This window comes from Exiguobacterium sp. s40, assembly GCF_018617905.1.
Classification (GTDB): Bacteria; Bacillota; Bacilli; order Exiguobacteriales; family Exiguobacteriaceae; genus Exiguobacterium; species Exiguobacterium mexicanum_A.
The window spans coordinates 57,672-243,591 of record NZ_JACSLC010000004.1; the positions used below are offsets into that span (position 1 = coordinate 57,672).

General features: G+C 53.9%; 191 protein-coding genes, 1 pseudogene and 1 riboswitch (1 of these 193 running past the window's edge). Of the genes and pseudogenes, 185 read left to right on the forward strand and 7 right to left on the reverse strand.

Annotated elements, in window-relative coordinates; all coding sequences use genetic code 11:
• From murD to KNP02_RS05030, 26 genes are all read left to right on the forward strand, one after another.
• A protein-coding gene (gene murD / locus KNP02_RS04905; protein ID WP_251129132.1) for a UDP-N-acetylmuramoyl-L-alanine--D-glutamate ligase crosses the window boundary here: on the forward strand, positions 1–516 show its end. Its footprint begins 822 nt before the window's first position; 516 of the gene's 1,338 nt are visible here — the last part of the coding sequence; the start codon falls outside the window, past its left edge; it ends in the stop codon at positions 514–516.
• Positions 513–1,589, forward strand: a complete 1,077-nt coding sequence (gene murG / locus KNP02_RS04910; protein ID WP_214707400.1) for an undecaprenyldiphospho-muramoylpentapeptide beta-N-acetylglucosaminyltransferase — start codon at positions 513–515, stop codon at positions 1,587–1,589. The genes murD and murG overlap by 4 nt, the downstream gene beginning before the upstream one ends.
• 12 nt (positions 1,590–1,601) lie before the next feature.
• Complete coding sequence (locus tag KNP02_RS04915; protein ID WP_214707402.1) at positions 1,602–2,372, forward strand: cell division protein FtsQ/DivIB; 771 nt, start codon at positions 1,602–1,604, stop codon at positions 2,370–2,372.
• A gap of 227 nt (positions 2,373–2,599) precedes the next feature.
• A complete protein-coding gene (gene ftsA, locus KNP02_RS04920) occupies positions 2,600–3,889 on the forward strand; it encodes a cell division protein FtsA (protein WP_034777079.1) in 1,290 nt (429 codons plus the stop codon).
• Positions 3,890–3,937: 48 nt separating this feature from the next.
• A complete protein-coding gene (ftsZ, locus tag KNP02_RS04925; protein ID WP_034777081.1) occupies positions 3,938–5,083 on the forward strand; it encodes a cell division protein FtsZ in 1,146 nt (381 codons plus the stop codon).
• 55 nt (positions 5,084–5,138) lie between these two features.
• Positions 5,139–5,900: a peptidoglycan editing factor PgeF gene (pgeF, locus tag KNP02_RS04930; protein WP_214707404.1), complete on the forward strand. Its 762-nt coding sequence runs from the start codon at positions 5,139–5,141 to the stop codon at positions 5,898–5,900.
• Positions 5,897–6,550, forward strand: coding sequence for a YggS family pyridoxal phosphate-dependent enzyme (locus tag KNP02_RS04935; RefSeq protein ID WP_034777085.1), 654 nt, complete (start codon positions 5,897–5,899; stop codon positions 6,548–6,550). The genes pgeF and KNP02_RS04935 overlap by 4 nt, the downstream gene beginning before the upstream one ends.
• A 23-nt stretch (positions 6,551–6,573) precedes the next feature.
• Positions 6,574–7,041, forward strand: coding sequence for a cell division protein SepF (locus KNP02_RS04940; RefSeq protein WP_029595732.1), 468 nt, complete (start codon positions 6,574–6,576; stop codon positions 7,039–7,041).
• A 4-nt stretch (positions 7,042–7,045) separates the two neighbouring features.
• Positions 7,046–7,318 carry a YggT family protein gene (locus tag KNP02_RS04945; protein ID WP_021067051.1) on the forward strand — a complete coding sequence of 91 codons (273 nt, stop codon included), beginning with the start codon at positions 7,046–7,048 and terminating at the stop codon, positions 7,316–7,318.
• A complete protein-coding gene (locus KNP02_RS04950; RefSeq protein WP_214707406.1) occupies positions 7,319–8,089 on the forward strand; it encodes a YlmH family RNA-binding protein in 771 nt (256 codons plus the stop codon). It begins immediately after the preceding gene.
• A gap of 18 nt (positions 8,090–8,107) precedes the next feature.
• Complete coding sequence (locus KNP02_RS04955) at positions 8,108–8,653, forward strand: DivIVA domain-containing protein (RefSeq protein ID WP_021067053.1); 546 nt, start codon at positions 8,108–8,110, stop codon at positions 8,651–8,653.
• A gap of 270 nt (positions 8,654–8,923) precedes the next feature.
• Complete coding sequence (ileS, locus tag KNP02_RS04960; RefSeq protein WP_214707408.1) at positions 8,924–11,650, forward strand: isoleucine--tRNA ligase; 2,727 nt, start codon at positions 8,924–8,926, stop codon at positions 11,648–11,650.
• A gap of 58 nt (positions 11,651–11,708) precedes the next feature.
• Positions 11,709–12,182: a signal peptidase II gene (lspA, locus tag KNP02_RS04965; protein WP_034777092.1), complete on the forward strand. Its 474-nt coding sequence runs from the start codon at positions 11,709–11,711 to the stop codon at positions 12,180–12,182.
• A complete protein-coding gene (locus tag KNP02_RS04970) occupies positions 12,182–13,093 on the forward strand; it encodes an RluA family pseudouridine synthase (protein ID WP_034777094.1) in 912 nt (303 codons plus the stop codon). The genes lspA and KNP02_RS04970 overlap by 1 nt, the downstream gene beginning before the upstream one ends.
• A gap of 199 nt (positions 13,094–13,292) precedes the next feature.
• Entirely contained in the window at positions 13,293–13,826 is a 534-nt protein-coding gene (gene pyrR, locus KNP02_RS04975; protein ID WP_034777096.1) for a bifunctional pyr operon transcriptional regulator/uracil phosphoribosyltransferase PyrR, read from the forward strand.
• Between the two features lie 48 nt (positions 13,827–13,874).
• Positions 13,875–15,176: a uracil-xanthine permease family protein gene (locus tag KNP02_RS04980; RefSeq protein ID WP_214707410.1), complete on the forward strand. Its 1,302-nt coding sequence runs from the start codon at positions 13,875–13,877 to the stop codon at positions 15,174–15,176.
• Positions 15,177–15,306: 130 nt separating this feature from the next.
• A complete protein-coding gene (locus KNP02_RS04985) occupies positions 15,307–16,212 on the forward strand; it encodes an aspartate carbamoyltransferase catalytic subunit (protein ID WP_214707412.1) in 906 nt (301 codons plus the stop codon).
• The gene (locus KNP02_RS04990) at positions 16,209–17,489 is read left to right on the forward strand and encodes a dihydroorotase (RefSeq protein WP_214707414.1); all 1,281 of its coding nucleotides are present in this window, start codon (positions 16,209–16,211) and stop codon (positions 17,487–17,489) included. The genes KNP02_RS04985 and KNP02_RS04990 overlap by 4 nt, the downstream gene beginning before the upstream one ends.
• Complete coding sequence (locus KNP02_RS04995; RefSeq protein ID WP_128122749.1) at positions 17,467–18,549, forward strand: carbamoyl phosphate synthase small subunit; 1,083 nt, start codon at positions 17,467–17,469, stop codon at positions 18,547–18,549. The genes KNP02_RS04990 and KNP02_RS04995 overlap by 23 nt, the downstream gene beginning before the upstream one ends.
• A 1-nt stretch (position 18,550) precedes the next feature.
• Positions 18,551–21,754 (forward strand): carbamoyl-phosphate synthase large subunit, encoded by a 3,204-nt coding sequence (gene carB, locus KNP02_RS05000; RefSeq protein WP_214707416.1) that lies wholly within the window; start codon positions 18,551–18,553, stop codon positions 21,752–21,754.
• Positions 21,751–22,470 (forward strand): dihydroorotate dehydrogenase electron transfer subunit, encoded by a 720-nt coding sequence (locus KNP02_RS05005; RefSeq protein WP_034777108.1) that lies wholly within the window; start codon positions 21,751–21,753, stop codon positions 22,468–22,470. The genes carB and KNP02_RS05005 overlap by 4 nt, the downstream gene beginning before the upstream one ends.
• Entirely contained in the window at positions 22,467–23,393 is a 927-nt protein-coding gene (locus KNP02_RS05010; RefSeq protein WP_034777110.1) for a dihydroorotate dehydrogenase, read from the forward strand. The genes KNP02_RS05005 and KNP02_RS05010 overlap by 4 nt, the downstream gene beginning before the upstream one ends.
• Entirely contained in the window at positions 23,368–24,072 is a 705-nt protein-coding gene (gene pyrF / locus KNP02_RS05015; protein WP_138859642.1) for an orotidine-5'-phosphate decarboxylase, read from the forward strand. The genes KNP02_RS05010 and pyrF overlap by 26 nt, the downstream gene beginning before the upstream one ends.
• Complete coding sequence (pyrE, locus tag KNP02_RS05020) at positions 24,056–24,682, forward strand: orotate phosphoribosyltransferase (RefSeq protein ID WP_034777114.1); 627 nt, start codon at positions 24,056–24,058, stop codon at positions 24,680–24,682. The genes pyrF and pyrE overlap by 17 nt, the downstream gene beginning before the upstream one ends.
• Before the next feature lie 134 nt (positions 24,683–24,816).
• The gene (locus KNP02_RS05025; protein WP_240731238.1) at positions 24,817–25,617 is read left to right on the forward strand and encodes a hypothetical protein; all 801 of its coding nucleotides are present in this window, start codon (positions 24,817–24,819) and stop codon (positions 25,615–25,617) included.
• Entirely contained in the window at positions 25,614–26,549 is a 936-nt protein-coding gene (locus tag KNP02_RS05030; protein ID WP_214707419.1) for an FUSC family protein, read from the forward strand. The genes KNP02_RS05025 and KNP02_RS05030 overlap by 4 nt, the downstream gene beginning before the upstream one ends.
• Before the next feature lie 406 nt (positions 26,550–26,955).
• Here the strand turns inward: KNP02_RS05030 and KNP02_RS05035 are convergent, their stop codons facing one another.
• The gene (locus tag KNP02_RS05035; protein WP_214707421.1) at positions 26,956–28,644 is read right to left on the reverse strand and encodes an Rqc2 family fibronectin-binding protein; all 1,689 of its coding nucleotides are present in this window, start codon (positions 28,642–28,644) and stop codon (positions 26,956–26,958) included.
• A 131-nt stretch (positions 28,645–28,775) separates the two neighbouring features.
• Here KNP02_RS05035 and gmk point away from each other — a divergent pair, with 131 nt between their 5' ends.
• From gmk to KNP02_RS05100, 14 genes and pseudogenes are all read left to right on the forward strand, one after another.
• Complete coding sequence (gene gmk / locus KNP02_RS05040) at positions 28,776–29,423, forward strand: guanylate kinase (protein ID WP_052090097.1); 648 nt, start codon at positions 28,776–28,778, stop codon at positions 29,421–29,423.
• Positions 29,423–29,632, forward strand: a complete 210-nt coding sequence (gene rpoZ, locus KNP02_RS05045; protein WP_138859637.1) for a DNA-directed RNA polymerase subunit omega — start codon at positions 29,423–29,425, stop codon at positions 29,630–29,632. Before gmk ends, rpoZ begins: the two co-directional genes overlap by 1 nt.
• A gap of 59 nt (positions 29,633–29,691) precedes the next feature.
• Positions 29,692–30,882 carry a bifunctional phosphopantothenoylcysteine decarboxylase/phosphopantothenate--cysteine ligase CoaBC gene (gene coaBC, locus KNP02_RS05050; protein ID WP_214707423.1) on the forward strand — a complete coding sequence of 397 codons (1,191 nt, stop codon included), beginning with the start codon at positions 29,692–29,694 and terminating at the stop codon, positions 30,880–30,882.
• Complete coding sequence (priA, locus tag KNP02_RS05055) at positions 30,879–33,203, forward strand: primosomal protein N' (protein WP_138859635.1); 2,325 nt, start codon at positions 30,879–30,881, stop codon at positions 33,201–33,203. The genes coaBC and priA overlap by 4 nt, the downstream gene beginning before the upstream one ends.
• A gap of 11 nt (positions 33,204–33,214) precedes the next feature.
• A pseudogene (def, locus tag KNP02_RS15070) lies at positions 33,215–33,646 on the forward strand (peptide deformylase); the annotation flags it as partial.
• A 39-nt stretch (positions 33,647–33,685) separates the two neighbouring features.
• On the forward strand, positions 33,686–34,600 hold the full coding sequence (gene fmt / locus KNP02_RS05060) for a methionyl-tRNA formyltransferase (protein ID WP_308162237.1): 915 nt from the start codon (positions 33,686–33,688) through the stop codon (positions 34,598–34,600).
• A 1-nt stretch (position 34,601) separates the two neighbouring features.
• Entirely contained in the window at positions 34,602–35,930 is a 1,329-nt protein-coding gene (gene rsmB / locus KNP02_RS05065; RefSeq protein ID WP_034777128.1) for a 16S rRNA (cytosine(967)-C(5))-methyltransferase RsmB, read from the forward strand.
• Between the two features lie 2 nt (positions 35,931–35,932).
• Entirely contained in the window at positions 35,933–37,018 is a 1,086-nt protein-coding gene (gene rlmN, locus KNP02_RS05070; protein ID WP_034777130.1) for a dual-specificity RNA methyltransferase RlmN, read from the forward strand.
• An 8-nt stretch (positions 37,019–37,026) separates the two neighbouring features.
• Positions 37,027–37,761: a Stp1/IreP family PP2C-type Ser/Thr phosphatase gene (locus KNP02_RS05075; protein WP_034777132.1), complete on the forward strand. Its 735-nt coding sequence runs from the start codon at positions 37,027–37,029 to the stop codon at positions 37,759–37,761.
• 5 nt (positions 37,762–37,766) lie between these two features.
• Positions 37,767–39,710 (forward strand): Stk1 family PASTA domain-containing Ser/Thr kinase, encoded by a 1,944-nt coding sequence (pknB, locus tag KNP02_RS05080; RefSeq protein WP_138859630.1) that lies wholly within the window; start codon positions 37,767–37,769, stop codon positions 39,708–39,710.
• 44 nt (positions 39,711–39,754) lie between these two features.
• Positions 39,755–40,639, forward strand: coding sequence for a ribosome small subunit-dependent GTPase A (gene rsgA / locus KNP02_RS05085; RefSeq protein WP_214707427.1), 885 nt, complete (start codon positions 39,755–39,757; stop codon positions 40,637–40,639).
• Position 40,640: 1 nt separating this feature from the next.
• A complete protein-coding gene (rpe, locus tag KNP02_RS05090) occupies positions 40,641–41,297 on the forward strand; it encodes a ribulose-phosphate 3-epimerase (protein ID WP_214707429.1) in 657 nt (218 codons plus the stop codon).
• Positions 41,298–41,316: 19 nt separating this feature from the next.
• Positions 41,317–41,417: riboswitch (TPP riboswitch) on the forward strand.
• 76 nt (positions 41,418–41,493) lie between these two features.
• A complete protein-coding gene (thiT, locus tag KNP02_RS05095) occupies positions 41,494–42,066 on the forward strand; it encodes an energy-coupled thiamine transporter ThiT (protein WP_214707431.1) in 573 nt (190 codons plus the stop codon).
• Complete coding sequence (locus KNP02_RS05100; RefSeq protein ID WP_214707433.1) at positions 42,066–42,653, forward strand: thiamine diphosphokinase; 588 nt, start codon at positions 42,066–42,068, stop codon at positions 42,651–42,653. The genes thiT and KNP02_RS05100 overlap by 1 nt, the downstream gene beginning before the upstream one ends.
• Positions 42,654–42,711: 58 nt before the next feature.
• Here the strand turns inward: KNP02_RS05100 and rpmB are convergent, their stop codons facing one another.
• Positions 42,712–42,900 (reverse strand): 50S ribosomal protein L28, encoded by a 189-nt coding sequence (gene rpmB, locus KNP02_RS05105; RefSeq protein WP_015881349.1) that lies wholly within the window; start codon positions 42,898–42,900, stop codon positions 42,712–42,714.
• Positions 42,901–43,153: 253 nt separating this feature from the next.
• Here rpmB and KNP02_RS05110 point away from each other — a divergent pair, with 253 nt between their 5' ends.
• From KNP02_RS05110 to rnc, 11 genes are all read left to right on the forward strand, one after another.
• On the forward strand, positions 43,154–43,516 hold the full coding sequence (locus KNP02_RS05110) for an Asp23/Gls24 family envelope stress response protein (protein ID WP_016509701.1): 363 nt from the start codon (positions 43,154–43,156) through the stop codon (positions 43,514–43,516).
• A 22-nt stretch (positions 43,517–43,538) separates the two neighbouring features.
• The gene (locus tag KNP02_RS05115) at positions 43,539–45,221 is read left to right on the forward strand and encodes a DAK2 domain-containing protein (protein WP_214707435.1); all 1,683 of its coding nucleotides are present in this window, start codon (positions 43,539–43,541) and stop codon (positions 45,219–45,221) included.
• A 63-nt stretch (positions 45,222–45,284) separates the two neighbouring features.
• Positions 45,285–45,947 carry an L-serine ammonia-lyase, iron-sulfur-dependent subunit beta gene (sdaAB, locus tag KNP02_RS05120; protein WP_034777144.1) on the forward strand — a complete coding sequence of 221 codons (663 nt, stop codon included), beginning with the start codon at positions 45,285–45,287 and terminating at the stop codon, positions 45,945–45,947.
• Between the two features lie 12 nt (positions 45,948–45,959).
• Positions 45,960–46,847: an L-serine ammonia-lyase, iron-sulfur-dependent, subunit alpha gene (gene sdaAA, locus KNP02_RS05125; RefSeq protein ID WP_034777145.1), complete on the forward strand. Its 888-nt coding sequence runs from the start codon at positions 45,960–45,962 to the stop codon at positions 46,845–46,847.
• Positions 46,834–48,864: an ATP-dependent DNA helicase RecG gene (gene recG, locus KNP02_RS05130; RefSeq protein WP_214707437.1), complete on the forward strand. Its 2,031-nt coding sequence runs from the start codon at positions 46,834–46,836 to the stop codon at positions 48,862–48,864. Before sdaAA ends, recG begins: the two co-directional genes overlap by 14 nt.
• Before the next feature lie 92 nt (positions 48,865–48,956).
• On the forward strand, positions 48,957–49,526 hold the full coding sequence (gene fapR / locus KNP02_RS05135; RefSeq protein ID WP_021067087.1) for a transcription factor FapR: 570 nt from the start codon (positions 48,957–48,959) through the stop codon (positions 49,524–49,526).
• Entirely contained in the window at positions 49,523–50,512 is a 990-nt protein-coding gene (gene plsX / locus KNP02_RS05140) for a phosphate acyltransferase PlsX (RefSeq protein ID WP_214707439.1), read from the forward strand. Before fapR ends, plsX begins: the two co-directional genes overlap by 4 nt.
• An 18-nt stretch (positions 50,513–50,530) precedes the next feature.
• The gene (gene fabD / locus KNP02_RS05145) at positions 50,531–51,451 is read left to right on the forward strand and encodes an ACP S-malonyltransferase (RefSeq protein WP_138859621.1); all 921 of its coding nucleotides are present in this window, start codon (positions 50,531–50,533) and stop codon (positions 51,449–51,451) included.
• Positions 51,444–52,184, forward strand: coding sequence for a 3-oxoacyl-[acyl-carrier-protein] reductase (gene fabG / locus KNP02_RS05150; RefSeq protein WP_138859620.1), 741 nt, complete (start codon positions 51,444–51,446; stop codon positions 52,182–52,184). The genes fabD and fabG overlap by 8 nt, the downstream gene beginning before the upstream one ends.
• A 59-nt stretch (positions 52,185–52,243) precedes the next feature.
• Positions 52,244–52,483 carry an acyl carrier protein gene (gene acpP, locus KNP02_RS05155; protein ID WP_021067091.1) on the forward strand — a complete coding sequence of 80 codons (240 nt, stop codon included), beginning with the start codon at positions 52,244–52,246 and terminating at the stop codon, positions 52,481–52,483.
• A 58-nt stretch (positions 52,484–52,541) separates the two neighbouring features.
• Complete coding sequence (gene rnc, locus KNP02_RS05160) at positions 52,542–53,321, forward strand: ribonuclease III (RefSeq protein WP_138859619.1); 780 nt, start codon at positions 52,542–52,544, stop codon at positions 53,319–53,321.
• A 46-nt stretch (positions 53,322–53,367) separates the two neighbouring features.
• Here rnc and KNP02_RS05165 read toward each other — a convergent pair whose 3' ends face one another.
• A complete protein-coding gene (locus KNP02_RS05165) occupies positions 53,368–53,562 on the reverse strand; it encodes a DUF1128 family protein (RefSeq protein ID WP_021067093.1) in 195 nt (64 codons plus the stop codon).
• A 115-nt stretch (positions 53,563–53,677) separates the two neighbouring features.
• On the opposite strand from KNP02_RS05165, the gene smc reads away from it, so the two are divergent.
• From smc to KNP02_RS05590, 85 genes are all read left to right on the forward strand, one after another.
• The gene (gene smc, locus KNP02_RS05170) at positions 53,678–57,235 is read left to right on the forward strand and encodes a chromosome segregation protein SMC (protein WP_214707441.1); all 3,558 of its coding nucleotides are present in this window, start codon (positions 53,678–53,680) and stop codon (positions 57,233–57,235) included.
• Positions 57,232–58,233, forward strand: coding sequence for a signal recognition particle-docking protein FtsY (gene ftsY, locus KNP02_RS05175; RefSeq protein WP_034777152.1), 1,002 nt, complete (start codon positions 57,232–57,234; stop codon positions 58,231–58,233). The genes smc and ftsY overlap by 4 nt, the downstream gene beginning before the upstream one ends.
• A 96-nt stretch (positions 58,234–58,329) precedes the next feature.
• Positions 58,330–58,653 (forward strand): putative DNA-binding protein, encoded by a 324-nt coding sequence (locus KNP02_RS05180; protein ID WP_034777154.1) that lies wholly within the window; start codon positions 58,330–58,332, stop codon positions 58,651–58,653.
• 11 nt (positions 58,654–58,664) lie between these two features.
• Positions 58,665–60,005 (forward strand): signal recognition particle protein, encoded by a 1,341-nt coding sequence (ffh, locus tag KNP02_RS05185; protein ID WP_034777156.1) that lies wholly within the window; start codon positions 58,665–58,667, stop codon positions 60,003–60,005.
• Between the two features lie 81 nt (positions 60,006–60,086).
• A complete protein-coding gene (gene rpsP, locus KNP02_RS05190; RefSeq protein ID WP_021067098.1) occupies positions 60,087–60,362 on the forward strand; it encodes a 30S ribosomal protein S16 in 276 nt (91 codons plus the stop codon).
• A 53-nt stretch (positions 60,363–60,415) separates the two neighbouring features.
• Positions 60,416–60,931, forward strand: a complete 516-nt coding sequence (gene rimM, locus KNP02_RS05195; RefSeq protein ID WP_034777158.1) for a ribosome maturation factor RimM — start codon at positions 60,416–60,418, stop codon at positions 60,929–60,931.
• Complete coding sequence (gene trmD, locus KNP02_RS05200) at positions 60,921–61,637, forward strand: tRNA (guanosine(37)-N1)-methyltransferase TrmD (protein ID WP_214707443.1); 717 nt, start codon at positions 60,921–60,923, stop codon at positions 61,635–61,637. The genes rimM and trmD overlap by 11 nt, the downstream gene beginning before the upstream one ends.
• A 114-nt stretch (positions 61,638–61,751) precedes the next feature.
• Positions 61,752–62,105 (forward strand): 50S ribosomal protein L19, encoded by a 354-nt coding sequence (rplS, locus tag KNP02_RS05205; RefSeq protein ID WP_015881369.1) that lies wholly within the window; start codon positions 61,752–61,754, stop codon positions 62,103–62,105.
• An 82-nt stretch (positions 62,106–62,187) separates the two neighbouring features.
• Complete coding sequence (lepB, locus tag KNP02_RS05210) at positions 62,188–62,730, forward strand: signal peptidase I (RefSeq protein ID WP_034777162.1); 543 nt, start codon at positions 62,188–62,190, stop codon at positions 62,728–62,730.
• A gap of 12 nt (positions 62,731–62,742) precedes the next feature.
• Positions 62,743–63,603 carry a ribosome biogenesis GTPase YlqF gene (gene ylqF, locus KNP02_RS05215; RefSeq protein WP_214707445.1) on the forward strand — a complete coding sequence of 287 codons (861 nt, stop codon included), beginning with the start codon at positions 62,743–62,745 and terminating at the stop codon, positions 63,601–63,603.
• Positions 63,604–63,644: 41 nt separating this feature from the next.
• Positions 63,645–64,397 carry a ribonuclease HII gene (locus KNP02_RS05220; RefSeq protein ID WP_214707447.1) on the forward strand — a complete coding sequence of 251 codons (753 nt, stop codon included), beginning with the start codon at positions 63,645–63,647 and terminating at the stop codon, positions 64,395–64,397.
• An 11-nt stretch (positions 64,398–64,408) separates the two neighbouring features.
• Positions 64,409–65,257, forward strand: coding sequence for a hypothetical protein (locus KNP02_RS05225; RefSeq protein ID WP_214707449.1), 849 nt, complete (start codon positions 64,409–64,411; stop codon positions 65,255–65,257).
• On the forward strand, positions 65,254–65,523 hold the full coding sequence (locus tag KNP02_RS05230; protein WP_034777170.1) for an EscU/YscU/HrcU family type III secretion system export apparatus switch protein: 270 nt from the start codon (positions 65,254–65,256) through the stop codon (positions 65,521–65,523). Before KNP02_RS05225 ends, KNP02_RS05230 begins: the two co-directional genes overlap by 4 nt.
• A 111-nt stretch (positions 65,524–65,634) precedes the next feature.
• Complete coding sequence (gene sucC / locus KNP02_RS05235) at positions 65,635–66,795, forward strand: ADP-forming succinate--CoA ligase subunit beta (protein ID WP_034777171.1); 1,161 nt, start codon at positions 65,635–65,637, stop codon at positions 66,793–66,795.
• A 12-nt stretch (positions 66,796–66,807) separates the two neighbouring features.
• Entirely contained in the window at positions 66,808–67,725 is a 918-nt protein-coding gene (sucD, locus tag KNP02_RS05240) for a succinate--CoA ligase subunit alpha (protein ID WP_034777173.1), read from the forward strand.
• Between the two features lie 55 nt (positions 67,726–67,780).
• Positions 67,781–68,572, forward strand: a complete 792-nt coding sequence (gene dprA, locus KNP02_RS05245; protein ID WP_214707451.1) for a DNA-processing protein DprA — start codon at positions 67,781–67,783, stop codon at positions 68,570–68,572.
• A 66-nt stretch (positions 68,573–68,638) separates the two neighbouring features.
• Complete coding sequence (gene topA / locus KNP02_RS05250) at positions 68,639–70,735, forward strand: type I DNA topoisomerase (protein WP_034777177.1); 2,097 nt, start codon at positions 68,639–68,641, stop codon at positions 70,733–70,735.
• Entirely contained in the window at positions 70,687–72,045 is a 1,359-nt protein-coding gene (gene trmFO / locus KNP02_RS05255) for an FADH(2)-oxidizing methylenetetrahydrofolate--tRNA-(uracil(54)-C(5))-methyltransferase TrmFO (protein WP_052090098.1), read from the forward strand. Before topA ends, trmFO begins: the two co-directional genes overlap by 49 nt.
• 186 nt (positions 72,046–72,231) lie before the next feature.
• Positions 72,232–73,113 carry a tyrosine-type recombinase/integrase gene (locus tag KNP02_RS05260; RefSeq protein ID WP_052090099.1) on the forward strand — a complete coding sequence of 294 codons (882 nt, stop codon included), beginning with the start codon at positions 72,232–72,234 and terminating at the stop codon, positions 73,111–73,113.
• 11 nt (positions 73,114–73,124) lie between these two features.
• Positions 73,125–73,673 (forward strand): ATP-dependent protease subunit HslV, encoded by a 549-nt coding sequence (gene hslV, locus KNP02_RS05265; RefSeq protein WP_034777181.1) that lies wholly within the window; start codon positions 73,125–73,127, stop codon positions 73,671–73,673.
• Positions 73,670–75,040 (forward strand): ATP-dependent protease ATPase subunit HslU, encoded by a 1,371-nt coding sequence (gene hslU, locus KNP02_RS05270; protein ID WP_214707453.1) that lies wholly within the window; start codon positions 73,670–73,672, stop codon positions 75,038–75,040. Before hslV ends, hslU begins: the two co-directional genes overlap by 4 nt.
• A 37-nt stretch (positions 75,041–75,077) precedes the next feature.
• Positions 75,078–75,857 carry a GTP-sensing pleiotropic transcriptional regulator CodY gene (gene codY, locus KNP02_RS05275; RefSeq protein ID WP_016508279.1) on the forward strand — a complete coding sequence of 260 codons (780 nt, stop codon included), beginning with the start codon at positions 75,078–75,080 and terminating at the stop codon, positions 75,855–75,857.
• A 274-nt stretch (positions 75,858–76,131) separates the two neighbouring features.
• Positions 76,132–76,500 (forward strand): flagellar basal body rod protein FlgB, encoded by a 369-nt coding sequence (flgB, locus tag KNP02_RS05280; RefSeq protein ID WP_034777185.1) that lies wholly within the window; start codon positions 76,132–76,134, stop codon positions 76,498–76,500.
• 2 nt (positions 76,501–76,502) lie between these two features.
• Positions 76,503–76,931, forward strand: coding sequence for a flagellar basal body rod protein FlgC (flgC, locus tag KNP02_RS05285; protein WP_138859607.1), 429 nt, complete (start codon positions 76,503–76,505; stop codon positions 76,929–76,931).
• Between the two features lie 13 nt (positions 76,932–76,944).
• Complete coding sequence (gene fliE, locus KNP02_RS05290; RefSeq protein ID WP_034777189.1) at positions 76,945–77,229, forward strand: flagellar hook-basal body complex protein FliE; 285 nt, start codon at positions 76,945–76,947, stop codon at positions 77,227–77,229.
• A gap of 21 nt (positions 77,230–77,250) precedes the next feature.
• Positions 77,251–78,819, forward strand: a complete 1,569-nt coding sequence (fliF, locus tag KNP02_RS05295; RefSeq protein WP_138859606.1) for a flagellar basal-body MS-ring/collar protein FliF — start codon at positions 77,251–77,253, stop codon at positions 78,817–78,819.
• A 5-nt stretch (positions 78,820–78,824) separates the two neighbouring features.
• On the forward strand, positions 78,825–79,832 hold the full coding sequence (gene fliG, locus KNP02_RS05300; protein ID WP_034777193.1) for a flagellar motor switch protein FliG: 1,008 nt from the start codon (positions 78,825–78,827) through the stop codon (positions 79,830–79,832).
• Entirely contained in the window at positions 79,816–80,538 is a 723-nt protein-coding gene (locus KNP02_RS05305; protein ID WP_214707455.1) for a FliH/SctL family protein, read from the forward strand. Before fliG ends, KNP02_RS05305 begins: the two co-directional genes overlap by 17 nt.
• Positions 80,525–81,844, forward strand: a complete 1,320-nt coding sequence (gene fliI / locus KNP02_RS05310) for a flagellar protein export ATPase FliI (RefSeq protein ID WP_138859604.1) — start codon at positions 80,525–80,527, stop codon at positions 81,842–81,844. Before KNP02_RS05305 ends, fliI begins: the two co-directional genes overlap by 14 nt.
• On the forward strand, positions 81,841–82,275 hold the full coding sequence (locus tag KNP02_RS05315; RefSeq protein ID WP_034777199.1) for a flagellar FliJ family protein: 435 nt from the start codon (positions 81,841–81,843) through the stop codon (positions 82,273–82,275). The genes fliI and KNP02_RS05315 overlap by 4 nt, the downstream gene beginning before the upstream one ends.
• Positions 82,276–82,279: 4 nt before the next feature.
• Entirely contained in the window at positions 82,280–82,840 is a 561-nt protein-coding gene (locus KNP02_RS05320) for a MotE family protein (protein WP_138859603.1), read from the forward strand.
• Between the two features lie 20 nt (positions 82,841–82,860).
• Positions 82,861–83,913 carry a flagellar hook-length control protein FliK gene (locus KNP02_RS05325; protein WP_240731237.1) on the forward strand — a complete coding sequence of 351 codons (1,053 nt, stop codon included), beginning with the start codon at positions 82,861–82,863 and terminating at the stop codon, positions 83,911–83,913.
• On the forward strand, positions 83,885–84,316 hold the full coding sequence (locus KNP02_RS05330) for a flagellar hook capping FlgD N-terminal domain-containing protein (protein WP_138859601.1): 432 nt from the start codon (positions 83,885–83,887) through the stop codon (positions 84,314–84,316). The genes KNP02_RS05325 and KNP02_RS05330 overlap by 29 nt, the downstream gene beginning before the upstream one ends.
• An 11-nt stretch (positions 84,317–84,327) precedes the next feature.
• On the forward strand, positions 84,328–85,119 hold the full coding sequence (flgG, locus tag KNP02_RS05335) for a flagellar basal body rod protein FlgG (RefSeq protein ID WP_138859600.1): 792 nt from the start codon (positions 84,328–84,330) through the stop codon (positions 85,117–85,119).
• Positions 85,119–85,337 (forward strand): flagellar FlbD family protein, encoded by a 219-nt coding sequence (locus KNP02_RS05340; protein ID WP_214707457.1) that lies wholly within the window; start codon positions 85,119–85,121, stop codon positions 85,335–85,337. The genes flgG and KNP02_RS05340 overlap by 1 nt, the downstream gene beginning before the upstream one ends.
• Positions 85,330–85,779: a flagellar basal body-associated FliL family protein gene (locus tag KNP02_RS05345; RefSeq protein WP_034777211.1), complete on the forward strand. Its 450-nt coding sequence runs from the start codon at positions 85,330–85,332 to the stop codon at positions 85,777–85,779. The genes KNP02_RS05340 and KNP02_RS05345 overlap by 8 nt, the downstream gene beginning before the upstream one ends.
• Positions 85,780–85,788: 9 nt before the next feature.
• Complete coding sequence (gene fliM / locus KNP02_RS05350; RefSeq protein WP_034777213.1) at positions 85,789–86,778, forward strand: flagellar motor switch protein FliM; 990 nt, start codon at positions 85,789–85,791, stop codon at positions 86,776–86,778.
• Positions 86,775–87,881 (forward strand): flagellar motor switch phosphatase FliY, encoded by a 1,107-nt coding sequence (gene fliY, locus KNP02_RS05355; RefSeq protein WP_034777215.1) that lies wholly within the window; start codon positions 86,775–86,777, stop codon positions 87,879–87,881. Before fliM ends, fliY begins: the two co-directional genes overlap by 4 nt.
• Positions 87,882–87,893: 12 nt before the next feature.
• The gene (locus KNP02_RS05360; RefSeq protein ID WP_021067131.1) at positions 87,894–88,259 is read left to right on the forward strand and encodes a response regulator; all 366 of its coding nucleotides are present in this window, start codon (positions 87,894–87,896) and stop codon (positions 88,257–88,259) included.
• Entirely contained in the window at positions 88,256–88,750 is a 495-nt protein-coding gene (locus tag KNP02_RS05365) for a flagellar biosynthetic protein FliO (protein ID WP_214707459.1), read from the forward strand. The genes KNP02_RS05360 and KNP02_RS05365 overlap by 4 nt, the downstream gene beginning before the upstream one ends.
• On the forward strand, positions 88,747–89,412 hold the full coding sequence (gene fliP, locus KNP02_RS05370; RefSeq protein ID WP_034777218.1) for a flagellar type III secretion system pore protein FliP: 666 nt from the start codon (positions 88,747–88,749) through the stop codon (positions 89,410–89,412). Before KNP02_RS05365 ends, fliP begins: the two co-directional genes overlap by 4 nt.
• An 11-nt stretch (positions 89,413–89,423) precedes the next feature.
• Entirely contained in the window at positions 89,424–89,696 is a 273-nt protein-coding gene (gene fliQ / locus KNP02_RS05375; RefSeq protein ID WP_034777219.1) for a flagellar biosynthesis protein FliQ, read from the forward strand.
• Positions 89,693–90,463 (forward strand): flagellar biosynthetic protein FliR, encoded by a 771-nt coding sequence (gene fliR / locus KNP02_RS05380; protein ID WP_034777220.1) that lies wholly within the window; start codon positions 89,693–89,695, stop codon positions 90,461–90,463. Before fliQ ends, fliR begins: the two co-directional genes overlap by 4 nt.
• On the forward strand, positions 90,460–91,551 hold the full coding sequence (gene flhB, locus KNP02_RS05385; protein ID WP_214707462.1) for a flagellar biosynthesis protein FlhB: 1,092 nt from the start codon (positions 90,460–90,462) through the stop codon (positions 91,549–91,551). Before fliR ends, flhB begins: the two co-directional genes overlap by 4 nt.
• 58 nt (positions 91,552–91,609) lie before the next feature.
• The gene (gene flhA / locus KNP02_RS05390) at positions 91,610–93,583 is read left to right on the forward strand and encodes a flagellar biosynthesis protein FlhA (RefSeq protein ID WP_251126271.1); all 1,974 of its coding nucleotides are present in this window, start codon (positions 91,610–91,612) and stop codon (positions 93,581–93,583) included.
• Positions 93,584–94,663 (forward strand): flagellar biosynthesis protein FlhF, encoded by a 1,080-nt coding sequence (locus tag KNP02_RS05395; RefSeq protein WP_214707466.1) that lies wholly within the window; start codon positions 93,584–93,586, stop codon positions 94,661–94,663.
• On the forward strand, positions 94,642–95,481 hold the full coding sequence (locus tag KNP02_RS05400; RefSeq protein WP_214707467.1) for a MinD/ParA family protein: 840 nt from the start codon (positions 94,642–94,644) through the stop codon (positions 95,479–95,481). The genes KNP02_RS05395 and KNP02_RS05400 overlap by 22 nt, the downstream gene beginning before the upstream one ends.
• Before the next feature lie 19 nt (positions 95,482–95,500).
• A complete protein-coding gene (locus tag KNP02_RS05405) occupies positions 95,501–97,474 on the forward strand; it encodes a chemotaxis protein CheA (protein ID WP_214707469.1) in 1,974 nt (657 codons plus the stop codon).
• A gap of 12 nt (positions 97,475–97,486) precedes the next feature.
• Positions 97,487–97,918, forward strand: coding sequence for a chemotaxis protein CheW (locus KNP02_RS05410; protein ID WP_034777232.1), 432 nt, complete (start codon positions 97,487–97,489; stop codon positions 97,916–97,918).
• Complete coding sequence (locus KNP02_RS05415; protein WP_138859595.1) at positions 97,908–98,507, forward strand: chemotaxis protein CheC; 600 nt, start codon at positions 97,908–97,910, stop codon at positions 98,505–98,507. The genes KNP02_RS05410 and KNP02_RS05415 overlap by 11 nt, the downstream gene beginning before the upstream one ends.
• The gene (locus tag KNP02_RS05420; RefSeq protein ID WP_034777237.1) at positions 98,500–98,985 is read left to right on the forward strand and encodes a chemotaxis protein CheD; all 486 of its coding nucleotides are present in this window, start codon (positions 98,500–98,502) and stop codon (positions 98,983–98,985) included. Before KNP02_RS05415 ends, KNP02_RS05420 begins: the two co-directional genes overlap by 8 nt.
• A gap of 11 nt (positions 98,986–98,996) precedes the next feature.
• Positions 98,997–99,767, forward strand: coding sequence for a FliA/WhiG family RNA polymerase sigma factor (locus KNP02_RS05425; RefSeq protein WP_034777239.1), 771 nt, complete (start codon positions 98,997–98,999; stop codon positions 99,765–99,767).
• Positions 99,768–99,780: 13 nt separating this feature from the next.
• Positions 99,781–100,149 carry a hypothetical protein gene (locus KNP02_RS05430; RefSeq protein ID WP_138859593.1) on the forward strand — a complete coding sequence of 123 codons (369 nt, stop codon included), beginning with the start codon at positions 99,781–99,783 and terminating at the stop codon, positions 100,147–100,149.
• 152 nt (positions 100,150–100,301) lie between these two features.
• Positions 100,302–101,042, forward strand: coding sequence for a 30S ribosomal protein S2 (gene rpsB / locus KNP02_RS05435; RefSeq protein WP_021067146.1), 741 nt, complete (start codon positions 100,302–100,304; stop codon positions 101,040–101,042).
• Between the two features lie 117 nt (positions 101,043–101,159).
• On the forward strand, positions 101,160–102,041 hold the full coding sequence (gene tsf / locus KNP02_RS05440) for a translation elongation factor Ts (RefSeq protein ID WP_138859592.1): 882 nt from the start codon (positions 101,160–101,162) through the stop codon (positions 102,039–102,041).
• Between the two features lie 108 nt (positions 102,042–102,149).
• Positions 102,150–102,875: a UMP kinase gene (gene pyrH / locus KNP02_RS05445; protein ID WP_034777246.1), complete on the forward strand. Its 726-nt coding sequence runs from the start codon at positions 102,150–102,152 to the stop codon at positions 102,873–102,875.
• Positions 102,872–103,432, forward strand: a complete 561-nt coding sequence (gene frr / locus KNP02_RS05450) for a ribosome recycling factor (RefSeq protein WP_034777248.1) — start codon at positions 102,872–102,874, stop codon at positions 103,430–103,432. The genes pyrH and frr overlap by 4 nt, the downstream gene beginning before the upstream one ends.
• Before the next feature lie 83 nt (positions 103,433–103,515).
• Positions 103,516–104,253, forward strand: a complete 738-nt coding sequence (locus KNP02_RS05455; protein ID WP_034777251.1) for an undecaprenyl pyrophosphate synthase — start codon at positions 103,516–103,518, stop codon at positions 104,251–104,253.
• Position 104,254: 1 nt separating this feature from the next.
• Positions 104,255–105,052 (forward strand): phosphatidate cytidylyltransferase, encoded by a 798-nt coding sequence (locus KNP02_RS05460; RefSeq protein WP_034777254.1) that lies wholly within the window; start codon positions 104,255–104,257, stop codon positions 105,050–105,052.
• Positions 105,053–105,064: 12 nt separating this feature from the next.
• On the forward strand, positions 105,065–106,210 hold the full coding sequence (dxr, locus tag KNP02_RS05465) for a 1-deoxy-D-xylulose-5-phosphate reductoisomerase (protein WP_034777257.1): 1,146 nt from the start codon (positions 105,065–105,067) through the stop codon (positions 106,208–106,210).
• Positions 106,211–106,226: 16 nt separating this feature from the next.
• Positions 106,227–107,477 carry an RIP metalloprotease RseP gene (rseP, locus tag KNP02_RS05470; protein WP_138859588.1) on the forward strand — a complete coding sequence of 417 codons (1,251 nt, stop codon included), beginning with the start codon at positions 106,227–106,229 and terminating at the stop codon, positions 107,475–107,477.
• A 46-nt stretch (positions 107,478–107,523) separates the two neighbouring features.
• Positions 107,524–109,224, forward strand: a complete 1,701-nt coding sequence (locus tag KNP02_RS05475; RefSeq protein ID WP_214707471.1) for a proline--tRNA ligase — start codon at positions 107,524–107,526, stop codon at positions 109,222–109,224.
• A gap of 75 nt (positions 109,225–109,299) precedes the next feature.
• A complete protein-coding gene (locus KNP02_RS05480; RefSeq protein ID WP_214707473.1) occupies positions 109,300–113,592 on the forward strand; it encodes a PolC-type DNA polymerase III in 4,293 nt (1,430 codons plus the stop codon).
• A gap of 119 nt (positions 113,593–113,711) precedes the next feature.
• Positions 113,712–114,182, forward strand: coding sequence for a ribosome maturation factor RimP (rimP, locus tag KNP02_RS05485; protein ID WP_034777274.1), 471 nt, complete (start codon positions 113,712–113,714; stop codon positions 114,180–114,182).
• Positions 114,183–114,194: 12 nt separating this feature from the next.
• Entirely contained in the window at positions 114,195–115,361 is a 1,167-nt protein-coding gene (nusA, locus tag KNP02_RS05490; RefSeq protein WP_114165576.1) for a transcription termination factor NusA, read from the forward strand.
• Positions 115,358–115,636 (forward strand): RNase P modulator RnpM, encoded by a 279-nt coding sequence (gene rnpM, locus KNP02_RS05495; RefSeq protein ID WP_165569410.1) that lies wholly within the window; start codon positions 115,358–115,360, stop codon positions 115,634–115,636. Before nusA ends, rnpM begins: the two co-directional genes overlap by 4 nt.
• Positions 115,633–115,929, forward strand: coding sequence for a YlxQ family RNA-binding protein (locus tag KNP02_RS05500; protein WP_021067159.1), 297 nt, complete (start codon positions 115,633–115,635; stop codon positions 115,927–115,929). Before rnpM ends, KNP02_RS05500 begins: the two co-directional genes overlap by 4 nt.
• Before the next feature lie 21 nt (positions 115,930–115,950).
• Positions 115,951–118,185, forward strand: coding sequence for a translation initiation factor IF-2 (gene infB / locus KNP02_RS05505; protein WP_214707475.1), 2,235 nt, complete (start codon positions 115,951–115,953; stop codon positions 118,183–118,185).
• 18 nt (positions 118,186–118,203) lie between these two features.
• Entirely contained in the window at positions 118,204–118,554 is a 351-nt protein-coding gene (gene rbfA, locus KNP02_RS05510; protein WP_034777282.1) for a 30S ribosome-binding factor RbfA, read from the forward strand.
• A 48-nt stretch (positions 118,555–118,602) separates the two neighbouring features.
• Positions 118,603–119,511, forward strand: a complete 909-nt coding sequence (gene truB, locus KNP02_RS05515) for a tRNA pseudouridine(55) synthase TruB (RefSeq protein WP_214707477.1) — start codon at positions 118,603–118,605, stop codon at positions 119,509–119,511.
• Between the two features lie 15 nt (positions 119,512–119,526).
• Positions 119,527–120,453 carry a bifunctional riboflavin kinase/FAD synthetase gene (locus tag KNP02_RS05520; RefSeq protein ID WP_214707479.1) on the forward strand — a complete coding sequence of 309 codons (927 nt, stop codon included), beginning with the start codon at positions 119,527–119,529 and terminating at the stop codon, positions 120,451–120,453.
• 124 nt (positions 120,454–120,577) lie between these two features.
• A complete protein-coding gene (rpsO, locus tag KNP02_RS05525; RefSeq protein WP_015881433.1) occupies positions 120,578–120,847 on the forward strand; it encodes a 30S ribosomal protein S15 in 270 nt (89 codons plus the stop codon).
• A 132-nt stretch (positions 120,848–120,979) separates the two neighbouring features.
• On the forward strand, positions 120,980–123,196 hold the full coding sequence (gene pnp, locus KNP02_RS05530) for a polyribonucleotide nucleotidyltransferase (RefSeq protein ID WP_138859580.1): 2,217 nt from the start codon (positions 120,980–120,982) through the stop codon (positions 123,194–123,196).
• Between the two features lie 50 nt (positions 123,197–123,246).
• A complete protein-coding gene (locus tag KNP02_RS05535; protein ID WP_034777288.1) occupies positions 123,247–124,464 on the forward strand; it encodes a M16 family metallopeptidase in 1,218 nt (405 codons plus the stop codon).
• Positions 124,465–124,547: 83 nt separating this feature from the next.
• Positions 124,548–126,008: a UDP-N-acetylmuramoyl-L-alanyl-D-glutamate--2,6-diaminopimelate ligase gene (locus KNP02_RS05540; RefSeq protein WP_251129135.1), complete on the forward strand. Its 1,461-nt coding sequence runs from the start codon at positions 124,548–124,550 to the stop codon at positions 126,006–126,008.
• A 3-nt stretch (positions 126,009–126,011) separates the two neighbouring features.
• On the forward strand, positions 126,012–127,265 hold the full coding sequence (locus KNP02_RS05545) for a lipid II:glycine glycyltransferase FemX (RefSeq protein ID WP_214707483.1): 1,254 nt from the start codon (positions 126,012–126,014) through the stop codon (positions 127,263–127,265).
• A complete protein-coding gene (locus tag KNP02_RS05550) occupies positions 127,262–127,915 on the forward strand; it encodes a M15 family metallopeptidase (RefSeq protein WP_214707485.1) in 654 nt (217 codons plus the stop codon). Before KNP02_RS05545 ends, KNP02_RS05550 begins: the two co-directional genes overlap by 4 nt.
• Before the next feature lie 95 nt (positions 127,916–128,010).
• Positions 128,011–129,678, forward strand: coding sequence for a ribonuclease J (locus KNP02_RS05555; RefSeq protein ID WP_034777292.1), 1,668 nt, complete (start codon positions 128,011–128,013; stop codon positions 129,676–129,678).
• Between the two features lie 62 nt (positions 129,679–129,740).
• Entirely contained in the window at positions 129,741–131,918 is a 2,178-nt protein-coding gene (locus KNP02_RS05560; protein WP_214707487.1) for a DNA translocase FtsK, read from the forward strand.
• A gap of 402 nt (positions 131,919–132,320) precedes the next feature.
• Complete coding sequence (locus KNP02_RS05565; RefSeq protein WP_034777294.1) at positions 132,321–133,040, forward strand: GntR family transcriptional regulator; 720 nt, start codon at positions 132,321–132,323, stop codon at positions 133,038–133,040.
• A gap of 128 nt (positions 133,041–133,168) precedes the next feature.
• Entirely contained in the window at positions 133,169–134,254 is a 1,086-nt protein-coding gene (locus tag KNP02_RS05570; protein ID WP_034777296.1) for a BMP family lipoprotein, read from the forward strand.
• Positions 134,255–134,315: 61 nt separating this feature from the next.
• Positions 134,316–135,842 (forward strand): ABC transporter ATP-binding protein, encoded by a 1,527-nt coding sequence (locus tag KNP02_RS05575; protein ID WP_034777297.1) that lies wholly within the window; start codon positions 134,316–134,318, stop codon positions 135,840–135,842.
• Positions 135,839–136,903, forward strand: coding sequence for an ABC transporter permease (locus KNP02_RS05580; protein WP_034777298.1), 1,065 nt, complete (start codon positions 135,839–135,841; stop codon positions 136,901–136,903). The genes KNP02_RS05575 and KNP02_RS05580 overlap by 4 nt, the downstream gene beginning before the upstream one ends.
• A complete protein-coding gene (locus KNP02_RS05585) occupies positions 136,900–137,859 on the forward strand; it encodes an ABC transporter permease (RefSeq protein ID WP_034777299.1) in 960 nt (319 codons plus the stop codon). The genes KNP02_RS05580 and KNP02_RS05585 overlap by 4 nt, the downstream gene beginning before the upstream one ends.
• Before the next feature lie 91 nt (positions 137,860–137,950).
• Positions 137,951–138,748, forward strand: a complete 798-nt coding sequence (locus tag KNP02_RS05590; RefSeq protein ID WP_214707489.1) for a thermonuclease family protein — start codon at positions 137,951–137,953, stop codon at positions 138,746–138,748.
• Positions 138,749–138,786: 38 nt separating this feature from the next.
• Here KNP02_RS05590 and KNP02_RS05595 read toward each other — a convergent pair whose 3' ends face one another.
• Positions 138,787–139,035 (reverse strand): ferredoxin, encoded by a 249-nt coding sequence (locus KNP02_RS05595; protein WP_021067177.1) that lies wholly within the window; start codon positions 139,033–139,035, stop codon positions 138,787–138,789.
• A 143-nt stretch (positions 139,036–139,178) separates the two neighbouring features.
• Here KNP02_RS05595 and KNP02_RS05600 point away from each other — a divergent pair, with 143 nt between their 5' ends.
• From KNP02_RS05600 to KNP02_RS05630, 7 genes are all read left to right on the forward strand, one after another.
• On the forward strand, positions 139,179–140,201 hold the full coding sequence (locus tag KNP02_RS05600) for a YpbB family protein (protein ID WP_251129137.1): 1,023 nt from the start codon (positions 139,179–139,181) through the stop codon (positions 140,199–140,201).
• Positions 140,185–141,612 (forward strand): RecQ family ATP-dependent DNA helicase, encoded by a 1,428-nt coding sequence (locus tag KNP02_RS05605; protein WP_084592791.1) that lies wholly within the window; start codon positions 140,185–140,187, stop codon positions 141,610–141,612. Before KNP02_RS05600 ends, KNP02_RS05605 begins: the two co-directional genes overlap by 17 nt.
• 41 nt (positions 141,613–141,653) lie before the next feature.
• Positions 141,654–141,857, forward strand: a complete 204-nt coding sequence (locus KNP02_RS05610) for a hypothetical protein (protein ID WP_034777302.1) — start codon at positions 141,654–141,656, stop codon at positions 141,855–141,857.
• Between the two features lie 164 nt (positions 141,858–142,021).
• Positions 142,022–142,879: a MerR family transcriptional regulator gene (locus KNP02_RS15075; RefSeq protein ID WP_214707491.1), complete on the forward strand. Its 858-nt coding sequence runs from the start codon at positions 142,022–142,024 to the stop codon at positions 142,877–142,879.
• Between the two features lie 61 nt (positions 142,880–142,940).
• Positions 142,941–143,522 (forward strand): adaptor protein MecA, encoded by a 582-nt coding sequence (locus tag KNP02_RS05620; RefSeq protein WP_214707493.1) that lies wholly within the window; start codon positions 142,941–142,943, stop codon positions 143,520–143,522.
• Between the two features lie 96 nt (positions 143,523–143,618).
• The gene (locus KNP02_RS05625) at positions 143,619–144,536 is read left to right on the forward strand and encodes a D-alanine--D-alanine ligase (protein WP_214707495.1); all 918 of its coding nucleotides are present in this window, start codon (positions 143,619–143,621) and stop codon (positions 144,534–144,536) included.
• A gap of 151 nt (positions 144,537–144,687) precedes the next feature.
• Entirely contained in the window at positions 144,688–145,956 is a 1,269-nt protein-coding gene (locus KNP02_RS05630) for a Glu/Leu/Phe/Val family dehydrogenase (RefSeq protein ID WP_021067184.1), read from the forward strand.
• A gap of 53 nt (positions 145,957–146,009) precedes the next feature.
• On the opposite strand, the gene KNP02_RS05635 is transcribed toward KNP02_RS05630, so the two are convergent.
• A complete protein-coding gene (locus KNP02_RS05635; RefSeq protein ID WP_214707497.1) occupies positions 146,010–147,017 on the reverse strand; it encodes a YpdA family putative bacillithiol disulfide reductase in 1,008 nt (335 codons plus the stop codon).
• A gap of 36 nt (positions 147,018–147,053) precedes the next feature.
• A complete protein-coding gene (locus tag KNP02_RS05640; protein WP_034777308.1) occupies positions 147,054–148,025 on the reverse strand; it encodes an asparaginase in 972 nt (323 codons plus the stop codon).
• Between the two features lie 108 nt (positions 148,026–148,133).
• On the opposite strand from KNP02_RS05640, the gene prsW reads away from it, so the two are divergent.
• From prsW to KNP02_RS05775, 27 genes are all read left to right on the forward strand, one after another.
• Positions 148,134–148,790, forward strand: coding sequence for a glutamic-type intramembrane protease PrsW (prsW, locus tag KNP02_RS05645; RefSeq protein WP_034777310.1), 657 nt, complete (start codon positions 148,134–148,136; stop codon positions 148,788–148,790).
• A gap of 20 nt (positions 148,791–148,810) precedes the next feature.
• Entirely contained in the window at positions 148,811–149,476 is a 666-nt protein-coding gene (locus KNP02_RS05650; protein ID WP_214707498.1) for a flagellar brake protein, read from the forward strand.
• Positions 149,477–149,550: 74 nt separating this feature from the next.
• A complete protein-coding gene (gene cmk / locus KNP02_RS05655) occupies positions 149,551–150,228 on the forward strand; it encodes a (d)CMP kinase (RefSeq protein ID WP_214707500.1) in 678 nt (225 codons plus the stop codon).
• Positions 150,225–150,848, forward strand: a complete 624-nt coding sequence (locus tag KNP02_RS05660) for a lysophospholipid acyltransferase family protein (RefSeq protein ID WP_034777314.1) — start codon at positions 150,225–150,227, stop codon at positions 150,846–150,848. The genes cmk and KNP02_RS05660 overlap by 4 nt, the downstream gene beginning before the upstream one ends.
• 140 nt (positions 150,849–150,988) lie before the next feature.
• Positions 150,989–152,137 (forward strand): 30S ribosomal protein S1, encoded by a 1,149-nt coding sequence (rpsA, locus tag KNP02_RS05665; protein ID WP_034777315.1) that lies wholly within the window; start codon positions 150,989–150,991, stop codon positions 152,135–152,137.
• A gap of 129 nt (positions 152,138–152,266) precedes the next feature.
• Positions 152,267–153,577: a ribosome biogenesis GTPase Der gene (gene der, locus KNP02_RS05670; RefSeq protein ID WP_034777316.1), complete on the forward strand. Its 1,311-nt coding sequence runs from the start codon at positions 152,267–152,269 to the stop codon at positions 153,575–153,577.
• A 17-nt stretch (positions 153,578–153,594) separates the two neighbouring features.
• Positions 153,595–154,638, forward strand: a complete 1,044-nt coding sequence (locus tag KNP02_RS05675) for an NAD(P)H-dependent glycerol-3-phosphate dehydrogenase (RefSeq protein ID WP_034777318.1) — start codon at positions 153,595–153,597, stop codon at positions 154,636–154,638.
• Between the two features lie 80 nt (positions 154,639–154,718).
• On the forward strand, positions 154,719–154,919 hold the full coding sequence (locus KNP02_RS05680) for a DUF2768 family protein (protein WP_034777319.1): 201 nt from the start codon (positions 154,719–154,721) through the stop codon (positions 154,917–154,919).
• A gap of 3 nt (positions 154,920–154,922) precedes the next feature.
• Positions 154,923–155,633, forward strand: a complete 711-nt coding sequence (locus tag KNP02_RS05685) for a hypothetical protein (RefSeq protein ID WP_138859566.1) — start codon at positions 154,923–154,925, stop codon at positions 155,631–155,633.
• Between the two features lie 109 nt (positions 155,634–155,742).
• Positions 155,743–156,015 carry an HU family DNA-binding protein gene (locus KNP02_RS05690; protein ID WP_021067196.1) on the forward strand — a complete coding sequence of 91 codons (273 nt, stop codon included), beginning with the start codon at positions 155,743–155,745 and terminating at the stop codon, positions 156,013–156,015.
• Between the two features lie 127 nt (positions 156,016–156,142).
• Positions 156,143–156,715: a heptaprenyl diphosphate synthase component 1 gene (locus tag KNP02_RS05695; protein ID WP_138859565.1), complete on the forward strand. Its 573-nt coding sequence runs from the start codon at positions 156,143–156,145 to the stop codon at positions 156,713–156,715.
• Between the two features lie 20 nt (positions 156,716–156,735).
• A complete protein-coding gene (locus tag KNP02_RS05700; RefSeq protein WP_034777322.1) occupies positions 156,736–157,437 on the forward strand; it encodes a demethylmenaquinone methyltransferase in 702 nt (233 codons plus the stop codon).
• A 3-nt stretch (positions 157,438–157,440) separates the two neighbouring features.
• On the forward strand, positions 157,441–158,403 hold the full coding sequence (locus KNP02_RS05705) for a polyprenyl synthetase family protein (RefSeq protein WP_214707502.1): 963 nt from the start codon (positions 157,441–157,443) through the stop codon (positions 158,401–158,403).
• A gap of 91 nt (positions 158,404–158,494) precedes the next feature.
• On the forward strand, positions 158,495–158,911 hold the full coding sequence (ndk, locus tag KNP02_RS05710) for a nucleoside-diphosphate kinase (RefSeq protein ID WP_034777324.1): 417 nt from the start codon (positions 158,495–158,497) through the stop codon (positions 158,909–158,911).
• Positions 158,912–159,028: 117 nt separating this feature from the next.
• Positions 159,029–159,808 carry a CheR family methyltransferase gene (locus KNP02_RS05715; RefSeq protein ID WP_214707540.1) on the forward strand — a complete coding sequence of 260 codons (780 nt, stop codon included), beginning with the start codon at positions 159,029–159,031 and terminating at the stop codon, positions 159,806–159,808.
• 10 nt (positions 159,809–159,818) lie between these two features.
• A complete protein-coding gene (gene aroC / locus KNP02_RS05720) occupies positions 159,819–160,979 on the forward strand; it encodes a chorismate synthase (protein WP_214707504.1) in 1,161 nt (386 codons plus the stop codon).
• The gene (locus KNP02_RS05725) at positions 160,973–162,019 is read left to right on the forward strand and encodes a 3-dehydroquinate synthase (RefSeq protein WP_214707506.1); all 1,047 of its coding nucleotides are present in this window, start codon (positions 160,973–160,975) and stop codon (positions 162,017–162,019) included. The genes aroC and KNP02_RS05725 overlap by 7 nt, the downstream gene beginning before the upstream one ends.
• 1 nt (position 162,020) lies before the next feature.
• Positions 162,021–163,271 (forward strand): 3-phosphoshikimate 1-carboxyvinyltransferase, encoded by a 1,251-nt coding sequence (gene aroA / locus KNP02_RS05730; protein WP_214707508.1) that lies wholly within the window; start codon positions 162,021–162,023, stop codon positions 163,269–163,271.
• Between the two features lie 36 nt (positions 163,272–163,307).
• A complete protein-coding gene (locus KNP02_RS05735; RefSeq protein WP_214707510.1) occupies positions 163,308–164,579 on the forward strand; it encodes a tetratricopeptide repeat protein in 1,272 nt (423 codons plus the stop codon).
• 24 nt (positions 164,580–164,603) lie between these two features.
• Positions 164,604–165,137 (forward strand): ReoY family proteolytic degradation factor, encoded by a 534-nt coding sequence (locus KNP02_RS05740; RefSeq protein WP_034777333.1) that lies wholly within the window; start codon positions 164,604–164,606, stop codon positions 165,135–165,137.
• A gap of 165 nt (positions 165,138–165,302) precedes the next feature.
• The gene (locus KNP02_RS05745; protein WP_214707512.1) at positions 165,303–165,743 is read left to right on the forward strand and encodes a DUF2487 family protein; all 441 of its coding nucleotides are present in this window, start codon (positions 165,303–165,305) and stop codon (positions 165,741–165,743) included.
• A 110-nt stretch (positions 165,744–165,853) separates the two neighbouring features.
• Complete coding sequence (locus KNP02_RS05750) at positions 165,854–166,357, forward strand: QcrA and Rieske domain-containing protein (protein WP_021067208.1); 504 nt, start codon at positions 165,854–165,856, stop codon at positions 166,355–166,357.
• Between the two features lie 15 nt (positions 166,358–166,372).
• Positions 166,373–167,044: a menaquinol-cytochrome c reductase cytochrome b subunit gene (gene qcrB / locus KNP02_RS05755; protein ID WP_021067209.1), complete on the forward strand. Its 672-nt coding sequence runs from the start codon at positions 166,373–166,375 to the stop codon at positions 167,042–167,044.
• A gap of 33 nt (positions 167,045–167,077) precedes the next feature.
• On the forward strand, positions 167,078–167,872 hold the full coding sequence (locus tag KNP02_RS05760) for a menaquinol-cytochrome c reductase cytochrome b/c subunit (RefSeq protein WP_214707514.1): 795 nt from the start codon (positions 167,078–167,080) through the stop codon (positions 167,870–167,872).
• Between the two features lie 98 nt (positions 167,873–167,970).
• A complete protein-coding gene (locus KNP02_RS05765) occupies positions 167,971–168,585 on the forward strand; it encodes a DUF1405 domain-containing protein (RefSeq protein WP_214707516.1) in 615 nt (204 codons plus the stop codon).
• Between the two features lie 38 nt (positions 168,586–168,623).
• Positions 168,624–169,307, forward strand: coding sequence for a zinc metallopeptidase (locus KNP02_RS05770; RefSeq protein ID WP_138859558.1), 684 nt, complete (start codon positions 168,624–168,626; stop codon positions 169,305–169,307).
• A gap of 60 nt (positions 169,308–169,367) precedes the next feature.
• On the forward strand, positions 169,368–169,835 hold the full coding sequence (locus KNP02_RS05775) for a GreA/GreB family elongation factor (protein WP_214707518.1): 468 nt from the start codon (positions 169,368–169,370) through the stop codon (positions 169,833–169,835).
• A gap of 46 nt (positions 169,836–169,881) precedes the next feature.
• On the opposite strand, the gene KNP02_RS05780 is transcribed toward KNP02_RS05775, so the two are convergent.
• Complete coding sequence (locus KNP02_RS05780) at positions 169,882–170,757, reverse strand: YitT family protein (protein WP_138859556.1); 876 nt, start codon at positions 170,755–170,757, stop codon at positions 169,882–169,884.
• A 111-nt stretch (positions 170,758–170,868) separates the two neighbouring features.
• On the opposite strand from KNP02_RS05780, the gene bshB1 reads away from it, so the two are divergent.
• The 15 genes from bshB1 to KNP02_RS05855 all read left to right on the forward strand — a co-directional run bounded on the left by bshB1 (position 170,869) and on the right by KNP02_RS05855 (position 185,822).
• The gene (bshB1, locus tag KNP02_RS05785) at positions 170,869–171,552 is read left to right on the forward strand and encodes a bacillithiol biosynthesis deacetylase BshB1 (protein ID WP_138859555.1); all 684 of its coding nucleotides are present in this window, start codon (positions 170,869–170,871) and stop codon (positions 171,550–171,552) included.
• On the forward strand, positions 171,549–172,670 hold the full coding sequence (gene bshA / locus KNP02_RS05790; protein ID WP_034777340.1) for an N-acetyl-alpha-D-glucosaminyl L-malate synthase BshA: 1,122 nt from the start codon (positions 171,549–171,551) through the stop codon (positions 172,668–172,670). Before bshB1 ends, bshA begins: the two co-directional genes overlap by 4 nt.
• A complete protein-coding gene (locus KNP02_RS05795) occupies positions 172,667–173,806 on the forward strand; it encodes a CCA tRNA nucleotidyltransferase (RefSeq protein WP_214707519.1) in 1,140 nt (379 codons plus the stop codon). The genes bshA and KNP02_RS05795 overlap by 4 nt, the downstream gene beginning before the upstream one ends.
• Positions 173,779–174,741, forward strand: a complete 963-nt coding sequence (locus tag KNP02_RS05800) for a biotin--[acetyl-CoA-carboxylase] ligase (RefSeq protein WP_214707521.1) — start codon at positions 173,779–173,781, stop codon at positions 174,739–174,741. Before KNP02_RS05795 ends, KNP02_RS05800 begins: the two co-directional genes overlap by 28 nt.
• A gap of 218 nt (positions 174,742–174,959) precedes the next feature.
• Positions 174,960–175,796: a 3-methyl-2-oxobutanoate hydroxymethyltransferase gene (gene panB / locus KNP02_RS05805; protein WP_214707523.1), complete on the forward strand. Its 837-nt coding sequence runs from the start codon at positions 174,960–174,962 to the stop codon at positions 175,794–175,796.
• Entirely contained in the window at positions 175,793–176,623 is an 831-nt protein-coding gene (panC, locus tag KNP02_RS05810) for a pantoate--beta-alanine ligase (protein WP_214707525.1), read from the forward strand. Before panB ends, panC begins: the two co-directional genes overlap by 4 nt.
• 5 nt (positions 176,624–176,628) lie before the next feature.
• On the forward strand, positions 176,629–177,012 hold the full coding sequence (gene panD / locus KNP02_RS05815) for an aspartate 1-decarboxylase (RefSeq protein ID WP_021067221.1): 384 nt from the start codon (positions 176,629–176,631) through the stop codon (positions 177,010–177,012).
• Between the two features lie 107 nt (positions 177,013–177,119).
• Positions 177,120–179,930 (forward strand): ATP-dependent DNA helicase DinG, encoded by a 2,811-nt coding sequence (gene dinG / locus KNP02_RS05820; protein ID WP_214707527.1) that lies wholly within the window; start codon positions 177,120–177,122, stop codon positions 179,928–179,930.
• A 66-nt stretch (positions 179,931–179,996) separates the two neighbouring features.
• Positions 179,997–180,182 carry a YpmA family protein gene (locus tag KNP02_RS05825; RefSeq protein ID WP_016509977.1) on the forward strand — a complete coding sequence of 62 codons (186 nt, stop codon included), beginning with the start codon at positions 179,997–179,999 and terminating at the stop codon, positions 180,180–180,182.
• The gene (locus KNP02_RS05830) at positions 180,179–180,658 is read left to right on the forward strand and encodes a hypothetical protein (protein WP_034777346.1); all 480 of its coding nucleotides are present in this window, start codon (positions 180,179–180,181) and stop codon (positions 180,656–180,658) included. Before KNP02_RS05825 ends, KNP02_RS05830 begins: the two co-directional genes overlap by 4 nt.
• Positions 180,659–180,679: 21 nt before the next feature.
• Positions 180,680–181,867: a pyridoxal phosphate-dependent aminotransferase gene (locus tag KNP02_RS05835; protein WP_034777347.1), complete on the forward strand. Its 1,188-nt coding sequence runs from the start codon at positions 180,680–180,682 to the stop codon at positions 181,865–181,867.
• Between the two features lie 20 nt (positions 181,868–181,887).
• A complete protein-coding gene (asnS, locus tag KNP02_RS05840; protein ID WP_214707529.1) occupies positions 181,888–183,189 on the forward strand; it encodes an asparagine--tRNA ligase in 1,302 nt (433 codons plus the stop codon).
• A 59-nt stretch (positions 183,190–183,248) separates the two neighbouring features.
• Positions 183,249–183,836, forward strand: a complete 588-nt coding sequence (locus KNP02_RS05845; protein WP_034777350.1) for a DnaD domain-containing protein — start codon at positions 183,249–183,251, stop codon at positions 183,834–183,836.
• Positions 183,836–184,498 carry an endonuclease III gene (gene nth / locus KNP02_RS05850; protein ID WP_034777352.1) on the forward strand — a complete coding sequence of 221 codons (663 nt, stop codon included), beginning with the start codon at positions 183,836–183,838 and terminating at the stop codon, positions 184,496–184,498. Before KNP02_RS05845 ends, nth begins: the two co-directional genes overlap by 1 nt.
• Positions 184,499–184,601: 103 nt before the next feature.
• Positions 184,602–185,822 (forward strand): MFS transporter, encoded by a 1,221-nt coding sequence (locus KNP02_RS05855; RefSeq protein ID WP_214707531.1) that lies wholly within the window; start codon positions 184,602–184,604, stop codon positions 185,820–185,822.
• The last annotated feature ends 98 nt before the right edge of the window (positions 185,823–185,920 follow it).

Below are 185,920 nucleotides of genomic sequence, written 5' to 3' on the forward strand. Positions count from 1 at the left end.
AACGTGTTGGCAGCCTTGTTGCTCGTCGAACCGTTCGACATTCCGCGAGCACACATCGAACGCGTCCTTCAGACGTTCGGCGGAGTGGCCCACCGTACAGAGAGCCTCGGGCGAGTGCTCGGCCGCCGGGTGTATAACGACTCGAAAGCGACGAACAACGTGGCCGCCGAAGCCGCATTGAACGGTTTCGAGGCCCCGATCGTCTGGGTGTGCGGAGGACTCGAACGTGGCGCCGACCTCACTTCTCTCGTTCCGGCGCTCGGCCGGGTCAAAGCGATTGTCGCTTATGGCGAGACAGCAGAGCGGTTCAAGTCGTTAGGTGAGGCCGAGCAGATTCCGTCGTTCGCGGTCGCTACGCTCGAGGCGGCGGTCCCGCTCGCGTTCGAACAGTCGGCGACTGATGACGTGATCTTATTATCGCCGGCTTGTGCAAGTTGGGATCAATATAAGACGTTCGAAGAGCGCGGCGAACATTTCGCCCGACTCGTGAATGCATATGAGGAGGCCAATCGATGAAAGTTATGATTTCTGGTGGAGGGACGGGTGGACACATCTACCCGGCACTCGCTCTTCTCGACACACTCAAAGCGAGGCACCCGAACCTCGAGGTGCTTTATATCGGGACTGAGAACGGTCTCGAGGCTGACCTCGTTCCACGGGCGGGCGTCCCGTTCAAATCGATCCGGATTGCCGGACTAAAACGTTCTCTATCGCTCGACAACATCAAGACGGCGTATTGGTTCATTCAATCCGTCCTCACGTTACGTAAAGAGATGAAGACGTTTCGTCCGGATGTCGTCATCGGAACGGGCGGCTTCGTCTCAGGACCGGTCGTCTTTACGGCACAGCAGCTCGGAATTCCGACCATCTTGCATGAACAGAACAGCATCCCGGGCTTGACGAACAAGTTCCTCTCGAAGAAAGCCGACCGCGTCGCCTTGTCGTTCGCCGGTTCTGAGTCGCAGTTTCCCGGAGCCAACGTTCGCGTCATCGGGAACCCGCGTGGGAGCGAAGTGTTGAAGACGACCGTAGATGAGGCGGCCGTCCGTGCCAAGTACGGGATCGATGAGCGGCCGATCATCTTGATTTACGGCGGAAGCCGCGGGGCAGAAGCAATCAATCGCGCTGTCATCGAAGCTATTCCCGAGCTCGCGGCTGAACCGGTGAACGTGCTCTACGTGACCGGGAACGTGCACTACGACAACGTCGTGGCCACCGCGCCAACAGCTGAAAACGTCCATGTCTTGCCATACGTCTACGATATGCCTGAGCTTCTCGCTTGCGCGAGCCTCGTCGTGTCACGGGCCGGCGCGTCGACGATCTCGGAGTTGACCGCGCTCGGTCTACCGAGCATCTTGATTCCGAGCCCGTATGTGACGGCCGATCATCAGACGAAAAATGCGTCAGCCCTCGTTGAGAGCGGCGCGGCCGAATTGATCAAAGAAGGAGACTTGACGGGCGAGACACTCGTCAAGTCGATCCGTCACGTATTGGCACATCATACTGAGATGGCAGAAGCATCGAAACGGCTAGGATTCCCGCAAGCTGCGGAATCACTCGCCGACCTCGTCGAAGAAGTCCGCCGATAAAGGAGAATAGACATGGAGACACGTCAGAACACCGTTCGTAGTTTAGAAGACCGTATCCCGTATATGAAAGATCAGCGTCGTAAAAAAGCGAACCGACGCTTGTCGACCATTTTGATCTTATTCGCGGTGCTGATCGCACTCGTCGTATATATGCAGACATCGGTCTCTGACGTGAAGGCGGTGAACGTGAACGGTCTGTCCTGGCTGACAGAAGAGTACGTGCTCGCCGGGACGGACATCGATACGTCCACAAAAATCGTTCAAGTGTCACCGAAGGAGATTGAACGAGAACTCCGCGCCGTGCCTGGAGTGAAAGATGTCGACGTCGACCGCTCATGGTATAACATCGTGACAATCGATGTCGAAGAAGAAAAGATGATCGCGTATTCGCGGACGGATCAAGAAGAAGTCGCGGTACTTGCTGATGGCTCGCTTCATCCGACTGGCGGCATCACCGACCCTGAGAAGTTAAAGGACGGTCCACTCTTGCGTGAATTCACGGACAAAGCTGAACTCGAGAAAATCGCGACTGAGCTTGAACAAGTCGATGACGCGATGCGGGCCCGGATGTCGGAAATCGTGTTCTCGAAACAAGACGGGGAATCGACTCGATATGAGATTTATATGAACGACGGCAACACGATTCAAACGCCAACGTTCAAGCTCAGTCAAACCGTGTCCAAATACGGTGAAATCTATGAAAACATTCCAAAAGGACAACGAGGAACTGTCGTCATGGATGGCGGATATTATTTCGTCCCGTATAAAAAACCGAAAGAATAATCTGATATTTTACAGTCCTTAGACACATAAGGGCTGTTTTTTTATCGATTGTAATCGAATTGACACCCCAAAACCGCTTAATTTGTAGGATTCTACCTTTTCTCACTATCTTATTTGTTGTAAACTTAGACGTGAGATATCTTGCCGGACCTAACAATATTTTTGGATATCTGTAACACTGTAACGGAATTCAAGTATAGAAATTAAAGCGCGGAGGTGTTTCCCTTTTGGAAGCGAATGGTTATGTGGCCGCATTGGATATAGGAACGTCAGAAATTAAGCTCGTCGTGGGTGAATTACTCGGGGGAACGCTTAACATTTTGGCGGAGGGGTGTGCCCCGTCTGCAGGAGTAAAACGTGGCGCCGTCGTCGACATCGATAAGACGGTTCAAGCCATCAAACAAGCCGTCGAACATGCCGAAGCGGCACTCGGTGATCAAATTCGGTCGGTATATGTTGCCATCGAAGGGGAACATATCCAAATCGCCCCATGTCACGGAATCGCGTCGGTCAAACGAGAAGACCAAGAAATCACGGATACAGATGTCATCGAAGTCATCAACTCGGCGCAAGTCATGCGCTTGCCGGACGAGATGAGCGTCATCGATGTGATCCCGTCGTCATTCACGGTCGATCAACAGACAGGTGTCGTCGATCCTCGGGGAATGCTCGGCTATCGTTTAGAGATGCACGGGAAGATGGTTACTGGTTCGAAGACGATTTTACATAGCATTCGTCGCTCCATCGAACGAGCGGGTCTGAAACTCGAAGGATTCGTCCTCGGCAACTTGGCACTCGGTATGAGCGCGGCATCTGTCGACGAAATCGATCTTGGTATCGGATTGATCGATATCGGACATGAAAAGACAACCGTCTCTGTCTTCTATCGGGGCGACCTTGTCTACTCATATATCCTTCCTGTCGGAGGCGATCATATGACACGCGACTTGGTTTACAAGCTCAACTGTAAATACCAGGACGCCAAAGTGGCGAAAGAAGAATACGGACTCGCCCTTGAAGAAATGGCCGACGCATCCGAGGGCTTCTCGTTCACGAACATTAACGGAGAAGTAACGTTCGAACCGCAAGCAGAAATTAGTTATGTTTTAGAGGCAAGAATAGAGGAAATGTTTACGCTTGTGTTGAATAGAGTGCAAAAGGTAGGCGTCCCGACGCTCAGTGGAGGATATCTCCTCTGCGGTGGGGCCGCTGCTTTACCTGGCATCCAAGAATTGGCGACTCGTGTTATGGGTCAAACGACGAGACTGTATCAGCCTTCGTCGATTGGCGTCAGACACCCGAAATACGCGACCGCGGTCGGCGTCCTCAAGTACGTGCTTATGAGCGATCATCACGTCTCGAAGTCACGACTTGAAAAGCCGGAAGAGCGCGTGACCGTCACGAAACCGGACGGCACGATGCCAAACGACCACGACCACGACGTGGATGTGGAGCGGGACGATCGCGAAACGAAAAATGGATTTGGCCGCTTAATGGAAAAACTATTTGGCGTGTAAACTTGACGTTGTGTTAACAATTGGAAATTACGTAGGGGGATACCTGAAATGATGTACTTTGATGAGGCGATTGACGCCGTAGCAAAAATTAAAGTAATTGGAGTCGGTGGTGGCGGTTCAAACGCCGTCAACCGCATGATCGAGCACGGAGTGCAAGGTGTCGAGTTCATCGCCGTCAACACAGACGCGCAAGCACTCAACATGTCAAAAGCAGACGTTAAGCTTCAACTTGGCGCGAAATTGACGCGTGGCCTCGGTGCCGGCGCAAATCCTGATATCGGGAAAAAAGCGGCAGAAGAGAGCCGTGAACAGTTGATTGAAGCGCTTGATGGCGCCGACATGGTCTTCGTCACAGCAGGTATGGGCGGAGGAACCGGGACTGGGGCTGCACCTGTCATCGCTGAGATTTCGAAAGAAATCGGAGCGCTCACGGTCGGTGTCGTCACAAAACCGTTCATGTTCGAAGGACGCAAACGGATGCAACATGCCCAACACGGGATTCAAGCGTTCAAAGAAAAAGTGGATACACTCATCGTTATTCCGAACGATAAGTTGCTTGAAATCGTCGAGCGCAATACGCCGATGATCGAAGCGTTCCGTGAAGCGGATAATGTCCTTCGTCAAGGTGTCCAAGGGATCACAGACTTGATCGCCATCCCTGGACTCATCAACCTCGACTTCGCTGACGTGAAGACGATCATGACAGAAAAAGGCTCGGCCCTCATGGGTGTCGGTGTCGCGACAGGCGAGAACCGTGCCGTCGAGGCAGCGAAGAAAGCCATCTCATCTCCACTTCTCGAGTCTTCAATCGAAGGCGCGAAAGGTGTCTTGATGAACATCACAGGCGGACTTAGCCTCAGCTTGTTCGAAGTCACGGAAGCTGCTCAAATCGTACAAAGTGCCGCTGATGAAGAAGTGAACTTGATTTTCGGTTCGGTCATCAACGAAAACTTGAACGACGAGATCATCGTAACCGTGATCGCAACTGAATTCGCAGAAGAAGCGCAAGGGACGAACCCGTTCCTCCAGCAACCGAAGAAAAAACCGGAAGCTGAAGTGAACCGTGAGGCTCAACCGAAAACGCAAGAAGCTGCGCCACAAGATGAAGGGAACTTCCATAGACCGGTCTATGGCGGGGACGTCCCAGACGAGACGATCAACATCCCAGCGTTCGTAAGACAACGCCGTAACTAAACAACAGGGGGGTGCCGGTTCTCGGCATCCCTTTTTTCTAAAAAAGGAGAATCATATGCGACTGTTACATACATGGGAAACCGAGACGGATCGCTACCGCGCCTACGTCACGACCCGGACCGATGGGCATAACGAAGGCAACGTCGGACTCCACGTCGGAGATGACCCGGATCGAGTCGTCGCCAATCGGAAGCAATTTTTCGAAGCGGCCGGTCTCGACCTCACTGATTCGGTATGGGCCGACCAAGTGCATCAAACAAACGTCGAAGTCGTCGGAGACGCTGACCGCGGCAGAGGAGCGTACCGTTACGATGAGACGATTCCGGCGACGGACGGTCTCGTCACGACGGTTGACTCGTTACCGCTCGCCCTCGTGTTCGCTGATTGTGTCCCGCTGTTCTTTTGCGCCAAAGACCATGGCGTCATTGGTGTCGCACACGCAGGCTGGAAAGGGACAGTCGGTAACATCGTGGCCTCGATGACCGATGCATTTGCAACATTGGGCGTACCGGAACAAGATATTGATATGTTTGTCGGACCAGCCATCACAGCCGACCATTACGAGGTCGACCGCCGTGTCCTTGATGCGGTCGAAGCTGTCTCGCCGGCAGCTTATGAAGCATCAGTCTCGAACGAACAGGCAGGCCATGCCCATCTATCCCTGCAACGAGTGAACGAGACGCTCGCCGCTGAACGAAATATCGAGGTGACCCAATCGAACTTGTCGACCGTAGCCGATCGAAGCTTTTTCTCATATCGGAACGGAGATGCCAAACGTCGATTTGCGGCTGTCCTCGTCAAGGAGAAGAAATCGTGAGTATAGCGAATAATGTGAATCAAGTCAGACAGACGATCGACGCGCATCGGACCGATCAAGCGGTGACGCTCATCGCGGTCACGAAATCGGTCGGTCCCGACGTGGCGAACGCCCTCTATGCGGAAGGCATCCGTGACTTCGGCGAAAATCGTCCCGAAGGATTGCTTGAAAAAGTCGAGCAGTTGCCGCCTGATGCCAAGTTTCATTTCATCGGCAGCCTGCAGACACGTAAAGTGAGACAAATTATCGACCATGTGGCAGCGATTCATTCGCTTGACCGCCTCTCGCTCGCCGAAGAAATCAATAAGCGCGCCCAAGGCGTGATCGATTGTTTCGTGCAAGTGAACATATCGGGCGAAGCATCAAAACATGGTCTCGAAAAAGAGGAAGTCATCCCGTTCATCGAGAACTGTAAACAGTATCCTCACGTGCGGATCATCGGATTGATGACGATGGCACCGTTCACAGAGGACGAGACGGTGATTCGGGAGACGTTCCGAAACTTGAGACAATTGCGCGATGACGTCGCAGGTCTTGCCTATCCGCATGCACCGTGTACCGAACTGTCAATGGGGATGTCGAACGACTACACGTTGGCAATCGAAGAAGGCGCATCGTTTGTTCGTATTGGAACCGTACTTGTGCAATAATATATTTTAAGGAGGAATCCGTTATGTCAATCAAAAACAAAATGAAGGACTTCTTTGGACTCGAGGAAGATCCGAACAACCAGTTCGAAGGAGACGAGTATGCTGTCGCCGAAACGAAGACACAACCGATGACGGAGGCAATCGTCAAAACTGAGGACCGTCCGAAAACATCGAACAATATCGTCGCGTTGAACACGAAGAAGAAAGAACGTTCAAAAGTCGTCTTGGCCGAACCGCGTGTATTCGCCGAAGCCCAAGACATCAGCGACCAATTGAAAGAGAACCGGGCCGTCATCGTCAACCTCCAACGGATGTCGAAAGAGCAGTCTCGTCAAGTCGTCAACTTCTTGTCAGGTGTCGTCTATGCGTTAGAAGGGACGATGACGTCTATTGGACATAACACGATTCTATGTACTCCAAACAACATCGAGTTGACGGGATCGATCTCGAATTTGATTTCGGAGGACGAACTCAACAGTAAAGGGTGGTAACTGAATGGAAAATGCTATACCTGCGTTAGGCAACACGATCGTTACATTACTTGGGTATTATAGTTGGGTCTTGATTGCCTATATTTTATTATCGTGGTTCCCAAATGCGCGCGAATCTAAATTTGGTCAAATTTTATCGTATCTATGCGAGCCGTTTTTAAACCCGTTTCGTCGAATCATCCCACCAATCGGCGGGATGCTCGATATCTCCCCAATCGTCGCTTTATTTGTGCTACGGATGGCACAATTTGGAGTGCGAGCGATTTTCGGTATTTAAATGAGCGTCTTCGATCATTATCGTCCGAATGAGCGCCCGTTTGTCGAGCAAGTGCTCGATTGGGTTCAACAAGTCGAGGACAACTATGTGTTTAAAGTGACGGACTTTTTAGATCCACGCGAGCAACAAATCGTCCGGCAACTCGTCGGGAAGCAGCTCGCGATTTATGAGGACGGCGGATTTGAAGGCGCGGAACGGCGTCGACTCATCCTCGCTCCGGACTATTACGAGCTCGACCCGAACGATTTTGATATCGCGATTCGTCAAATCGACTATCCAACCAAATTTGTCGAATTGACGCATCGTCAGGTGACGGGTACGCTCTTGAACGCTGGGTTGAAGCGTCAAAAATTCGGAGATGTCGTCCTCGACGATGGCGTCGCCCAATTCGCGACGACGCGTGAGGCGATTGGGTTCATCGAGATGAACGTCGACCGGGTCGGCAAGGCCCGGATTCGCATCTCAGAGGTGCCGCCCGAGTCCGTGCTCGTCGTGCCCGAAGTCAAATGGAGCGACGAGTTCGGAATCGTCTCATCGCTCCGGTTTGACACGGTCGTCAGCGAAGTGCTCGGATTATCAAGGCAAAAAGCGCAGGCGCTCGTCAAACATGGAGACTGCAAAGTGAATCATAAACCGATTGACGATGCGAGCTTCATCCTTGAACCAGACGATTTGGTCTCGATTCGAGGGTATGGCCGTGTCAAATTGACGGCGATTCTCGGCTCGACGAAACGTGAGAAAATAAAAATCCAGTATGGCATCATACGTTGAACTTAGGAGGAAAGTCGAATGGCGTTGACACCGATTGATATTCATAATAAAGAGTTCTCGACTCGTTTTCGCGGGTACGATATCGATGAGGTCAATGAATTTCTAGATCAAATCATCAAAGAGTTTGAGCTATTGATTCGTGAGAATAGAAGGTACGAAGAACTCGTCAACGATATGCAAGCCCGTATCGACTACTTCTCCTCGATGGAAGACACGTTGAACAAATCGATTATCGTCGCCCAAGAGGCTGCCGAAGAAGTGAAGACGAACGCGGCGAAAGAAGCGAGTCTCATTTTGAAGCAGGCCGAACGCGAGGCGCTCGCCCGTGAGGAAGAAGCGTCACGTAAAGAACAGCTCGCTGAGCGCGAAGTCATTCAAATGCTCAAAAAAGTCGAGTTGTACCGGACCCGCTTCCGCGTCCTCGTCGATGCTCAGATGGAGCTGTTGAACAGCACGGAATGGGACACGATTGTCGGGGAGCCGCCGGTCCAGACGGTTCTTGACGATACGACCGAACTTGCGTATAATGACGACGAAGTCATACCAACCAAACATCACGGATAATACACAATACGTCGATTAGGACACGTCGATAAAGTCATACCTACGAAGCGACTTAGGGAAGGTGCAAGCCTAAGAGAAAGACTTTATCGGTATCCCCTATGAGTGTCGGGCTGAAGTTAGTAAGCGCGACCGCCTGACCTCGTTATCGGTTACCAAGAGCGGTCTCGGGGTTTTCCCTGAGATTAGTAGGGTGGTACCGCGAGTCGACTAACTCGTCCCTATTAGGGGCGGGTTTTTTTGTTGTCAAAAAAAGATGCAGGAGGAGTTTCAATGAACTACAAAGACACACTATTGATGCCTGAAACAGAATTCGCGATGCGCGGAAACTTGCCGAAACGCGAGCCAGCCATGCACGAGGCTTGGGAACAGATGGACCTATATAACCGCGTCCAAGAAAAAAATGCCGGAAAGCCACAATACATTCTGCATGACGGACCTCCGTATGCGAACGGCGACATCCATATGGGCCATGCGCTCAACAAAGTATTGAAAGACATCATCGTCCGCTTCAAATCATTGAACGGCTACCAGTCACCGATGATCCCGGGCTGGGACACACACGGTCTCCCAATCGAGAACGCGCTTCAAAAAGCAGGCGTCAATCGTAAAGAGATGACCGTCGCCGAATTCCGCGAGAAGTGTGCGGCGTACGCGATGGAACAAGTGAACTCGCAACGCGAGCAGTTCAAGCGTCTCGGACTGATGGCTGATTTTGACAACCCATACATCACGCTATTGCCGGAATATGAGGCGGCTCAAATCCGCTTGTTCGGGACGATGGCCGAGAAGGGTTACATCTATAAAGGGAAGAAACCGGTCTACTGGTCACCGTCTTCTGAATCGGCCCTCGCCGAGGCAGAAATCGAATACTATGACAAGAAGTCACCGGCGATCTACGTGGCGTTCCAAGTCGTCGACGGCAAAGACGTCTTAGCGACAACGGACCACTTCGTCATCTGGACAACGACACCATGGACAATCCCAGCCAACCTTGGGATTGCGGTCAGCGACGAGTTGACGTACACGCGCATCGAGCACGACGGCAAAGGGTACATCGTTGCCGAAACGCTCGTCGAAGACGTGGCGACGGCGCTCGGCTGGACGGATTACACGGTGAGCGGTTCTTGGAACGGGCGCGAGTTCGAACACATGACGGCTCAGCACCCGCTTTATGACCGGACATCGCTCGTCATGATCGGCGATCACGTCACGGCTGACGCGACAGGTCTCGTCCATACGGCACCAGGTCACGGGGAAGACGATTACCGTGTCGGACAAGCTTACGGACTCGACGTCCTCTGCCCGGTCGACGACCGTGGTTATATGACAGAGGAGGCGCCAGGTTTCGAAGGTTTGTTCTATGAAGACGCGAACAAACAAATCGGCATGAAGCTTGAAGAGAACGGCTACCTCCTCAACTTGAAATTCATCAAGCACTCGTACCCGCACGACTGGCGTACGAAAAAACCGGTCATCTTCCGCGCCACACCGCAATGGTTCGCGTCAATCAAAGATTTCCGTGCCGACATGCTTCGTGAAATCGAAGAAGTGAACTGGGTACCGGAGTGGGGCATGACGCGCCTTTACAACATGGTCCGTGACCGTGGGGACTGGGTCATCAGCCGTCAACGGGCATGGGGTGTCCCGATTCCGATCTTCTACGCCGAAGACGGCACGGAGATCATCACGAACGAGACAATCGACCACATCGCCAACTTGTTCCATGAGCACGGCTCGAACGTCTGGTATGAGCGTGAAGCGAAAGACTTGTTGCCAGAAGGCTTCACACACCCGAACAGCCCGAACGGCGAGTTCCGGAAAGAACTCGACATCATGGACGTCTGGTTTGACTCAGGTTCGTCTCATGCGGGCGTACTCGAACAGCGCGATAACTTGCGCCGTCCGGCCGACTTGTACCTTGAAGGCTCGGACCAATACCGCGGCTGGTTCAACTCGTCACTCTCGACGGCAGTCGCGACGACGGGCAAAGCGCCGTATCGCAACGTGCTCAGCCACGGCTTCGTCCTCGACGGCGACGGACGTAAAATGTCGAAGTCACTCGGCAACACGATCGCACCGAACGATCTCGTCAAACAATACGGAGCGGAAATCGTCCGTCTTTGGGTATCGTCGGTCGACTATCAGTCGGATGTCCGCGCATCGCACGATAACTTCAAACAAGTGTCGGAAGTCTACCGGAAGATCCGCAACACGTTGCGCTTCTTGCTCGGTAACTTGAACGGGTTCGACCCATCGATGCGTGTCGCCTTCGAAGACATGCCGGAAGCGGACCGCTTCATGGCGACAAAACTCAAGCAACTTCAGACGAAAGTCGTCAAAGCGTACGACACGTTCGATTTCATGGCTGTCTATCACTTGAGCCATAACTTCTGTGTCAACGAGTTGTCGTCGTTCTATCTCGACTTCACGAAAGATATTCTGTATATCGAACGTGAAGACGACGCACGTCGTCGTGCCGTTCAAACGGTCATGTATGACACGGTCGTCACGCTCACAAAATTGCTCGCACCAATCCTCCCGCACACAGCGGACGAAGTGTGGCAAGAAGTGCCGGCGAAGACAGCTGATAGCGTCTTCTTGACAGACCTTGACGAAGTAGCGGCATTGTCGGAAGACGAGAAGGCATTGCTTGCTAAATGGTCGAAGTTCCTCACGTTCCGTGACGACGTCTTGAAAGCGATCGAGATCGCCCGTGGCGAGAAGTTGATCGGTAAACCGCTCGAAGCGAAACTACAAGTCGCGCCAAAAGGTGAGACGAAACAGTTGCTCGAGACGATCGATAACGTTCGTCAGTTGCTTCAAGTGTCGCAACTCGATTACGTCGAATCGGCCGATGTCGATTATGCGACGGCCGAAATCAGCGTCATGAAGGCTGACGGTGCCGCTTGTGCCCGTTGCTGGACATACTCGACCGAGCTCGGTCAAAATGCTGAACATCCAGAGCTTTGCCCGCGTTGTACTGAAGTCATCGCATAAGCCGGACCGGAGTGGCGATCGTCCACTCCGGTTTCTTATGACTTGAAAGGAGAATCTGATGAAACGTTATTACGGATTAGCACTTTTCCTCATCTTGCTCGACCAAGTAACGAAATGGATTGTCGTCCAGACGATGACGATCGGGCAGTCAATCGAGCTCATCCCAGAATTGCTCTACTTGACGTCTTACCGCAATAAAGGCGCGGCCTGGGGCATGCTCGAAGGGCAGATGGTGTTCTTCTTCATCGTCACTGCGGTCGTCGTCGTCGGCTTGATTTATTTCTTGCATAAAGAAGTGAACGGGTTTGATTTGCTCGGTTATAGCGTCGGGTTACTGCTCGCCGGTGCGATCGGGAACTTCATCGACCGTCTGTTCCGTGGTGAAGTCGTCGATTTCGTCGACACGTATCCGTTCGGCTACAACTTCCCAATCTTTAACGTCGCCGATATGGCGCTCACGTTCGGGGTCATCTTCATGATCATCGGTGTCTTGTTCGAAGAAAAATTAAACAAAGAAAGGGGACAATCGTAATGGAAACTTACACATTTGTCGCCGAAGAAAAGGCACGTATCGACAAATGGATGAGCGAACAAAGTGACTGGTCACGTTCGCAAATCCAAGACTGGATCAAGGCGGGGGACCTCCTCGTCAACGGCCAGGTCGTCAAGCCGAACTATAAACTGCAAGAAGGCGACGAAATCGTCGTGACGGTCCCGGAGGCCGTCGAACTCGAGGTGTTGCCAGAGAATATCAAGCTCGACGTCGTTTATGAGGACGAGGATGTCATCGTCGTCAACAAGGCACGCGGCATGGTCGTCCATCCGGCGGCTGGTCATACGTCAGGCACGCTCGTCAACGCACTCCTCTATCACTGTGACGATTTGTCAGGTATTAACGGTGTCAAACGACCAGGCATCGTCCACCGCATCGATAAAGACACGACCGGTCTCCTCATGGTCGCGAAAAACGATGTGGCCCACGAATCGCTTGCGAGCCAGTTGAAGGATCGTAAAATCAAGCGTGAATATATCGCTCTCGTCCACGGCGAAGTTGCCCATGAGCTCGGGACGATCGAGGCGCCAATCGGGCGTGACACGAACGACCGTCAGCGGATGACAGTGACGGACAAGAACGCGAAAGAAGCAATCACGCACTTCCGTCTGCTCGAGCGGTATAAAGACTTCACACTCGTCGAGTGTAAGCTCGAGACGGGACGGACGCACCAAATCCGTGTTCATATGCGTTATATCGGCCATCCGCTCGCTGGTGACCCGAAATATGGTCCGCGCCGCACGATTCAATTGAACGGACAAGCTCTCCATGCGGCGACGCTCGGTTTCTTCCATCCACGCACGGACGAATGGCTCGAATTCGAGGCGCCGCTCCCGGCCGACTTCGAAGCGGAACTTGCAAAATTGGACAAAATCGAGAAAACGCGTTGACTTTCAACCGATTCCGATTTATAGTCTAGGAAGCATAACACCTTTAAACCCAGTCCAGAGAGGCTGTGAAAGGATTGTGGCTGCTGCCACGACACGTCGATTATTTGAGGCAGAGGTCTGCCCTCACATATGAAGACTTCCTTTTCCAGCCGGATGAGGAAGTCTTCTTTTTGTATAATTTGAGAGAGGGGGGAAACGTTTGAAACGTTCTACCATATTGGATGAAGCGGCCATCCGCCGTGCACTTACCCGAATCGCTCACGAGATCATCGAGCGCAACAAAGGAACGGACAACGTCGTGCTCGTCGGGATTAAAACCCGAGGCGAGACGCTCGCCGACCGACTCGCCCGCCGCATCGAAGAAATCGAAGGCAAACCGATCGCGCTCGGTAACTTAGATATCACGCTGTACCGGGATGACCTGTCTAAGAAGTCACTCGACCCGGAAGTGAAAGCGACTGAACTGCCACACGACATCAACGGCAAGACGGTCGTCTTGATTGACGATGTCCTCTACACGGGCCGGACGGTGCGAGCCGCCATGGACGCACTCGTCGACCACGGTCGCCCGGATTACATCCAGCTCGCTGTCTTGATCGACCGGGGACACCGCGAGCTACCGATTCGCCCAGACTTCGTCGGCAAGAACGTCCCGACCTCGAAGTCAGAACAAGTCGTCGTCCGACTCAGTGAAGTCGACACGACCGACGAAGTGTTTATCAAACAGCAATAATCCAAAACCTTTAAGGTGGTCCAGAGAGGCCAGGAAGGAGAACCACATATGAAACCCATCCTCAACATCCACGAGCGTCCCGCTCACTTACCGCAATGGCTGCTCTTCAGCCTGCAGCACGTCTTCGCCATGTTCGGAGCGACGATTCTAGTCCCGATTTTGACGGGCCTAAGCACGTCCGTCGCCCTCGTCGCTTCCGGTGTGGCCACGCTCTCATTCCTAGCGATTACCCGCTTCAAAGTCCCGACCTATCTCGGGTCAAGTTTCGCCTACATCGCCCCGATCATCGCCGTCAGCCAGCAATGGGGTGTCGAAGCCGCCTTGTTCGGTGGCATCATCGCCGGATCGGTTTACGGTGTCGTCTCGCTCATCATCTATAAGACAGGTGTGAACTGGTTGCTGCGCCTCTTGCCGCCAGTCGTCGTCGGTCCTGTTATCATGGTCATCGGCTTATCGCTCGCGCCGGTCGCCATCGACATGTCGATGAATAAAGACGGTGCCTACAATGGAACGTTCATCACCGTCGCGCTTCTCACGCTCGGCATCACGATGTTCGCTATGACAACGCTCAAAGGAGTATGGGGCGCCGTACCGATCTTGTTCGGTATCATCGGTGGTTACATCATCGCCGCCCTGTTCGGCATCATCGACTACTCGGCGCTCGGTCAAGCGAGCTTGTTCCAACTGCCTGACTTCACGATGGTGTTCGTCGACTACATGCCGATGTGGCAAGTCGGAGCACTGCTCGCCATCGTCCCGGTCGCGCTCGTCACGATGACGGAACATATCGGCGACCAAATGGTCACGTCAAAAATCATCGGACGCGAAACGATGAAAGATCCAGGTCTCCATCGGACACTCCTCGGCGACGGGGTCGGGAAAGCGGTCGCCTCGGCGCTCGGTGGTCCACCATGTACGACTTACGGTGAGAACAACGGGGTCATGGCCATCACGAAAGTGTACAGTGTCTACGTCATCGCCGGAGCAGCGCTCATGGCTATCAGCTTTGGTTTCCTTGGTCACGTCGAAGCGTTCATCTCGACGATCCCGAACCCGGTCAAAGGCGGCATCTCGATCCTCTTGTTCGGAGTCATCGCTTCGAACGGTCTGCGGACGATGGTCGAAAGCAACGTCGACCTCGCTGAGAAACGCAATCTCATCATCGCCTCGGTCATCCTCGTCATCGGACTTGGTGGGGCCATGGTCCAACTTGGAAGCTTCCCGGTTCAAGGGATGGCACTCGCCACAGTCGTCGGGATTCTCTTGAACGCCTTCTTGCCAAAAGAAGAAGCGGTCGACGAAGCTGCTTCCGAAACAACTGAAGATACACGACAAGCAAGTAACTTTTAATTCGATCCCGTGAGGTCGGCAAAGTGAAGGCTCGTTTATTTGGGTGTAGTCTACCCAAATGAAGGCGTCCCTTCACGTAGGTGAAGAGACGCCTTTTCTCTTTGCCTTCACACAAAAGGAGGAGACGAACATGAACTTAATCAAACAACAACCGAAGCATTTTGTCAGTCTGGATACGCTCTCGCTCGACGAGATCATGGGATTGATCGAGGAGTCGCTACGCTACAAACAAGGGGACATGCCACCCTTGTTCGACGGCAAGACGGTCGCGAACTTGTTCTTTGAAAACTCGACGCGAACGAAAAATTCGTTTCAAATGGCCGAACGGCACTTGAAAGTACAAGAGATTCCGTTCGACGTGGCGACGTCATCGGTGACGAAAGGCGAGACGCTGTACGACACGTGCAAGACACTCGAGGCAATCGGGGTCGATGCCCTCGTCATCCGCCATCCGGAGTCGGGCTATTACCATGAACTCGTTGAAAAGTTGAACATCCCGGTGTTGAACGGCGGTGACGGGAGCGGGGAGCACCCCTCGCAGTCACTGTTAGACCTCGTCACGATCTTTGAAGAGTTCAAGACGTTCGAAGGGTTGAACATCGCCATCTGCGGCGACCTCGTCCATAGCCGCGTCGCACGTTCGAACGCAAGCGTATTGAAACGCCTGGGGGCGAACGTCGTCGGCTGCAGCCCCGCCTCTTGGTGGGACGAATCGATGGGGCTCGAACATCGGGACCTCGACGATGTGTTAGCGGACTGTGACGTCGTCATGCTGCTCCGCGTCCAGCACGAACGCCACATCATGGGCGACATCTTCTCGAAGGAAGATTATCATGCGCGCTACGGGTTGACGCCCGAACGCGTCGACCGAATGAAAGGGCAAGCGATCATCATGCATCCGGCACCGGTCAACCGTGACGTCGAAATCGCCGGCAGTTTGATTGAACATCCGAAGTCGAGGATCTTTCCACAGATGACGAACGGCGTTTACGCCCGGATGGCCATTTTAAATCGAGCATTAGGGGGACAATTATGATACTTCAACACGCAACTTGGTATGACGGGAACACGAAACGGACGACGAATCTATTGATCGAGGACGGCGAAATCCGCTCGATCGACTATGACGGCACGACCGAAGGACATGAAGTGATCGATGCGACAGGGAAGCTCCTCATTCCGGGGCTCGTCGATGTCCACGTTCATTTGCGCGAGCCGGGCGGGGAGAAGAAAGAGACGATCAAAACGGGGACCGAGGCGGCTGCGGCCGGCGGGTTCACCACAATCTGCGCCATGCCGAACACACGTCCCGTCCCGGACGACCGGGCGACGATGGACCAGCTCCTGGCTAAAATCGAGCAAGACGCAAGCGTACGCGTCCTTCCATACGCCGCCATCACGAAACGACAGCTCGGCACCGAACAAGTCGACATGGCTTCGCTCGCAGATGCGTTCGCGTTCACCGATGACGGCGTTGGCGTCCAATCGGCGGCGATGATGCGTGAGGCGATGCGGGAAGCGAAACGTCTCGATAAGGCGGTCGTCGCCCACTGCGAGGACAATACGCTCAAGGCCGGTTCGGTCCATGAAGGCCGGTTCAGTGAAGAACACGGCATCAAAGGCATCCCGAGCCTCGCCGAAAGCATCCATATCGCCCGTGACGTCTTGATTGCCGAAGAGACGGGCTGTCACTATCACGTCTGCCACGTCTCGTCACGACAGTCGGTGCGCGTCATACGCGACGCCAAACGAGCCGGCATCCGGGTGACGGCCGAAGTGACACCGCATCACCTCGTCCTCTGTGAAGACGATATCCCGGGCCTCGACCCGAACTTTAAAATGAATCCGCCGCTCCGGAGCCGTGACGACCGTGAGGCGCTCCTTGAAGGCTTGTTCGACGGGACGATCGATATGATTGCGACGGACCACGCCCCGCACACGGCCGAAGAAAAAGCGGCCGGCATGGAACGGGCCCCGTTCGGCATCACCGGATTCGAGACAGCGTTCCCGCTCTTGTACACGACGTTCGTCAAGACGGGTCAGATGGAAGAAGCGGCGCTCATCGACTGGATGACGAAACGTCCGAGCGACGTGTTCGGGTTACCGTACGGTGTGATTGAAGTCGGACGGGCGGCAGACTTTGCCCTCATCGATACGGAGACGGAGCAAGGGGTCGATCCGACGACATTCCGCTCGAAAGGAAAAAACACACCGTTCGCGGGGATGAAACTGGTAGGCTGGCCGGTCATGACGATCGCGGCTGGAAAAATCGTATATAAGGGGAGATTCGATGAAACGAACATTATGGCTTGAGGACGGCACTTCATTTGTAGGAACAGCATTCGGCGCAGACGTCGAGACGATCGGGGAAGTCGTCTTTCAGACCGGGATGACCGGGTATCAGGAGATGTTGTCGGACCCATCGTACTGCGACCAGCTCATCGTGCTGACGAACCCGTTGATCGGCAACTACGGCGTCAACCGGGAAGATTTTGAGACGACCGTACCGATGGCGAAAGGACTCATCGTGAAAGAAGTGTGCGACTTGCCTTCGAACTTCCGCTCGACCGCAACGCTCAGCGATACGCTTCTCCGCTTCAATATCCCAGGTCTAGCAGGGGTCGACACGCGGATGTTGACGCGTCATCTCCGCTCACGTGGCGTCATGCGCGGCGTCATGGTCGATGGGGAATCGACGTGGGCATCGGTCCAGGATCGCTTTGACGTCCTTCTTCCGACTGATCAAGTCGAGCGCGTCTCGACAAAGCGGGCGTATGTCAGCACGGGCCGCGGGCCGCGTATCGCCCTCATCGACTTCGGTGCGAAACTCGGCATCATGCGTGAACTCGTGAAGCGCGACTGTGAAGTCGTCGTCTTGCCGCACGACGTGACGGCCGACGAAGTGATGCGCTATGAACCGGATGGCGTCATGCTGTCGAACGGACCGGGGGACCCGAAAGACGTCCCGACGGCGTTGCCGCTCATCGAGCGCCTCATGCCGGTGTTGCCGATTTTCGGAATTTGTCTCGGCCATCAGTTGATCGCACTCGCGAGCGGGGCCAATACGTTCAAACTCCCGTTCGGCCATCGCGGCGCCAACCATCCGGTGCTCGAACTTGAGACCGGCGCGGTGACGATCACATCCCAAAACCACGGCTACGCGGTCGATGAGGCATCACTCGCGACGACCGGACTCGTCGTCACGCATCGCGCCGTCAACGATGGCACGGTCGAAGGGGTGAAGCACTTGCATCATCCGACGTTCTCGGTCCAATACCATCCGGAAGCGGCACCGGGTCCATATGACGCCAACGACTTATTTGACCGCTTCATGCAGATCGTCCAAGAAAACAAACAGAAAGTAGGAATGTGACATGCCAAAACGACCAGATATTCAGAAAATCCTTGTAATCGGATCCGGCCCGATCGTCATCGGACAGGCGGCAGAATTTGACTATGCTGGTACCCAGGCGTGTCTTGCCTTGAAAGAAGAAGGATACGAGGTCATCCTCGTCAACTCGAACCCGGCCACGATCATGACCGACCCGACGACGGCGGACCGCGTCTACATCGAACCGCTCGAACCGGAGTTCGTCGAGCGGATCATCCGTCAAGAACGTCCGGACGCGCTCCTCGCCACACTCGGCGGCCAGACCGGCCTCAACTTGGCGATGGAACTCGACCGCCGCGGCGTGCTTGAAGATTGCGGCGTCGAATTGCTCGGGACGAAATTATCGGCCATCGAACAGGCTGAGGACCGGGAACAGTTCCGCGACCTCATGTATAAACTCGGGCACGGGGTCCCGGAAAGCGAGATCGTGCAGTCACTCGAGTCGGCTTGGGGCTTTGCGGAACGAATCGGCTACCCGATCATCATCCGTCCGGCGTACACACTCGGAGGAACCGGTGGCGGGATCGCCCATGACCGGAATGAATTTGAGCAGTTCGTCGAATCGGGGCTGAAAGCGAGCCCGGTGACACAAGTGTTGCTCGAAAAATCGATCGCTGGCATGAAAGAAGTCGAGTATGAAGTGATGCGCGATTCGAGCGACCAGGCAATCATCGTCTGTGCGATGGAAAACTTTGATCCGGTCGGGGTCCATACGGGCGACTCGATCGTCTTCGCACCGACACAAACACTGTCTGACCGCGACTATCAGATGCTTCGAAGCGTCTCACTCGACATCATCCGCGCCCTCGGCATCGAAGGCGGATGTAACATCCAATTCGCCCTCGACCCGGACAGCTTCACGTATTACGTCATCGAGGTCAATCCGCGTGTCTCGCGCAGTTCGGCGCTCGCCTCGAAAGCGACGGGGTACCCGATCGCCAAGCTGGCTGCGAAAGTGGCGGTCGGATACAAGTTGTCAGAACTGAAGAACCCAGTGACGGAGACGAGTTACGCCTCGTTCGAACCGGCGCTCGACTATGTCGTCGCCAAAATCCCGCGCTTCGCCTTCGATAAGTTCGAGACGGCTGATCGTCGCCTCGGCACGCAGATGAAAGCGACCGGGGAAGTGATGGCGATCGGCCGTAACTTGGAAGAAGCACTCTTGAAGGCCGTCCGTTCGCTCGAACTCGGGACAGAAGACTTGGCCGTGCCACGCCTCGCGCAACTAAGCACCGCGGAGCTCGACCGCGAACTGACGACACCGACGGATGAGCGGTTGTGGATGCTCTATGAGGCGCTCCGCCGCGGCTACTCGACAGAACAGTTGCATGAGCTGACAAAAATCGATCGTTTCTTCTTATCGAAACTCGCTCGGATTTGGCAACAAGAAGAGACGCTTCAGCATGAGCCGCTTTCGAAAGAACGCCTCATCGAGACGAAACGTCTCGGCTTCAGCGATAAGATGATCGCCCGAATCACGAATGAGACTGTGGAGACGGTGACATCGCTTCGGAACGACTGGGGCATCCGCCCGGTGTATAAGATGGTCGACACGTGTGCGGCCGAGTTCGCTTCGGAGACACCATACTTTTACGGGACGTACGAAGTCGAGAACGAGGCCGTGAAGACGGACAAACCATCGATTCTCGTCCTCGGTTCGGGACCGATCCGGATCGGGCAAGGTGTCGAATTCGACTACGCGACCGTCCACTCGATTCAGACGATCCGTGACGCAGGCTACGAAGCGATCATCATCAACAATAACCCGGAGACGGTGTCGACCGACTTCTCAATCTCGGACCGGCTCTACTTCGAACCGCTCACGACCGAAGACGTGCTCGAGGTCATCCGCAACGAACAGCCGCTCGGCGTCATCGTCCAGTTCGGCGGCCAGACGGCGATCAACTTGGCGGCCTCGCTCGAAGCGGAAGGGGTCCAAATTTTAGGGACGTCGCTTGAAGATATCGACCGCGCCGAAGACCGGAAAGCGTTCGAAGCGACGCTCTCGGCCGAACGACTCGCCCAACCGCCGGGCAAGACGGCGGTCACGGTCGAAGAGGCCGTCGCTTGTGCCGATATGCTCGGTTATCCGGTACTCGTCCGCCCGTCATATGTGCTCGGAGGCCGGGCGATGGAAATCGTCTATGAGCGCTCGGAGCTCGAACGGTATATGCGCCACGCCGTCGTCGCCTCGAAAGACCGTCCCGTCCTCATCGACCGCTACTTGACGGGCATCGAGATTGAAGTCGATGCCATCTGTGACGGGACCGACGTCTATATCCCGGGCATCATGGAACATATCGAACGGGCCGGGGTCCACTCGGGCGACTCGATCGCCGTGTATCCGCCGCAACGATTGAGTGAGGCATTGAAAGAAAAAGTCGTCGATTACACGATCAAACTCGCCAAGGCGTTCCGAATCAAAGGGTTGCTCAATATCCAGTTCGTCTACGCGGACGACTTATATGTCATCGAGGTCAACCCGCGGGCGAGCCGGACCGTCCCATTCATCTCGAAAGTGACGGGCCTGCCGATTGCGCGCATCGCCACGCAGACGATTCTCGGGACGAGTCTGAAAGACTTAGGGTTAGGGACCGGCCTGCATCCAGAAGCGGACGCGATTTCGGTCAAAGTGCCAGTGTTCAGTTTCGCGAAATTAAAAGAAGTCGATCCGTCGCTCGGGCCGGAAATGAAATCGACCGGTGAAGTCATGGCGACAGACCGTACGCTCGAAAAAGCACTGTATAAAGGGCTCGTCGCCGCCGGCATGACGATCGCCTTGAAAGGGAACGTCCTATTGACGGTCGCCGACCAAGACAAGGAAGAGGCGCTCGACATCGCCCGCCGTTTCAATCGACTCGGATTCCGCCTGATGGCCACGTCCGGTACGGCGCAGGCGCTCTCAGCAGACGGCCTACCGGTCCATCCGGTCGGGAAGATCAATGAGTCTGGTGAGACGATGCTGAGCGTCATCGAACGAGGAGAAGTCGACATCGTCTTGAACACGACGACGCGTGACGCCCTCGCGACGAAAGACGGGTTCATCATCCGTCGGGCCGCGGCCGAGCAAGGCGTGCTCTGTCTGACGTCGCTCGATACGGTTAAGGCGCTGCTCCAAGTCATCGAGAGCCTGTCGTTCCAAACAACGAGTTTGCCGGAGTTCAAGACATTCGGGGTGACCGTATGAGACAACTCGCGACCATTTTATCGAACCGATTGATCGCGACAGCGACGATGGAGATGAAAGTCGAAATCGCACCGCAAGAAGTCGCGCCGGGCACGTTCTTCCACGTGAAGACGTCAGAGCTGTTGCGCCGGCCGCTCTCGGTCGCGAACGTCGAAGGCAACGTCGTCACGTTCCTGTATAAAGTCATCGGCAGCGGGACGGCAGATTTGGCCGCTCGTCGGACGGGAGACGTCTTGGACGTCCTCGGACCGCTCGGCAACGGTTTCCCGCTCGAGCAAACAGGCAAGCGTGTCGTCCTCGTCGGTGGGGGCATCGGGGTGCCACCGCTCTACTACACGCGGCGTCTGCTCGCCGCACGCGGGATTGAGACGGTGGCGATTCTCGGGTTTGATACGAAAACGAGCATTTTTTATGAAGACGCGTTCCGTGAACTGGGGGAGACGATCATCACGACGGTCGACGGAACGTATGGGGAAATGGGATTTGTGACCGGCCCGCTCGCGCGGGTCGAGGCCGATGTGTTGTTCAGCTGTGGACCGGAACCGATGTTGAAGGCAGTCGCCGCATCACATATCGAAGAGCGATATATCTCAATCGAGAATCGGATGGGGTGTGGCATTGGAGCTTGTTTCGCTTGCGTGTGCGAAGCGCCAGGCGGTTACGTCAAAGTGTGCAGTGACGGACCGGTATTTCGTGCGGAAGAGGTGACGCTATGAGATTACACGTCGATTTGCCAGGCTTACAGTTGAAAAATCCGATCATGCCGGCGTCAGGCTGTTTCGGATTCGGTGAAGAGTTCGCCAAACTCTATGACTTATCGATATTAGGCGGTATTATGATTAAGGCGGCGACAGGCGAGTCGCGATTCGGCAACGGCACGCCCCGTGTCGCTGAGACGGCACAAGGAATGCTGAACGCCATCGGCCTTCAAAACCCAGGTGTCGACGCCATCATCGAAGACAAGCTTCCGTTCCTGTCGGGATTTGATACCGAGATCATCGCCAACGTGGCCGGCTCGACGCCAGAAGAGTATATTCACGTCGCCCGCCAGATGAGTGCCGACCCGACCATTAAAGCGCTCGAGCTGAACATTTCATGTCCGAACGTGAAGTGCGGCGGGATGCAGTTCGGGACCGATCCTGAGATGGCGGCCGAATTGACCCGGCTTGTCAAAGCGGCGTCAACGAAACCGGTTTACGTCAAACTGTCACCGAACGTCACATCGATCACGGCGATGGCCAAGGCGGTCGAAGCGGCCGGTGCCGACGGGATCACGATGATCAATACGCTCGTCGGGATGCGCATCGACGTCACGACCGGACAACCGATTCTCGCCAATCGAATCGGGGGCTTGTCTGGCCCTGCCGTCAAACCGGTCGCCATTCGGATGGTGTATGAAGTCGCTCAGGCCGTCGATATCCCGATTATCGGGATGGGCGGCGTGCGGACGGTGGACGACGTATTAGAGTTTATCTACGCAGGTGCCTCAGCGGTCGCGGTCGGAACGGCCAATTTTGAGAACCCGTACGTCTGTCAAGAAATCATCGAAGCGTTGCCGGGACGACTTGACGAACTTGGCATTGATCACATTTTAGACATCAGGGGGAAAGCTTATGAACAGACTGTATCTCGCGCTTGATGTCGAGACGGGCGCCGACGCGTTCCGTCTATTGGAACGAATCAATCAGAAACCAGCCGTCAAAGTCGGGATGGAGCTGTTCTATCGGGAAGGGGGGCGTTTTGTCGAGCAACTCGTCGACAATGGATACCCCGTCTTTTTAGACATCAAAGTCCACGACATCCCGGAGACGGCACGGCGGACGCTCCGTCAAATCGGCCGCCTCGGCGTCGAGTTGACGAACGTCCATACACTCGGCGGCGAGACGATGATGCGCTACGCCTTAGACGGCTTACGTGATGTGACCGATACGACGAAATTGATTGGGGTCACCCAGTTGACGTCGACCGATGAACGGATGCTTTCTGAAGAATTAAACATCAAAGGCGGTCTGGAGCAGGCCGTCCTTCGCCAGGCAGCCATGGCCGATCGGGCCGGACTCGACGGGGTCGTCGCGTCCGTGCATGAGGCCCGCGCGATTCACCAAGCGCTCGGCTCATCGTTTTTGACCGTGACGCCGGGTATCCGGATGAACGAGACAGTAGACGATCAAGTCCGGACCGCCACACCAAAAGCGGCGCGTGAGGCCGGCGTGTCGGCCATCGTCGTCGGCCGGCCGATCACCCGGGCCGAAGACCCGAACGCCGCATATGAATACTACTTACAGGAATGGAGTCGAACTTATGAGACAAATCGCTGAAGCTTTATTACAGATCGAGGCCGTGACCCTTTCTCCCGAGAACCCGTATACATGGTCGAGCGGGATGAAGAGTCCGATTTATTGTGACAACCGTTTGACGCTCAGCTATCCTGATGTCCGCAATCTCATCATCGATGCGCTCGTCGAAGCGATCCGTCCGCTCAACGCCGATGTCATCGCCGGGACAGCGACAGCGGGAATTCCTCATGCGACGCTTGTCGCCGACCGGCTCGGCTTGCCGCTCGTCTACGTCCGTTCGAGTGCGAAAGGACATGGGAAAGGGAATCAAATCGAAGGTCGGTTCGAGCCTGGCGCTCGTGTCGTCGTGATTGAAGATTTGTTGTCGACCGGTTCATCGAGCATCGAGGCCGCCAAAGCGATCCAGAAAGCGGGCGGGGAAGTGATCAAGATTCAAGCGATCTTTTCCTACAGTCTGAGCCGTCTTCACATCAATTTGTTGGACTCCGGTTTCACTGCGCACGCGCTGATCACACTGTTGGATGTGCTCGACGTCGCCGTCAAGAAGCGCATCATCAGTAAAGAAGAGGCTGCTACTTTACGTGACTGGCGGAATGATCCGACAGGTTGGAGCGCTCGTGTCACATCGTAATCTACCTTTCTAAGAATCCACCTCCGGGCGGATTCTTTTTCAATTGGTAACATGGCATACTGAACGTGTTAGAATAGGGAAAGCAGTTAATAAAGGAGATGTGTATGGCGTATTCTAGAATGAAGGGAAAGTCCTTGAAAGCTCGCTTTCAAGCGATCCCGAAACATCGTAAAATCGCGTTCGGACTCGTCCTCACCGTCTTGCCCCTCATTTTTTTCTTGAATTTATTCTTATTCAGCCATGTGTTGGCACTCGGGGACACGTACGAGGACCGATACCAGATGAAGAGGCTTCGGCTCGAGACAGCGCATGGCAACGTCGAATTTGTTCGGAGCACGAATGAGAAGGTTCAGATTGACGTGTTGCAGACGAACTCGAAAGAGCGTCGCATCAAAGTCAAGTCGGTCGGCGACACAATCTCGGTCGTCGAGCGGTATGGCCAGCTGAGTCAATTCGGCAGCCGGGCGAGCGATGAGCCGTCCCGCTATAAAATTCGCGTCGCCTTGCCGAGCTCGATGACGTCAATCGATGTCGAGGCCGAGCAAGTGACGGGACAAGGATTGATCGCCAAGACGATCATCTTGGAGGCGAACGCAGTCAATGTAAAGAAACTCGAAAGTGATCGACTTCGTGTCGAGACGCGGAGTGATGCGACACTAGAGACCGTCCGGGTCGTCACGGGAAATATCCGCTCCTATCGGAATGCGGCCGTGGGTGACATCGTCGTCAATCAAAGCTTGACGGTTCAGACCGAGGCTGGGACGCTCGCCTACGAGCCGCGCAATGCGACCGGACAAGTGAACGTCACCACGTCCGGCAACGTGACAGCATCCGAGCGGTTCAAGGAAATCGGGGGCGGCGTGTATCATCTGTCGAACTCGAACCGACCGAATATCGAACTCATTTCCGAGACAGGAAAGGTCGAACTTAAATGATCAACAAACGTTACATCCCTAAAGTCGGACTCCGGACATTAAAGACGGGGATTGCCGTCGCCATCACGATTTCCTTGTCGTGGTACGTGTTTGGCATCTATTCAGGCATGGGGGCCATCGCGGCCGTCGTCGCGATGCAACCGACCGTGAAACGGTCATCAAATATCGTCTTCAGTCGAATCTTCGGGACGATTGTCGGGCTCATGTGCGGTCTCTTGATCGTCTACGCGTTCGGAGTCAACCCGATCTCGATCGGGCTCGCCGTCATCGTGGCGCTCACGCTCAACACGACGTTCGATAAGACACACATGTCGACGTACGCGGCGTTCGCAATCGTGCTCATGCTCGAGAACCCGACGACCGACTTCTTCCATTATGCGTGGACCCGTTCGCTTTTGACGGCCGTCGGTGTTTTCGTCTCACTCGGAGTGAACTATGCGTTCCTGCCGCCTCGTTATGAAGATCGGTTGCTCAATGAGATTCGAAAGACATCGGCCTACATGTTTCACCATTGGCGTGAACTTGTCGGATCCCCATCAGAATTGCTCGAGACGCGGGCCCGCATCCTCGGGCATCAGGAGCTGCACATGATGCTCCAAGAAGACATGAAAGTGACGAACGTGACATTGAAGCATTTGACGATCAAACAGTATCGTCTATTGATTCACCTTGAGGACAAGCTCGTCTTGCTGCTCGAGAGTCTCGCCGAACACCGCGAGGCACTATTGTTGATGGGTGAGGAAGAGCGCCGGGCGTTCGAATCCGAGTTTTTATTTCTCCTTGCGCATCATCACGACATCCTCTACACGTGTGACAAGCCGTATTCGCTGTTCACGTTGCCGCACGAGGATTTATCTGTTTCTGAAATCTTACACGGGCACTTGCTCGACTATCATGAACAGCTCGAAGCGTTCAAACATAATCCGAAATGAAGCAAGGCCCCGTTTTGGCGACGGGGCCTTGCTTCATGATTGATTGAGAGCTCGTCCTTTAGGCGCCTTCGCTTTCCACAGGCAATCCCGGAGCCGCATCGCGACTAGCGTCGCTGCTGGGTCTCCGTCGGATTGCTATCCTGTAGGAGTCTCCGGCGCCACGGACAAGTAATCTTTCATCTTTACGTATTAGAGGAAAACCAAAAAGAAGCAGGACCAACCGATGTCCGGGCCGGCACCCGAACTCCTAGGGGAGAGCGATGCAAGGATGACCCCGTAAAGTGCGGTACGCACTGCGGAGGCATCCGCATCGCCCCAGGAACGGAGGGTGCCGGCGAAGGCGATAGTAAGCATCGATTTCTATGCAAGTCACAAACAAGACCACGTCATGTGACGTGGCCTGTACTTACTGCTGGAGTGATTTGACGAGTCGCTCATCCGGCGTGACGTACACCGTCTGCTGGTCCGTATAGATCACGAATCCAGGTTTGGCGCCGCTCGGCTTTTTCACGTAGCGCGCTTTCGTGTAATCGACCGGCACACCGCTCGAGGCACGGGCCTTCGAGAAGTAGGCGGCGACTGTCGCGGCTTCGAGCAGCGTCGTCTCGTCGGGCTCGCTCGAACGGATGATGACGTGTGAACCGGGAATATCTTTCACGTGGAGCCAAATCTCGTCGCGGCGGGCGAACTTGAACGTCAAATGATCGTTTTGCGTATTGTTCTTCCCGACGAAGAACTCTGTCCCCGTCGACGACGTATACGCTTCGAGCGTGACTTTTTTCGTCTGCTTTTTCTTTTGGCTTCGTTGTTTCATATAGCCGCCTTCGGCCAACTCTTCCCGAATCTCGACGATATCGGCCGGCGAGGCGACATCGAGTTGGGCGACGAGCGTCTCTAAATAGTGAATCTCGGCGTCGTTCAATTCGATTTGCTTTTGCACTTCGATTTTGGCGACTTTCAACTTGTTGTATTTCTTATAGTAGGCTTGTGCGTTTTCGTTTGGCGTCTTGAGCGGATTGAGCGGAATGTCGATCATACCGCCTTCTTCGTCGTAGTAGTCGACGACGTGAGCGACGGTCATGCCTTTCTCAAGTTGGAACAAGTACGTCGTCAACAGTTCACCGTATTTTTGGAGCTCATCGGACCGTTCCGTCGCCTTCAAGTCGTCGAGCAGACGCTTCCGCTTCAAGATGTTCTTCTCGAGCTCGGACTTGAGCAAACGTTCGACATCATGCGCCTGTTGTTTGACGCGGTCCCGGTTCGCTTTTTCATAGAAGAAGCGGTCGAGGACGTCTTTGCTCGTCTCGTAGCGTTCTTCGGCGGTAATCTCTCCTGACGTGAGCACGATCGGACTGAAACGTTCTTTTCCGGAAGCGAGCTGTTGGAAAACGAACGGTCCTTCGAGGTCGGCCATCACACCGATGAACGCCTCTTCGATGCTCGCCCGGTTCGGGAGTTTGGCCCGATGGACGATTTCTTGTGCAATCTGCGGGCTCAGACCTGCGAAACTGGCGACAAGTTGTTTATCAAGTTTTCCGGCATTCCAATCGATTCGCTTCAAGCCGGCCTCACGTTCTGTCAACGAGTCGCACTTGTCTTGGGCCGGCGGCAATAAGTAATCGCTGCCCGGCATGATCGTCCGGTACGTGTTCTGTGACGGTGGCAAGTGCTTGATCGCGTCCAAAATTTTGCCGTCCTCGTTCGTCAACACGACGTTCGAGTGCCGTCCCATCAATTCGATATACACTTTCTTGTTTTCTTCGTCGCCGAGCTCGTTTCGTGAACGAATCGACAAGACGATGACACGGTCACGTCCGATTTGTTCGACCGCCGTGATGAAGCCACCTTCGATATGTTTGCGGAGCATCATGCAAAACATCGGGGGTTCTTGCGGGTTCTTGGTCGGATTATCCGTTAATTGGAGCCGCGCGTACATCGCGTTGGCCGAAACGAGCAATTGGACGCTTTGGCGGTTCGATCGGACTTGAATCATCAAGTCGAGGGAATACGGTTGGTGCACGCGATTGATTCGCCCTCCGACAAGAGCTTGTAATTCTGTTACAACACGATATGTCATTAATCCATCATATGCCACTAGTCTCATCACCTTTGTTCTTTTTCTGTCTCTACGTTATCAGATTCATGGAAAATATGGTACGATGAAGTAGGAAATCCGAACTTCTTCTTGCCGGAACAATTGATTGACTGCTATTATAATTAAATGTGATGTTAGAAGATGGAGGTCTTGCAGTGAATTTTAAAGAACGAGGATTATTAATCGTCTTGTCTGGCCCGAGTGGCGTCGGTAAAGGGACAGTGTGCCGCGTGCTCCGTGAGGAAGAGGACAACAACCTTCAATATTCGGTCTCGGCGACGACCCGGAAACCGCGTGAAGGGGAAGTGGAAGGCGTGCATTACTTCTTTAAGACGAGAGAACAATTTGAAGACATGATCGAGCACGATCAATTGCTCGAACACGCTGAATTTGTCGGCAACTATTATGGGACACCGGTCGAATGGGTTCGTGAGACACTCGAGAGCGGAAGAGACGTTATCCTTGAGATTGAAGTCCAAGGTGCTTTCCAAGTGAAAGAGCGTTTCCCGGAAGCGGTCTTTTTATTCTTGGCTCCGCCAAGCTTGCAAGAACTACGCAACCGCTTAGTCGGTCGAGGTACGGAATCGGAAGATGTGATCAAGCAACGCTTGCTCGTCGCCCGGGAAGAAATTGAATTGATGGATGCATACGATTACGTCGTTACGAATGATGAAGTGGACAAAGCGATTGATCGTATCAAAGCGATCGTGACGGCCGAACATTGTAAACGTGAACGTGTCGCATCTCTCTATAAAAAAGCCATGATGGAGGTCATTTAATGTTATACCCTTCGATTGATGCCTTACAACGTATCATCCCGTCGAAATACACGATCGTGACGGTGGCCGCGAAGCGGGCCCGCCAAATCCAGGACGGAAAAGCAGCGAAAATCGTCGTGCCAAAATCGTATAAGCCGGTCGGTCAAGCGCTAGAAGAAATATTCTCGGGTGACACGACAATCATCACGAACGAAAAAAACAACGGATGAATTGTGACCCAAGTCGGATGCGACTTGGGTCTCATTGTCTATAAGGGGGAGAAATGTGAATGTTGAACGATCGGAATATCTTGCTTTGTGTGAGCGGCGGGATCGCGGCGTATAAGGCGTGCGCGCTCACTTCGAAACTCGTCCAGGCCGGTGCGAACGTGCGCGTGGCGATGACCGCCTCAGCCCAGGAGTTCGTCGGGAAAGCGACGTTTCAGGCGCTCAGCCGCAATCCGGTATACACCGACGTGTTCGAGGAACACGACCCGACCAAAATCGCCCACATCGACGTCGTCGACACGAGTGATTTGATCGTCGTCGCACCTGCCACGGCGAACATGATCGCGAAACTCGCGGCCGGTATTGCCGACGACTTCATCACGACCTCGATTTTAGCGGCGAAATGCCCGGTCATCGTCTCACCGGCGATGAACGTCAATATGCTCGAACATCCGGCCACACGCCGCAATATCGAAACGCTCAAAACGTTCGGTTATCAAATCATCGAGCCCGGTGTCGGCAACCTCGCCTGCGGCTGGGTCGGCGGGGGACGTCTGCCGGAACCGGAAGACCTCGTCCGGATTATCGAGAGCCAGTTCGTCCCGAAACATCTGCTCGGGAAGCAAGTATTGATCACGGCGGGGCCGACGGTCGAACGCATCGACCCGGTCCGTTTCTTATCGAACGACTCGTCAGGCAAGATGGGCGTCGCGCTCGCCGAGGCGGCCCGCGATATGGGTGCCTTTGTCACGCTCGTCCATGGTCCGCTGCAAGTACCCGTACCGGACGGTGTGACCGCCATCGCCGTCGAATCCGGGAAAGATATGCTCGAGACGGTGCTCGCACGCTTCGATGACCAAGATCTCGTCATCAAATCGGCAGCCGTCGCCGACTATCGTCCGAAGACGGTCCACACCGAGAAACACAAAAAAGTACACGGGCCGTTGACGATCGAGCTTGAAGAGACGACCGATATCTTGAAGACACTCGGTGAGAAGAAGACGCATCAGCTCCTCGTCGGTTTTGCGGCCGAGACGGAGAACCTCGAGCAACATGCACGCGATAAAATCGCCCGTAAGCGGGTCGACTACCTCGTCGCGAATGATGTGTCGCAGCCGGATATCGGCTTCCGCTCTGACGACAACGAGGTCATGTTGTTCCGCGCGGACGGGGCGCATGTCCGCTTGCCTCGTCAAAGCAAACGCGAGCTCGCCGTCGAGTTGCTCACCCACTTTAAGGAAGATTTACGATGATCGCCCACGTCCACGTCGACGCCCCGGTCATCACGATCGACCGTCCGTTCGATTATGAGGTCCCGTCCCAGTTCGAGACATTGATCGAGCCGGGCATGCGCGTCTCGGTCCCGTTCGGCTCACGACGCCTGCTCGGGATCGTGACGGGTGTCTCGGAAGGGACGCGTGAAGGCTTGAAGCCACTTGAAGCCCTATTAGATGAAGAATCATCTCTGACGGACGAGTTGCTCGACTTATCGACACACGTGAAAGAGACGACGCTCTGCTTCCGGTCGTCGGCGCTTCTCGCGATGCTGCCGGCGGCGCTGAAAGTGAGCTACGACAAAGAGATTAAAGGCGAGACGCTACCGGACGGCGTCCGGACCGGTACCCATCTTTCCGAGTACCCGAAAGAGACGCAGTCCATCATCTTGGCGCTCGCCAAAAAAGGGGACATCTTGCTCGCGCCGGTGTTAAAAGAGAAACGCACGGTCAAGACGGACCTCGTCATCGAACTCATCGATGCGACTGTCATCCCGGCCCGTGCGAAGAAACAACAAGAAGCGATTGAGTTGCTAAAGGACGTACCGCGCATGTATTGGTCGTTGTTACGTCAAATCGGGCTATCGCGCGCCCAACTGCAAAAAATGGAGTCGCTCGGTGCCGTCAAAGTGACCGAGGTCGAACTGAATCGCGACCCGTATGCCACGATCGAACAGGTCGTTGAGACGGTCCAATTGAACGAGAGTCAAGCGACGGCCGTTCATGCCATCCGTGACGCGGAAGCCGGGGAGACGTTGCTCCTGCATGGGGTCACTGGCAGCGGGAAGACAGAAGTCTATCTCGAAGCGATCGGTCAAGTCGTCGATGAAGGCAAACAGGCGATTTTGCTCGTGCCGGAGATTTCGCTCACGCCGATGATGGTGAAACGGTTCAAGCGCCGTTTCGGCGACCGGGTCGCTGTGCTTCATAGCGCTTTGTCGCAAGGGGAAAAATATGATGAATGGCGGAAGATCAAGCGGCGTGAAGTCGATGTCGTCGTCGGGGCACGCTCGGCCATCTTCGCCCCGCTTGAGAACATCGGCCTGCTCATCTTAGATGAAGAGCATGAGACGACGTACAAGCAAGAAGAGAACCCGCGCTATCATGCGCGTGACGTTGCGATTTGGCGGGCCCGTTACCACGGTTGCCCGGTCGTCCTTGGTAGTGCGACCCCGTCACTCGAGTCTTACGCCCGCGCTCAAAAAGGTGTCTATCGCTATCTGCAATTGAGTGAGCGGTACGGGGGCGAGATGCCGCCGGTCCATATTATCGATATGCGACGTGAACTCGCCAAAGGCAACACGACGATGTTCTCAGAAGATTTATTTGTCGCTATCAACGACCGCATCGCCAAAAAAGAACAGTGTGTCATCTTGCTCAACCGTCGTGGCTTCACGACGTTCGTCATGTGCCGCGACTGCGGGGAAGGACTCACTTGTCCGCACTGCGCCGTCAACTTGACGTATCACCAACATGGTGACCGGCTCAAATGCCACTACTGTGGCTATGAGATTGGGATGCCATCAAAATGTCCGACATGTGACAGCAAGAAAATCAAACAGTTCGGCACCGGCACGCAAAAGATCGAGACCGAGCTGTTGAACCGCATCCCCGAGGCGCGGATCATCCGGATGGACCAAGACACGACGTCCCGAAAAGGGTCGCACGAGCAACTGTTGAAACGCTTCGAGGATGGAGAGGCCGACATTTTGCTCGGCACCCAAATGATCGCCAAAGGACTCGACTTCCCGAACGTCACGCTCGTCGGGGTGCTCGCGGCGGATGCGACACTCGGCATGCCCGATTTCCGGGCGACCGAGCGCACGTTCCAGCTCGTCACCCAAGTCGCGGGCCGGGCCGGTCGAGGAAGTCTACCAGGTGAGGCATACGTGCAGACGTACAATCCCGACCATTACGTCATCGAGACGGCGAGCGAGCACGACTATGAATCCTTTTTCGCTCGTGAGATGCAGTTGCGCCAAGTCGGCAACCATCCACCGTATTGGTACGTCACGCTCGTCACGTTCGCGGCCGAAAGTCCGCTCGTCGCCCAAGCCGAGGCCGAGCTGTTCGCCTCTGATTTCGTCGAGGCGCATGTGGCCCAGTCACGGCTGAATGGACCGATGCCGGCACCGTTGTCTAAACTAAAGAACTTGTTCCGCTATCAGTTGTTCATCAAAACGAAACATCCTGAGGCGCTATATCCGGTCCTCGCCGCGTTGCAACAGGCACGCGCGAAGGCGATCAGTAAAAAAGAGTATCAATTGAGTATCGACGTAAACCCATACGTATTCATGTGAGGTGGAACCAGATGTATAAAGTAGTAGAGATTCCAAATGAGATTTTACGGGTCACGTGTGATCCGGTGACGAAATTTGATAAAAAGTTGCGTCAGACGGTCGATCGACTGTTCGACACGATGTACGAATATGACGGCGTCGGCGTTGCCGCCCCGCAGGTCAACTTGAATCAACGGCTCGCCGTCGTCCATACGGATGATGAGACGGGACCGCTCGTGTTGATCAATCCAGAGATCATCGAGACGTCGGGAAGCGAGGTCGGCCTTGAAGGGTGCTTGAGCATCCCGGGAGAGTTCGGATTCGTCGAACGGCATGAGACGATCGTCGTCAAGACGCAAGATTTGAAGGGCCGCACCCAACAAGTGAAGGCGAGCGGTTTCTTCGCCCGGGCGATTCAACATGAGATCGATCATCTCGACGGGGTGTTGTTCACGGACAAACTCGCCGTGCCGGAAAAAGGGACGGATCAACGCATCGTCTTCATGGGCACTCCGACGTTTGCCGTATCCGTACTTGAGCGCTTGCTCGAAGAAGGATACAATGTCGTAGGTGTCGTCTCGCAACCGGACAAGCCCGTCGGACGAAAACGCGAACTGAAACCGACGCCGGTGAAAGAGTGTGCCCTGCGCCACAACATCCCGGTGTTACAGCCTGAAAAGGTGCGCACCGATTATGCGGACATCTTGGCACTTGAACCGGATTTGATTGTGACGGCGGCGTACGGTCAAATTGTTCCGACCGAACTGTTAGAAGCGCCGAAACATGGAGCCATCAACGTCCATGCCTCGCTCTTGCCGAAACATCGGGGTGGTGCTCCAATCCATCAAGCCATCCTCGACGGGGACAAAGAGACGGGCGTCACGATCATGTACATGGTCGATAAGCTCGATGCCGGCGATATGATTGCCAACACGGTCGTACCAATCGAAGAATTGGACACGGTCGGTACGTTGTTCGACAAGCTCGCGGTCGCAGGGTCTGACTTGTTAATCAAGACGCTTCCTGCTTTCCTTGCTGGTTGGATTGAAGCCGTGCCGCAGGACGAGCGTGACGTCACGTTCGCACCGAACATCAGCCGGGAGCGGGAACAGATTGACTGGACCCGTTCGGGCACAGACATTTATAACCATATCAGAGGGATGAATCCGTTCCCGACGGCGTATACGACGATTGCGGGTGAACGGGTCAAACTGTTCTTCGGGTCGAAGACGTCAGGGACGGGTGAACCGGGAACGATTGTACGGCTTGAAGAGGATGGGTTTGTCGTCGCGACAGGTGACGCGGTCGCTATCAAAGTGATCGATTTGCAACCATCTGGTAAAAAACGAATGGACGGGGCCACATTTATGCGTGGGGCCGGCCAAAAGTTACAAGTCGGCGATCGACTAGGAGGATAATATGAACGTACGAGTTGCAGCGCTTGATACGCTAATCAAAATCGAACAAGGCGGCGCCTATTCGACGATTGCGGTCAACGACCTATTGAAACAAAAAAAATTAGCGACGAAAGACGTCGGCCTCTACACGGAGCTCGTCTACGGGACGCTCGGTCGGAAACGGACGCTCGATTATATTTTAGAGAAGCGGGTCCAAAACCCGAAAAAATTGGACAAATTTGTCTTGCCGCTCTTGCGGATGAGCGTCTATCAACTGTTTTATCTCGACAAGATCCCGGATCGGGCCGTGTTGCATGAAGCGGTTGAAATCGCGAAAAAACGGGGCCATTCGGGAACCGGCAAGTTCGTCAATGGCGTGTTGCGCAACGTCGTCCGGGATGGGTTCCCGGATTTGAGCACGCTGCCAGACGCTGAACGGATTGCCATCGAACATAGCCATCCTGATTGGCTCGTCGCCGAATGGGTGGAGACGTATGGTGTCGAAGCGACCGAGGCGATGTGCAAATTGAATAACGAACCGGCGCCGGTCACAGTCCGGGTCAACCGCCAACGTGTCACCGTTGACGAGATGATTGAACGGCTCGCTGAAGTCGATGTCGTCGCCACACGGTCGGAACTATCAGCGGACGGGCTCGTCATCGAGTCCGGAAACGTTCACGCGACGGCGTTCATCGACATGGGCTTGTTGTCGATTCAAGATGAGAGCTCGATGATCGTCGCCGATGCGCTTCAAGCCGCGAAGACAGAACGCGTGCTCGACGCTTGTGCCGCCCCGGGCGGGAAAGCGATGCATACGGCCGAACGCATGGACGGCGGAACGCTCGTCGCGCTCGACTTGCATCCGCATAAAGCGAAGTTGATTGAACGACAAGCGAAGCGTCTGCATATCGATGGAGTGACCGCACTTGCCCTCGATGCCCGTCAGGCCGGTGACAAGTTTGAACCGGAGAGCTTCGATCGGATTTTGCTCGATGTCCCATGTTCAGGACTCGGCGTCATCCGCCGCAAGCCCGATATCAAATGGACAAAAGACAAATCTGCTCTCGCCGGACTGCCGAAAGTCCAGCGTGAAATCATCGACGCCGTCTTGCCACTCCTCAAACGAGGTGGTACGCTAGTGTACTCGACATGTACGATTGACCCGTCTGAGAATGAGCAGCAGGCCGATTACATTTTGTCGAACGGATTGACGTGGGATGAGACACTCCAAGACCGTCTTCCCCAAGTATTGCGCCCGATGGTGTCATCGGACCGCGCTGAACTCAAATTACTCCCGACGACGTTCGGGACGGACGGTTTCTATATCGCCGCATTCAAGAAAGAGGTATAAACATGAATCCAAAAGCAGTTGAAAAAAATCCATTGGTCGGTGCCAAGCCGTCACTCTATTCCCTCACGTATTCAGAACTCGAACAGTGGCTCATCGAAGCAGGAGAAAAATCGTTCCGCGCGAAACAGTTATATGACTGGATGTACGTCAAGCGTGTGACATCGTTCGACGATATGACGAACGTCTCTAAACCGCTCCGCGAGAAATTAGACGCGGCGTTCCAATTGACGACGTTGAAAGAACTCGTCCGTCAAGAATCACAGGACGGCACGATCAAGTTCTTGTTCGAGCTTCAAGACGGTTATTCGATCGAGACCGTGCTCATGCGTCACGAGTACGGCAACTCGGTCTGTGTCACGACACAAGTCGGCTGCCGGATTGGTTGCACATTCTGTGCCTCGACACTCGGCGGTTTGAAACGTAACTTAGAAGCCGGTGAAATCACGGCGCAAGTCCTCGACGTCCAACGCGCGCTCGACGCGAGCGGAGAGCGAGTCGACTCGATCGTAGTCATGGGTATCGGCGAACCGTTCGATAACTACGACGAATTGATGCGCTTCTTGCGCACGGTCAACCACGATGACGGCTTGAACATCGGTTCACGCCATATCACCGTGTCGACGAGTGGGATTGTACCGAAGATTTACAAGTTCGCCGATGAAGGGATGCGCATCAACTTCGCCATTTCGCTTCACGCGCCGACGACAGAGATTCGGACTCGTCTCATGCCGATCAACCGTGCGTACAACTTGGATAAGTTGATGGAAGCCGTCAACTACTATACAGAGAAGAGTGGTCGCCGCATCACGTTCGAATACGGTTTATTCGGTGGTGTCAACGACACGGAAGAACACGCCCATCAGTTGGCGGACTTGTTGAAAGGCGTCAAATGTCACGTCAACTTGATTCCAGTCAACCACGTGCTCGAGCGCGACTACGTCCGCACACCACGTAAACAAATTTTTGCCTTTGAAAAAGTGCTCAAAGACCGAAAAGTGAACGTGACGATTCGTCGCGAACAAGGTTCGGATATCGATGCGGCTTGTGGGCAGCTTCGAGCGAAGGAGCGCGAACAAGAAACGAGGTAATCAGGAAGATGGAATTAGCATACCGAACCGACCGGGGGCAAGTGAGAGCGCAAAACGAGGATGCCGTCTTGATTTTAGGGGACGAGCACGCCGGGATCGCACTCGTGGCCGACGGTATGGGAGGGCATGAAGCCGGGGAGGTCGCGAGTCAGCTCGTCATCGAGCAGTTTCGTCGTGCCTTCCCGACGCTTCCGGCCTCACCGATGGAGATGGAGAATTGGTTTCGCCACAACGTGGAACTGGCCAATGAGCAAGTGCTCGACTTCTCGAAACAAGCGAACCTGCTCATGATGGGGACGACGATCGCCGGTGTCTGCTGGCACGACGAGACGATCGTCATCGTCCACGTCGGGGATAGTCGTGTGTATGCCTTGCGTGACGATAAACTTCAGCAGTTGACAGAAGACCATTCCTACGTGAACGTGTTGAAGCAGCTCGGGGAGTTGACCGAGGAAGAGATGCGCGTCCACCCGAAACGTAATATCATCACCCGTGCGATCGGCTCGAAAGAGCATGTCGAACCTGATCTGCAAGTGTTTGCCGAACCCGAGTTTGACACGATTTTAATCTGTACGGACGGCTTGACGACGCATTTGACCGATGACGAGATCAAGCAAGTCTTGGAACGCCCCGTCTCGGCGGACGTCAAGGCGGATCAATTGATCGATCGAGCCAACCGTTTGGGTGGGAGTGACAACATCACTGTTGCCCTCGTCCAGTTCACAGATAGAAAGAGAGGATGAATCCGATGCGAAGTGGAGAACGAATCAACGATCGTTATCGGATCGAACAGCAAATCGGCAGCGGCGGCATGGCAAATGTCTACCGGGCTCACGATGAGATTTTAAACCGAACCGTCGCCATCAAGGTGTTGCGATCTGAATTCTCGCATAATGAACAATTTATACGCCGGTTTGAACGAGAAGCCCATGCGGCGACGAGTCTGAACCATCCGAATATCGTCGCCATTTACGACGTCGGAGACGAACGCGACATCTATTACATCGTCATGGAACATGTCGACGGGATGACGCTGAAACAATATTTGCAAGAAGAGTACATATCTGTCGACGAGGCGCTTCGCATCATGGGACAGATTTGTGATGCCATCGACCATGCCCATGCGAATCGAATCATTCATCGGGACATCAAACCGCAAAACATGATGATCGATCAGAGCGGCAACGTCAAAGTGACGGACTTTGGGATTGCGGTGGCCATGTCGAACGCGACGCTGACCCATACGATGTCAGTGCTCGGCTCGGTCCATTACTTTTCTCCAGAACAGGCGCGCGGAAAGTTCGCCGATGAGAAGTCAGATATTTATTCACTCGGTGCCGTGCTCTATGAACTCGTGACCGGACGCGTTCCGTTCATCGGCGAGACGCCAGTCGCCGTCGCACTTCAACATTTGCAAGACGACCCGATTCGACCGATGGATTTGAACCCGAACATCCCGCAAGCGCTTGAGAACTGCATCATGCAGGCGCTGGCGAAATCACCGGGCGCCCGTCACACATCGGTCGCCGCCTTTAAGAAGGATTGCATGACGGCGCTCGACCCGGAACGTGCGAACGAACCGAAACGCCTCAGTACAGAACAGGACGCATTCGATCAGACGCTCGTCATGTCACCGGTCGTCCCGGACGAACCGAACGTCAAAGAGACACCGGAACAACCGGTCGCACCGAGCGAACCTGAGACAGCGAACCCGAAGCCGAAACGGAAGAAGAAGTGGTGGCTTTGGCTCCTACTCCTCTTCTTGTTGATTGGCGGCGGAATCGGGGCATATGTCATCGCCGATGAGATGTCCCGTGCCGTCGTCCCGGACGTCGTCGGCATGACGAGCGACGAGGCGACGACCGAGCTCGAAACGGCCGGTTTTGTCGTCGAGGCAACTGAACGGGCGAGTGACAACATCGCGGCTGGCGACGTCATCTCGCAGACACCGCAAGCCGGACGGAAGCCGAAACGTGGGACGACCGTGACGATTGTCGTCTCGGCCGGAAAAGAGACGGTCGAGATGCCGGATGTTGAAGGACTGTCCCAGTCGTCGGCCGAGCGGACGCTCAAAGATCTTGAGTTCACGGATATCGAGATTCAGTCGGAGGCATCCGAGACGGTCGATAGCGGGGATGTCATCTCCCAATCGATCGCCCCAGGCAACGAGGTCGTCCCATCTGAAGAGACGGTGACGCTCGTCGTCTCGACCGGCAGCAATAAAATCGAACTCGCCAACTTGGCGGGCTATACGTTCGAGGAAGCGACGACGTATGCCGAACAGAATAGCTTGAAAATCGTCAAACGTGATGAGTATTCAACGAGCGTTCCTGCGAATCAAATCATCCGTCAACTCCCGACGGCCGGTACGGCAGTCGACCCGGGGACGGAACTGACCGTCATCGTGTCACAAGGGGTCGAACCGACGGACGTCTCGATTGAACGGGAAGTCAACGTCGAAATCGAGCCGCCCGCTGAAGGCGAAGAAGCCGAGGCACTCGAAGTCGTCATTCGGACGGTCGACGCCCGTGGCGAAGTCGAGGTGTTGCGTGATAAGATAACGGAGACGACGACTTACTCGTATACGCTCGTCATCGCACCGGACGAAGTCGGAACCGCGACGATTGAAGTCGACGGCGAAGTCGTTCGCACGGATACGGTGACTTACGCACAAGCAAAAGATTCACAATGAAGAGGTGGCGTGCGCGTCGCCTCTTTTTCTAAGGAGGGAATGGAATGAAAGGTACGATTATTCGATTACAAGGCGGATTTTATGACGTCATGACGGAAGAAAAACAAGAGATCCGTTGTCGCGCCCGCGGCAATTTCCGCAACCGGAACATCTCGCCGGTCGTCGGTGACGATGTCGACATCCAAGACCAAGGGGATGGTACCGGTTATATATTGGCTGTTGACGAGCGGTCGAACCATCTCGTCCGCCCGCCGATTGCCAACATCGATCAAGCGTTCTTGTTATTCTCGGTAAAAGAGCCGGCGTTCTCGTTCCATCTGCTCGACCGTTTCCTCGTCTTGATCGAGTCGAAGCAAGTCCATCCGATTATCGTTTTGACGAAAATGGATTTGTTGACGGAGTCGGAACGGGAGAAGATTCATGAAGCAGCGGCTTTATATCGTTCCATCGGCTATGAGGTCATCGAGACGTCGACCGAGGACGGGTCGGGGATCGAAAAAATCCGCGGGTCGTTTAAGGAGAAGACGAGTGTGTTCGCCGGACAGACCGGGGTCGGTAAGAGTTCGCTCTTGAACGCAGTCGCACCTGAGCTTGAACTTGCGACCGGGAAGATCTCGAAATCACTTGGGCGCGGTAAGCACACGACGCGTCACGTCACGCTGATCACGCTCGCTGACGGGCTCGTGGCCGATACGCCTGGTTTCTCGAGCCTTGAGTTCCCAGAAGAACTCGAAGTCGAAGAGATGCGCTGGTGTTTCCCTGAGTTCGTCGAGCGGCATGATGACTGTAAATTCCGCGGTTGTGCCCATTTGAACGAACCAGGTTGTGCCGTCAAAGCGGCCGTCGAGGCGGGAGAAATCGCTTCCACCCGCTATGAGAATTATGTTACGTTTATGGCAGAGTTAAACGATAGACAACGGAGGTACTGACATGATTAAAATTGCACCATCGATTTTAGCGGCGGACTTCGCCAATTTAGAGGCAGAAGTGAAGGCGGTCCAAGAGGCCGGAGCGGATTACATCCATTTTGACGTCATGGACGGTCAATTCGTCCCGAACATCTCGATCGGTCTCCCGGTGTTAGCGAGCTTACGGAAGAAGTCGGACATGGTGTTAGACGTCCATTTGATGATCGACCAGCCCGAACGGTTCGTCGAAGATTTCATCAAGGCCGGGGCGGATATCGTCACGGTTCACGTTGAAGCGACGAATCATTTGCATCGCGTGTTGCAACAAATCAAAGCGGCCGGCGCCAAGTGTGGTGTCGTCTTGAATCCGCATACGCCGCTGTCGTCGATTGAACACGTGCTCGGTGACGTCGACATGGTGCTCCTCATGACGGTGAACCCTGGCTTTGGGGGCCAGGCATTCATCGAATCGGTCGTCCCGAAAATCGCGGCGCTGAGCGAGATGCGCCAAGTGCGTCGTCTCGACTTTGAAATCGAGATTGACGGCGGTGTCAACGCTGAGACGGCGAAATTATGCATCGACGCTGGCGCTGATGTGCTCGTGGCTGGTTCAGCCATCTATAACGAGCCGAGCTATAAAGACGCAATCGATAGCATTCGTCACGCTTCTCGTGTATAATTGTCGATAGAACAACAAATATTGTCGCAAGGGGTGTCACATTCTGTGGCTGAGAGGCATTTGCTAACCCTTTGAACCTGTTCCGTTCACACGGACGTAGGGATGTGGCGAAAATGCACGTTGCTACTCGATAGCAGCATGGCGTTTACGTCATGCTGCTTTTTGTCGTTCGCTCATACAATAAGGAGGGAATAAGATGAAACAACGTTTAAAACTACAGGCGCTCATTGAAATCTCATTGTTCGCCGCACTCGGCTTGATCTTTGATTTGCTCATCCCGTTCCGGATGCCGCAGGGCGGATCGATCAGCCTGGCGATGTTGCCGATCTTTGTGATGGCGTACCGCCATGGATTAAAAGGCGGACTGGCGACAGGAGCGCTCGTCGGAACGTTGCAACTGCTGTTCGGGGCTTACATTTTCACACCGGTCCAGTTCCTGCTCGACTACACGTTCGCTTACGGTGTCGTCGGGATGGCCGGACTGTTCGCTGGTCAAGTGAAACGGGCCGCCAAGGACGAGGCGAAAAAGACGCTCGTCGTCTACTTGGTGATCGGGGCGCTCCTCGGTTCTTTGCTTCGCTACGGCGCCCACGTCTTATCAGGGATTGTCTTCTTCGCCGAGTACGCGGAAGGGCCGGTCGTCGCCTATTCGTTCGCTTATAACATGACGTATATGTTGCCGTCCTTCCTCGTGTCGGCCGTCGTCCTCGTTCTCTTGTTCGTCTCGGCACCACGTTTCGCCACGCTCGCGACCCGGGGCCTCCGCTAATGCGGGTGTTGATTGTGGCGGCCAGCCCGGAACCAATCTCGGGACTCCCGCGTGACGTCGATTATATCATCGGCGTCGACGGGGGGTACGAGACACTGTTGAACCACGGGCTGAACCCGGATCTCGTCGTCGGCGATTTCGACTCCTTCACGGGCGAAGTGCCGATTGACGCCGTCCGTTATCCATCTGAAAAAGACGTGACCGACCTCGAGATCGCGCTCGAGGCGGCCCGTGGACACGGGGCGACGGAGATGCTCGTATACGGCGCTCTCGGTGGACGCCTCGATATGACGCTCGGCAATATCGGGCTGCTCGAGGCATATCCAGAGATGCGTTTGTTCACGGCGGGGCAAACCGTTCGTCTTGTTGGAGCTGGGCGTCACGAGCTCCCACGTCAAGCCGATCATTATTTGTCGCTCATCCCGTGGAAGCGGGCGAACGTGTCAATCCGCGGCGTCAAATATCCGCTCGACCGTCACGATGTCGTCAGCCATGAGGCGCTCACGATTTCGAACGAGTGGGCCTGCGAATCAGCGGATTTGATCGTGCACGAAGGTATGGTCCTCGTGCTGTATGTCAAAAAATGAACACAAAAAAATCCCATCGGCGAATGCCGCTGGGATTTATTTCGTTCGTGTATAAAAATTATACGCGTTCAACGAGACCTGATTTAAGAGCGCGAGCTGAAACCCAAACTCGTTTAGGTTTACCGTCAACGAGAATACGAACTTTTTGTACGTTTACACCCCAAGTGCGTTTTGTCTTGTTGAGTGCGTGCGAACGGTTGTTACCTGATTTAGGTGATTTACCTGTTACGTAGCATTTACGTGCCATGCGTTTCCCCTCCTTTTTTATGTGGGTTCGTCCTAATAGACACTCGTTTATATTAGCACGGGTTTTTTCACGATGCAACTAGAAAATCATAGGATGACAAGAAAAAAACTTGACATTACTGGAAAGGATTTTAATAATGAATGAGGGTTACGGCTACAATTGACCGAGTTTATGGAGCAGGTTCTTTTAATAACTAGGTACTTATTGTAGAATGTAGTGAAGGAATCATTCCGAATGAAGGAGGCTACTCCATATGGCAATTGAAATGAAGACAACATATGGCAATATTGACATCACGAACGACGTGGTCGCAACACTCGCAGGCGGTGCGGCGATGGAATGTTTCGGCGTTGTGGGAATGGCGTCTCAAGCTCAATTGAAAGACGGGATTGCAGAACTATTGAAGCGTGAAAACTACGCCCGAGGCGTGGTCGTACGTCAAGATGGAGAAGACGTACATATCGACATGCACATCATTGTGAGTTACGGGACGAAAGTGTCGGAAGTCGCATATAACGTGCAAAGCCGTGTGAAATACACGCTCGGTGAAACTTTAGGATTAAACGTTTCGTCGGTAAACATATTCGTACAAGGCGTTCGTCTGACGAATGACTGACGAGAACGAAGGAGGATTTGGTGTGGGTTTAAAACGTTTAGATGGATTGGTGTTCGCGAACATGGTCGCGAACGGTGCAGCCAACTTGAGCCAGAATGCGGATTATGTAGATTCGCTTAACGTCTTCCCGGTGCCGGACGGCGACACGGGAACGAACATGAATTTGACGATGACATCGGGTGCGAAGGAAGTGGCCGCACTCAACACGACAAATATCGCTGACGTCTCATCGAAGTTTGCACGTGGTCTCTTGATGGGGGCACGCGGGAACTCCGGTGTTATTTTAAGCCAATTGTTCCGTGGCTTCGGTAAAGCGATCGAAGGAAAGACCGAAGTGTCGACAGTCGATTTTGCTGAGGCATTGAAACGTGGTGTCGACACGGCATACAAGGCGGTTATGAAACCGGTTGAAGGAACGATTTTGACGGTTGCTCGTGAAGCGGCCGACGAAGCGCTCCGTGCTTCAGAGTCGACGAGCGACTTCAACGAGTTCATGGAACGTGTGATCGTGGAAGCGAAAGCTTCACTCGAGCGGACGCCGGACTTATTGCCGGTCTTGAAAGAAGTCGGCGTCGTCGATTCGGGCGGCCAAGGCTTGCTCGTTATTTATGAAGGGTTCCTTGCGAGCCTCGAAGGAAAAGAGCTCGAGAAGCCACATGCACCGGTCATGGATGCGCTCATCGAAGCCGAACATCATGCCCACGCCGCGCAAGGATTCATGTCGACCGAAGACATCGAGTTCGGTTATTGCACGGAAATCATGGTTCGTTTCCAAGATGCGAAGTTGAAGGATGCCCCGTTCAACGAGGACGCGTTCCGCAACGAACTGTCTGAACTCGGGGACTCACTCCTCGTCGTCGCAGATGAAGAGTTGCTTAAAGTTCACGTTCACGTCGAGACGCCAGGCGACGTCATCACGAAAGGACAGCGTTACGGTGAACTCGTCGCTGTCAAAATCGAGAATATGCGTCAACAGCACTCGACCATTCTAGAAGAAGAGCACGGCGCGAACCAACATGGCGTCCAACCGACGGCTCCGAAGACGAAAGCACCGTATGCGATCGTCACGGTCGCCATGGGTGAAGGCGTCAGCGAATTGTTCCGTTCACTCGGGGCGGCCCACGTCATCGAGGGCGGTCAGACGATGAACCCATCGACGGAAGATATCGTCAAGGCGATCGAAGCGGCCAACGCGGACCATGTCTTCATCTTCCCGAACAACTCGAACATCATCATGGCTGCCGAACAAGCGGCCTCGGTCGCACCTTGCGGCGTCTCGGTCATTCCGACGAAGACGGTGCCACAAGGACTTGCGGCAGCGATCGCGTTCAACCCGGAAGCCGATGTGGAGACGAACGAAAGCGTCATGAAGACGGCGGCTAGTACGGTCAAGTCTGGTCAAGTGACGTATGCGGTTCGTGATACGAGCATCGACGGTGTCGAGATTCGTAAAGACGACCACATGGCGATCGCCGAGAAGAAAATCGTCGCCTCATCGGCCTCGAGCCTCGAAGCGGCGAAGAAATTAGTCGACGTCCTCGTCGATGCCGACGACGAGATCATCACGATCTTGACGGGCGAAGGTTCGTCAGCAGAAGACGTGGAGGCACTCTCGGCGTACATCGAGTCGAAGAACGACGAGATCGAAATCGAGGTTCATGACGGGAAACAACCGCTCTACTCCTACATTTTTAGTGTGGAATAAGCTGTAACTCAGCCCTACCTTCTGTATAATGAAGGTAGGGTTTTTTTGAAAGGGGGAAATGCGATGAAATATCGCAGTGTGTTTGATATCATCGGACCGGTCATGGTCGGTCCATCGAGTTCGCATACGGCGGGCGCCGCCCGCATCGGTCTCATGGCCGGAAAACTGTTCGGGCGGACGCCACGGCTCGCGCACATCACGTTTTATGGGTCGTTCGCCGATACGTATCGGGGACACGGGACCGATGTGGCCATCGTCGGTGGCATCATGGGCTTCGATACGTTCGACTTACGGATCCCGCAAGCGCTCGATCTCGCGAAAGAACGCGGCATCGAGGTCGTCTTTGAGACGAGCGATGCGCTGACGGATCATCCGAACACGGCCCGCGTCCGGCTAGAAGACGAGGACGGCACGTTTGAGATCGTCGGAATTTCAATCGGCGGCGGGACGATCGAGATCACCGAGTTGAACGGATTCCCGCTCAAATTGTCGGGCGGCGGGCCGGCACTCGTCGTCTTGCACCACGATCGCTTCGGGGCGATCGCGGCCGTGACGGGTATTTTGGCCCGGCATGAGTTGAATATTGGGCACATGGAAGTGAGCCGTCATGAGAAAGGCAAGCAAGCGCTCATGGCGATCGAGATTGATGATCATTTGTCAAAAGACGTGTTAGCGGAAATCGAGCGGTTACCTCAAATCGAGCGGGTAGCCATCTTTGGGGAATAAGGAGACACCAATATGTTTAAATCAGTAGAAGAATTAGTCAGAACGGCAACAGAGCGGGGCATCCCGATCTCAGAAGTGATGATCGAGCAAGAAGTGCACGTCAGACGCTCGACGCGTGAAGACGTCGTCGGCATGATGGAACGCAACCTCGAGGTGATGGAAGAGGCGGTTGCGCGGGCACTCGAGGGCGTGACGTCCGTGACGGGGTTGACGGGGAATGACGCCGTGCTCATGACCGACTATATCCGCTCGGGCAAGTCGCTCGCTGGGGATTTGATTTTAGACGCGGTCGCCAAAGCGATCGGGACGAATGAAGTCAACGCGGCGATGGGACGCATCTGTGCGACCCCGACGGCCGGTAGCGCCGGTGTCGTACCGGGTACGTTGTTTGCGGTCAAAGAACGTCTGGAAATGGACCGCGAGGCAATGGTCCGGTACTTGTTCACGTCTGGTGCGTTCGGGTTCGTCGTCGCCAACAACGCCTCGATTTCAGGGGCGGCCGGTGGTTGTCAGGCGGAAGTCGGTTCGGCGACCGGAATGGCCGCGGCGGCCATCGTCGAAGCAGCCGGTGGGACGCCGGAACAATCGGCGACGGCGTTTGCGATCGCCTTGAAAAACATGCTCGGTCTCGTCTGTGACCCGGTGGCGGGTCTCGTCGAAGTGCCGTGTGTCAAACGGAACGCCATGGGTGGAGCGAACGCGATTGTCGCGGCCGATATGGCCCTCGCTGGTATCACGTCTCGCATCCCTTGTGACGAGGTCATCTCGGCGATGCATGAGATCGGCCAGATGATGCCGACCGCGTTGAAAGAGACAGCCCGCGGCGGACTTGCCAATACGCCGACGGCCCGCCGTCTCGAACGAAACATCTTTGGAGAGAAAGAAAATGTCGAGAAGTGAGGCGCTGACGACGCTCAAAGGGGTCGGGCCAGAGATGGCCAAAAAATTAGAGACGATGGGTCTCGAACGAATCGAGGACGTGCTGGAGCACGTTCCGTTTCGTTATGAAAATTATAATAGCGGCACGGTAACGACGGCCATCCACGGCGACCTCGTCAAATGGAGCGGTACCGTCCAAGCGGAACCGCTCGTCCGTTATTACAGTAAAGGCAAGAACCGGCTCCAATTTCGGCTATTGCTCGAGGAACGCTACGTCGTCCACGTGACGATGTTCAACCGGGCGTTCTATAAAGATAAGCTCACGCTCGGCGCCACCGTGACGGTCAAAGGGAAATGGGACATGAACCGGATGACAATCAGCGCGACCGACCTCGAGTTCGGTGAACTGTCGGACGGGCTGCAACCGATTTATTCGCTTCGGGCCGGGTTGACCCAGAAGAACTTCAGCCGGATCGTCAAGCTTGCGTTTGAACAGACGACCTCGTTCGAGGACCGCCTGCCGGAATTGATTCGGCAACGCTATCGTCTCGAGGATCGGGAGGCGATGTTAAAAGGGATGCATTTCCCTGATTCGGTCGAGACGTACAAACAGGCACGCCGCAGTTACGTCTATGAAGAATGTCTGCTCTATCAATTGAAGCTTCAGGCGTTCCGGAAGATGGAACGGTCGGGTAAAGGCCGTGCCCTCACGCTCGATAAGCCTCAATTGAACGAATTCGTCAAACAACTTGCGTTTCCGTTGACCGGGGCGCAGACGCGTGTCATCCGGGAAATCGTCGGGGATTTAGAAGTGCCAGAACGAATGAATCGGTTGCTACAAGGGGATGTCGGGAGCGGAAAGACAGTCGTTGCCGCGATCGCCTTGTATGCGACGGTGAGCGCCGGCTATCAAGGGGCGCTCATGGTCCCGACCGAAATTTTGGCTGAACAGCATCTCGCCTCGCTTCAAGCGCTGTTTGAACCGTACGGGATTCGAGTCGGTTTATTGACGAGTTCGGTCAAAGGCAAGGCCCGTACTGAGTTGCTTCAGGCCATCAAAGCGGGGGACGTCGATATCATCGTCGGGACGCACGCCTTGATCCAAGGGCCGGTCGAGTTCTCGCGCCTACATTTAGCCATCACCGACGAGCAACACCGGTTCGGAGTCGAACAGCGCAAGATGCTCCGTGACAAGGCGGAGCTCGCCGACGTGCTCTATATGACGGCGACACCGATTCCACGGACGCTCGCCATCAGTGCTTTCGGCGAGATGGACGTTTCGACGATCGATGAGATGCCGGCCGGCCGGAAACCGATCGAGACGTATTGGGCCAAGACCGACCAAATCGACCGGGTCCACGCGATGGTCGACCGTGAACTGACGCTTGGACGCCAAGCGTACGTCATCGCGCCGCTCATCGAGGAATCGGACACGCTCGAGGTCGAGAGTGCGACCGCACTCTACGAAGTGTTGCGAGAACGCTTCCCAAATTACGCGGTCGGTCTCATGCACGGAAAACTGTCGAGCACCGAGAAAGATGACGTGATGAAGGCGTTCGCCAGCAATGCCCTTCAAATCCTCGTCTCGACGACGGTTGTCGAGGTCGGCGTGAACGTCCCGAACGCCTCGCTGATCATCATCCATGATGCGGAGCGGTTCGGCTTGGCGCAACTACACCAGTTGCGCGGACGCGTCGGTCGAGGCGCCGCCCAATCTTATTGTATATTGGTAGGAGACCCGAAGTCCGATGTCGGCAAACTTCGTTTGAAGACGATGACGGAGACGAACGATGGATTCGTCTTGGCCGAGAAAGACTTGGAATTGCGCGGGGCCGGTGATTTCTTTGGGACGGCCCAAAGCGGTCTTCCGAGCTTCCGCGTCGCCGATCCCGTACTTGATTTAAAAGTGATGGAGGTAGCGATGCAAGACGCGGTTCGTCTGCTCGGCAGCGAGGCGTTTTGGAATGAAGCGACGTATGCGCCGCTCCGTCAATACTTGAAGCGACTCGACTTACTCGTCGAGAGCCGCTTGGAATGAGAAACAACACTTGAAAATACAATCTAAAGAATATATACTGCTATTAGTACCAGGTATTAAGTTCTTTAGCATAGAGTTTAGGAGGGAACTGAATGCGGGTACCTAAGAAAGAGCGGCAACGCTTATTGCAAGAAACGATTGATCGTAACCCGTTCATCAAAGACGAAGAGCTGTCGAAGCAGTTCGCCGTCAGTATTCAAACGATTCGTCTCGATCGGATGGAGTTGAAAATTCCGGAAGTGAGAGAACGGATTAAGCATGTTGCTTCAGAACACCTCGATGAAGTGAAGTCGCTCGCCATGAGCGAGGTCATCGGTGATATGATTGACTTGAAGCTCGATGAATCGGCCATCTCGGTTCTCGACATTGAGAGAGAACACGTCTTTAGCCGCAACGAGATCGCCCGGGGACATGTATTGTTCGCCCAGGCCAACTCGTTAGCGGTGGCGCTCATCAATGATGAATTGGCGTTGACCACTAAAGCGGACATCCGCTTCAGTCGCCAAGTCCATCTTGGAGAGCGAGTCGTTGCCAAGGCTCGTGTGATCAAACTGCGTCGGGACGGAAGAACGGACGTCACAGTGGATAGTTATGTCGGCGAAGAGTGTGTCTTTAGCGGAGACTTCACGATTTATCGTCGCGGTGAGGAGGAACAGGCATGAAATTAGCAATTGATGCAATGGGCGGGGATCACGCCCCGAAAGCGATCGTGGAAGGCGTCAAGCAGTTTGCCGACGCATTCCCGAACGAATCGATGGAACTTTTTTTAGTCGGAGATGAGGTCAAACTCGCTTCGTACGGGTTGACCGACCCGCGAATCAAAATCGTTCCAGCGAGCGAGGTCATCACCGGGGACGACGAACCGGTCCGAGCCGTCCGTCGCAAAAAGGACAGCTCACTCGTCGTGGCGGCCAAACTCGTCAAAGACGGAGAGGCCGACGCACTCGTCTCGGCTGGGAATACCGGTGCTCTCATGGCGGCGTCACTGTTCGTCATCGGACGGATCCCAGGAATCGAGCGCCCCGCGTTGTCACCTACGTTCCCTACATATACGGGTAGCGGTGTCGTCATTTTAGACGTCGGGGCCAACCCGGACGCGAAGGCCGAGCACTTGGTCGACTATGCGATCATGGGCACGCTCTATGCCGAGCACGTTCGCGGCGTCAAACGTCCGCGGGTCGCGCTACTGAACATCGGGACCGAGGCTGGGAAAGGAAACGCCCTCACGAAAGAGGCGTACCCCCTCCTTGAACAAGCCCCGGTCCACTTTGTCGGCAACGTGGAAGCGCGCGAGGCGATGTCCGGTGATGTCGATGTCATCGTCACGGAAGGGTTCGCTGGAAACATCTTGCTCAAAGGTGTCGAAGGTTCGTCGTCGATGCTCATGAAGATGATGAAAGAGCAGTTCACGAGCGATCTCGTCTCGAAGCTCGCCGCTCTCGTCTTAAAACCGAAGTTGAAGCGATTGAAACAAACATTAGATTATCGGGAACACGGTGGGGCCGGCTTGTTCGGAATCAACGCCCCGGTCATTAAAGCACACGGTTCGAGCGACGCGCTCGCCATCATGAGCGCGCTCAAACAGGCGAAAATCATGGTCGATCACGACGTCGTCGCGAAAATCAAACAAGCAAAAGCCACAAACTAATTCAAAGAAGGTGAGTACATGGGGAAAACAGCATGGGTATTTCCGGGACAAGGGTCACAAGCCGTCGGCATGGGCCAAACGTTCCTCGACAATCCTGAACAACTGCAAGCGATCAACCGTCGCCTCGGATTTGATTTACTCGACGCCATGGCGGCAGGATCAAAAGAAGAGCTTCAACGGACAGAAGTGGCCCAACCGGCCATCGTGGCGCATGCGGCATCACTCGCACAAGCTCACGCCAAAACGGGGGCCACTCCAGACTTGGTGATCGGTCACAGCGTCGGAGAATATACGGCACTCGTCGTCGCCGGCGTCATCGACTTGGAAGAAGCGAGCGTGCTCGTCCACGAACGCGGCAAGCTCATGTCAGAAGTGAAGGATGGGACGATGGCAGCCGTCATCGGTATGACCGATGTCGACGAAGCGTTCCATGTGACGGAGAAAATCAGTGCTAGCGGGAACCTTGTACAAATCGCCAACTACAACTGTCCGGGTCAGTTCGTCATCTCGGGTCATGTCGATGCGGTCAAACAGGCCGAAACAGACTTGAAAGAAGCAGGCGCGAAACGCGTCTTGCCGCTGAACGTCTCAGGGGCGTTCCACAGCTCCTACATGATGCCGGCCGCGACGCGGTTCAAAGATGTGCTCGCTTCTTCGCCGTTCAAACCGGCGGCGATTGGGATTATTTCCAACGTCGATGCGGATGTCCATACCGACCCGGAAAAATTGAAAGCACTTCTCACTGAGCAATTGTACGCCTCGGTCCGATTCGAAGCGTGTGTTCGCAAAGCGATCGACGCTGGTGTCGACACGTTCATCGAGTTCGGTCCGACGTCACCGCTGTCAGGTCTTATCAAACGGATCGATTCGAAAGTGACAATCAAACAGGCGACGACGCTCGAAGAGGTGGCCGCGTTAGGAGGAGAAGTACGTGCATGACCAAGTAGCAATCGTGACAGGCGCATCTCGAGGAATCGGGGCCGCCATCGCGAAGCGTTTAGGGGAGGACGGCTTTCGGGTCGTCGTGAATTACTCGGGTAGTGTTGAGAAAGCGAACGCCGTCGTCAGCGAGATCGAAGCGAACGGTGGCGAGGCCATCGCCGTCAAAGCCGACGTCTCGAGCAGTGATGATGTGAAAGCACTCATCAAGACGGCGGTCGACACGTACGGCCGCATCGATTGTCTCGTCAACAATGCAGGCATCACGCGGGATGGTCTGCTTATGCGCATGAAGGAAGCTGACTTTGACGATGTCCTGTCGACAAACTTGAAAGGTGCGTTCTTGACGTCGCAAGCCGCGACGCGGACGCTCTTGAAATCGAAGGCGGGCCGCATCATCAATATCGCTTCGGTCGTCGGGATCACGGGGAATGCCGGTCAGGCGAACTACGCGGCGGCAAAAGCGGGGCTCATCGGGCTGACGAAGTCGGTCGCGCGTGAACTCGCCGGACGTCACGTGACGGTGAACGCCGTCTGTCCTGGTTTCATCCAGACGGACATGACTGACGCGTTGACAGATGCGCAACGCGAGGCGACGCTCGGTCAAATCCCGTTCAATCGCTTCGGTCAGGTCGAAGATGTGGCGAACCTCGTCTCATTCCTCGCCTCTCACCAAGCGGCTTACGTGACGGGTCAGACGATCGCCGTTGACGGCGGCATGACGATGGCTTAAAATCAGAACTTTACCAATCGAAACACATTTTATATACTTTAATTTGGAGGGATTTTATCATGACAACAGAACAAATCTTAGTAGACGTACAAGCAGCAGTGGCAGAGAAACTCGGGAAAGATGTATCTGAGATCACAGCCGACAAATCATTCAAGGATGACCTCGGTGCGGATTCGCTCGAAGTAATGGAAATGGTCATGGACCTTGAAGACAAGTTCGATATCACAATCGAAGACGAAGATGCTGAGAAGCTCGCGACTGTTGGCGACGTCGTCGCTTACATCGAAACTAAATTGTAATCAAGCCTCCCACCGCTCGTCATGAGCGGTGGGCTTGTGCTTATACACGGAGGGAATTATGACAAAGGACAAGCGACGGTTTGACCGTCAAGGGTCGGCGCAACGGCGTCGGCGAAATGAGCTCGAGCGGTCACGGATTCTCGAGCAGTTTAAAGTACTTGAAGAACGGCTGTCGGTTCGATTCACGAACCAAGACCTATTGATGCAAGCGTTCACCCACTCCTCATACGTCAACGAACAACGCGGTCTGAAAAAAGACAATGAGCGCTTAGAGTTTCTAGGCGACGCGGTGCTCGAGTTGACGGTGTCTCGGTTTTTGTATGAGACGTATCCGGAGCGCTCCGAGGGGGAATTAACGAAGTTGCGGGCGGCCATCGTCTGTGAGCCATCACTCGTCAACTTTGCGGAAGCCTATGCTTTCTCTGATTTTATCTTGCTTGGGAAAGGCGAAGAGTTGACCGGCGGACGCAAGCGTCCGGCGCTACTCGCGGATGTGTTCGAGTCATACATCGGCGCGCTCTATCTGGACCAAGGGATTGAACCAGTCGAACAGTTCCTCGCCGAAGCGGTTTTTCCGAAAGTCTTGGCCGGTGTGTTTGAAGAACAGACCGATTATAAGAGTCAGCTCCAAGAAAGCGTCCAGCGAGAAGGTCTCGGGCCTGTCTCGTACACGATTATCGAAGAGCGTGGTCCGGCCCATAGCCGGGAGTTCGTCGCCCATGCCCGTCTGTCAGACGATATCGTCGGCGAAGGCATCGGCCGATCGAAGAAAGAAGCCGAGCAACTCGCGGCGAAAGAAGCGTTGATTGAATTCAACCGGCAGTACGCCGGCCTATAAGAAAAGGAGTGGACCTCAATGGGTCCACTCCTTTTCTGTCATCTCATCACGTCAATTGTCCGAGTTCTTCGACAATCCCATCCACTTCAGAGATCGACAGCGATGAGCGGTTCATCACGTAGTCATAAATCTCTTTGACGGCTGAGGCGTCGGCACGGTTATATTCTTCCGCTTTGATGGCGCCGCGGTTGATGATGTTCATTTTGTCGAGAATTTCCTCAATCATTTGTTCGTTAGTCATCGGTCGTACCCCTTTCTACAGTTCTTTTTAGAATAGCATGATTCTAGCATTTTGACGAACTGGCAACTGTGGTAAAATAAACAAATGAATGCTTACTGAGGATAGGATGGTCACGATGCACTTAAAACGAATCGAACTCGCTGGCTTTAAATCGTTTGCCAAGCGGATTGAACTGGATTTTCGTCCCGGCGTCACAGCCGTGGTTGGGCCGAACGGGAGCGGAAAATCAAATATATCGGACGCTGTTCGCTGGGTACTCGGTGAGCAGTCGGCCAAATCGCTCCGCGGAGCGAAAATGGAAGACGTCATCTTTGCCGGCAGTGAAGGTGAGAACCATCGCAACGTCGCCGAAGTGACGCTCGTCCTAGACAACACGGACGCCCATTTGCGGTTGCCGTATGAAGAAGTCAGTGTGACGCGCCGTGTCACACGGAGCGGCGACAGCGACTACTTCATGAACAAGAAGCCGTGCCGGCTTAAAGATGTGATCGACCTGTTCATGGATACGGGCCTATCACGCGATGCGTTCGCCATCATCGGGCAAGGACGGGTCGAGCAAGTCATCTCCGGGAAACCGGAAGATCGTCGGGCTGTCATCGAAGAAGCGGCCGGGGTGTTGAAGTACCGGCAGCGTAAAAAACAAGCCGAACGGAAGCTCCAAGACACCGAGTTGAACTTGTCTCGGGTCGATGACATTTTGTATGAACTCGCCGATCGGGTCGAGCCGCTCCGAGAGCAGGCCGCGCTCGCACGCGAGTATCAAGTCGCCAAAGCGCGCCACGATGAGCTCGAGACGGGTATTCTCGGCGCCGAGATCACAGAACTTGGTACGGGCATCGCTCGTGTGTCCGAGCAACTGCGGACGGCCGAGACGAATCTCGCCGAGCAAGACGGCGCGTTGACCGCGATTTCAGAAGAGCGGACGACGCTTGAGGCGGCACTCGCCAAAGATCGAGAAACGCTCGACACGCTCCATCAAGAAGAACGGTCTCAAGCGACCGAGCTGGAACGGTTGACAGGTGAGATCAAGCTCGCGAAAGCCCGTGAAGAGCACGGGGCGGAGACGAAAGAACGCCTCGAGCGCCAACGGGTCGAATTGGCCGAAGAGACCGAACAGTTGACGCAGAAGTTGAACGTGGCAAACGCGGATATGGCGTCAAAAGCTGAGGCGTTACATACCGTGGAAGCGGCACGGGCCGAACTTGACGCACAATTGACGGCGGCGACGCGTGACTTTAACGCAGAAATCGAACAGCTTCAAGGCGAGGCGTTCGAGTTGGCGACGACACGGGCCACACTGAGCAACCAACAGAAGCGGGAACGGCGCGATATCGAACAAGCGGAAGAAGCGAAAGCTCGTCTGCTTCGTGAAAACAAGGATCGCCTTGACGTGCGGACCGAACAGACGGCATCACTCGAGGCCGAACAAGCTCGTCTCGACGAGGCTCGGGACACGTGGGAGACGCTCATGGCGGAAGAAGTTGATTTGACCGAACGGGAAGCGACGCTTCGAGACAAATTGTCGCGGGCCGAGCAATCGTACCACGACCTTGACCGCCGGCGTCAGAAGACCGAGGACCGGATCGAGTTGCTCGAACGGATGAAACAGTCGTACGAAGGCTATTTCCATGCGGTCAAATTTGTCTTGAAAGAACGGGGACCGGGCGTGCTCGGTGCCGTCGCAGAATTGATTCGCGTTCTCCCGTCCTATGAGGCCGCCATCGAGACGGCGCTCGGTCAGACGCAACAACATATCGTCGTCGAGACGGAAGAGGTCGGACGCCGAGAGATTGAACGATTACGGAAAGCAAGTGCCGGACGAGCCACGTTCGTACCGATGACGAGCGTGAAGGAACGTTACGTCCCGAGTGAAGTCGCACACCGTCTCGAATCAGTCGACGGATTCGTCGGCATCGCCGCCGACCTCGTCGAGACGGACCCGGCCTACGAGAAATTGAAACGGTCGCTCCTCGGCGCCGTGATCGTGGCCAATTCCCTCGAGGTGGCCAACCGGATCGCCAAGACGACGGGGTATCGCTATCGCATCGTCACGCTCGAAGGGGATATCGTCAACGTTGGCGGTTCGATGACCGGGGGTAGCCGGAAGCAAGGTGTCGCCTTGTTCACCCAGTCCCGTGAACTCGATGATTTGAAGCAAGGATTGACGCAAGGGTTGGCCATGCTTCACGAGCAACAGTTGCGGGTGTCGACGTACACCGATGAGATGTCCCGACTGCGTGCGTCGCTCCAGACGCTCAGGCTCAAGAAGCGCGAGGCCGAAGAGACGCTCCGGTCGACGGAACAGGCGTTTAGAAACTTGGAACGGGTGTCGCAAGACGCCAAAGCGCAACTCGAACTGTTCGACCATGAGATGGCGCGTTACGCCCAAACGATCGCATCCGCCACGAATGAGTTGACAAGGCTCGCCGAAGAACTCGAGGCGACTGATGCATTGCAAGCCTCGATTCGGACCGAACTCGAGGCGCTCCGCGGCGAGCAAGCCAAAGGCGCCGAGACGACGGGGCAACTTCAGGCAGCCATTCGTCAAAATGAACTCGATCGTCAACGCAATATGCTCGACCTCGACCGCGTCCGCGCAGAAGTCGAGCGGCTCGAGGCCGAGGTCGCTAAACAGACCTCCCGTCTCGTACAGATCGAGCGTGAGCTCGAACATGTGGCAAGCGGCCGGGTCGTCTCGTCTGCCGAGCTCGAGCACGAGCACGTCGAGGCGGTCAAACAGATGGACGGATTGAAAGAGCGGATGGCGTTGCATACGAAACAGCTCCACGCTGAAGAAGAGTCGTATCGCATCCTCAGACAGCGTGAACAGCAGGCGTCGGACGTGCGTCGTCGGGTCGAGGCGGATGTCCGCAAGCTCGAGACCGAGGCGAACGAGCTCGAGTTGAAGCGGAAGTGGAAACTCGACGCGCTCGAGGAACGAGGGCTCGTCCTCGATTTGCTTCCGACCCTCACGATTCCGCTCGATGAGGCGAAAGAAGAGTTCAAACTGCTCGTTCGTCAAATCGAAGAAATCGGACCGGTCAACTTGAACGCGATCGAGGAGTTCGACCTCGTCAATGAACGCTTCATGTTCTTGTCCGAGCAACGGGACGACCTCGTCAGCGCCAAAGAGGATTTATACGACATCATCACCGAGATGGACCGTGAAGTGACGCGCTTGTTCAAAGAGACGTACACGCTCGTTCGTGGTCACTTTAAACAGACGTTCAACGAGTTGTTCGGCGGGGGGGAGGCCGATTTGAAACTCGTCGACGAGTCCGACCTGCTCAACACGGGCATCGAGATCGTCGCCAAACCGCCCGGGAAGAAGTTGCAGACGCTCAGTCTGTTATCCGGCGGAGAGCGGGCCTTGACGGCGATCGCGCTTCTGTTCGCCATCCTGAAAACGAGACCCGTCCCGTTCTGTGTGCTCGATGAAGTCGAGGCGGCTCTCGACGAGGCGAACGTCCATCGGTTCGGGGAATATATCCGGACGCTCTCAATCGATACACAATTCGTCATCATCACCCACCGTAAAGGGACGATGGAGGCGGCGGACACGCTCTACGGCGTGACGATGCAACAAAACGGTGTCTCCGAGGTGCTTTCGGTCGAACTATCCGAAGCGAAGCGCGTCGTCGAGACGGAACAAGAGATGGAGGAATTAAGTTGAGTTTTTTTAAGAAGTTAAAAGATAAATTGACGACCTCGACACAAGAGGTGTCGCAAAAGTTTACCGACGGATTGACGAAGACACGAGACGGATTTGCCAGTGCCGTCAACGACCTCGTCTATCGGTTCCGCGAAGTCGATGAGGATTTCTTCGATGAACTCGAGGATTTGCTCATCCAGGCGGATGTCGGCGTGACGACGACGATGGACCTCGTCGAAGATTTGAAAGAGGAAGTGAAACGTCGCAATTTGAAAGACCCGGTCGCTGTCCGTGACGCCCTCGTCGAAGTCGTGGCGAACCGTCTCCAAGAAGACGAGGCGGATCGTGAGTTGAACATGCAGGACGGATTGACGGTCATCTTGTTCGTCGGCGTCAATGGTGTCGGCAAAACGACGACGATCGGCAAACTCGCCCATCAATTGAAGTCGGAAGGACGTTCGGTCATGCTCGCGGCAGGCGACACGTTCCGGGCCGGTGCCATCGATCAGCTCCAAGTCTGGGGTGAACGGGTCGGAGTCCCGGTCATCCGTCAAGCCGAAGGGTCGGACCCGGCCGCGGTCGTGTTCGACGCTGTGCAGGCAGCGAAATCACGCGGCGTCGACGTCTTGATCTGTGACACGGCCGGACGTTTGCAAAACAAGGTCAACTTGATGAAAGAGCTCGAGAAAGTGAAGCGCGTCATCGAACGTGAAGTACCGAACGGGCCGCACGAGGTATTGCTCGCGTTAGATGCCACAACGGGACAAAACGCGATGGTTCAAGCGAAAGCGTTCAAAGAAGCGACGAACGTGAGCGGGATCGTCCTCACGAAGCTCGACGGGACGGCTAAAGGGGGGATCGTGCTCGCGATTCGAAACGAGCTCGATATCCCGGTCAAATATGTCGGTCTCGGTGAGAAAGTTGATGATTTACAGGCGTTCGACCCGGAACAGTTCGTGTACGGATTATTCGGGGACATCTTCGAAGAAAAACAACAGACAAACGATGACCTCGCCTAACTTTCACTGTTAAGAAAAAAACTTGACAAGAGGTGGGGACGGCTGTACTATTGGTAGTTGTAAAGGGATTTCACTTAACATGTGGAGGTGGAGGTCATGTCGCTCGAAAAGACGAATCGAATGAACTATCTGTTCGATTTTTATCAAGCGCTTCTCACACCGAAACAGCGCAACTACATGTCTCTTTATTACCTAGATGACTACTCGCTCGGAGAGATTGCGGAAGAGTTTGAAGTCAGCCGTCAAGCGGTCTACGATAACATAAAGCGTACCGAAGCGATGCTTGAGCAGTATGAGGAGAAGTTGGCCTTGTTCGAGAAATTCGAACAGCGGCAACAACTGCTTCAAACGCTCAAACGTCAAGTCGAGCACTCGCCCGATTTGACGGAAACGATTTCGGCGCTTGAGAATTTAGAGTAGGGGGCTGAAGCATGGCATTTGAAGGATTATCCGAACGGTTGCAATCGACACTGGCGAAAATGCGGGGGAAAGGTAAAATTTCCGAAGCAGATGTCAAAGAGATGATGAGAGAAGTTCGTCTCGCTCTCCTTGAAGCCGATGTCAACTTCAAAGTGGTCAAACAGTTCGTCAACGACGTGAAAGAGCGGGCCATCGGCCAAGACGTCATGAAATCGTTGACACCTGGCCAACAAGTTGTCAAAATCGTTCATGAAGAGCTAACGAACTTGATGGGAAGCGACGTCGTCCCAATCACATTTAACCCAAAACCACCGACAGTCGTCATGATGGTCGGGTTACAAGGTGCGGGGAAAACGACGACGACCGGTAAGCTCGCGAATTTGATTCGCAAAAAGCATAACCGGAGTCCACTTCTCGTCGCGGCAGATATTTATCGGCCTGCGGCCATCAAACAGCTCGAGACACTCGGCAAGCAGCTCGATTTACCGGTGTTCTCACTTGGCGACCAAGTGAAGCCGGAAGAAATCGTCACAAAAGCGCTCGAGTACGCCAAAACCAATCATCACGATTTCGTGTTGATCGATACGGCCGGTCGACTTCATATTGACGAGACGCTCATGGGCGAGCTCGAAAACGTGAAGACGATTGCCAAACCAAATGAAATCTTCCTCGTCGTCGATGCGATGACGGGTCAAGATGCGGTCAACGTGGCCGATAGCTTCAATGAGAAACTCGGAATCACCGGCGTCGTGCTCACGAAGCTCGACGGTGACACACGTGGTGGGGCAGCCCTTTCAATCAAGGCAGTCACGGGAGCGCCGATTAAGTTCGTCGGTCTCGGTGAAAAGTTGGATGCCCTCGAACCTTTCCACCCGGAACGCATGGCGTCACGGATTCTTGGAATGGGTGACGTGCTCACGCTCATTGAAAAAGCCGAGTCACAGATGGACCAAGATGCCGCGAAAGAGCTTGAAAGCAAAATTCGCGACGCATCGTTCACGTTCGATGATTTTATCGAGCAATTGGGTCAAGTGAAAAACATGGGCCCGATTGATGAATTGCTCTCGATGTTACCTGGTGCAGGTAAGATGAAAGGGTTGAAGAACGTCCAAATCGACGAGAAGCAACTTGATCATGTCGAGGCGATCATTCGCTCGATGACGAAGCATGAGCGCTCCAATCCTGAAGTGCTCAACGCGAGTCGTCGTAAGCGGATCGCAAAAGGGAGCGGTCGCTCCATCCAGGAAGTGAACCGTCTCATCAAACAGTTCGATGACATGAAGAAGCTCATGAAGCAGATGTCAGGACAAATGAAAGGGAAGAAAAAAGGTCTCGGCCTTCCATTCTTCTAAGAAAACTTTTGTCAGTCGGACAAAAAAGCAGTATACTATTAAAGTTGTCAATTCTTAAACACATGATGGAGGTATATTACCATGGCAGTTAAAATTCGTCTCAAGCGCATGGGCGCAAACAAATCACCTTTCTACCGGATCGTTGTAGCTGATTCACGTTCACCACGTGATGGCCGCTTCATCGAGCAACTCGGTCACTACAACCCGGTTGCAAAACCAGAGGCAGAAGTTCGCATCAACGAAGAACTCGCTCTCAAATGGTTGGCAGACGGCGCGAAGCCATCTGACACAGTACGTAACTTGTTCTCTAAAGCAGGGATCATGGAGAAATTCCACAACGCGAAAAACGCGAAGTAAGGATGTGGCCGACCTTTTATGAGGTCGGCCCATTTTTGTGAGGAGGCATAACAATGGAATGGTTATACGTAGGTAAGATCGCCAACACCCATGGCTTAAAAGGAGAATTGAAGTTGCTCGCCGCGACCGATTTTCCGGCGGAGCGCTTCAAGAAGGGCGAGACGCTCTATTTAGACATCGACGGCAAGAAAGTGCCGTTCGAAGTGACGACGTATCGTCCACACAAGCAGTTCCATCTCGTCACGTTCAAAGGGCTCGAGAACATCAATCTCGTCGAGAAATATAAAGGGATGAAGCTGTATGTCCACGTCGAGCACGTCCACGAGTTGCCGGAACATGAGTTTTATTACCATGAGATTATCGGCTGTGAAGCTGTCGTCGATGGTGAGGTCATCGGAGTCGTCGATGACATCTTCGAGACCGGCGCGAACGACGTCTGGGTCATCAAACGTCCTGGCAAGTCGGATGCGCTCATCCCGTACATCGAATCGGTCGTGAGCGACATCGATGTCGAGGCGAAACGTGTCGTCATCACCCCGATTCCGGGAATGATCGACGATGAAGATTGATGTCTTAACCTTATTCCCTGAGATGTTCGCCCCGCTCGATCATTCGATCGTCGGACGGGCGCGCACGCTCGGTCACGTCGAGATGGCGTTCACGAACTTCCGTGACTTCTCGACGAACAAGCACCACAAAGTCGACGATTATCCGTACGGGGGCGGGGCGGGCATGCTACTCACCCCGCAACCGATTTTTGACGCCTTTGACGCGATCGCGAAGACGCGACCCCGTGTCATCGTCACGACACCGACCGGACGCCGTTTTGACCAACGAATGGCAGAAGAGTGGGCGTCCGAGGAACACCTCATCTTTTTGTGCGGTCATTATGAAGGGTTCGACCAACGGATCCATGACGAGCTTGCGACGGACGAAGTGTCAATCGGCGATTTCGTCATGACCGGCGGTGAGCTCGCGGCGATGGTCATGATCGATGCCACGGTGCGCCTCATCCCGGAAGTGCTCGGCGACCAGGCGAGCCACGAGGACGACTCGTTTTCGACGGGACTCCTCGAATATCCGCACTATACGCGTCCAGCCGACTTCCGGGGTCTCAAGGTACCGGACGTCCTCTTGTCGGGCAATCATGCCAACATCGAGACGTGGCGTCGTGAACGGTCACTTGAACGCACGTATCGACGGCGGCCGGAACTGCTCGAGCAAATCGACCTGTCGAAGGCGGATAAAAAATTCATTGAATCGTTGCGCGATTGACCAAATTATGCTATGTTTGAGCATGTGGGTTAACCCCCACCGATTACCGATGTTCCGCTGTTGGATGCTTGGGCAGATGAAGATATGAACATTGAAGAAAAAGGAGAACAATTCATGAACACACAAAAACTGTTCCGTGAAATCACAGAAGAACAATTCAAATCGGACGTACCTGCTTTCCGTCCTGGTGACACAGTACGTGTCCACGTTAAAGTCGTAGAGGGAACGCGTGAGCGTATCCAGATCTTCGAAGGCGTTGTCATTAAGCGTAAAGGTGGCGGCATCAGCGAAACATTCACAGTCCGTAAGATTTCTTACGGCGTAGGTGTTGAGCGTGCATTCCCGCTTCACTCACCGCGTGTCGCGCAAATCGAAGTCGTTCGTTACGGTAAAGTCCGTCGTGCGAAACTCTACTACCTCCGCAACCTTCGCGGTAAAGCAGCACGTATTAAAGAAATCCGTCGTTAAGATGGGGATTAAGCTTGTCGCTTGCGACAAGCTTCTTTTTTTCTAGTACAATAAGTTCAAACGGACAGAGGAGTGAGGCAAGTTGAAAGAAGTGTTCAGTTGGCTTAAGGCGATCGTCGTGGCGCTCGTCATCGCGTTCGTGATCCGGACGTTCATCTTTGTACCTGTCATCGTCGAGGGAGAGTCAATGATGCCGACGCTCCAAAATGCCGATCGCATGATCGTCAGCAAAATTTCGAACTACGTCGGTGAGCTCGATCGGGGCGATATTATCGTCTTCCACGCGACGGAATCAAAAGACTATATCAAACGCGTCATCGCCATTCCTGGCGACACGCTCGAATATCGGGACGATACGCTTTACTTGAACGGCGAAGCGGTCGAAGAACCGTATTTAGAGGATTTCCAGGCCCAGATGAACGGCTTTCCTCTTACCGAAAACTTCACGCTCGAACAAGTGACGGGCGAAACGGTCGTCCCGGAAGGTTCGTACTTCGTGATGGGTGACAATCGACAAAACTCGAAAGACAGCCGTGAAATCGGCTTTGTCCCGAAAGAGGACGTCGTCGGCAAAACGAACTTCGTGTTCTGGCCGCTCGGCGATTTCGGGACCGTACAAGAATAAGGTGGTGTTTTTTTGGCAATTCAATGGTTCCCTGGCCACATGGCCAAGGCACGAAGACAAGTAACAGAAAAGTTAAAGCTCATCGATGTCGTCATCGAACTCGTCGATGCACGCGTCCCACAATCGAGCCGTAACCCGATGGTCGATGAGATCACAGAAGGCAAACCGCGTCTCATCGTCTTGAATAAATCCGATATGGCCGATCCCGTCGTCACCGACGCCTGGCTCCGCGCCTTGAAGCGTGACGACGTCGAGGTCGTCGCCGTCGACGCGAAACATAGCAAAGGCTTGAAGCAACTCATGTCGGGTGCCGAGAAGCTCATGCAAGAGAAGCATGACCGCATGCGTGAGAAAGGCCGGAATCCCGGTCCGATCCGCGCCCTCATCATCGGCATCCCGAACGTCGGGAAATCGACGCTCATCAACCGCCTCGCTGGACGCAATATCGCTGTCACTGGCGACCGTCCGGGTGTCACGAAGCGTCAGCAATGGATCAAGATGAAAGGCGGCGAGATGGAATTGCTCGATACGCCGGGGATTCTATGGCCGAAGTTCGAGGACCAGATGGTCGGTTATCGCTTGGCGGCGACCGGTGCCATCAAGGACGATATTTTGAACCTTGATGATATCGCGCTCTATGCGGCCCGTGAGCTATCGGCCCGCTATCCGGAACAGGTGAAAGAGCGATTCAAAATCGATCAACTGCCGGAAGACGCCGTCGAACTGCTCGAAGTGATCGGGAAGAAACGTGGACTCGTCAGCGGCGGCTACGTCGATTTCGAGAAGGCGAGCGAATTACTATTGAACGAACTACGTCATGAGAAAATCGGACGGGTCTCTCTTGAGACACCGGCCGACCATGACATGGCGTGAAGTCCTGTGCAAACAGGGCTTTTTTGAATAGGAGGAACAGCATGACGATTCAAGCGATTAAACAACGGCTACAGACGGTCCGATATGAAGAGTGGGAAGCAGTCCGGGCCGAACTGAAGGATGACCCGCGCGCAGGCGTCCAGACGTTGCTCAGGCAGCGTGAGCGCCAGTTCAAGGTCGAACGTGAGCGCCAGGACGATTATGCGGCCCGGAGCGTGTTCGAGGACGAGTTGAAGGCAAACGGTTATGTCCGCATCTGTGGCGTCGATGAGGTCGGTCGAGGACCGCTCGCCGGTCCGGTCGTCGCCGCGGCCGTCATCTTGCCGGAAGGATTTTATCATCCGGGCTTGAACGACTCGAAACTGATGTCGCCATCAGCACGTGAAGTCGCGTATCGGGCCCTCATGGACGAGGCCATGGTCGGCGTCGGCATCGTCGACGCCGACGTGATTGACCGCGTCAACATTTACGAGGCGACGAAACTCGCGATGATGGAGGCGGTCCGGCAACTCGGTGAAGTCGATGCGCTCTTGATTGACGCGATGACGCTCGAGCTCGACGTCCCGCAACAATCGCTCATCAAAGGCGACGCCCGGAGCGTATCGATCGCGGCGGCGAGCGTCGTCGCCAAAGTCGTCCGTGACAACATGATGGAAGACTACGCCGTCCTCTATCCCGGCTACGGTTTCGAACAGAACGCCGGTTACGGGACGAAAGCGCACTTGGCCGGACTAGCGGAACATGGGATCACGCCAATCCACCGAAAATCGTTCGCGCCGATTAAACATATGTAGGAGGGGTCATCATGCGGATCGATCATCAAGGCGTCATGCCGTTCAAGGTCACGGAACAGAATTCGCGGCAATTGCTCATCGGCAATACGGTCGTCGGTCGGGTGCTCCAGCTGCTGCCGGGAGGCGAGGCGGTCATGCAACTGCCGCAAGGCTTGTTCCGGGTCGGGGTGAACGCTGACGTCAAAGAGAATGTCACGTACAAGATGGTCGTCACCGAGCTCGAACCGAAACTCGTCTTGAAAGTCGTGCCGCAACAAGCAGAAGCCCTTGCGCAAGCCGCACGGTCCCCGCTCGCCCTTTTAAGTTCGGAACTCGGTCGGCTCGCCCGTCAGCCGCTCGACACGCCTGAATCACTTCAGGCGCAAGGGCGTCAACTGCTCGAGAGCGGAGCCGGGTCGGATGTGAAGCAACTCATCGTCGAATTGTTCAAAGCGAAAGGGGACCCGAAGTTCGAGCAGTTCGTCCGGGCTCAGGAGACGTTCAATGCCCTTCAGACGCCGCCATACGTCGCCCAAGCATTTCACATACCGCAATTAGGACCGTTTGAACAAGTCCGCTTCCGCCTCGAGGCGCCGAAGGGCGAGATGATTGACGCCGACCACGCACGCATCGTCCTATTTTTGGAGACACCGAAGTTTGGAGAGACGGGTATCGATCTGCTCGTCCAAAAGCGACACGTCTCGATCAAAGTGTTCAATGAACGGCACAATTTGAGCCCGTTCGTCAACGCTTATGAGCCGTCGCTCAGCAAGGCGCTTGAAGCGAGCGGCTATGAACTGTCACGCTTCTCGTTCGAAGAAAAGCGGGAATCCGTGCCAGACACGTTCGCCCCGCTCGGAAAGGTGGACCAACGCATATGACGGACCGTAAGCAAGCGATCGCCTTGTCCTACGAGCAATCGATGGATTCCCCGCGTGTCGTCGCCAAAGGGGGCGGACTCGTCGCCGAGCGCATGCTCGCGCTCGCGCAGGAGAACGGGGTCCCGATCCATGAGGACCCGGCGCTATTGTCACTATTGTCCGCTTTACAGATTGAGGAGCATATCCCGGACGACCTTTATCAGGTCATCGCCGAGCTTTTCGTGTTTCTTTATCAGATGGAACAAGGAAAAATCGAAGATGTCTAGGGGTAGATATGAAAAAAAGATGAAAACTTAAAGCAAGAACGATAGACAGCGCTTTCAGTTTTTCGTTACAATAGACGTGCCGATATTAAAGGGGACTAAGGGGGAAACGAAATGAATATCCATGAGTATCAGGCGAAAGAATTGCTTCGTGCGTTCGGAGTGGCCGTACCTACGGGCTATCCGGCGTTTAGTGTTGAAGAAGCAGTTACAGCCGCTGCCAAGCTAGACGGTGAACTAAAAGTTGTCAAAGCCCAGATCCACGCAGGGGGCCGCGGGAAAGCCGGCGGTGTCAAACTTGCGAAGACGGATGAGGAAGTCAAACAGTATGCGTCAGAGATTCTCGGCAAGACGCTCGTCACGCACCAGACTGGACCTGAAGGAAAAGTCGTGCAACGCCTTTACATCGAAGAAGGATCTGCGATTGATCAAGAATTCTACTTAGGACTTGTGCTTGACCGTTCGATCGGCCGAATTGTCATCATGGGTTCATCAGAAGGCGGTATGGACATCGAAGAAGTCGCTGAACATACGCCAGAAAAAATTCATAAAGAAGTCGTCGACCCGGTCGTCGGACTCCGTCCGTTCCAAGCGCGCCGTCTTGCCTTCAAGATGGAAGTGCCGACCAAGCTCGTCAACAAGTTCAGTGACATGGTCATGAAACTGTACAAAGTGTATGTCGAGACGGATTGCACGATCGCAGAGATCAACCCGCTCGTCACGACGAAAGACGGAAACGTCATCGCCCTCGATGCGAAGCTCAACTTCGACAGCAACGCGCTCTATCGTCATACAGATATCGTCGATCTTCGTGACACGACGGAAGAAGACCCGCGTGAAGTCGAGGCGTCGAAACACGACCTCAGCTATATCGCGCTCGATGGAAATATTGGTTGCCTCGTCAACGGAGCCGGTCTCGCTATGGCGACGATGGATATCATCAAGCACTACGGCGCCGAACCCGCTAACTTCCTCGATGTAGGCGGCGGTGCGACGAAAGAAAAAGTAACGGAAGCGTTCAAATTGATTTTGTCAGACGACCAAGTCAAAGGCATTTTCGTCAACATCTTCGGTGGCATCATGAAGTGTGACATCATCGCTGAAGGTATCGTCGCGGCGACGAAAGAAATCGGTCTCGATTTACCACTCGTCGTCCGTTTAGAAGGCACGAACGTGGATGCGGGACGACGCATTCTCGATGAATCTGGACTTGCGATCACTTCGGCGAGCTCGATGGCTGACGGTGCAGAAAAAATCGCGGCACTCGTTCGATAAGGGGGAAACGACATGAGTATTTGGGCGAATCAAGATACAAAAGTGATCATTCAAGGGATCACGGGGAAACAAGGTCTGTTCCACGGCGAACAGATGCTGGCTTATAACACAAAATTGGTCGGAGGCGTGACACCTGGAAAAGGTGGCACGACCGTACTTGACGGCGTACCAGTCTTCAACACGGTGTCAGAGGCCGTCGAAGCAACGGGCGCGAACGCATCGATCATCTACGTACCACCGGCCTTCGCAGCCGATTCAATCATGGAAGCGGCCGATAGCGGGATTGAACTGATCATCTGTATCACAGAAGGCATCCCGGTCATCGACATGATTCAAGTGAAACGTTACCTCGAGGACAAACCGGCCCGTCTCATCGGACCAAACTGCCCGGGAATCATCACGCCAGGGGAAGCAAAACTTGGCATCATGCCAGGCTATATCCATACGAAAGGCCATGTCGGTATCGTCTCGCGTTCAGGGACGCTCACGTACGAGGCGGTCCATCAGTTGACGACGGCCGGGATTGGACAATCGACAGCGGTCGGAATCGGTGGCGACCCGGTCAACGGGACGAACTTCATCGATACGCTCCAAGCGTTCAACGAAGATGAGGACACGAAAGCGGTCATCATGATCGGTGAAATCGGTGGAACGGCCGAAGAAGAAGCCGCCGAATGGGTGAAGGCGAACATGACGAAGCCAGTCATCGGCTTCATCGGTGGTCAAACCGCTCCTGAAGGGAAACGGATGGGCCATGCGGGCGCCATCATCTCAGGCGGAAAAGGAACGGCCGCCGAGAAAATCAAGACGTTGAACGCCAACGGGATCGAAGTCGCCGAGACGCCTGCCGTCATCGGAGAGACGCTCATCCGGGTGTTGAAGCAAGAAGGATTGTATGAAGCTTGCGTGACGGGTCAACCGACCACGTAAACCATTCGGAAATGAGGGATGCGCGCCATCCCTCATTTTTTTAGAGGTGATTGTGATGAATCAAACAATCGCTCGATTCGCGGCTGAACGGCTGCCGGTCGAGTTCGTCCATCATTACTTATCGCATCCGGGTTCGAGCACTCGTCCCTTCCATCCGAACGTCTGGAACAAAGCAAAACGGGCGCTTCGTTCAACGGTCACGTACGACCGTTTTTTGACGTGGGAAGACGACGCGTTCCCGCGCGCGCTGCTCGACATTCCGAACCCTCCGTATTGTTTGTTTTACCGAGGCGATTTAGAGGTACTACAACAACAAACGACCGCTTTGGTCGGAAGCCGTGAATTGAATCGCATCAGCCATCGTCTCGTCGAGCATTTCTACCCTTTAATAGAAGAAACTGTCTCGGTATCGGGCGGTGCGCTCGGCATCGATGGTCTCGTCCATGAGTTGGCACTCCAGCATAACCGTCCGACGATCGCTGTCCTCGGAGCGGGCTTTTCACACATGTATCCTCAAGCGCATGCGCCACTGTTCGAACGAATTTCGAGACACGGGTTACTCCTCACCGAATACCCACCGGAAACACCTGTCAAAAAATTTCAATTTTTAGAACGTAATCGTCTCGTCAGCGGACTCGGCGATCAGCTCGTCGTCATTCAGGCCCGTCAGAAGAGCGGGACGATGAATACGGTCGGACATGCGCTCGAGCAAGGAAAGACGGTGTTTGCGGTACCTGGAAGCCCGCTTGATCCGCTCGCGGCAGGTCCGAATCGATTGATTGAGGACGGGGCGATTCCATTGACGACTTCCGACCAAATTCTAATGCGTTCAAGGATTGGACGTTGACAAACGAGCGACAACATGAATATTATGATAGGGATTTAAAACGACCTCTAAAAGGGGAGCAGATGTATGGCAAAATATTTGGTGATCGTCGAATCACCGGCGAAAGCAAAGACAATTAAACGTTATTTAGGATCGAATTACACGGTCAAAGCGTCAATGGGTCACGTCATCGATTTACCGAAAAGTCAACTCGGTGTCGACGTGGAACATGACTTTGAACCGAAGTACATTACGATTCGTGGAAAAGGCCCAGTTTTGAAAGAATTGAAGACGGCAGCCAAAAAAGCGACGAAAATCTTTCTCGCGGCTGACCCGGATCGCGAAGGGGAAGCGATCGCCTGGCATCTAGCGCGTGCCCTCGGTGTCGACGAAACGACAGAATGTCGGGTCGTCTTTAACGAGATCACGAAAGATGCGATCAAGGAGTCATTCAAGCACCCACGTAAAATCAATCACGATCTCGTCGACGCCCAACAAGCGCGGCGAATTTTGGATCGTCTCGTCGGATACGGGATGAGCCCATTATTATGGAAGAAAGTCAAAAAAGGCTTATCGGCCGGACGCGTCCAATCAGTGGCCGTCAAAATGATCATCGACCGGGAGCGGGAGATCAACGCCTTCGACCCAGAAGAGTATTGGACGATCAAACTCATGCTCAACCATGAAGGCGAATTGTTCGAGACTTCGTTTTATGGGAAAGACGGGAAGAAACTGGAGCTCAAGAGCGAGGCAGACGCCGACGCGGTGCTCAACGCGATCGACGACTCGTTCAAAGTCATCGATGTCACGAAGAAAGAGCGGAAGCGGAACGCCTCGCTCCCGTTTACGACAAGTTCGCTCCAACAGGATGCGGCCCGTAAGCTCAACTTCCGTGCCAAGAAAACGATGATGCTCGCGCAACAACTTTACGAAGGGATCGACCTCGGTAAGAAAGAAGGTACCGTCGGTTTGATCACGTATATGCGTACCGATTCGACACGGATCTCAGATTTAGCGAAAGAAGAAGCGAAATCGTATATCGAATCCACATTCGGAGAAGAGTACGTCGCATTGCAGAAACAAAAAGAGAAGAAGGCGGCAAACGCCCAGGATGCCCACGAAGCGATTCGTCCGACGTCGGCGTTACGTGACCCGGCCTCGGTCAAAGCATACCTGTCACGCGACCAGCTCCGACTGTACAAGTTGATTTGGGAACGTCTCGTGGCGAGCCAAATGGCGCCGGCCATCCTCGACACGGTAAAAATCGACGTCGAATCGAACGGCATGATTTTCCGTGCCAACGGGTCGACGGTCAAATTCCCAGGTTTCATGAAAGTGTATATCGAATCGAAAGATGATGATATCGAAGATACGAATCCAGAAAAAGAAGGGTTGCTCCCACCGCTCGAAGTCGACGACCTCGTCAAGTTCGACACGATCGAGCCGAAACAGCACTTCACCCAACCGCCGCCGCGTTATAGCGAGGCACGGCTCGTCCGGGCGATGGAAGAGCTCGGGATCGGTCGTCCGTCGACATATGCACCGACGCTCGACACGATTCAAAAACGTGGCTACGTCGTCCTTGAAGAGAAGAAGTTCGTCCCGACGGAGCTCGGTGAACTTGTCATCGAGATGATTGACGAGTATTTCAACGATTTCATCACCGTACAGTTCACGGCCGACATGGAGACCCTCCTCGACTCGATTGAGAACGAGGAAGTCCAATGGACCGACGTCGTTGCCCCGATCTATCGCAGTTTCGAGAAACGCTTGAAACGGGCCGAGGCCGAGATCGAGAAGATCGAAGTGAAAGATGAACCGGCTGGCATCGACTGTGAAGTATGCGGTGCGCCGATGGTCATCAAAATGGGCCGCTACGGTAAATTTATGGCGTGCTCGAACTTCCCGAACTGTACGAACACGAAACCGGTACAAGTCGAGATCGGCGTCCCATGTCCGAGCTGCAAAGACGGACAAGTCGTCGAACGACGCAGTAAAAAAGGTCGTCTATTCTACGGTTGCTCGAACTATCCAGACTGTGAGTTCGTCTCATGGGACAAACCGGTCGCGAAACCGTGTCCGGAATGTGGTAAGATGATGGTCGAGAAAAAAATCAAAGACGGCGTGAAATATCAATGTACGAACTGTACCCATGCCGAGGTACATCAGTTAGAGGAGGATTAACTTTGCAGCAACGTGTAACTGTGATCGGAGCGGGCCTCGCCGGCTCCGAGGCGGCTTGGCAACTCGCGAAGCGCGGGATTCAAGTCGATTTGTATGAAATGAGACCGGTGCGAAAGACGCCGGCACACCATACGGACCAATTCGCGGAATTGGTCTGCTCGAACTCGCTCCGGGCGAACGGGCTCCAAAATGCGGTCGGTGTCTTGAAGGAAGAGATGCGTACGCTCGACTCGCTCATCTTGAAAGCGGCGGATACGGCGAGCGTACCGGCCGGCGGCGCTCTCGCCGTCGACCGTCACGACTTCGCAGGATTCGTGACCGACACGTTGAAAAACCATCCGAACGTGACCGTGCACAACGAAGAGATCACGGCGATTCCGGACGGGATCGTCATCATGGCGACCGGGCCGCTCACATCGCCTGACCTTTCGGCTTCGCTCAAAGCGTTCACTGGTGAAGACTATTTGTACTTCTACGACGCAGCCGCTCCAATCCTGGACGGCGAGACGATCGACCGGGACAAGGTTTACTTGAAGTCACGTTACGATAAGGGCGAAGCGGCCTACCTCAACTGTCCGATGACGGAAGAGGAGTTCGACTTGTTCTATGACGAACTCGTTAAAGCCGAAGTCGTCCCGCTCAAAGAGTTCGAGAAAGAGATTTACTTCGAAGGCTGCATGCCGTTTGAAGTACTCGCCCAACGCGGCAAGAAGACGCTCTTGTTCGGACCGATGAAGCCGGTCGGCCTCGAAGATCCGAAGACGGGCAAACGTCCGCATGCGGTCGTGCAATTGCGGCAAGATAACTCGGCCGGGACGCTCTTCAACTTGGTCGGTTTCCAGACGCACCTGAAATGGGGCGAACAGAAACGAATCATTCAATTGATTCCAGGTCTTGAGAACGCCGAGATCGTGCGTTACGGTGTCATGCACCGGAACACGTTCATCAACTCACCGAGCCTCTTGAAACCGACGTATCAGGCCCGCACACGCGACACGTTGTTCTTTGCCGGCCAGATGACCGGTGTCGAAGGGTATGTCGAGTCGGCGGCCTCTGGTCTCCTCGCCGGGATCAACGCGGCGAAGCTGATCGCTGGGGAAGAGCTCGTCGTCCTCCCGCGTGAGACGATGCTCGGTTCGATGGCGCACTACATCACGACAACGGACGGGAAACACTTCCAACCGATGAACGCGAACTTCGGTCTCGTGCCGTCGCTTGAAGACGCTCCGAAGAAGATGAAGAAACAAGAACGTTACGAGCGCTACGCGAACCGTGCCCTCGAAACGATTCAACAGTATAAAGAGATTTAAGGGAAAGGAGCCATTTTTTGGCTCCTTTTTGATGAATCTAAATTTCAATTGTGTAATTTGTACAACACTTTGAAAATTTTCAGATTATTGAAGAGGTATCTATTGTCACCTCTGACTGTGTATGCTATGCTAATTTCGATTTGACGGGAACATGCGTTTTTAAGCTGAAAACGAGGAGGCGAGAGGATGAGATTCGTTGACGATCAACAATCGTTTTTGCGCTATTGCCAAGTCGAACGCCGACTGTCTCCTCATACAAAACGCTCTTACGAGCAGACGCTCGACCAGTACGCCGTTTATTGCCAATCGACACATCAAGATCCTTATGATGTGCAGTCGGCGCGGCGTTATTTATATGCTCTTTATGAGGCAGACACCGCCACGACGACGGTCGCCCAAAAAGTATCGTGTCTCAAACAATTCGGGAAATTTGTGGCACGTGAAACGGGCGGTGAACCGTTGTTTCATGGTTTGACGTCACCGAAACGGCGAAAGTCGCTACCAACGTTCGCCGTGCCGAGCGAGGTCGAACAGCTTTTGAAGGCAGCCGAAGGGCAAGACGACCCATTCCTACGGGCACGTGATGTCGCGATCGTCGAGATGTTGTACGGGACAGGCATGCGTGTCGCCGAGTTGTGCGGCATGGACGTGTCGTCCTACGATGCGGGCCTCGCGTTCGTCCATGTCGTCGGAAAAGGGAAGAAAGAACGTTACATCCCAATCGGGCAGTTCGCCATCGAGGCGCTCGACCGTTACTTAGACATGCGGCAAACGTGCGCGACGACTCAGGAAACGGCATTATTTCTCAGTCAAAAAGGGAATCGGGTGACAACGGACCAAATTCGCTACGTTATGAAGCGACTCCGGAAGCTGGGAGGCCTTCACAAGCCGTTGACGCCACACTCACTCCGTCACAGTTTTGCGACGGACCTGCTCGAGCGCGGGGCGGACCTTCGCGCCGTCCAGGAACTGCTCGGACACGAGTCGCTCTCCACGACCGGACGTTATACCCACGTCTCGACCGAGCGTCTGCGAGCGGTCTATCAAGCTACACATCCGAGAAAGTAGGAGGTCATCAGATGTTTCATGCAACCACGATTTTCGCGGTCCACCATAACGGACACGGCGCGATGAGCGGAGACGGACAAGTCACGTTCGGGAACGCCGTCATCATGAAAAATAAGGCCAAAAAAGTACGACGTCTTTATGGCGGCAAAGTCGTCGCCGGATTCGCCGGCAGCGTCGCCGACGCGTTCACCCTTTTCGAAAAGTTTGAATCGAAGCTTGAGATGTACAACGGAAACTTGCCGCGTGCGGCCGTCGAGCTGGCCAAAGAGTGGCGTGGGGATAAGATGCTCCGCCAACTTGAGGCGTTGTTGATCGTCATGGACAGCGATCACTTATTGCTCGTGTCTGGGAACGGGGAAGTGATTGAACCGGACGACGGCATCTTGGCCATCGGTTCGGGCGGGAACTACGCCCTCGCCGCCGGACGTGCCCTCGTGCGGCATTCGCCGGAGAAAACAGCAGAAGACATAGCCCGTGCCGCTCTCGAGATTGCCGGGGAGCTGTGCGTCTACACGAACGACCAAGTCATCGTAGAAACGATCGGAGGCGATTCTGAATGAAACGTGAACTGACACCCCGCCAAATCGTAGCGGAGTTAGACCGCTTCGTCATCGGACAGAAAGATGCGAAGCGCGCGGTCGCGATTGCGCTCCGCAATCGCTATCGGCGTCAAAAACTGAGCGCCGACTTGCGCGATGAAGTGACACCGAAGAATATCTTGATGATCGGACCGACCGGTGTCGGGAAAACGGAGATTGCGCGACGGTTAGCCAAACTCGTCGGCGCACCGTTCGTCAAAGTCGAAGCGACGAAGTTCACGGAAGTCGGTTATGTCGGCCGTGACGTCGAGTCGATGGTCCGAGACCTCGTCGAAGATTCGGTCCGTCTCGTGAAGGAAGAGAAGAAAGAGGGCGTGAAAGAACAAGCCGAGGTCGCAGCGATCGAACGCATCCTCGACGCCCTGCAAGGGAAAGCCAAGGTCGAGCCGACCGCATCCAATCCGTTTGAGGCGCTGTTCGGGGGTCAAGGTCAAAAGACCGAGGAACCGACGAGCACACAGTCGTCCGATCGCGCGCAACTGCGCCGCTTGCTTGAACTCGGTGAGCTCGAAGAACGGTTGATTGAGGTCAACCTCGAAGAAAAACAGACCGTCGACTTGTTCCAAGGACAAGGCATGGAAGGGTTATCGAATCTCCAAGACATGCTCGGTCAAATCGTGCCGAAAAAACGGAAAAAGCGCAAACTGCCAGTCCGTGAAGCACGACCGCTCATCATCGCTGAAGAAGCGGAGAACTTGCTCGACATGAACGAGGTTCATGACGAGGCCGTCCGCCGCAGTGAACAGATGGGGATCATCTTCGTCGATGAGATCGACAAGATTGCGACGAAGTCGCAAGATCACGTCGGTGTCTCACGGGAAGGGGTCCAACGTGACATTCTCCCAATCGTCGAAGGGTCGACCGTCGTGACGAAGTATGGCCCGGTCAAGACGGACCACGTGCTGTTTATCGCCGCCGGCGCATTCCATATGGCCAAACCGTCCGATTTGATTCCTGAACTTCAAGGTCGGTTCCCGATTCGCGTCGAATTGGGCAGCTTGACCGAAGAAGACTTCGTCAAGATCTTGACCGAGCCGTCCCAGGCACTCATCAAGCAGTACACCGCTCTTCTCGAGTCTGAGGAGATCAGTGTCGAGTTCACGCATTCGGCCATCGAAGAGATTGCTCGTATCGCCACGCACGTCAACCGAGAGACGGACGACATCGGTGCCCGCCGCTTATACACGATCATGGAGCGCGTGCTTGAGGACTTGTCGTTCGAGGCGGCCGATATGCCGCAGACACACGTTCAAATCACACCGGCTTATGTGAAAGAAAAAGTCGGATCGATCGCGGAAGATCGAGACTTGAGCCAATTTATACTATAAGATTCTGTATGCACATACAGGGAGGAAAATAAGAATTATGAACTTACTAGACAAAACACGCCAATTGAACACGATGCTTCAACAAGAGGCAAGCGCACACGTTGATTTTAAAGAAATGGCGGACAAAATGCGCGAAGTACTCGAAGCGAATACGTTCATCGTGAGCCGTCGCGGCCGCTTGCTCGGTTTCGCGATCAAACAACAGATCGAGAACGAACGGATGAAGGCGTTTTTAGTCGACCGCCAATTCCCGGAGCCTTATGCCTCGAACTTGTTCAACGTGAAGGAGACGACAGAAAACATCGGCATCGACAGTGAATATACAGCCTTCCCGGTCGAGAACCGTGAACTGTTCCTCGACTCGATGACGACGATCGTCCCAATCATCGGAGGCGGCGAACGTCTCGGGACACTCGTACTCGGTCGTCTCAACAATGAGTTCACGGAAGACGACCTCGTCTTGGCAGAATATAGCGCGACGGTCGTCGGAATGGAGATTCTGCGTGAGAAAGCGGCTGAAGCCGAGGCGTCGGCCCGTAAGAAGGCGGTCGTTCAAATGGCGATCAACTCGCTCTCTTATTCAGAGCTCGAAGCGATCGAACATATCTTCGAGGAGCTCGGTGGAAACGAAGGGCTGTTAGTTGCTTCCAAAATTGCCGATAGAGTGGGAATCACACGTTCGGTCATCGTCAATGCGCTCCGCAAATTGGAAAGCGCAGGCGTCATCGAATCACGTTCGCTTGGTATGAAAGGAACGTATATTAAGATACTAAATGACAACTTCTTGTTCGAATTGCAAAAATTGAAATCGAATTGAAATAAAGACAATTCAGTATATGAATTATAGGAAAGTCTATTGAATCAGGACTTTCGGCTTATAAAGTCGCTTCCGATACGTCGGGGGTGACTTTTTTTAGTGCAAAAGTAATTATTTTCAGAATTAGTCATATATTCGACAAAAAAAGAAGATAGCATTTACCTGTTTTTAAAAAAATATCTTTCAACACTGTTACAGATTTGTTTCAATGTAATAGTAGATTTTCCAAATAAGGTATATACATGCATTCTTTTGGTGAAAGTGAGTGAAACGCATGAATTGGATCGGCACCGACTATCAATTAATGAAGCAAGCGATCAATCATTCGGTCGTAAATCAGAAGGTCATCAGCCATAACCTGTCAAATATCGATACCCCGAACTTCCGGGCGAAACAAGCCGTGTTCGAACAGACGTTGAACAACGAGATGCGTCTCAAATTGGCGGGTGGACGTCCGAGCGAGCGAGCGGCAACGACAATCACGGACCGGGCCGGAGGAGCGATGCGAAGTGACGGGAACAACGTCGACCTCGACTATGAAATGAGCGAGTTGGCCCGGAACCAACTTCAATACGAAGCGATGATGGAACAATTGAACCGCCGGCTCGGCGGACTCAAGACCGTCATTAGAGGAGGACGTTAACGATGGGGATGTTTGATAGTTTTCATATCTCGGCGACGGCATTGACGTCACAGCGGCTTCGGATGGACACGGTATCCGCAAACATCGCGAACGCCCAGACGACAAGAGGCAAACTCGTCGACGGAGAGTGGCAACCGTACACGCGGAAAATGACCGTCTTGCAGGAAGCACCGTTTCGACAACAGTTGTCCGCCGTCAGCGGCGGCGTCGAAGTATCACAAATCATGGAAGATGAAAGCCCGTATAAGCTCGTCTATGACCCGAGCCATCCAGATTCGGATGACCGCGGCTACGTTCAAATGCCGAACGTCGACCTGTTGAAAGAAATGGTCGATTTGATGGGGGCGACCCGGTCATACGAGGCAAACATCGCTGCAATGAACGCCACGAAAGCGATGCTCGTCAAAGCGATGGAAATCGGTAAAGGATAAGGAGTGACAAACGATGCAAATTAACCCGATACAGTTGATCGGTACACAACCGACCGTCACGCCGACGGTAAAAGAGACACCGTCTCAGTTCGGTACGTATTTGAACGAGGCGATGCGCTCGTTGAACGATGTCCAACAAGCGACGAGTTCAGCCCGGGCCGACCTTGCTGTCGGCAAAGCAGATTTACATCAAGTCATGATTCAAAGTGAAGAGTCGTCGATTGCGATGCAACTCGCCATTGAGGTGCGAAACAAAGCGGTCGAGGCCTATCAAGAAATGATGCGAATGCAAGTTTAATGTAGAGGATGACGAGTTGCGATGAATGAAAAGTTAAAAGAACGATTCGGTTCACTGACCGGTTCCCTTCAAATGATAAAGACGAACCGTAAAATCTTCTGGGGCCTCGTCATCGCCGGCGTACTTCTCGTCGCGGTGGTCTTGACCGTCTGGCTGTCGCGCCCGAACATGGCTCCGCTTTATACGAACCTGTCCGCCCAAGAAGCGGGCGAGGTGACGGAGAAGCTGACGGCTGACGGTGTGAAAGCCGAAATTAAAGCGACATCGAACGGCGTGAGTGTATACGTACCGAGCGAACAGGTCGATCAATTGAAAGTCAGCCTCGCAGCAGCGGGCATCCCGAAGTCAGGCGCAATCGACTACAGTTTCTTCAGTGAAAATGCCGGTTTCGGAACGACCGACCGCGAGATGGCCGTCATCGAACGGAGTGCGATGCAGACCGAGCTCGAACGGTTGATCACACAGATCGAAGGGATCAACCAAGCGAAAGTCATCATCTCGATTCCTGAGAAATCGGTCTTCTTGGCGGAAGACCAGGGCGAGCCGACGGCGTCGATTGTCTTAAATTTAGGAGCAGGTACGAATCTTGAACCGGCGACGGTCAAAGGGCTCTACCATTTGATTAGTAAGAGCGTGCCGAACTTGAAACCAGAAAACATCTCGGTCATGGACCAATATTTTACGTATTACGATTTGGACCAAACGACGACGGCAGGAGGATCATCCACCGATCCGCTCGTCTTGAAGCGTCAAGTTGAGAAAGATGTCCGTCAACAGATTCAACAGATGCTTTCCGTCCTCTTAGGAGAGCGGAGCGTCCTCGTCTCGGTTACGGCCGATATCGACACGACGCAAGCGGCAGAAGAGCAGAACCTCGTGACACCTGTCAACGAGGACAGCATGGAAGGGATCGTCACATCGGCCGAACGAATCGCCGAAGCGTACACCGGCGGTACCGGCGCGGCGACCGCGGCGGGCACGGCCGAGAATGACACGGTCAATTTCCCGGCCGCCACCGGCACCGGGGAAGAAGAGAGCGAAAAGAATCATGAAATCATCAATTATGAAGTCAACCGCATCACGAAACAGATTCAAAACGCACCGTACTCGATTCGTGATCTCGGTGTTCAATTGATCGTCGAACCGCCGAACGGGGCGACGACGATTGACCCACAACTCGAAGGTGACCTCGAGACGATGATGTACTCGATTATCCGGACGTCACTCGCCAAGACCGGCGAGGCGCTCACAGAGGCGGAACTTGAACAGAAAGTCGTCGTCGTATCGCGTCCATTCGCTGAGACGGAAGAAGCGGCTGCGGTCGAACAACCTACCCAGTGGTGGATGTATGCGGCAGCAGCAGGGGCCGTCGTCTTGCTCGCGCTCTTGTTCTTCGCGCTGCGTAAACGCAAACGTGAACCGATTGCCGAGTCGAACGAATGGGAAGTTCCATATGAAGACGAAGTACCGGACCTCGACCTTGAAGAACGAGGCGAAGGGGCCGTCAAGAAGAAACAGTTGGAGAAATTGGCAGAGAGCAATCCTGAAGAGTTCGCCAAACTTCTCCGTACTTGGATGTCTGAGGAGTGAGTACTGTGAATTACGCAAAACAAGCGAACCGGGAAAAAGCGGCCATGCTCATGATCTCGCTTGGACCTGAGGTGGCTGCGAACGTCTACAAACATCTGTCGGAAGAAGAGATGGAACAGTTGACGTTACAAATCTCGGCCTTGAAGAAAGTATCGTCCGAACAAAAAGAAGCGATCATGGGCGAGTTCCACGAGCTCGCCATGGCACAAAGTTATATCACGCAAGGCGGGATCGGGTTTGCGAAAACGGTGCTCGAGAAAGCGGTCGGAGAAGAGAAAGCGATGGCCCTCATCCATAGGCTCACATCGACGCTCCAAGTTCGACCGTTCGAGTTTGCCCGTAAGGCCGACCCGAAGCAGTTGCTCAACTTCATCCAGAACGAGCATCCGCAGACGATCGCCTTGATCTTGGCGCATCTCGAACCGGTCAAGTCGGGACAAATCCTATCGGAACTCCCGCCTGAAATTCAATCGGAAGTCGCCAAGCGGATCGCGACGATGGATCGACTCAATCCAGACGTCATTCACGAGATTGAACAGATTCTCGAGAAAAACTTGTCCCAGACCGATATGCAAGACTACGCCCAGTCTGGTGGCATCGAAGCGGTCGTCGAAGTGCTCAACGGGGTCGATCGTACGACCGAGCGCACCATCCTCGATGCGCTTGAAATTGAAGACCCGGAACTGGCCGAGGAAATCAAAAAACGGATGTTCGTCTTCGAAGATATCGTTACGCTCGATTCGCGTGCGATTCAACGAATCATCCGCGAAGTGGCAAACGACGACCTATTGCTTGCCCTCAAAGTGTCGTCCGAAGAAGTCAAACAGATCATCTTCAAAAACATGTCACAGCGAATGGTCGAAACGTTCAAAGAAGACATGGAATTCATGGGGCCTGTCCGGTTGCGTGACGTCGAAGAAGCGCAAAGCCGTATCGTCGGCATCATCCGTCGCTTAGAAGACGTCGGAGAGATCGTGATCAGCCGCGGCGGAGGAGATGACATCGTTGTCTAACGTGATTAAACACTATTACGCGACACCGCTCGAACCGCAACGGATCGACTCGAAACCGTTTCTTGAGCCGGTATCGGTGGAGCATGACGACCAAGAAAATGAGCAGTTGGAACAAAAGCGTGAACAACTCCGGTTAGACGAAGAAGCGCTTCAGAGTCGCCGTGCCTCGATGGAACAGGAACTCGCGGTGCTGAGAGAGGAAGTGTTGACGTCAGCCCGACAAGAAGGGTTTGACGCAGGATTTGACCACGGTAGACGGGAAGGCAAGGCGGAGTACGACGAGTTGACGACGCGGCTGAACACCGTCGCCGTCGAACTTGAACAACTGTTCGATACGAAGTGGCGGGACGCGGAGCGACAACTCGTCGCCCTCGCCCTCGAGGTCAGCGCCCGCGTCACAACAGAGCTTGTCCGGAAAGATGAGGCGCTGTTCGCCGACCGGATTCGAGAACAGTTGCTCCGTCAGCTCGATGCCGAGTCGTTGACGGTGTACGTCCATCCGACCCGTCTCGCTTCGATTCAACGTTTCGATTCGGAGTGGGCGACACCAGACGGTCCGCCTTTGAAATATCGGGCGGATGCCGGTTTGAGTGAGACGAGCGTCCGGATCGAGACACCGCACCACGGTGACGAACTCGATTTGACTTACAGCTTTGAACGCATCCAATCCAAAATCGAGGAGGTTTTGGCCGATGGCGCTTATTGACCACGTCCTTCAGTCGATCACGGCATCCGCCGAGGACGAATACGTCCGGAAAGTCGGCCGGGTCTGTCGAGTCGTCGGACTGATGATTGAATCGACGGGGCCGAGCGCTTTTATCGGAGAGCGCTGTCTGATCGAACTCCCGTCCGGCCAACATGTCGAGGCGGAAGTCGTGGGATTCAATGAGGCCCGCGTGCTCCTCATGCCTTACGGGGAGACGACCCAAATCGCTCCGGGCTGTATGGTCAAAGGGACGGGTCGGATGCTCCAAGTCCCGGTCGGTGACGAACTGATCGGACAAGTGCTCGATGGTCTCGGCCGTCCCTTGTCCGGTGAAGCAGTCACACCGGGAAAACGCTACGATGTCCTTCGGAAGCCACCGAACCCGCTCGAGCGACCGCGGATTTTAGATGTCTTGTCGACCGGCGTCCGCGTCATCGACGGTCTATTAACAGTCGGTAAAGGGCAACGGGTCGGGTTGTTCGCGGGTTCAGGAGTCGGGAAGTCGACTCTGCTCGGGATGATCGCCAAACGCTCATCGGCCGACATAAACGTCATCGCTTTAATCGGTGAACGTGGCCGTGAAGTGAAAGAGTTCATCGAGAAAGAGCTCGGACCAGAAGGGATGGCCCGCTCGGTCGTCATCGTGGCGACGAGCGACCAACCGCCTCTCGTTCGATTGAAAGGGGCTTATACGGCGACAGCCATCGCTGAATACTTCCGGGACCAAGGCAAGGAAGTCGTCCTCATGATGGACTCGGTGACCCGCTTTGCCATGGCGCAACGGGAAATCGGTCTTGCGACCGGTGAACCTCCGACGTCAAAAGGGTATACCCCATCCGTGTTCGCGATGTTGCCGCAACTGTTGGAACGAAGCGGTACCGCTGTGACGGGCTCGATCACCGCTTTTTACACCGTCCTTGTCGACGGGGATGATATGAATGAACCGATCGCAGATGCGGTGCGAGGCATACTGGACGGCCACTTCGTCATGGACCGTTCGCTCGCGAACCGTGGCCAGTTCCCCGCGATCCACGTCTTAAAGTCGATTAGCCGTGTCATGAACCAAATTGCGGGGCCGATACACCGTGAGGCCGCCCAAACGTTCCGCGGCTGGTTGGCGACGTACTTGGACGCCGAGGACTTGATCAATATCGGGGCCTATAAAAAAGGGACGAACCCGGCAATCGATACGGCGATTGAGCAATACCCAGCGTTATTGACTTTTTTAAAGCAATCCATCGAAGAAGAGGCCCCGCTCGAGCAATCGCTCGAACGTTTGGCCAAGATCGTGCGAGGTGAACCATGAACAGACTATTGTTAGAACGCATCATGCCAATCGCGGAACATGAGAAAGAAGAATCCGCGACGGAGATGAGACAACAGAAAGCACGGTTCGAGACGGAGATGGAGGCGCTCTATCGGCTCGTGTTGACGTACGAGTCGCTCATGAAGAGTCAAGATGAACAGGATGGCGTCATCGACCTGCTCATGTCGCAATATCGTGAGCAGACACGCGAACGGCTGAAACGTCAAATCGAGACGCAACAGCTCGTCGTCCAGCAGGCGCGCAATCGGTACCATCTGTCACAAGAGCGCTTGCTCGGAAAAGTCGTTGAGGAAAAGAAATATGTAACGCTGCATGAAAAAGTCAGTCAACATGAAGTGGCTGCGACGAAGCTCATCGAGCAACATTTCATCGATGAGCTGGCAGTGATTCATCACGGGAAAGGGAAGTAAACCGATGGAAAAAGACAACTCGAAGCGGGGAAGACAGCTACTGGTCGCGCTCGTTCTCGTCCCGGCCATCTTTCTACTCGTTGGAGGGATCGTCGTCATGAACTATGCGATGGACCGTCCGTTGTTATCGGTCCCGTTTCTAGAGATCGGTGCGAAACAAGAGCCCGAAGAAAAAGTGAAGACAGACGTGAATGTGACCGGAATCGACGCGGATACCGCGAATCGTTTGAAAGTGGCGAACGCCGAGATTGAGAAGCTTCGAGCGGACAATGTCGAGTTGACGAACGAAGTGAAGGCGCGCCAAGAGGAAGTATCGAAGTTGATCAAAGAGCGTGACCGGCTCGTCGCGGAATTGGCGACGGCAAGTGCGGCGGAAGAAGAAACCTCGGACGTCTCTCGCGTCTATGAAGAGATGTCCGCGAAACAAGCTGCTGCCATCATGAATGAACTCGAAAGCCCGCAAGTGGCCAACTTATTGAAAGAATTGTCACCGAAGCAACAAGCCGACATTTTAGGACGGATGGATGCCCAACAGGCCGCCGTCGTGACCCAGTTGCTCCAATGACAGGAAAGGAGGACGTGATGATGAATATCGCCTTACTCGCCCAATCGCTACAAGGGACGACCCAAAAAGGCGGGGAAGCGGCTGCGACCCCGACCGGACAGTTTTTGGAGTTACTCTCGGCGATGCTCGGGACCTCGACGCCATCTCCAGAGGTGGCGGTCGCCACGGAAGACGAGGAATCGCTTCCGCTCGAGAATGTATCGAACCGATTGGAGCAATGGCTCCAACAGCCCGACAGCCTGCAATGGTTGAAATCACTGCCGGCAGATGCTTACCGAAAGTTTATGGATGCTTATATTGGGATTTTAAATCAAGTCGCCCCGGATCAGTCAGCGGCAACTCTTGAGACGACATCGGCCGTGACGCCCGCACTCCTCGCTGGACAAATGGCGGCGCCGACAATCTCGTTCACGCTGACGAAAAAGGAAACGGAAGCACTCGTTACACCCGTGCCGACCGATCAAGTGGAAGAGAACGTGCGCATCATCCAACAAGTCGTTGCGCAGTTTAAAGGGACGCTCGGACAGACCCCTAAATCTATACCCGGACTTACTAAAACCGAAACACAAGTTGCGCAATTGCAACCCTCGGTAAAAGAGACCGAATGGATGCCCAAAGGGATGACCTGGTCGAAACCGCAAATTGATTCGGAAATGGTGATGTATGCCTCGAAAGGTTCACTGCCGGAGAATTTGCAGGCCCGAATCGAAGCCGCTTTGCAACGTGCACCGTTCAAGAGCGGAGCCGACGGATCCAAAGTGTTCACGGTCCGCCTCTATCCTGAACAGTTAGGCGAGCTCGTCGTCAAACTCGAACGTCAAAATGGGGAACTCGTCGTCAAACTGTTTGCGAGCAACCAAGAAGCGAAGCAGTTGCTTCAGTCACAGGTCCAACAGTTGCAACAGACGCTTCAACCGCTGACGCAAAACGTCCGTGTCGAGATCAACTTGACCCAACAGGCGCTCGAGACGAAAGGGTCCGGATTCAACGAGTTCGACCAACCGGAACCGGAACAGCAGGAACAACCGAAAGGAGAACCAGAAGATGACGACCATCCAGCCGAAGACGAGTGACTATACGTTACCGGATCAATCGATGCCGAAAGCAACGAACCAATATGATCAAAGCATGTTTTTGAAGCTGTTGCTCGCGCAACTCGCCAACCAAGACCCGATGTCACCGATGGAAGACCGTGAGTTCATCTCCCAGATGGCCCAGTTCTCTTCTCTCGAACAGATGCAGACGATTTCGAAACAACTCGATTCGGCCCTTGTCGATCGGCAAATGGCTTCGATTTCGGAGTTCAGCAATATGATCGGGCAAACGGTCGCTTATACAAACGAAACGGAAACCGAGACGATTAAAGGCTCGGGACGTGTTCTCTCGATTTCGAAGACCGAAGCCGGCTATGTGGCCGACCTTGAAGACGGAACGTCCGTCAACGTGTACAACATCACTTCCATCAAACAAGCATAGGAGGATTCATCATGTTAAGAGCAATGTACTCAGGAATCAGTGGTTTAAAGAACTTCCAATCCAAGCTTGACGTCGTCGGGAACAACATCGCCAACGTCAACACGTTCGGCTATAAAAAAGGTCGGGTCACGTTCAAGGACCTCGTCAGTCAGCAAGTCGGTAGTGCGACCGCGGCGAACGGAGTCAGCGGCGGGGTCAACCCGAAAGAAGTCGGTCTCGGGGGCACGATGGCGACCGTCGACAACGTCTATAACCAAGGAGCCATGCAAAACTCAGGGCGAGCACTTGACGTCGGGATCTCAGGAGAAGGATTCTTCGCCTTGGATGTGAACGGTCAAACGCAATACACACGGGCCGGTAACTTCTATACAGATAACACGGGCGACCTCGTCAATGGAGATGGAGCCTACGTCCTCAGTACGACGGGTGACCGCCTCAACATCCCAGCCGGTGCGAAGTCACTCTCGATTGGTAAAGACGGACAAGTCAGCTACGTGAACAATGCCGGGGAATCGACGGTCGTCGGTCAAATCCAAGTCGTCACGTTCGCCAACAATGCCGGACTCTCGAAAGTCGGAGCAAACAACTTCATTCAATCGCAAAACTCAGGTGAACCGAACATCGGCATCCCTGGACAAGATGGACGTGGAGAACTCGTCTCGGGCGCGCTCGAGATGTCGAACGTCGACTTGTCGGAAGAGTTCACAGAAATGATTGTCGCTCAACGTGGTTTCCAAGCGAACACTCGTATCATCACAACATCGGACGAGATCCTCCAAGAACTCGTCAACTTGAAACGCTGATGATTCGCGTCACGACACTCCGGGGTGAAGAATTCGTATTGAACGCCTTGTTCATCGAGACGGTCAAGGCCGAACCGGATACGATCATTCACTTGTATAACGGAAAAACGTATATCGTCAGCGAGACGAAACAACAAATCATCGACCGGACGACGGCATTTTATGCCTCGATCGGTCTGATTGGAACGACAGGCATACGAGGTGAAGAAGATGAGTGAAGAAAAACAAAAAGGTGGCGCCATGAAGATGGTGCTCATCTTGCTAGTCGTCCTGCTCGTCATGGGCGGGGCCGGATTCATGACTTATAAATATTTGTTCGGAGACAACGTGACGGCGAAAACGAAACCGGTCACCGCCGAAGAGTTGGCCGAACGTAGCTTCACGACGGATGACATGACAACGAACATTCAAGATGAGCGTTTCATCAACGTCCAGTTCACGATCGTGACCGATGCCGCTGAAACGAAAGAAGATCTCGAACTTCGCAAGTTTCAAGTGCATAACGTCATCCTTGGTGATTTGGCCGGCATGACGAAAGCCCAGTTGACGACGAAGGAAGACATGCAGAAATTTGAGCAGTCGCTCCGTAAACAATTAAACGGACTGTTGGAGTCAGGTGAGGTCCAACGAGTCTATATGACGAAGAAAATCATACAGTGAGGTGGCATCATGGGAGAAGTCTTATCTCAACAAGAAATTGATGCCTTGCTATCGGCGTTAAGCAGTGGCGACGTCGAAGCCGACTCCTTTTTAAATCAAGAAGAAGAGCGGAAGGTTCGGCAATATGACTTTAAACGGGCGGTCCGCTTCTCGAAAGACCAAATCCGAAGTCTGACCCGAATCCATGAACATTTCACGCGCATGTTGACGACGTTCTTTTCGGCTCAGCTCCGGACGTACGTGCAGTTCACGGTCAATTCGGTCGAGCAGCTTCCGTACGATGAATTCATTCATTCCATCCCAAGTATGACGATGATCAACTTGATTGAGGCTCCGCCGCTCAACGGCCGCTTCATCATCGAGGTGAACCCGAACATCTCATATGCGATGCTCGACCGTCTGCTTGGTGGTCCAGGGGTCGAAATCGAAAAAGTCGAGAGCTTCACAGAAATCGAGATGCGCATCTTGACCCAGTTATATAAACGAGCGTTTGCCGGATACGGGGAGGCGTGGGAGTCGATTGCCGAGATCAAGTCAGAGATGACCGCGGTCGAGGTCAATCCGCAGTTTCTTCAACTCGTCTCGCCAAACGAGACGGTCGTCCTTATCTCGATCGGTGTCACCATCGGCGAGGTGAGCGGCACAATCAACGTCTGCTTGCCGTTCGTGACGATCGAGCCGGTGTTATCCAAACTGTCGAGCCATTACTGGATGCAGGAGGCCAACCGCCGCAATGCGAGCGGCAACAGCAAGGAACCGCTCAAAGCCCAATTGATGAACTCGACGGTTGAGGTCGTTTCTCTGCTCGGAGAGACGACGATCACGTTCGGTGACTTGTTACATTTAGAGGTCGGGGATTGTTTGACGCTCGACCAATTGGTGAAAGACCCATTATCCATCATGGTAGGGGAAAATAAAGTGTTCAAAGGGCAAGTCGGTGTGAGCGGGAAGCGGATGGCCGTCCAAGTGCTCCACCGGGTGAAGGAGGAAGAGCAATGAGTGAGATGTTGTCACAAGATGAAATAGACGCGTTATTACGAGGGACGAGCGACTCGTCAAAACCAGAGGCGAAGCCCGAAGAGCATCTTGACTCGATGGAGAGCGACGCCTTAGGAGAGATCGGGAATATCTCGTTCGGTAACTCGGCGACGGCACTATCGACGTTACTGCAACAAAAAGTAGAAATCACGACCCCAATCGTCAGTGAAGTCACAATCGATGCGCTCCGTGAGCGTTATCCAACACCGCACGTGGCGCTTCGCGTCGGTTACACAGAAGGTTTGAAAGGCGAAAACGTCCTCGTGTTGACACGTGAGGATGCGGCCATCATCTCGGATTTGATGCTTGGCGGGAACGGGATCGATGTCGATCCGGAAGGGTTGGACGAAATTCGACTCTCGGCCGTCCAAGAAGCGATGAACCAAATGATGGGGGCAGCGGCGACATCTTTGTCGACGGTGTTCTCAAAAAAAATTGACATTTCACCGCCGCTCGTCGAAGTGTTCGATGCGACGAAGACCCAAACGATCATCGATCGTCTCGAACTTTGGGAGACGATGGTGTTGATCGAGTTCAATTTGAAAGTCGGTACGTTGATCGACTCAAAAATCGTTCAAATCGCACCGATTCAATTCGGGAAACAGCTCGTCAATGAATTGATGACGGCCACATCCCCGCAGCCGGTCGTACCTGCTGCGGCCGCCCCGAAGCAAGAAGCACCAAAAGCACCGGCCGCACCGGCTCCTCAACAACCTGTACGTCAGGAAGTGAAGTCGGCACCGGAAGTCGCTGTCAGTCAAGCGGAATTCATGCCACTGCATGCGCCTGCGACGAACGATTCGATTCCAGCGAACCTCGGTCTGTTGTATGACGTGCCGCTCAGCGTGACGGTCGAGCTCGGGCGGACGAAACGTTCGGTCCGCGAAGTGCTTGAGTTGTCGCAAGGCTCGATCATCGAACTCGATAAACTTGCCGGTGAGCCGGTCGATATTTATGTGAACCAACAACGGATTGCCCGCGGCGAAGTCGTCGTCATCGAAGAGAACTTCGGGGTCCGTGTAACAGAAATTATCCAACCGCACGAGCGGATTGGCATCGTTTAAGGAGGAAGAACAATGAGTGCAAAAATTTTGGTGGTAGATGATGCGGCGTTCATGCGTATGATGATTAAGGATATCTTGACAAAGAATGGATTTGAAGTCGTAGGGGAAGCGGAGAACGGTGTGGATGCGGTCGCAAAATATCGTGAACTCATGCCGGACCTCGTCACGCTCGACATCACGATGCCAGAGATGGACGGTTTGGCCGCTTTGAAAGAAATTCGTGGCTTTGATTCAAACGCGAAAGTAATCATGTGTTCTGCGATGGGACAACAAGCGATGGTTATCGACGCAATTCAAGCTGGGGCGAAAGACTTCATCGTCAAGCCGTTCAATGCGGAACGGGTCGTCGAAGCGGTTTCGAAAACGGTCGCACAATGAACAAGTGGTGGTTGATTATCCTTCTCGTGGTCGGGCTAAGCGTCCCGGCCACGGTCGAGGCCGCCACCGTCGATCAACAGTTCGAGCAACAACAGCCAGACGCTGAAGACCAGCCGGTGAAATCGGCCGTCTCATCGGTCGGGACAGCGATCAAGCTCATCTTGAGCATGGTCGTTGTCATCGGCGGTTTTCTCGTCCTCGTGCGTTGGTTGAACGCACGCACGCAAGGCGTCAAAACGGCACAGCATTTGACACATCTCGGCGGGGTACCGCTCGGCAAAGACCGATCGGTACAACTCGTCAAGCTCGGCGAACAAGTTTACGTGCTCGGAGTCGGTGACTCGATTCAACTGCTTGATCGGGTCGATGCCGAAGCGATGGATGAAGCGATCCACGACGCGCCAGCCTTGAACAACTCGAACACATCGGCTTTTCTCGACACGTTTAAACAGCAATTGGCCCAGATTGAAGAAGTGAGGAAGAAACGATGACGACGATTGAACAACTGATCAACCTAGAGACACCAGACAGCACATCGACTTCGATCAAATTGTTAGTCGTGTTGACACTGCTCACGCTCGCGCCGTCTTTCTTAATCTTGATGACTTGTTTCACGCGCGTCGTCGTCGTACTTTCCTTTATCCGTCCGGCGCTCGGTACGCAGCAAACACCGCCGAACCAACTGATTATCGGGCTCGCCCTGTTCATCACGTTGTTCGTCATGTCACCGGTGCTATCGGAGTTGAATGACAAGGCACTATCGCCATACATGGACGACCGAATCAGTCAAGACGAGGCGTTCGAAGAGGCGGGGAATACGATGAAGCGGTTCATGGCCCAATACACGCGCCAAGAAGATTTGCAATTATTCATTAAATATGGGAACTATGAGCAACCTGAGTCGGTCGAAGACGTCCCACTCCTCGCGATGGTCCCGGCCTATGCGATTAGTGAACTGAAAACGGCGTTTCAAATCGGATTCATGATCTTCTTGCCGTTCTTAATTATCGATATGGTTGTGGCGAGTGTCCTCATGTCGATGGGGATGATGATGCTTCCACCGGTCATGATCGCCTTGCCGTTCAAACTGTTATTGTTTGTGTTGGTGGATGGATGGCACTTGATTGTGGAGTCCTTGCTTAGAAGTATGTAGGAGGAACGAATATGACGCAGGAAATGGTCATCTATTTGGCGACGGAGAGTGTGTGGACGTTATTAAAAATCTCGATGCCGCTCTTGTTGATTTCACTCGTCGTCGGTCTCGTCATTTCGATTTTACAGGCGACGACACAGATTCAAGAGCAGACGTTATCGTTCGTCCCAAAAATCGTCTCGGTGTTTATCGGGCTCGTCATCTTTGGGCCTTGGATGCTGCAACAGATCGAAGGGTTCACCCGATTGATTTTTGAACTGATGGTCGAGGTCGCCTCGAAATGAACGCGGTCGATTTTATCAGTCTATACGGTTTGACGTTCGCACGTCTGTCCGGTTTCTTCGTGAGCGTCCCGTTGTTTTCATCCCGACAGCTACCTGTCATGCATCGCGTCGCTTTCAGTGCTTTTTTAGCCTACTATGCGATGTTCACGGTGACGGAGCCGCTCGAGCTCGGGCAAGCGTACATCTTGCAAGTGTTATACGAAGTGCTGATCGGCTTGGTGCTCGGCATATTGATCAATATTTTGTTCTTTGCGCCCCAGATTGCGGGAGGGGTCATCGATTTGCAGCTCGGACTCGCGATGGCATCGGCGTATGACCCGATGTTCGGAGGCCAGTCGCCATTGATCGGACGTTTTTATTACATCTTCACATTGTTTATCATGCTGTCGAGCAATTTACATTTACTGCTGATCGATGGTATCTATTATAGCTTTCAAATATATCCACCGGGCCAGCCGATCATCAACTTTAGTGAAGCGTCGCTCATGATGGCCGTGAAGGTCGTCACGATGACGATGATGGTCGCTTTACAGCTCGCCTTTCCGCTCATGGCATCGCTCTTGCTTGTCGACATGGCGCTTGGGTTCTTGGCGAAATCGGCCCCGCAGTTCAATATTTTTGCAATCGGATTCTCATTCAAACTGATTGCTGGTTTCTCGGTCATGGTCGTCATGATGGGGTTGACCTTGAACGGCATCAGCCAGTTCATCCCGATTTTACAAGAAGTGTTACGTGATTTTATGACATTGCTAGGAGACGCCTCATGAAGCCTCTATATACCTTATCGGTCGATCTTCAATTTTTTGCAGGAGAAAAAACCGAAAAAGCGACCCCGCGTAAGCGGGATGACTCGCGCAAGAAAGGACAAGTCGCCAAGTCGGCCGATTTGACCGGCGCGTTCGCCTTGTTCGCGATGTTTCTCATGTTATCGTTTTTAGGTCCGTATCTCGGCAAGCAACTGTTCGGGTTGACGAAAGATTTGCTCGGTACGAGTTACTTGTTGTTCGACTTATCGAATGGATTGTCCGGGATGCTTACCGACTTGTTGCTTCGTGTCGGTTTGATTGTCGGACCGTTCTTCGTCGTCGCGGTCGTGTTCGGGATTTTGATCAACTATCTTCAAATCGGGACGTTGTTCTCGGCAGAGGCGATCCAACCGAAACTCGAACGCATCGACCCGATCAAAGGGGTCAAGCGGATTATCAGTATGAAAGCGGTCGTCGAATTTTTAAAGTCCTTATTCAAATTATTGATTATCCTGACGACTGCTGTTGCCGTGCTCTGGCAAAACCAAAAAGAGCTGTCCCGGATGGCTGTCGAACATGTCCGTGAATCGGTTATCGCGCTCGCGAGCATCACGATCGAACTTGGACTATGGGTGAGCGTCGCCTTGCTCGCACTCGCGTTGCTCGACTTTTTCTATCAACGATTCGATTTTGAAAAATCGATTCGCATGTCGAAACAAGATGTGAAGGACGAGTATAAAAACAGTGAAGGTGACCCGCTCATCAAGTCAAAAATCAAACAACAACAACGGGAGATGGCGATGCGCCGCATGATGCAAGAGATTCCGAACGCGGACGTCGTCATCACGAACCCGACCCATTATGCCGTCGTCATTCGCTATGACGACACGAAAGACTTTGCGCCGCTCGTCGTCGCCAAAGGCGTCGACCAAGTCGCCTTCAACATCCGCGACGTGGCCAAAGAACATGACATCCCGATTGTGGAAAATAAACCGTTGGCCCGCGCACTTTACGCCCAAATGGATATCGGGGAAGTCGTTGACGAGTCGTTTTATCAGGCGATTGCTGAAGTGCTTGCGTTCGTCTATCAATTGAAACAACCGTCTTGAGGAGGAGTATGTGTTGGCTGTAAAAGCGAAAGATTTCGCGGTATTGATCGGCGTTCTTATGATCGTCGTCATGCTCGTCATCCCGTTACCGGGGTTCATATTAGATTTTTTAATCATTGTTAATATACTGATCGCCTTGCTGATTTTGCTCGTCGCGATGAACGCCCGCGAAGCGCTCGACTTCTCAGTCTTTCCTTCGCTCTTGTTGATCGTGACGCTGTTCCGGCTCGGATTGAACGTGTCGACGACGCGGTCGATTCTTTCGACCGGGTACGGGGGAGAAGTTATTGCGACGTTCGGGAACTTCGTCGTCGGAGGAAACGTGCTCGTCGGGTTCGTCGTCTTCCTCATCCTCGTCATCATCCAATTCGTCGTCATCACGAAAGGGGCGGAACGCGTGTCGGAAGTATCGGCCCGCTTCACGCTCGACGCCATGCCTGGTAAACAGATGGCGATTGATGCCGACTTGAACTCAGGATTGATTGACGACAAGGACGCTCAAATCCGTCGGAAAAAAATTCAAAGTGAAGCCGACTTTTACGGATCGATGGACGGGGCCTCGAAGTTCGTCAAAGGGGACGCCATCGCCGGGATCATTATCGTCGTCATCAACTTGATTTTTGGAATCATCATCGGGACCGTCCAAATGGGCCTCCCGGTCGGTGAAGCGTTCCAGACGTTCTCACTCATGACGATCGGGGACGGGCTTGTCGGTCAAATCCCGGCGCTCCTCATCTCGACGGCGACCGGCATCATCGTCACGCGTGCCGTGTCGGATGGGAATTTAGGAGAAGACGTCGTCGACCAGCTCGGTCAAAATCCGACGCTCCTCTATATCGCCGGCTCGATTGTGATCATGCTCGGGTTTATCTCACCGAGTCTGCTCCCGGTGACGGTCATCATCGCCGGTGTCGCTTTCTATGGGGCGTATGCGATGCGCCGCAACATGAAACGTGTCATCGATACACCGCTACCGGAAGAAGAACCAATGGCACCGACGGAGACCGTCGTGTCACTGCTACAAATCGATGCCATCGAGTTCGAGTTCGGTTACGGACTCATCCCGCTCGCCGATGAGTCGCAGGGCGGCGACCTGCTTGACCGGGTCGTCATGATTCGTCGTCAGCTCGCGCTCGAACTCGGCTTCATCTTGCCGACGGTCCGAATCCGAGATCATTTGCAACTGTCTCCGAACGCGTACCGCATCAAAGTGAAAGGCAACGTCGTCGCTGAAGGGGAGCTGTTGCTCGATCATTACTTGGCGATGAGCCCTGGCATTGAAGACCCGGAAGTATACGGCATTGAAACGACGGAACCGGCGTTCGGCCTCCCGGCTCTCTGGATTGACGAAGAGACGCGGACCCGTGCTGAAATGAGCGGGTACACCGTCGTCGATCCGCCATCGGTCGTCGCGACGCATTTGACGGAGACGCTCAAGAAGCATTCGGCAGACCTTCTCGGCCGTGAAGAGACGAAACAACTCGTCGAACACTTGAAAGAGACGCACCCGGTGCTCGTCGAAGACGTGACACCATCCGTCCTATCGATTGGCGACATTCAAAAAGTGCTCCGTCATCTGTTGAAAGAACACGTCTCGATTCGCAATTTACCGCTCTTGTTCGAGACGATGGCCGATTATGGCAAAGTGACGAAAGATGCCGATATCCTCGGCGAATATTGCCGCCAAGGCCTGTCCCGTCAATTGACGGACCAAGTCAGCCCGCCGGACGGCCCGCTCTACGTCGTCACACTCGGTGGCCAGACCGAACAGCTCATTCAAGACGCCGTTCAAAAAACCGAGTTCGGCAACTATTTGGCGCTCGACCCGGAACAGGCGCGCGAGATTATCGAACGCTCGGGTGAGCAACTGTCGATGTTCGAACGCTACGGGGCTTCGGCCGTCATTTTATGCTCGCCGACGATCCGTTTGTTCGTGAGACAACTGCTCGAACGATATTATCCGGACGTGCCGGTTCTCGCCTACAACGAGCTGCTCAGCTCGATTGAAGTGAAAAGTATTGGGGTGATTTAAATGCAAATCAAAAAATATACCGGCAAGACGATGTCGGAAGCGATGGCGAAAGTCAAACAGGAGTTTGGTGACGACGCCGTGATTTTGAACTCCCGTCAAGTGAAGAAAGGCTGGCTCGGCCTGTTCGCATCGCAACACGTCGAGGTCATCGCCGCGCTCGAGAAAGCACCGCTCGCTGTCAAACCGCGTGCCGCGACGAAACCCGTCGCACCATCGAAGCCCGTGAAGGCTCCGACGCGTCCACCGCAACAAACGAACGAATCAAGTCAGGCGGCGACCGTGTCGACGTCGAGACGGTTGCCCGCAGCGCTGGCGCATGTCGAATCACTGCTCGCCTCCGAGTCGTTCCGTGGTGAGACGTGGGACGAAGCGATCAACGAGCTGTATTACACGACAAAATCGGTGGAAGTCGTCGAACGCTACGTGCGTGATCAAATCCGGAGTTCCTTCTTGGCTGTCCCTAAACCGAAACGGTATATGATGCTCGTTGGTCCGACCGGGGTTGGCAAGACGACGACACTCGCCAAACTTGCCGCTCACTACAAACTCGAGCATGGGCTCTCGGTCGGTCTCATCACGACGGACACGTACCGGATCGCGGCAATCGAACAATTGAAAACGTACGCCGAGATTTTAGACATCCCGGTCGAGGTCGCCTACGACTTCAATGACTTCAAACGAGCGAAACAACTGTTCGCACGGAAAGACATCATCTTGATTGATACGGCCGGTCGCAACTTCCGCGACGAGGCGTACGTCGAACAGTTCGAGCGACATCACGATTTCTCGGAAACGAGCTTGTCGCTCGTCCTCAGCTTGACGTCGAAGATGCGGGATATGGACATGATCTATCGCCAATTCGAACCGTTGCCGCTCCAGTCGCTCATCTTCACGAAAGCCGATGAGACGAGTGACATTCACGCGATGTATCGGATGGTCCGCGAGAGCGGACTGCCGGTCGCTTGGCTGACGGACGGACAAGAAGTGCCGGACGACCTTGTCGTCGGAGAGCCGGACCGATTGACGAATCGTTTACTTGAGAAAGAAGGGTGGACCCAATGGACCAAGCAAGACGTCTGAGGGCGAAAAAGGAGACCGCACCGACGACAATCGCTTTTGCGAGCGGAAAAGGCGGGGTCGGTAAAACGAACGTCTGCGTCAATACGGCCATCGGTCTCGTCGAGCTCGGGAAACGTGTCTTGATCGTCGACCTCGACATCGGGATGGCGAACGTGCACATCTTATTGAACGCGTCGCGGTCACGAACGATGATGGATTCGGTAAAAGCGCGAATTCCGCTCGCCGCCTCGGTTCAGAAAGACGTGCAAGGTGTCGATATATTACATGGGGGAAGTGGGCTCGACGAACTAGTCCAATTCTCACATGCAGATATGCAATTTTTTATGCGTGAACTCGAAGTGCTGACCGAATACGATTATGTGTTATTCGACATGGGGGCCGGTGCGACAGACACGTCGCTCCAGTTCATCGAGGGATGCGATGAGATGTTCCTTATCTTGACGCCTGAACCGACCTCGCTCATGGATGGATATGCCTATACGAAGCTCGTTCATCGTCAAAGTCCGGACTTACCGCTCGGTGTGATTGTCAATCGGGCCCAATCGGGTGAAGAAGCGCTGCAATGTTTTGAACGAATGGAAGTTGCATGTGAGCAGTTTTTAAAGAAATCGATTCGATTCCTCGGGTATTTACCAGATGACGCCACGGTCAGACGAGCGGTCATCGCCCAAGTCCCGTTTTACCATCTGGACCGGAAGAGTGACATCAGTTGGCGGCTTGAACGGATTTTAACGACATTGACCGGGACACCGCCGAAGCCGCGTCATTTTATGGAACGCTTGATGGGGAACTTGAAACGTCAGTGGAACCGAGTCTAACGACAGGGAGGCATTATAGATGGACGTGAACGAATACTTAGGATTGTTTTTAGACGAATCTCAAGAACATATCCAATCGGTTAACACCCAGCTGTTGAAACTAGAACAGACGGGCAGTCAGGAAGCGATTCAAGAGATTTTCCGCTCGGCACACACGCTCAAAGGGATGTCGGCGACGATGGGATACGAGAGTGTCGCCAACTTGACGCATGAGATGGAGAGCGCGCTCGATTTGGTTCGAGCCGGAAAGAAAGAGAGCAACCAGTTGTTGCTCGATACGATGTTCTCGGCCATGGAACAAATCGAAGAGATGATCGCTGATATCGAGACGGGAGGCAGAGGCGCAAACATCGATGTGACGGCGACAGTGTCCGCGTTCCAGTCATTTATCGGTAGCACTCCGAAAGCAGTCGAGGTGGTCGATGAGACGGTCTTCACGGCCGACCTATATACCGATTCGGTCATCAAGCAAGCGAAAGAGACCGGCTTCGAAGCGTTCCAACTTCATGTGAAGCTATCGGATGCCGTCGTGTTGAAAGCGGCGCGCGCCTACATGGTGTTCGATCGTCTCCAAGAACTCGGCGAAGTCGTCCGGACGGTTCCTGAGACCGAGGCGATCGAGCAAGAACAGTTCGATCTCTCATTTGACGTCTTGTTCGTGTCTCAGGAGTCAGCGGACGTGATTGAGCATGCCGTGTCCCAAGTGTCGGAAGTCGAGCACGTCCAAGTGACACCTTACACGAGTGCGGCGGCCGGTGCGCCGGAAGTCGCCGTCAGTGCCGAGAGCGTCGCCGTGGCCGAAGTGAAACCGAAAGCGGTGGAGGCGGACGAACCGAAAGAACAGGCCGTCGCACAAGCGAAGACGATTCGTGTCAACTTAGAGCGGATCGATCGTCTGATGAACTTGTTCGAAGAATTCATCATCGATCGCGGTCGTCTTGAGCGGCTCGCCGACGAAGTCGGTCAACCTGAACTGAACGAAACGGTCGAGAAAATCAAACGCGGTACGAACGAACTTCAATCGCTCGTCTTGACGCTCCGCATGATGCCGATCGAGCAAGTGTTCAATCGCTTCCCGCGCATGGTGCGTTCGGTCGCGAAAGATATCCATAAAAAAGTCCAACTCGATATCACCGGTGCTGAGACCGAGCTCGATCGGACAGTCATCGATGAGATCGGTGACCCGCTCGTCCATTTGATTCGTAACGCCATCGACCACGGCATCGAGTTGCCGGAAGTCCGCCTCGAAGCCGGGAAGCCGGAGCAAGGTCGACTCGCGCTTCGCGCTTACCATGGCGGTAACCGTGTCTTCATTGAAATCGAGGATGACGGGGCAGGAATCAATGTCGATAAAGTCCGCTCAAAAGCACTCGAACGAGGCGTCATCACGTCGGAAGAAGCGACGGCGATGACGGACAATGAAGTAGCCATGCTCATCTTCGCACCTGGATTCTCGACGGCAGACGTCGTCACCGATCTTTCAGGTCGCGGCGTCGGACTAGACGTCGTCAAAAACAAAATTGAATCGCTCGGCGGGGTCGTCACGCTCGAGACGGTCGTCGGACAAGGGACGAAATTCCAAGTCAGCTTGCCACTCACGCTCTCGATCATCTCGGCGATGCTCGTACAAGTCGGTGATGAGACGTACGCCGTTCCGCTGTCATCGATTCTCGAGACGACGCTCCTCGACGAGGCCGACATATTGACGGCCCATCGCGAACGCGTCTTCGACTTCAGAGGTCAGCTCGTCCCGCTCGTTTACTTGAAAGAAATGTTCGCGATCGAAACGGAAACGAAGACGCAATTCCCGGTCGTCGTCGTCCGCAAAGGAAACAAGCTCGTCGGTGTGGTCGTCAATGACTTGATTGGCCAACAAGAGATCGTCATGAAGCCGCTCGGAACTTATCTCGAGGGCATTCCGGCCATCTCTGGTGCGACGATACTCGGAGACGGGCGTGTCGCCTTGATTGTCGACAGCAACGATCTGTTCTAAGGAGGAAGAAGGATGGAACAAAAATGGGTAGTCTTTTCATTGGGATCGAACACATACGGAATCGATGTCCAGTCAGTTCGCTCGATTGAACGGGTACAACCGGTCACACGCGTCCCGAACGCACCGGCTCACGTCAAAGGTGTCATCAATCTGCGCGGGGTCGTCACACCGGTCATCGACCTTCGGCTCCGTCTCGGTTACGAGGCAGTCGAACCGACCGAAGAAACACGGATTTTGATCGCTTCACTCAATCAAGGCGATGCCGGCTTTATCGTCGACCGGGCCAACGAGGTCGTGGAAAGTGAAGACGTTCGCATCGAGCCGATTCCGGAGTCGAGCCGAGACATGTTGTCGGCTCACTTGACGGCGATCGCCAAGGGCGAGGACAAATTGTTCTCGCTCCTCGATGCCAACGCATTATTCGAGGAACAGCATGCTGAGTGAGTTCGAGCAAGATTTATTGAAAGAACTCGGCAATATCGGTTCTGGTCATGCCGCGACGGCATTGTCGACGCTCTTGGGCAAGCCGGTCACGATCACCGTCTCCTCGGCGGAGATGGAACCGATCACGTATTTGCCGGAACGCGTCGGCGGGCCGGAACGTCACGTGGCGTCCGTCTTGTTGGAGCTCGGTGGTGATATTAGCGGCATGATTCTCATCTTGTTTCCGGTCGATGATGCCGAAACAATGGTCGCTTCCCTCATCGGAAGCACGTTCTCGTTCCAAACGGCGGACGAGCTCGGCCAGTCGGCATGGGAAGAAATCGGAAACATCATGAGCGGGGCTTACGCCCGGGCACTCGGGGATTGGCTCGATACTCCAATCTCCATCCAAGTCCCGGCGACAGCGGTCGACATGGCGGGTTCGATCGTTGAATTCGTCGTCACGTCGGTCCAACCTGAGGAAGATGCGGCACTCTACATCGATACGACGTTCCGCATCGATGAGAAAGTAAGTGCTGGGCATGTGTTGTTCCTACCGACGCATGGCTCGCTCGAACGGATACAACAGCGGTTGATTGGCCATGGCTGAAGTCATCAAAATCGGCATCGCGGAATGGAAGCAGACGACCGCGCCGAACAAATTGCGAACGGCAGGACTCGGTTCGTGCGTCGGCGTCATCTTGTATGACGTCCGGCTCCAAATCGCGGCGATGGCCCATGTCATGTTGCCGGATTCGGCGATTGCCCGGAAACACCAAACGGTTGAAGTAGGAAAATATGCGGATACGGCCATCGATGCGCTCGTCGCTTCGTTGAAACGGGCCGGAGCGGGTCGGCTGCAAGCGAAGATGGCCGGCGGCGCCCAAATGTTTCAATTCAAGTATGAGAACGAGGCGATGCGGATCGGTGAACGAAACGCCGAAGCCGTGCGCAACGCACTGAAAGCGCACCGTATCCCGCTCATCGCAGAAGACTGTGGCGGGCATAACGGACGGACGATCGAATTTGATGTGGCGACTTGCGTCCTATCGATTCGAACGGTCAGCGTAGGAACTAAGGAAATCTAGGGGGGATCGACATGACGACTCAGCTTACCGAGTTGTGGGATCGTTGGAACACTGACCGCGATATGGATACAGCGAATGAACTATTGGCGCACTACGAGTTCCTCATCCATTATCACGTGCAACGAATGATCGTGACGCTCCCGAAGAGCGTCGAACGCGACGAATTGAAAAGTTTGGGTTACATGGGATTGTACGATGCCCTCATGAAATATGATCCAGAACACAACAACAAGTTTGACACGTACGCGGCGTTTCGGATACGTGGCGCCATCATCGATGGGCTGCGGAAAATCGATTGGTTACCGCGTTCGGTGCGCGAACGCGTAAAAAAAATTGATCACATCGCCGAACAACTCGAGCAGAAGTTGCACCGGGCCCCGACGAAAGAAGAACTCGCGAGCGCCTGCGAACTACCGGTGTCGGAAATCGAGAAGGCGATGGCGGAAGGGTACTTCGCGAACATGTTGTCGATCGATGAAGCGGTGACGCTTCAAGAAGAAGGCAAGGTCATGTCCGTCACGTATTTCGACCCTGACTCTGAGAAACCGGAGGATACGCTATTGCAGCGCGAGCTGCTCGACGTGCTGACGACCGAAATCGAGCACTTGTCCGAGAAAGAACGTCTCGTCGTCTCGTTGTTCTACTTCGACGAGTTGACGTTGACCGAGATTGGCGAAGTGTTGGAACTGTCGACGTCACGTATCTCCCAAATCCATTCCAAGGCGTTAAAGACGTTAAAGCTTGCACTTGGACGTTCGTATTTAGAAGAAAAGACATCGTGAAGGAGGGATGGAGATGACCATCGTATATATCGCAATCGCCTGTATCGTCGCTTACGGACTGCTGATCTTATTTCGTCAAGTCCAGGCGTTGACCGCTCGCGTCACGCAACTCGAGCACGAGAAACGTGAGACCGAGGCCCTCCTGTTGTCGTTCATGGAATCGATGAACGATGTCGTGAAACAACCAGCGTCCTCAAACGAAGAGGTTGCAGGTGCTCAGTCGATCCATGCGGAGCCAAAGCGAGAGACATCGGACGACGATACGCAATCAGCCCCGCACGTGGAGGATGTGTTATTGCACCATTCGGTCCGGGAGACGGCCCGACTCCTTGGAAAAGGCGAAGGAGAAGTCGCCTTATATGCCAAACTTCGTAAAAAGTGAGAGTTGCCGGATTGGCGGACATATGCTATAGTATTTTTTGGTGTTAAACACATCACACACGTCTCGGGATGGTATTCCTCGGTGCCGAAAGGTCGGAATACAACGATGAACGAGGCGGAGGACTTTTTTAAACCACAAGGAGGAAATTTATCATGGCAGTAATTTCAATGAAGCAATTGCTCGAAGCTGGTGTACACTTCGGTCACCAGACACGCCGTTGGAACCCAAAAATGGCGAAATACATCTTCACGGAGCGTAACGGCATCTACATCATCGACCTTCAAAAAACGGTCAAAAAAGTAGACGAGGCGTACAACTTCGTTCGTGAACTCGCGGCAGAAGGCGGAAACGTCCTCTTCGTAGGTACGAAAAAACAAGCTCAAGACACAATCAAAGAAGAAGCACTCCGTTCAGGTATGTACTTCATCAATGAGCGTTGGTTGGGTGGAACACTCACAAACTTCTCAACAATCAAAAAACGTATCAACCGTTTGAAGCAGCTTGAGAAAATGGAAGCTGACGGTACGTTCGAAGTACTTCCTAAGAAAGAAGTCATCATCTTGAAAAAAGAAATGACACGTCTTGAGAAGTTCCTCGGCGGAATCAAGGACATGCCAGGTGTTCCTGATGCCCTCTTCATCGTTGACCCACGTAAAGAGCGGATCGCGATTGCAGAAGCTCACAAATTGAACATCCCAATCGTTGCGATTGTCGACACAAACTGTGACCCAGACGAAATCGACTACGTCATCCCAGCGAACGACGATGCGATTCGTGCGGTTAAATTGCTCACTTCGAAGATGGCAGATGCAATCATCGAAGCGAAACAAGGCGAAGAAGAAGTAGCTGAAGAAGCGGTAGCTCCAGAAGCTGAAGCGACAGAAGCTGAGTAATCAGTCAGACAACAGGTGATAAAGGGAAAGCCTTTTATCACCTTTTTTTAGGACACGTATATAAAGCCTTAGTGCTTTTTCTTAAAAATTCGTAAGTTTTACAAGGAGGAATTTCCGATGGCAGTTACAGCAGCAATGGTAAAAGAACTTCGTGAAAAAACAGGCGCAGGTATGCTCGATTGCAAAAAAGCACTCACTGAAACAAACGGTGACATGCAAGCAGCAATCGACTTCCTTCGTGAAAAAGGGATCGCGAAAGCAGCAGCTAAAGGCGACCGTATCGCAGCAGAAGGTTTGACGGCAGTAGCGGTTGAAGGCAACAAAGCTACGCTCGTCGAAGTTAACTCAGAAACAGACTTCGTTGCGAAAAACGAGAAGTTCCAAACACTCGTTTCAGACGTAGCAAAAGCTGTTCTTACTTCAGGCGCAACGACAGTTGAAGCGGCACTCGCTTCTGAATTCGTAGCTGGTAAAACGCTTGAAACACACATTCAAGAAGAAGCTTCGACAATCGGAGAGAAAATCTCACTCCGTCGCATCGCTGTCCTTGAAAAAGCGGACGATGCAGTCTTCGGCACGTACCTCCACATGGGCGGCCGCATCGGTTCAGTCGTTGTCCTCGACGGTACAACAGACGAAACAGTTGCAAAAGACGTAGCTATGCACGTTGCAGCAGCACGCCCACTTTACGCGACACGCGACGAAGTATCGGCTGAAGAAGCAGATCGTGAGAAGAAAGTCTTGACTGAGCAAGCCCTCAACGAAGGCAAGCCTGCCAACATCGTCGAGAAGATGATTGCGGGACGTATGAACAAGTACTTCGAGGAAATCTGCCTCGTCGACCAAACATTCGTTAAAGACGCTGACTTCAAAGTTGGGAAATACGTAGAGTCTAAAGGCGGCCGTATCAACTCATTCGTACGTTACGAAGTTGGAGAAGGTATGGAAAAACGCGAAGAAAACTTTGCTGAAGAAGTAATGAACCAACTTAAAAAATAATCTGCATCATTCACATGGTGCTATCAAAATTGGGAACACGTCTGTATAACCTTGAGTTAGTTCGTTAAGGGAGCGTGTTCCCTTTTTTCAAGCAAGAGGAGGCAAAGTATGGAACCGAAATATAAGCGAATTGTGTTAAAATTGAGTGGGGAAGCGCTCGCTGGAGATCAAGGGTACGGGATCGACCCGGCCATCGTCAATTCGATCTCTGGGCAAATTAAAGAATTGGTCGCCATGGGCGTCGAAGTTGCCGTCGTCGTAGGCGCCGGGAACATCTGGCGCGGCAAGACCGGTAGCGAGCTCGGCATGGACCGAGCGAATGCGGATTACATGGGCATGCTCGCCACGGTATTGAACTCGCTCGCGCTACAAGATAGCCTTGAAACGAACGGTGTCCAAACACGCGTCCAAACCTCAATCGAAATGCGCCAAGTGGCTGAACCGTACATTCGTCGCCGGGCGATGCGTCACCTTGAAAAAGGTCGCGTCGTCATCTTCGCGGCAGGGACGGGGAACCCGTACTTCTCGACAGACACGACAGCGGCACTCCGCGCAGCGGAGATTGAAGCTGACGTCATCTTGATGGGAAAAAACAACGTCGACGGCGTCTATTCGGCCGATCCGAAACTCGTTCCGGATGCAGTCAAATACGACACGCTCACGTACTTGGACGTCTTAAAGGACGGTCTCCAAGTGATGGATTCGACAGCCACGTCACTATGTATGGACAACCATATCCCACTGATTGTATTCTCATTGCTTGAAGAAGGAAACATCAAACGTGTCGTACTCGGGGAACATATCGGGACGGTAGTAGGAGGAATCAATTCATGAGTGTAAATGACGTATTGAAAACTGCTGAAGAGAAAATGGAGAAAGCCGTTTCCGCGCTGAAGCGTGACTTCGGGACACTTCGGACGGGCCGCGCGAGCGCGTCGATCTTGGACCCGGTTCAAGTCGATTACTACGGTGTACCGACACCGCTCAATCAAGTAGCGAACATCAATACACCGGAAGCACGCCTTCTCTTGATTCAACCATGGGACAAGTCGATGGTGTCTGACGTTGAAAAAGCGATCCAAAAAGCCGACCTTGGTCTCTCGCCGTCGTCGGACGGGACCGTCATTCGTCTCGCCATCCCAGCTTTGACGGAAGAGCGTCGCAAAGAGCTCGTGAAAGTGACGAAGAAATATGCGGAAGAAGCGAAAGTTGCTGTCCGTAACGTTCGTCGTGACGCCAACGAAAACTTGAAGAAGCTTGAAAAAGATGGGGACTTGACTGAGGACGACCTTCGCGGTTATGCGGATGACGTTCAATCGTTAACGGATTCGTATATCAAAAAGATTGATGAATCTGCAGCGACGAAAGAAAAAGAAATCATGGAAGTGTAATCACGGAAGTGGTATACCAAAAAGCTGTGTGGGGACCCTTTTACTGAGAGGGTCCCTCTTTCATACAATCAGGAGGATAGAGTATGTTTAAATGGGTGAATCCTAAAACGAAGACCGAGGCGGAACTGAGCATCCCCGAACACGTCGCCATCATTATGGACGGCAACGGCCGTTGGGCGAAAAAGCGTGGACTCCCTCGCATCATGGGTCACCGGGAAGGGATGAAATCGGTCCGGGAAGCGGTTCGCACCGCCCAAGAACTCGGGATCCGTTCGTTGACGCTCTATGCGTTCTCGACGGAGAACTGGACGCGTCCGGAAGAAGAAGTCAACTTCTTGATGAAATTGCCGAAACAATTTTTAGAGACGGACTTAAAAGAACTGGACGAACAAAACGTTCGCGTCCTCGTCGCAGGTGATGTGTCAAAATTACCGCGCGGCACGCGGGATGCAGTCGATGAGGCTCGTACGCGCACGGCGACGAACACAGGTCTGGATCTCGTCTTTGCCTTAAACTATGGTGGCCGCGACGAGCTCGTACAAGCGATGCGCCATATCGCCAGCGATGTAGCGGCAGGGAAGATTCAACCGGACGACATCGATGACGCCATGATCGGACAGCGTCTCATGACAAATATGCAAGACGTCGATTTGATTATCCGGACGAGCGGGGAACAGCGTCTCTCGAACTTCTTGCTCTGGCAAGGGGCGTACGCTGAACTCCATTTCACAGACGTGTTATGGCCTGAGTTCAAACGAGACCACTTCGTCGAGGCGATCGAAGCGTATAACGCGCGGACGCGCCGGTTTGGTGGGGTGTGACATGAAGACTCGAATTATTACCGGTCTTTGGGCCGGTGCCATTTTTGTCAGCTTGATCGCCCTCGGGGGCAGTCCGTTCGTCATCTTGATGGGTGTGCTCGCCTTGATTGGACTGAGCGAGTTCACGATGATGCGCAATCACAAGTTGACGGCGTTTCCGTTCCTTGTGACGTCGCTCCTTGTAGCCTTCCCGTTCGTATTGATGTTGCTTGAGCGACAGCTTGTCATGGGCGAGATGCCGATGTCGACGAATCAATGGATGGTGCTCGGTTTAATGCTCCTCCTGTTTTGGACGGTCGTCACAAAAAACCGTTTCACGTATGAAGACGCGAGTTTTTATTTTGTATCTGCTGTCTATCTCGTCATCGGTTTCTCTAGTTTTGCGCTCGTCCGTCTTTCAGAGGATGGGCTCGTCAAAGTACTTCTCGTCCTGTTCATGATTTGGGCGACGGACTCGGGTGCTTACTTCACGGGCAAAGCAATCGGTAAGACAAAACTGTGGCCCTCAATCAGTCCGAACAAGACGATTGAAGGGGCGGTCGGTGGGATCATCTCGTCTATCGTCGTCGGTCTCGTCTACGTCCTCGTCGAACCGGTGTTGCCGATTCTCGAAGTATTGGTGCTCGCGGTCGTCGTATCCGTCGTCGGGCAACTCGGGGACTTGGTGCAGTCGGCGTATAAACGTCAATTCAACGTAAAAGATTCGGGTCATCTGTTACCGGGACACGGTGGCATTTTGGACCGCTTTGATAGTATGATCGCGGTATTCACCGTCATCTGGGTATTTAATTTGTTATAAAGGAGTGTCAAGATGAAGCGAATCAGCTTAATCGGGGCGACTGGTTCGATTGGCGTACAGACATGTGACGTCATCGAACAGCACCCCGACTTGTTTGAACTTGAGGCCTATGCCTTCGGAACGAATGTAGATGTGGCCGAGGAATGGATCAACCGCCTGCGGCCGAAATACGTGTCCGCCAAAGACATCGAAGTGCTCGAACAACTCAAACCACGACTTACATACGAACCACTCTTTTTTATCGGACTTGAAGGGTTGATCGAATGTGCGACCGCAGAGCGGGCTGACATCGTCGTCACAGCCGTCGTCGGGGCTGTCGGTCTTGAGCCGACGCTCGCTGCCATCGAGGCAGGTAAAGACATCGCTTTGGCGAACAAGGAGACGCTCGTCACGGCGGGCCATCTCGTCACGGCAGCCGTCAAGAAGCATGGGGTCAGCCTGCTTCCAGTCGATAGTGAACATTCAGCCATCTATCAATGTTTGAACGGTGAACGCCGAGAGGACGTCTCGAAAATCATCTTAACGGCATCAGGCGGGAGTTTCCGTGACAAGTCGCGGGATGAATTAGACGGCGTGACCGTCGCAGAGGCGCTCGCACATCCAAACTGGTCGATGGGGGCGAAAATCACAATCGATTCGGCGACGATGTTCAATAAAGGACTCGAAGTCATCGAAGCTCACTGGTTGTTCGATATCGATTATAATGATATTGAAGTGGTGCTTCATCGTGAGTCCATCATCCACTCGATGGTCGAATTCAAAGACGCCGCCGTCATGGCGCAGCTTGGAAATCCGGATATGCGTGGACCGATCCTCTATGCGCTCTCAGGCCCGAAACGTCTTGAAATCGACGGGAACAAGCGGTTAAACTTGAGAGAAATCGGAACGCTTCACTTCGCAGAAGCCGACTTGACGCGTTATCCGGCCTTACGCCTCGCGTATGAGGCCGGACGCGCCGGTGGTTCGATGCCGACGGTGCTTAATGCGGCCAACGAGGCGGCTGTCGAGCTGTTCTTGAACGGGGAGATCGCTTTCCTCGATATCGAACGGATCGTTGAACAAGCGATGGAGACACATACGGTAATTGCAGAACCGACGCTCGAACAGATCCTTCAAGTCGACCGAGCGGTTCGAGAACAAATTCAGCAAGGAAAGTGAAGGTGGGGAATAGACAATGACGACTTTTATCGCCATCGTTTTGATGTTTGGGGTACTCATATCGGTTCATGAATGGGGACACCTCGTCATGGCGAAACGGGCAGGGATTCTCTGTCATGAATTTGCAATCGGGTTTGGACCGAAAATCCTCTCGTTCAGAAAGAATGAGACGCTGTATACGATTCGCTTATTGCCAATCGGTGGGTATGTCAAAATGGCAGGAGAAGATTTTGAGCCGATCGAAGTGAAAGCCGGTCAACACGTCGGGTTACGCCTGACGAACGCCGGCACGGTCGATCGTGTCTACTTCCAGCCGGACCAGGCAAAAGACGTGCACGTCGTCGGGACGGTCGACAAGTTCGATTCGATTCGCGAATTGAAGATCCAGTTGCTCGTCGATGATGAGGTCCGTGTCTATTCACTTGAACGGGACACGCTTCTCGTCGACCAAGGCATGGAAATTCAAATTGCCCCATACGACCGCACGTTCGGAGCTCAATCGGTATGGAAACGTGTGCTCGCGATTGCAGCCGGCCCAGCGATGAACTTCGTCCTTGCCTTCATCTTGCTTGTCATCGTCGGTCTCGTCCAAGGGACACCAACGGACGATGGACGAATCGGTACGGTGCAGCCAGATTCGGCTGCTGATCAAGCAGGTCTTATGGCGGGAGATGAAATTGTCTCCATCGAAGGCGAGACGATTGATGACTGGCTCGACCTTCGGACTGTGCTTGCCGACCGGGCTGACACGCCAACGGAAGTGACGTATATTCGGGATGATGCAGAACAAACGGTGACGCTCACGCCGCAAGCGGTCGAACAAAACGGCGAGACGGTCGGGATATTGGGCGTGACGAACGCGCTCGAGCGTTCACCGACGAAAGCCTTCACGACTGGGGCTGAGACGACGTGGACGATGTCGACGCTCATCTTTTCCGCGGTCGGTGATTTGGTTACCGGTCAAGTCGGCGTCGACCAATTGGCCGGACCGGTCGGGATTGTCCGCATGACCGATGAAGTGGCGGCGAGCGGGCTCATCATGCTCCTCAACTGGACGGCACTTTTATCAGTCAACTTGGCCATCTTTAACTTGTTGCCGCTCCCGGCACTTGATGGAGGACGACTCATCTTCCTCTTGTTCGAAGCGGTGCGCGGACGGCCGATCGATCCGAAAAAGGAAGGCTTCGTCCACTTTATCGGGTTCGCTTTGCTCATGCTCCTCATGTTGATCGTCACGTGGAATGATATTCAATCATTCTTTAAATAATAAAAGTAAGATCTAATCGGGTTATAGAAGGGAAACGTTGATACCTATGAAACAATCGAGACTGTTCATGCCTACGCTTAGAGAAGTGCCGGCCGACGCAGAAGCCGTCAGCCATCAACTCCTCGTCCGCGGGGGCTTCATGCGCCAAAACGCCGCTGGAATTTATTCGTATCTTCCACTCGGCCACCGCGTGTTACAAAAGATTCAAACGATCATCCGCGAAGAGATGAACCGGGCCGGTGCCCAAGAATTGCTCATGCCAGCGATTCAACCGGCGGAACTGTGGGAAGAGACGGGTCGCTGGGGTATTTATGGTCCTGAACTTATGCGATTGACCGATCGTCACGATCGTCGCTTCGCCCTCGGTGCGACGCACGAGGAACTCATCACGTCGATCGTGCGCGATGAACTCAACTCCTACAAAAAGTTACCGGTCAACTTGTATCAGATTCAAACGAAATATCGCGACGAGCGTCGTCCACGTTTCGGACTGCTCCGGGGTCGTGAGTTCTTGATGAAAGATTCGTATTCGTTCCACGCCACACAAGATGACTTGGACGACGAATACAAGAACATGTATAACGCCTATTCCAACATCTTTGACCGCATCGGTTTAAAATATCGCCCGGTCGTAGCTGACTCGGGTGCCATCGGCGGGAAAGACACGCACGAATTCCAAGCGCTTGCCGATATCGGGGAAGACACGATTGTCTATACGGACACGTCGAACTACGCCGCCAATATCGAGATGGCAGAAACGCTCGACCGCTATGACATGCAAGCGGCCGAAGTGCTTGCCCTCGACAAGGTCGACACGAAAGACAATAAGACGATTGAAGATGTGGCGCGCTTCTTGAACGTCGACACGAAGACGACGATCAAGTCGGTCCTCTTCAACGTCGATGGCGAGACGGTCATGGCCATCGTTCGAGGTGATCACGAGGCGAACGACGTCAAAGTGAAGAACGCCCTCGGCGGACTCGACATCCAAATGGAAGAAGAAGCGACGATCATCGACTTGTTCGGCTGTGAGCCGGGCACGCTCGGACCGATTCATGCACCGGTCAAAGTCGTGGCCGATTACGCCGTCAAATATTTGGTCGACGCGGTATGTGGCGCCAACGAGGCGAACACCCATTATACGCACGTCAACGCCGAACGCGACTTGTCGCATTTGACGTATCATGACCTCCGTTTCGTCGTCGAAGGCGACATGGCACCTGACGAGTCGGGTCCGGTCCGCTTCGCTCGCGGGATTGAAGTCGGGCAAGTGTTCAAGCTCGGCACGCGCTATTCAGAAGCGATGGGTGCGACGTTCTTGAACGAAGAAGGTCGGGCCGAACCGCTCATTATGGGTTGCTACGGCATCGGCGTCTCACGCACATTGTCGGCCGTCATCGAGCAACATCATGACGATTGCGGTATCGTCTGGCCGAAGAGCCTCGCTCCGTTCGATGTGCACTTGATTGCCATCAACACGAAAGACGAAGCGCAAGTCGAACTCGCGAACCGTTTATATGATGAGCTGTCATCGACGTACGATGTGTTGTATGATGACCGTAAAGAACGGGCTGGCGTCAAGTTCGCCGATGCTGATTTGATCGGTCTTCCGATTCGTATCAACGTCGGGAAAAAAGCGAGCGAAGGTATCGTCGAAGTGAAAGTACGTGCCACTGGCGAAGTCCTTGAGACGACGGTAGATGAGTTGCCACGTGTGATCACGGCGCAACTGAACGAGGCAAAATGATCGATGAAGGTGACGGTTTCTTGCCGTCACCTTCATTTTTCGACATCGAATGATAAAAGGGGGGACTTCTTACCCGTGGAAGCTAATCAAAAAATGCAATTGCTCTTGACCGATCTCGGCATCACGACCGAGACGGAACAATTCGACGATGCGGAATTGACGCGACTTGTCGTCAACAAGCAGCGCCGGACGTGGACGTTTTATTTCCAGTTGCAGCGCGTGTTGCCGTACGAGGTGTATCAACTGTTCATGAGCCGAATCGAGAGCCGGTACGCGACGTTCGCTGACGAGGTGTACGCGCGTTTCACGACGACCTCAGGCGGTGCCGAACAGGATTATATCGACTATTGGCCGCGTATCGTCAGTGAACTCAGCCAAGTGTCGGGTGCGATGCGCAGTTATTTCGCATCGGTCTCACCACGCTTTGAGCAGAACAAATTGCTCATCCCGGTGCGCTCGGCCCCTGAGGCGAACTATGTCGATAAAGAGTTATGTCAAGAAGTCCAAGCGCTCTATAGCGCCTACGGCTTTATGAAGAAACCTTGCCAAGCGCTGTTCTCGGAGAATGAAGAAGCAAACCAAGCGCTCCGTGAACAAGTCGTGCAAGAAGATTTGGAACAAGCGAAGCTCGCGCTCGCAGCGCAATTCGCGAAGGCGACCGAGACGAACGACGAACCGGTCACCGAGGTACGGATGGGCGCCTTGATCAAAGACGAGATCGTCCCGATCAAGACGATCATCGAAGAAGAACGACGCGTCGCCATCCGTGGCCTCGTCTTCTCGGCCGAACGGAAAGAACTGAAGAGCGGGAAGAAACTGTTCACGTTCAAGATGACGGACTATACCGATTCACTCATCGTCAAAGTGTTCGCACGCGATGACGATGATGACCGGATGCTCAGCGCCGTCAAAAAAGGCATGTGGATCCAAGCGGCTGGCCGGGTCGAGGATGACAGCTTCATGCGCGAACTGTGCATGATGGCATCGCAACTGCAAGAAGTGAAAGTCGAACCGGCCCGTGACGAGTGGGCCGGTGAGAAACGCGTCGAATTACACGCGCATACGCAAATGAGCCAGATGGACGCGGTCACGAACGTATCGGCGCTCGTCGCCCGGGCGGCCAAATGGGGCCATCGCGCCATCGCCATCACCGATCACGCCGGCGTCCAGTCGTTCCCGGAAGCCTATTACGCCGGGAAAAAGAATGACATCAAAGTGCTGTTCGGGGTCGAGGCGAACGTCGTCAATGACGGCGTGCCGGTCGCGTATCACCCGACCGATGTCCCGCTCGATGATGCGACATATGTCGTCTTCGACGTCGAGACGACCGGACTTTCGGCCGTCTACAACAAAATCATCGAACTCGCCGGTGTCAAAATTAAAGACGGTGAAATCATCGACCGGTTCGAGGCGTTCGCCGATCCGAAACATCCGCTCTCGGCTACGACGATCGAGCTGACGGGCATCACGGACGACATGGTCCATGGCCAGCCCGATCCCGAAGTCATCGCCAAACAGTTCGTCGACTGGTGCGGGGACGGCATCCTCGTCGCCCATAACGCATCGTTCGATATGGGCTTCTTAGAAGCGACGCTTCGGAGCGGGGGGCACGAGCCGGATGACTATCCCGTCATCGACACGCTCGAACTCGCCCGGACGATTTTACCGACGCTCAAAAACCACCGCCTCAACACGCTCGCGAAGCGATTCGATATCGAGTTGACCCAGCATCACCGGGCCATCTATGATGCGGAGGCGACGGCGTACTTGCTCATGAAACTGCTCGAACTCGCCAAACAGATGTTTGAGATGCAGACGCATCGCTCACTGAACGCGAAAGTCGGAAGCGACGTCTCGAAAATCCGTCCGTTCCATGCGACGATTTATGCGAAAACGAAAAAACCGGGACTTCGTCACTTATACGAACTAATCTCGTTGTCCCACATCGATTACTTGTTCCGGATGGCACGCATGCCGCGCTCGGAAATCGTGAAGCGTCGTGAAGGACTCCTCATCGGTTCGGCGTGTGACAACGGTGAAATTTTTGACGCCGCCCTGAACAAGTCAGACGAAGAGCTTGAGAAGATGATGGCGTTCTACGACTTCATCGAGATTCATCCCCCGGCGCTCTATATGCATTTGATTGATAAAGAGATCGTCGCCAACGAGCTCGAGTTACGGGAAATCATTAAGCGGATCATTCGCGTCGCCGGACAGGCCGGCCTGCCGGTATGTGCGACCGGAAACGTTCATTACCTTGACCGGACAGACCGCTCGTACCGAGAGATCTTGATTCGGACGCAAGGTGGTGCCAACTTCATCAACACGCGGAAAGAACTCCCGCACGCCCATTTCCGGACGACGAAAGAGATGATGGAAGAGTTCAAGTTCCTCGGGGACGAACTCGCCCGCGAAATCGTTATCACGAACCCGAATGCGATCGCCGATCAAATCGAGTCGATTCAAATCATTCCGGACGATTTGTACACGCCGAAGATTGAAGGCGCAGACGATGAGGTGCGGAACATGAGTTACGACATGGCCCGTTCGATTTACGGAGAACAACTGCCGGAAATCGTCGAGGCCCGGCTCGAGAAAGAGCTGAAATCGATTATCGGACACGGCTTTGCGGTCATCTATTTGATTTCGCATAAGCTCGTTAAGAAATCACTCGACGACGGCTATCTCGTCGGTTCACGTGGTTCGGTCGGCTCGAGTTTCGTTGCGACGATGACTGAAATCACCGAGGTCAACCCGTTGCCGCCGCATTACGTCTGTCCGAAGTGTCAACATTCCCACTTCTTCGACGACGGATCGGTCGGGTCCGGGTATGACCTTCCCGACAAGCAATGTCCGGAGTGTGGGACTTGGTATACGAAGGACGGGCACGATATCCCGTTCGAGACGTTCCTTGGTTTCAAAGGGGACAAAGTACCGGATATCGATTTGAACTTCTCGGGTGAATATCAACCACACGCCCACGCCTACACGAAAGTGTTGTTCGGTGAAGAGTATGTGTATCGTGCCGGTACAATCGGGACGATTGCCGATAAGACGGCGTATGGATATGTGAAAGGTTATGCGACCGAGAACGATAAAATTTATCGGAACGCCGAAGTCGATCGGCTCGTCTCGGGCGTCACCGGCGTCAAACGGACGTCGGGACAACACCCGGGGGGGATTATCGTCGTCCCGGATTATATGGACATCGCCGAAATTTCGCCAATCCAATATCCGGCCGATGATAAGTCATCCGAGTGGAAAACGACCCACTTTGACTTCCACTCGATTCATGACAACTTGCTCAAACTCGATATTCTCGGTCACGATGACCCGACCGCGATCCGCATGCTGCAAGATTTATCGGGCATTGATCCGAAGACGATTCCGACAGACGATCCGACGGTCATGAAAATCTTTTCATCGCCGGAAGTACTCGGTGTCACGCCGGAGCAAATCGAATCGAAGACGGGTACGCTAGGGATTCCAGAGTTCGGGACGAAGTTCGTCCGGCAGATGCTCGAAGAGACGAAACCGTCGACGTTCTCCGAACTCGTTCAAATTTCGGGACTGTCTCACGGGACAGATGTCTGGATTGGGAACGCGAACGAACTCATCTATAACGGGACGTGTGAATTGAAAGACGTCATCGGGTGTCGTGATGACATCATGGTCTACTTGATTTATGCGGGCCTCGAACCGTCATTCGCCTTCAAAATCATGGAGTCGGTCCGAAAAGGGAAAGGTCTATCCGAAGACATGGAGACGGAGATGCGGGCCAACGATGTCCCGGAATGGTACATCTCGTCTTGTAAGAAGATCAAGTATATGTTCCCGAAAGCCCACGCCACGGCGTACGTGCTTATGGCCGTCCGGATTGCCTACTTCAAAGTGCATCATCCGATTTTGTATTACGCGACGTACTTCACGGTCCGGGCCGGCGACTTCGATTTGTCGGCCATGATCAAAGGGTCACAGGCCGTGCGTAAAGCGATGTCGGATATCCGTGAAAAAGGATTTGAAGCCACGGCGAAAGACAAAGGGCTTCACACCGTGCTCGAACTTGCGCTCGAGATGTTAGAGCGCGGCATGAAGTTCCAAAACATTGATTTGTATCGCTCGAGCGCGACCGAGTTCTTGATTGAAGGCAACACGCTCATCCCACCGTTCAATGCGGTCGATGGCCTCGGAACGAACGCGGCGAAAGCGATTGTCGAGGCGCGCGCCGAAGGACAGTTTTTATCGAAAGAAGACTTGCGCAAACGGGCCAAGTTGTCGAAGACGATTGTCGAGACGCTCGATACGATGAAATGTCTCGAAGGCCTCCCGGATGAGAACCAACTCTCGTTCTTTGATTTTGGGGTGTAAGTTGCGAAAAACCGGGAAAATATGATATATTGGTATCGAACAATGTTGGATACTACGACGGAAAGGAGTAGGGAACCCTACTCCTTTCTTGTATGTAAAAGCCAGAAGGAGGGATGAGAGTGTCCAAAATAACAGAAGTCGTCGAAGCGATCGCGTTGCCGATCGTGGAGCGTGAGAACATGGAATTGGTCGATGTCGAATTCGTGAAAGAAGGGCCAGATTGGTTCTTGCGCGTCTATATCGACAAGCCGGGGGGCGTCGATTTAGATGATTGCGTCAACATCAACGAACAACTCTCGGAAAAACTAAACGATAGCGATCCGATCGAACAAGCCTATTATCTTGACGTCTCGAGTCCCGGTGCCGAGCGACCACTGAAAAAGCCGACCGACTTTGAACGTGCGATTGGGAAGAACGTCTATATCAAGACGTTTGCCCCGATTGAAGGTGCCAAAGAGTTCGAAGGCATTTTGACGGAATATGACGGCGAGACTGCCGTCGTCGAGACGCGCATCAAGACAAGAAAAAAAGCGATATCGCTACCGGTAGACAAAATTGCACAAGCCCGCCTAGCGGTCACGTTTAGTTAAGGAGAGGTAAAGATGGGGCCACAATTACTCACAACAATCGAACAGATTGCTAACGAAAAAGGAATCGAGAAGGAGATTATCATCGATGCACTTGAGCAGGCGCTCATTTCGGCATATCGTCGAAACGTCGCCAACCCGAATGAAAACGTAAAAGTTGAATTCGACCAAGTGACCGGTGATATTCGTGTCTTCGCACTTCTCGAAGTCGTTGAACGTCTCTCGCATCCCGAGCAACAATTGTCGCTCGAAGAAGCGCATGAGATTGACCCGAACTATGAGTTAGGGGACTTCCATAAAGAAGAAGTCACACCGAGCGACTTCGGTCGCGTCGCGGCGATGACAGCCAAACAAGTCGTCACGCAAAAGATGCGGGAAGCCGAGCGCGAGCGCATCTATAACCACTTCGTCGATAAAGAAGACGAGATCATGACGGGGATTGTGGAACGGTTCGACCCACGCAACTTGTATATCGGTCTTGAAAACAATATCGAAGCGGTGCTCACACCGAACGAGCAGATGCCAAATGAATCGTACCAGATTCATGACCGCATCAAGGTGTATGTCACAAAAGTCGATTCGACGACGAAAGGGTCTGGCGCAGCCATTCAAGTCTCGCGGACGCATCCAGGTCTGTTGCGTCGTCTGTTCGAGCTCGAAGTGCCAGAAATCGCGAGCGGAACGGTCGACGTCATGTCGGTCTCACGCGAAGCGGGTGATCGCTCGAAGATTGCTGTCCATTCAGACATCGTCGATCCAGTCGGCGCTTGTGTCGGTCCGAAAGGGCAACGTGTCCAAACAATCGTCGATGAGCTCAACGGTGAGAAAATCGATATCGTTCGTTGGTCGAACGACCCGAAAGAGTTCGTGAAAAACGCACTCAGCCCGGCTCAAGTCGTTGACGTGTACGTCAATGAACCAAATAAATCGACGACGGTCGTCGTGCCAGACTATCAATTGTCACTCGCCATCGGGAAACGCGGTCAAAACGCCCGTCTTGCCGCTAAGTTGACGGGATGGAAAATTGATATTAAGAGTGAGACCGATGCAGAAGGCATGGACTTGTATGATACGTACGCCGAAAAAGTTGAACCGGAGCCAGAAATTGTTCACAATGAAGTGGAACAGACTGACTCGGTTGACGTCGCCCTCGAGCCGACAACGGTGAAAGAAGAGGAATGACCATGAAGCAAAAGAAACTTCCTTTGCGCAAATGTGTGGTCACGCAAGAAATGTTACCGAAACAAGCGTTGATTCGTGTCGTTCGGACGCCGGAAGGTGACGTCGTCATCGATACGTCCGGTAAATTGAACGGACGTGGAGCGTATTTGTCGAAAGATGCGGATGTGATTCGTTTAGCAGAGAAAAAACGGACACTCGATCATCATTTAAAAGTCAAGACGAGTGACGCGCTTTATGAGCAGCTGCTTCAAGCTGTCACAGGAGCCGAATCATGAGTCAGTGGGAATCATTGTTAGGCCTTGCCGCACGTGCGAGGAAAGTAACGATGGGAGAAGAGTTTGTGTTGAAGGATGTGCGAGCTGGCCGAGCCAAGCTTGTCATCCTTGCCGGAGATGCAGGAGCGTCTACGAGAAAACGGGTTACCGACAAGTGTACATCGTATGGTGTTCCATTGATTGAAGTGAGCGACCGATATACGATCGGGGCTGCTTTAGGTAAAGACATGCGAGTCGTCGTGTCTGTGACAGAATCCGGATTTGCGAACAAGCTTAAGCAACTTCTCTCTTAACTATTAACGGAGGTGGATGCTTTGGGAAAACGCGTCTATGAATTTGCAAAAGAACAGAATGTAACAAGTAAACAAGTCATTACTCAGCTCGAGAAAATGAACAAGCCAGTGAAAAACCACATGGCTGTCTTAGATGAGGAGTCGGTCAAGCAACTCGACCGTGTCTTCAACCCTGAGAAATACCGTTCGGCTGACAAGCAAGAAAAGCCAGCTGCAACGAAACCAGCTGAAACGAAGTCTGCCGAGTCAAAACCGGCTGACGCGAAACCTGCTGCCAAGCAAGAAGCACCGAAAGCACGCCCACAAGCGTCTAGCGGTCAAAGCAACCAAGCGGGCAACCGTGGTGGCAACCGTTTCGGCAACAACCGCAACGACAACCGCAACAAAAAGCGCGGTGGTAAATTCAAAGGCAAGCCTGCGAAAGCAGCCGTGCCATTAGAAGCGGATCCAAATTCGAAAACGAGTCAGCGTAAAGCAGCTCGTTTAGCGCAAGAGTCTGAAATGGGCAACGTCATCAAGTACGATGATGTCCTCAGCGTATCGGACCTCGCTGCGAAGATGGATAAAAAGCCAAACGAGATCATCATGAAGTTGATGGGTCTTGGTGTCATGGCGACGATCAACCAAACACTTGATGACGAGACGATTGAGTTGCTTGCAACTGAATTCGGTTACGAAGTTGAGAAAGAAGTACTCATCGATGAGACGGACTTTGAAGAAGTGGAAATCGACTTCTCTGAGTACGAGCTTGTTGAGCGTCCTGCTGTCGTCACAATCATGGGTCACGTCGACCATGGTAAGACAACACTTCTTGACTCGATCCGCAACACGAAAGTCGTTGCTGGTGAAGCCGGCGGAATCACGCAGCACATCGGTGCTTATCAAGTTGAAGTCAACGATAAAAAGATCACGTTCCTCGACACACCAGGTCACGCCGCCTTTACGACGATGCGTGCTCGTGGAGCCGAAGTGACAGATATCGCGATTATCGTTGTCGCAGCGGATGACGGCGTGATGCCACAGACAGAAGAAGCCATCTCACATGCGAAAGCGGCAAACGTGCCGATTATCGTCGCCGTGAACAAAATGGATAAAGAAGGCGCAAACCCTGACCGCGTCAAACAAGAATTGACAGAGTTCGGTCTCGTACCGGAAGAGTGGGGCGGCGAAACGATTTTCGTACCGATCTCAGCTTTGAAAGACGAGGGGATCGATGAGTTGCTCGAGATGATCTTACTCGTATCAGAAGTCGAAGAGTACAAGTCGACGCCTGAAATGCCAGCTCGCGGTTCGGTCATCGAAGCGAAGCTCGATAAAGGCCGCGGTCCTGTCGCCACGCTTCTCGTTCAACATGGGACACTCCGGATCGGTGACTCGATCGTCGTCGGCAGCACGTTCGGACGCGTCCGGGCCATGGTCAACGATATCGGTCGTCGTGTGAAAGAAGTCGGTCCATCGACGCCAATCGAGATCACAGGATTGAACGATGTCCCACAAGCCGGGGATCAGTTCATCGTATTCGAAGATGAGAAAAAAGCACGTGCAATCGGAGAAAAACGTTACCAACGTTACCTCGAATCACAGCGTCGCGAATCGGCTAAAGTTAGTCTTGATGACTTGTTCAGCCGCATTCAAGAAGGCGAAGTCAAAGATTTGAACGTCATCATCAAAGCAGACGTTCAAGGTTCGGCTGAAGCACTCGCTGGTTCACTCCGCAAAATCGACGTCGCAGGCGTTAAAATCAACATCGTCCACCAAGGTGTCGGTGCAATCACAGAAGGTGACGTCATTCTCGCTTCGGCGGCAAATGCGATCATCATCGGATTCAACGTTCGCCCAGATGGTAACGCCCGGTCGATGGCCGAGCAAGAGCATGTTGAAATGCGTCTGCACCGCATCATCTATAACGCGATCGATGAAATCGAGAGCGCGATGAAAGGGATGCTCGACCCTGAGTTCGTTGAAGAAATCACAGGACAAGTTGAAGTCCGTGACGTCTTTAAAGTCTCGAAAGTCGGTACGATTGCCGGCTGTTACGTCACAGAAGGTAAAATCTCACGCGACGCCGGCGTCCGCATCATCCGTAACGGGATTGTTGTGTACGAAGGAAAACTCGATACGCTCCGCCGCTTCAAAGACGACGTCAAAGAAGTCGCGACAGGTTACGAGTGTGGGATTAAAGTAGAGAAGTTCGACGACATCAAAGTGGAGGACGTTATTGAAGCGTTCATCATGAAAGAAGTCGAACGTAAATAAAGCGAGGAGGGAACACGTATGAACATTCGTGCCCAACGCGTCGCAGAGCAGATGCGTAAAGAGATTACAGATATCTTGCTCCGTGAAGTCAACGACCCACGTACGAAGAACGCTACAATTACAAGCGTCGATGTGACGGGAGATTTGCAGCAAGCGACAGCCTACTACACGGTGCTCGGAGACGACGCCGAAGTGAAGGCTGAGACGCAAGCTGGTCTCGATAAGGCGAGCGCATTTATTCGCCGCGAGATCGGGAGCCGCATTCGTCTTCGGAAAACGCCAGAATTGTCGTTCGAATACGATTCATCGGTCGCATATGGTAGCCATATCGATTCATTGATTCGTGACTTAAATCGGAACGACCAATAAATTGAAGGGGGGACTCGCGTCTCCCCTTTTTTGATGGGAGGAATCCAGATGGGACCAACAGGTGTATTGATTTTAGATAAAGACAGCGGCATGACGAGCCACGACTGCGTGTTCAAGCTCCGTAAATTGTTCCAAACGAAGAAAGTCGGTCATACCGGCACGCTCGACCCCGAAGTGACCGGTGTCCTGCCGATCTGTCTCGGCCGGGCGACAAAGCTGTCACGTTTTCTGACCGATGAAGGCAAACGGTACGCCGCCGAGATTACAATCGGGACGGCGACGATGACCGAGGATGCCTATGGCGAGGTCGTCGAGACGCGCGAAGTCGGTCCGGAGGCGTTCACTGCTGCAGACATCGATCGCGTCCTCGAGACGTTGATAGGAAAGATTGAGCAAATCCCACCGTACTTCTCTGCCGTCAAAGTGAACGGCAAGAAATTGTACGAATACGCCCGAAAAGGTCAGACGGTGGAACGACCGCGCCGTATCGTCGAGATTCATCGCCTCGTCCGGACGAATGACCCGGTCATCGAAGACGGGGTCTGCCGTTTCCGTGTCGACGTCGAGTGTGGCAAAGGCACATTCATTCGGACGCTCGCCGTCCAAATCGGGGAGCGTCTCGGCTATCCGGCCCATATGAGCGACCTGCGGCGGACGAGGTCTGGTTCGTTCGAGGAGACGGCCGCTGTCACGTTGCAACAACTCGCCGACCTCGAGACGGTCGAGGAACGCATGAACCACCTCATCCCGCTCGAAGAGGTCATCAAGCGTTGGCCTGCCATGACGATTCCGGCCAATCGGGAGCGGTATATTCGAAACGGGGGACGTTTGAACGACGTCTCGCTCGAATTTGAACTGTTTACTGTCTATAATGAAGAAGGAATTCCACTTGCCCTCTATCGACGGCTTGACGGAACATCAGACGCAAATGTCGAGGTCATGTTGACCATCGACTAAAGGGGAGATTGAAGTATGGAAACGATCCATCTGACGTATCCTGAGACACCAGACCTGGTCCCTTCGGTCATGGTGCTCGGATTTTTCGACGGCGTCCACACCGGACATCAGGCCGTGATTCGGCATGCACAGGCGCAAGCGAAACAGCTCGATGTACCCGTGACCGTGATCACGTTCGACCCGCACCCGAAACAAGTGCTCTCAAACAAACCGGATGCGGTCCGTTATATCACACCGCTCCAGCGGAAATTGAACCGAATTGCCGGACTCGGTGTCGAACGGTGTATCGTCATCACGTTCACGAAAGAGTTGGCGAGCCTGTCACCGCAACAATTCGTGGATGACTATTTGATCGGTGCCGGTGCGGTCCACGTGACGGCAGGATTCGACTACTCGTACGGTAAATTTGGCGAAGGGACGATGGAGACGCTGCCGTATCATGCGCGCGGTCGCTTCACGACCTCGGTCGTCGCCGAACAGACGAGCGGCGGCGAAAAAGTGTCGTCGACGCGGATTCGTCAATTGCTCGGTGCCGGTGACGTCGATGTGGCGAGCGAGTTGCTCGGTACGCCGTACGTCATCTGTGGGGAAGTCATCCACGGCGACGCCCGTGGCCGGACGATTGGCTTCCCGACGGCGAACGTCGTCATGGACGCATCGTATGTCATGCCGCGTCTCGGTGTCTACGCGACGCGTGTACGGCTTCAGGACGGCCGGACGTTCGACGCGATGACGAACGTCGGGCGGCGGCCGACGTTTTATGCGACCGGGGACGTCTCGATCGAGAGCCACTTGTTCGATTTCTCAGAGGATCTATACGGGCAACTGATCGAGATCGAATGGATGCATTACTTGCGTGACGAGCGGGCGTTCGACGGACTCGACGCACTCATCGCTCAACTCAAGCAAGATGAGACAGCCGCCCGGGCAATCCTGTCTTGACTTTGAATGGGTGGTACGGTATCCTAATTTGGTACGCAAAGTACACCGCTTCGCTTGGCTGGACGATTCACCAACGACGGCTCGGCAACGCGGCAATTTTCTATTAAATGGAGGTGGAGAGGCAATGGCACTCTCAAAAGAACGTAAAAACGAAATCATCGCGGAATACGCGACAAAACAAGGTGACACTGGTTCACCGGAAGTTCAAGTTGCAGTATTGACTGAACAAATCAACACTTTGAACGATCATCTTCGTACACACAAGAAAGACCACCACTCACGTCGCGGTCTTTTGAAAATGGTTGGACGTCGCCGTAACTTGCTTACGTACCTTCGTAACAAGGACGTTACACGTTACCGTGAATTGATTCAACGCCTTGGTCTCCGTCGTTAATCCGAACGGACCATGTGACGGACTGGGACACTTGTTCCTAGTCCGTTTCTTCTTTTTTGGGAGGAAAATCATTAGACATTCATATGAATGAGTTACATAATAAACTAGATAAGGTTTGAGAGGAGAATGTTCATGTTAGGTACGAAACAAGTCTTTTCTACTGAATGGGGCGGTCGTCCGCTATCTGTAGAAGTCGGGCAACTTGCGAAACAAGCAAACGGCTCGGCACTCGTCCGTTATGGGGACACGGTCGTGCTCGCCACGGTCACAGCATCGAAAGCGCCGAAGGATTTAGATTTCTTCCCGCTCACGGTCAACTATGAAGAAAAATTATACTCGGTCGGTAAAATCCCAGGAGGTTTCCTCCGTCGGGAAGGACGTCCTGGAGAGAACGCGATTTTGACATCACGTCTCATCGACCGTCCGATCCGTCCGCTTTTCCCTGACGGATTCCGTCACGATATTCAAGTCATGATCTACGTCATGTCGAACGATCCAGACTGCTCGGCTGAAATGGCCGGTATGCTTGGAACATCGATCGCACTCTCGATTTCGGACATCCCGTTCGACGGGCCGATCGCCGGAGCGACAGTCGGACGTGTCAACGGTGAGTTCGTCGTCAACCCGACGACAGCTCAACTCGAACAGACGGACCTTGAGCTCCAAGTCGCCGGAACAGCAACTGCGATCAACATGGTTGAAGCAGGCGCGAACGAAGTACCGGAAGACGTCATGCTCGAGTCAATCTTGTTCGGTCACGAAGAGATCAAGAAATTGGTCGCGTTCCAAACAGAGATCGTCGAAGCTGTCGGGAAACCGAAGTTCGAATATACGGTATCGAAGTTTGATGACGCTTTGTCGGCTGAGCTCGAAGCAGCACGTCCAGAAATCAACGCCGCGGTTCAAGTCGAAGAGAAGCATGCACGTGACGCAGCAATCAACGAAGTGATTGCCAAATACGTAGCTGCATACGAAGAATCACTCGCTGACGAACCGGCCAAGTTGAAAGAAGTATCTGGCATCTTGAACAAGTTCGTCAAAGACGAAGTCCGCCGTTTGATCACGGTCGACAAAGTTCGTCCGGACGGTCGTCGCCCGGAAGTCATCCGCCCGCTCGCATCAGAAACGGGCTTGTTGCCACGCGCCCACGGCGTTGGGTTGTTCACACGTGGACAAACACAAGTCATGTCGGTCGCGACACTCGGCGTCATCGGAGATGCTCAAATCATCGACGGCATCGGGTTAGAAGAGAACAAGCGCTTCATGCACCACTATAACTTCCCGCCGTTCTCGGTCGGAGAAGCTCGTCCGGTGCGTGCGCCAGGTCGTCGTGAAATCGGTCACGGTGCCCTCGGAGAACGTGCACTTCTTCCAATCATCCCGAAAGAAGCCGACTTCCCGTACACGATTCGTCTCGTCTCGGAAGTACTCGAGTCGAATGGTTCGAGTTCACAGGCGTCAATCTGTGGTTCGACACTCGCCCTCATGGACGCAGGTGTGCCGATCAAGGCACCAGTTGCCGGGATCGCAATGGGTCTCATCATGGAAGGCGAACACTATACGGTCCTCACTGACATCCAAGGTCTCGAAGATCATCTCGGAGACATGGACTTCAAAGTAGCAGGAACGAAAGACGGGATCACGGCGCTCCAAATGGACATCAAAATTGCCGGGATCACGCGTGAGATCTTGGAAGAGGCACTCGAACAAGCACGTTCAGGCCGTCTCCATATCTTGAACCATATGCTTGAGACGCTCGACGCACCGCGTCCGCAGTTGTCGAAGTATGCACCGAAAATCGTGACGATGACGATCAATCCGGACAAGATCCGCGACGTGATCGGACCGGGCGGGAAGATGATCAACAGCATCATCGACCAAACGGGTGTCAAAATCGATATCGAGCAAGACGGTACAGTCTTCATCGCGTCGACCGATCAAGAAGGCATCGACATGGCGATGGCGCTCATCGGCGACATCGTCCGCGAAGTCGTCGTCGGCGAAGAGTTCGATGCGACGGTTCGTCGTATTGAGAAATTCGGCGCTTTCGTTGAGTTGTTCAAAGGCAAGGACGCGCTCGTCCACGTCTCTGAGTTCAGTCTTGATCGCGTCGCGAACGTCGAAGACGTCGTTAAACTCGGTGATACAATTAAAGTCCGCGTAACGGAAATCGATGACAAAGGCCGAGTTAATGCCTCGCACAAAGTGCTCATCCTTGAAGGATTGTCACCGGAAGAACGCGAAGCATACGAAGCGAAACGTAAAGCGCAGCGCGAGAGCCGTCCACCACGTGACAGCCGTCCGCCGCGTCGTGACGGAGACCGTCGTCCGCCACGCCCGACAAACTAATCATGATGGCCATCGTCTGGTGCGATGGCCTTTTTCATAGGAGTGATAACATGGAATGGATCACATTAGACAACGGCGTCCGCATCGTGATTGAACCGATGGCGGATGTCCGCAGCACGTCGACCGGTGTCTTTATCAAAGCCGGCACTCGGACCGAAGACATGACCGAGATCGGCATCAGCCACTTGATTGAACATATGCTATTCAAAGGAACAAAGACGAGAACGGCAAAAGAGATCGCGTCGTTCTTTGATGAACTTGGCGGAAGCGTGAACGCGTTCACGTCAAAAGATCATACGTGCTATTACGTGAAGACGCTTGACGAGCATGCGGTCATCGCCTTCGATGCGCTCGCCGACATGCTATTCGATTCGTTGTTTGATGAGACGGAGCTCGAGAAAGAAAAGCGGGTCGTCTTAGAAGAGATTAAAATGTATGAGGACACCCCGGAAGATCTCGTCCACGAGCTGCTCGCGAAAGCCGTCTATAAAGATGATATTCTTGCCGAACCGATTCTCGGGACGGAAGCGAGCGTCCTCGGACTATCTCGGGAGCAATTGCTCCGCTACGTCGCTTCGACGTATACAGGCAACCGTGTCGTCGTCTCAATCGCCGGCCACGTGCCGCAGGAGTTGGTCGAGGCGGTCACGAGAAGGTTTGCCGACCTTCCATCAGGGGAATCACCGAAAGAATCGACGACGCCGATCTTGTATAGCGACGTGGTGAAAAAACAGAAAGAGACGGAGCAAGCGCACCTGTGCTGGAACTTCGAGGCGATTGCCGCCAAAGACGATCGATTGCCGCATTTGGCCTTGTTGAACAATGCGATTGGGGCGACGATGTCGTCACGGCTGTTCCAGTCGATTCGAGAAGAGGAAGGCCTCGCCTACTCGATCTACTCGTACTATACGACGTTCGACGACCACGGGACGTTCACCATTTATATCGGAACGTCACCAGAAACGCTCGCGCAAGTCGAGACGATCATGACGCGTGAGCTCGAAACGTTAAAAGCGGATGGGCTGTCCGATGAGGAAGTCGAGAAAGGGAAACGACAACTGAAAGGGTCGCTCGTCCTTGGGAACGAGAGCACGAGCGCACGGATGAACCGCAACGGGCGCAACCTCGTCCTGCTCGATGAAGTCGAGGATTTGAACGAAGTGCTCGACAAAGTTGATCGCATTGAAACGCGTGACGTCAACACCCTCATCAATGAGGTGCTCGGCCACGCCCCTGCCAAATCATATGTCCTTCCGTCCGAAGACTGACTTGAAACCGAATTGTAAGTTCTCTACACTGATTAAGAGGTATTCTTTACTTTGGACAGGAACAGGTGAAAGAAGGGAAAGACTTGAACTTAACGGATTTAGCTAACCACATACAATTGATTAATCAACCAAACCTACAAGGCATCACGGTGACCCATGTGACGACCGACTCGCGTGAAGTCGTCCCAGGGACGCTGTTCGTCGCCATTAAAGGCTATACAGTCGACGGTCACGACTACGCTGATTTAGCAGTCACTAAAGGCGCAGTCGCCGTCGTCAGTGAACGGCCACTCTCTTTGAGTGTGCCGAACTTGATCGTGCGTGACAGCACGCGTACGGTCGGTCTATTGGCGTCCACGTTCTATCAATATCCGTCTGAGCAGATGCGTCTGTTCGGGATCACGGGAACGAACGGCAAGACGACGACGACGACCATTTTACGTGATGTTCTCACCGAGCTCGGACATAGCACCGGCTTGATCGGCACGGTCGAGGTACGCATTAACGATACGGTCGTCCCGAGCAAAAACACGACACCGCAAAGCTCTGAGCTGCAACAGTTGCTCGCCCGGATGCACGAAGAAGGCGTCACCGATGTGATGATGGAAGTGTCATCGCACGGACTCGAACTCGGTCGCGTCATCGGCACGGACTTCGATATCGTCGGCTTCACGAACTTGACGCATGACCATCTCGATTTCCATGGTACGTTCGAAAACTATGCGCGAGCGAAAGGCTTATTGTTCGCTCAACTCGGACAGATGGCGTCGCGTCACAAAGTTGCCGTGTTAAACGCGGATGATCCGTACAGCAAGCTGTACGAGACGATGACGGGCGCCCGAGTGATCACGTATGCAATCGACGAGATGGCCGATGTGACGGCATCAGATATCGTTCAGACGCTGTCAGAGACGAGTTTTATCCTCAACTACCAAGGGGAGAGTCATCCGTTGACCGTTCAATTCATCGGCCGGTTCAACGTGTACAACATCTTGCTCGCGACCGGCTGCCTGCTCGCGGCAGGCTATCGATTGCCCGAAATCGTCCAGGCGCTCGAAGCGATCCATCCGGCCAAAGGGCGGATGCAACGCCTCGATGTGCCGGGCTATAACGTCTATGCGGATTACGCCCACACGCCCGACGGCATCGAGCAATGCTTGAAGTCGCTCGTCGGCGTGCCGAAAGAGAAGATTGTGTTCTTAATCGGGACAGGCGGAAATCGTGACGTTACGAAGCGGCCGACGATGGGAGAGATGGCATCGAAGTATGCCGGAACGGTCGTCATCACGACGGACGATCCACGCTTTGAAGCCTACGACTCAATCACGAGCGGCATCGCTGCCGGGATGACCCACGACAATTTCGTTGAGATCGGGGACCGCGAAGAGGCGGTCCGCTACGCGGCCAAATTGGCCGAGTCCGATAACATCGTCGTCCTGGCCGGCAAAGGACATGAGAAATATCAAATCATTGGCAATGAGAAAATTCCGCTAGATGAAGAAGCGATCGTCCGAGCGACAATTTTGAAGACGGAGGAATCATGATTTATGGCAGTACAACCGATCACCTTGACAGAAAAAGAGCATGACGAGTTCGTCAAAACACATGACCGTGGGGACTTGCTTCAACTCTCAAGTTGGGCCAACGTCAAACGACAAAACGGCTGGTTCGCCGAGCGGATCGCCGTCGCGACCAATGGTGTGACGAGCGGGGTCGCGTTACTCTTGTTCAAACGCGTACCTAAACTTCCGTTCACGCTTTGCTACGCGCCACGCGGTTTCGTCGTCGACTATGACGATGTGGCTTCGTTGACCGCGTTGACCGAAGAAGCGAAACGGGTCGCCAAAGCGAATAAAGCGATCACCGTGAAAATCGATCCAAATATCGACCGAGACGAAGTGCCAGGCCTGTTGACGGAAATGGCTAGCCTCGGCTTCGCCCATAAAGGATACGGCGGCGGGTTCGATTACGCCCAGCCTCGGTTCACGATGGAGACGGACTTGCGTCTGAGCGAGAAAGAGATTTTTGGCAAGTTCCATCATAAATTCCGCTATAACGTGCGTTTGGCAGAACGAAAAGGAATCGTCTGCACGGAAGTCGGTCGCGATGGTCTCCAGACGTTCGCGGAGTTGATGAAAGTGACGGGCGAGCGGGACGGCTTTGCCATCCGCGGCCTTGATTACTTCGAGAACCTATACGATTGCCTGCAGCCAGGGGACGCGCGTCTGTTCTTGACGAAACTCGAACCGAAGCTCGCGCTCGACCAACAGATGGCCACACTCGAAAAAGCCGAACGTGACCTCGGCAAGATTGAACGTTCCCTCGAGACGGAGACGGTCGAGAAGAAACGGACAAGTCTGCTGAACCGTCAAAAGCAGACGGGCGAACAGATTGAAAAGATTAAAGCTGCGTTGCCGGAACTGAACGAGTTGCACGACAAGTACCCGAACGGGCTCGTCTTATCGGGCGGTCTGTTGACGTTAGCCGGACGACGCTCGTATTACTTGTACGGTGCGTCCTCGAACGAGTTCCGTGACTTCATGCCGAACCACCTCATGCAATGGACGATGATGCAAGCAGCCAAGGCGAGCGGGGCCGAACGCTACGATTTCGGTGGCGTATCGGGTAGCACGGAGCCTGATGACGAGTATGCAGGGCTTTATGCGTTCAAGTCGGGCTGGGGAAGCGATTTGATCGAAAAAGTCGGCGAGTTCGACCTCGTCTTGAATCGTCCGCTCTATTTCGCCCTCGAGACGGGATTACCGCTCGTCAAAGGACTCCGTAAACGGTTGCGCCGATGAAATGGACCGGCGTTTTGACGTTCGCGATGACGGCGTTTTTAGTCGGAATCTTTTTAGCGTACACGTTGTCACGTCCGGGCCCGATGCCATGGGTCGATGAACCGACATTTGAAGCGGGAATGTGTGAACGCAACCCGGGCTCGGAAGATGTCGTCGTCGAGCGAAGTGAAAAGGCGTTCGCGAAGCTTCATCCGCACGTCCGCGAGCGGAGCGAGTCGTTCGTGCGCCTGGCCTACTCTTGCCTCGGCCTCGAGGTCCGTCTGACGTCGGGCTATCGGTCGGCCGATGAGCAGAACGCGCTCTATGCCCAAGGCCGCTCGAAACCGGGACAAGTCGTGACGAACGCCAAGGCGGGACAAAGTTACCATAACTACGGGCTCGCCGTCGATTTCGTCATCATCCACAATAACCGTGCCGATTACAATCTCGAGTCGGACCACAACCGATCGGACGAACCCGATTGGCAAGAGTTAGGAGAACTCGGCAAAGCACTCGGCTTCGAATGGGGCGGGGATTGGAGAAGTTTTCCGGATTACCCGCATTTACAAATGGACTTCGGCTTGTCGATTCGCCAACTCGCTTCCGGGAAACGTCCGGACGACAAAGCGACGATGCCACTCGCCGATGTGATGAAACCTCTCGTCAATTGAACGGAAATGTTGGCATATCAGCAGTTTTCCGATACAATATTCAGTAGCGATAAGTGGACGAAACAGAATATGCAACATCTAGGAGGTTTTTGTTAGTGTCAAAGAAGAAGACAGAGAACGTTAGCGTCTTTGCGCTTGGAGGCGTAGGCGAAATCGGGAAGAACATGTACGTCGTGGAACTAGACGACGACATCTTCGTCATCGATGCCGGCCTTATGTTTCCAGGCGATGAGATGCTCGGGATTGATATTGTCATCCCAGACATTACGTATTTAAAAGAAAATAAAGATCGGGTACGCGCGATTTTCATCACCCATGGTCACGAAGACCATATCGGTGGGCTCAGCTACGTACTCCGTGATTTGAAGCACGTTCCCGTGTATGGGACGAAATTGACGCTCGGTTTAATCGAGCTCAAATTGAAAGAGGCGGGCTTGTTAAAAGAAGTCGACCTCCGATTGATTGACGCCAAAACGAAATTGACTATCGCTGATCATTTCATCACTTTCTTCCGCGTCAACCACTCAATCCCGGACTGTGTCGGTGTCTGCATTCAAACGTCACAAGGCGCCATCGTACACACGGGCGACTTTAAGTTTGATTACACGCCAGTCGATGGGAAACAGTCGGACTTTAACAAGTTGGCAGCCATCGGCCAACGCGGCGTCCTCTGCTTATTGTCAGATTCGACGAATGCGGAACGCCCTGGCCAAACTGGTTCGGAGTCGCTCGTCGGCGCCGAGTTGAACGATGTCATCTATCAAGCTGAGGGCCGCGTCATCGTCGCCTCTTTCGCTTCGAACGTGCACCGTCTTCAACAAGTGTTCGCGGCAGCCGAGGCGAACGACCGCAAAGTCGCCGTCGTCGGTCGCAGCATGGTCAATATCGTCGAAGTGGCGCAGAAGCTCAACTACCTTCGCTTCAAGCCGAAGACGCTCGTCGAGCTGTCGCAAGTGAATCGCTTGCCTGACAACAAAGTCGTCATCTTGACGACCGGTTCGCAAGGCGAGCCGATGGCGGCCTTGACGCGCATGGCGCGCAACGCCCATAAGCAAGTGAACATCCGCTTGAACGACACGGTCGTCATCGCGGCGACACCGATTCCTGGGAACGAGAAGTCCGTCTCGAAGACGATCGACCTTTTGTTCCGCTCAGGAGCGAACGTCATCTATAACCAACGGAAAGTACACGTCTCGGGACACGGTTCGGCCGAAGAGCTCAAGCTCATGCTGAACCTCGTCAAACCGAAGTACTTCCTTCCGATTCACGGAGAATACCGGATGCAGATGGCCCACTCGAAACTCGCCGAGCAAGTCGGTGTGAAATCGAACAACATCTTCATCGTCGAAAAAGGGGATGTCGTCGAGTTCACGGGACGTAAAGCTCGGATGAGCCGGAAAGTACCGGCCGGCAACGTCTTGATCGATGGGATTGGCGTTGGGGACGTCGGGAACATCGTCCTCCGTGACCGTCGTCTCTTGTCACAAGACGGTGTCGTCCTCTGTGTCGTCACGTTGAACCGGAAACAGAAGAAATTGATTTCAGGACCTGAACTCATCTCGCGCGGATTCGTCTATATGCGTGAATCCGAAGAGATGATCTCAGAAGCGAACCGCATCGTCACGAAACAGATCGAGAAGAGTCTCCAGGCTGGAAGTGATTGGACCGAGTTGAAATCAAATATCCGCGAGCGGCTCAGCGTCTACTTGTTCGAACAGACGAAACGTCGTCCGATGATCTTGCCGATCATCATGGAGATTTAAGGAATTGAGATTGAGGCAAAAGTCATCAGACTTTTGCCTCGTTTTTTTAGGAGGAATCTAAGGTGGCACAAAAATCGAGAAAAACTCCGGTGAAGCGGAAGCGACCGACGACAAGGCGTGCGAAAAAACAGCCAATCCCACTACGTACATATGGCTGGGTCATGTTCGTCACGTCGATCACGGCGTTCATCTTCTCCTTGTTCGACTTCGGTTGGGTCGGGAATCAGACGTCACTCCTCGCGACGACGTTATTCGGAGGCTGGGGGGCACTCACGTATTTGGCAATCGCATTCACGTTGCTCGTCTTTTTAAACGAATTTCGTCCGATGCAACGGACGGGCATCCTGTTCCTGTTCGTCTCGTTTCTCATGTTCGGAGATTTGGTATGGGGAGCGGAACGAGGGACGATCAACGGGGCGCTGTATCAGCTCAACCAATACTTGCTCTCCGACTTTGGGATCATCTTTTTAGGCGTGTTATGCATGATCATCGGGATCTCGCTCTTATCGCCGACGATTTGGCGGACGATCGGGTCGCGTCTGCTCGAGACCGGTACGGCCATCAAACAAGAGTGGCGCGACCGGGAGCGGGTCGAACCGGCTCCGGTGTCCAATCGGAAGAAGGCGGTTTCGGCACCGGCAAAGGTTGAATCGAAGCCGGTCGAAGCCGAGCCTGAAGCAGACGCGGTGACGATGCATGACATCCCGATTGTCGGGTTCAGCGAGAAAGTCGTCGCCGAGAAACGTCCGAAAACGGAAGAAGTGGCCTCGACGGAAGAAGTGACGGAGCTACCGACCGAGGACATGATGATGACGGCGTCACAAGACGTGTCGGACACGTATGAATTGCCGACGTTCACCATCCTCAGCGAACCGGTCGTGACCGACCTGTCCGGCGAGAACGCCCGTTTGAAAGCAAATGCGACAAAACTCGTCCAGACGCTCAAATCGTTCGGCGTCGGTGTGAAGGTGTTAAAGATTCATCTTGGTCCGACCGTGACGAAATATGAACTGCAACCGGATATCGGGGTCAAAGTGAGCCGCATCACCTCGCTCAGCGATGACCTTGCCCTTGCGCTTGCCGCCAAAGACATCCGGATCGAGGCGCCGATCCCAGGAAAGGCCGCCATCGGAATTGAAGTGCCGAACCAGGAAGTGGCCCCGGTCTGTCTCCGTGAAGTGCTCGAGGCCGATCCGGTCAAGCGGGAGCAGTCGCCACTCCTCGTCGCCCTTGGGCGCAGCATCAGTGGCGAGACGGTGACGATCGCCTTGAACAAGATGCCGCACTTGCTCGTCGCTGGTTCGACCGGTTCCGGGAAATCGGTCTGTATCAACGGCATGATCGTGTCGCTCTTGATGCGGACTCGTCCTGATGAAGTCCGGCTCATGATGATCGATCCGAAAATGGTCGAGTTGAACGTCTATAACGGCGTCCCGCACTTGCTGACGCCGGTCGTGACTGATCCGAAGAAAGCCGCCCAAGCACTCAAACAAGTTGTCGCCGAGATGGAACGACGCTATGAGTTGTTCAGCCGTTATGGTGTGCGGAACATCGAAGGGTATAACGAACTCGTCGATAAATCGGACGATGAAGACGCCAAACGTCTGCCGTTCATCGTCGTCATCGTCGATGAGCTCGCCGATTTGATGATGGTCGCCTCGAACGACGTCGAGGACGCGATCATGCGTCTTGCACAGATGGCACGGGCGGCCGGCATCCACATGGTGCTCGCCACCCAGCGTCCGTCTGTCGACGTCATCACCGGCGTCATCAAAGCGAACATCCCGTCCCGCATCGCGTTCGCCGTCTCGTCGCAAACGGATTCACGGACGATCCTTGACGGGGGAGGTGCTGAGAAGTTGCTCGGCCGGGGTGACATGCTCATGCTCGCCAACGGGATGAACAAACCGATTCGTGTGCAAGGTGCGTTCGTGTCGGACCAAGAAGTCGAAACGGTCGTCAATCATGTCATCGCCCAGCAACGGGCCCAATACGTCGAGGCGATGATGCCGAAAGAAGAAGAGGTCACGACCATTGATTCGGACGATTCATTGTTCGAAGAAGTCGTTCAATTCATCTTGACGCAAGAGACGGCGTCCACTTCGATGATTCAACGAAGATTCCGCATCGGTTATAACCGGGCAGCCCGCTTGATCGATTCACTCGAACAAGCCGGATATGTCGGGCCGTCAGAAGGCTCGAAGCCGCGGAAAGTGCTCATCAACCAACCCGAGGGTTAAAAAATAAAACGAACGATTAGGTATAACAAATCCTAATCGTTCGTTTTTTATCTAATTTTAGATAATCCGGTTCAAACGTGACGATCGGGGTCGACGTCATGTTGGGACGAACTAATATAGCACATCTGACCTATTTGATTCATTAGGACATACTACTAAAAATGTTGAACCGCTTTCATTTTTTAATACCGTTTTCATTTTACGATTTCTTTTCAAAGCCTGCCAGAACAGGTAATATAGACTATGAAGTGTACATAATCCCTTCACTTTAAAATATTTCCCTGATTCCGAACAAAAAGTATTGCGTTCTATTTCTCGAATCCCTATACTTAATATTGGCAAGGACATTCATACGTCAGATGTCTGAGCACTGGTAAGAAATAGGTAAAGGTGGTGAGGCCCATGTCGATCAAGCTCGATCATCGCTTGCTCTATCTTCGCGTGATTGAGAAAATCAAGCAAGATATCGACGATGGTGTCTATCGTGAAGGAGAGAAACTTCCTTCAGAATTCGAGTTATCGAAGCAACTAGGAGTCAGTCGAGCGACACTCCGGGAAGCACTTCGTATTCTCGAAGACGAGAAATTTGTCGTGCGGAAACATGGCGTCGGGACATTCATCAGTTCAAAACCCCCGTTTACTTCAGGGATTGAAGAGCTGTTCAGCGTCACGGACATGATCATGCGCGCCAAAATGACACCAGGAACGAAAGTGTTGGTGGCCGAAAAGGTTCTAGCGACCGAGAGAGAAGCCGAGCGTTTAAAAATCGAACCGAACTCACCGATTTATCGGATTGTCCGGATTCGATATGCGGATGAGACACCAGTCGTCTACTGTGTCGATAAAATCCCAGCCCATCTCGTCTCGAATCCGAAGGCGTTGACGGAAGGAAAGTCATTGTTTGATGCGCTCGAAAAAGAGGTAGGACGTCGGGTCGCATATGCGATCACGCACATCGAACCGAGTGTGAACGCTGAAATTTCGACGCAACTTCAAACGGACCAACCGTTACTGGCATTGAAACAATTGCATTACGATGAGAGCGACTTACCGCTGCTCGATTCGGCAAACTTTTTCCGAGCGGACCGCTTCGACTTCCACGTCGTCCGCAAACGCGTTTAAGCACGTTCGTTTTATCCGGAAACGGTTATTTTTGGGGAACAGCGTGAAATCGCTTTCTTATACCGGTGTAAAGACTACTGATGACATGACAACCTTAATTGTTATGATCCGAAAGGGGAAACACGACGATGAACAAGAAAAAAACAATTCTCTCAGCTTTAGCAGCAGGTCTCACACTCTCGACAGTACTCGCAGCATGTGGCGGGGATGACAATGAAGGTGCTTCAAACGGCGAAGGCGGCGGCGAAGGCAGTGACTTCAAAGTAGCAATGGTAACCGATACTGGCGGTGTCGATGATAAGTCGTTCAACCAATCAGCTTGGGAAGGTCTCACGAAGTTCGGGGAAGACAACAACTTGACTGAGAACGAAGGATTCAAATATCTTCAATCATCGAAGCAAGCCGACTACCAGCCAAACTTGCAACAATTGGCACGCGATAACTTCAACTTGATTTACGGAATCGGCTTCTTGATGGGCGAAGACATCCAAAAAGTTGCTGAGCAGTTCCCAGACAACAACTTCGCGATCGTCGACATGGTCGTTGATGCACCGAACGTCGCATCGATCACGTTCAAAGAGCAAGAAGGTTCATTCCTCGTCGGTGTTGTCGCTGGTCTCACTACGAAAACTGACAAAGTTGGATTCGTCGGCGGCGTTGAGTCTGACTTGATCAAGAAGTTCGAGAACGGTTATAAAGCTGGCGTCATGGCCGTTAACCCGGATGCGACAATCGACGTGAAGTACGCTGAAGACTTCAACTCAGCTGAAAAAGGTACAGCAATCGCTTCAGGTATGTACGGAGCAGGCTCTGATATCGTGTACCACGCAGCAGGCGGTACTGGGGTTGGGGTATTCACAGAAGCGAAAAACCGTAAGAAGAACGGCGAAGATGTATGGGTCATCGGTGTTGACCGTGACCAATACGAAGAAGGTCTTCCAGAAAACGTAACGCTTACTTCAATGGTCAAACGTGTTGACACGGCTACTTACGAAGTATCGAAACTTGCGATGGAAGATAAGTTCCCAGCAGGCGAAATCGTTGAGTTCTCTTTGAAAGACGATGGTGTAGGGATTGCTGAAACATCTGATGAGAACGTTTCAGCTGACGTCCTCGCAAAAGTTGAAGAGTACCGCACACAGTTGATCGACGGAGACATCACGGCTCCAGCAACTGACGCTGAGTTCGAAGAGTTCATGAAAACAGTAAAATAATTCATTGAGTTAGGGGGGACCCATGCGGTCTCCCTTTACTTAAAGTTAGGGGTGGACTTTCTTGGAATATGTAATTGAAATGCTCAATATTCGCAAAGAGTTCGGAACGTTCGTTGCCAACGACAATATCACCCTCCAATTGCGCAAAGGAGAGATTCATGCGTTGCTCGGCGAGAACGGGGCCGGAAAATCGACGCTCATGAACGTCCTGTTCGGTCTTTATCAGCCGGAAGGCGGGGAGATCCGCGTGCGCGGGGAGAAAGTGAACATTGAGAATCCGAACATCGCCAACGACCTTGGGATCGGTATGGTACACCAACACTTCATGCTCGTTGAGAAGTTCACGGTGACCGAGAACATCATCCTCGGCTCAGAGCCGAAGAGTGGACTGACGGTCGACCGGGCGACGGCGCGTAAAAAAGTCATGGACATCTCGGAACAGTATGGTCTTCGGATCGATCCGGATGCGAAAATCGAGGATATCTCGGTCGGGATGCAACAACGGGTCGAAATTTTGAAGACGCTCTATCGTGGGGCCGAAATCTTGATTTTCGATGAGCCAACCGCTGTACTGACGCCGCAAGAGATTCAAGAACTCATTCAAATCATGAAGCGTCTGATTGAAGAAGGTAAATCGATCGTTTTGATCACGCATAAGCTGAAAGAGATCATGCAAGTCGCCGATCGCTGTACGGTCATCCGTCGTGGACGTTATATCGGTACGATTGATATCGATGAGACGGTCAACGAAGATCGTTTGGCAGAAATGATGGTCGGGCGTGAAGTTAACTTTGATGCGGAATATTCCAAGGCAGATCCACAGCAAGTCGTCCTCGACGTCCAAAAACTTGTCGTCAAAGACAGTCGCGGGCTCAAAGCCGTCGACGGCTTGGATTTACAGATTCGTTCAGGGGAAATCCTCGGGATTGCCGGGATTGACGGGAACGGACAAACCGAATTGATTGAAGCCATCTCGGGCTTGAAGAAACCCGAGTCTGGAAAAGTGATGTTGAACGGGAAAGACGTGACCGGGTTCACGCCGCGCAAAGTGACGGAGTCTGGTGTCGGCCACATCCCGCAAGACCGGCATAAACATGGCCTCGTCCTCGATTATACGATTCGCGACAACATGGTGCTCCAAACGTATTATAAAGAGCCGTTCTCGAAGCGCGGTTTGATGAACTATAAAGCCGTGGCTGAGAAAGCGAAAGCGTTGATTGAGAAGTTTGACGTCCGAACTCCATCGGTCGATGTACCTGCCCGTGCCTTGTCGGGTGGTAACCAACAGAAAGCCATCATCGCCCGTGAAGTCGACCGGTCACCTGACTTGTTGATCGCGGCGCAACCGACGCGAGGTCTTGACGTCGGGGCAATCGAATTCATTCATGAACAGCTCATCAAAGAGCGTGAAAAAGGACGCGCCGTCTTGTTGATCTCGTTCGAGCTCGAAGAGATTTTACACGTCGCGGACCGAATCGCCGTTTTGTATGAAGGGAAGATTGTCGGAATCCGTGATCCGAAAGAGACGACGGAGCAAGAACTCGGCTTCTTGATGGCCGGCGGTAAGAGAGGAGAAGAAACAGTATGAATAAACTAGGATTTAATCGACTGCTCATCCCGCTCTTGTCGATCTTGATGGGACTTCTCGTCGGGGCGATCGTCATGCTCATCGGTGGCTATGACCCGATTCGAGGGTTCTCGTCACTGTTTGAAGGCATGGTCGGCAGCCCGTACGCAATCGGTGAGACGCTTCGCGCCGCAGCGCCGCTCATCTTCTCAGGTTTGGCCGTCGCGTTCGCGTTCCGGACCGGCCTCTTCAATATCGGGGTCGAAGGTCAAGTGTTAATCGGTTGGGTGGCGGCTGTTTACGTCGGAATCAACTTTGATTTGCCGATGTTCATCCACCTTCCGCTCGCACTTCTCGCGGCTATGTTCGCGGCTGCACTTTGGGCGTTCGTGCCTGGTTTCTTGAAAGCCAAGTTCCATGTCCATGAAGTTATTACATCAATCATGATGAACTATATCGCCTTGTACACGACGAACGCGATTTTGCGTAGCGTGATCGGGGTAACGAACGAACGTACCGAATCCATTAAAGATTCTGCGTCGCTCGCGTCACCGATGCTTCAAGAATTGACGACGTTCTCGCGCTTGCATTGGGGTGTCCTCATCGCCGTGCTCGCAGCGATCGTCTATTACTACATCTTGCAACGGACGACGCTCGGTTATGAGCTTCGTGCCGTCGGTTTCAACAAACACGCATCACAGTACGCAGGAATGAGCGTCAACCGGAACATCATTCTCTCATTCGTCATCTCGGGTATGTTCGCAGGACTCGCAGGGGCGATGGAAGGTCTCGGTACGTTCAATGGAATGACGCTCAGCGCCTCGTTCACCGGAGTCGGTTTCGACGGAATCGCCGTCGCGCTCCTCGGTGCGAACACGGCCGTCGGTGTCGTCTTGGCAGCTATCTTGTTCGCTGGACTCAATATCGGCGGACTCGCGATGCAGCTCGGTGCGAACATCCCATCTGAGCTCGTCAAAGTCATCATCGCCGCGATTGTCATCTTCGTGGCTTCAGGTTACGCCTTTAACTACGTGATTGACAAATTCAAAGGAAATCGTAAGAAAGGAGTGGAGAAAAAATGAGCTTCTTAGAAGTCCTCTACATCGTCGTGCCGGTTGCCTTAGCCTATGCGACTCCACTCATCATCGCGGCACTCGGCGGCATCTTCAGTGAACGTTCGGGTGTCGTCAACATCGCCTTAGAAGGCATCATGGTCATCGGTGCTGCGACAGGAATTATCACGACGCTCACGTTGACAGATATGGGGCTGGGCGGTCTCAGTCCATGGATCTCACTTTTGGTCGCTATGGTCGTCGGTGCGCTCTTCTCGCTCTTCTTGGCGGTGCCGGCCATCCTTTGGCGGGCTGACCAGACGGTACTCGGGGTCGCGATCAACATGCTCGCGATCGGACTCGCCATCTTCGTCGTCCGTGTGCTTTACAACAAAGGGCAGACCGACTTCATCGAGTTTCGGATTGCCAAAGAGAACGTTCCGATTCTATCGGATATCCCGGTGCTTCGCATGTTCTTCATCAACGTGCAGTACACGTCGTTCATCGCGATCATTCTCGCGTTCGTCGTCTGGTTCGTCATCTTCAAGACACCGTTCGGTCTTCGTCTCCGTTCGGTCGGGGAACACCCGATGGCGGCTGACACGATGGGGATCAACGTCACGAAAATGCGCTTCATGGGCGTCATGCTCTCAGGAGCGTTCGGCGGACTCGCTGGTGCAGTGTACGCTGTCACCGTCACGACAAACTTCAGCGGGACGACGATCGTCGGTCAAGGTTTCTTGGCCATCGCCGCCATGATTTTCGGGAAGTGGAATCCGCTCGGCGCGCTCGGTGCCGGTCTGTTCTTCGGATTCGCCCAAGCGTTGTCGATCATCGGTAGCAACTTGCCGGTCATCAGCAATGTGCCGCAAGTGTTGCTCTTGATTGCGCCGTATGCGCTCACGATCCTTGCCCTCGCAGGTGTCGTCGGACGTGCGGATGCACCGAAATCGGTCGGTATCCCATATATTAAAGGGAAACGCTAATCATCAAAAGGACAAATGTCCATTTCATCCAGGTTGTTTGACGCTTAAGTCAAACAACCTTTTTTGTTATACTGGTGTAGAGGTGAGATAATTGAAAAAATGGTGGCAACTGCTGATCGCCGTCGTGCTGAGCGTTTCGCTCGCGGGCTGCTCCGTCGATGACTGGTTCGCCGAACAAATCGACCCGCCAGAATCGCTCGTCGAACTCGAGTCCGATTTTCCGTCGGCGTCGGTCGCGCAACAAGTCGCACGGCCGCTCGGCAAGACCGAGACGGTCACGCTCGACCGCGTCATCGATGGAGATACGCTCAAAGTCGAGTTTGAGAACGGGGCGACCGAATCGATTCGTCTCTTGCTCGTCGATACGCCAGAGACGAGCCATCCGACGCTGCCGGTCCAACCGTTCGGGGAGGATGCGAAATCATTCGTCGAGCGTTGGCTGCCAGAAGGAGATACGATCACGCTCGAATATGACGTCGGGCGCTACGATCGCTATCAACGGACACTCGCCTACGTCTGGTATGACGAAGCGATGTTGAACGAGGAATTGTTGCGCCGCGGGTTGGCGCGTGTCGCCTATGTGTACGCGCCGAACACGCAACACGTCGATGCGTTTCGGGAGGTCGAGCGGGCCGCGCGTCAGGAATTGCTCGGGATTTGGAGTCTTGAGGACTACGTGACCGGCAACGGCTTCGACCATGAGGCGACCGAGCCGGCCCAGCCGAAACGAGACACGGATGGATGTGACATTAAAGGGAATATCAATCGGGACGGAGAGAAGATTTATCACGTTCCGGGCGGGGCGAGCTATGAGCGAACGATCCCAGAAGAGATGTTCTGTACAGAGGAAGAGGCGCGTGAAGCGGGTTTCCGGAAAGCGACGCGATAAAAAAAGACATGTGCGCCCTTCAGGCACACATGTCTCTCTTATTCGTACTTGAGTGCGTCGCCGTCGAACGATTCGTCCGCGACTTTAATTGAGTCGGTCGGGCATCCTTCGAACGCGTCCATCAAGTCCTCATACAATTCGTCCGGGACTTCGATCGTGCCCGTGTTGTCGTCCATCAAGTTGAACGCGAGGCCTTCGTCGTCATAGTCGAAGATGTCTGGGGCGGCTGCTCCGCAGGCCCCACATGCAATACATGTATCTTTATCAACAATCGTAAATTTTGCCATTTGTAACCCTCCATACGTTTCGTCTCTCTGCATAGAAATGATTTTCTACTGACTATGAGTAATTGTAGTCTACATACCCAAATATTTCAATGAGGAAACGAATAACGTTTTGGAAGCATAATTTTGACCGAGGAGGTGGAACGATGGTTCATTTAGCGGACGGGGTGTTGTTGCTTTCGATTGAGCGCTTGAAAGGGGAGCGCAGCGAGCGCAGTTTGTTTCATGTGTTGAACGGCAAACGTTCGGCGACGACACTGCAAGATGCCTTTTTTTATGACTTGGAACCAATTTTCGGATTGTTCCCCTATACGAAGTACGACTATGAGAAACTGCTCGCCTCGTTCGAGAAGCGAGGCTGGCTCAACCGTTCGAGCTTCACGTTGACCGAGGCCGGCAAGATGCTCGCTTCGCCGGAGGCGGTCAGTGAGCTGTTCGACCGTCTCGGCGGTGAGTATCGGGACTATACGACGATGACGTGGAAGCGGCTCAGTTTGTTCGTCCAGACGTTCATGTCGCTCGAGCATGAGCGGACGTTCTATCCGGTGCAGGCCGATCGACTGGCCGAACGCTGGGTCAAACAGATCGTCCGGACCGAGCGGGAGTGGCAACCGCTGATCCACAGCTTTCACCAGGAGCTTGAAACGGCCCTTGAAGAAGTGGGGGACCCGTATGCGACTGCCGTCGTCTATCGGTTCACCGGTGCGTTCGAGACAGGATACACGTATGAACAAATCGCCTCACTTATCGATGTCGATGCGCGCACGGCGCGGCTCTATTTCTTGGCCGGCTGGAACGCCCTGTTGTGGAAATTGCCAAGGGATGCCAAGTTGCTCGGCTTCGCGCACGGGTTGTCGAGCGAGCGGATGACGTTGTCGGCGCGCGAGTCGTATGAGCAGTTTTCGGCTGGTCGAACGTTCCAACAAGTCCAGTCCCAGCGACGGTTGCGCACGAGTACGATTGAAGACCACGTCGTCGAGATGGCGATGTATTTAGACGAGTTCCCGCTCGACCAATTTGTTCCGCTCGAGCAAATCAAGCAAGTCGAGCAGTTGCGTGACGAGTCGAGCTGGGCGCTCAAGCCGATTTTTGAACAAATCGACGGGATCAGTTACTATCAAATCCGATTGGTGTTCGCGAGATTGAAACGAGGTGAGACATTTGTTTGAGAAGACGTTGAAGCGGGTGTTCGGCTACGACAGCTTCCGTCCCGGTCAACGGGATGTGATCGAAGCGGTCGCCGACGGCCAGGACGTGTTGGCGATCATGCCGACCGGAGCGGGCAAGTCGTTGACGTTCCAACTCCCGTCCTATCTTAAAAATGACGGGCTGACCATCATCGTGTCACCGCTCTTGTCGCTCATCGAAGATCAGATGCTCCACATCCGTGAACGCGGCGAGCGGGGAGTGGCGCGATTGACATCGATGGAGACGCTCGAGGAGAAACAAGACATCTTGAATCATTTGAAGCGTTATCGCTTCTTATATTTATCGCCCGAACAACTCGCCGTGCCGCACGTGACGCGGGCGCTCGCTCGGACGCGGATTCAAATGCTCGTCGTCGACGAGGCCCACTGTATTTCGCAGTGGGGCCATGAGTTTCGACCCGAGTATGCCCGTCTAGGCGAGTTGCGTAAACAACTCGGCAGCCCGCAGTGCATGGCCGTCACCGCGACAGCCCCGGAGACGGTGAAACGGGATATCATCGAGAAGTTGGCGTTGTTCTCGCCGGCGCAGTTCGTCCATTCGGCAAACCGGCCTGAGATTCGACTCATCGTCGAACGTCTCGAGTCCGAGGACAAGATGCGGCGGTTGAGCGAGCTCGTCCATGACGTCCCGAAACCGGCCGTCATCTATACGGCGACACGGCGTGAAGCCGAAGCACTCGCGCTTCATCTTGACGACGCCTTGTTTTATCACGGTGGCATGTCGACTGAGGACCGCCGGCTCGTGCAATCGCAATTTTTACGAGATGAAGTCGCGATCATGGTATGTACGAGTGCGTTCGGGATGGGTGTGAATAAAGACAACGTCCGTTCGGTCATCCATTATCAAATCCCGGCCACGCTCGAGGCGTACATGCAAGAAATCGGGCGTGCCGGACGAGACGGCGAACCCGCATTTGCCGTCTTGCTCTATGCCGAAGGCGACGAACGCATTCAACAGTTTTTGATCGACCAACAATATCCGAAAGACAAAGACATCCGTCTCGCGTATTTGGAACGCGACAACGGCACGAGTCTGGCCCAACTGCCGCGTCTCTTGCGGTTGAACGAGGAAGACCCGGTTTGGGGATTGTTGAACCAGATGCTCGCCGAGCGGACGCTTGCTGAGGCGATCGATTGGGTAAAAGATAGAAAGCGTGCCCGCTATCGCCAGCTCGGACAGATGATGGACTACGCCCTCATCAAAACGTGCCGGCGTGATTACTTGTTGAACTATTTCTCGGAACAACCGGTCAAACAAGCCGATTGTTGCGACGTCTGTGGGGAGATTGTGTTCCCGCCGTCGGTTCAAATTGTGTCTAAAAATGTGACAGATTGGAAACATCGTTTATCTCGTATCTTCTCCTTTGATTGATATCATAGTAAAATGATAAAAAAGGTAAAGGAGGGCACACGTTGCGACATCGGAACCAAGCGGACTCACTTCGTGAACAAGTGGTGGACACGTTGCCGTCTCGCGCTGAACGACAAGAGCATGAGCGGAAAGAAAAATTGAACGACAATTGGCTGAAACGGCCGCTCGCTATGATGCTGACATTGACGATGTTTGCCATTATTCTCGTATTTTTATATATAGGTCGTCATACAATATTTTTCTGACAATACGACGGGGACGTCGTATTTTTTTATGAGCAATCTCTGTTTTGTCGAACCAATCGCACAATCTCACCAATTTCTCACAGGAATTGCACAATAAAACAGGTAAAGCGCTTCAGATGGGTCTATACTAAATAAGAAGAACTTGTAGGAAAGGAGGGGCTGCTGTGCCGAAGTACTCCATTAAGACGGTCGCGTCGCTCACCGGGGTCAACCCGACGACGATTCGAGCGTGGGAACGCCGCTATCAATTCATCGTGCCGAGCCGGACCGAATCCGGCCACCGATTGTATTCCGACCAAGACGTCGAAAAGATTAAATGGGTCGTTGAAAAACAACGGGAAGGCTTGACCGTTTCCCAAGCGATTCAACAACTTCATGAAGCCCCGAAGCCGAAGCCTGCCCGCCTCTATGACGAGGAGCTCATGGACGGGTTGCTCGAGGCGTTACTTTCATTTGACGAACGCAAGGCGCACGATTTGATCAATCGTGCCTTTAATACGTTCAGTTTTGAGAAGGTCACGAAAGATATCATTGGTCCGTTATTGACGGAGATCGGGACGCGTTGGGAGAATGGGGACATCACGATCGCGCATGAGCATTTTGCGACCGCTTTTTTGCGGGCCCGATTGTCGACCCTCTCGCTGCAGATGCCGATGAACCCATTTTTACCGCGGATCATTTGTGTGTGTGCCCCGGGCGAGATGCACGAGATCGGTCTGTTGTTCGTGACGCTTTACTTGCGTCAATATGGATACGACGTGATTTTCCTTGGTGCGGGCTTCCCGAAAGAGGATTTAAATGAGGCGTTGCACGATATCGACGCCAAGTGCTTGATCTTCTCCTGCACGTTGACGGAACATCTCGAGGACCTGAAAGAAGCGATGCGATTTATCCAAGCGGATCATCCCGATCTCGTCATCGGGGCCGGCGGATATGCCGTCAGCCTTCACGCGTCCGAGTTTGAGTCGGCCTTCCTTGGAGATACGCCCGAAGCATGGACCGAGTGGTTGTCAACTATTTGACAGGTTGCACAAACGAGAGTAGCTTATAAAGTAGGATTGATTAATCTTTGGAGGTTTTCGTTTGAGATTTGAAAAGCAAACTAAAGAACATTTAAGGGTATATTTGACGGCGAGTGACCTTTCGATTCGAGGGATTGCCATCGATACGATCGTTGGCGAGAGTGGTCAAGACTTGTGGCGGGAATTGCTCGAGACGGCGGAAGCGGAATTCGGTTTCATGCCCCAAGGCACCGTCGACTTGAACGTGACAATGTTTCCCCGTGATGGGCTCGTCATCGACGTCCAAAAAGTCGAGGCAGCCGTCCCGGATGCGGATCAAGAACAAGTCGAGATCCGTTTGACGATCGATGTGATTCATCATCTGATTTATCAGTTTGATGATATCGAGGACGTCATCAACGCCTCGGTCCGTTTGTTCCCGCACATGCAGGATACGGAGCAGGGCGGGGCGCTCTACCATTATGACGGACACTATTATTTACACTTCGTCGAAGTGCTCAAACCGGACGTCGAAGAGCGGTTGGCCGCCATCTTGTCGGAATACGGCCGCACGACGATCGTCAGCCCTTACGTCATGATGGAGTATGGCAAGACGATTCAAACTGAACAAGCCGTGAAACAGCTGTACGATACGTTCGCGTAAGTACGGCTTTTTTACTGTTCTGTTTCTATTGTTTTCGGCCGACACATGGTATGATAAAACTTGAATTTTTGAGAAGTTAGCCGAAGGAGAGATTTGATGAAAGTCGCGGTATTATATGGTGGTGTATCAGGTGAGCGGGAAGTGTCGCTCACGAGTGGTAAAGGAATGATTGAAGCGCTTGAAGCACGGGGTCACGACGTCGTGGCGATTGATTTTCACCCGGACCGGGCCAATGAGCTGTTGACGCTTCAAGCCGACGTCGTCGTCAGCGCCCTGCATGGCAAATACGGCGAAGATGGCCGTGTTCAGTCGCTCTTAGAGATGGCCGGATTGCCGTACACGGGGTCGGGCGTTTTGGCATCAGCGCTCGCGATGGACAAAGCCCGTGCGAAAATTATTTTCGCCGCTGCCGGCATTCGCATCGCCCGTGACGTCCTCATCGAGTCGGGCGACGACATCGACGCAAAAATCGTCGAGTGGGGCAGTGAGTTTCCATGTGTCGTCAAGCCGGCCCAAGAAGGGTCATCGAACGGATTGACGATCGCGATGGACGAAGCGATGCTCCGTGAAGGGATTGATAAAGCGTTCGCGTGCGATACGGCTGTCTTGGTCGAGCAATATATTAAAGGCCGTGAGTTGACGGTACCCGTCCTTGGGAATCACGGGACTGAGGCCGCACTCCCGGTCATCGAGATCATCCCGAAAAATGAATTTTATGACTATGAGTCGAAGTATTCAGAAGGTGGATCGATTCACGTTTGTCCGGCCGAGTTGCCGGACGCGTTGACTGAAGAAGTTCAAACGGCTGCCATCAAAGCGCACCGTGCCCTCGGTTGCAGCGGTTATTCTCGTTCGGACTTCCTCGTCTCTGAAGATGGGCTCGCTTATATTTTAGAGACGAACACGCTTCCGGGTATGACACCGCTCAGCTTGTTCCCGGACAGCGCCCGGGCCGTCGGGATCTCGTACGGTGAGCTGTTAGAGCGATTCATCGAACTGGCACTAGAAAAGTAAGAAGGGAATTCCCCCTTCTTTTTTCATTTTAGAAAACGCTTTCATTATTTTTGTAAAAGCCTTTCAAATTGGGCGCGTATCAGCTATACTTTTAAACGAATACGAGGTTGATTCTTGGGGGAGAATTGACAATTTAGGGGAGGAAACCTTCATGATTACGGATCAAGAAAAAGGTCATCAAAAACGAAAAAACATCCTTGAATCGACACAAGAAGTGATACACGAGGCGCTTGATAAGCTCGGGTATCCAGAAGAGATGTATGAGCTCTTGAAAGAGCCACTTCGGATGTTGACCGTCCGCATCCCGGTACGTATGGATGACGGATCGACAAAGATTTTCACAGGATACCGGGCGCAACATAATGACGCGGTCGGACCGACGAAAGGTGGGATTCGCTTCCACCCGAGCGTGACGGAGGTCGAAGTGAAGGCGTTGTCGGTCTGGATGAGCTTGAAGGCCGGAATTGTCGACCTTCCATACGGTGGCGGTAAAGGCGGGATCGTCTGTGATCCGCGTGAGATGAGTTTCCGTGAAATCGAACGATTGAGCCGGGGTTATGTCCGAGCCATCAGTCAAATCGTCGGACCGACGAAAGATATCCCAGCGCCGGACGTGTTCACGAACTCGCAAATCATGGCGTGGATGATGGATGAGTATAGCCGCATCGATGAATTCAATTCGCCGGGCTTCATCACTGGTAAACCGCTCGTGCTCGGTGGCTCGCATGGACGTGAGACGGCGACGGCAAAAGGTGTCGCCATCATGATCCGGGAAGCGGCGCTGCGCCGTGGGATCGAATTGAAAGGGGCGCGTGTCGTCGTCCAAGGGTTCGGGAATGCTGGTAGCTTCTTGTCGAAGTTCATGCATGACGCCGGGGCGAAAGTGATCGCCGTCAGCGATGCATATGGTGCGATCCACGATGAGAACGGGCTCGATATCCCGTATCTTCTCGATCGTCGAGATTCGTTCGGGACGATCTCGACGCTCTTCAAGAACACGATCTCGAACAAAGAAATGTTAGAACTCGACTGCGACATCTTGGTCCCGGCCGCGATTGAGAACCAAATCACCGAAGACAACGCCGACAACATCAAGGCGTCCATCGTCGTCGAGGCCGCCAACGGACCGACGACGAACGAAGCGACCCGCATCTTGACAGAGCGCGGCATCCTGCTTGTCCCGGATGTACTCGCTTCGAGCGGTGGGGTAACCGTCTCGTATTTCGAATGGGTTCAAAACAATCAAGGATACTATTGGACGGAAGAGGAAGTGGAAGAGAAGCTTGAGAAAGTGCTCGTCCACTCGTTCAATACGGTGTATAACACGTCATCGGCCCGTAAAGTCGACATGCGTCTCGCCGCCTATATGGTCGGTGTACGCAAGATGGCGGAAGCATCGCGCTTCCGCGGTTGGGTATAATTAGACAGCGAAAAGAGGGAGAACCTGGCTTCAGGTTCTCCCTCTTTCGTCGATTACGTGGTCACACCGTTGCGCTCCCGAAGCGTCTCGGCGATCGCTTGGCCATGGAATCGGCCGTTCTCGATAAAGATTTTATTGGCATCATTTCCGGCGGCGACGACACCGGCGATGAACAAGCCGTCGACGTTCGTCTCGAACGTCGTCTCGTCAAACGAGGGCACACCGGTCTCCTCATCGACTTGGACCCCGGCATCGGCGAACAGCCCATGGTCGGGCAGGTAGCCCGTCATGGCGAGGACGTGGTCGGTCTCGAGCCGATGTTCTTCACCGTGCTGACGATAGACGACGTGATGCGGTTCGATTCGAACGATCTCCGCTTCGAGCTCGAGTCGCACCTTGTCATGACGGACGAGCGAGTCAAAAGTCGGCAGGACCCACGGTTTGACGGACGGACTGTAACCGTCCCCGCGATAGAGTACCGTGACGTGGGCGCCGGCCTTCTCGAGCTCGATGGCCGCGTCGACCGCGGAGTTCTTACCGCCGATGACCGTCACGCGTTGTCGGTAAAACGGATGCGCTTCTTTGAAATAATGCGTGACGTGCGGCAACTCTTCACCTGGGACGTCCAACGTACGAGGACGGCCATAATACCCGGTGGCCAAGATGACATAATCGGCCTGACGCTCTTTGACGCCGTCACGGTCATGGCGTGACCGAACGATGAACCCGTCCTCGGAACGCGTGACCGTTTCGACCGTCTCGAACGGTTGGACGTTGAGACCGGTCCGGCTGACGACTTCCCGATAGTAGACGAGCGCGTCTTGACGACGCGGTTTCAAATCTTTACAGATAAACGGGATATCCCCGATTTCGAGCAAGCTGGCAGAAGAGAAAAATGTTTGATGGGTCGGATACCGATAGATAGCATCGACGATATTGCCGCGCTCGATGACCGTGCACGAGATGCCGATCCGTTCTAATTCGATCGCAGCCGACAGCCCACATGGTCCGGCGCCGACGACGATAGCATGTTTATTCAATGAAATCACCTCATCCCTCATTGTATGGAAGGACGAAACGGTTGGCAAGCCGCCAACTCACTGTTGGAAGCTGAAGCTATGTTCCATGACCGCTTGGGACGAACCCGCCTCGAGCTCGACAAGGAGGCGAAGTCTCGCCTTTTGTGAGTTCAGACCGTTCGAGAAGATGATGCCCATCTCTTTCAGTTGCTGGCCACCTCCGACGTAGCCGTACACGTCTTGTACGATTCCGTTGAAACAACGGCTGACGATGACGACCGGCATCCGCTCGACGAGCATCTCGAGCGCGGGGACGATTGACGGTGGGACATTCCCTTGCCCGAGTACTTCAAGGACGAGCCCGTCATAGCCGAGCGCGAGTACCGCCTCGAGCAGGTCCGGCTCCATCCCGGCGACGACTTTCAGCACCGCGACCCGTTTCGTGATCGATGGAATCATTTTCGGTTGTTTTGTCGTCGGCTGACTGTAAATGAGGACGTGATCTTTCGTCACCATACCGACGTTGCCGAAGTGGACCGATTTGAACGTGTCGACCGAGGACGTGTGCGTCTTCGTGACGTTGAAGGCGGAGTGGATTTCACCATTGAAGACGACGAGCACGCCTTTGCCGCGTGCCACATCACTTTGGGCGACCCGAAGCGCCGTGATGAGATTGAATTCGCCGTCCGAGCCGACCTCGTTTGACGAGCGCATCGCTCCGGTCAACACAATCGGGACCGGTGCACCAAGCGTGATTTGTAAGAAGTAGGCCGTCTCTTCGAGTGTGTCCGTCCCGTGAGTGATGACGACCCCATCGTACGTGTCTTGTGTCAATTGTTGATTGATGAACTGGGCGAGCTCGAGCATTTTCTCGGGCGTCATGTGCGGCGACGGGATGTTCGAGAAATGTTTCGTTGTGATATTCGCGATGTCGGTCGCTTTCGGTAACGTCGCGTCGATCGGATTGACTTCGCTCGGCATGACATGTCCCGACCCCGATTGAGACATGGCGATTGTGCCGCCGGTGTGGATCAGTAATAAATGGTTCATAAACAGACCTCCAACTTTTTTGTTCGTTTCTTCCAATTTCTAGGTGCGACCTACTTTTTCTTTCTTCTATTTCAGTGTATGCTTAACGTGAGAAAGGAGAGATGCATCATGATTGCAATCGCCTTGTCTGCGGTTGCGCCAGGGTTCGCCCTTCTTTCCTACTTCTATCTCCGGCATGAATTGGAAGCGGAACCGCTCGGCTATGTGATCCGTTCGTTCGTCGCCGGGGCCATTCTCGTCTTTCCGATCATGTTCGTGCAGTATGCGTTCGTGGAAGAAGGGGTGCTCGTGGGCCCGTTTTGGAAGGCGTTCGTGGCCACCGCGCTATTAGAAGAGTTTTTTAAGTGGTTCATGATTTATTATACAATATACATACATAAAGTCTTTGATGATTACTACGACGGGATTCTCTATGCGGTCGCCTGTTCACTCGGCTTTGCCACGTTAGAGAATTTTCTATATTTATGGGTGTACGACTCGATTGAAATCGCCATTTGGCGTGCTGTGTTGCCGGTGAGTGGGCATGCGCTCTTCGCTGTCGTGATGGGGTTTTGCCTCGGCCGGGCCAAACATTCCGCTCATGAGCGCTTCTGGCTGTTCACAGCCGTCATGGCGGCGACATTGTTGCATGGCATGTTCGACTATATCTTGCTCGTCGAACCGATGAACAAAGTGCCGGCTGTCGTCTATATCGTCGTCTTATGGATGGTCGCGCTTTTGCTCGTGCGGACCGCCAATCGCTCCAACCATCGCCAGTACAAATAGAATAAAAGGGGAATCGTTTCATGTTAAAAGTAGGACAAGAGTTACGGGTAGAAGTCGAAGGGAGAAAAGAAGGAAAGACAAAAATCGCGGCTATCAACGACCAAGTCGTCTGGATTGAGTCCCCGAGTGAGACGGATACCTTAAAGACGTTTTTCTTGCACGAGGACGAATCGATGCGTGTCTATTTCTTCGTAGGAGAAGAGCAGCTCTATGCGTTTGATACGGTCGTAACGAGACGGGTGAGCGATGCGCAACTGACGCTTCGCTACGCCTTCGCGTTGCCGGATGAAAAGAAAATCAAGCGCGTGCAGCGCCGTGAATATTTACGTGTCCCTGAAATGATCAATGTGACCGTATCCGCCGAGGACGGCCAGGCGTTCCCATCGTTTGAGACGACGTCGCTCGACGTGTCGGCCGGCGGTATGCGCATCATCTCCAATCGAGCCCCGGTCGCGGTCGACGAGTCGATGATCGTCACGTTCCATATTAATGATGACCGGGGCGTGCTGCAGACGTTCCGCGTCAAGAGCCGCCTCGTCCGCATCCATGAACAGACGGCCAAACAAGAGTTGTCGCTTTGCTTTGAAGAGTTATCACACCGGGACCAGGAGACGATTTTACGTTATTGCTTCCGAGCCCAGCTCGAAGCGAGAAAACGGACCGGCTCCGTATTTTCTTCACGATAAAAAACTGGTATGATGTTCTCGGAACAAATGACCGAGAGGAGGCGGGTATCGGGGTGAGCCGATACCCAATTTTTATGAATAAACCGTTACAGATTGCATTAGATGGACCGGCCGGAGCCGGAAAGAGTACGATCGCGAAAACGCTCGCTAAAAAACTAGGGTATGTCTATATCGATACGGGTGCGATTTATCGTGCCGTGACGTATCGTGCCCTCAGAGACGGGGTCGGTCTCGAAGACGGGCCGAAACTCGCCGAGATGATCGGCAACATGGATTTACGGCTCGTCCCGTCCGAGAACGGACAACGTGTGTTCGACGGCGCCGACGAAGTGACCGACGTCATCCGGACGAGCGAAGTGACGAACAACGTCAGTTTCGTCGCGCGCCAGCCGGAAGTACGGGCTGCCCTTATGGATTTACAGCGTGACCTCGCGAGTAAAGGCGGAATCGTCATGGACGGCCGTGATATCGGCACGCACGTCTTACCAGGCGCCGACTTGAAAGTGTTCATGACGGCGACGGTCGAAGAACGGGCCCGCCGTCGCCACGAAGAGAACGTGGCGAAAGGGTTGCCGAGCGACCTCGGACAGTTACAGCTTGAGATTGCCCTCCGCGACAAGCGCGACTCGGAACGAGAGGTCGCTCCGCTTCGCCAAGCGGACGACGCGCACTACCTCGACACGACCGAGCTGTCGATCGACGGGGTCGTCGAGGCGATCGAGCAATTGATGAAGCAGGTGATTGAACGATGAGACCACTCAACAATGGGCCGTTCGGCATGTATCGTCTCGCGGTGGGCGTCGTCAATATCATTCGCCGGTTGAGTTTCCGCGTCGAATATATCGGACGGGAAAACGTCCCGCTCGACGGGTCGATGATCGTCTGTTCAAACCATCAATCGAACTGGGACCCGGTACTTCTCGCCGGGGCGATGCCGAAACAACGCCAGCTCCGCTTCTTTGCGAAAAAAGAGTTGTTTGAAGTCCCGGTATTGAAACATATCTTGAACCGTGCTGGACAGATTCCTGTGTCACGCGGAGAAGGCGACCGCCAGGCACTCCGGGTCGTCTTGCAAAAGTTGAAGGAAGACGAGGTCATCTCGATCTTTCCGGAAGGGACACGCTCGAAAGACGGGACGCTCGGCAAAGCCCAGGCCGGAGTCGGGTTCTTTGCGCTCCGCTCGGACGCCTCGGTGCTTCCGGTAGCAATCATCGGCACATATAAGTTCCGTTCGAAGCTTAAAGTCGTGATCGGCAAGCCAGTCGACTTGAGCGGGCTAAAAGCGGAGAAGGCGAGTGCTCAAACCGCGGCCGATTTGATTATGGCGACGATCGGTGATTTGTACATGCAGCATTCACGGAACGTTCGTTAATTTCAGGTTTAATCTCGCGCCAGGAAAGGAACTAACCTGATAACACCTTGACAAATCTTTCGAATTATAAGAAGTTTATACTAGGTGTAAGCGCCTTAGGGCGTTCCTTTTTGTACTCATCGTGAGGGGGTAGTGTTGGAATGGTCGAAGAAATGAAAGATATGCCTGATTTTGAGATTAATCGAGGTCAAATTGTGACCGGTACTGTCGTCAAAATCGAGGACAAACAAGCATTGATCGATATCGGTTATAAGACCGAGGCAATTTTACCAATCAGCGAAGTATCAAGCATGCATTTAGACGATTTAAACGAATCACTCCATGTTAACGACGAAATCCGTGTCAAAGTGAAAAAGGTCACGGACGAAGAGGTGGTCGTTTCGAAGAAAGACGTGGATGCCGAGGCAGCTTGGGATCAAATCGTCGAGAAATTCGAATCTGGCGAAGTGTTCGAGGTCATGGTAAAAGACAAGGTCAAAGGTGGTCTTGTCGTTGACATCGGTATCCGTGGATTTATCCCGGCTTCGCTCGTAGAAAACCACTTTGTCGAAGACTTCTCATCCTACTTGAATAAACCGATTACGGTTAAAGTCGTCGAGATTGACCGCGAGAAAAATCGCGTCATCTTGTCGCATAAAGCGGTTGCTGAAGCTGAAATGAGCGCGAAGAAAGCGGAGACGCTCGAATCGCTCGAGGTCGGTCAAATCATCGAAGGGACGGTTCAACGTCTCACTGATTTCGGTGCATTCGTCGATATCGGCGGCGTCGACGGACTCGTCCACATTTCGGAAATGGCCCATAGCCGGGTAGAGAAACCGAGCGATGTTGTGACTGAAGGAGACAAAGTCAAAGTGAAAGTGCTTGGACTTGACCTCGACAACGAGAAAGTGAAGTTGTCGATCAAAGAGACGCAACCTGGACCGTGGGAATCGGTGGAAGGTAAAATTCAACCGGGCGACGTGATCGACGGGAAAGTCAAACGTCTCGTGACGTTCGGTGCTTTCGTCGAAGTCGCGCCGCAAGTCGAAGGTTTGCTGCACATCTCGCAGATTGCGAACCGACACATCGCGACGCCGTCTGAAGTGTTGTCAGAAGGCCAAGACGTGAAAGTGAAAGTGCTCGATGTCCATCTTGATGAGAAGAAAATCTCACTCTCGATGCGTGCGCTCGAGTCGAGTGATTCGACGCGTGAAGACGCGGACCAATCGCTGCTTGACGAGTATAGTGACCAAGGAGGGTTCTCTGTCTCTGAATTGACAGGAGAAGAGACCTCGGACGATTCTAAATAAGACGGTCGTTCAAGCGGGAGCCAGACTCCCGCTTCTTTTTGTATGGTCACGGAAATAGCGCTGTGATATGATAGTACAGTTGCAATTAGAAACGATCAGTTATTAAATGAAAGTTAGAGAGGTGTTTATATGGGAATTCCAGCAGTGGCCATCGTAGGCCGCCCGAATATTGGGAAATCCACGATTTTTAACCGGATTATCGGAGATCGCGTGTCGATCGTCGATGATAAACCGGGGGTAACACGCGACCGCATTTATGGGACGGGTGAGTGGTTGAACCGTAAGTTTCATTTAATCGATACAGGCGGGATCGAGGTCGGTGATGAGCCGCTTCTCGTTCAAATGCGCCACCAGGCTGAGCTTGCGATCGATGAGGCGGACGTTATCATTTTCATGGTGAACGGACGCGAAGGCATTACAGCGGCAGACGAAGAAGTGGCGAACTTGTTGTTCCGTTCGAACAAACCGATCGTCCTCGCCGTCAACAAAGTCGATAACTTCGAGATGCGCGAACTCATGTATGAGTTCTATTCGCTCGGATTCGGCGATCCGTTCCCGATTTCGGGGACACACGGACTCGGGCTTGGAGACTTGCTCGACAAAGTTCTCGATTTGGCGCCAGATAAAGATGACTATGAATACAATGAAGAAGTCATCCAGTTTTCGCTCATCGGACGTCCGAACGTTGGGAAATCGAGCTTGACGAATGCGATTCTCGGTGAAGAACGCGTCATCGTCTCGGATATCGCGGGGACGACTCGTGATGCGATCGATACACCGTTCACACGGGATGGGCAAGAGTACGTCATCATCGATACGGCCGGTATGCGTAAACGCGGAAAAGTGTATGAATCAACCGAGCGTTATAGCGTCATGCGTGCCCAAAAGGCAATCGAACGTTCGAACGTAGTCCTCGTCGTCATCGACGGCGAAGAAGGCATCATCGAGCAAGACAAACGCGTCGCCGGCCTCGCCCACGAAGCGGGGAAAGCCATCGTGCTCGTCGTCAACAAGTGGGATGCCGTCGACAAAGACGATAAGACGATGAAGAAGATGGAAGAGAAGATTCGTAAAGAGTTCTTGTTCCTCGACTACGCGCCGATCGTATTTTTGTCGGCTCTCACGTCGAAACGTCTTCAGACGTTGCTTCCGGTCATCAAGGAAGTGGCCGAGTCGCACCGTCGTCGGATCTCGACGAGCGTGTTGAACGACGTCATCGTCGACGCGGTCGCGATGAACCCGACACCGACGGACAAAGGACAGCGACTCAAGATTAACTACGCGACGCAAGTGGCCATCGAGCCGCCGACGTTCGTGTTGTTCGTCAACGACCCAGAGTTGCTTCACTTCTCGTACAAACGTTATCTAGACAACCAGATTCGCCGCGCATTTGACTTCACTGGTACACCGATTCATATCGTGGCGCGTCAGAAAAACTAGTAATGGGGGTGCCTTCTATGGCAAAAGTTGCTGTCATCGGCGCAGGGAGCTGGGGAACGGCGTTATCACTCGTCCTCGCTGACAACGGACACGACGTCCTGCTTTATGGACGTGAAGAAGAGCATGTGCATGAAATCAATACCGACCACACGAATTCGACGTATTTGAAAGATGCGCCGTTACCGACCTCGATTCGAGCGACGACGGACTTGGCAGAAGCGGTCGCCGGCCGCTCCATCGTGTTCCTCGTCGTCCCGAGTTCGGCGATTCGTCCGGTGTCTCGTGAGTTGAACGCACTTCTCACGGAGCCGGCCGTTCTTGTCCACGCCGCTAAAGGGATCGAACCGAAGACGCACAAACGTCTGTCGGAGATCATCGCCGAAGAAATCGATCCGGCGAAACGCCGGGCCATCGGTGTTTTGACCGGCCCGACCCACGCGGAAGAAGTGGCGGTCCGTAAATTGACGACCATCACGATCGCCTGCGAGGATTTGGACGTGGCCGATGAGATTCAAGAGTTGCTCACGAACGATCAGTTCCGGGTGTATTTGAACTCGGACGTCATCGGAGCGGAGTATGGTGGTGCCCTTAAAAACATCATCGCGCTCGCTGCGGGGATGACGGACGGCCTCGGTTACGGCGACAATGCCAAAGCGGCCCTCATGACGCGCGGGATCGTTGAAATCGCGCGACTCGGGGTCAAACTCGGTGCCAACCCGGCCTCGTTCTCGGGATTGACCGGGATTGGGGATTTAATCGTCACGGCCACGTCCCAGCATAGCCGTAACTGGCGTGCCGGGAACGCGATCGGCCGTGGTGAAAAACTCGAGGACGTGCTCGGTCATATGGGAATGGTCGTCGAAGGTGTTCGTGCCTGTGAGGCGGCGCATACGCTCGCTCGGGAAGCCGGTGTCGAGATGCCGATCACGGAAGCCCTTTACAACGTATTGTTCGAAGGCAAGAGCCCGCATGATGAAGTACAAAAGTTAATGAGACGCCCGCAAAAGCATGAGATGGAAGAAGTATTCCATTTCGAAGGCGGCGAAGAGCAAAGGGACTGACGTTTTCGTTCAGTTCCTTTGTTTTTTTTGCTACACTTATGTACGGAGAAAGAATTAAAGAGAAAGTCGAGGGGATAGACGTGACACCGTCACTCATCAAGATGTGGATTTCATTTGCGGGGATTGGAGCGTTTGCCATCGCCGCGCTTATGGTGGCAATCAGCCATACGAAGCTATCGGGATGGTTCGCGGCGCTCGTCCGCGTCATCGCATTTGTCATATTTTTATTTGGAACGATCATCATGATTTATGTGGTCGCTTCAGGACCGACAGGAGGATAACACGTGAAACGGATTTTGTTGGTCGCTAGTCTTTTGGCGGCGACCGTGCTCAGTGGATGTATGTTCCCGGACTCGAACCGGGTCGATAACGTGCCGTATGAAGATCAATTGACATCGGTCCAGACGGCCGTTGATTCGTTCAAAGAGACGACCGGTGTCTTGCCAATCAAAACGAAACCGGCTGAAACGCCTCTCATGGAGCGTTACCCGATCGAATTCGCCCGTCTCGTGCCTGGTTATTTGGCCGATCCGCCGGTGAACAGTTTCGAAGGGGGCGGCTTGTTCTTATATGTCCTTGTCGACGCCGAGACCGACCCTACCGTCAAGCTCATTGATTTGCGCGTGACCGAACGGTTGCAAACGTTACAGACGAACATTAACGCCTTTCGGGCCAAAGAAGGGAAATTTCCGTTTGACGGGTCGGTCGGCAAGAATCAATTCACGATCGATTATGATCTCATCTTCGTCTCAGAAGAACCGACGGTCCCGAGTCCATACACCGATACCGAGTTGCCAATCTATGTCGACGGGACCGGGCAATTATTTGTCGATTACCGGACCGACCTTGAAGCCGCCCTTGAGAACACGGATGTAGAGCCAAAAGTCGGGGAAGACATTCGGTATTTGCTCTATAATGACTCCCCGTTCGCCCCTGCTTATTCGCAAGGGTACACGATTAATGAACAAGGTGAGGTCGAGTTTTTAAACAACTGATCGTCGGAACGGGTCGAATATGGGCTTTTCACTTAAAAAATGTTGTCATATCAACGTTTGTACGATATGATTAATCCCGTAAACTCCCTGTGAGAGGAGGTGAATCGTGATGAACAAAACTGAATTGATCCAAGCAGTTGCGGAGAAAGCCAACGTTTCGAAAAAAGAAGCTACACAAGTTGTAGAAGCTACATTCGAATCTATCACTGAAGCACTCCAAAACGGTGATAAAATTCAATTGATCGGTTTTGGTACTTTTGAAGTTCGTGAACGTGCTGCCCGTAAAGGCCGTAACCCACGTACGAAAGAAGATATCGAAATCCCGGCGAGCAAAGTTCCTGCCTTTAAAGCAGGTAAAGCGCTCAAAGATGCGGTCAAATAATGTGCAATACATAAGTCGCCGAAAGGCGGCTTTTTTTGTGGTGGAAAGCGAGTTCACATGGCGTGAATGTGACAAAAATGTGCTATACTATGTCAGAATGACAACGAAGAGGACGAGGGGGAATAGCATGGAACAGATGACATACGAAACCGTTGTCACCGACCTTGCTCGTCAAATCGAAGAACGCATGACCCATCCGTATTTGACGAGACACGAGATTGTACCCGCAGTCGACATGCCTTTACTTCGTTGGATGGTCGAGATGATTGAAATCGAATCGAATCAACAACGTCAGCTCGTGCTTGCGACGTATTTTGCGCACCAAGCGCTCGAACTGCACGATCAAGTAAAGGATAGTCCGAACGGATCGCTCGAGCGGCAATTGAAAGTGCTCGCCGGCGATTATGCCTCGGCTCAATTTTATAAAATTCTGGCCCTGTTTCCTGCCGATTATAGCAATTGCTTCGGCCGGACGGTCCAGCTCGTCAATGGGGCGAAATGTACACTTGCGTTAGACGCAGACGTACCTGTCACGACGTGGATGGAAGCGAACTTCGGATTGATCAAAACGTTTTCTGAAGTGATCGGTCAGGCTTACTTGACCGCATACGGAAAAACGATCATCGAACGAAAGGCGGCGGAACTGCGCCAAGAACAACGAGAACAGCTATCGACGCTCCTGGCGCACGCTGTCGCTTAGAACGGAAAGGATGTTACGTATTGCAACCGAAAGAAAAAGAGCAAAAAGTATATGACGTGTTTCAATCAATCTCACCGAGCTACGATACGATGAACTCGATCATCAGCTTCCGTTTGCATAAATGGTGGCGCAAAGCGACAATGCGTCGCATGCAAGTGTTCCCAGGGGCTAAATGTCTCGACGTCTGTTGCGGGACGGCTGATTGGACGATTCAACTCGCCGAGGCGGCCGGGAATACCGGTGTCGTCAAAGGTCTAGATTTCTCCGAGAACATGCTCGCGGTCGGACAAGAGAAAGTGGAAGAATATCCGACAATCGAACTCATCCATGGTAACGCGATGGCATTGCCGTTCGGCGATCACTCGTTCGACTATGTGACGATCGGTTTTGGTCTTCGCAACGTCCCGGACTATATGACGGTGCTCCGTGAGATGCACCGGGTGTTGAAGCCGGGTGGGACGGTCGTCTGTCTCGAGACGAGCCAACCGACGGCACCGCTCTTCAGCGAGCTATATCGATTTTACTTTGGGTCGGTCATGCCACTGTTCGGTAAAGTGTTTGCCGGCTCGTATGATCAATATAAGTGGCTCCAAGAATCGACCGATCAATTCCCGGACCGGTTGACACTAAAACGGATGTTTGAGACGGCAGGATTCGAACAAGTCGAAGTGAAGGCGTTCTCCGGCGGTGCGTGTGCCATGCACTTAGGAAAGAAGTGGTGACCGATGTCTTTGAAGCGACTTTATCGCCACATGAACCGAGAGATTGAACAGATTGACCGGTTCTTGTCGACGCGAGTCCAAACCGATCATCCGGTCATCGAAGCGGCTTCGAAACAACTGTTAGACGCGGGCGGGAAGCGGATTCGGCCGGCGTTCGTCCTGCTTAGCGCCGGATTCGGACAGACGAAAGACATCCGATTGACGAAAGTGGCGGCGAGTCTAGAATTGATTCATATGGCCTCGCTCGTTCATGACGACGTCATCGATGACGCCACATTGCGCCGCGGCAAACCGACCGTCATGGAACGTTACGATGAACGGGTTGCGATGTACACCGGTAATACGTTGTTCGGTGAAGCGATTCGGCTCGTCTCTGAGATCGATTCCCCAGACGTGATGCAAATCATGGCTGATACGATGGAACTGATCTGTGTCGGGGAGATCAATCAAATCCAAGATCAATATGACTGGGCCCAGTCTCCGAAACGATATCTCGACCGCATCGCCCGCAAGACGGCGCTGTTGATCGAGACGAGTTGTGTGGCTGGTGCCGTCGTCTCGGGAGCCTCTCCTGACGTTGTCAAACAGCTGCGGTTGTTCGGCTATGATATCGGGATGGCGTTTCAAATGACGGACGACTTGCTCGACTTCACCGCAAAAAGTTTCCAACTCGGAAAACCGGTCGGTGAAGATTTGAAACACGGCCATAAAACGCTACCGCTCTTCTATTCAGCGGAAAATCCGGAATTTTTCGATCGGTTGCAACAAGTCAGTCATTCGTCTGATTATGCTTTGACGCACACGCTCGTTCGTGAAGTGCAACGCAACGGGACGCTCGAGCGGAGCCAACGGACGATCGACCGTTATGTGAACCGGGCGATCCGACGTCTTGACGGGTTACCGGACGTGGTCGACAAACGCTCCCTCATCGAGATTGCCGAGTACATCGGGAAACGAAAATGGTAATCGGCACCTTGTAAACCCTTTCAATAATGGTGATGACCGTGTAAACTAATAACGTACATGGTACACATATCGATTTAGGGGGATTAGGGGAATGGAAAAAACATTTTTAATGGTGAAACCGGATGGCGTGAAACGTGGATTGATTGGGGAAATCATCTCGCGCTTCGAACAAAAAGGCTATACGTTGAATCGTCTTGAATTGTTGACACCATCAGTGGAAGTTGCACAATCGCATTATGCGGAACATAAGGAAAAGCCGTTCTTTGGAGAGCTAGTCGACTTTTTAACGTCTGGTCCTGTTGTGGCGATGGAATGGGAAGGCGAGAATATCGTCGCCGTCTCTCGGTTGATGATCGGGAAGACGAACCCGCTTGACGCACAACCTGGAACGATTCGTGGCGACTTGGCCTCGACGATGTCACAAAACGTCATCCATGGTTCAGATAGCGTGGAGAGCGCAGAGCGTGAATTGTCACTCTGGTTCGCCACTGAAGCATCACACGTTTGATGACGATAAAAGGGACGGGGGCCTCCTGTCCCTTTTTATATTGGGATTGAAGCGCTTTCGCTTGTTTTGGCACGACATGATCTAGGAGAAGAGAAAGAATTGAGGTTGGAACTGGTGATAAATGATTATGCCATCTTCGTTAAAAAGTTTTATTTGAAGTCAGGGATCGACTTGAATTTATATAAAGAGGCTCAGATGAAGCGGCGGATGATCGCGCTTCGTGAGAAGAAAGGGTATGCCACGTTCATCGAGTATTTCAAAGCGATGGAAGCGGATCGAGGATTGTACGATGAATTTTTAGACCGCATGACGATCAACGTGAGTGAATTTTACCGGAACCCGGTCCGTTGGCAGCAACTAGAGACGGACATTTTGCCGGAACTCATCCGTAAGAGCCAGGGCAAGTTGCGCGTCTGGAGCGCGGCGTGCTCGACGGGTGAAGAACCGTATTCGTTGGCGATGCTGTTATCGAAACATTTGTCACCCGCACAGTTCACAATCACGGCGACGGACCTAGATGACGTGGTGATCGAAAAAGCGAAACAAGGCAAGTATCATGAGCGGGCGCTCGTCGACTTGCCATCAGAGTTTCGGCAGCGTTACTTCACCCGCCGTGGAGATGACTATTACATCACAGAAGACATCAAAAAATTAGTGACGTTCAAAAAACATAACTTGTTGGCCGACGTGTACGAGCGGAATTTTGATTTGATCGTCTGTCGCAACGTCTTGATTTATTTCACCGAGGAAGCGAAAGAGAAAGTTTATACATCGTTCCACCGATCGCTCCGACCAGGCGGTGTCCTCTTCGTCGGAGGGACCGAGCAGATCTTTCAACCGAAGCGATACGGCTACAAGATGAAGCAGAGCTTCTTCTACGAAAAATTTGAAGAATGAGGTGGCAGCTATGCGTTATTTGACGGCAGGAGAATCGCACGGGCCTGGACTTTCAATCATCATCGAGGGTGTGCCGGCCGGGCTTGAGGTCGATGTGCAAGCCATCAATGCGGAACTCGCGAAACGGCAGTCCGGCTACGGCCGCGGCCGCCGCATGCAAATTGAATCAGACCGAATCGAGGTGAGGGCCGGTATTCGTCACGGGGTGACGACAGGGGCCCCTATTTCGTTCTGGATCGAGAACAAGGACCATACTCATTGGCGGAACGTCATGCAGGCCGAACCGATCGATGCGGACGTGGAAATCAAACGCCGCGTCGTCCGCCCGCGACCAGGACATGCGGACCTCGTCGGCGGCTTGAAATACGACCATCGTGACCTGCGAGACGTCCTCGAACGCTCGAGCGCACGTGAGACGGCCGCCCGGGTCGCCGTCGGCGCCCTGAGCAAGCAACTGCTCGCTGCGGTCGGCATGTCACTCGTGAGCTATGTCAAAGTGATCGGCGGTGTCACGGCCGAGACATCATACGAGTCGCTCGACACGTTACACGCCGCGATTGAGGCGTCGCCGGTCCGGACGATGGATGAGGCGGCAGGTCAGGCGATGATGAATCGAATCGACGAGGCGAAAGCTGCCGGTGATTCGCTCGGCGGTGTCGTCTGTACGGAAGTGCATGGCGTCATCCCAGGCCTCGGGTCGTATGTCCAATACGACCGAAAACTCGACGCGGCCATCGCCCGAGCCGTCATGAGCGTCAACGCGATTAAAGGGGTCGCGTTCGGGGATGGGTTCGAGATGGCGTATCGACCAGGCTCTGAAGTCATGGACCCGATCGCCTATGGCCCGGACGGTTATACGCGGCTGAGCAACCATCTCGGTGGCTTCGAAGGCGGGATGACGACGGGCATGCCGATCGTCTGTACGGCTGTGATGAAGCCAATCCCGACGCTATATAAACCGCTCCAATCCGTCGATATCGATACGAAAGAACCGTTTCTCGCACAAATCGAACGGAGTGACGCCTGTGCCGTCCCGGCCGCCTCGCTCGTCGTCGAGGCCGTCGTCGCGTTTGAGCTCGCCCGCGAGTTATGCGAGACGTTCGGACATGACACGGTCAACCGGATCCAGTCACGTGTCGCCGCATACCGAGAGGAGATTCGGACGTGGTGACGCTCCATGTGAACGCCTCGACCCCGTACGACGTCACAATTGAACGAGGGGACGCCTGGCTCGACCGCGTCCCTTACTTCTCGTGCTCCACCGTCTGGGTGGTCACAGATGAGACGGTCGACCGGTTGCACGGAAGTGAGTTCCGGGACCGGCTCGAGCATAAACATCGGAACGTCGTCTGGTCGATCGTCCGCCCGGGTGACGGCTCGAAGTCGCTCGACACGATCGAACGGCTCGTCACGGACGGATTGACGGGCGGTTGTGACCGGGATACGCTCGTCGTGGCATTCGGAGGTGGCATGGTCGGGGATTTAGCCGGCTTTTTAGCGAGCGTCTATATGCGCGGTGTGCGTTACATACAAGTGCCGACGACGATTCTCGCGCATGACTCGGCCGTCGGCGGGAAAGTGGCGGTGAACCATCCGTTCGCGAAAAATGCGATCGGTGCCTTCTATCAACCGGCGGGCGTCCACTATAACGTGGACCGTCTCGAGACGTTGTCCGCGAGGGACGTCTTGAGCGGGCTCGGTGAATTGATTAAGCACGCCTATCTGTCACGTTACGTCCTCGGTCACTCGTTTGAGACCGAGTTGTTCACAGCTTTGGCACAAGGGCCGCTCGATTGGGAAACGTGGCTCGCACGAGGAATCGAAGTGAAGCGATTAGTCGTCGAGGCCGATGAACGCGAACAAGGCGTGAGGGCGTGGCTGAATTTCGGTCATACGTTCGGCCATGCGTTAGAGTCGGCTGAGGCATACCGGTTGTCGCACGGGGAAGCGATTCTCTACGGGATGGTGTACGCCTTCCTCGTCTCCGGCGACGAGGAACGGGCCGAAACCCTCGCTTCATTCATGAGGCGGGAAGGCATCACAACGGTCAACTGGCAATCGTTTGACACGTATCTCGCAGGCATGGGACACGATAAAAAGAATCGGGACGGGCAGATCCGTTTCGTCCTGCTCGACGCTGAGGTGACCGTTGCGAGCGTCACGGCCGAGCGACTCACTGGAGCGTTCCATCAAATGAAAGGGTGGTTTTGACATGGGATTGAATGGATTCATACGGGTACCGAGTGACAAGTCGATCACGCATCGCGCTCTCTTGTTCGGGGCCGTGGCGACGGGGGAGACGACGATTTATGATCCACTCCTTGGCGAGGATTGCCGGTCGACGCTCGAGGCGATCCGGCGATTAGGAGCGGACGTCATCGAAGAGCCGGACCGTCTCCTCATCACGGGGGCGAAGACGCTCACATCGGCCGAACTCGATTGCGGGAACTCGGGCACGACGATGCGTCTTTTGACAGGGCTTCTCGCGGGTTACGATGGGGAGTTCACGCTTACCGGAGACGCCTCGCTCTCAAAACGTCCGATGCGTCGGGTGACGGACCCGCTCCGACAAATGGGCGCGGACCTCGACGGGAAGTTCGCCCCGATCCAAATTCACGGCCGGACGCTGGCGGGCATCGATTACACGTTGCCTGTCGCGAGCGCGCAAGTGAAGTCAGCGGTCCTGCTTGCGGGACTTCGTGCGACCGGACCGACAATCGTGCGCGAGCCCGTCTTATCGCGGGACCATACGGAACGCATGCTGCCTTTGTTCAGTGGGCAATTGGACATCACGGCAGAGGACGGTGTCCGAACGATCCGGTTAGCTCCATCCGTGCTCAAGGGGGCCACGGTGGCCGTTCCGGCCGATCCATCTTCGGCTGCCTTTTGGTGGGCCGGGGCGGCGCTCGTCCCGGGCAGTCGCGTCACGACGACCGACGTCTGTTTGAACGAGACACGAATCGGATTTTTACGTACGCTCGAACGGATGGGTGTGAAGACGGAAGTGACGAACGTTCGTTTGCTCGGGGAAGAGTCGGTCGGCGACGTGACAGTGTCGACGAGTACACTTCACGGCATCCGCTTGGACGGGGATGCCATCCCGCACCAAATTGATGAATTGCCGTTGTTCGCTCTCGTCGCGTCGCAAGCGACGAGTCCGTCATCGGTCCGGGACGCGGGCGAACTCCGAGTGAAAGAGACGGACCGGATTCAGACGGTCGTGCACGAACTTTCGGCACTCGGGGTCGATGTGCGCGAAACCGAGGACGGATTTGACGTCTATCCGAGCCGGTTGCACGGGGGTCATGTCTCCTCGCACGGGGATCATCGCTTGGCGATGATGCTCCAAATCGCAGACTTATTGACGACGGACCGTGTGACGATTGAACATGTTGAGGCAGCTGATATAAGTTACCCACGATTCCGTGACGATTTACAACGCCTCGGCCGTGAGATAGAATAACGTCAATACGAGTAGCCGGTAGGAGGAATTATAAACATGTTAGACGAAATAGAATTGAATCATATTATTGAGATGCTCGAGAAAGGTGAGACCGAGCATGCCCTCATGCATCTCGAGTCGCTCGAGAAGGAAGGGTCGGACGAAGACCGTCTGGCCATCGCCGACATCTACCTCGAACTCGGGCTCGCCGATCGGGCCGTGAACGTACTCGCGGCACTCTACGTCGACTACGCGGGCAATCCGCACGTCGCCTTGTCACTCGCCGAGGCTTACTTGGACAGCGACCGGGAAGAAGAGGCGATCGCCGTCCTCGAAAAGATTGATACGACAGACAAGGAAGCGCATATGCGCAGCCTCGTCTTGCTCGCTGATCTCTATCAATCTCAAGGGTTGGATGAGGTCGCGGTGAAGAAATTGATGGAGGCGCTTGAGGCGAATCCAGACGAACCGCTCCTCATCTATGGCCTAGCCGAGTTGTATGCGTCGATCGGTTCATTCGAACAGGCGGTCCCGCTCTATGCCCGTCTGCCGCACTTGAGCTTGCCGGAAGAACTCGACTATCAGGCGGACTACGCCGAGGCGCTGACGATGATCGGCTCGTTCGAAGAGGCGCTCAATGAGTATGAGAAAGCAAACGACCGCAACTTGAATACCGTGTTCGGTCACGCGATGACCGCCCATCGCATCGGTCGCGATGAAATCGCCGTGAAGCAGTTCGAGTCACTCCGGGCGATGGACCCGGACTTCACGTCGCTCTACTTGCCTTATACGGAAGCGCTCGACGCGCTCGGCCGCTTCGAAGAGGCATTGGATGTGATCGATCAGGGAATCGACCGTGACGACTACAACGACGAGTTGCGGACGGTGAAGGCGAAGCTGTTCTTGAAGCAAGGGCGGACGGACGAGGCGGTCACGGAACTCCGGGAAGCGCTCGCGCTAAACCCGGAATCGCTCCAGGCGACCGAGCTCCTCTTATCTGTCTTATTCGAATCGGGTGACATGGAGGCCGTCCTCGAGACGATCGACACGCTCGAAGAGCATTCGACGTCTCCGCTCATGACCTGGTACAAAGCGAAGGCGGCCTATGAACTCGAGGACTACGATCAAGCCGTCACGTTATACGGGTCGATCGAGCAAGTTTATAAAGAGGACGTGTCATTTGCCATCGAATGGGCTACACTATTGATAGAAGAAGGACAGCGTGCCGAAGCGCAACGAGTGCTCGAGCAAACGCTTGCGCTCACCGTCGATGTCGACGACCGCCAAGTTCTGGAGGAGCGGCTCGAACGGTTGACGGACCACGATTAATCGATACAAAGGAGATGGGGTCATATGGTCGAGCGGAAAAAGATGTTCTTAAAGCGATTCCTCGCTCATCATACGCTTCGCAAACGAGAAGCCAAGTGGATTATCGACTACTGGCTCAGACATCCAGAAAAACTCGGGAACGTTCATTTCGTCACGAACGCCTCGGTCTCACCGCGTAGCCTGATCATGACGGCGTACGGTTTTGACGGGGAACCGTTCCGTTACCGCCGGGGTGACCTCATCACGGTCAATCCCGAGAAGGCGTATCACGACATCCGGCTCCATGACGGCGCCATCTACGTGGAGCTCAACTTCCAAGGGATGATGATCGACGAAATGTGGATCGACATCGTTGAATTGAACCCGTTCGAACCCGTGGCCGAACTTAAGGATGAAGTGACGACGTCCGCGCAAACGGTCATCCGGGCCTCGGTCGCCCAGTTCGAGGAAGAACGTCTGCTCGTCGAAATCGACAAGGCGCTCGACCGGCGTGACGAGAAATTGTTCCGCAATTTGACGAGTCAGCTGCATCAAGTGCGAGCCTCAAAATTATTTTAATAAAAACAAGCGCTTCCGTTATGGTCGGCGCTTGTTTTTTGGTATATTAATGACGTAGGAATACACAATAATTTCACATTTCGTTCATAAGTTTCGCATAGGGAACGTTTGTAGGTACGCTACAATGGACATGATGATGTATGTCTGGAGGAGAGGAGGAGGAAGATGAGGTTCGATGGCATAGACGCGATGAAATCGCTGACAGAACGCCAATACGTCGACACGCTCGTCGTCCCACTCGTCGAACTGGCGTTTGATGAGGACATGGTGCGTAAAGCCGAAGGGAACGAAGTCATTCAGGCGGTGGCACTTGAGACCGAACGGCAACTGTCGGGACGGACGATGCTCAGCCCGACACTTAGTTACGTCGACGTGGACGCTGGCCGGGCGACGGCAGAAGCGGTACTCACGAAAGCGGTGTCCTCTGGGTTTTCCCACGTGTTGTTCATCTCCTCGGATTTGCGTTTCAAAGGGTCTGAACTGCCGATTATGTTTGTTCCGCCGCTTGCTTTAAAAGGCATGTCCGGCGAGCAGTCGCACACGATGGTTCAAAATTTTGCGACGCAAGTCATTACCGAGCTTTCGAGCCGTTGGATGGCGACATGAAGCGGTTGACGTGGAGGTTTTATTGATATACTATTTTGTTGAGTGAGAAATTTTTGTGAAGAATGCATAAAGAATTATGGGGTTATGCACACGAATGAGGGGGGAACGAAATGGCTCAAAATGGGTCAAAAGTCACACGCCGTCAGTTCTTAACGTATACGTTGACTGGTGTAGGTGGCTTTATGGCGGCAACATTGATCAGTCCGATGGTCAACTTTGCGATCGATCCGGTCTTAAAAAAATCGGGAGCGGGCGATAAAGTAAAAGTCATCAGTCTCGACGACATCACGACTGAGCCGCAACGTGTCGACTTTAAGAAACAAACGCAAGATGCTTGGTATGAATTTGAAGAAACGCTTTCGGCGTGGGTATTTAAAGATGAGAGCGGCGAGATCATCGCCTTGTCTCCAATTTGTACGCACCTCGGCTGTCAAGTAGGATATGGTGGAGACCCGACTCGACCGACAGAGTTCTTCTGCCCGTGTCACTTCGGTCGCTATGAGAAAGATGGAACGAACATTCCTGGTACGCCTCCGACTGCACCACTTGCACGCTACGAAAAAGAAGAAAAAGACGGCTTCCTATACTTGGGCAGTCCAGTCGCACAGTTGTGAGAGGGGGAATAGTCGATGTTACAAAAAATTTATGATTGGGTCGATGAACGCGTCGACATCACGCCGTTATGGCGCGACATCGCTGACCATGAAGTTCCAGAACACGTCAACCCTGCCCATCACTTTTCAGCATTTGTTTATTGCTTCGGCGGTCTGACGTTCTTCACGATCGTGATTCAAATTCTGTCAGGGATGTTCTTGACGATGTACTACGTACCAGACATCATCAACGCGCACGCGTCGGTGTATTATTTACAAAACGAGATCGCACATGGACAAATCGTTCGTGGGATGCACCACTGGGGCGCATCGGTCGCCATCGTCATGTTGTTCTTACATACGCTCCGCGTATTCTTTACCGGATCGTATAAGAAACCGCGCGAACTCAACTGGGTCGTCGGTGTTCTCTTGTTCTTCGTCGTCTTGGCGCTCGGTCTTACAGGGTACTTGTTGCCGTGGGATATGAAAGCGTTGTTCGCGACGAAAGTTACGCTTCAAATTGCCGAGAGTGTCCCGGTCATTGGTGGCATTGCCAAGACGCTTCTCGCCGGTGGTGAGATCGTCGGCGCACGGACGCTCACGAACTTCTTCGCCATTCACGTCTTCTTCTTACCGGCGGCCTTGTTCGGACTCCTCGGAGCCCACTTCTTGATGATTCGTAAACAAGGGATTTCAGGACCGCTATAAGCCGATTCGAAGATATAAAGGGGGAGAAACGATATGCATCGCGGTAAAGGGATGAAATTTGTAACCGACTCTCGAGTAGGAATCTCGAATCGGAAACAAAATATTGCAAAAGACTATTCTGAATACCCAGGACGCACTGAGGCGTTCTGGCCGAACTTCTTGTTGAAAGAGTGGATGGTCGGTTCGGTCTTCTTGATCGGGTTCATCGCCTTGACGATCGTCGAGGCACCACCGCTCCAAAACATCGCCGATCCAACGAACACGTCTTACATTCCGTTACCGGACTGGTATTTCTTGTTCTTGTATCAATTGCTCAAGTATCAGTTCGCAGCAGGGGATTGGATCTTGCTTGGGACGGTCATCTTGCCAGGGGTCGCTTTCACGGCGCTCTTGATCGCACCATGGCTCGACCAAGGACTTGAACGCCGTCCGGCGAAACGTCCGGTCGCCATCAGCTTCATGTTGCTCGGCGTGTTGTCGATTTTCTACTTGACGTGGGAATCGGTTCAAACGACACACTGGGATCAAGTTCATGAACAAGGGATTTTGGAAGTTCCGGGCGAAGGTCCTGAAATCGATACGGCCGCACCTGGCTACGAGATTTACTCGGCTCAGTCATGTGTGAACTGTCACGGACAAAACCTCGAAGGCGGGGCAGCAGCTCCTGCACTCGTCGGCACACAGTATACGCCCGAAGAGATCGCAGATATCGCAGTCAACGGTGTCGGTACGATGCCAGCCGGTCAATGGGACGGTTCGGATGAAGACCTCCAAGCCATGTCTGAATTCATCGCGTCATACGGTGAAGGCGGCGAAAACAACCAATAATCGATTGGTTCAAGAAGCGTGGCCCGTTTAACGGGTCACGCTTCTTTTTACTTCGTCTCCGTTGCGCTACAATAGAGAAAAAAGGATGGAATACACGCATGATACATATGTTACGACCGATTCTCACTCATCGAATCGTCTTAGTGCTCTTGTTCATCATCAACTTGTTCGGTTCGATTTACGGGTACATCTGGTATGAGCCCCAGCTCCGTGACACGCCGCTCCTTTATTGGCCGTTCGTGCCGGACAGCCCGACGGCCTCGCTCTTCTTCACGATTGTGCTCGGCCTATGGCTCGCCGGAAAGAAGTCGCCGCTCATGGAGACGCTCGCCTTCGTGACGCTCATCAAGTATGGGGTGTGGGCCGTCATCATGAACCTCTTGTTCTTGCGGGAACTCGGACCGGACGCGGAGACGTTCACCGTGCTCATGGCGGTCATGCTGATGGTGTCGCACGGAGCGATGGCGTTCCAGGCGCTGTTGTATGCACCGTTCATGACATGGACGGTTCGTTCGTTCGTTTTGACGCTCGTCTGGGTCGTCCACAATGACGTCGTCGATTATGTGCTCGGCCAATGGCCGCGCTATCCGTCGCTCGCCGAGCATATCGCCTGGATCGGCTACGGTTCGTTCTGGTTGACGGGAATATGTTTTTTTATGGGATACCACCTCATCCTGCGCATTTCACTTGATAATAAGTTCATAAGAATGTAAAATCAGGGTATCAAATACACGCAGAGGTGATAGAGAACATGTCATTAGGTGGCTATATTTTCTATCTTGCACTGATTATGCTCATCCCATTATGGGCCCAGATGCGAGTGAAAAGTACGTACAAAAAATTTCTTCAACAACCGATTCAAAGCGGCGTCACCGGCGCCCAAGTCGCTGACTTCATCATGAAACAAAACGGCGTCAACAACGTCCGCATCGAGATGGTCGACGGACTGATGAGTGACCATTACGATCCGGTCAATAAAGTCGTCCGTCTCTCACGTGAAGTGTATCAAGGCTCGACAATCTCATCGGCTGCGATTGCGGCCCACGAGATCGGCCACGTCATTCAAGATGCGACCGACTATAAGATGATGCGTGTCCGCCACCGGCTCGTGCCGGTCGTGAACATCACGTCTAACTTGTCGTTCCCGCTTCTCTTAGGTGGTTTCTTGCTCGGCGCGATGGGCCTCGCCCAACTCGGTGTCATCATGATGCTCGGGGCGGTCGTGTTCCAACTCGTCACACTCCCAGTCGAATTCGATGCCTCGAAACGGGCCATGGCTGAACTGACGAGCCACGGAATCGTCACGGCAACCGAAGAGTCGGGTGCGCGCAAAGTGCTCAATGCGGCAGCATGGACGTACGTGGCGGCAACGCTCGTCGCCGTCGCCGAATTGATCCGCTTGGCACTCATCGTCTTCATGCCACGTGATGAGTAGAATCAACGGTCCCGTCCACGTGACGGGACTTTTTTTATCATGTTTGGAAAGGGGACCGAGATGTCAAAACCACAGTTGACGAAGGCGGGTCGTCTGCGTCTGATCGAACAACTCGAGACGCTTCGCATCGAGGGTCGGCGTGAAGCGCTCGAACGTGTCAAAGCGGCCCGGAAATTTTGTGACTTTCGAGAAGATGTGACGTATTTTGACGCAGTGCGTGAACAAGAGCGCATCGAGACGAAAATCAGCGAACTAGAGCGGACGCTCGCCGCTGCCGTCGTCGTGGAAGAGGAAGCGACTGCCGGAGAGGTTGGATTCGGCGACACGGTGACGTTGCGAGAACTGCCGGATGGTGACACCGAGACGTACCAAATCGTCGGCGAGCTCGAGGCTGATCTGGCAAACGGGTCGATCTCCGCGACGTCACCGCTCGGTAGCGGTTTGATGGGAGCTGCCGTCGGTCAAACCGTCTCCATCGCTTCACCGGGCGGCACGCTCACGTTTGAGATTGTCCGCATCGAACGATAATGAAACAACGCCCCGTTCATTCGAATGGGGCGTTGTGCGTCGTGACTTATTTCAAAGGAATCCGGTTCTCATCGAACGTGAAGCCTTCACCACCGACCTCATAGACGTGGTGGAACGTGACGAAGGCGTGCGGGTCGATCTGTTTGACGATCGTTTTCAACCGGTTCACTTCGTTCCGCCCGACGACGACGTAGAGGACTTCAAGTTCCTTGTTCGAATAGCCGCCTTTGGCGAGAAGACGGGTCGTCCCGCGGTTCATCGTGGCGTGGATGCCGTCGGCGATGGCCGTGCGATGGTCGCTGATGATCATGGCGGCCTTCCCGGCATATGTCCCTTCCTGCATCGAGTCGATGACGCGGGCCCCGATATAGACGGCGAGGAGCGTATACATCGCCTCGCGAATATCGAGATACGTCAAACTGAGGACGATGACGAAAAAGTCGAACACGAGGAACGTCTTGCCGATCGACCAGCCGACGTAACGTTGCACGAGCCGGGCAATGATGTCGACGCCTCCGGTCGTGCCGCCGTTATTGAAGATGATGCCGAGACCGACCCCGATGAACAGGCCGGCGAACAAACTCGCGAGCACCATGTCGTCCGTCAAATCGATGACGAGGTTTGAGTACTTGGCAATCAGGGCGTACCAGAGCGAGAAGCTGAACGTCCCGATGAGCGTGTAGATGAACGTCGTCCGCCCGAGCAGCTTATAGCTGACGAAGAAGAGCGGGATGTTGAGCGCCAAGTTCGTGATCGATGGCGACCAATCGAACAAGCCCCGCAGAATCAAGGTGATGCCTGTGAAGCCGCCTTCCGCCAAGTTGTTCTGGACGTTGAAGTGGTAGACACCGAACGCGAAAATAAAGGAACCAATCAAAATGAAGAATATATTGCGAAACCGAATCGGTAATTGTACCGTCATCTGGTTCACCTCCCATCTAGTAGCGTACTCGAAAAACCTCTCGATTGCCTACCCTGAACATATGACAATCGAGACGGAGTCCGATATACTTTTCACAGAAGAGGTGATTTTATGAAAATAGTAGCAATTGGGGCCCATCCGGACGACATTGAGATCGGCATCGCCGGTATGACCGCCCAATGGACCGAGGACGGGGTCGAAGTCCTATACGTCGATTTGACGAGAGCCGAACTGTCATCGAACGGGGACGTCGTCACCCGGGGGAAAGAAGCCGAGATGGCCGACCGTGTGCTCGGTATCCGGCGTGTGAACCTCGGTTTTCCGGACCGGGGTTTGACAGGGGACAATGAACAAGTCGAGGCGCTCGTCCGTTTGATTCGGACCGAACGTCCGACACATGTCTTTTATCCATACGGCGTCGACCGCCATCCTGACCATGGGGCTTGCGCCCGACTCGTCGAGGAGGCGCTCTTTAACGCGGGAATCCGTAAATTTATGCCGGACGTCGCCGCGTATCGACCGGCGAGCGTCTATCAATATATGATTAATGCCCATACGACGCCTGACGTCTGCATCGACATCACGGCGACGATTGAACATAAACTAAACGCTTTACGGGCTTATGCCAGTCAGTTCACACCGGTCGACGGTGTGGCGACACCGCTCACGGACGCCTATCTCGATCGGGTGTTGGCACGGGAACGGCATTTCGGCAGTTTGATTGGCACGGAGTACGCCGAAGGGCTCATGACGACCCGTCCGTACGTTGTCACGAAGGCGGGTGAGCTCGCATGAGACTACGCATCGGGGTCCTTTGTTATCCGTCGGTCGGAGGTTCGGGCATACTCGCCACCGAGCTCGGCATGAAACTCGCCGACCGGGGGCATGACGTTCATTTCATCACGTCGAGCATCCCGTTCCGACTGAACGCCTACCATCCGAATATCACGTTCCACCAAGTCGAGATCAACCAGTACTCGGTGTTCCGCTATCCGCCGTACGACATCACGCTCGCCTCGAAAATCGCGAGCGTCATCCAGGCGTTCGGTCTTGATGTCATTCATGCCCACTACGCGGTGCCGCACGCTGTCTGTGCCGCCCTCGGCCGCGAGATGGCCGGGACGAAGACGCCGATCGTGTCGACGCTCCACGGGACCGATATCACCGTGCTTGGGGAAGACGAAGAACTCAAGCCGGCCATCCTTTATGGGTTGCGCCAATCGAACGCGATCACGGCCGTCTCGGACAGCTTGAAACAAGAGACGCTCGAGCGGATCGGGTCCGATTTGTCGATTGACGTCATCCATAACTTTATCGATGAGGCCGTCTATCAACCGCAGGCCGATACATCGCTTCGCGAACGATACGGTTTATCGGAACAGGACCGGGTCGTCATCCATATCTCGAACTTCCGGCAAGTGAAGCGAATCGACCTCGTGCTCGAATCGTTCCAGCAGATGAACGTGCCGCACAAAAAACTGCTTCTCGTCGGTGACGGTCCGCTCATGGGAGCGATGCGCCGCCTCGTGAGCGAGATGGGGCTCGAAGAGCAAGTCATCTTCGCCGGGAAGCAAGAGCAAGTGGCGGCACTTCTATCGATGTGCGACGTCCATATCCTGTTGTCGGACAAAGAGGCGTTCGGCCTCGTCGCCCTCGAGGCGATGGCGACGGGTGTGCCGTCGGTCGTCAGCGATGCGGGCGGATTGCCGGAAGTCATCACCGACGGCGTGGAAGGGTTCGTCGTCAAACGCGGCGACGCGCCCGCGGCGACGAAAGCGCTCGAAGCGATCTTGCTCGACCACGAGCTCCATGCACGCTTCCGTGCGAACGGGCTCGAGCGGGCCAAACAGTTCGCCTCGGCCGATATCGTCACGGCGTATGAATCGCTTTATGAACAGGTGGTGGGACGATGACGGAATGGGAATACGCCAAACGAATCATCGAGACGATCAACGCCCACGGCGGCGAAGCGTACATCGTCGGGGGTGCCGTCCGTGACTATATGCTCGGTACGCTTCCGGATGATATCGATATCGCCACGTCGCTCTTCCCGGACGAAGTCATGCGCTTGTTCCCGAAATCGGTACCGACCGGGATTGACCACGGCACGGTGACGGTCATCCTCGACCATCATCCGTTCGAAGTGACGACGTTCCGCTCGGAAGGGACGTACTCGGACTCGAGACGACCCGACCATGTTTCGCTCGGCGTCTCGCTTGAAGAAGATATGAAACGGCGTGACTTCACCATGAACGCGATGGCGTTCCACGACGGCAACGTCGTCGACTTGTTCGGCGGACGGATGGACCTCGAGGCACGTGTCATTCGGACCGTCGGCAGCCCCTATGAACGCTTCAACGAGGACGCGCTCCGCATCATGCGGGCGTTCCGCTTCATGGCCCAACTCGATTTCCGGCTCGACGAAGACGTGCAACGGGCCTCACGCGAACTCGGCCACAAACTGCAAGACATCGCGATGGAACGGGTCGCCATCGAGTTCGAGAAGTTGATGGTGGGCCCGGCATACCGAAAGGCGCTCGCGACGATACTTGACCTCGGCATCCATCAATATTTGCCGAACGTCACGGAGACGCTCATCCGCCGTGTCATCGCCGACAAGCGGACCCCGGTCGACCCGGTCGGGGGGTGGGCGTTGTTCGTCTATTATGCTGACGCCACCGATTGGCTGACACCGTGGAAACGCTCGAACGCACTGAAGCGGGAGGCGGGCGTGCTCGCGCGTCTGTTCGACAGCGGGCTCGACACGTTCACCATCTATGAGACGACGCCGGAGACGCTAGCGACATACTTGCGGATGTCCGGACGAAGCGAGACGGCCGAACAGTTGAAGCGGCAGTTGCCGATCCAGTCGCGTCGGGAACTCCGATTCGATGGTCGCGATGCGCTACATCTCGGTGCCCGGGGACCGCTCATCAAACAGCTGCTCGCCCACGTTGAGCGGCTCGTGCTCATTGGCGAGCTCGCCAATGAGCCGGAATCGTTACGAAAGGAGGCCGAACAATGGCTTCGACACGCGGAAAAGTCTTAAATCTATTGCAGGACGGGGCCGTCTGGAGCGGTCAAGAGTTGGCCCGCCAATTAAATATTTCACGTACCGCTATTTGGAAGCATATCGAGACGTTAAAACAAGACGGGTATGCGATTGAAACGATTCCTCGAAAAGGGTATCAATTGTTCGGCCAGACCGACCGGCTCGATGAACCGGCGTTCGTATCGTTCCGAAAAGGGCGGTTCGGACAACTCGTCCATGCGTTTGAGCAAATCGACACGACCCAACGCATCGCTCATGAATTGGCGCAAAAGGGCGTCCTCGAAGGAACGCTCGTCATCAGCGAAGAGCAGACAGCGGGCCGAGGCCAACTCGGCCGGAACTGGTATAATCCGAGCCACGTCAATATCGCGGCGAGCGTGATTTTGCGGCCGGCGTTGCCGATTCGAGACGCCTCGAAGCTGACGCTCATGGCGGCGAGCGCGTTCGCGCGCGCCCTGCACGCGCAAGGCATCCCGGCCACCATCAAATGGCCGAACGACTTGTTGCTCAACGGGAAAAAAATCGGCGGCATCTTGACCGAGATGCAGACGGAGGGTGACCGGATTCAAGCCGTCATCCTCGGCTTCGGGATGAACGTCAACAGCGAGGTCATCCCGGAAGAGCTCGCGCATCGGGCAACATCGATCAAACTCGAGACGAATCAGACGCATCGCAGAAGCGAGCTGCTTGCCAACTTACTCGCCGAGCTTGAAAGCGAATATGACTTGTTCCTTGAGTCTGGGTTCGGCCCTGTGCGCAAGCATTGGCTCGAGCATGCCGCCTATCTGAACGAATCGATCACGTTGACGGCGTCAGGTAAGCCGAGGTATGGAACGATGCGCGGTATTTCGGAAGAAGGCGCACTCCTTTTGGAACAAGAAGGAATCATCGAGCCGATTTATTCGGCGGAGATCGCAGTTTGGAATGATTGATGGAAACGGGTTCGTGGTCTATAATGAATGTGCCGGACGCTATCGCTCGCGAAGTGTACCGGAACTGCAGACCGCCACTCTATATTTTGTCTGCCTTGATCATTTTGACAGGGACAGAAGGACACTCAACTACTTGAGATCGTTTTCGTGCGCCTTCTTACCATTCGTGTAGGAAGGCGTTTTTTGTAACCTGTCTCCACATTTAGGAGGAGAACCATATGCATACGATGACTTCGTTATTGAAGAAGATGAAGCAAGAAGAGAAATTGGTCATGTTGACGGCCTACGATTATCCGTCGGCGAAACTGGCCGAGGCAGCAGGGGTCGACATCATTTTAGTCGGGGACTCGCTCGGAATGGTCGTGCTCGGCTACGATTCGACGATTCCGGTGACGACCTCCGACATGGTGCACCATGCCAAGGCCGTGCGCCGCGGGGCACGGAACACGTTCGTCGTCGTCGATATGCCGTTCGCGACATACCATGGCGCCTTCGACCGCACGCTTCAAGCGGCCGCGACGTTGTTCCAAGACGGTCAGGCCGATGCCATCAAACTTGAAGGGGCCGGCGAGGTGCTCGAGACGATCGAACGTCTGACGAAAGTCGGTATGCCGTGTGTCGCCCACCTTGGCCTCACCCCACAATCGGTCGGTGTGCTTGAAGGCTATAAAGTACAAGGAAAATCGCTCGAGGATGCCGAACAGTTGATCGCCGACAGTCTCGAGGCCGAACGGGTCGGTGCGAAGATGCTCGTTCTCGAGTGTGTGCCGCACCAATTGGCCAATAAGATTGCCGAGGCACTTACAATCCCGGTCATCGGCATCGGTGCCGGTGCCGACGTGGACGGTCAAGTGCTCGTCTATCACGATATCTTGAAATATGGCGTCGACCGTCTGCCGAAGTTCGTCGAGGCGTATGCCGATGTGAACGAGGTCGCGACGACGGCAATCCGCAATTATGTCGAGGCGACGAAAGACGGCTCGTTCCCGCTCGAACGGCACACGTTCACGATGGATGAGTCGTTGCTCGACACGCTCTACGGGGGCAAGGCATGAACATCGTCACGACACCACATGACTTACAGAAACTGTTGAACGACGCCGGGACGATCGGTTTCGTCCCGACGATGGGTTATTTGCATGAAGGGCACCTCAGTCTCGTCGAGGCGGCCAAGTCAGAGAACGACCTCATCGTCATGAGCATCTTCGTCAACCCGACCCAGTTCGGTCCGAACGAGGACCTCGACCGCTATCCGCGTGATTTCGAGCGGGACGAGGCGCTCGCCCGCGAGGCGGGTGTCGACGTCTTGTTCTACCCGAACACGGAGACGATGTATCCGCTCGACATGGCTCGTGTCACGGTACGTACCGGCGCAGATGTTCTCTGCGGAGCGAGCCGGCCCGGTCATTTCGATGGCGTTTTGACCGTCGTGTCCAAGCTGTTCAACTTGGTCCGTCCGACGCGCGCTTATTTTGGTTTGAAGGACGCGCAACAAGTCGCCTTGATCGAAGGATACGTCCGTGACTATTTCGTCCCGGTCAAGATTCGACGCTGTCCAATCATCCGTGAAGAATCAGGTCTCGCCAAGTCGTCCCGGAACGTCTATTTGTCGGAGATGGAGAAGGCGGATGCGAGTGACATCAACCGTGCCTTGATCGAGGCGCGAGACGCCCTTGCGCAAGGTGAGACGATTCAAGATGTGAAAGCACATCTCGAGGAACGCCTGAAGAACGTCCCAAACAGTACGATCGACTATATCGAGATCAAAGACTACCCGACGTTGACCGAGGTGACCTCCGCGTCGACCGAACTATTGATTGCCGTAGCGGTGCAGTTCGAACGGGCCCGCTTGATTGATAATGTGATTTGGAAGAGAGGATGAATCCAATGATTCGAACATTTATGCACGCGAAACTACACAAAGCGACCGTCACCGAGGCGAACTTGCATTACGTCGGTTCAATCACAATCGATGAAGATTTGATGGACGCGGTCGGCATCATGGAAAACGAACATGTGCACATCACGAACAACCATAACGGAGCTCGTATCGAGACGTATGTCATCAAAGGAGAACGAGGTTCGGGTGTCGTCTGTCTGAACGGGGCAGCGGCCCGCCACTTCCAAGTCGGAGATGTCGTCATCATCATGGCGTACGGCCAAATGACGGCCGAGGAAGCGAAACAGCATCGTCCGAAAGTCGCCGTCTTGAACGAACGGAACGAGATCGATCAACTTCTTTATGAAGAGATCGCCCATACGATTCTATGACACGAGCGGGGATGTCCGATAGAGGCATCCCCGTTTTTTCGTGTATCGTTCTATGGTAAGATGAGACAGACAGAAAGCACGAGCGTGCCGAAGATGGGATGGATGTTATGGACACCTATGTGATAGTGGATTTGGAGACGACTGGTCATTCCGTCAAGTCCGGCGACGAACTGATTGAATTTGCGGCGGTGGTCGTTCAAGGGAGTGAAGTGATTGAGCGCTACAGTACCTTGATTCGCCCGAGTCGCCCAATCCCGCCTTTTATCACGCAGTTGACGACGATCACAAACCAAGACGTGGCGGAAGCCCCGACGTTTGAGGAAGTGATCCCAGATATATGGAAGATGCTCGATGGGCGAATATTCGTCGCCCACAACGTGTCTTTCGATTTGAATTTTTTAAATGAAAGTCTCGAGCAAGCCGGGTATATCCCGTTCCAGGGACGGGCCATCGACACGGTCGAGCTGGCCCGGATCCTATACCCGACGCTTGAGAGCCATGCGCTCGAGTCGCTCGCCGAGACGTTTGATCTCGTGCATACTGACGCGCACCGGGCGCTCAGCGATGCCGAGGCGACGGCGGAACTGTTCATTCGTTTGATTGAACGGTTGCGCGCCTTGCCGCTCGTGACGTTACAACAGTTACGACGCCTGTCCGAGTCGTGGACGAGCAACGTCGAACCGCTCCTCGACGAGTTGATTCTTGAGGTCGGGATCCGAGCCGACGATGAGACGACGTTCGATATTCATCGGAAAATCGCACTCCGACGTCTCGTCGATACGTTCGAACCCGCTGTCGAACGCGAACCGTTCGAGCCGTTTCTTCACCGGACGATCGAAGAGACGCTTCCGGCACTATTCGGTCAATTTGAACCGCGTCAAAGCCAGTTCGAGATGATGCGACACGTCTATAAGGCGCTCGACGACGAGGCGACGCTGTTGATCGAGGCGGGTACGGGGACCGGAAAGACATTGGCGTATTTGATTCCGAGCGCACACCACGCCCTCGAGACGAAGCGCCCGGTCGTCGTCAGCACACATACGATTCAGTTGCAAGAACAGTTGTTGAATCGAGATTTACCAATCTTAAAAGCGATTTTCCCTGAAATCGAGTTCACACTTTTGAAAGGGAGACGCAACTACATCGACCTCCGAAAGTTCGAGATGATTCTCGAAGAAACGAATGACGGGCTGCTCCCGGCGATGTGCAAGGCGATGGTCCTCGTCTGGTTGACCGAGACCGAGACGGGGGACTTGGAAGAGTTGTCATTGCCCGGTGCGGCGTCACAAGGGCCGGCCTCGTTCAAACGGCTGATCCAGGCCGATGCAGCCTCTGACTTCGGTCGCTTCGACCCTTGGTATAGCCGTGATTTCTTCACCCGGGCCGTCTTGCGCTCGAAAGAGGCCGATATCATCGTGACGAACCATGCTTTGTTGTTCTCTGATTTGCAACACCAGGCTGGGATTCTCCCGACCGATACGCCACTCGTCTTGGACGAGGCGCATCAAGTCGAGGAAGTCGCGTCGCATCACTTCGGAGTCACGTTTGACGCGATTCAATTTGACCGCCTGTTCAAATGGTTCGGCTACGGTGCCGACGGCAAGTTTCATTCGCGCGTGCTCGGGCTCGCCGATTTGACGTCCGTCTCGGAAGAGGCGGAGGCGTTCAGCAAAGCGACCGATCAAGCACTCGCCCGCGTCGACGATGAGCTGAACGATTTGCTCACGGCGCTCCAGTCACTCGGGAAAAAACGGGAGCAACGTCAAACCGTCCGCTTCGAGCGGGAAGGGGAACCGTTCCGACCGATCCGTGAAGTGGCGAAACGGCTCGAAGACCGTCTGCGCACGTTACGGACGACATTGCGACAACTGCACCGTCTCCTCGATGAGCATAAAGAGCATATGACGTTCAAACAACGGGCCGTGCTCGGTGATTTGAAGGCGTTCATCGGCGACGTGCGCGATATAGAGAGCGTCCTCTATGAGACGATGCTCACGCGGGACGACGATGCCGTCAGTTGGGTTGAGCTCAATCTGGCTAATCGCAAGTTGACCTCGGTGTACACCCAGCCGGTCGAGATCGGACCGCTCCTGCATGAGCGGCTGTTCGCCAAACGGCCGACCATCCTGACGTCGGCGACGATGACCGTCTCAGGACGATTTGGCTTCATTGAGCGGCGTCTCGGACTCGATGGGGAAAACGTTCGCCGCGTCGTCCTGGCGTCACCGTTTGATTTCAAGAAGCAAGCGAAACTGTTCGTCCCGTCCGATATCCCGCTCATCAACGAAGTTCCGTTGCCGCGGTTCGTCGAGCAGATTGCGGACTCGATCGCCCAAATCGCCAACGTGACGAAAGGACGGATGCTCGTCTTGTTCACGTCGAACGAACTGTTGCGTTTGACGCACGAGGCTGTCAAAGACCAATTGGATGAGGCGTACACGCTCCTCGCCCAAGGCGTCAGCGGTGGATCGCGAAGCCGCTTGACGAAACAGTTCAAACGGATCGACCAGTCGATTTTGTTCGGAACGGCAAGCTTTTGGGAAGGGGTCGATATTCCGGGCGAGGCACTCACCTGCCTCATCATCGTCCGGCTTCCGTTCGCGCCGCCCGACCAGCCGGTCATGCAGGCTCGGTCCGAGAAGATCGAGGCGACCGGTAAATCGTCTTTCTTTGAACTATCGCTTCCGCAAGCGGTCATCCGCTTCAAGCAAGGGGTCGGTCGCCTGATCCGTTCGAAAGAGGATTACGGCGCCATCTTCGTTTTCGACCGTCGCGTCGAGACGACGCGTTATGGCAAGCAGTTCATCAACAGTCTACCGTCCGTCGATCGAATTGACGGACCGCTCGAGACCGCACTCGCTGAACTTGAGCTGTTTTTAGACGAGAAAGAGAAGACCGGGCTAGGAAATCAGAGATAACGCTAGGCATCGTGAAATTATCGCTTTATAATAATGGGTATAGTGTTTTTTGAAGGAGGAGTAATCATGAATTCGAATATTGAGACGTTGGCGACGGTTCGAATCGAGCCGACGGCAGACGTCTACAAAATCGTCGACTTGTTGAATCGTACGTTGAAGAGCCAAGATTTAATGTTCGGTCTTGCTTTAGAGAAAAAAGTGAATGATCCGAAGAAAGAAGAGATGGTGTTCACCATCTATCGGACGGAATGACACGGAAGACAAAAGTAGTGATTGCGTTCATGACGGCACTCATCGGTGTCGTCATCGTATTTAGTGGCATTTATTGGTTCACGGTCGGCCACACCGAGCGGACGAAAGAGAAAATGATCGAGGAAGCGCGCGAGCGACTCGTCGACGAGCAACCGTCCGTCTCGATTGAACGGGCCGAACTGTTTAACGGGACAGAACCGTATGTCGTCTTCGAGGAGACGGATCGGGTCCAGTTCGTGCCGGTCGACGACAAGTTGCCAATCGAGACACGGGACATCGCAACGGTCGATTCAGAACAAATCTGTGCCGACTCGGTCGCAGAGACCGGCGGTACGCTCGTCAGCTGTAAATATGGCTTCGATGAACGGGCATTGATCGAAGTCGTGACAAAAGCGGGCACGTCTTACACGTACTCGTACTATACGCTCCAAGCGGGCGAATTCATTCGACGGGTCCAATTGACGGACTCGCCTTGACGAAACTAGAGGGGGATCTCAATGGAACATCTATTGGCACAACGTGTAAAGCAGTTGACACCTTCAACGACACTCGCCATCACGGCGAAAGCGAAAGCGTTAAAAGCGTCGGGTCAAGACGTGATCGGGCTAGGGGCCGGTGAGCCGGACTTCAATACGCCTGAACGCATCATCGAGGCAGCCTGTCAGGCTGCACGCGATGGCGACACGAAGTATACCCCATCTGGCGGGACGGTCGCACTCAAAGACGCGATCATCGAAAAGACGAAACGCGACAGCAACTTAACGTTCACACGTCCAGAGGTCATGGTTGCTTCCGGTGCGAAACACGCCCTCTATGCGCTGTTCCAAGCGATTTTAGATGAAGGGGACGAGGTCATCATTCCGGTACCATATTGGGTCAGTTATCCGGAGCAAGTGAAGCTGGCTGACGGGGTTCCGGTCTACGTCGACACGAACGAGACGACGATGTTCAAATTGACGCCGGAGCTGCTCGAGGCGGCCATCACGGATCGGACGAAGGCGGTCATCTTGAACAGCCCATCGAACCCGACCGGCATGATTTATACAGAATCTGAACTCTCGGCGCTTGCGGACGTCGTCAAACGGCACGATCTGCTCGTCGTCAGTGACGAGATTTATGAGAAACTCGTTTACGGTGAGGCGGAGTTCGTCTCCATCGCGACGCTTCCTGACATGCGGGAACGGACGATTATCATCAACGGTGTCTCGAAGTCGCATGCGATGACGGGATGGCGCATCGGCTATGCAGTCGGTGACAAGACGATCATCGAGGCGATGACGAACCTCGCGTCGCACTCGACATCGAACCCGACGTCGATCGCGCAAGCTGCGGCGGTCGAAGCCTACAATGGGCCACAAGATGACGTCGAGATGATGCGTGTCTCGTTTGCTGAACGACTCGAGATCGTCTATGAACGACTCATTGCGATTCCAGGAATCACATGCTTGAAGCCGCAAGGCGCATTTTACTTATATGCCAACGCCAAAGAAGCGGCCACGATGAGCGGTTACGACTCGGTCGATGCGTGGTGCGAGGCCGTCCTCGGTGAGGCGTACGTCGCGCTCGTCCCGGGTTCAGGTTTTGGTCAGGACGACTACGTCCGCTTGTCATATGCAACAGAATTAAAACGAGTACTAGAAGCGCTCGATCGAGTGGAAGACTTCATTACACGTAACGCTCGATAAGCGAAAGGATGGATATGAACATGACAACTATTTCAATCAGCCAATTTAAAGACTATGAAGGCCAGACGGTCCGGGTCGGAGCTTGGATCGCCAACAAACGTTCGAGCGGAAAGATCGCGTTCCTTCAACTTCGTGACGGGAGCGGCTTCGCCCAAGCGGTCGTCGTCAAAGCCGATGTGGCCGAAGAATTGTTTGCCCTCGCCAAAGGCGTGACACAAGAAACATCGGTCTGGGTGACCGGTACCGTCAAATCGGACGGTGGTCGCACGCCGCTCGGGTTCGAACTCGAGGTGACAGATATGGAAGTGATCGCGGAATCGGTCGACTATCCGATCACACCGAAAGAGCACGGGACAGAGTTCTTGATGGACAACCGTCACCTTTGGCTCCGCTCGCGTCGTCAGCACGCGATCATGAAAGTCCGTAACGAATTGATCCGGGCGACGTACGAGTTCTACAACCAAGAAGGATTCGTGAAGATCGACCCACCGATCATCACGTCGAGCGCACCGGAAGGCACGACGGAATTGTTCGAGACAGATTATTTCGGACAGCCGGCCTACTTGTCGCAAACGGGCCAACTTTATATGGAAGCCGCAGCGATGGCACTCGGGAAAGTATTCTCGTTCGGACCGACGTTCCGGGCCGAAAAATCGAAGACGCGCCGTCACTTGATCGAATTCTGGATGATCGAGCCAGAGATGGCGTTCTTCGACCACGACATGAGCCTCGAGCTCCAAGAGCGTTACGTCTCATACATCGCCAAGTCGGCACTTGAGAACTGCCGTAACGAATTGGAACTGCTCGGACGTGACTTGTCAAAACTTGAAAAAGTTCAAGCACCGTTCCCGCGCGTCCGTTATACGGATGCGATCAAGTTCTTGAAAGAGGAAGGCTTCGACGACATCGAGTACGGTGACGATTTCGGTGCACCGCACGAGACGGCCATCGCCAACGCGCATGACCTCCCGGTGTTCATCACCCATTGGCCGAAAGACATCAAACCGTTCTACATGAAAGTCGACCCGGAGAACCCGGAACTCGTCCTTTGTGCCGATTTGATCGCGCCGGAAGGTTACGGCGAAATCATCGGCGGCTCGCAGCGTGAAGACGACTACGACCGCTTGAAAGAAGAAATCATCAAAGAAGGTCTTGATGAGACGGACGCGTACGACTGGTATCTCGAACTCCGTAAATACGGGTCGGTCCCGCATTCTGGCTTCGGCCTCGGCCTTGAGCGGACGGTTGCTTGGATTAGCGGTATCGAGCATATCCGCGAAGCGATCCCGTTCCCACGTCTCTTGAACCGCATTCACCCATAATCGCCGATCGGGGATGACTTTGTCTTCCCCGATTGATTTGTCTAGAAAGGATGTGCGACATGGATGCACATAATATAATCAAGCTGTTCGAACAAAATCCAGTCGTCGTTCCGAGGAAACTGTTCACCGAGGCACGTCGCCTCAACTTGACGCCGGTCGAGTTCAATCTCGTCATCCATCTGCTTGAAATGATCGGGGAAGGCATCGAGATGCCGCTCCCGAGTGAGCTCGGGGACCGGATGAACGTGGCCGAGAGCGAGGCCCGCGCCGTGTTGCTCGGCCTGCTCCAAAAAGAGTTGATCGCCATCGACGCGTCGGCCGAGGTCGAACGATACAGTCTGCTTCCATTGTTCTTGGCGCTCGAGGAAGGGGCGGCACCTGAAAAATCGGCCCATTCGTTGAATGAGAACATCATTCATACGTTTGAGCGCGAGTTCGGGACAATCACTCCATTTGAGATCGAGCAGATTGTCGGCTGGTTGACCGAGGACGGCTTCAGCGAAGAGCTGATCATGGCCGCGCTTCGGGAAGCGAAACTACGCAACGTACGGAACTTCAAATATATGGACAAGATCCTCCGGGTGTGGCAAGACCATAACGTCGAGTCGCTCGAGGACCTCGTCGATTATCAACGGAGGAAAAAGTGATGTTGACGAGAGCCCAATTGAACGAAGTGTCGGACGAGATGCGCCGTATGTTCCCGGACGCCCACTGTGAGTTGACGCACCGCAACCCGTTCGAGCTGGTCGTGGCCGTGGCGTTATCGGCGCAGGCGACGGATGCACTCGTCAACAAAGTGACGCCTGGTCTGTTCGAGGCCTATCCGACCGTCGAATCGATGGCCGCGGCAGACGTCGCCGACATCGAGGCGTTAATCAAGCGCATCGGTCTCTATCGGAACAAGGCGAAAAACGTGAAGGCGCTGTCGATGCAAATCGTGGAACGTCATAACGGAATCGTCCCGTCGGACCGCGAATCGCTCGAGGCATTGCCTGGCGTCGGACGGAAGACGGCGAACGTCGTCTTGTCCGTCGCGTTTCATGAACCGGCGTTCGCCGTCGACACACACGTCGAGCGCGTCTCGAAACGGCTCGGAATCTGTCGTTGGAAAGACAACGTCCGTCAAGTCGAGGACACGCTCATGAAGAAGTTCCCACGCGAAGAATGGTCTCAGCTCCATCATCAGTTCATCTTTTTCGGACGTTACCATTGTAAAGCGCAACGTCCTGCCTGCGAGACGTGCCCGCTGTTGCACATGTGCCGCGAAGGCAAGAAACGAATGAAGTCCAAGCAAGCGACCGGACAATGAACAAGCGTCTTCCTGATCTCATGATCGGGAAGACGCTTTTTATACGTAGGGGGGTATTTTTTGGTATACTCAATCCAGTTAGCAATCGGCAAGGAGGATGTATATGGGTGAAACCCGGATTGGAATAAAAGAAAATCAAATGAACTTTATCTTACTCGTCGTGACGAACTTTTTCGTCGGGTCGATGGTCGGCCTCGAACGGACGATCTTGCCCATCATCGGAGAAGAGGACTTCGGTCTCGTCTCGACGAGTGCGGCGCTATCGTTCATCATCAGCTTTGGGTTCTCGAAGGCTGTCGTCAATTACTTCGCAGGAGCCATCGCCGATCGATTCGGGCGCAAGAAAGTGCTCGTCTTCGGCTGGGGGATCGGGGTATTCGTCCCCGTGCTCGTCATGTTGGCCCCGGCCTGGTGGATGATCATCGTGGCGAACGTCTTGCTTGGGATTAACCAAGGACTGACGTGGTCGATGACGGTCAATATGAAGATTGATTTGGCTAAACCGACGGAGCGTGGGCTCGCGGTCGGACTGAATGAATTCGCCGGTTATGTCGGTGTCGCCGTGATGGCCGCCGTCTCTGGGATGATTGCCGTCACGTACGGCAGTCGGCCGGAACCGTTTTATATCGGTGTCCTCGTCGCATTCGTCGGTCTCGGGTTATCATTGTTCGTCCGTGATACGACGAATCAGGTACAGCTCCAACCGACGAGCGGGTCTGAGAAAACACGTTCTGCGAGAGACGTATTTATGACGACGACTTGGAAAGATCGCTCGCTCTCGAGTCTGACGGTGGCCGGTCTGTCGACCAATCTGAAAGACGGCATGGCATGGGGCTTGTTCCCGATTTATTTCGCCGCACAAGGGCTCAGTCTAGCTGAAGTCGGATTAATCGTGGCAGTCTATCCGGCGGCGTGGGGCTTCTTCCAACTGTTCACCGGGGTATGGAGCGATCGCATCGGACGCAAAGGATTGATTGTCGCCGGGATGTGGGTCCAGGCCGGTTCGCTTTGGGCGATTCTCGTCATGTCCGACTATTGGCAATGGGTGCTCGCCGCGGTCATGCTCGGCATCGGGACGGCAATGGTCTATCCGACGCTCCAAGCCTCGATCAGTGACGTCGCCGAGCCATATTGGCGCGCCTCAGCAATGGGCGTCTATCGGTTTTGGCGCGACAGCGGCTATGCGTTCGGAGCCATCTTTGCCGGGGTGTTGACCGACATATTGTCCATCGATTGGGCCATCGGGCTTGTGGCCGTCCTACCGTTCCTGGCCGGACTCAATGCGCTCGGTCGTTTGCGGGAGACACTTCCAGGTTTGCGTTAATCAAAAAACGAGGCTGGGACATAACTAGCCGGCTTTAGAGCTTTTTAATAAAAAGAGGGGTCCGGTCACCGATTTTCGGTGGCCGGACCCCTTCTTTG

Excerpts from the sequence above, each read along its gene's own strand:
- murG (WP_214707400.1), top strand. The coding sequence starts at position 513 with ATGAAAGTTATGATTTCTGGTGGAGGGACGGGTGGACACATCTACCCG.
- KNP02_RS04915 (WP_214707402.1), top strand. The coding sequence starts at position 1,602 with ATGGAGACACGTCAGAACACCGTTCGTAGTTTAGAAGACCGTATCCCG.
- ftsZ (WP_034777081.1), top strand. The coding sequence starts at position 3,938 with ATGATGTACTTTGATGAGGCGATTGACGCCGTAGCAAAAATTAAAGTA.
- pgeF (WP_214707404.1), top strand. The coding sequence starts at position 5,139 with ATGCGACTGTTACATACATGGGAAACCGAGACGGATCGCTACCGCGCC.
- KNP02_RS04940 (WP_029595732.1), top strand. The coding sequence starts at position 6,574 with ATGTCAATCAAAAACAAAATGAAGGACTTCTTTGGACTCGAGGAAGAT.
- KNP02_RS04945 (WP_021067051.1), top strand. The coding sequence starts at position 7,046 with ATGGAAAATGCTATACCTGCGTTAGGCAACACGATCGTTACATTACTT.
- KNP02_RS04950 (WP_214707406.1), top strand. The coding sequence starts at position 7,319 with ATGAGCGTCTTCGATCATTATCGTCCGAATGAGCGCCCGTTTGTCGAG.
- KNP02_RS04955 (WP_021067053.1), top strand. The coding sequence starts at position 8,108 with ATGGCGTTGACACCGATTGATATTCATAATAAAGAGTTCTCGACTCGT.
- ileS (WP_214707408.1), top strand. The coding sequence starts at position 8,924 with ATGAACTACAAAGACACACTATTGATGCCTGAAACAGAATTCGCGATG.
- lspA (WP_034777092.1), top strand. The coding sequence starts at position 11,709 with ATGAAACGTTATTACGGATTAGCACTTTTCCTCATCTTGCTCGACCAA.
- KNP02_RS04970 (WP_034777094.1), top strand. The coding sequence starts at position 12,182 with ATGGAAACTTACACATTTGTCGCCGAAGAAAAGGCACGTATCGACAAA.
- KNP02_RS04980 (WP_214707410.1), top strand. The coding sequence starts at position 13,875 with ATGAAACCCATCCTCAACATCCACGAGCGTCCCGCTCACTTACCGCAA.
- KNP02_RS04985 (WP_214707412.1), top strand. The coding sequence starts at position 15,307 with ATGAACTTAATCAAACAACAACCGAAGCATTTTGTCAGTCTGGATACG.
- KNP02_RS04990 (WP_214707414.1), top strand. The coding sequence starts at position 16,209 with ATGATACTTCAACACGCAACTTGGTATGACGGGAACACGAAACGGACG.
- KNP02_RS04995 (WP_128122749.1), top strand. The coding sequence starts at position 17,467 with ATGAAACGAACATTATGGCTTGAGGACGGCACTTCATTTGTAGGAACA.
- carB (WP_214707416.1), top strand. The coding sequence starts at position 18,551 with ATGCCAAAACGACCAGATATTCAGAAAATCCTTGTAATCGGATCCGGC.
- KNP02_RS05005 (WP_034777108.1), top strand. The coding sequence starts at position 21,751 with ATGAGACAACTCGCGACCATTTTATCGAACCGATTGATCGCGACAGCG.
- KNP02_RS05010 (WP_034777110.1), top strand. The coding sequence starts at position 22,467 with ATGAGATTACACGTCGATTTGCCAGGCTTACAGTTGAAAAATCCGATC.
- pyrF (WP_138859642.1), top strand. The coding sequence starts at position 23,368 with ATGAACAGACTGTATCTCGCGCTTGATGTCGAGACGGGCGCCGACGCG.
- pyrE (WP_034777114.1), top strand. The coding sequence starts at position 24,056 with ATGAGACAAATCGCTGAAGCTTTATTACAGATCGAGGCCGTGACCCTT.
- KNP02_RS05030 (WP_214707419.1), top strand. The coding sequence starts at position 25,614 with ATGATCAACAAACGTTACATCCCTAAAGTCGGACTCCGGACATTAAAG.
- gmk (WP_052090097.1), top strand. The coding sequence starts at position 28,776 with ATGTTAGAAGATGGAGGTCTTGCAGTGAATTTTAAAGAACGAGGATTA.
- rpoZ (WP_138859637.1), top strand. The coding sequence starts at position 29,423 with ATGTTATACCCTTCGATTGATGCCTTACAACGTATCATCCCGTCGAAA.
- coaBC (WP_214707423.1), top strand. The coding sequence starts at position 29,692 with ATGTTGAACGATCGGAATATCTTGCTTTGTGTGAGCGGCGGGATCGCG.
- priA (WP_138859635.1), top strand. The coding sequence starts at position 30,879 with ATGATCGCCCACGTCCACGTCGACGCCCCGGTCATCACGATCGACCGT.
- fmt (WP_308162237.1), top strand. The coding sequence starts at position 33,686 with ATGGGCACTCCGACGTTTGCCGTATCCGTACTTGAGCGCTTGCTCGAA.
- rsmB (WP_034777128.1), top strand. The coding sequence starts at position 34,602 with ATGAACGTACGAGTTGCAGCGCTTGATACGCTAATCAAAATCGAACAA.
- rlmN (WP_034777130.1), top strand. The coding sequence starts at position 35,933 with ATGAATCCAAAAGCAGTTGAAAAAAATCCATTGGTCGGTGCCAAGCCG.
- KNP02_RS05075 (WP_034777132.1), top strand. The coding sequence starts at position 37,027 with ATGGAATTAGCATACCGAACCGACCGGGGGCAAGTGAGAGCGCAAAAC.
- pknB (WP_138859630.1), top strand. The coding sequence starts at position 37,767 with ATGCGAAGTGGAGAACGAATCAACGATCGTTATCGGATCGAACAGCAA.
- rsgA (WP_214707427.1), top strand. The coding sequence starts at position 39,755 with ATGAAAGGTACGATTATTCGATTACAAGGCGGATTTTATGACGTCATG.
- rpe (WP_214707429.1), top strand. The coding sequence starts at position 40,641 with ATGATTAAAATTGCACCATCGATTTTAGCGGCGGACTTCGCCAATTTA.
- thiT (WP_214707431.1), top strand. The coding sequence starts at position 41,494 with ATGAAACAACGTTTAAAACTACAGGCGCTCATTGAAATCTCATTGTTC.
- KNP02_RS05100 (WP_214707433.1), top strand. The coding sequence starts at position 42,066 with ATGCGGGTGTTGATTGTGGCGGCCAGCCCGGAACCAATCTCGGGACTC.
- rpmB (WP_015881349.1), bottom strand. The coding sequence starts at position 42,900 with ATGGCACGTAAATGCTACGTAACAGGTAAATCACCTAAATCAGGTAAC.
- KNP02_RS05110 (WP_016509701.1), top strand. The coding sequence starts at position 43,154 with ATGGCAATTGAAATGAAGACAACATATGGCAATATTGACATCACGAAC.
- sdaAB (WP_034777144.1), top strand. The coding sequence starts at position 45,285 with ATGAAATATCGCAGTGTGTTTGATATCATCGGACCGGTCATGGTCGGT.
- sdaAA (WP_034777145.1), top strand. The coding sequence starts at position 45,960 with ATGTTTAAATCAGTAGAAGAATTAGTCAGAACGGCAACAGAGCGGGGC.
- recG (WP_214707437.1), top strand. The coding sequence starts at position 46,834 with ATGTCGAGAAGTGAGGCGCTGACGACGCTCAAAGGGGTCGGGCCAGAG.
- fapR (WP_021067087.1), top strand. The coding sequence starts at position 48,957 with ATGCGGGTACCTAAGAAAGAGCGGCAACGCTTATTGCAAGAAACGATT.
- plsX (WP_214707439.1), top strand. The coding sequence starts at position 49,523 with ATGAAATTAGCAATTGATGCAATGGGCGGGGATCACGCCCCGAAAGCG.
- fabD (WP_138859621.1), top strand. The coding sequence starts at position 50,531 with ATGGGGAAAACAGCATGGGTATTTCCGGGACAAGGGTCACAAGCCGTC.
- acpP (WP_021067091.1), top strand. The coding sequence starts at position 52,244 with ATGACAACAGAACAAATCTTAGTAGACGTACAAGCAGCAGTGGCAGAG.
- rnc (WP_138859619.1), top strand. The coding sequence starts at position 52,542 with ATGACAAAGGACAAGCGACGGTTTGACCGTCAAGGGTCGGCGCAACGG.
- KNP02_RS05165 (WP_021067093.1), bottom strand. The coding sequence starts at position 53,562 with ATGACTAACGAACAAATGATTGAGGAAATTCTCGACAAAATGAACATC.
- smc (WP_214707441.1), top strand. The coding sequence starts at position 53,678 with ATGCACTTAAAACGAATCGAACTCGCTGGCTTTAAATCGTTTGCCAAG.
- KNP02_RS05180 (WP_034777154.1), top strand. The coding sequence starts at position 58,330 with ATGTCGCTCGAAAAGACGAATCGAATGAACTATCTGTTCGATTTTTAT.
- ffh (WP_034777156.1), top strand. The coding sequence starts at position 58,665 with ATGGCATTTGAAGGATTATCCGAACGGTTGCAATCGACACTGGCGAAA.
- rpsP (WP_021067098.1), top strand. The coding sequence starts at position 60,087 with ATGGCAGTTAAAATTCGTCTCAAGCGCATGGGCGCAAACAAATCACCT.
- rimM (WP_034777158.1), top strand. The coding sequence starts at position 60,416 with ATGGAATGGTTATACGTAGGTAAGATCGCCAACACCCATGGCTTAAAA.
- trmD (WP_214707443.1), top strand. The coding sequence starts at position 60,921 with ATGAAGATTGATGTCTTAACCTTATTCCCTGAGATGTTCGCCCCGCTC.
- rplS (WP_015881369.1), top strand. The coding sequence starts at position 61,752 with ATGAACACACAAAAACTGTTCCGTGAAATCACAGAAGAACAATTCAAA.
- KNP02_RS05220 (WP_214707447.1), top strand. The coding sequence starts at position 63,645 with ATGACGATTCAAGCGATTAAACAACGGCTACAGACGGTCCGATATGAA.
- KNP02_RS05225 (WP_214707449.1), top strand. The coding sequence starts at position 64,409 with ATGCGGATCGATCATCAAGGCGTCATGCCGTTCAAGGTCACGGAACAG.
- KNP02_RS05230 (WP_034777170.1), top strand. The coding sequence starts at position 65,254 with ATGACGGACCGTAAGCAAGCGATCGCCTTGTCCTACGAGCAATCGATG.
- sucC (WP_034777171.1), top strand. The coding sequence starts at position 65,635 with ATGAATATCCATGAGTATCAGGCGAAAGAATTGCTTCGTGCGTTCGGA.
- sucD (WP_034777173.1), top strand. The coding sequence starts at position 66,808 with ATGAGTATTTGGGCGAATCAAGATACAAAAGTGATCATTCAAGGGATC.
- dprA (WP_214707451.1), top strand. The coding sequence starts at position 67,781 with ATGAATCAAACAATCGCTCGATTCGCGGCTGAACGGCTGCCGGTCGAG.
- topA (WP_034777177.1), top strand. The coding sequence starts at position 68,639 with ATGGCAAAATATTTGGTGATCGTCGAATCACCGGCGAAAGCAAAGACA.
- trmFO (WP_052090098.1), top strand. The coding sequence starts at position 70,687 with ATGTACGAACTGTACCCATGCCGAGGTACATCAGTTAGAGGAGGATTA.
- KNP02_RS05260 (WP_052090099.1), top strand. The coding sequence starts at position 72,232 with ATGAGATTCGTTGACGATCAACAATCGTTTTTGCGCTATTGCCAAGTC.
- hslV (WP_034777181.1), top strand. The coding sequence starts at position 73,125 with ATGTTTCATGCAACCACGATTTTCGCGGTCCACCATAACGGACACGGC.
- hslU (WP_214707453.1), top strand. The coding sequence starts at position 73,670 with ATGAAACGTGAACTGACACCCCGCCAAATCGTAGCGGAGTTAGACCGC.
- codY (WP_016508279.1), top strand. The coding sequence starts at position 75,078 with ATGAACTTACTAGACAAAACACGCCAATTGAACACGATGCTTCAACAA.
- flgB (WP_034777185.1), top strand. The coding sequence starts at position 76,132 with ATGAATTGGATCGGCACCGACTATCAATTAATGAAGCAAGCGATCAAT.
- flgC (WP_138859607.1), top strand. The coding sequence starts at position 76,503 with ATGGGGATGTTTGATAGTTTTCATATCTCGGCGACGGCATTGACGTCA.
- fliE (WP_034777189.1), top strand. The coding sequence starts at position 76,945 with ATGCAAATTAACCCGATACAGTTGATCGGTACACAACCGACCGTCACG.
- fliF (WP_138859606.1), top strand. The coding sequence starts at position 77,251 with ATGAATGAAAAGTTAAAAGAACGATTCGGTTCACTGACCGGTTCCCTT.
- KNP02_RS05305 (WP_214707455.1), top strand. The coding sequence starts at position 79,816 with ATGACATCGTTGTCTAACGTGATTAAACACTATTACGCGACACCGCTC.
- fliI (WP_138859604.1), top strand. The coding sequence starts at position 80,525 with ATGGCGCTTATTGACCACGTCCTTCAGTCGATCACGGCATCCGCCGAG.
- KNP02_RS05315 (WP_034777199.1), top strand. The coding sequence starts at position 81,841 with ATGAACAGACTATTGTTAGAACGCATCATGCCAATCGCGGAACATGAG.
- KNP02_RS05320 (WP_138859603.1), top strand. The coding sequence starts at position 82,280 with ATGGAAAAAGACAACTCGAAGCGGGGAAGACAGCTACTGGTCGCGCTC.
- KNP02_RS05325 (WP_240731237.1), top strand. The coding sequence starts at position 82,861 with ATGAATATCGCCTTACTCGCCCAATCGCTACAAGGGACGACCCAAAAA.
- KNP02_RS05330 (WP_138859601.1), top strand. The coding sequence starts at position 83,885 with ATGACGACCATCCAGCCGAAGACGAGTGACTATACGTTACCGGATCAA.
- flgG (WP_138859600.1), top strand. The coding sequence starts at position 84,328 with ATGTTAAGAGCAATGTACTCAGGAATCAGTGGTTTAAAGAACTTCCAA.
- KNP02_RS05340 (WP_214707457.1), top strand. The coding sequence starts at position 85,119 with ATGATTCGCGTCACGACACTCCGGGGTGAAGAATTCGTATTGAACGCC.
- KNP02_RS05345 (WP_034777211.1), top strand. The coding sequence starts at position 85,330 with ATGAGTGAAGAAAAACAAAAAGGTGGCGCCATGAAGATGGTGCTCATC.
- fliM (WP_034777213.1), top strand. The coding sequence starts at position 85,789 with ATGGGAGAAGTCTTATCTCAACAAGAAATTGATGCCTTGCTATCGGCG.
- fliY (WP_034777215.1), top strand. The coding sequence starts at position 86,775 with ATGAGTGAGATGTTGTCACAAGATGAAATAGACGCGTTATTACGAGGG.
- KNP02_RS05360 (WP_021067131.1), top strand. The coding sequence starts at position 87,894 with ATGAGTGCAAAAATTTTGGTGGTAGATGATGCGGCGTTCATGCGTATG.
- KNP02_RS05365 (WP_214707459.1), top strand. The coding sequence starts at position 88,256 with ATGAACAAGTGGTGGTTGATTATCCTTCTCGTGGTCGGGCTAAGCGTC.
- fliP (WP_034777218.1), top strand. The coding sequence starts at position 88,747 with ATGACGACGATTGAACAACTGATCAACCTAGAGACACCAGACAGCACA.
- fliQ (WP_034777219.1), top strand. The coding sequence starts at position 89,424 with ATGACGCAGGAAATGGTCATCTATTTGGCGACGGAGAGTGTGTGGACG.
- fliR (WP_034777220.1), top strand. The coding sequence starts at position 89,693 with ATGAACGCGGTCGATTTTATCAGTCTATACGGTTTGACGTTCGCACGT.
- flhB (WP_214707462.1), top strand. The coding sequence starts at position 90,460 with ATGAAGCCTCTATATACCTTATCGGTCGATCTTCAATTTTTTGCAGGA.
- flhA (WP_251126271.1), top strand. The coding sequence starts at position 91,610 with ATGATCGTCGTCATGCTCGTCATCCCGTTACCGGGGTTCATATTAGAT.
- KNP02_RS05395 (WP_214707466.1), top strand. The coding sequence starts at position 93,584 with ATGCAAATCAAAAAATATACCGGCAAGACGATGTCGGAAGCGATGGCG.
- KNP02_RS05400 (WP_214707467.1), top strand. The coding sequence starts at position 94,642 with ATGGACCAAGCAAGACGTCTGAGGGCGAAAAAGGAGACCGCACCGACG.
- KNP02_RS05405 (WP_214707469.1), top strand. The coding sequence starts at position 95,501 with ATGGACGTGAACGAATACTTAGGATTGTTTTTAGACGAATCTCAAGAA.
- KNP02_RS05410 (WP_034777232.1), top strand. The coding sequence starts at position 97,487 with ATGGAACAAAAATGGGTAGTCTTTTCATTGGGATCGAACACATACGGA.
- KNP02_RS05415 (WP_138859595.1), top strand. The coding sequence starts at position 97,908 with ATGCTGAGTGAGTTCGAGCAAGATTTATTGAAAGAACTCGGCAATATC.
- KNP02_RS05420 (WP_034777237.1), top strand. The coding sequence starts at position 98,500 with ATGGCTGAAGTCATCAAAATCGGCATCGCGGAATGGAAGCAGACGACC.
- KNP02_RS05425 (WP_034777239.1), top strand. The coding sequence starts at position 98,997 with ATGACGACTCAGCTTACCGAGTTGTGGGATCGTTGGAACACTGACCGC.
- KNP02_RS05430 (WP_138859593.1), top strand. The coding sequence starts at position 99,781 with ATGACCATCGTATATATCGCAATCGCCTGTATCGTCGCTTACGGACTG.
- rpsB (WP_021067146.1), top strand. The coding sequence starts at position 100,302 with ATGGCAGTAATTTCAATGAAGCAATTGCTCGAAGCTGGTGTACACTTC.
- tsf (WP_138859592.1), top strand. The coding sequence starts at position 101,160 with ATGGCAGTTACAGCAGCAATGGTAAAAGAACTTCGTGAAAAAACAGGC.
- pyrH (WP_034777246.1), top strand. The coding sequence starts at position 102,150 with ATGGAACCGAAATATAAGCGAATTGTGTTAAAATTGAGTGGGGAAGCG.
- frr (WP_034777248.1), top strand. The coding sequence starts at position 102,872 with ATGAGTGTAAATGACGTATTGAAAACTGCTGAAGAGAAAATGGAGAAA.
- KNP02_RS05455 (WP_034777251.1), top strand. The coding sequence starts at position 103,516 with ATGTTTAAATGGGTGAATCCTAAAACGAAGACCGAGGCGGAACTGAGC.
- KNP02_RS05460 (WP_034777254.1), top strand. The coding sequence starts at position 104,255 with ATGAAGACTCGAATTATTACCGGTCTTTGGGCCGGTGCCATTTTTGTC.
- dxr (WP_034777257.1), top strand. The coding sequence starts at position 105,065 with ATGAAGCGAATCAGCTTAATCGGGGCGACTGGTTCGATTGGCGTACAG.
- rseP (WP_138859588.1), top strand. The coding sequence starts at position 106,227 with ATGACGACTTTTATCGCCATCGTTTTGATGTTTGGGGTACTCATATCG.
- KNP02_RS05475 (WP_214707471.1), top strand. The coding sequence starts at position 107,524 with ATGAAACAATCGAGACTGTTCATGCCTACGCTTAGAGAAGTGCCGGCC.
- nusA (WP_114165576.1), top strand. The coding sequence starts at position 114,195 with ATGGGGCCACAATTACTCACAACAATCGAACAGATTGCTAACGAAAAA.
- rnpM (WP_165569410.1), top strand. The coding sequence starts at position 115,358 with ATGACCATGAAGCAAAAGAAACTTCCTTTGCGCAAATGTGTGGTCACG.
- KNP02_RS05500 (WP_021067159.1), top strand. The coding sequence starts at position 115,633 with ATGAGTCAGTGGGAATCATTGTTAGGCCTTGCCGCACGTGCGAGGAAA.
- rbfA (WP_034777282.1), top strand. The coding sequence starts at position 118,204 with ATGAACATTCGTGCCCAACGCGTCGCAGAGCAGATGCGTAAAGAGATT.
- truB (WP_214707477.1), top strand. The coding sequence starts at position 118,603 with ATGGGACCAACAGGTGTATTGATTTTAGATAAAGACAGCGGCATGACG.
- KNP02_RS05520 (WP_214707479.1), top strand. The coding sequence starts at position 119,527 with ATGGAAACGATCCATCTGACGTATCCTGAGACACCAGACCTGGTCCCT.
- rpsO (WP_015881433.1), top strand. The coding sequence starts at position 120,578 with ATGGCACTCTCAAAAGAACGTAAAAACGAAATCATCGCGGAATACGCG.
- pnp (WP_138859580.1), top strand. The coding sequence starts at position 120,980 with ATGTTAGGTACGAAACAAGTCTTTTCTACTGAATGGGGCGGTCGTCCG.
- KNP02_RS05535 (WP_034777288.1), top strand. The coding sequence starts at position 123,247 with ATGGAATGGATCACATTAGACAACGGCGTCCGCATCGTGATTGAACCG.
- KNP02_RS05545 (WP_214707483.1), top strand. The coding sequence starts at position 126,012 with ATGGCAGTACAACCGATCACCTTGACAGAAAAAGAGCATGACGAGTTC.
- KNP02_RS05550 (WP_214707485.1), top strand. The coding sequence starts at position 127,262 with ATGAAATGGACCGGCGTTTTGACGTTCGCGATGACGGCGTTTTTAGTC.
- KNP02_RS05565 (WP_034777294.1), top strand. The coding sequence starts at position 132,321 with ATGTCGATCAAGCTCGATCATCGCTTGCTCTATCTTCGCGTGATTGAG.
- KNP02_RS05570 (WP_034777296.1), top strand. The coding sequence starts at position 133,169 with ATGAACAAGAAAAAAACAATTCTCTCAGCTTTAGCAGCAGGTCTCACA.
- KNP02_RS05580 (WP_034777298.1), top strand. The coding sequence starts at position 135,839 with ATGAATAAACTAGGATTTAATCGACTGCTCATCCCGCTCTTGTCGATC.
- KNP02_RS05585 (WP_034777299.1), top strand. The coding sequence starts at position 136,900 with ATGAGCTTCTTAGAAGTCCTCTACATCGTCGTGCCGGTTGCCTTAGCC.
- KNP02_RS05595 (WP_021067177.1), bottom strand. The coding sequence starts at position 139,035 with ATGGCAAAATTTACGATTGTTGATAAAGATACATGTATTGCATGTGGG.
- KNP02_RS05600 (WP_251129137.1), top strand. The coding sequence starts at position 139,179 with ATGGTTCATTTAGCGGACGGGGTGTTGTTGCTTTCGATTGAGCGCTTG.
- KNP02_RS05625 (WP_214707495.1), top strand. The coding sequence starts at position 143,619 with ATGAAAGTCGCGGTATTATATGGTGGTGTATCAGGTGAGCGGGAAGTG.
- KNP02_RS05630 (WP_021067184.1), top strand. The coding sequence starts at position 144,688 with ATGATTACGGATCAAGAAAAAGGTCATCAAAAACGAAAAAACATCCTT.
- KNP02_RS05635 (WP_214707497.1), bottom strand. The coding sequence starts at position 147,017 with ATGAGGGATGAGGTGATTTCATTGAATAAACATGCTATCGTCGTCGGC.
- KNP02_RS05640 (WP_034777308.1), bottom strand. The coding sequence starts at position 148,025 with ATGAACCATTTATTACTGATCCACACCGGCGGCACAATCGCCATGTCT.
- prsW (WP_034777310.1), top strand. The coding sequence starts at position 148,134 with ATGATTGCAATCGCCTTGTCTGCGGTTGCGCCAGGGTTCGCCCTTCTT.
- KNP02_RS05650 (WP_214707498.1), top strand. The coding sequence starts at position 148,811 with ATGTTAAAAGTAGGACAAGAGTTACGGGTAGAAGTCGAAGGGAGAAAA.
- cmk (WP_214707500.1), top strand. The coding sequence starts at position 149,551 with ATGAATAAACCGTTACAGATTGCATTAGATGGACCGGCCGGAGCCGGA.
- KNP02_RS05660 (WP_034777314.1), top strand. The coding sequence starts at position 150,225 with ATGAGACCACTCAACAATGGGCCGTTCGGCATGTATCGTCTCGCGGTG.
- rpsA (WP_034777315.1), top strand. The coding sequence starts at position 150,989 with ATGGTCGAAGAAATGAAAGATATGCCTGATTTTGAGATTAATCGAGGT.
- der (WP_034777316.1), top strand. The coding sequence starts at position 152,267 with ATGGGAATTCCAGCAGTGGCCATCGTAGGCCGCCCGAATATTGGGAAA.
- KNP02_RS05675 (WP_034777318.1), top strand. The coding sequence starts at position 153,595 with ATGGCAAAAGTTGCTGTCATCGGCGCAGGGAGCTGGGGAACGGCGTTA.
- KNP02_RS05690 (WP_021067196.1), top strand. The coding sequence starts at position 155,743 with ATGAACAAAACTGAATTGATCCAAGCAGTTGCGGAGAAAGCCAACGTT.
- KNP02_RS05695 (WP_138859565.1), top strand. The coding sequence starts at position 156,143 with ATGGAACAGATGACATACGAAACCGTTGTCACCGACCTTGCTCGTCAA.
- KNP02_RS05705 (WP_214707502.1), top strand. The coding sequence starts at position 157,441 with ATGTCTTTGAAGCGACTTTATCGCCACATGAACCGAGAGATTGAACAG.
- ndk (WP_034777324.1), top strand. The coding sequence starts at position 158,495 with ATGGAAAAAACATTTTTAATGGTGAAACCGGATGGCGTGAAACGTGGA.
- aroC (WP_214707504.1), top strand. The coding sequence starts at position 159,819 with ATGCGTTATTTGACGGCAGGAGAATCGCACGGGCCTGGACTTTCAATC.
- aroA (WP_214707508.1), top strand. The coding sequence starts at position 162,021 with ATGGGATTGAATGGATTCATACGGGTACCGAGTGACAAGTCGATCACG.
- KNP02_RS05735 (WP_214707510.1), top strand. The coding sequence starts at position 163,308 with ATGTTAGACGAAATAGAATTGAATCATATTATTGAGATGCTCGAGAAA.
- KNP02_RS05740 (WP_034777333.1), top strand. The coding sequence starts at position 164,604 with ATGGTCGAGCGGAAAAAGATGTTCTTAAAGCGATTCCTCGCTCATCAT.
- KNP02_RS05745 (WP_214707512.1), top strand. The coding sequence starts at position 165,303 with ATGAGGTTCGATGGCATAGACGCGATGAAATCGCTGACAGAACGCCAA.
- KNP02_RS05750 (WP_021067208.1), top strand. The coding sequence starts at position 165,854 with ATGGCTCAAAATGGGTCAAAAGTCACACGCCGTCAGTTCTTAACGTAT.
- qcrB (WP_021067209.1), top strand. The coding sequence starts at position 166,373 with ATGTTACAAAAAATTTATGATTGGGTCGATGAACGCGTCGACATCACG.
- KNP02_RS05760 (WP_214707514.1), top strand. The coding sequence starts at position 167,078 with ATGCATCGCGGTAAAGGGATGAAATTTGTAACCGACTCTCGAGTAGGA.
- KNP02_RS05765 (WP_214707516.1), top strand. The coding sequence starts at position 167,971 with ATGATACATATGTTACGACCGATTCTCACTCATCGAATCGTCTTAGTG.
- KNP02_RS05770 (WP_138859558.1), top strand. The coding sequence starts at position 168,624 with ATGTCATTAGGTGGCTATATTTTCTATCTTGCACTGATTATGCTCATC.
- KNP02_RS05775 (WP_214707518.1), top strand. The coding sequence starts at position 169,368 with ATGTCAAAACCACAGTTGACGAAGGCGGGTCGTCTGCGTCTGATCGAA.
- KNP02_RS05780 (WP_138859556.1), bottom strand. The coding sequence starts at position 170,757 with ATGACGGTACAATTACCGATTCGGTTTCGCAATATATTCTTCATTTTG.
- bshB1 (WP_138859555.1), top strand. The coding sequence starts at position 170,869 with ATGAAAATAGTAGCAATTGGGGCCCATCCGGACGACATTGAGATCGGC.
- bshA (WP_034777340.1), top strand. The coding sequence starts at position 171,549 with ATGAGACTACGCATCGGGGTCCTTTGTTATCCGTCGGTCGGAGGTTCG.
- KNP02_RS05795 (WP_214707519.1), top strand. The coding sequence starts at position 172,667 with ATGACGGAATGGGAATACGCCAAACGAATCATCGAGACGATCAACGCC.
- KNP02_RS05800 (WP_214707521.1), top strand. The coding sequence starts at position 173,779 with ATGGCTTCGACACGCGGAAAAGTCTTAAATCTATTGCAGGACGGGGCC.
- panB (WP_214707523.1), top strand. The coding sequence starts at position 174,960 with ATGCATACGATGACTTCGTTATTGAAGAAGATGAAGCAAGAAGAGAAA.
- panC (WP_214707525.1), top strand. The coding sequence starts at position 175,793 with ATGAACATCGTCACGACACCACATGACTTACAGAAACTGTTGAACGAC.
- panD (WP_021067221.1), top strand. The coding sequence starts at position 176,629 with ATGATTCGAACATTTATGCACGCGAAACTACACAAAGCGACCGTCACC.
- dinG (WP_214707527.1), top strand. The coding sequence starts at position 177,120 with ATGGACACCTATGTGATAGTGGATTTGGAGACGACTGGTCATTCCGTC.
- KNP02_RS05825 (WP_016509977.1), top strand. The coding sequence starts at position 179,997 with ATGAATTCGAATATTGAGACGTTGGCGACGGTTCGAATCGAGCCGACG.
- KNP02_RS05830 (WP_034777346.1), top strand. The coding sequence starts at position 180,179 with ATGACACGGAAGACAAAAGTAGTGATTGCGTTCATGACGGCACTCATC.
- KNP02_RS05835 (WP_034777347.1), top strand. The coding sequence starts at position 180,680 with ATGGAACATCTATTGGCACAACGTGTAAAGCAGTTGACACCTTCAACG.
- asnS (WP_214707529.1), top strand. The coding sequence starts at position 181,888 with ATGACAACTATTTCAATCAGCCAATTTAAAGACTATGAAGGCCAGACG.
- KNP02_RS05845 (WP_034777350.1), top strand. The coding sequence starts at position 183,249 with ATGGATGCACATAATATAATCAAGCTGTTCGAACAAAATCCAGTCGTC.
- nth (WP_034777352.1), top strand. The coding sequence starts at position 183,836 with ATGTTGACGAGAGCCCAATTGAACGAAGTGTCGGACGAGATGCGCCGT.
- KNP02_RS05855 (WP_214707531.1), top strand. The coding sequence starts at position 184,602 with ATGGGTGAAACCCGGATTGGAATAAAAGAAAATCAAATGAACTTTATC.